Source organism: Cupriavidus sp. 05L411 (genome assembly GCF_056398045.1).
In genome coordinates, this window is the sequence record NZ_JBFTOQ010000014.1 from 1 (window position 1) to 178,515 (window position 178,515).

Consider the following 178,515-nt stretch of genomic DNA (forward strand, 5'->3'; position numbering starts at 1 on the left):
GCGGGTGATGTCGATGCCGTTGAACAGGATCGTGCCCGTGGTCGGCTCGAGGAACTTGGTCAGCAGGTTGAAGCAGGTGGTCTTGCCGGCGCCGTTGGGGCCGATCAAGGCATGGATGGAGCCGCGCCGCACCTTGAGGTTGACGTCGCTTACCGCGGTGAACCCCTTGAACTCCTTGGTGAGGTTCCGCGTTTCCAGGATCGTTTCTTGCTGATTCATGGTCTCCTGCCCGCCCTCTTGCTGCGGCACCGGCTTCTGGTCGGCACCGCCAAATGGTCAGAACTGTGGTGCCAGTCGCACCACCACCGCACAGGTCACGCCAATCCAGTTGCGCTCCCCGTGGCTGTTGCGGCTCTCGCGCCGCTTGTATTTATTTGCTGCCTTTATTGCAGCCTGGATGTCCGCCGTGCGCGCCCCTCCCGGAACGCGCGACGCGCCCTTGTAGGGGCGCGCCAATGTGAGCGGTGCTGCACGGCATCTCGGCGTCTATTGTGTGCGTCTGCTGCGTCGCAAAACATCCGGGTTTGCACTGATTATGAAACATGAACCAGATGTCAGGTTGGTGTCAGGTTTGCCGCGCGTTTGCCGCACGTTCGCGGCCGGCGGCGTACTCAGGCCTGGGTTGTGGCTCCCGCTTTGCTGGCCAGCGAAGCCCCCGCCGGAGAAACAGCGCCCTGCGTGACCCCTTGCGCCACGCCGCTCGCGCGCCGGCGCCGATCCTCCCGGATCATGTCGCTGGCGCGCTCCGCGATCATGATGGTCGGGGAGTTGGTATTGCCCGAGGTGATCAGCGGCATGATCGATGCATCGACCACACGCAAGCCATCGATGCCGATCACGCGCAGGCGCTGGTCCACCACGGCCTGCGGGTCATCGGGACGGCCCATGCGGCACGTGCCCACCGGATGGAAGATGGTGGTGCCGATCTCGCTTGCGGCCTGTGCCAGTTGCTCGTCGGTCTCGAACGCCGCGCCCGGCAGCCATTCCTGCGGCTTGTAGGGCGCGAGCGCGGGCGAGGCCACGATGCGCCGCGTCAGCCTCAGTGAATCCGCCGCGACCTTGCGGTCGGCATCGGTCGTCAGATAGTTGGGCGCGATCACCGGCGCGTGGCGGAAATCCGGATCGGCGATGTGCACGCTGCCGCGCGAAGTCGGGCGCAGGTTGCACACGCTGGCGGTGAACGCATTGAAGCGATGCAACGGATCGCCGAACTTGTCGAGCGATAGCGGCTGCACGTGGTACTCGAGGTTGGGCCGCGCATACGATGCATCCGAGCGCGCGAAGGCGCCGAGCTGCGACGGCGCCATGCTCATCGGGCCGCTCTGGTTGACCGCGTACTGCAGGCCGATGCCAAGCTTGCCCCACCAGCTGCCTGCGCGCGTGTTGAGCGTGCGCACGCCCTCCACCTTGACCACGCTGCGCAGCTGCAAGTGGTCCTGCAGGTTTTCGCCCACGCCGGGCAACGCATGGCGCACCGCGATGCCCGCCGCCTGCAGCCGCTCGGGCTGGCCGATGCCGGACAGCTCCAGCAACTGCGGCGTATTGACCGCGCCCGCCGCCAGGATGACCTCCTCGCGCGCTGCCGCCGTGAATGGCTTGCCGCCGCCGAGATAGTCCACGCCGGTGCAGCGGCGTCCCTCGAACGTCAGCGCGCTCACCTGGGCGCCGGTGACGATCGTCAGGTTCGGCCGTTCCGCCGCGCGGCGCAGGAACGCCTTCGCGGTATTCCAGCGGATGCCGCGTCGCTGGTTGACCTCGAAATAGCCCACGCCAAAGTTGTCGCCGCGATTGAAGTCATCGGTGCGCGGGATGCCGGCCTGCTCGGCGGCATCGATAAAGCGCTCCAGGATGTCCCAGCGCAAGCGCTGCCCTTCCACCCGCCATTCGCCACCCGCGCCGTGGAATTCGTCGCCGCCGCGATGATGGTCCTCGCTGCGCTTGAACAGCGGCAGCACATTGTCCCAGCGCCAGCCGTCGTCGCCCGTCAGGCGCGCCCAGTCGTCATAGTCTTCGCGCTGCCCGCGCATATAGATCATGCCGTTGATGGAGGACGAGCCACCCAGCACGCGGCCGCGCGGGTAGCCCAGCGAGCGGCCGCCCAGCCCGGCTTGCGCCACGGTGCGGTACATCCAGTCGGTGCGCGGGTTGCCGATGCAATACAGGTAGCCCACCGGGATGTGAATCCAGTGGTAGTCGTCGCGCCCGCCGGCTTCCAGCAGCAGCACGCTCACCTCGGGGTCCTGGGTCAGGCGGTTGGCCAGCACGCAGCCGGCCGATCCGGCGCCGACGATGATGTAGTCGTATGTCTCCATGCTTTCTCTTGTCAGGCCTTGCGCCACGTTTGGAAAGGTTGATGATGAGCCCGCGCGGGAATATCCCGCCAGGATGGCAAATGCGTGCGTCCGTGCGCGGCATGCCGAGCTTGGGCCATGGCTGCGCGCAATGGTTCAGATGATGGCAGCCAGGGACACATCATGCGCGCTCACGCTGCCTGCGGCTGCAGATGCTTGCGCAGCCAGCCGGTGAGCGCGGCCAGTACCTCGCCGCGCAGCGGCTGTGCCTCGTTGAAGATCTCGTGGTAGCCGGTGTCGAACCAGAGCGCGTCGCGCAGGTCGGGCGGCGCGTTGTCGAAGAAGCGGCGGCTGCCGGCCGGATCGACGATGCGATCGTCGCCCGCCACCAGCATCAGCATGGGCGCTTCCAGCATGGACGCGTCGGTTTGCGCCTGCGCCATGCCGCGCACGAAGGTCTCCAACACGCCGGCGCTGATGGTGCCCTGCACCCGCGGATCGGCACGGTACTGCGCCACCACCGCGGCGTCGTGCGACAGGTAGCGCGCATCGATCGGGTTGGGCACGCGCAGGCGCGGCACCAGCGTCAGCAGCATGCGGTGCAGGGCCAGCATCGGGGCGGACAGCCTCAAGGCCAGCGCGGGCGATGACAGCACAAGCGCGCGGATGGGCCGCACGCGCGCAGTGGCGAAGCGCGCGGCCACCAGCCCGCCCATGCTGTGCCCCAGCAGGAGCGGCAGCTCCTGCCACTGGCCCACCGCGGCGTCGTGGATTTCGGTGAGGTCTTCGACGAACACATCCGGATGCTCCGCCACCATGCGCGGGCCGCCGCTGGCACCATGGCCGCGCTGGTCGTAGGCGCGCACACGCAGGCCCAGGCCGCACAACAGCTCCGCCACGTGCTGGTAGCGCCCGCAATGCTCGGCCAGGCCGTGCACCAGCAACAGCGAACCAGCGGGTTCCGGGAACAGGTCGGGATCGGGCTGCCAGGTGCGCAGGAACAGTTCCGTGCCGTCGCGCATGCGCTGGCGGCTTTCGATGGGGGTGGCGGGCCGCGCGGGCGCCGCCACGGCAGGGCCGCCGACGTCGGTCGGCTCGGCGGGAGCAGCGGTACTCGGTCGATCCATTCGGTTGATCTCCATCTGTGTTCCGCTACGATGCCGCCAGCCTTCCCTGCCTAGGAGGCCGCGGCGCTGTCCTCGCCGTGACGATGGCAGGCCGGCACCGCGCCATCGCTGCTGCCGCCCGCATCCACCTCCTCCGCCGCCAGGCCGAATCCCGCCTGCGCCATATCCGCGAGGATCGGGCAGTCGGGCCGCGCGTCGCCGCTGCAGGCCTCGGCCAGCTGGCGCAGCGTGTCGCGCATGGCGGCAAGCTCGGCAATGCGCTGCTCCAGGTCCGCCACGTGGCGCAAGGTGAGCGCCTTGACGTCGGCGCTGGCCCGCGCGCGGTCGTGCCACAGCGACAGCAGTCCGCGTATCTCGTCCAGCGAGAACCCGAGATTACGGGCACGCCGCACGAAGCGCAAGGTGTGCACCGCGCGCTCGTCGTAGCGGCGGTAGCCGCCCTCGCTGCGCGGCGGTGGCGCCAGCAGGCCGATGGACTCGTAGTGCCGGATCATCTTCGCGGAGACGCCGGAAGCCTGTGCCGCTTCGCCGATATTCTTGCCGACATTCATGCTTGCTCTCCCGCCGGCTTCCAGCGCCGCAGCAGCAGCGCATTGCCGACCACGCTCACGCTGGAGAATGCCATGGCCGCGCCGGCCACTACCGGGTTAAGCAGGCCGGCCGCCGCCAGCGGGATGCCGATCACATTGTAGAAGAAGGCCCAGAACAGGTTCTCGCGAATCTTGCGCACAGTGCGGTGCGAAATCGCCAGCGCGTCGGCCACCAGCGCCGGGTCCCCGCGCATCAGCGTGATGCCGGCGGCATGCATGGCCACATCGGTGCCGGTCGACATGGCGATGCCGACATCCGCCGCGGCCAGGGCCGGCGCATCGTTGATGCCGTCGCCAACCATGGCCACCACGGTGCCGCCCGCCTTGAGCCCGTTCACGCGCTCGGCCTTGTCGGCCGGCAGTACTTCCGCCTGCACCTCGTCCAGCCCCAGCGTCTGGGCCACGCGCGCGGCGGCGCCCCGGTTGTCGCCGGACAGCATCACCGTGCGCACGCCGGCGGCGCGCAGCCGCTCGATCGCGCGCCGCGCGCCAGGCTTGATGGCGTCGCCAAAGGCAACCAGCCCCACCACGCGGCTTTGCGCGGGCGACGCATCCCCCGCGCCCGTCTCGATCAGCCAGGACACCGTGCGGCCCGCTTGCTGCAGTGCCTGCGCCTGCGCTTCGAGCGTACCCGCCGCTGCGCCCAGCGAGGCGCGCAGGCGCTCGCTGCCAAGCTGCAGCGCCACGCCATCGACCTTGCCGGACAAGCCCATGCCAGGCAATGCACGCACATCGGTAGCGGTCGGCGCGTGGATGCCGCGCGCGCGGGCCGCTGCCAGCACCGCGTGCGCCAGCGGATGCTCGCTGCCGGCCTGCAGCGCGGCCAGGCGCGCCAGCAAGCGCGGTTCCGCATCGTCACCGGCACCCGCCGGTACCGCCAGCGCCACCACTTCCGGCTTACCCACCGTGAGCGTGCCAGTCTTGTCGAAGGCCACCACCTTGACTCGGTGCGCTACTTCCAGCGCCTCGGCGTCCTTGATCAGGATGCCGGCGCGCGCACCCGCGCCCGTGCCCGCCATGATCGCGGTCGGCGTGGCCAGGCCGAGCGCACACGGGCAGGCGATCACCAGCACCGCCACCGCGTTCAGCAAGGCTGCCTCCCAGTTGCCGCCGAACAGGCCCCAGCCTAGCAGCGTGACCAGCGCGATGCCCAGCACCACCGGCACGAACACCGAGCTCACGCGGTCGACCATGCGCTGGATTGGTGCCTTGGCGGCTTGCGCGTGCTCGACCATGCGGATAATGCGCGCCAGCACCGTCTCCGCACCCACCGCCACCGTGCGCGCCACCAGGCGGCCTTCGTAGTTGATGGCGCCGCCGGTCAGCAGCGCGCCGGGTGCCTTCGGTACCGGCAGGCTCTCGCCGGTCAGCATGGATTCGTCCGCATGGCTGCTACCTTCGATTACCTTGGCATCCACGGGCACGCGTGCGCCCGGCAGCACCACGATCTCATCGCCGACCCGCACCGAGCCCAGCGGCACGCTCACCTCCGCGCCGTCGCGGCGCACGATCGCGCTATCTGGGCGCAGCGCGGCCAGCGCGCGGATGGCATCCGCCGTCTGGCGCTTGGCACGCGTTTCCAGCCACTTGCCCAGGCGCACCAGCGTGATGACCACCGCCGCGCTCTCGAAGTACAGGTGCGGCATATCGTCCGCGCCACGCCACATCAGCCACAAGGACAAGCCATAGGCTGCCGAGGTGCCGAGGGCGACCAGCAGATCCATATTGCCCGCGCCCGCGCGCACCGCCTTGAAGCCAGCCTTGTAGAAACGCCAGCCAAACACGAACTGCACCGGTGTGGCCAGCAGCCACTGGACCCAGGCCGGCAGCATCCAGTGCACGCCGAACCATTCGGCCACCATGGGCGCAACCAGCGGCAACGATAGCGCAGCCGAGATCGCCACCGGCCATGGCCCGGACCAGAAGCCTTCGCCAAGCACCGCCCCAGCCGGCAATTCGCCGGTGACCGGCACCGCGCCATAACCGGCGCGCGCCACCGCAGCGGCCAGCGCATCGGCATCCACGGCACCGCGCAGCACGGTCACCTCAGCCTGCTCCGTCGCCAGGTTGACCTGCGCATCCACCACGCCGGCCACGGCCTTCAGCGCACGCTCGACGCGGGCCACACAGGAAGCGCACGTCATGTCGCTGATGGACAAGGTCATGGCCTGGTGCGGCACCTCGTAACCGGCAGCCCTCACGGCCTCGGCGGCGACCGGCAGCACGGCTGCGCTATCGGCCTGCAGCGTGGCTTCTTCGGTGGCGAGGTTGACGGCGACCTGGCGCACGCCAGGCACCTTGCCCAGCGCGGTCTCGACGCGCCGCACGCACGAGGCGCACGTCATGCCGCCGATCGGCAGCCGCCATTCGGAGGGCGGCGCGCCTGCTGCGGCGCCGGGTACGGGAAGGAGTTGGGAGTTAGCGGGCATGGCAGGGATCGGGTCCACAGTGATGACAACCACATCATGGACCTTACCATGTTGGGAAGGTCAAGCCCGCGCGCAAGCAACGCATTCATCACGCGTCGAACGCGAGAACGTTTGGAAAAGGCCTTGCGCTTCCCACGGTGGGAAGGTGCAAACTTCGGGGGTAGACCGAAGTCCGGCACGGCCAGCGCAGCGACAGGTACGCTTTTGGACGGCCGGACGCTCACCTTGATTCCTTACCCCAGGTACCAACAGGAGATTCCAGATGATCCAGTTCCAGGTTGAAGGCATGTCGTGCGGCCATTGCGTAGGCGCCATCACCCGCGCCGTGCAAGCGCTCGATCCCGCCGCGAAGGTGTCGGCCGACATCCCCGCGCAGGCCGTCACGGTAGAGGCCACCGTCAGCGGCCAAGCGCTGCGCGAAGCCATCGAGGCCGCGGGCTATCCCGTCAAGGGCAGCACCCAGGCCGCGGGCTGAACCGGCAGCGGCACAAAGCAAAACGGGCGCCATTGCTGGCGCCCGTTTTGTCGTCTGGCGAGTCGCTCAGAAGCGGTACCCGACGTTCAGGAAGGTCACAACCGGATCGATCTTGATCTTGGTATGCGACACCACGGTAGCATTGCCCGCCGCACCCGCGTTCTGCGTGGTGAGCGTGGCCGTGCTGGACAGCGGCAGGTAGGACACCGACAGGCCGACGAACCAGTTATCGGTGATGGCATAGTTCGCGCCAACATTGAACACCGGATTCCACGAGCTCTTGGCGCTCGCCGTCATCTTGGCGTTCGGACCAAATTCGGAGCGCACGAAAGTCTGGTTGTTGATGGTCTCGTCGGTGAACCATGTGTAGTTCACGCCAAGTCCCACATAGGGGCGGAACTTGGTCTTCGCTTCCCCGAAGTAGTACTTCACCAGTACCGCCGGGCTCCATTGCTTTACATTGCCCAGCGTGCCGTATTTGGCAAACGTGCCAGCGCCCTCTACGTCGTGCTTCGGCGGAATCCCCGCCACGATTTCGCCTGCGATATTGTCGGTAAAGAAGTGCGTGAACGCGATGCCAAGCGTATCCGCGGACTTGATCTTGGCACTCGTGCCGGCTTCGGTCTGGTTGACGGGGAAGCCACCGATGCTATCGACGACCAGCGCATCAGCCGAACTCGTCGGCATCACGCGGAACCAGCCCAGGCTGACAATATTGCTGCCGGCGCTCTGCGCTTGCGCGGCACCAGCAACTAGCATGGCTACGCTGGCCAGCAGGATCTTCTTGGGGGACATGCCTCTTACTCCTTTTATTGACTCTCTACCCGAGGCAGGCATTATCCCGTCTGGTGTGACCCGTCTGTTTCAAACGCTTAACACTTTTGTAGAAGCCCGCCCCTAAATCACGGGTTAACCATTAAAAACGCGGGCAAACGAGCCAAATCGGCCGGCGAAACCGTATGCAATTTGCGACGCTCGCCGGACAGAAAACCTACTGCGCGGTATAGGCCTACTGGTTGCAAGGGAATTACGCTGTGCCGGCGCTCGCCAACACGCACGCGGCCAGATCCCACAGGGCGTAACCGACACTCTTGAAGACCAGCGGGCTGCCGCGGCGCGCGCGCAGTGCGTCCGCGGCAAGGATGGCGTGCTCGAACGGCTGCACGGTGGACCAAGCGATGCCCGCCTGCAGCAGATCACCCGCCTCCTCCTCGATGCCGAACAAGGTATCGGCCAGCAGCCGGCCGTGCGCCGAGGCCGCCTGGCAGAGCGCCGGCGGCAACTCGCACATCTCCGGGCGGAACGCGCCCACCGCGGCGATGAAATGATCGTCGCGCCACAGGCCACTATCCAGGTCCGGCAGCACCGGCACCAGGCTGGACGTCACCGTCACCACCATCGACACGCGCGGCAGGACCGTGCGCACGTCATCCACCGTCTGCGCCTCCACGCCCAGCGTGCGCGCGTGCGCGGCGAGGGCTTCGGCCTTGGCGGCCGTGCGCGAATGCAGCCACACCCGGCGCGGCGAGAGGCCGGTGGCAAAGGCTTCCAGATGGGTCAGCGCCTGCACGCCGGCACCGATGATCAACAGCTCGCCAGCGGGATCCGGCGCGAAGCACTGCGCCGCCAGCAGCGACACGGCGGCAGTGCGCCGGCCCGTCACAGTGGGCCCGTCCAGCAGCGCCAGCCGGCGTCCGGTATGAGCGTCGGCCACTACCACCTCGCCGAGGATATTGGGCAGGCCGCGTTGCGGATTGCCGGGGTGCACGGTGATGTTCTTGGTCATCACCAGCTCCCGGTTGCGCGCTGGCATCACCAGCAGCGTGCCTTCCCCGCCGGCGGGGTCCCCGACAGGCAACGCAATGCGCGGCGGCGCCATGGCCGTGCCCGCGCGCAGTTCGGCCAGCATGGCGGCAATGGCACGGGCCAGCGCGGGGTAAGGCAGGCGGGCCGCGGTCTGGGCGGCGTCTAGCAGGGCAACGGACATGGCGGGTGGCTCCGGAGGCGGTTCGCGATGCTGGATTATCGGCGAACTCGCCGCCGGCCCCCCACGCTCCACAGGTTCAGCCGGTTCAGCGCGCCAGCAAGGACATCACCTGCTCCGGATAACGCGTACCCGCTACTGCGTCTGCCGGGAACACGGCGTCGATGGCCGCCATGTCGGCCGCGTCCAGCACCACGTCCAGCGCGCCAAGGTTGTCGTCAAGGTTGGCCACGCGCCGCGTGCCGGGAATCGGCACCAGCATCTCGCCACGCGCCAGTACCCACGCCAGCGCCAGTTGCGCCGGGCTGCAGCCCTTGTCGCGCGCCAGCGCGTTCACTTTGTCGACCAGCGACAGGTTGCGCGCGAAGTTCTCACCCATGAAACGCGGGCTGGAACGGCGGTAATCGTCCTGCGCGAAATCCTCAGGACTGCGGATGGCACCGGTCAGGAAGCCCCGGCCCAGCGGGCTGTATGGCACGAAGGCAATGCCGAGCCGCTGGCACGTAGCAAGAATGCTCTGGTCGCCACCCGCTTCCACGTCGCGCGTCCACAGCGAATATTCGCTTTGCAGCGCGGTGATGGGATGCACGGCATGCGCGCGCTCGATGGTCTGCGCGCCGGCCTCCGACAGTCCCAGCCAGCGCACCTTGCCCGCCTTCACCAGTTCCGCCATCGCGCCCACGGTTTCCTCGATGGGCACCTGCGGATCGACCCGGTGCTGGTAGTACAGGTCGATATGCTCCACCCCGAGCCGCTTGAGGCTGGCGTCGCAGCTGGCTCGCACATACTCGGGCCGGCCATCCACGCCGCGCGCCACCGGGTTGGCGGCGTCGCGCACGATGCCGAACTTGGTCGCCAGCACCACGCTGTCACGGCGATCCGCGATGGCCCGGCCTACCAGGCTCTCGTTGGTGTACGGGCCATAAATATCAGCCGTATCAATAAAATTAACACCGTGATCAATGGCGTGATTGATAGCACGAATAGATTCGGCGTCGTCATGCGCGCCGTAGAACTCGCTCATGCCCATGCAGCCCAGGCCAAGCGGGAATACCTGTGGGCCATGCCGGCCCAGCTTGCGTAGTGCGGTCATGCGGAACTCCTTGGTTGAGGAACCTCGGCAGTATCGCCAAGGCCGGGGTGCGGAAACAGCCGGCTACGCTGCATGCGTCATGAAGCGCAGCTTCACAATCGGGTTGCCCTCTGAAGCTGGACACAATGGGCGATGGGAAGGGCAATGGGCTCTCATCCCGGGTTCTCCCGGCGGGACAGGAAGTCAACCAGCACCCGCAGCTTAGGCAGCATGTGCCGGCTCGATGGCCACAGCATCCAGAATGTGCCCTGCACCACGTTGAACGTGTCCAGCGCCGTCACCAGGCGCTGGTCGCTCAGCGCCTCCTGCGCCACGAAATCCGGCACGTAGCAAATGCCCAGGCCGCCGATCGCCGCGGCCAGCACGCCTTCGATGTTGTTCAAGGCGAACGTGCCCGGCAAACGCACTTCCTCGCCGTCGGCATCCTGCGTCAACACCCAATCCTGCAGTTTCCCGCTGGAGGGGAAACGATAGCGCAGGCAAACATGCTGCTCCAGGTCCTTCGGCCGCCTGGGCATGCCGCGCCGCGCGAAGTAGTCCGGCGCGGCGCACACCACCTGGCGAAAAGGCCGCAGGCGCCGCGACATCAGCTGGGAATCCACCAGCGCGCCGCTGCGGATCACCAGGTCGAAGCCCTCCTCCACCACGTCCACCATGCGGTCGCTGAAATCCAGGTCGAACTCGATCTCCGGATAGGCGGTGCAAAACGCGGTCAGGTCGGGCAGCAACAGGCGATAGCCGATCGCCGGGACGCTGATGCGCAGCCGGCCGCGCGGCGCCTCCTGCAGCCGCGACAACTCCAGTTCCGCGTCGTCGATTTCCTCGAGGATACGGCGGCAGCGCTCGAAGAAAAGCGCACCCTCATCCGTCAGCCGGATCTGCCGCGTGCTGCGGTGAAACAGCCGGATGCCAAGCCTGGCCTCGAGCCGCATCACGCTCTTGCCGATGGCCGATGGCGAGACACCGAGAAGCCGTCCCGCCGCGACGAAGCTCCGGGTCTGCGCCGCGCGCACAAAGGCGTACAGGCCACTAAGACTGTCCATGACGATCCATGACTATCTATGCCGCTTCATTAGAGAATTTTTGTCCGCTAAGCACGGAAATCCAGGTGCTTTAAGACGTATTAAGGCCATCCTATCATCAGTCCACTTTTGCGATTGGCCACAGCCACGTGCTATCGGCGCCAGCAACATGCGACGCCCGCACCGCCCTCCAACCCGGACTCCCAATGCCCAAACCTGCACCTGACGCCGCGCACACCACGGCGCAAAAACTGATGATCCTTGGCGCGGTCTGTCTTGCCGCGCTGGCCATGCCCCTGAGCTTCACCGGCCCGGCGGTAGCCTTGCCAGCGATCGCTGCCGATCTCGGCGGCAGCCCGATCGCGCTGAACTGGGTCACCAACGCCTTCATGCTGTGCTTCGGCAGTTGCCTGATGGCAGCCGGCGCGCTGGCCGACCGCTTCGGGCGCAAGCGCGTCTTTCTCACCGGCATTGCCGGCTTTGCGCTTAGCTCGCTGGCCCTCACGGCAGCGCCCGACATCGCCTGGCTGGATGGCCTGCGCGCAGCGCAAGGAGTGGCCGGCGCCGCCGCCTTCGCAGGGGGCATGGCAGCGCTGGCGCAGGAGTTCGAGGGGCAGGCCGCCACCCGCGCATTCAGCTTGCTGGGCACTACGTTCGGCGTGGGACTCGCTTTCGGGCCAGTGCTGGCAGGATGGCTGATCGAGCAAGCCGGCTGGCGCAGCGTCTTCCTCAGCGCGGCCGCGATCACCGTTTGCGCAGTGGTGATGGGTGCACGCTGCATGCGCGAGTCGCGCGACCCCGCCGCCAGCGGGCTTGACTGGCCAGGCGCGGGCACCTTTACCGGCGCGCTGAGTTTGTTCACTTATGCCGTGCTGCGTGCGCCGGAAAGCGGCTGGGGCAGCTTGCCGGTTATCTTGCTGCTGGCCAGCGCCGCCGTGCTGATGCTGGCGTTCGTCATGATCGAGCAGCGCGTGCGCGCGCCTATGCTGGACCTGTCGCTGTTTCGCTATCCGCGCTTTGTCGGCGTGCAATTCCTGGCGGCCGCGCCCGCGTATTCGTACGTGGTGTTGCAAGTGCTGCTGCCGGTTCGCCTGATCGGCATCGAAGGCTACAGCGCGATCGAAGCCGGCCGCATGATGATTGCGCTGTCCGCACCGATGCTGGTGGTGCCGCTGCTGGCCGGGCATCTGACCCGCTGGCTCTCGGCTGGCCTGATCTGTGGCCTGGGCTTGCTGGTGTGCGCCGGCGGCCTGCTATGGCTGGCCCAATGCGCGCCGGGCCAGCCGGGCGCCGGGCTGGCGCTGCCCATGCTGGCGATTGGCCTTGGCATCAGCCTGCCCTGGGGCCTGATGGATGGCCTCGCCGTCAGCGTGGTGCCCAAAGAGCGCGCGGGCATGGCCACCGGCATCTTCAGCACCACGCGGGTGGCGGGCGAAGGCATTGCCCTGGCCATCGTTGGCGCCATGCTTGCCGGGCTTGCCCAGTCCAGGCTGCACGCCATCGCCACTGCGCCCTCGCCCGCGCTGGCGCAAGCCGCGCACCGGCTCGCCATGGGCGACCTGCCCCGCGCCATGGCTCTGCTGCCGCAGGCGAGCGAGCAGGCACTGGTGCAAGGCTATGGCGACGCCTTCCGGCTCCTGCTGTATATCCTCGCCGCGATCACCATTGCATCGGCGGCATTGGTATTTGGCTTGCTCAGCCATTCACGGTTGCCGCATCTGTCGGGATCCGCGCCAGAGGCCTTGCGCTAGCGACGCGCCGCCGCACGCTTCGCGGCAAGGCGCGCCATGCTACCCTCGCCGCACCATGAAGCCTGACGTCTCCCTTGACCCCGACCTGCTGCCCGCCATGGCCGCCTTCGTCCGCGTGGCGCGCCTGGGCAGTTTCACCGCCGCCGCCACCGCGCTCGGGGTGAGCCCATCGGCCATCTCGCAGACCATCCGCCAGCTTGAGCAGCGCCTGGGCGTACGCCTGCTGCAACGGACCACGCGCCGGGTCGGCCTGTCCGAAGCCGGCGCCGCGCTGCTGGCGCGCGTGGAGCCTGCACTGACGGAGATCGGGGCCGCGGCCGACGACACGCGCCAGCAACGCGAAATGCCCGCCGGCACGCTGCGCATCACCACCTCGTACTCGGCTGCGGCCACCGCGCTGCAACCGGTGCTGGTGGAGTTCATGCAGCTCTATCCGTCGATCTGCGTCGACGTAGCCGTCGACGACCGCTTGACCGACCTGATCGCCGAGGGCTTCGATGCGGGCCTGCGCCTGGGCGAGGCGTTGCAGCGCGACATGGTGGCGATTCCCATCACCGGCCCGATGCGCATGGTGGTGGCCGGCACGCCGGACTACTTCGCGCGCCGTGGCAAGCCCAAGCTGCCGCGCGACCTGCAGGCGCATGCCTGCCTGCACTACCGCTTCGGCCCCGCGGGCCAGGTCTATCGCTGGGAATTCATGCACGCCGCGCGCCAGGCCACGGTCGATACCGGCATCGCGCTGATCGCCAATGACAAGGCCCTGCTGCATCAGGCAGCGCTCGCCGGGCTCGGGCTGCTTTACGAGTTCGAGTCCTTGCTGCGCGCGCCTCTCGCCTCGGGCCAGCTGGTCACGGTGCTGGATGACTGGCTGCCGCCGTTCGATGGCTTCTATCTCTACTACCCGGGCCGCCTGCTGATGCCGGCCAAGCTGCGCGTGTTCGTCGACTTCCTCAAGGCGCGCGCACCGCTCGCACCGGCATCGTCAGCCGCGTAATCAGCGGCGCGGCGCCTTGGCTACGGCGCCGCGCACTTCGATGCCGATGCGGTCAACCACCTTGCCTGCGGCATCCAGCAACTCCACCTCGTGCCGGCCCGGCCAGGGCAGCCAGGAGAGCTGGCCGCCGCGCCCCAGCGGCTTGCCGTCGATGCGCCAGCTCACGCGTTGCGCGGTCTGTCCGCTGACGCCCTCGGCATGGAACCAGACGCGCTGCGCCGCCGGCGGGATATCGGGATCGAGCGCGAACACGGTGCCGTCGGCAGGGCTGGCGATGGCAGTGACGCGATCCTTGGTGGCACGCACGCTATCCGCGCTGGCAATGTTGACAACGCGCATGGCGGTACCCGCGAGGAAGACCTCATCGCGCGCGGGCTCGACGTTATCGGCGAAGCGCAACGGCACACGCTCCACGCCGGCAGGCATGGACGGCGCCACGCTCGGCACCGAGCGGTGCAGTGCCTCCATGATCTCGTGCCACACCGGCGCGGCGCCGGACACCCCCGAGACCTCATGCATGCTTGCGCCGCTGGCGTTTCCCACCCACACGCCAACCGTGTAGCGCTGCGACCAGCCCACGCACCAGTTGTCGCGCATGTCCTTCGACGTGCCGGTCTTGACCGCGGTCCAGAAGCGCGTGGTCAGCGGGCTGTCCAGGCCAAACGTGCGCGCCCGCGCGTGGCGATCCGACAGCACATCGGCAACCAGATAGCTAGCCGCAGGCGACATCACCACGCGCACTGGCACCTGCGGCGCATCGGCGCGCAGCCGTGCGCCCCCATAACGCCCACCGTTGGCGAACGCACGATAGGCATTGGTAAGCGCGACCAGCGGCACATCGGCACTGCCCAGCGCAAGGCTGTAGCCGTAGTAATCACCGGCCTGCGCCAGCGGCAAGCCGAGCGCGGTCAGCCGCTGGTGAAAGCGATACGGCGTGACCATCACCAGCGTGCGCACCGCGGGCACGTTCAGCGACGACGCCAGCGCGGCCCGCATGCTCACCCAGCCCGCATATTGCCGGTCATAGTTCTGCGGCACATAGAGGCCCCCACCGCCGCCCGTGGGCAGGTTGACAGGCCGGTCGTCCAGCAGCGATGCCGTGGTCAGCCGCCGTGCCTCCAGCGCCTGCTCATAGAGGAACGGCTTGAGCGTGGATCCGGCCTGGCGCGGCGCAGCCGCGTGATCGACCTGCGCGGCCGCCGACAACGCGCCCGACGAACCCACATAGGCCAGCACGTCGCCACTCGCGTTATCGATCACCACCACCGCGCCGTCTTCCACATTGCGTCCGGCAAGCTCGCGCAGATGCCGATCCAGGCTCGCCGTGGCGATGCGTTGCAGGCCGGCATCGAGCGTGGACGTGATGGTGGCGGGCACCGGGCCGGCGCCGCGGGCTTGCGATACCAGCAAGCGCGCCAGATGCGGTGCCAGGTTCGGCGTGAGGTTCGGCATCGATGTTGTGCCCGCATTGCTGGCGCCGCTGCGCAGCAACGCCAGTTGCGCGAAGCCGTCCAGCCCGTCGCATGCCTTGGGCAATTGCTGCTCGCGCAGGATGCCGCACGCGCGCTGCGCCACCTGCGGCGCACGCGCGTTGGGCGCACGCACCAGCGCCACCGCCAGCGCCGCCTCGCGTGCATCGAGGCCGCTCGGATACTTGCCGAACAGTGCCTGCGACAGCGCGGACAGGCCGACCAGCTCACCGCGAAACGGCACCAGGTTGAGATACGCCTCGAGGATCTGGTCCTTGCTCCAGTTGCGCTCCAGTGCCGTCGCGCGCACGGCCTGCGCCATCTTCTGGCTCACGCTGCGGCCGCTGTCGGCACGGCGCAGGTCCTCGTCGAGCAAGCCGGCGAGCTGCATGGTCAGGGTGGAGGCGCCGCGTGTGCGCGTATTCCACAGGTTGGCCCACGCGGCGGCGGCAACGCCCTGCCAGTCCACGCCGCTGTGCGCATAGAAGCGGCGGTCCTCCGACAGCACGATTGCGGTGCGCACCGCGGGCGATATCTCCGCCAGCGTGACCCAGTCGCCGCGGCGCGCACGGAAATCGTCGCGCACGCGGGACAGGGTTTCGCCATGGCGGTCGAGCACCACCACATCCGCGCTGCGCCAGCCGGCGCGCACGCTGTCGAAGGATGCTAGCGCCAGCGCAGGCGCAGGCGCGCAGGCCAGGCAGGCCATCATGGCTACCGCGCGCAGGCCCGCGTTCATTTGTCCCGCCCGGCCGCCACGCCGGCCACCAGCAGCACCTGCGCGGCGGCGTAGGTCCACCAGATGCCGAGCGCAAAGGTATCGAACGGCACGAGGAACCGCGCGGTGCCGAGCAAGCCGTCAGACACGGCGAAACACAGCGCACCGATTGCCGCCAGCGGCGTCGGCAGTTTCGCCAGCAACGCGGCGCAGGCCATCGCCGCGAGCGCGCCGACATAGACCGAGACCGGCACCGCCAACGTGCCCAGATTGGGCCAGAAGCGAGCGAGCATCACGCCAGCAGCGCCCATGACCACACCGCAAGCAATCAGGCGATGCGCGCGCCCGTCACCCGCCATGGGCACGAACAAGCCGAGGTAGGCGAAGTGCGCGATCAGAAAAGCCCCAAGACCGCCGATGAAGGAGAACGACAGCCACGGCATCGCCAACAGAAAGTCCCCCAGCGCGGAGAACAGCAGCGCCGCCATCAGCCAGCGCCGCTCGCGACGCAAGGGATGGAAGTGCGCGGCGCGTACCAGCAGCAGCGCCATGGCGGTCTTCCACAACGGCTGGAAGGCGATCTGCCCATTCAACGGCGCGCCGGGCGGCGAGTCCATCGCGACGGTGACCAGCAGGCCGCCGTACACCAGGCCGGCCATGGTGCCGGCCAGCCACCACTCGCGCACCCGCGCGGGCATCATCATTGCAAGCCAGCTCAAGGGCGTGCTCCTACGGTCAGTCTGGCATTGGGTTGCGCGCCGAATACATCCGGCGCGTACATCGCCTCGACCCGGGTGGGCGGCAAGGCGAACTCGCCGGCATTGTTCAGGCGCACGGTGTATTCCACCGTGGCACTGCCGCGCGGCATGTAGGCGTAATACTCGCGCAATGCCTGCGGCGTGCGCTCGGTGAACGCAGGCCATGCGCCCTTGCGCCGCTCGCCGCGCGTGGCGATCTCCGAGTCGCGCCCGAGGCCGCTGCCGAGGATGGTAGCCCCAGCGGGCACCGGGTCGCTCACCACCACCCAGGTCATGTCGGCCTGCGCATCGATCTCCAGCTTCACGCGATACGTGTCGCCGCGCGACCACTTGCCCGCCACCGCCTGCTCCACCGCAGTCACGCTGCGCGTGATGCGGTAGCCCGCCGAGAGCGGCGCGGCCAGCGGCACCGCCGCCAGCGCGCGCACCGTGGCCCAGGGTTTGCCGGCGCCTTGCTGCACGGCCTGCAGCGTGGCGGACTCGCCCGCGCGTGGCCACGGCAGGCTGAGGCTGCCGCTTGCCACGCCATCCACCTTCCCGGCACGCGCCCAGTCGAAGCTGCGCGATGCATCGGGCACCCCCTCCAGCGTCACGCGCGTGGCGCCCGACACCGGCGTCTTCTCGAAGACTTGCGCAAAGCGCGTGATCGCCAGCGAGCCCCAGGCGTTGGCCGTGGTCGTGCCCCAGGCGCCGCGCATCTGCCGGCCGAGCAAGCCGGTAGCGAGTTGCGCGCTTTCGTCCTTCCAGCCGGGCAGATCGAGCGACAGCGCCAACAGGCGCGCGGCGTTGAGATCGCCGCCGCTCATCAGCCACCACCAGTTGTCGTCGCGCTCGGTGGAAAACGCCAGCCGCGTGCCTTGCACGGTCAGCCGCGAGCGCAGGATCTGCTGCGCTTGCGCGAGGCGCTCTTCGCGCTGCGGGATATCCTGCACGCGCGACAGCACGGCAATCCAGTCGAGCAGCGCAGAGGTGGGCCACTGCGCCGGCAGGATCTGGATCGAGCCCAGCATGCGCGCCTGCGCGTGCCCGCTGCGTGACAGCGCCTCTAGCGCGGCCAGCTTGCGCACTTCCAGATCCTGCGTCGGTGCCCAGCGTTCGCGCTTGATGCGGCCTTCGATGAACGCGGCCAATCCGCTTTCCATGCGGGCCCGCGTTTCGTCGGGCAGGCGCAGCGGCAGCCCCGCGCGCACGGCTTCGTCGGACACGGCCAGCAAGTAGGCGGTCAGCACCTCGCTGCCGGCGTTGCCGTCGTTTTGCAGCGGGAAGTACGAGGCCAGCCCGTCGTTGTCGAGATAGCCGGGCAGTTGCGTAGTCAGAGCATTCCACTGCGCCGCATCGCCCAGCCCGATCGCGCGCGAGGCACGCTGCTCCAGGCACGAGAACGGATAGTTGCGGAACCACTCGCGCACGCCAGGCATGCCGCCTGCCAGCGAGGCTTGCAGGTTCACCTGCAGGCCACCGCGAGGCTGGCCCGCGCCATCGGCTAGCGCACCCTGCGGTGCGCGTACCGGCACCGACAGGTTTGGCGCGAGCTGCGCCAACGTGGCTTGCTGTACGGTGAGCGGCACCGCCGGCACCAGTTGCTGCGAGAGCTTCACGCGGTCGCTGGCGCCGCCCGTCTTGCCGGCCTCGGTAGCTTCCACCTCCCACTGCACCGTGCCGTCCTGGGCCGACGAGCCCGCCGGCAACAGCGGCGCGGCCGCATCCCAGCCGATCTCGCGCGATTCTCCCGCGGGAATCTCCACCGTCTGCGCGGCCAGCGCCTGCGGCTGTGCGGACTGCCCCGGCGGGCTCACACGCGCCACAGCCTGCACCGTCATCGCGCGCTGCGTGGTATTGCGCAGCGTAAACATGGCGCGATAGCGATCTTCCTCGCGCACCAGCGGCGGCAGTCCCGAGATCAGCTGCAGGTCCTGCTTGGCAGCAATGGTGGCGCTGCCGTTGCCGAAGCGGCCCACGCCCAGGTCGGCCACGGCCACAATGCGGAATCGCGTGAGCGAATCGTTGAGCGGCACCGTCAGCGTGGCGCGCCCTTCGCCGTCAAGCTGCACGCGCGGATTCCACAGCAGCAAGGTATCGAACAGCTCGCGCGTCGGGCTCTTGCCGCCGCCGCCGCCCGCCGGCACGGCCTTGCGGCCGTAGTGGCGCCGGCCGATGATTTCCATCTGCGCGGTGGCGGTCTCCACGCCATAGCTGCGCCGGCGCAGCATGGCGTCGAGCAGATCCCAGCTCGTGTTCGGCATCAGCTCCAGCAGGGCTTCATCCACCGCGGCAAGTGCAACTTCGCCATTGGCGGCGGGCTTGCCGTCGGGCAGCTTCACCTGCACGGCTACCTGTGCCTTGCCGCGCACGGGATGGCTCGTCTTGTCGGGCGTCACCTTCACGTCGAGCTTGTAGCCCTCGTTGCCCACGCGGATCTCCGCCAGCCCGAGGCGGAATGCGGGCTTGGACAGGTCCACCAGCGCGCTCGGCGCGGCATACTCGCGGCCCTCGCTGCGAAACGCCTGCCACCACTCGGTTGGCTGGCGCCAGCCCCAGGTGAAGAACGAATACCAGGGCACGTCGCGCAAGCGCCCGCGCAACGCCAGCACCGATACATACACATTGGGGCCCCACTCCGGCCTTACCTTGACCCGCACCGTGGGATCACGCCCGTTGAGCTCCACCACGCTGGTCTCCAGCACGCCCTCGCGCTCCACCGCCACCAGCGCAGTGGCATGGCGGAATGGCATGCGCACCTGAAACACGGCGGTCTCGCCCGGCGCGTAGGCCTTCTTTTCGGGCAGCAGGTCAATGCGGTCGTTGTTCTCCCCGCCGAACCACAGCTCGCCCTGGCGCGTCACCCAGACCGAGGTGGCGGCCTGCGAAACGCGTCCCGCGTTATCCCGGGCCTGCGCGATCAGTTCCACCTGGCCGGCCTCGGGCAGCGTCACGTCGCATTGCATGCGGCCTTGCGCATCCGTTCGGCCCTCGCACACGATGCCCAGGTCCTTGTTCTCGTTGCGGTTGTCGTAGCGATAGAAGCCACCCACCACGCGCTTGCGCACCGAGGTGGTGATGCGCACCTGCGCGCGCAGCGAGATCGGCACGTTGGCCTGCGGCCGCCCCTGCGGATCGAGCGCCACGGCATGCACGGGAAGCTTCTGCTTGACCGAGACCCAGCTCTCGGTGCGGATGCCTGCCACCACACCCGCCGGCCACATCGGCACCGTCTGGCGCAGCGTCTGGATCTCGCCGTTGGGATCGGCAAAGCCCGACTCCACCACCAGGTCCTTGGGTGCGTCTAGCCTCGGCATGTTCTTGAGAGTGAGCGTGCCGCCGCCGTTCTTGTCCAGCTTCAGCGGCAGTTTGTCCGCCACCAGCTTCTGCGCATCGTCGCGCTGCGTATTGCCATCCTCGCCCTCGTCCTCATCGCCGCCGCTGTCCTTTTGCGGCTTGCGCGGCGCGGCGAAGGCATAGCTGTCGTAGTCGGCAAAGCGCACGTACTTGTCGCGCAGCAGCGCCGACACCTGCACCGGCAAGCCTGCCGCGCCACCACCCGAGACGTAGTGCACTTCCAGGTTGAGCGGCACCTCCGCCGAGGCCACCAGCGCCCCGCCGCTGCCGGCCTTGAGCGTGCCCGCGAGCACCGGCAGGCGAAAGGCCTCGACGCGGAAGCTGCCGCTGTCCAGCACACGGTCCTTCGCATCACTGAACGACACCGTATAGACGCCCAGCTTCGCCCCTGCGGGAATCGCAAACGTGCTTTCGGCGCTGCGCCCGCCAGTAGCGGTGCTGCGCCATTGCACCGGCTGCTCGTAAGTCTGGCCACTGCCTTCATGCTGGATGACCAGCTTCTCCGGCAAGGGATCGCCCGCCCCCGGCAATGCGAAGCCATTCGCAGTCTCGGTGCGGATCATGTGCTTCATCGACACCGTCTCGCCGACACGCAGCAAGGTACGGTCGAAGATGGTGTGGACGCGCACGTCCGGCACCGCGCTGGTGTCGGTCGGCACGTTGAAGCGCCAGCTCTCGATGCCCTGGTTCCAGCCGGACATCACGAAAGCCATGTCGGCCTGGCCGCGTGCTTGCGGATGGTCTGCGGCGATGCGTGCCGAAACGAAATAGCCGGACAGCCCGGTGTCGTCGCAACTGCGCTCGCGCACGTCGTCCAGGCCGTTGAAACTCGCCAGCCCGGCGGCATCGGTGCGGCCCGAGGCCAGCAGCTTGCCGCTGCAATCGCGCAGCGCCACCGCGGCGTTGGCCACCGGCTTGCCATCGTCGAGCGTAGTGACCCACGCCAGCGCGGTCATCTTGCCGGGGCCTCGCGCAAGCTTGAAATGCACGCCGAGGTTGGTCACCAGCGCGGCGGTGCGCACGTACATGGGCGCCGGCTTGCCGAGCAGCGCCTCGCCCAGCATCGGCGAAGCGATCTCCACCACATGAAAGCCGGCTTCGGGCAGGGGAATGCCGACCACCTCGAACGGGCGTGGCGCCTTGCCGCCCGGCTCAGCCAGTTGCGGAATGGCGAGCTTGCGCGCACCGGCCACGCCATCGAGCAGCGAGATGGAGCGGGTCTCGATGGAAGGCGCATTGCGCGAGTTATTGACCGCGGACGGCGAGCGGCCGGCGAGAATGGCATCAAGCTCGCCGCGCGTCCAGCTGCCTTCGTGCAGCCGGCGAACCAGCCCGTACCAGCGCAGTACCGCGCCATCGTCGTCCACCTTCAGGCGGCGTACCGTGCCGGCTTGCGCGCGCACGCCTTGCACCGGCAGGTCGGCCTCGACATTGCGCAGCGTCACCGGCAGCAGCGCCGGATAGTCGGCTGCTGGCTTGCCCTTGGGCAGCTCACCAAAACGCTCGAGCACGCCGAACGGCGCGGCCGAGAATTTCGCCAGCGGCGGCATCGCGCCCATGCCCACCTTGAGCGGGAACAGCTCGGCATTGGACAGCACGCGGCCGCTGTCGTCCTTCAGGCCAGCGGGTACGGACAGTGTTAACTCGGTCTTCTCGGCAAAGGGGGGCTTGAAGCTGACACTGCTGACGGGCGCGTCGCGCGCCGCTTCCGGCTCGAACTGCGGGGCACGCGGGCCTTTCGGCGTGTTGAGCAGGATATGCTCGGCGTCCTTGCGCGAAATCGGCGCGGAGAACGACAGCGAGATCGGCCGCAATGGCGTGCAGGGCGACTGCGCGCGCTCCCGCTCGCAGGTAAAGCTCGCGGTGAAGGGCTCGCGCACGGTGTAGTCGAAGCGCCGTTCGTCGCGCGTAACCAGCCCCGAAGGCGTGGCTACGCCGCTGCCCAGCACCAGTTGCATGCGCGCGCCGGACGGCAGGCGCTGCTGGCAGGCAAGCAGGTGGACGGTATCCACCTCGTCGGCCTTCAGCTTCCAGTGCAGCGCGCCCAGCACGGCGTCGCGCTCCTTGCCGGCAACGAGACGCACGGGAATGCGCTCGCCCAGGCCTTGCGCCTGGCACCAGGTGGCGTTGCGCACAGAGTCCGCGGTGGCCGGGCCGTTGAAGCGCAGCGCAAAGACCTGGTCCTCTTCGATCTCGCCGCCGCTGGGACGCGCGGAAACCACGGTGGGCCCGCCGGTCTCGAAGCGATACTCCAGCTTGCCGGTGTATGCCTTGCCGGCCTCGCTCTTGAGGCCGGCCGCCATGCGCACCGTGCATTTGACGCCTGGCGGCAGGTCGCGCGCAAAATCGAATGCCCAGTTCTTCGCGTCGATCCAGCGTGCCTGGCCGGTGATCGCGCTGCCATTGCAGGATACCGTGGCGGGCGGGTTCGCCTGCAGGTCGCCCAGCGGCACCATGGCTTCGTCGAAGCGGATCGCCACCTGCCGCACGCGAGCGACCTCGCCCTCCGGCGAGAAGCGGACCACCTGCGCTGCCTGGCCTGAGCCCGGCATCGTCGCCAACACTGCCTGCAGGCAGGCCGCGGCGGCCCACCAGTACCCACGTCCCTCACGCTTGTCCATCCGCGCGACGATCTGCGTCATCCTGCCCCTCCCGATTACGGCACCCGGCGAGGGTGACATGCGCCGATGGCAAGCGCAAGCCCGCGCGCGCTGCGAGCGGCCCGCAGGCTAGCGCAAATGCGACAGTGGCAACGGCCCGTCGCGCTTGAGCGCGGTCAGCACGATGTTGGAACGCACGCTCTCCACACCCGGCACGCGCATGAGCTTCTTCATCGTGAATTCGGCCAGCGTCGGCAGGTCGGGCACCATGATGCGCAGCAGGTAGTCGGCCTCGCCCGCCACGGAGTAGCACTCCTGCACTTCTTCCAGCAGCAGGATGTCCTCGCGGAAGCGCTCGACGATGGTGTCGCCGTGGTGGGCCAGCTTGACGCTGGTGAACACCAGCACGCCAAGCCCGAGCGATGGCGGCGACAGCACCACGCGGTAGCCGGTGATCACGCCGTCGGCCTCCAGCCGCGCAAGCCGACGCCCGATCTGGCTGGGTGAGAGATGAATGCGCTCGGCGAGCTGCTGGTGGGTGGAGCGGCCGTCGGTCTGCAACGCCGCCAGCAGCGCGAGGTCGAATGGGTCGAGGTTGATCATGGTCATGTCGCTTCGGTCGCGTTGGTCGCGTTGGTCGAGTTGGGATCGCTTCTTGTTGTGCACCAGGCCTGCGGGTAGGAATGCTACCCCCGCCTCCGCCTGGCGGCACGCCGATTGCCACTGGCAGCGCACCCGCGCACATTTCCCGCAGACAATACCAAATTTTTGCGCACTTGATGCATCGCTTGACGAATCCAAGCCGTTTTTGCGGGCCATTTGCGTCACCTCCTAGCTAAACTGTGCGGTAAATCTGCAGGAGATAAAACATCATGGACGCAATGGCTACCGCCACCCACGCTGGCGACGCCCAGGCCAGCTTTTCCGGCACCCTGACCGACAAGCTCAAGGAACAATTCGACGCCGGCCTGCTGTCCGGCCAGGAATTGCGCCCCGATTTCACCATCGCGCAGCCACTGGACCGCTATACGGACACCGACCACGCGGTGTGGGCCAAGCTCTATGACCGCCAGGCCTCGATGCTGCGCGGCCGCGTCTGCGATGAGTTCCTGCAAGGCCTGTCCACGCTGGGCATGGGGCGCGACCGCGTGCCCAGCTTCGACCAGCTCAACGAAACCCTGATGCGCGCCACCGGCTGGCAGGTGGTGGCGGTGCCCGGCCTGGTGCCGGATGCCGTGTTCTTCGAGCACCTGGCCAACCGCCGCTTTCCCGCCAGCTGGTGGATGCGCAAGCCCGAGCAGCTCGATTACCTGCAGGAACCCGACTGCTTCCACGATGTGTTCGGCCATGTGCCGCTGCTGATCAACCCGGTCTTTGCCAACTACATGGAGGCCTACGGCAAGGGCGGGCTCAAGGCCGCCTCGCTGGGCGCGCTCGACATGCTGGCGCGGCTGTACTGGTACACCGTGGAATTCGGCCTGATCCGCACGCCGGAAGGCCTGCGCATCTACGGCGCGGGCATCCTGTCGAGCCAGGGCGAATCGATCTACAGCCTGGACTCGGCCAGCCCCAACCGCATCGGCTTCGATGTGCGGCGCATCATGCGCACGCGCTACCGCATCGACACCTTCCAGAAGACGTACTTCGTGATCGACAGCTTCGATCAGCTGTTCGACGCCACCCGCCCCGACTTTGCCCCGCTGTATGAGGAACTGCGCGCACAACCCACGCTGGGCGCGGGCGACGTGGGGCAATCCGACCTCGTGCTCCAGCGCGGCTCGCGCGAAGGCTGGGCCGACAGTGACGACGTCTGACACGCGCTACCCACGCTACCCGCGCGCACCCTTTGTGAAACAATGACGGCATGCCCGCTCCGCCCCCGCCTCCATGCACATCGCAAGGGCCGGGTGGCCGAGCAGGCGGGCCGGCATTGCCCTTTGCCAACTTCCTTTTCGACCATCGAGCCCATCATGTCCCCTGCGCCTGTCGTGCCCCTAACGCTTGAAGAACGTGCACCGCTGCTGGCCAGCCTGCCCGGCTGGAGCACGGTCGATGACCGCGACGCGATCCACAAGCGCTTTACCTTTGCCGACTTCAACGCCGCCTTCGCCTTCATGACGCGCGTGGCGCTGGCCGCGGAAAAGGCCGACCACCATCCGGAGTGGTTCAACGTCTACAACCGGGTCGACGTCACCCTGTCCACCCATGACGCCAACGGCCTGACCCGGCGCGACACCGACCTGGCCGCCTTCATGGACCGCGCGGCGGCTTCGCTGGCGAAAGCCTGAGTACGCATGCGGCAAGCCAGGACACGCTGGAGACTGTAGGCAAACCGAAAGCTCGCTGGCGGTCGTGCGCTGTACAATCGGTGGCTGACCGTTTGTAACTTTCGTTACTCTCCCGATCCCTTTCCAGCCTCCCAGCCTGCCACCATGCGTATCCTTCTGATCGAGGACGACCGTCAGATCGCCAGTGGCGTCGAAGCCGGCCTGGCCCAAGCCGGCCATCAGGTGCGCGTGGTGCACGACGGCGTCTACGCCACCGAGCACCTGCTGCGCGAACAACACGACCTGGTGATCCTCGACCTGGGCCTGCCCGGCATCGACGGCATGACCCTGCTGGCGCGCTACCGCGCCCGCAACCGCTCCACGCCGGTCATCATCCTGACCGCGCGCGACGAGCTCGAAGACAAGCTATCCGGCCTGAACGCCGGCGCCGACGACTACCTGGTCAAGCCCTTCGCCCTGCCCGAGCTGGAGGCGCGCGTGCGCGTCTTGCTGCGCCGCAGCCAGCACGGCGAGGCCGCGCCCGAGCGCGACGTGCGGCTCGGCCGCCTACGGCTGTCGGGCAACGACCGCCGCATGTTCATCGATGGCAAGCCGCTGGAGCTCTCGCCGCGCGAATTCGCCGTGCTGGAGCTGCTGCTGCAGCGCCAGGGCCGCGTGGTCAGCAAGGCGCAGCTGCAGGACCACCTCGCCACTTTCGCGCATCCCGCAGGGGAAGGCGGCGACACGGTCGGCGATACCGCGATCGAGGTCTACGTGCACCGCGTGCGCAAGAAGCTTGAAGAATGCGACGTGGAGATCGTGACCGTGCGCGGCTTCGGCTACCTGCTGCAGATCCGCGCCGGCACCTGACGCCGCGCCCAGGGAGAAGCCCGCCATGTGGCTGCGCCCACGTCCTACCCAGCCTCCCAAGGCCCTGACCGATGCCACCAGCGGCGCATCCGGCAAAGCCCCAACGGCCGCCGCGACACCATCCGCACGCTCGGCCTCCACGCAAAGCCTGCGCGTGCACTTGCTGCGCGCGCTGGCCACGCCACTGTTCGCGCTGGTGCTGACCAGCGGCTCGCTCTCCTACTGGCTGGCGGCGCACTACACCACGCAGGTATTCGACCGCGCGCTGTATGGCGTGGCCAACAATATCGCCCAGCAGATCCGCATTGCCGGCCCCCGGCTGGAGCAAGACATCCCGATGATTGCGCAGACGCTGGTCGAGGCCGAAGGCACCGACCGCATCTACTGGCGCATCCACGGCCCCGACGGGCTGATCGGCGGCATGGACACCTGGCTGGGCTACGGCACCGGGCAAACCTCGCTGCACGACGCGCGGCTCTTCTACGCCTGGTTCAGCGGGCGCCAGGTGCGCGCCGTGCGGCTACCGGTCAACCTGCCCAGCCCGGCCTCGGATGAACTGGCCACCAGCGAGGCCGGGCGCGTCCCGCGCGGGCCCATCGTGGTGGAAGTGGCCGAGCTGCTGGACCGGCGCGAGACCGCCGCCAACGAAATCCTGCTTTCGGTCTCCGTGCCGCTGATCCTGCTGCTGGTGGTGGGCAGCCTGATCCTCTCGCACGTGCTCAAGGAAGAGCTGGTGCCGCTGCAGATCCTCACCGACAAGCTCAATCGCCAGACGGCGCGCTCGCTGGCGCCGCTCGACGAAACCCAGGTGCCGGCCGAAGTGGAGCCGCTGATCCGCGCGCTCAACGCGCTGCTGGCCAGGCTGCGCGATGCCCTGGACGCGCAGCGCAAGTTCATCGCCGATGCCGCGCACCAGTTGCGCACACCGCTGACCGCCGTCAAGCTGCATGCCGACCGCGCGGTGCAGTCGGTGGATCCCGCAGTGACGGACCACGCGCTGCGCGAGCTGCAATCGGCGGCGGACCGCGCGGTGCGCCTGTCCAACCAGCTGCTCTCGCTGGCCCGTGCGGAGCCCGGACTATCGCTGGAGCGGCTGGGCCCGATCGAGCATTTCGACCTGGCCACGCTGGCCTTCGAGACCGGCGCCGAGTGGGTGCCGCAGGCGCTGGCCCGCCAGATCGACCTGGGCTTCGAGACCTTGCCCGGCCCCACCTTTACCGGCGCGGCGCCCTCGACGGTGCGCGGCAACCGCCTGCTGATGCGCGAAGCGCTCAGCAACCTGATCGACAATGCCGTGAAATATGTGCCGCCTGGCGGGCGCATCACCGTGCGCGCCGGCGGCGAGGCGCTCGGCCATCGCGGCATGGCGGTGGTGATGGTGGAAGACAACGGGCCCGGCATTGCGCTTGCGCGCCGCGAGGAAGTCTTCAAGCGCTTCTTCCGCGGCGACCATACGCCGGGGCCCAATGCGCCGGCGCAACCGCCCGGCGGCGCGGGCCTGGGGCTGGCGATCGTGCATGAGATCATCAGCCTGCATCAGGGCACCATCCGCATCGAGGATGTGCCCGCCTCCGGGGAGGAGGCCGAGGTGCGCGGCATGCGCTTTGTGATCCGCATCCCGTGCGAGGCCGCCGGGACGGCCTGAGGCAGGACAAGCCGCGAAGTGGCTCGCCCTTCTCTTTTCAATTGCTCTACCTGGCCTTCTTTTCCTTCGGCGCCAGCATGGTGCCGCGGCATTTCGGGCTGCCGCAACGGCACTCGAACTCCTTCTTGAGCTTCTTGGTGTAGCGCGCGTCGATCACCAGCCCATAGTCATAGAACAGCTCCTCGCCGCCGGCGATGTCGCGCAGCGCGTGGATGAACACCCGCCCCTTCTTCTCGCGCGCCTCGCAATTGGGCTCGCAGGCGTGGTTGATCCAGCGCGCGCGGTTGCCGCCGAACTTGGCGTCGATCACGTCACCGTCTTCCAGGCTGAAGTAGAAGGTGTGGTTGGGATCCGCCGGATCGTGCGGATGGCGCTTGAGCGCTTCCTTCCACGAAATGTGCTCACCCTTGTATTCGATGATGCGCTCGCCCTCGGCAATCGGCGCGTTCGCATAGACGCCCTTGCCATGCACGCCAGAGCGGCGCACTTCAACGCGGTCGGACGCGGTCTTGCGCTTGCCTTCCTTCGGACTCTTGACGCGCTTGGCATCTTTCGCGTCAGCCCCTTCCTGCTTCAATTCTTCTTGCTTTGCCTGTTCCGCCATGTGCCATCCCGTATAGAACCGCCTGCCTGCCACCCCGCGTGGCTGTGCGCCGCCCGGGCGCGATGGCGATGATACCTGCCCATATTGGCCGCGGCATCCCCTTGCCGGCAAATAGGCGTATACGGGCAACCCGCCTGAACCCGTACACGTCAGGCCAGGTATACGACGCACTGGTTTACGGGGGGAGACCCGTGTCAAAAACAGCCCCAATCAGCGCTTCGATGTTTACCGTATACGACCGCGACCCCATCGATCGTCTGTGGATAACCCGGCAGAAATCTGGGGATAAAGACATGCAATTCATGTGGGCTGCCTGGGGTTGGCATGGGGATGCATCAGGCATAAGTCGGAGGGTTGTATCCGACACCCTCCGCCAAAGGGCTAAGTCATCCACCTCCGCCAACATCGGGTCCCATCACTTCTGCTTCTTGCAACACACTGATTTGAAAAGCGTTTACGTGGTTATCCACAGAAAAGGCAGCCGTTTACCTACTACTACTATCTGTATACATTAAAGAAAGAAGTAAACAGAAAGGACTGCGTCCTGCGATCGGTGAGCAAAAAGAACCAAGCAAAAAATAAAGGGCTGAAAAGCCGCTTCAGGCGTGGCTTCTTTTTTGAGCAGAAGGAATTTGCTGGCCGCGGCAGGGTTTACTGCCGTGCCGCCATGGTTTTTTGACGAGAAGAACAGCGTATACGTACCGTTTGGTGGACGTATACGCCCGCGCCGCTCGGCACGTAAACGCACACCGTTAACCGCCCGGTCAGCGCATGCACGATGCGAATAGCCCCGAGGTTTCGGCCGCGCTTGCTCATCGATTGTCATGCACAATAGTGCATACCCTCCCTGACGGCCCCACGAGCCTCGCTGCTACGCTGCAATGGGTACGCGGTCCCGCTGCTCGGCCCCAGCGAAAGAAACGCCCACAGCGCCTGTCGGGCCCCTTTGCGGGCGGGCATAGCCGCTGCACGCCGGGCAATGGCCATTGCACCCGACCGAGGCCCGGGCATCAGAGGGATTTCGCCCTGCCCGCGCCGGGCTGCGTTACTGCGACGCAATGCCCCTGAGAGGGCCTACAAGGCTATTGGAGCCGTTTTTCAGGCGTGGATGCCCTCCGGGACACCTGGGTGCGTTAACGCGCTTGAGGCCCATCCTGACGCCGCCTAAGGCCCTGCTTATCTCCCCGAATCCCCACAAAGCCCCAGCCAGCGCGGCCTGGAGCGGGGTGCGCTGTAACAATCTGTTCCCGGTTGACGTGGCCCGACACGGTATGATGTGGCCCGCGGCGCCTTTGCCGGCGCCGGTGCGCAGTGCGCCGGCCCAGCCAGGCGTCCTTGTTTTATCAACTCGACACGGAGTGAAGCATGACGAAAACCGAACTGATCGACGCCATCGCGGCCGGCGTGGACGGCCTGACCAAAGCCAAGGCAGAACAAGCGCTGAACGTGACGCTTGGCGCCATCATGGAAGCCGTGGCCAAGGGCGACACCCTGAGCCTGATCGGCTTTGGCACCTTCAGCCAGGGCGAGCGCGGCGAACGCATGGCGCGCAACCCGCGCACCGGCGAAGAAATCAAGGTCGAAGCCGCCAAGACTGTCAAGTTCAAGGCTGGCCAGAAGTTCAAGGACGCAGTGAACCAGTGAGTCCCGCGGGCGGTTTCGTACCAGCCCCGTTGGATCAACCCCGCCGTGCCGCCACCAGTTGCCTGATGGCATGGGTGAGCGCCAGGCGGGGCGCGTTATCCACAGTGTTTGACCTGCGGTTATCCTGCCGCTTCGCGGTATACGCCGCACCCTCCGCCAGCCCGGTAAGATAGTGCCCTATCGGCGCCTTCCCTCTGTAAATACAAGGGTCTAGGACGTCCTGCTCAGTAGGCCTCTCATGCACCTTCGTTCGCCGCGCGGCAGATTTCCACAGCTTTATTCACAACGTTTCCCACAAAATTTTCCACAGGCACGAGGGCTTGGCCTGAGCCTGCTGATGGCGCTCGCGCTGGTCTCGGGTTGCACCACGCCTTCTCCGCCCGCCCGGCCTCAGGCGACCCCCCTCCCCGATACGGAAAGACCCGTGACAACGCCCGGCGCCACGCAGCGCCAGCGCATCGTCGAGATCGCCTGGCAGGAATGGCAGCGCTGGGGTGGCCAGACCGTGCGCCTGGGCCGCGACGACACCGCGTGCGTGACCGACAGCCCGCTGCCAGCCCCTGTATTGCCCGGCATGCCGGTGGCGGGGTCCAGTACGGATGGCGCGGAGGATGCCGCGGACCGCTCCGCCGATCGCGAGGAAGAAGAGAGCAGCGAGCCGGCCTGCCTGCACTTTCCGGATGGCACCGGCATGGAGGCCACGCCGCAGGGCTGCAAGCTCGCCCAACGCTACTGGGCCATCGTGGGCAAGGCCGTCACCTGCCGTCAGATCACCCAGGGAAACTGGGCTTGGTCTGCCGTATTTATTTCCTGGGTGATGCGCAAGGCCGGCCTTGACGATCGCCAGTTCCTGACAGGCGATTCGCATTCGATGTACGTGGTGGACGCGCGCGACGGCATCCTGCCCGCGCCGGCGTTCCGCATCGAGCCCTTGCCCGCCATGCCCCGCCCGGGCGATGTGATCTGCGCCACGCGCGGGCGCGACAAGTACCTCGACAGCGCGGCCGAGATCGGCTTTGGCACCACGCCCATGCACTGCGACATCGTGGTCGAGGTCGACCCGGCGGCACACCTGGTCAAGGCGATCGGCGGCAATGTCCAGCAATCGGTGTCGATGGAGCTGATCGAGCTCGGTGATTCGGGCATGATCGACGGCGTCACCAACTCACACATGCCGTGGCTGCTGATCATGCGCAACACGCTGCCTTGAGCCTGAGGCGTTGCGGGTAGCCCCCGGCTTGACCAGTCCTGCAAAATCATTAACATGATAATTAATCGGGCAGCGGGATGGTTTTCCGCGCACTAACATCCCGGCCCGACCCCACCTGAACCGCATTCCGGAAGCGCGCGCACCGACGCCGCAAGCAACGCGAGAGGAGACCTGCATGGCTGTTGCCAACTGTCATCCGGCGGAATGGGAGGCGCGCGTCAAGCTCGCCGCCTGCTACCGCATCTTCGACCGGCTGGGCTGGACCGAACTGATCTACAACCACATCACCTTGCGCTTGCCGCCGGAGGCTGGCGGCGATGGCAGCAATCCCCATTTCCTGATCAATCCCTTCGGCCTGCGCTATGCGGAGGTGACCGCTTCCAACCTGGTGAAAATCGATCTGGCGGGGCAGGTCATCGGCGAGAGCCGCTGGCCGGTCAACCCGGCCGGCTTCACTGTGCATGCGGCCATCCACGCCGGCATTCCGGACGCGCACTGCGTCATGCACACGCATACCACGGCGGGCATGGCGGTCGCCTGTTCGGCGCAGGGCCTGTCGATGAGCAACTTCTACGCAGCGCAATTGTTCGACAAGGTGGCCTACCATCCGTTTGAGGGCATCACCGTGCACGACGACGAAGGGCCGCGCCTGGTGCGCAATATCGGCGACAAGCCCGCCGTGATCCTGCGCAATCATGGCCTGCTAGCCTGGGGCGACAGCATTGCGCGTACCTTTTCCACGCTCTGGCTGCTCAACCGCGCCTGCGAGATCCAGCTGGCCACGCTGGCCATGGGGGCGGCGCTGCCGGTGCCCGAGGAGATCCAGCGCAAGTGCACGCGCGATTCGCTGCAATTCAACCCCAAGTTCGGCGCGGGCGAAGATGTGTTCGCCGCACTGATCCGCGAAATTAACTGCATCGATGAATCATATCGTAATTAGTAGTCATTGATTCGTTGCGGGAATAAACTAACAAGAACAAGGCAGTCATGACATCCCTATGCATCGTCGGCGCAGGTGCCGTCGGCGGCTTTATCGGCGCACGGCTCGCCGGTTCCGGCCAGGCGCTGAACGTACTGGCGCGCGGCCAGACGCTGGAGGCGCTGCGCTCGCAAGGCCTGACCCTGATCGAGGGCGAGCGCACCGAGACGTTTCCGGTCAACGCGCAACGCGATCCCGCAGCGCTAGGTACGCAAGATGTGGTGATCCTGGCGGTGAAAGCCCCGGCATTGCCGCAGCTGGCGCAGACCATCGGGCCACTGATCGGCCCTGATACGGTGGTGGTGACAGCGATGAACGGCGTGCCGTGGTGGTTCTTCGAGCGGCCCGGCCCGCATGCCGGGTTGTCGCTGCGCACCGTGGATCCGCAAGGCGCCATTGCGCGCGCCATCCCAGCCGCGCAGGTGATCGGCTGCGTGGTACACCTGACCGCCTCCACGCCGGCCCCGGCCACTGTGCGCCACGGTTTTGGCGCGCGCCTGATCCTGGGTGCCGCGGGCGGCGCTACGGGCATGGCAGCCGGCAAGCTCGAGGCCGTGGCCAGCCTGCTTGCCAGTGGCGGCCTGGAGATCGAGCGCAGCGCCGCGATCCAGCAGGACATCTGGTTCAAGCTGTGGGGCAATATGACGATGAACCCGGTCTCCGTGCTGACCGGCGCCACCTGCGACCGCATCCTTGACGATCCGCTGGTCAATCGTTTCTGCCTGGCGGTGATGGAAGAAGCCCGCAAGATCGGCGCGGTCATCGGTTGCCCGATTGCGCAGAGCGGCGAGGAGCGCAGCCAGGTCACGCGCAAGCTGGGCGCTTTCAAGACTTCGATGCTGCAGGACGCGGAGGCCGGGCGGCCGGTGGAGATCGATGCGCTGGTGGCATCGGTGCGGGAAATCGGCGAGCACGTCGGGATCGCGACCCCCAACATCGATGCGCTGCTGGGGCTGGTACGGCTACATGCGCAGGTGCGTGGGCTTTACTGACCGGGTGTGTCCGGGTAACGGGGTTTGGTATTCTCGCTATTAATCAAAATGGTCTTTTTGTTTATTTTTTGATAAGTAGCAAGAATTATTTTGCCATGGATTGCCAAGAATTGGCTCACTGCTCGTTGAGTGAACTGCCTCGACGGCAAGCAAGCTATCCATGTTAGGAATATTTTCTATTAATTTTTTGTCGATTTCATTGTTATTGGAAATACAAAGGGGCCTCCATGAGGCCCCTTTTTCACCCTTGGGGCGCCAGCTTCGCACGCTGGCGCCCCGACCATATCCCTTCGACCGCATAAACAACCAGCGATATCCAGATCATCGCGAAGCCGATCTGCTTGCTGGCCGGGAACGGCTCATTCCAGAGCCATACGCCGAGCAGCAGTTGTAGCGTCGGGCCGGTGTACTGCAGCAGCCCCAGCAAGGACAGCGGAATACGCCGCGCGCCAGCTGCGAACAGCAGCAAGGGGACGGCGGTGACCGGCCCGGCAAGCAGCGCCAGCAACTGCACCCCGCCGCCCACCTCGGTGAAGTCGGCCTGGCCCGTCGCGAACAGGTACGCCAGAGCGCTTGCCGCCAGCGGGAACAGCAGCATGGTCTCCAGCGAGAGGCCTTCCAGTGCGCCCAGCGTGGCGGTCTTGCGCAGCAGCCCGTAGCCGCCGAAGGTGGCGGCCAGCGCCAGCGCAATCCATGGCAACTGGCCGGCGGCCACGGTCAGCCAGACCACGCCTGCCGTAGCCAGCGCAATGGAGGCCCACTGGCCGGGACGCAGCCGCTCGTGCAGGAACAGCACGCCCAGCAGCACATTGAACAGCGGGTTGATGAAGTAGCCCAGGCTGGCGTCGACCACCCGGCCGTTCGATACCGACCAGATGTAGAGAAACCAGTTGCCGCTCAGCAGCAGCGCGCTGGCGACGAAGCCGGCCAGCAGGCGCGGATTGGTCCAGACGCCGCGCAGCCAGCCCCAGTGGCGTCGCCAGGTCAGCACCAGCCCCAGGAACACCAGCGACCACACCATGCGGTGCAGCAGGATCTCCATAGGCGCGATGCCGTGGAGGGATTTGATATAGAGCGGCAGCAAGCCCCAGATGATGTAGGCGAGCAGCGCGTAGATGATGCCGGTTTGCATGAAGAGTCCCAAGGAATCGGGGGATTCTACCGGCGTAAAAAAGCCCGTGCTGGGCACGGGCTTTTGGCTGGCTTGCGCCACCTCGCGCAGATGGCGGCAGCGCGCTTACAGCTTGCGCGCGAAGCTGAACTGCGAAAATGCTTGCTCGGCCACGTTGAACCACGCTGCTTCGTTGTTGCGGAAGACGCGCCAGTCGTCGTAGATCTTCTTGAACGACGGGTTCTTGGCGGTTTCCTCGGCGTAGGCGTCCTGGGTGGCCTTGAAGCAGGCTTCCATGATTTCCTTGGAGAACGGACGCAGCTTCACGCCGTTTTCCAGCAGGCGGGCCAGCGCTTGCGGATTGACCGCGTCGTACTTGGCCATCATATTGGTGTGGACTTCGATCGTGGCTGTTTCCAGCGCGCGCTTGTACAGCGCGGGCAGCTTCTCGTACTCGGTTGCCGACGAATAGAAGGACAGCTGCGCGCTGCCTTCCCACCAGCCCGGGTAGTAGTAGTACGGGGCGACCTTGTAGAAGCCGAGTTTCTCGTCATCGTACGGGCCAACCCATTCCGCCGCATCGATGGTGCCCTTCTCCAGCGCGGGATAGATGTCGCCGCCAGCGATCTGCTGCGGCACCACGCCCAGGCGCGACAGCACCACGCCAGCGAAACCGGCGATCCGGTATTTCAGGCCCTGCAGGTCGGCAACTGTCTTGATCTCCTTGCGGAACCAGCCGCCCATCTGCGCGTTGGTATTGCCGCCCAGGAAGTTGACGACGTTGTATTCCTTGAAGAATTCGCGCATCAGCTTCATGCCGTTGCCCTGCATCATCCAGGCGTTTTGCTGGCGCGAGGTCAGGCCGAACGGGACGGTGGTGTCGAAGCACAGCGTCGGGTTCTTGCCGAAGTAGTAGTAGCCGGCGGTGTGGCCGATCTGGACGGTGTTGTTCTGCACCGCGTCCAGCACCTGCAGGCCTGGCACGAGTTCGCCGGCGGCGAAGACCTTGATGTTGAATTTGCCGTCGGTCAGTTCCTTGACCCGTTGCGACAGCAGCTCGGCGCCACCGTAGATGGTGTCAAGAGACTTGGGGAAGCTCGAAGCCAGGCGCCATTCCACGGCCGGATTGCTGCCGATCACGGCCGGTGCGCTGGCACCGGCGGCGGCCGGCGCGGCGGCCTTTTCTTCCTTGCCGCACGCGGCCAGCGCACCTGTGGCGGCCACGGCCGATGCCTTCAACAGAAAGGAACGACGTTCCATGACTTCTCCTCTTTTATAGATTTTTAGTGCGGCAGCAGGGGGTGGGCACGCCCGCGTCATGCGCGGGCATTCCGCTCTGTACCGAGACGCGCAAGCAGCCAGGGTAAGGCCGCCGCGCAACAATGAGCCTGTTACGGAGACACTCCAGGAATGTGGCGTATCCTGGCATGCCTTCGTAACAGGCTCGGGGGCGCCGGTCCGTACCCGTCGGACAGGCCAGATGATTATAGCGGTGGCCCTTTCGCCACGGGGGGCCGCGCAAGTCCGGGTTTTCGCTAGGAAAGTGCAGATTTAGAGACGGCCGTACATCGTCCCGTCATCCCGCTCCGCTCCCATTGGCATGACCGCACCGTCGCGTGCCAGATGCCGCAAGCGACGTATTCCATATGGTGAGAAGGACGCCCCGCCGCGGATTTTGTAACCCCGCTTGCGGTCCAATCGGTCGACTGTTAAAAAATCACGCCTTACTGGTCCTGCCCTATGTTGTTTGCCGTTTCGCCCGCCTCCGGCCGCCTGCCGGCGCTCCGCTCGCGTTGCCTCGCCGTTGCCGTGCTGGCCGCCTGGGGATTGAACGCGTGCGCGCAGACCGGACCTGACCTGGCGGCAGCCGATGTGCCGGCCACGTCCACGGCGGCACAGCGTGCGGCTACCCCGCCTGAGGCTGACCCGCTGGCAGCGCTGATTTCGAACGAACAAGCGGCCACGGCCCCGATAGTCGGCGACGCCCCTGCCGCGGCTATTGCGCAGGAAGCGCCCAAAGCCGCCGCTGCGGATGGTGCTTCGCCCGCCACCAGCACCGCCACCCCCCCCACCCTGCCAGAGCCGCCCCCGCCTGCTACCTGGGCCAATGCTGGGCTGGATGACAACGGTATCGAGCTCGCCGGCCCGCCCGATCCACCCTTGCCCCCGGAGCCGGTTGTTGCGCCTCCCCCGCCCGTGGTGCTCTTTCCCAAGCGCCTTGGCGAGTTCGTGGCGGACGCCACGCCGAAGGCCGCCACGCCCGCCGAGGGCGAGGTTGCCGATACGCCGGCGCTGGCCGGCGAAAGCTATGCACTGGTGTCCCAGCTGCCGGCCGATGATCCTGCCGGCGAGCAGGTCTGGCGGCTCGGCTACAGCGGTCGCGCCGCGTATGACGATCGCACCACCGCCACCCGTGCGTGCGCTGGCGGTGGCACCTTGTCCACCGGCATCGGCGGCGGACTCGCGTGCCGCAGCACCGGCGAGGTCAAGGTCAAGGAGTCCCTGTTCTCGCTCGACGGCGGCGCGCAGGTACAACTGGTGGCGCAGGCCAAGGGGACCGATGCCACGTCGGTCAATGGCCGCCCGGCCGCGGTCGATCCGTATGCCCTGCTGCCGCAGATCTATACCTCGGTCAGCGGGCTGTCGGTGCTGGACGGCGCCACGATGTGGGCCGGCCGGCGCGAGAGCTCATCGTTCCTGATGTCGTCGGGGCTGCTGCCGCCTACGTCGCCGGCGATGCGTTTCGGCGTGGACAACGCCCGCTTTGGCGATATCGCGCTCAACTACCAGTACACCGCGCGCAATGACCTGAATGGCGCCAACCTGCCGAGCTATCACTCGCTGCGCACCGCGCCCATCGCCACCAATGAGAAAGGCTCGGTGCAACTGGGCTACACGCGGGTGGAAGCGCAGCCGTTGATCCAGCAGACCGGAAGTGCGTGGTGGGTGTCAGCCATGCACGAGCAGCAAGGCGTGCTCGCCGGCACCAACCGCTTCGGCATGCAGTTTGGTGAGGGCAGCCGTAACGCGTTGACCGGCTACACCGGCATGGGGCCCGCCTTGTCGCGGGTACGCGTGGCTGAATCGATGGAGTGGAAGCAACGCTCGGGGCTGGGCCTGGCGGGCTCGGTCGAGTCCAGCATGCAGTTCGACCGCTCGCCGGTGGGCACGCTGCAGTGGATGGCCACGCGCGTGCGCCCCGCCTATATCGCGAGCGACCAGTTCAAGCTGACCTTCGAGGTGGCGCACGATCAGATCTCTTCGGGCTTCGGCGCCAGCGGACAGCGCACGGCCGTGACCGTGGCGCCTACCTTCACGCTTGGCAAGGCAGCCGGCAATGCCAACCTGCGCGCCTTCTACACCTACAGCAAGGCCAGCGATGTGGACGGCATCGCCTTTGCCTCACCCGCCGATACCTGGGCTTCGCAGACCTCGGGCTCCATCTTCGGCGTACAGGTCAATCGCCGTTGGTAGGCGCGATAGCGGCTGCAGCCGCTGCTCACCATGGCGTCTTGCGCGTGAGCGGCGCGCGGCCCGGCAGTACCGCCGGTGCTCGCAGCAGCCAGTGGAAGACCAGCGTGGCGCTCAGCCCGCCCGCCAGCTGCGCCAGCACGAAGCCCGGCACATCGATGGCGCGAATGCCGGTGAAGGTTGCCGTCAGCGCGCACGCAAGGGTCAGCGCCGGGTTGGCGAATGACGTCGATGCCGTGAACCAGTACCCTGCAGTGACATAGCCCGCCACTGCGAACGGCACCAGCCCGGGCCGGCTGCGCCCGGTGCCAATCGCTATGCCGACGAGGCCAAAGGTGGCAACAAACTCGCTCCACCACATCGATGGCCCGGTACGGCTTTGCGCCGACCAGGCCAGCATCGGCTCGCCAAACATCGCATGCGCGCAGGCGACTCCTGCGATGGCGCCGCCCATCTGCACCAGTCCGTAGCGCCAGGCATCGCGCGCCCGCAGCGCGCCGCGCACCATCGCGCAGAGCGTGACGACCGGGTTGAAGTGCCCACCCGAGACCGGTCCCAGCGCTAGCAACAATGCAATCAGCCCGCCGCCCGTGGCCAGCGAGTTCGCCAGCAAGGCCAGCGCGACATTGCCGCCGGCCAGCTGCTGCGCGCGAATGCCCGAGCCCACCACCACTGCTACCAGCAGCGCCGTGCCGAGTCCTTCCGCGACCAGGCGCTGGCAGAGCGTGCTCGCAGCCGCAGGTACGCTTGCGCTGTGCGGTTCGGCAGCGTGGGCCGGGTCGGCCATGGCATCGGGGGAAGGCGCGTGCATCGGGTTTGCAGTGATGGGCGGGAGCGCGCAGTGTTTCGTCTTTCGCCTTGCAGCGTCAATGCATGCTTGGGTTGTTTTGAATGAACCGGTGGTATCGAATGCTTGGCGTGCTTGGCGTGCTTGGCTGATTCGCTATCGGGATGGCATGGATAGTGACATGACATCGCGAAAATCGGAGGTCAGGACCGAATGCGAAAAGCGGATTTTGAAGGTAATTGGCGCAATGCCGATAATCGCGGACGCAACGGCACTGGACGGACGAATTCGTGCCTGAACATTAGGCGGTGGCATGCGGTATTGCAAGGGTTTGTGCGCTTGGGGCGAGGCCGCCGCAATGGAGGTGATAGACGCGTCCAGGCCGCGTTCCAGGCGGCGATATGCGTGTGGATGGGGCAAGACTGGTGCCCCAGGCTTGCGCCTCTCAGGCGCGCCGGAAGGCGGTCCGGCAAGGCAGCGATGAAACGATGGCCACAATGGGATTAGGCCAAAATGGAAAAAGCCCAAGACCTTTTCAGATCTTGGGCTTTTTCGTAATGCTGGTGGCCTGGGACGGAATCGAACCGCCGACACAAGGATTTTCAATCCTCTGCTCTACCGACTGAGCTACCGGGCCAAAGAAGCGAAACTATAGCAGCGCTTTTCGACCCGGTCAAGCGCTGCGTGCATCACCGCATCATTGTTCCGCAGGTTCCGGCTTGTTGCGGCCGAGTTCCACGCCAAGCTGCTTGAGCTTGCGGTACAAGTGGGTGCGTTCGAGGCCGGTTTTCTCGGCGACGCGGGTCATGCTGCCGTGCTCGCGCAGCAAGTGGTATTCGAAGTAAGCGCGCTCGAACAGGTCGCGTGCTTCGCGCAGCGGCATGTCGAAAGAGAAATGCATCTCGGCTTCGGGCAAGCGTTGCGGGCTGCCATTGGCGGTCTCGGCGGCGCTTTCCGCGGTAATCGCCGCCGCGCCCTCGCCATTGCCGTTCGCGGGCAGCGCCGCGCCTGCGGCCACGCCCGAGCGCGGACGCTCGATGCCACGCGCCAGGCCCTGCTCGACTGCCGAAAGCAGCTTTTGCAAGGCAATTGGCTTCTCGAGGAAATTGAGCGCGCCAATCTTGGTTGCCTCCACCGCGGTATCGATGGTTGCGTGACCCGACATCATGATGACGGGCATGGAGAGCAAGCCTTGGGCCGACCACTCCTTGAGCAGCGTGACGCCGTCGGTATCGGGCATCCAGATGTCAAGCAGCACCAGGTCTGGCGTATTGCCGGCACGGTACTCGCGCGCTTTCTGCGCGTTTTCTGCCACTTCGACCACATGGCCTTCGTCGCTGAGGATTTCCGAGAGTAACTCCCGGATACCCATTTCGTCGTCGACTACGAGGATGGTTGCCATACTTCCCCTCTTGACCCCACCGCGGCTTGCCGGGTTCGGGGCCGCACATTGACTATGCCAGTTTAACGAACAGGATGGAGATCTGCGCCCCGATGATGTCGGAGCCCTCCATGCGATTGCGCAACTCGATGCGTGCGCCGTGTTCGTCAATGATCTTCTTCACCATCGCAAGACCCAGGCCTGTTCCTTTGGCCTTGGTGGTCACATACGGCTCGAACGCGCGACTAAGGATACGCGGAGCGAAACCGGGACCGTTATCCGCAATGGTGAGCTTGACGGCCTGCCGGTCTTCGCCGGCAGAATCTTTGTATTCTACAGTCTCGGTGTGCAGAGCGATATGGGGCGCCGCCCTAGCCGCGCCGAGGTTGTCCGCCACCGCATCCTGCGCGTTTTGCAGCAGGTTGTGAATCACCTGGCGCAGCTGGGTCGGATCGCCCTTGATTTCGGGCAGGCAGGCGGCCAGCGACGGATGGATCACGGCGTGCTCATGCGTGCCGGTGTCGTCGATGCCGTAGAGATGCAGCACTTCGGCGACCAGGCCGTTGAGCTGCAGTGACTGCAACAGCGCTGGCGGCGTGCGGGCGTAGTCGCGGAAGTCGTCGACCATGCGCTTCATGGCCTGCACCTGGTTGACGATGGTGGTGGCGCCGCGCTTGAGCACGTCGACGTCGGTGCCCTCCAGTTTGGGCGAGAGCTTCATCTGCAGGCGCTCGGCCGAGAGCTGGATCGGGGTCAGCGGGTTCTTGATCTCATGCGCGAGGCGCCGTGCCACTTCGCCCCATGCCACAGAGCGTTGAGCGGAAATCACATCGGAAATGTCGTCGAATACCACCACGTAGCCAGGTTCGTCGCGCTCGTCGCCGCGCCCGCCCGGCAGGCGCGCGCCGCGCACCAGCAGCGTGAGCGCCTGTTCCTCATCGCTCTGCGGCAGCTCGATCTGCTTTTGCCAGTGCTGCGCGCCGCCCAGCATTTCACTGGTGCTCTGCTCGGAGAAGGCCTGCCGTACGATGTCGCCGAAGTCGCCGAGGGCCGGGATGCTGTCGATGGGCTGGCCCAGCGCGCCGGCGAACGGCTGGCGGAAGATGCGCTCGGCCCCCGGGTTGGCGGTGATCAGCACGAAGCGGCGATCGAACACGAACACGCCGGCGGTGAGGTTCTGCAGCACGCTCTCGAGATACGCCGTCGATTTCTCGAGCGCGCTGCGGTTCTGCTCCACCGCGATGCGCGCTTCCGATAGCTGGCGCGTCATCATGTTGAACTGCTGGGTCAGCATGCCGAGCTCGTCGCGGCTCTTGAGCTCGCGCTTGGGCGAGAGGTCGCCCTCGGCCACTTCCTTGGTCCCTTGCAGCAACATCAGCAGCGGCCGCGCCAGCTGTCCGCCGAGCAACAGCGCCAGCATCACGGCAATGAACACCGCGAGGAACAGCGTGAGCGTCAGCGTGCCGATATACATCTTGCGCAGGCCGGTGCGGCCGAGCGCCTTTTCCTGGTACTCCTGGTAGGCGCGCTGGACTTCGTCGGCATTGCGCGCCAACGCTGCCGGGACCGGATGCACGACCTGCAGGTAGCGTTCCTCGCGCACCGTGTCGCCCACCAGCCCGAACCCGGACGATGCGGCGTCCTCGGGGCGGCGCTCGACAGACAGCCCGGACCCGGCCCAGCGGCTGGCAGCATTGAGGGCCGGCTTGCCCGCGGGCCGGCTGGCGCTATCCGCGGTTGGGGTTGCGTCGGTTTGCGCGGTGGGCGCTGGGCCCAGCGGCACGATGACGCGCAGCCGGTACAGGTGGGCGCCATCGGTACGCTCGGGCTGGTGATGGCTATCGACGGATGGATCGGTGCCCCCTTCCACCGCGGCATAGCCGCCGGCCAGCCGGGCCTGCTCGGCCAGCACGCCAGAGGGCAGGTCCGGCACCAGCGACGCATAGTTGCTCGACGCCGTGGCGATCACGCGGCCGCTGCCGGTAAAGATGGCGGCTTCCTGCACGCCGTATTGCTCGCGCAGCCGGTTGAGCTGCAGCGAGGTGGCGACATTGGGCGAGCTGGTGAGCTGGTCGGCCATCAGCCGCGCCTTGCCTTGCAGGTCCGACAGCGAGCTGTCGATGGTGGAGCGGCCAAGGTTGAGACCGGCCTCGAGCGCGGTCTCGACGCGAACGTCGAACCAGGACTCGATGCTGCGCGAGACGAACTGCAGCGACACCAGGTAGATCAGCACGCCGGGCAGCACGCCCACCACGCCGAAGAACACGGCGAGCTTGGTCATCAGCCGCGTGCCGAACTTGCCGCGGCGGTAGCGCAGCCACAGGGTCAGCGCCAGCGCGCCGATGATCAGCACCAGCAGGATGCCGATCACCAGGTTGATCTTGAACAGCAGCGTGAAGTACCGATCGAAGAATTCGGTATTGGCCGAGGCGCCGGCGAGCAGTGCCACCAGCACCAGCGCCAGGAACACGATGATGCCCGCCACGACGCGGTAAAGCACGCGCCGGAACCGGCTGTCCCACGGGCTGGGTGGGGCGCTCATGGCTGGCCCGCGGCCGGCTGCACCAGGGTGGTGGGAGAGAGCACGGTCGATACGGTCTGCGCGAACGGCACCGCACGCGTTTCGCCGGCCACCGCGGCGGACGCGGCGGACGCCGGCGCCGGTGTCGGCACGGGCACCAGTTGTGGCGGTGGTGTGGGCGCGGGCGGCGGCGGGAATTCGCTCGGCACGGTGAAGTTGAAGCGCCGCCATTCCGATGCCAGGTTCCACTCGCGGGTGTTGACGGCGTTGATCTGGAACGGCTTGGGCAGTTGCGTCAGGTCCAGGCGCATGCGCGCTTCGGCCTGGTAGGTCTCGCCCGGCTTGACCATGCTGCGCTCGAACACGCGCCAGCCACGCACGCGCTGGATGAACTGCAGCGCGCCCTTCAGGCGCATGAACGGCAATTGCAGGCCGCCGGTGGACACGCGGTACTGGCGCGTGAGCGGATGGTAGGACAGCCGCACGCTGCGGCTGGCATTGACGGGTTTTTCATCGAACCAGTACCAGCGTGGGCGGGAAAGCTGGAAATCGACGACGAAATACAGTGAGATGCCTTTGTTGAGTGCGTCTTCAAGCGGCGGCGGCAGATCGAAATCGAAACTCGCGGCCAGATCGAAGCCTCCATCCTGGTACTCGATGCGGGCCTCGTTGACTTCAATGCCGTCGGCGCGCGCCGTGCCCGGCAGTGCGATCAGCGTCATCAGGATACCGAGCATGATCGTCGCCGCGAGCCACCACGACGCCAGCCGCGCGCGCGCGCTGCATATCGGGCCGGCGCCGGCTACTGAACCAGCTGTCCGGGCTGCTGCAAGGGACACGCACGCACTGTCGTCTGGGACGCGAAGGACGAACAAGCGAAGCGGGTTCAGCATTGGGATCGATTGGGATCGGTCAGGGTCGTTTCTGGAAACGGGCGTAGAAGAAGCCATCGTGATCGGTGGGCAGGCCTTCCTGGCTGCCATTTCCGCCACCGGCCAACTGATCCTTGCTGCCCGGCAGCATCTGGCCGGGCGCTTGCAATCGTATCGCATCTGGTAGCTGTGCACCAAACCAGCGCGCCTGCTCTTCGTTCTCCGTTGGGAAAATAGAACAGGTGACATAGACCAGGATGCCGCCCGGCTTGAGCAGGTTCCAGAGCTGCGACACGATGCGCCGCTGCTCGGTGACCAGCCGGGGGATATCCACCTCGCGGCGCAGCCAGCGGATGTCCGGGTGGCGGCGCACGATGCCCGAGGCGGAGCACGGTACGTCGGCCAGGATGCGGTCGTACTGGCGGTTGTCCCACCAGTCCTGCGGGCGGCTTGCATCGCCTACCACCACGGTGGCTTGCTGGCCCAGGCGCGCGAGGTTCTCGTCGATGCGGGTGGCGCGCTGCGCGTCGCTCTCCAGCGCGGTGACTTCCACGTTGGCGAGTTCAAGGATGTGGCCGGTCTTGCCGCCGGGCGCGGCGCACGCATCGAGCACGCGCTGGCCGTCGGCCAGGTCCAGCAGCGCAGCGGCCAGTTGCGCGCCGGCGTCCTGCACCGAGACATCGCCCTCGGCAAACCCGGGGATCTGCGACACGGGAAACGCGCGCACCAGCCGCACGGCCTGCGGGCCGATGGCCACGCCCGCCATGCCGGCATTGAGCACACGCTTGAGGTAGTCGGGCACCGAGACCCGCGCCGTATTGACGCGCAGGGTCATGGGCGGGCGCACATTGGCGCTCTCGGCCAGCGCGGCCCACTGGTCCGGGTACGCCTTGCGCAGCGCATCCAGCCACCATGCGGGCAGGTTCCAGCGCGCTTCGTCGTCCTGGCGCACCTCGGCCAGCAATGCCTTGCGTTCACGCAGGAAACGGCGCAACACCGCGTTCACCAGCCCGCGTGCGTGCGCGGTCTTGGGCTCGGAGGCTGCCGCGCTGACGGCCTGGTCGACCACGGTGAACTCGGTATAGCCCCCTTCCCCCTGCTCGTCCTCGACCAGCAGCGCCAGGGCCACGGCCAGCAGTGAGTCCACCAGCGCGCCGGGCGGCCGGGTCACCAGCTTGGTGACCAGCGCGCGCGCCGTGCCGAACTGGCGCATGGTGCGATAGGCCAGGTCCTGCAGGGCGCCACGCGTGGCGGCGTCGCGCACGCGGTCCAGGCGGTACTGGGCGGCGGCATTCTCGATGGCCAGCGGCAGCGCGCTGCCTTCGTTGACGCCGCGTACGGCAGCCGCGGCGGCGAGCATCTGGAAGGCGAGGGATTCGTGTTGCAGGCGCATGACAGTGGGGCAGTGAGACGGTAAAACGGGGTGGCAGGGGGCAAGCCGCAAGCGGCGAGGACTGGCGGCAAGGCCGGGCGAGGCCAAAAAAACACTGCCCGCCGCTTCCGGGGAAGCACGGCGGGCAGTTTACCCTGTATGTGGCGGGGACCGGCGTTTTTGCGCCTGGCTGGCCGCGGCGAGGGGGTAGCGCGGCGGCTTGGACCGCGCTTGTGCCTCGATTGGGCCGCACTTACACCGGATAGACGCCCGTCTGTGCCATCTGCATCAGCCGCGCCACCCGTTCCTCGGTCGCCGGGTGGGTCGAGAACAGATTGGCGATGCCGCTGCCCGAAAGCGGGTTCATGATCATCATCTGCGCCGTGGCCGGGTGCTGCTCCGCGGTCTGGAACGGAATCCCCTGCGCATAGCGGTGGATCTTGTCAAGCGCCATCGCCAGCGCCTGCGGGTCGCCGCTGATGGTGGCGCCGCCGCGGTCCGCCTCGAATTCCCGGGCGCGGGAGATCGCCATCTGGATCAGCGAGGCTGCCAGCGGGGCAAGGATTGCCACCGCGATACTGGCAATGGGGTTGGAGCGGTTGCCGTTCTCGTCTCGCCCGCCAAAGAACATGGCGAAGTTGGCCAGCGCGGCGATGGCGCCGGCCATGGTGGCGGCGATGGTCGAGATCAGGATGTCGCGGTGCTGCACGTGAGCCAGCTCGTGGGCCATCACGCCGCGCAGCTCGCGCTCCGACAGCACTCGCAGGATGCCGGTGGTGGCCGCCACGGCGGCATGCTCCGGATCGCGGCCGGTGGCAAAGGCGTTGGGTGCATCCTCGTTGATCAGGTACACGCGCGGCATCGGCAGCTGGGCGCGCTGCGCCAGCTCCTGCACCATGCCGTAGAACTGCGGTGCCGTGCTCGCGTCGACTTCCTGCGCGTTGTACATGCGCAGGACCATCTTGTCCGAGAACCAGTAAGAGAAGAAGTTCATGCCCAGCGCCATGATCAGCGCGAACATCATGCCGCTGCGGCCGCCGATCATGCCGCCGATGACGATGAACAGCGCCGTAATGGCGGCCATCAGCATGAAGGTCTTGACCCAGTTGAACATTGTCGTGATCTCCGAAAAAATCATCCTCGCGCGCGCACCCGGTGGCCGGGCTGGCCGTGCTACGGAAAGCGTGACGCGGTGCTGTTTAGATAGTACCCCGGCCCGGAAATTCAACCGTCACCTGCCTAAAAAAAGGGCAGACGGTGCCGGCGGCCGTTCGTTGCGCCAGCAGGTTCGGCAACGGTTCCTAGCGTTGGGCGAAGGCCAGGCGCGCGCCCAGCCCGATGAATGCAATACCCACAATGCGATCCAGCCAGCACTTGAGGCGCGGCACCTCGCTGGCGCGGCGGGTCAGGGTGCCCGCCATCCATGCCACCAGGCTGTTCCATAGCGTCGACATCGCCACCATGACGCCGCCCAGGGCCAGGAATGCCAGGGCCTGATGCTCGGCGTTGCGATCCACGAACTGCGGGAAGAAGGAAATGAAGAACAGGATCACCTTTGGATTCAGCACATTGGTGAGAAAGCCCTGCGTGAACAAAGCGCGCAGGCCGCGCGTGCCCGGCTGGGCAGCGGGGGCAGCGTCCGCGCCGGGGAGCGCGGATCGCTGCCAGATCAGGCGCAGCCCAAGCCACACCAGATAGGCCGCGCCGGCAAACTTGATCAAGGTAAAGGCGGTGGCCGATGCCGCCAGCAGCGCAGTCAGGCCGAAGGCGATGGCCAGCGAGTGCACGCAGCAGCCGGCACTGACCCCGAGCGCCGAGACCACGCCTGCCGCCCTGCCCTGCGCCACGCTGCGCCCGACGATATAGGCGGTATCCGGGCCAGGCGTCACATTGAGCAGGAACACCGCGCCGACGAACAAGGGAAGGTCAGTAATGCCGAGCATGGTTGGCTGCTGGTGGATGAGCTACAGAAATGAGGCGCGCAGCGCGATTATGCCGTGCCGCCAGCCACGGCGCAGCGGGTACCCGGTGGCAGCGGCATGCTTTGCAGGAACTGCTGGGCCGGCACGCGGCGCCCGCCCGGTTTTTGCAACTCGGTCATGCGCAGCGCGCCCTCGCCGCAGGCGATCACCACGCCATCGGCATCCGCCGCGAGCACGGTGCCCGGCGCCTGGGGGTGGCTGGCCGTCGACGCCATGGGCTGGGCCTGCCAGCACTTGATGACGGTCTCGCCGACCTGAACGGTGGCGCCGGGGAACGGATTGAAGGCGCGCACCTGGGCGGCCAGCGCCGCAGCCGGGCGGCGCAGGTCCAGCGGGGCTTCGTCCTTGGCGATCTTCTCGGCATAGGTCACGCCCTCGGCTGGCTGCGGCGTGCCGGTGAGCGGCTGGCCCGCGGCGAGGCGGCGCAGCGCCTCCACCACCATGCGCCCGCCCAGCGCGGCCAGCGCATCGTGCAGGGTGCCGGTGGTGTCGCCGGGGCCGATCGGTACGGTTTCGCCCTGGATCATCGCGCCCGTATCCAGCCCTTCGTCCATCTGCATCAGCGTGATGCCGGTCTGCGCATCGCCAGCCTCGATGGCGCGGTGGATGGGCGCGGCGCCCCGCCAGCGCGGCAGCAGCGAGGCATGGATGTTCAGGCAGCCGTAGCGCGGCAACGCCAGCACCTCGGCCGGCAGGATCAGGCCGTAGGCGGCCACCACCATGACATCCGGGGCGATCTGCGCCAGCGCGTCCACGGCGGCACCGGCCTCTTCGGGATACTTGCCGTTGCGGCGCAGCGAGCGTGGCTGCAGCACCGGGCCCAGGCTTTGCTCCAGCGCGTACTGCTTGACCGGGCTGGCCTGCAGCTGCAAGCCACGGCCGGCTGGCCGGTCGGGCTGGCTGAGCACCGCCACCACCGGGAAACCGGCGGCGTGGATGGCTTCAAGCGCCACGCGGGCGAATTCGGGCGTGCCGGCAAAGGCAACGCGCAGCGCTTGGGATGGGCTTGCGGCTTGGGACATGGCACGCTCCGGCATAAAGTGGCACCGGCCGCATCAGCGGCCGGTAACTTGATTCATCGGGAAGGCAATACGATAGCAGACCGCTAGCTGGCCGGTAGCAGGCCAGTGCCGGCGCGCGGCCGGCCGCGGCTGCCTTACATGCGGGTGCGTTCGCGCTTGTGCAGCTTGACCAGCTTGGACTTGATGCGCTGAAGCTTCAGTGGCGACAGGTACTCGACGAAGACCTTGCCCTTGAGGTGGTCCATTTCGTGCTGGATGCACACGGCCAGCAGGTCGTCGGCTTCGATTTCGAAGGGCTCGCCCTTCTCGTTCAGGGCACGCACGCGCACATGGTCCGGGCGCTCGACCCGGTCGTAGACCTCGGGCACCGACAGGCAGCCCTCTTCCGCCACTTTGCGGGTGTCGCTGGACCACACGATCTCCGGGTTGATGAAGACCTGCAGCGCGTCACGGGTCTCGGAGATATCGATCACCACCACCTGTTCGTGCACGTCCACCTGGGTCGCGGCCAGGCCGATGCCGGGGGCTTCGTACATGGTCTCGGCCATGTCCTCTACCAGCTTGCGAATGCGGTCGTCCACCACGGCAACCGGTTTTGCCACGGTATGCAGGCGGGGATCGGGGTAGGTCAGGATATCGAGTTTAGCCATGATGCTGGGGCGCAACGCCTGCCGCTCACACATGTGACCCGCGCGTTGCGGCTACGGGTGTTTACATGCAGAATCGGGGCGCAAGTACAAAAATTCAAGGCGCGCCGCAACAGGCACGCTCTCCAGGGTCAATCCGGCTGTTCTGCCAGCCGGTTCGAGAAAATGCGCGATCTTACCAAAGAACACCAGGCGGCGCCGGGCCGCAGGCCGTATGCGTTTGCCCGTTGGATGTTGTGTGCGGCCGGAATCACTGCCGTCACAGGGGCGCCAGTACATGCCGCCGATCTTACCGTCTCCCCGGCCCAGCGGGCCCAGGCCGCCGTTACCGCGCAGCAAGGCATTGCCGCCGCCGACCTGGCTTCGGACGCGCCCCAGCAGTATGTCGTGCGAGGGGGGGACACGCTTTGGGGAATCTCCGGGCGCTTCTTGCGCCAGCCCTGGCGCTGGCCCGAGCTGTGGGGGATGAACCAGCAGCAGATCCGCAATCCACACCTGATATATCCCGGCCAGGTCCTGTACCTGATTCAGCGCGATGGCCGCGCCTGGCTTTCCACCAGCCCCGATGCCGGCGGCACGGTGCGGCTCACGCCAAGCGTGCGCAGCGAAGGTGGGCCCGATGGCGCCATCGCCAGCATTCCCGCCAAGGACATCGAGCCGTTCCTGATCCGCCCGCTGGTGGTGGACCAGGGCACGCTGGAGACCTCGGCGCGCATCATCGCCCTGCCCGAGTCGCGGGTCTACCTGGGCATGGGCGACACAGCCTATGCGCGCGGCATTTCCCCGCCCGAGGCGGTGGTCGGCAGCGACTGGCAGGCCTTCAAGCCGGTCAAGCCGGTCAAGGACCCGGTTACCGGCCGCGTGCTGGGCTATGAAGCCGAGTACCAGGGCAATGTCCGTGTGTCGCGCCCGCCGGAAGGCTTCGACGCGGTAACTACCGTCAAGGTCACGGCGGCCCAGCAGGAAATGGGCTCTGGCACCTTGCTGATGCCCCAGCCAGCGCGCGAGCCGGTGCGCTATGTGCCCCGCGCGCCGGATGTCATGCTTGATGGCCGCATCGCGGCGGTCTACGGCGGCGTGCAATTCGGCGGCGCCAAGCAGGTGGTCGTGCTCAATATCGGCACCGCCGCGGGCCTCGAGCCCGGCCACGTGCTTGCGCTGTCTCGCGCCGGCCAGGTGGTGCGCGATCGCACGGATGGCAACCGCGCCATCCAGTTGCCCGACGAGCGCTATGGCCTGGCCTTCGTGTTCCGCGTGTTTCCGGGCGTGGCCTACGCCTTGGTCACCGACGCCTCGAACGCAATCGAGGTGGGCGACCGCGTGACGTCGCCGCGTTGACCGGGCTGGCAGCAACCGGCGCCAACCCGGCGCCGGTGCCCACCACCACCCGCAGTGCTGCCGACATCGAGGCATGGCTGCGGCTGACCGGTGCCCGTGGCCTGGGCACAGGAGCCTTGCGCCAGTTGCTGGCCACCTTCGGGCTGCCGCACCAGTTGCTGGCACAGACCGTCAGCGCACTGGCGGCTGTCATCCCCGAGAAGCACGCCCAGGCGCTGCTGGCGCCGCCCGATGCTGTCACCATGGCGCTGGTCGAGCGCACCGTGGCTTGGGCCGCCGAGCCCGGCAACCATGTGGTGACGCTGGCCGATGCCGCCTATCCCCGTCCCTTGCTGGATCTGTCCGACCCGCCGCTGGTGCTGTACGTCAAAGGCCGGCTGGGCGCGCTTGGCGGCCCGGCCATTGCCATGGTCGGTGCGCGCAGCGCCACCGTGCAGGGCATGGAGGATGCGCGACGCTTTGCCCGCGTGTTGTCCGGCGCCGGGCTGGCGGTGGTGTCGGGGCTTGCGCTGGGCATCGATGGCGCAGCGCACGAGGGGGCTCTGGAAGGCGCTCTGGAAGGTGCTGGCGGCACCGTGGCGGTGATCGGCACCGGCGCCGACCTGGTCTACCCCGCCCGGCATCGCGACCTGGCCCACCGCATCGCGGCCCATGGCGCCATCGTCAGTGAGTTCGCGCTCGGCATGCCCGGGCGCAGCCACCACTTTCCCCAGCGCAACCGCATCATCGCGGCGCTCGCGCGCGGCGTGCTGGTGGTGGAGGCGGCGGCGCGCTCGGGGTCGCTCATTACCGCGCGGCTGGCAGCCGAGATGGGACGGGAGGTCTATGCCATTCCCGGCTCGATCCATGCGCCGCTGTCCAAGGGTTGCCACCTGTTGATCCGCCAGGGCGCCAAGCTGGTGGAAACCGCGCAGGATGTGCTCGAGGAACTCGGCATGGCCGGGGATGCCCCCCGGCCGGTGGCGCCTGCGCCCATGCCGGCGCTGGACGATGTCCTCGGCCTGACGCTCACCCACGACCCCGTCACGCTGGACGCGCTGTGCGCGCGTACAGCCCTGCCACCCGAGCAAGTGGTGGCCAGCCTGCTGACACTGGAACTGGCGGGCGCGGTGGAGCGCCTGCCGGGTAATGCCTATCGCCGTGTAAGCTAGCGAGCGATCCTGGTACCGCCGGCCGAAATACGGTTTTCCCGGCGGCCGCTACAATCAAACGATTTCCCGTGCCTGAAAAGGCTCATGTTTCCCCCATCATGACCGTTTACTTTCCGGAGCAGGACCAGGGCGCAATCGCCCAGGTGTTGGCAGCGCGTGCGCAAGGCCGCCTGGTAGCCTGCCTGTGCGCAGCCTGGTGTGGCACCTGCGGGACCTACCAGGAGGCGTTCGCGGCGCTTGCCGCCCGGTTTCCCGGCGATTGCTTCGTCTGGATCGATATCGAAACCCATGCCGACCAGCTGGGCGACCTCGATATCGATAATTTCCCGACGCTGCTGGTGCAGCCGGTGGCGGGCGGCGCGCCGCAGTTCTACGGCACGCTGCTGCCGCATATTGAAGTGCTCGAACGCATGCTTGCGCGCGGCGCGGCGATGGCGCCAGCGGCCGGCGCAGCGGTGCCGAACGTGCTGGAGTGGCTGGCGCCGCGCGCTAACGACGACTAACCCCGGTCATCGGCGCCCAGCGCAAGCCAGGAGCACGAGTGCCGGATTGCAGTCAAAAAACGAAGTGGGTGGCGGCTGTTCAGGGCCGGCCCGCATGCCAGCAGCGCCCGTTTGACGGCGATGGCGAAGGCAGCTTGCTTGCACCGCCGTCGGAACCGCGCTTATTATTGGCGCCTCAAAGCCCCAAGCTCGCTGTTTACATATAGTGCAGAGCCCTTAGTGGCAATAATTCGCAGGCCGCCAGAGTGCGGCCAGCAAGGACCCGATCCATGTCAAAAGCCCTCATCATCGCGGAAAAGCCATCGGTTGCTGCCGATATAGCCCGTGCCCTCGGGGGCTTTACCAAGCATGACGAATACTTCGAAAGTGACGATTACGTTCTTTCGTCGGCCGTCGGCCACCTGGTTGAAATTGCCGCCCCGGACGAATACGAAGTCAAGCGAGGCAAGTGGAGCTTCGCCAACCTGCCGGTGATTCCCCCCCACTTCGACCTGCGCCCGATCGCCAAGACCGAGTCGCGGCTGAAGGTGCTCAACCGCCTGATCAAGCGCAAGGACGTCACCGGCCTGGTGAACGCCTGCGACGCGGGGCGCGAAGGGGAACTGATCTTCCGCCTGATCCAGCAGCACGCCAAGGCCAAGCAGCCAGTGCAGCGCCTGTGGCTGCAGTCGATGACGCCGCAGGCGATCCGCGACGGGTTTGCCCGCCTGCGCGACGATGCCGACATGCTGCCGCTGGCGGACGCCGCGCGCTGCCGCTCGGAAGCCGACTGGCTGGTGGGCATCAACGGCACGCGCGCCATGACCGCGTTCAACAGCAAGGGCGGCGGCTTCTTCCTGACCACGGTTGGCCGGGTGCAGACCCCCACGCTGTCGATCGTCGTAGAGCGCGAAGAGAAGATCAAGAAATTCGTCCCGCGCGACTACTGGGAAGTGCGCGCCGAGTTCATCGCCGCCGCCGGCCTTTACGAAGGCCGCTGGTTCGACCCCAGGTTCAAGAAGAGTGAGTTCGATCCCGAGGCGCGCGAGTCGCGCCTGTGGAGCGAGGCCGAAGCCAAGAGCATCGTGGCGGCCTGCCGTGACAAGACCGGCACCGTCACCGAAGAGTCAAAGCCGTCCACGCAGCAGTCGCCGGCGCTGTTCGACCTGACCACGCTGCAGCGCGAGGCCAACTCGCGCTTCGGCTTCTCGGCCAAGAACACCCTCGGCCTGGCCCAGGCGCTGTACGAAAAGCACAAGGTGCTGACTTACCCGCGTACCGACGCGCGCGCGCTGCCCGAGGACTACATGGACACGGTCAAGCAGACCATGGACATGCTGGCAGAGAGCTCGCCCAACTACCTGCCGCATGCCAAGAAGGTGCTGGCCAGCGGGTGGATCAAGCCCAACAAGAAGATCTTCGACAACAGCAAGATCAGCGATCACTTCGCTATCATCCCGACGCTGCAAGCCCCGAAGAACCTCTCGGAGCCGGAGCAGAAGCTGTATGACCTGGTGGTGCGCCGCTTCCTGGCGGTGTTCTTCCCGGCGGCCGAGTTCCAGGTCACCACCCGTGTCACCGAGGTGGCGGGCCATCATTTCAAGACCGAAGGCAAAGTCCTGGTCAATCCCGGCTGGCTGGTGGTCTACGGGCGTGAAGCCCAGGGCGACGATGCCAACCTGGTGGCGGTGGCCAAGGACGAGCGCGTCAAGGTCGACAAGGTCGATGGCGTGATGCTGACCACCAAGCCGCCCGCACGCTACAACGAAGCCACATTGCTGTCCGCCATGGAAGGCGCCGGCAAGCTGGTGGACGACGACGCGCTGCGCGAGGCCATGGCCGGCAAGGGCCTGGGCACGCCAGCCACGCGCGCGGCCATCATCGAAGGCCTGCTCGCCGAGAAATACCTGGTGCGCGAAGGCCGTGAGCTGATTCCCACCGCCAAGGCCTTCCAGCTGATGACGCTGCTGCGCGGCCTGGGCGTGCAGGAACTGACCCAGGCCGAGCTGACCGGCGAATGGGAGCACAAGCTGTCGCAGATCGAGCGCGGCGGCCTGAAGCGCGACGAGTTCATGCGCGAGATCGCGCAGATGACGCAGCAGATCGTCAAGCGCGCCAAGGAATACGACAGCGACACCATCCCGGGCGACTACGCCACGCTGGCCACGCCGTGCCCGCAGTGTGGCAGCCAGGTCAAGGAGAACTACCGCCGCTTTGCCTGCACCGCGTGCGAGTTCTCGATCAGCAAGATCCCGGGTGGGCGCCAGTTCGAGATCGAGGAAGTCGAAGAACTGCTGCTGAAGAAGGAAATCGGTCCGCTGCAGGGTTTTCGCAGCAAGATGGGCCGGCCGTTTGCCGCCATCCTGAAGCTGGGCAAGGACGACGAAGGCCACTACAAGATGGAATTCGACTTCGGCCAGAATGACGACGACAACGACGGCGAGCCGGTCGATTTTACCGGCCAGGAAGCGGTTGGCGCTTGTCCGAAGTGCGGTGGCTCGGTGTACGAGCACGGCATGAAGTACGTGTGCGAGAACAGCGTGGCCGTGCCCAAAAGCTGTGACTTCACCACGGGCAAAATCATCCTGCAGCAGGAGATCTCGCGCGAGCAGATCGGCAAGCTGCTGGGCGCGGGCCGCACGGATCTGCTGACCGGCTTCAAGTCATCGCGCACCGGGCGCAACTTCAAGGCCTTCCTGGCCAAGCAGCCGGACGGCAAGATCGGCTTCGAGTTCGAGGCACGCGAGCCCAAGGCGGGCGCCAAGACTGCGGCCAAGGGCGCCGCGGCCAAGACCGCGTCCGCCAAGGCTGGCGACGAGGATCAGGCTGGCGAAACGGTGAGCAAGGCCAAGGCGCCGGCCAAGAAGGTGGCGGCCAAGAAGGCTCCCGCTGCCAAGAAGGCCCCCGCAGCGAAGAAAGCCGCGGCCAAGACGCCAGCAGCCAAGCGCGCTACCGGCAAGTCCCGCGCCGACGACGAAGCCACGGCCGACGCCGAGGAAGAGTGAGTTGCTCGCGGAGCCGGCATCCTGCCGGTTCCGCGCTTCCCTTCCCCCTTTAGTAGCCCTCGATCCTGCGTTCCCCTTATTGGTTGTCGTTGCGGATCTTGCCCTCTTCGAGCAGGAAATCGATAAAGGCGCGGACCTTGGTCGGCAGGAATTTGCGGCTGGGATAGACCACGCTGACATCGCGCTTCGGCAGCCGGTATTGCTGGAGGATGTGCGTCAACCGCCCCGCTTCGATATTCGGCCGCGCCAGATAGGCAGACAGCATCGCCACACCCATGTCGGCCAGCGCCGCCTGGTGCGCCAACTCGGCATTGCTGCACAGCAGGCCCGGGCGGATCGGCACCGTTACCTCGCCCTCCGGGCCCGACAGCGTCCATTCATGCTCAGCGGTGGGGATGCGCATCGCGATGCAGCGGTGGTTGGTCAGTTCGTGCGCTTGGCGCAGCGGCGGGTGCTGGCGCAGGTAGCCTGGCGAGGCGCACAGGATGATCTCTGCCGAGATCAGCGGGCGCGCCACCAGATGCGAGCCCAGCCCCAGGTCGGACAACACCACGCCTACGTCGCGCCCCTCTTCGACGATATCGACGATACGGTCCGATAACAGCACGTCGAACACCACCTCGGGATACAGGGCCTGGAAACGTGCCAGCGTGGCGGGCAGCAGGTGCAGGCCGAACATCACCGGCGCCACCAGCCGCAGTGTGCCCGAGAGCGACTGGCTGCGCGCCGTGACTACCGATTCGGCCTCCTCCACATCTTCCAGGATCTGCTGGCAACGCTGCAGGTAGGTCTCCCCAGCGTCGGTCAGCGACAGGCTGCGGGTGGTGCGGTTCAACAACCGCGTGCCAAGGTGGCTCTCCAGGTCGGCTACGTAGCGCGTGACTACCGCATTGGACATTTCCAATTGTTGCGCTGCACGAGCAAAGCTGCCCAACTCGACCACTTTGGAAAAGACGCGCATCGATTGCAGCCGGTCCATGACATAGTCTCCAGTCTTGCCCGCGAACTTTTACGGAAAGTGGGCTATTTATTGTTAAAACTACAACTAATCATTGTCGGAGGCAATCTTTATTCATATCAGGGAAATGCCTAATATGAAGCCATCGGATGCCGCATTGCAGCGAAGGCTGCTGAGAAGACTAGGTGTCCTGCCTGTGGAAAGGATTCAATCATGAAAAGCCAACGTTTTGCCCTGATCGCCGCTGCCACCACGCTCGCAGCCGCCCTGACCGCCGCCCCCGCTTTTGCCAAGGCCGGCAAGTTCGACCCGTACACCGATGGCGCCCGCGTCACCCAGACCTCGGTCTATAGCAATGGCGGCAAGGCCGGCAAGTTCGACAGCTTTACCGACGGCGCCCGTGCCGGCAAGTTCGACCCGTACACCGACGGCGCCAAGGCCGGCAAGTTCGACGTATTTACCGACGGCGCCGCTGCCCTGTAATTCAGGCGGCCTGTCGGCGGGAACCGCGTCTTATGGCGGTTCCGCCCCTTTCGGCTGATCTCCACAGGCCGACGGGGAGGGTGCGAAAGCGCCTTCTCCGTACTAACTGGAGGGCACGCCCGTACCACGCCGGTACGGGCGTGTTTGCTTTTGGGGCACCGCTTTGTTGTACACGCTTGTCGGTGTCGGGTGATGCATGATACCCTCGGCGAGGTTTTCGGGCCGTAGCGACATACATCACGGCATAAAAAAACGGGCCAGTCATGGCCCGTTCTTGTTGCCGGCATCGCAGGCCGGCTGCCGGCGGGCGGGGGATGATCCCCACCTGCGCCAGGCAGATCAGTCGTCGTGATGGTGGTGGCCACGGCCGTGCTTGCGCTTGTAGCCGCTGCGGTAATAGCGGTCATCGCGGTAGCCGCGGCCGCGTTCGTCAGCGTAGGAGTTGCTGCGTGAGACGTTGCCCCCCAGCGCCGCGCCTGCACCGCCGCCAACCGCTGCACCCAGCAGGCCGCCGGTGCGCCCGCCCACGGCGTTGCCCGCTGCCGTGCCTGCACCGCCGCCCAGCGCGCCGCCGATGATGGCGCCAGTGCGCTCGCGGCGGTTGGACGTAACCGCGCCGCCTGCGCCGCCGCCAACCGCGCCGCCGATCACCGCACCGGTCGAGCCGCCTAGCGCGCCACCAACCGCCGCGCCGGCAACACCGCCGAGTGCGCCGCCGAGGGCATTATTCATATCGCCCGCAAACACCGGCAGCGCGGATGCCGCCAGGGCGATGGCCAGGGTGAAACTGCGAACGGGGTGCCGAGACATGTTCTTCTTCCTTGGGTTGAGCAACTGTGACGCAAGTGTAGAGATGTAGCCGCGAGCTTGCTGTAACCACGTGTAAGGCCCTGTAACCGCTGCAGAAACGTAAAACGGGCCGCCAGAATTGGCGGCCCGTTCTTTAACGGCGTGAAGCGCGGAGTTACTACGGGGTTAGGACTGTTGTGCGGCTACGCGCACTCGCATTCCCCCCTGAGCGAACCCCGCGTGCCACGTGCAGATCAGCAACATTTTCCCTGCCCCCCGCCGTAGCGGGCCTCCTGCCGTTCGCGAAAGAACGCCTCGTAGGTCATGGGCTCGCGGTCGGGGTGGGTGGCCTCCATGTGCGCCACATAGGTCTGGTAATCCGGCAAACCCACCATCAGGCGCAGGGACTGGCCCAGGTAGCGTCCCATGGTTCCAAGTTGCTCAAGCATGATGGATCTCCTGTTTCCAAATCCAATTCCAATCCCGATATCGGGTCAGCGCTGGCCGGTGGCCAGCGCACGCACTCAATGCTGCGCCAAAGCCGAAGCCGGCATCGGTTCAAACGGGGTTTCGCGGTCGGTCGGCCGGTTCTCCGCGCGAGCCTTCATCGCGGTCTTGAAGCCGTAGAACACGATCGACAGCACCACGAACATGAATAGCGCGCACAGCCCGGCATCCAGGTAGTCATTGAAGACGATGCGGTGCATCTGCTCCATCGACTTGGCCGGGGCCAGTACCTTGCCCTGGGCGATGGCGTCGCTGAACTTGGCCGCGTGGGTCAGGAAGCTGACCTTGGGATCGGCGTCGAACAGCTTTTGCCAGCCGGCGGTCAGCGTGCAGATCAGCAGCCAGATGGTGGGCACCAGGGTGACCCAGGCGTACTGCCCGCGCTTCATCTTGACCAGCACGCACGTACCGAGCACCAGCGCCACCGCGGCCAGCATCTGGTTGGAGATGCCGAACAGCGGCCACAGCGTGTTGATGCCGCCAAGCGGGTCAACCACGCCCTGGTACAGGAAGTAGCCCCAGAACGATACGGTCAGCGCGGTTGCGATCAGGTTGGCCGGCAGCGAGTCGGTGCGGCGGAACGAGGGCACGAAGCTGCCCAGCAGGTCCTGCAGCATGAAGCGCCCGGCGCGGGTGCCCGCGTCCACCGCGGTCAGGATGAACAGCGCCTCGAACAGGATGGCAAAGTGGTACCAGAAGGCCATCATGGCCTGGCCGCCCACCACCTGGTGCAGGATGTGGGCAATCCCCACCGCCAGCGTCGGTGCGCCGCCGGCGCGCGAGATGATGGAGTTCTCGCCAACGTCCTTGGCGGTCTGGATCAGCACATCCGGCGTGATCACGAAGCCCCAGCCTGACACCACCTGGGCCACCGACTCCGGCGAGGTGCCGATCACGGCTGCCGGGCTGTTCATGGCGAAGTACACACCCGGCTCGATCACCGAGGCCGCGACCAGCGCCATGATGGCCACGAACGATTCGGCCAGCATCGCGCCGTAACCGATAAAGCGCATATGCGCTTCGCTCTCAAGCAGCTTGGGCGTGGTGCCCGAGGAGATCAGCGCGTGGAAGCCCGACACCGCGCCGCAGGCGATGGTGATGAAGAGGAACGGGAACAGGTTGCCCGACCACACCGGGCCGCCGCCCTTGGCGAACTGGGTGAACGCCGGCATCTTCAACTCCGGCGCCACGATCAGGATGCCGATGGCTAGCGCGATGATGGTGCCGATCTTCAGGAAAGTGGAGAGATAGTCGCGTGGGGCCAGCAGCAGCCACACCGGCAGCACGGCGGCGATAAAGCCGTAGATGATCAGCATCCACGTCAGTGCCTTGCCGTCGTAGGTAAACAACGGTGCCAGCACCGCGCTTTCATGCACGTACTGGCCACCGATGATGGCCAGCATCAGCAGCACGAAGCCGATCACCGACACCTCGCCGATGCGGCCCGGGCGGATGTAGCGCGTGTAGATGCCCATGAAGAGGGCGATAGGAATCGTCACCCCCACCGTGAACGTGCCCCAGGGCGAGTCCGCCAGCGCCTTCACCACGATCAGTGCCAGCACCGCCAGGATGATGATCATGATCATGAAGCAGCCGAACAACGCGATCATGCCTGGCACCGTGCCCATCTCGGACTTGATCAGGTCGCCCAGCGAGCGGCCGTCGCGGCGCGTGGAGATGAACAGCACCATGAAGTCCTGCACCGCCCCGGCAAACACCACGCCCGCCAGGATCCACAGCATGCCGGGCATATAGCCCATCTGCGCGGCCAGCACGGGACCCACCAGCGGGCCGGCGCCGGCAATGGCGGCGAAGTGGTGGCCGAACAGCACGGCCTTGTTGGTCGGCACGTAGTCCAGCCCGTCGTTATGGCGCCAGGCCGGCGTCATGCGCTTGGGGTCGAGCTGCATCACCTTCTCGGCGATGAACTTGCTGTAGTAACGGTAGGCGATCAGATAGATACAGATCGCGGCGACCACGATCCACAAGGCACTGACGGCTTCGCCGCGAGACAGTGCAACGGTGGCAAAGGCGAAGGCGCCAAGGATGGCGACGGCCAGCCACACCAGGTGTTGCCCGATGCGATTCATGATGAGGGTCTCCTCAGACCATTTTTAGGAATGCCGGCGGCGGCAGGTGCCGGAAGCAAGGGGGGCGCCTGGGCGGCGTCCCCTGGTGGCGGCGGGCGGAGGGGTGGGTGGCGGGATGGTCCCTGCCATGTCTCCGTCGACGCCCGGTATGTCTCGCAAGATCCGGATCTGGTCGTCGCAGGCGGGCGATGCAAACAGCATAGACGCTAGCCGCACCCACTGCGCAGGACGCGTGCATTACGCCGCTTGCGCGGCGCGCGTGCGTCCGGCGTGTAGTATTGACACCCGTCCCTGGCGGCACAAGCGCGGAACTACGCAGCGATGCTGCGTGTTACTACGTAGATCGACGCTCGCATGCCGCTTGCGCGTCATCCGTGTTTACCCCGGTCCCGATGAAACTCCGTCAGAAAATCCTGTTATTGGCCGTCGCGCCGCTCGCCGTGGCCATGTTCGGCATCGCGCTGGCCGTGCGCTACCAGGCCACCCAGCTGGCAAGCCACGAGCGCGCCCTGGTCGAGGCGGCCTACCTGCAGAGCAAGGAAGCCGAGCTGCGTCACTACGTAGAACTGGCGCAAAGCGCGATCGCGCCGATGGTGTGCTCGGGCCACAACGATGCGGCCACCCGTGACGCCGCCATGCAGGCCCTGGCGCGCCTGGACTACGGCCCCGATGGCTACTTCTTCCTCTATGACCTGCAAGGCCGTAATCTGATGCACCCGCGCCAGCCCGAGCTGGTCGGACAGGATTTGTGGAGCCTGCGGGATCCGCAGGGCGCGCTCACCATCCAGAAGCTGATCGCCGCGGCCCGCTCCGGCGGTAGGTCGGTGCGCTATATGTGGAGAAAGCCCTCCTCGCAGCAACTGGCCCCCAAGCTGGGTTACGTGGTCGCCGTGCCGGCGTGGAACTGGATGCTGGGCACCGGCATCTATCTCGACGACGTGGAGCGCACCCTGCGCCAGCTCGATGCGCGGGCGGAGACCGATATCCGCGAGACCATGGCGTGGATTGGCGTGATTGCCGCGATCAGCATCCTGCTGGTGGCCGCCAGCGGCCTGGCGCTCAATGTGAGCGAGCACCGCGAGGCCGACGCCAAGCTGCGGCAGCTGGCGCAGCGCGTGGTGCAGTCGCAGGAAGAGGAACGCGCGCGGCTGTCGCGCGAGCTGCACGACGGCATCAGCCAGTTGCTGGTGTCGGTCAAGCTGCTGCTGGAGACGGCCGCCAACCGCCTGCGCATGGCCCCGGACCAGGGCCAGTCGGTGGCGCCCGTGCTCGGCACGGCGCTGGTCCGCCTGGATACGGTCTTCAATGAGGTGCGCCGGGTGGCGCGCAACCTGCGGCCTGCCCTGCTTGATGACCTTGGCCTGTTCGCCGCGCTGGAGCACCTGGCACGCGAGATGCAAGAAGGCAGCGGGCTGCAGATTTCCGTGTCGCACACGGGCAAGCCGCGCGAACTCGCTGACGAGCAGGCCACAGCCCTCTATCGCATCGCCCAGGAAGCGCTGACCAATGTGGAGCGGCATGCGCATGCGCGCCATGTCACGCTGGTGCTGGCGTTCGATGCCAACGCTACCCGGCTGACCGTGCAGGATGACGGCGCCGGCTTCGACGTGGCGCGCATGCAGCTCGATCCGAAGCGCGGCATCGGCCTGCGCAACCTGCGCGAGCGCATCGCCGCGCTGGGCGGCGAGTTCGATATCGTCTCCGGCCCGGGCTCGACCCGGCTGAGCGCGGCGGTGCCGGTGGTGCCGGCGCAATCGGCCACACGCCACAACCCGGATTCGCCGGATTCGCCAGATTCACAAGGAAACCCCCACTCATGACCCCCGCTCCCGCCCGCGTCCTGTTGATCGACGACCATGCGCTGGTGCGCGACGGCATGCGCATGCGCCTTGCCCTGCAGCCCGAGCTTGCGGTGGTGGGCGAAGCCGACGACGGCGAGGCGGCGCTCGCCTGGCTGGCGCGGGCCAGTGCCGAGCACATGCCTGAACTGGTCATCACCGATATCGGCATGCGAGGCATGGGCGGCATCGCGCTGGCCGCCGCGCTGCATGAGGACTATCCCGAGCTGGCTGTGCTGATCGTGTCGATGCACGACAACCTCGAATACGTGCGCCAGGCGATCCGCGCCGGCGCGCGCGGCTATGTGCTCAAGGATGCGCCCGCCGACGAGCTGATGGCTGCGATTGCCGCAGTGCTGGCCGGCCGCGTCTTCTACAGCGCCCGCATTGCGCGCAGCATGGCCGAGCAAACCCCGGCCGCCGGGCCGCTCGATGCGCTCACCCCGCGCGAGCGCGATATCTTCAACTGCATCGGCCGCGGCCAGGCCAACAAGGACATTGCCGCCGCGCTGGGCGTGTCGGTGCGCACCATCGAGACCCACCGGCTCAACCTGCGGCGCAAGCTGGGCATCGAAGGCCGCGCGGAGCTGGTGAAGTTCGCCGTGGAGCAAGGGAGCACGGAGGGCGGCCCTGCCGGGTCCCAATGAAAAAAGCCCACTCCCGTTGATGGAGTGGGCTTTGAGAGGGAGAGACAGCCGTCGTCGTAGCGCCTGGCTTTGGCCTGTTCGACGGCTTCGGCTGGTGTGCCTGTTATTTAGGCAGCCAGGCGCTTGGCCAGCGCGGCCTTGGCATCCACCAGGGCTTGCGGCAGGTTGTGCTTGAGTTGCGTGAACAGCTCCTCATGCAGCGCCAGTTCCTTCTGCCAGGCGGCGTGGTCGATCGAGGTGACCTGCTCGAACTGCTGCTTGGTGAAATCCAGGCCTTCCCAGTTCAGGTCCTCGAAGCTGGGCGAGGTGCCGAACACGTGGTCGGTGCCCTTGCCACGGCCTTCGACGCGGTCGATCATCCACGACAGCACGCGCATGTTCTCGCCAAAGCCCGGCCACACGAAGTTGCCGGCCTCATCCTTGCGGAACCAGTTGACGCAGTAGATGCCCGGCAGCTTGGCGCCGGAAGCTTCCAGCTTCTTGCCCAGCGCCAGCCAGTGGCCAAAGTAGTCGCTCATGTTGTAGCCGCAGAACGGCAGCATGGCGAACGGGTCGCGGCGCACCACGCCTTGCTGGCCAGCAGCGGCGGCGGTGGTCTCCGAGCCCATGGTGGCGGCCATGTAGACGCCTTCGGTCCAGTTGCGCGCCTCGGTCACCAGCGGCACGGTGGTGGAGCGGCGGCCGCCGAAGATGAACGCATCGATGGCGACGCCAGCCGGGTTGTCCCAGTTATCGTCGATCGACGGGCACTGCACTGCCGGGGCGGTGAAGCGGGCGTTCGGGTGGGCAGCCTTGGCGCCGGTTTCCTTGGCGATGGCCGGGGTCCAGTCCTTGCCCTGCCAGTCGATCAGGTGCGACGGGGCTTCCTTGCTCATGCCTTCCCACCACACGTCGCCGTCATCGGTCAGCGCCACGTTGGTGAAGATGACGTTTTCCTTCAGGGTAGCCATCGCGTTGAAGTTGGTCTTCTCGCTGGTGCCCGGGGCCACGCCGAAGTAGCCGGCTTCCGGGTTGATGGCGTACAGGCGGCCGTCCTGGCCCGGCTTGATCCAGGCGATGTCGTCGCCGATGGTGGTGACCTTCCAGCCTTCGAAGCCCTTGGGCGGGATCAGCATGGCGAAGTTGGTCTTGCCGCAGGCCGACGGGAACGCGGCGGCCACGTGGTATTTCTTGCCTTCCGGCGAGGTCACGCCCAGGATCAGCATGTGCTCGGCCAGCCAGCCCTCATCGCGGCCCATGGTGGAAGCAATGCGCAGCGCGAAGCACTTCTTGCCCAGCAGGGCGTTGCCGCCGTAGCCCGAGCCATACGACCAGATTTCGCGTGTTTCCGGGAAATGGACGATGTACTTGGTCGGGTTGCACGGCCAGGCCACGTCTTTCTCGCCGGCAGCCAGCGGCTTGCCCACGGTGTGCACGCACGGCACGAACTCGCCATCGGTGCCCAGCACGTCGAACACGGCGCGGCCCATGCGGGTCATGATGCGCATATTGACGGCAACGTACGGCGAATCCGACAGTTCCACGCCGATGTGGGCGATCGGCGAGCCCAGCGGGCCCATCGAGAACGGCACCACGTACAGCGTGCGGCCGCGCATGCAGCCGTCGAACAGGCCGGACAGCGTCTGGCGCATTTCAGCCGGGGCGGTCCAGTTGTTGGTGGCGCCGGCGTCTTCCTTCTTCTGCGAGCAGATGAAGGTGCGGTCTTCCACACGCGCCACGTCGGACGGATCGGACAGCGCCAGGAACGAGTTCTTGCGCTTGGCCGGGTTCAGGCGCTTCATGGTGCCGGCGGCGACCATCTGCTCGCACAGGCGGTCGTACTCTTCCTGCGAGCCGTCGCACCAGTAGATATTGTCGGGTTTGGCGAGGGCCGCGAACTCGGCCACCCAGGCGACCAGCTTCTGGTGCTTGACCCAGGCCGGTACGTTGAGTGCGGGCGTGCCCTGCATGGTGGGGTGGTTCATACTGCTACTCCAAAGCGTAAAGGAAATCTTGCAAAGCCAGGCCGGTTGCCGCGGTCGGGAGACGGCTGGCAGCGCCCCATGACCTGGGCAGACCGCGGCCATTCGCCGCGGGTTCCGCACCGGGCCGCGTAGGGCGGCTCTGACCAGGATCGTCACATCCCGTTACAACTGCACAGCGACCGGAACTGCGCAAAAGGTCGCGACAGGCCCCGCGGCTGCGCTACAGTGGCGCTTCGCCTGTGGCAGGGCCGGGCAGGCTTTGTCCGGCGCGGCCCGGGTGACGGGAGCAAGGCTCGACCGACAATCTGGGGCGGCACCGGAACCGGCAAGGATACCACCGCCGCTCGCCGCTGTTTTTTGCTCCGCAGCAATGTTTGTGCGCGATTCCGGGCCATGCCGTATTGTCTCGTCTGCCTGTCCGTCGGCTCACTTTGCCGTCGCGCGGGATTGTTCCCGCCGCGTGCTGCACTCGGTGCGGTGTCGGGCGGCAGATGCTAAAACTATAACGTTGATGGGTGCGCGGCAATGTGGGTGTGCGCACCTTGCGATAGCCAAAATAGAGTTTCCGATGAAGATTGCCGTACTCGACGATTATCAGGATGCCGTTCGCAAGCTGTCGTGCTTCAGCCTGCTCGATGGCCATGACGTCAAGGTGTTCAACAACACCGTCAAGGGCGTTGGCCAGTTGGCGGCACGCCTGTCCGACGTGGAAGCCGTGGTGCTTATCCGCGAACGGTCGCGCATCACCCGGCAACTGCTGGAAAAACTCCCCAAACTCAAGATCATCAGCCAGACCGGGCGCGTTGGCGGCCATGTGGATGTCGAGGCTTGTACGGAGCGCGGGGTGGCGGTGCTGGAAGGCGCGGGCTCGCCCGTGGCCCCGGCCGAGCTCACCTGGGCCCTGATCATGGCGGCCCAGCGCCGCATTCCCCAGTACGTGGCCAGCCTCAAGCATGGCGCCTGGCAGCAGTCCGGGCTCAAGTCCACCACCATGCCGCCCAACTTCGGCCTGGGCCAGGTGCTGCGCGGGCAGACGCTCGGGATCTGGGGCTACGGCAAGATCGGCAAGCTGCTGGCGGGCTACGGCCGCGCCTTCGGCATGAATGTGCTGGTATGGGGACGCGAGAACTCGCAGAAAGCCGCGCGCGAGGACGGCCTGGCCGTGGCCGGGTCGCAGGAGCAATTGTTTACCGACAGCGACGTGTTGTCGCTGCACCTGCGCCTGAGTGACGAGACCCGTGGGCTGGTCAAGCTGGCCGACTTCTCCCGCATGAAGCCCACCGCGCTGTTCGTCAACACCAGCCGCGCCGAGCTGGTCGAGGAAAACGCCCTGCTGGCCGCGCTCAACCGCGGACGCCCCGGCATGGCGGCGGTCGATGTGTTCGAGTCCGAGCCCATCCTGCAGGGCCACGCGCTGCTGCGCATGGAAAACTGCATCTGCACGCCGCACCTGGGCTATGTCGAACGCGAAAGCTATGAGATGTACTTCCGCATCGCTTTCCAGAACATCCTCGATGTGCTGAGCGGCAAGCATGACAGCATCGCCAATCCCAAGGCGCTGACGCCGGCGCTGTCGCGCTAAGCGCTAGCCCGCAGGCGCCCGCCCCGCCGGCCTCCCCGCCGGCGAGTGCGCTACGCTCAACGCGAACCGGGCAAAACCGCTACACTCGGACTTCGCGCGCGGCCTCTGGCCGCGTTTTTCGTCCTCCGCACCGCCTTCTCCGCCCCCGTCGCCATGGATCCCAGGCTCGTGATGCTGTGCCTTGGCAATTTTGTCATCGGTACCGGCGCGATGATCGTCACCGGCATGCTCAATGACATTGCCGGCGATTTCCAGCTTGGAGCCGGCACCGCAGGCCAGTTGATCTCCGTGTTTGCGCTGGCGACCTGCGTCGGCGCGCCCTTGTTCGCCACGCTCGGCTCGCGCATCGACCGCCGGCTGCTGCTGGCGGGCTCATTGCTGGTCTATGCCGCGATGCACCTGGCCGCGGCCTTTGCGCCGAGCTTTGCCAGCCTGATGGCGATCCGCTTCCTGAGCGCGATCGGCGCGGCCATCTTCACCCCGCAAGCCGCCGCCACCCTGCCGTTGCTGGTCAACGCGCAGACCCGCGGGCGCGCCATCAGCTTTGTTTTCCTGGGCTGGAGCGTGGCCAGCGTGGTGGGCGTGCCCATGGGGACGTGGATCGCCAGCACGCTGGGCTGGCGCTTCAGCATGGGGCTGGTGGGTTTGCTGGCGCTGGGCGCGTCGGTGGGCGTGTGGCGGGCCTTGCCGCCGCGGCTGTATGTGGAACCGGTGGGCCGGGCGGCCTGGGGCGCGGTGCTGCGGCACACGCCGATGGTGCTGGTGGTGGCCACCACCATGATCCAGTCGGCCGGGATGTTCACGCTGTTTACTTATATTGCCCCGCTGCTGCGCGACGTGCATGGCATCAGCGGCGGCACGCTCAGCCTGATGTTCCTGGCTTACGGCGCCTGCGGCGTCAGCGGCAATGTGCTGGCGGCGTCGCGCATGGACCGGGCCACGCCCGCGCGCATCGTTCAGGCCGCCATGCTGACCTCGCTGGCGGCCATGGTGCTGTGGCCGCTGGCGACACTGGGGCCGGTGGCGCTGGTGCTGATCTTCATGCTGTGGGGTGTCGGCGGCTTTGCCACCAACAGCGCGCAGCAGGCGCGGCTGGTAGCGCTGGCGCCGGAGCGCGCGGCGGTATCGATCTCGCTCAACTCGTCTTCCATCTACCTCGGCCAGGCCCTGGGCGCGATGGGCGGTGCGGCGATCTACGCCACCGCCGGCGCCGACTCCCTGCACTGGGGTGCGGCAGCGCTGATGCTGCTGGCGCTGGTGGTGTCGCAGCGGGCGCGGGTGCTGGGGCAGCGCTGGTGCCTGCGCGAGACGGCGCGGCAGCAGGCCTGAGCCAGCCGATTCACCAACCCGCTGGACAGAGCAGACAAAGCAGACAAAGCCGCCAGCCGTGCGGCGCCGCACACGCGGCAGCCGCTTGATACCTCTGTTTGGAAAATCCCGGCGCTAAGATAAAGGACACTGGATCAAGGAGACGGCATGAGCACATCCAACGGCATGCGCCTCATCGCCGTCAGCGTCGGCAAGGCGGTCCCGCTCTTCGTGGCGGCGGTGGGCACCGAGGCGGTGGTGATGTCCGGCATCCGCAAGCATCCGCTCAGCACCTTGCTCCACCCGCTGTCGGTGGCGGTCCGCGCGCTGGGGCTGGCGGGCGACGAACAGGCTGACCTGAGCGTGCACGGTGGCCTGGACAAGGCGGTCTACGCCTACCCGGCCGAACACTATGCCTGGTGGAACGCGCGCCGCCGGGAAGCACGGCTGCCCGAGGCCGAGAAGCCGCTCGTGCCTGGCGCCATGGGCGAAAACCTGACCCTGGAGGGCGTGCTCGAGACCGATCTGTGGGTGGGAGATCTGCTGCGCATTGGCGACGTCGTGCTCCGGGTGGAGTCGCCGCGCCAGCCTTGCTACAAGTTCAACGCCGTGATGGGCTACCGCCATGCGATCAAGCATATGGTGCAAAGCGGCTATTCCGGCATTTACCTGAGCGTGGCCACCCCCGGCGATCTCCAGGCCGGCGCCGCGGTGGTCATCGAGCCGGGACCGCGCGATGTGTCGATAGAAAGCATCAACACCCGCCAACGCAATGGCCGCCAGACCCCGCTTTTCTGATAATGTTTGGCTCGCGATACAAGCAGGCTCCTTCCGCGCTGTAATAGTTTGTAATGGCGTGGATTGCGCGGGCACTGGCCTTCAACGCCCCTGATCCTGTACTACTAGCGGTTTTCCGCAGCGCGGCACCGGTTTCCCAGAAGGCCGGGCCACCGGGGAGCGGGCGCATTTTGCGCGCACTGTCAGAGAGTCCTCACATGAAAACGAACGGGATCGACCAGGCCAAGGGCTTCGTCGACGCTAAGTGGAGTTCTTCCACGGGTACTGGCAAGGGCGTGTCGCCCTGGTTGCTCGGCGCGGTCTTGATCGCGCTGGCTGCTGGCGGATGGTTCGGCTGGCGTACCTGGACGGCGCCCAAGCCGGCGGCCAAGGCGCCGCCCGTGGTGGTGGTGACCACCGCCGTGGTGCGGCAGGGCGACGTGCCGCTGCGGGTGACGGCCAACGGCACGGTGAGCGCGCTCGCCACGGTGGAGATCCGCCCGCAAGTGTCCAGCACCGTGCGCACCGTGCATATCAAGGAGGGCCAGACCGTCAAGCCGGGCGACTTGCTCTTCACGCTCGACACCCGCATGGACGAGGCCAACCTCGCCAAGGCCCAGGCCCAGCTGATGCGCGACCAGGCCGATCTCTCCGATGCCCGCCGCACGCTGGTGCGCAGCAATGAGTTGCTGCAGCGCAACTTCATCTCCAAGAGCGCGGTGGATACGGCCCAGGCCAAGGTCGACGGCTTCGAGGCCACCCTCCGCGCCGACCAGGCCGCCATCGAGGCCAGCCGCGTGGCGGTCAGCTATGGTGCCATCCGCGCCACCATCGGCGGGCGCACCGGCGTGATCAACATGTTCCCCGGCTCGCTGGTGATGCCCAACAGCGCCCTGCCGATGGTCACCATCGCCCAGGTGCAGCCGATTGCCGTCACCTTCACCCTGCCCGAGCGCCAGCTCGCCGCGCTGCGCGAGGCCCTGCACGCCGGCCCTGTTGCCGTGACCGCGCTGCCCAACGACGGCAGCAAGACCCCCGTGACCGGCAAGATCAGCTTTGTGGATAACACGGTGGACCCGCAGTACGGCAGCATCCGCATCAAGGCGCAGTTCGACAATGACGAGCAGCGCCTGTGGCCGGGGACGTATGCCAACGTGGACGCCGTGGTGCAGACCTTGAAGAACGCGCTGTCGGTGCCGCCGCAGGCGGTGGTGACGGGGCCGGAAGGCCGCTTTGTCTACGCGGTGCAGGCGGACAACCGCGTCAAGCCGATGCCGGTGAAGGTGCAGGTCTCCACCGCCAGCGCCGCCGTGATCGAGGGCGTGCCGCCCGGCACGCGCGTGGTGGTGGAAGGCGCGCAGAACCTGCGCGCCGGCAGCATGGTGCGGGAAGCGACGCCCGCGGCCAAGGCCGGCGCGGCAAGTGCTGCCGCCGCCGATGCGAACGCCAATGCCAAGCATTGAGCCCAGGGCACTGACACCATGACCCTGTCCGAGCTTTGTATCCGCCGCCCGGTGATGACAATCCTGCTATGCCTGGCAGTGATCGTCACCGGCATTGCGCTCTACCCCACCATCCCGATCGCGGCGTTGCCGTCGTTCAACTCGCCGGTGATCCAGGTCACGGCCACCTTGCCCGGGGCCAGCCCCGAGACCATGGCAGCCTCGGTGGCGACCCAGCTGGAAAAGCAGTTCGCCACCATTCCCGGCGTGTCGGTGATCAGCTCGTCGAACACGCTCGGCAACTCCAGCATCACCATCGAGTTCAACAACGACCGCGACATCGACGCCGCGGCCGTGGATGTGCAGGCGGCGCTGTTCCGCGCGCAGCGCGCGCTGCCGATCGAAATGACGGTGCCGCCGTCGTACCGCAAGGTCAACCCGGCCGATGCGCCGGTGCTGCTGCTGGCGATCAACTCGCCGGCCATGAGCCTGGCCGAGCTCAACGCCTTCGGCGACAACCTGATCTCGCCCAGCCTGGCCACCTTGCCGGGCGTGGCGCAGGTGCAGGTGTTCGGGCAAAAGCGTTTCGCCGTGCGCGTGCGCGCGCACCCGGACGCGCTTGCCGCGCGCGGCCTCACGCTGGATGAACTGGCCACGGCGCTGAACCGCGCCAACGCCAATACACCGGTCGGCACGCTGGATGGCGCGCGCCAGACGCTCACCATCCAGGCCAACCGCCAGCTTGCCAGCGCCGACGCGTTCCGCAACATCATCGTGGCCAGCCAGCCCAGCGGCGCGCTGGTGCGGCTGTCTGACGTGGCCGATGTGGAAGACAGCGTCGAGACCATCAAGACCGGCAGCTGGCTCAACAACGAGCGCTCGATCGTGCTGGCCGTGCTGCGCCAGCCGGATGCCAATACGGTGGCGGTGGTGGACGCCATCAAGAACGCGCTGCCGCGCCTGATCCAGCAGATGCCGGATTCGGTCAACGTGGCGGTGGTCAACGACCGCTCGCAGTCGATCCGCGAATCCATCCACGACGTGCAGTTCACGCTGGCCCTGACCGTCGGGCTGGTGGTGATGGTGATTTTCCTGTTCCTGCGCCGTGCCGCCGCCACGCTGATTCCCACCGTGTCGCTGCCCATCTCGCTGATCGGCACGGTGGCGCTGATGAAGGCCTTCGGCTACAGCCTGGACAATGTTTCGCTGCTGGCCATCACACTCGCGGTGGGTCTGGTGGTGGACGACGCCATCGTGATGCTGGAAAACATCGTGCGCCATATCGAGGAGGGCGTGCCGCCGCTCAAGGCCGCGCTGGTCGGCTCGCGCGAGATGGGTTTCACCATCCTCTCGATCTCGATCTCGCTGGTGGCGGTGTTCATCCCCATCTTCTTCATGCCGGGCGTGATCGGCTTGCTGTTCCACGAGTTCGCGGCGGTGGTGTCGCTGGCCATTCTGGTATCGGCGCTGGTGTCGCTCACGCTGATCCCGATGCTGTGCGCGCGCTTCCTGTCGGCCGAGAACGTGCCGATCGATGAGTCGCAACATGCCTATGGCGACCACGCGGATGCCAGCCACGCGCCGGCCATCGTACAGAAGCAGACCATCGGGCTGCGCTCCACCCAGTGGTTCGAGAACCTGTTCGAATTCACGCTCCACCGCTATGCGCGCGGGCTTGACTGGTGCCTGGCGCACCGCAAGTCGGTGCTGGCGGTGGCCGGCCTGACCTTCGTGCTGACCGCGGTGCTGTTCGTGATGATTCCCAAGGGCTTCTTCCCGGAAGAAGACATCGGGCAGATCCAGGTCAATGCCGAAGGCCCGCAGGATATTTCCTTCGACGCCATGGCCGAGCGCCTGCGCGATGCGGCCGAGCGCATGCGCAAGAACCCGGCGGTGCGCAGCATCGTGATCTCGATCGGTGGCGGGCCCTCCCCCGCCATCAACACGGGCCGCATGTTCATCGAGCTCAAGCCGCTGGGTGAGCGCCCCAAGATGGCCAAGGTGGTGGAGTCTCTGCGCAAGGACGTGTCGGGCATCGCCGGCCTGGCGGTCTACTTCTCGCCGGTGCAGAACCTGCGCCTGGGCGGGCGCCAGAGCAAGAGCCGCTACCAGTACACGCTGCAAAGCGTGAAGGCCGGCCAGCTGCAGGAGTACTCCGACAAGCTGATGGGCAAGATGCGCGCCGATCCGCTGTTCCGCGATGTCACCAGCGATTCGCAGCAGTCGGGCCTGGAAGCGCAGCTGTCAATTGACCGCGACAAGGCCAATGCGCTGGGCGTGCAGATCCAGGACGTGCGCCAGGCGCTGTATTCCGCCTTTGGCGAGCGCCAGGTGTCGACCATCTACACGCCGATCGACAACTACTACGTGATCCTGCAGGCGGCCGATATCGACCGTGCCGACGAGACCGCGTTTTCCAAGATCTACGTGCGCAGCAAGACCGGGCAGATGGTGCCGATCTCCGCCTTCGCTACTACCGAGCGCCGGGTCGGGCCGATTGCCGTGAACCACCAAGGCCAACTGCCCTCGGTGACGGTGTCGTTCAACCTCGCGCCGGGCGCGGCGCTGGGCGCGGCCTCCGCCAAGATCGATGCCTACAAGCAAGAGATCGCCATGCCGGGTTCGATCTTCACGAGCTGGGGCGGCGACGCGGCGGTGTTCCAGTCGTCCCAGGCTACGCAGGTGCTGCTGCTGGTGGCGGCGCTCGCGGTGATCTACACGCTGCTGGGCGTGCTGTACGAGAGCTACATCCATCCGCTGACCATCCTGGCCGGCCTGCCGTCGGCAGCCGTTGGCGCGTTGCTGACGCTCTTCCTCTTCGACGTGGAGCTGTCGCTGATCGCCACCATCGGCGTGCTGATGCTGATCGGGATCGTCAAGAAAAACGCCATCATGATGATCGACTTCGCGCTGGCGGCGCAGCGCGAGCAGGGCATGGCCCCGGCGCGCGCGATCCGGCAGGCCTGCCTGCTGCGCTTCCGCCCGATCATGATGACGACCTTCGCCGCCGTGATGGGCGCGCTGCCGCTGGCGCTCGGCCTGGGCGCGGGCGCCGAGCTGCGCCAGCCGCTGGGCCTGGCGGTGGTGGGCGGCCTGCTGTTCTCGCAGGTGATCACGCTGTTCATCACGCCGGTGATCTATCTGGCGCTCGATCGGTTCTCGGGCACCGGCCCGCTGCAGATCGACGAACAAGGCAATCGCCTGCCGGCCCTGGTGGGCGGGGAGGCTGCGCACTGAGCGTGCTGCCGTAGCCAATCGCGACGCCTCGGGGGCGGTGCCGGATCGGTCGGCACCGCCCTTTTTGTTTCGGCATCGTTGCGGCTTCGTTGCAGCATTGCCACTCATCGCGGCGCTTCGTACGCAGGGGCATGGATTGTGGTGATCCATGCTTTACAAATGGTTACTTATTGATAATAATTCGCATTCTCAATAATGCGTGACCGGGTTCGCCGAGCCACGCCTGACCACGCGAGCCAGCCACAGTTTTCGCACTAGCCAGCCAGCGTTTCGCTTTCTTTGGGGAAATTCCATGAAACGCCGCTGTCTGGCGCGCTTGCGCGCCTCTGCCTCTATCCGAGTCACGCCCATCGCCGCCGTCTGCGCTGCCCTTGGCGGTCCCGTCCTGGCTGCCGATCCGGCCGCCGATCCGGCCCGCCACTTAAGCGAGGTGGTGGTCACCGCCACTCGCACCGAGGAGCGCGCCGACGCCGTTGCCTCCACCATCACCGCCATCGATGCCAGCCGGATCGAACGCGCCCAGCCCGTTGACGAGGCTGCCCTGTTCGCCGATGAGCCCGATATCGACGTGCCCCGCGACCGTCGCCGCTTTGGCGCCGGCAGCATCAATATCCGCGGCATCGAAGACAACCGTGTGCTGCTGATGGTCGACGGCGTGCGCCTGCCCGACTACTACAACGGCGGCGGCCCCTCCAACCTGTCCAGCGCCACGCGCGACGCGCCCGAGTTCTCTTTCCTCAAGCGGGTCGAGGTGCTGCGCGGGCCGGCTTCCAGCCTGTACGGCTCGGACGCCATCGGCGGCGTGGTGTCGTACGTGACCAAGGATCCCGAGGACATCATGCGCGGGCGCGCGGTGGGTGGCGAAGCCGGCCTGTCGTGGAACGGCATCGACCGCAGCTTCGGCCAGACCGCGGGCGTGGCCGGCGGCAACGAGACCATCAAGGGCTTGTTCATGTACGCGCACCGCAAGGGGCACGAAGTGCAGAGCATGGGGGGCAACGACACCACGTCGACCGGCCGCACCAAGGCCAATCCGCAGAACAGCGAGACCAACGCTTGGCTCGGCAAGATCGTGCTCGACCCGGCCGCGGGCCATCGCTTCAAGCTGACTTACGAGCATCGCGACAACGACACCTTCACCGATATCCGCCGGCTGTCCACCGCGCTGCCGCGCGTGACCTCCGCCAACGGCACCGAGGACCTGTCGCGCAACCGCGTCAGCCTGGACTACGAATGGAAGCCGGCCAGCCGCGTCATCGATCGCCTGAGCGCGGCGGTGTTCTACCAGGAGAGCGAGTCCAACACCGTGACCAACCAGGTGCGCAGCCGCACCAGTTCGGGTTGCTCGGGCTCCACCGCGGGCACCAGCCTGTGCGACGTCAACCTGCTGTTCGGTTTTCGCCAGCAGCAGACCGGCTTCAACGTGCAGGCCGACAAGTCGTTCAATACCGGTGTTGTTGGCCACCGGCTGATCACCGGCGTGGACTTCCTGCGTACCCAGACCAGCGAGATGCGCGACGGCACCACCTACAACCGCACCACCGGCGTGGTGTCCAAATCGCTGGCCGGCGACAACTTCCCGATCCACGATTTCCCCAAAGGCGAAACGCGCCAGACCGGCATCTTCGTGCAGGATGAACTGCAGTTCGCCGGCGGCCGCTTCACGCTCACGCCGGGGCTGCGCTTTGACCACTACTCGCTCGGCCCGGATGACGACAAGCTCTACAACAGCGTGGCTTCCAAGCCCGCCATCAGCAAGAGCGATTCGGCACTGTCGCCCAAGCTCTCCGCGCTGTGGCAAGCCACCGACCGCATCAACCTGTGGGCCCAGTACGTATTCGGATACCGCGCGCCCAACTACCAGGAGATCAACGGCAGCTTCCGCAACACCATCCAGGGCTACGGCGCCGCGCCCAATGGCGACCTGAACCCGGAGAAGAGCCGCTCGTTCGAAATCGGCGCGCGCTATACGGATGAGCGCGTGCAGACCAGCGTCGCGGTGTTCGACAACCGCTACAAGGACTTCATCGAGCAAGTCGCGCTGCGCTGCCCATCGGACCCCGCTTGTCTTGCCGGCCTGCGCGCGACGTACCAGTACCGCAACCAGAGCAGCGTGCGCATCTACGGCGCCGAGTGGCGCGGCAGCTACCGCTTCCTGCCGCAATGGCGCGTGGACAGCGCGGTGGCCTACGCGCACGGCAATAACGAGCAGACCGGCCAGCCCCTCAACAGCGTCTCGCCGCTGCGCGCCAGCGCCGCGCTGACGTGGGAGCGCGGCAGCAGCAGCCAGGGCCAGGGCGCCAGCCTGCGCTGGCGCGGCGCGCGCACCGTGACGCGCACCGACGACACCTCGTTCGCCTACTTCAAGCCGGGCGGCTATGGCGTGGCCGACATCCAGGGCTGGTGGCGCTTTAACCGCTACGCCAGCCTGGTGCTGTCGGTGAACAACGTGTTCGACAAAAAGTACTGGTTGTGGGGCGATGTGCGCCAAGGCAGCGTGGCCGCCAGCGAGCCGGGCCTGGACTTCTATACGCAGCCAGGACGTACCTTTGCCGCCAGCGTGAAGCTGTCGTTCTGACCGGAGGCGAATCGACCCGACATGTCCCCACTAGATAAAACCAAGATGCGGTTTCTCCGCGCGCTGTGCCTGCTGTGGATAACCTGGCTGGTGCTCGGCATGCAGCCAGCGTCGGCAGCGCCGCGCATCGCGGTGCTGACCACCTCGCCCGTGCCCGCCGGCAAATTCGAGCCACTGCAGGCCATGGCGCGCGCGCACGGCATGACGCTGGACGCGCGCTACCTGGAGCGCATGAGCGCGCAGGATATCGCGCCGTTTATCGACGGCGCCGGCCTGCTGATCCTGGACGCGCCGCGCGACCATATCGTCACCGAGATGCTGGCCAAGCTCGGGCCGCTGTGGACCAATGCGCGCGTGCCGCGCCTGCTGATTGCCACTGACCGCTTCGATGCGCACGGCGTGGATAGCGCGTTGGGCGCGAAGCTGCAGGCGTACTACGTCAACGGCGGCCGCGCCAACTTCGACGCGATGATGCGCACGCTGGCCGTGCAGCAATTCAAGCTGCATGCGGACAACGCCATTCCCGTGCCGGTCGTCTTCCCCAAGGCCGCTTACTACCATCCGCGGCTCGCCAGCGTGGTCACCGCATCGCCAGACGACGCGCTCAAGGTGTCCGGCCATGCGGGCGAGCCGGTGATCGGCGTCGCCATCCACCAGGCCTACGTGTCGGGTCTGGACAGCGCCTTCGTCGACGACCTGATCACGCGCATCGAAGCGCGCGGCGCGCGTGCGCTGGTGTTCTACAGCGGCGTAATGGATGCGGGCGGCGTGCTGCACATGGCCGCGCCCGGCGGCAAGCGCATCGTCGACGTGCTCATCAACGGCCAGATCATGCTCAACGCGGCAGGCCGCAAGGCGGAGTTCGAAACGCTTGGCATCCCGGTGCTGCAGGTCATGCCTTATCGCAAGGGCGACGCGCAGGACTGGGAGCGCGACCCGCACGGCATCAGCCTTACCGACACGCCCTTCTACCTCGTGCAGCCCGAGCTGGCCGGGGTGAGCGATCCCATGCTGGCCGCCGCCACCTCGCACAAGGACGGCAGTATCGTCAGCCTGCCGGCGCAGCTCGATGCCGTGGCGGACAAGGCGCTGGCGCTCACGCGCCTGCAGCGCACGCCCAACGCCGACAAGCGCGTGGCGATCCTGTTCTACAACTATCCGGCGGGAGAGAAGAATCTGTCGGCATCGTTCCTCAACCTGCCGCGCAGCCTGTCGTCCACGCTGGCCGCAATGCATGCGGCCGGCTACCGTACCGACGCTGCGGATGCGCTCACGTTGCAGCGCGATCTGGGCGCATTGCTCGCACCCTTCTATCGCGATGGACAGCTCGCCGCCCTGCTCGACGCGGATCGCGCAGTGTGGATGCCGATGGCGCAATACCGCCGCTGGTACGAGGCGCAACCTGCTGCGTTTCGCGCCGAGGTCAGCGCGCGCTGGGGCGAACCCGAAGCCTCGTCGATGGCGATCAGGCGCAACGGCGTGGCCGGCTTCGCCATCCCGCGCCTGCAGCTTGGCAACGTGGCGCTGATGCCGGTGCCGCCACGCGGCGAGCGCGACGAAGCCGCCGAGAAAGCGCTCTATCACTCCACCAAGACGCCGCTTAGCCATTTCTACATGGCGGCCTACCTGTGGGCGCGCGAAGGGCGCGAGGCGCTGGTGCACTACGGCACCCACGGCACGCAGGAATGGACGCCGGGCAAGGAGCGCGGCCTGTCCGTGACCGACCAGCCCTACCTGGTGCTCGGCAGCGTGCCGGTGATCTATCCCTACATCGTCGATGACGTGGGCGAGGCACTGCAGGCCAAGCGCCGTGGCCGCGCCACCATCGTCAGCCACCAGACGCCACCGTTCAAGCCGGCGGGCCTGCACACCGATCTGTCGGCGCTGCACGACCAGTTGCATAACTACCTGCAACAGGACGACGGCGCAGTGAAGGACACGCTGCGCGAGGACATCCTCAAGCGCAGTGCGCGCATGCACCTGCTCGACGACATGGGCTGGCCGCAAGCCCGCGCGAGCGCGCAGTTTGCCGAATACCTCGATGCGCTGCACATGCATCTGCACGAGCTCGCCGGTGCATTGCAGCCCTACGGCCTGCATACGTTCGGCCAGTCGCAGGATCCCGAGCTGCGGTTGTACACGGTGATGGCCATGCTCGGGCAACCGTGGCTCAAGCGCGTGTTTCCCGACGAGCCGGAAGAACTGTTCGCGCTTGACTACAAACAGCTCACGCAATCGGCGCCGTACGCCATGCTGCGCAAGTACGTGATCGACGGTGCGTCGCTGACCAACCTTGCCGACGCCAAACAGCGCGAAGAACAGCGCGAAGACATGCAGCGTGCCCGCACGCTGTACGCCAGCCTGGACGCCGCGCCGGAGAGCGAATCCGTCCTCACCGCGCTGGCCGGGGGCTACGTGCTGGCCGGCACCGGCGGCGACCCGGTGCGCAATCCCGACGCACTGCCGACCGGGCGCAACCTGTATGGGTTCGATCCCTCGAAGGTACCGAGCCGCGAAGCGTGGCAGGCCGGCCAGGCCGCGGCCCAGAGCATGATTGCCGACTGGCGCAAGCGCCACGGAAAGTGGCCCACCAAGCTGGCCTTCTCGCTGTGGAGCGTGGAGACCATGCGCCATCAGGGCATGCTGGAGGCGCAAGCGATGGCCGCCATGGGCATTCGCCCGAAGTGGGACGGCGGCGGCCGCGTGGTTGGCGTGGAAGCGATTCCCGCCACCGAGCTCAAGCGGCCGCGCGTGGACGTGGTGCTGTCCGCTACCGGCCTCTATCGCGATCACTTTCCCAACCTGATCAAGTGGCTGGCCGAAGCGGTCAAGCTCGCCGCCGCGCAGCCCGAGCCCGACAACGCCGTCGCCGCCAGCACGCGCGCGGTCATCGCGCGGCTGGCGCAGCTCAAGGCCGCGGACATGACCCCGGAGCGCATCGAGTCGCTGGCGCTCACGCGAATCTTCGCCAGCGAGACCGGCAACTATGGCACGGGACTGAACGACGCTACGCTGGCCAGCGACAGCTTCGGCAGCGCAAAGGAAGCGGACGCCAAGCTGGCCAAGCTCTATCTCGCGCGCATGCAATACGGCTATGGGCCCGACGAGAAGACGTGGGGCGAGAAACTGCCACAACTGAATCTCTACGCGGAGAATCTCAAGGGCGTGGAGGGCGCGCTGCTGGCGCGCAGCTCCAACCTGTACGGCATGCTGACCACCGACGATCCTTTCCAGTATCTCGGTGGCATCGGCCTGGCCGTGCGCCACCTGACGGGCAAGGCGCCGGAGCTGCTGATCTCCAACCTGCGCGATGCCAGCAGCGCGCGTACGGAGACGGCGGCGTCTTTCCTTGCCACCGAGTTGCGCACGCGCTACTTCCATCCCGGCTGGATCGAAGGCATGAAGGCCGAAGGCTATAGCGGCGCGCTCAACGTGCTCGATACCGTGAACAATTTCTGGGGCTGGACCGCGGTCGCGCCGGAGATTGTGCGCGACGACCAGTGGACCGAGTTCGCCGAGGTCTACGTCAAGGACAAGCACAAGCTCGGCCTGGACGCCTGGTTCGAGGAGAATGCGCCACAGGCCCAGGCGCAGATAATCGAGCGCATGCTGGAAGCCGCGCGCAAGGGCTACTGGGGGGCCGATCCCGAGATGCTCAAGACGCTGGCCGACAGGTGGCAGGCGCTGTCGCAGCGGCACGATTTCCGCAGCGACAACCGCAGCTTCAATCGCTACGTGCAGCAGCAGGCCATGGCGCCCGGCGCCGCGGGCTATGGCACGCAGGCTCCCGCGGCACCGCCCGCCGGCGCGCCGAAGGCAGCTGCCCCGCAGGCGGCACCGCGTCCTGCCCAGCAGCAAGCACAAGCACAAGCGCAGGCGCAGCCCAAGCCGCAACCCGAGCCCAAGGCACAGCCGCAAACGGTGCCGGTACAAGGCATGCAACTGGTCGAGAAAAGGCCTCCCGCGGCGGCTCTCGTGCCCGTGCTGTCGTGGCTTGCCGGCGGCATCGCACTGGCCGGCGCCATGCTGGGCGGCGCCCTCAGCGCGCGCCGCCGCGCTGGCGCTGCGCCCTTCTTCCAAAAACAACCCGAAACCCACTGAGGCATCATGACTCCTACCCTGCTTGAAACCCTGATGTACGACGTCGGCCAGTTGTTCCTGTTTCCGACGCTGGCCCTGATCGGGCTGCTATTCCTGTACGCCTTCTGGGCGCTCGGCGAGTTCATCACGCAAGGCTGGCAACGCCGCCGTCACGGCATCGAGACGGGGCGCGGCTATGTGCTGGTGGCGTTCGCCCTGCGCCACCGTATCCAGGACCCGGACACGCTTGACGTGACCGCGCACCGCCTGCTGGAGTGGCCGCGCATTGCCACGCGCGTCGCGCCGATGCTGGGACTGGTGGCCACCATGATCCCGATGGGGCCCGCGCTCAAGGGCCTGTCGGGCGGCAACCTCGCCAACGTGGGCGAGAACCTCACCATCGCGTTTTCCGCGGTGATTCTCGCGCTGATCGCTGCCAGCATCACCTTCTGGGTGGTCAACGTGCGCCGCCGCTGGCTCGCCGAGGAGCTGGTGTGGCTGGGCAAGCATCAACCGCAGTGGGAGGTGGACGCATGAAGTTCCTGGAGGAGAGCGAGGCCGACGATCCCATCCTGTCGGTGGTCAACCTGATCGACGTGTTCCTGGTGGTGATCGCCGCGCTGCTGGTGGCCATCGCGCAGAACCCGATGAACCCGTTTACACACGCGGACGTCACCATCATCACCAATCCCGGCAAGCCCAACATGGAGATCGTCTCCAAGCAGGGCGAGAAGGTCGTGCGCTACCAGGCCAGCGGCCAGGTCGGCAGCGGAGACGGCACCAAGGCCGGCGTGGCGTACCGGTTGCAGGACGGCTCGATGGTGTATGTGCCGGAAGCCGCGGCCGCGCGGTAAAACTGCGCAATAATGAGCGCGAGCGAGCCATCGCAACCAGGATTACTTAGCCATGCAGATTCGTCACAGCGTTGCCAGCCTAGCCAGCTATGTCCCTACCCGCGCCGCCGCACTGGCGCTCGCGGCCGCCCTGTTCGCCGCGCTCGCCGGTTGCGCGGGCACGCCACCTGCCGCCGTGGCTGGTGATGTCGCGCATCAGTTCACCGGCAAGACCTACGTGCTGCTGGGCGAGGTCCACGACAACGCCGATGGGCAAAAGCGGCGCCTGCTAGCGTTGTCGGACGCACTGGCCGCCGGCTGGCGCCCGGCCATCGCGATGGAACAGTTCGACCGCGAGCGCCAGGCCGATATCGACCGCGCCCGCCGCGAGCGGCCCGGCGACGCGGCGTATGTCGTGGCGCAGGCGGGTGGCAAGAGCTGGCAGTGGGAGCTTTACACGCCGGTAGTGGCGCTGGCCTTGCGTTACGACCTGCCGCTGGTGGCGGCCAACCTGTCGCGCGCGGATGCGAGCAAGATCGTGCGCGGCGGGCTCGATGGCGTGTTCGATGCGACGCAGCGCAAGCGCCTCGGCCTCGCAGCACCGTTGCCCGCGGACGTGGTGACCGAGCAGACCGCGGTGCTCGACCGTGGCCACTGCGGCAATTTCCCCAAGGCCATGCTGCCCGGCATGCTGGACGCGCAGGCCGCGCGCGACGCGGTCATGGCGGCCTCCATGCGCGAATACGCCGACCGCGGCGCCGTGCTGATTGCCGGCAACGGCCATGTGCGGCGCGATGTGGGCGCGCCGCGCTGGCTCGCTGCCGAGCCGGGCGCGATCTATAGCGTGGGTTACCTGGAGCAGGCCAGCGGCCGCGAGATCGGTGCCTATGATCGCGTGGTGCTGGTGCCGGTGCACAAGCGGCCCGATCCGTGCGAGGGCGCCAAGCCGGCGGCGATGGCCGAGCCGGCCTGAATCCGGCGGCGCGCCTAGCCGAACAGCTCCTCGGCCACGGTGGGATGCAGCTGCACCGTGGTCTGCAGGTGCGACAGCTTCACCCCGAGCCGCACCGCCACGGCAAACGCCTGCATGATCTCGGGGGCGGCGTTGTCCATCATATGCGCGCCCAGCACGCGCCCGCTGCGCGCATTCACCACCAGCTTGAGCATCGAGGCCTGCTCGCTGCCGGCAAAGCGATTCTCCAGCGAGACGAAGCGGCGCACCACGGTGTGGATGCGCTCCGGTTTGCCGGCTTCCTCGATGGCCGCATGCTCCGTCAGTCCCACGCTGCCGATGGCCGGCTCGCAGAATACCGCCGTTGGCACCAAGTCGAAATCCGCGCGGTCGCCGCGGCGGCCAAACAGGCGGTCGGCCAGCCAGCGGCCCTGAGCGCCGGCCACCGGCGTGAGGTGCAGGCCGTCGATGACATCGCCAATGGCATGGATCGAGCGCACCTTGGTGCGCAACGAGCGGTCCACCTGGATGCCGCCCTTCTGCGTTTTCGCGATGCCCAGCGCCTCCAGGCCTAGCCCATCCCAATGCGGGTCACGCCCGATAGCCGCCAGCGCCGCCTGCGCGCGCACGGTCTGGATGCGGTCATTGCCATGCTGCCGGTAGCACACATCAATGGCCCCGTTGGCCTGGTTCAGCAGCGTCACCTCGGCATTGAAATGCAGGCGCACGCCCTTGGCGGTGAGCGCCTCGGCCAGCGCTTCGGCCACTTCGCGGTCAAAGCGTGCCAGCAGGCGTTCCTCGCGCACCAGCATCTCCACCTTGACGCCATAGCGCGACAGGATCGAGGCTTGCTCCACCGCCACGTAGCCGCTGCCGATCACCACCAGCGAGGCTGGCAGGCTTTGCCAGGTGAAGATGTCGTCCGAGGTGCAGGCCAGCTCGCCACCCGGCACCGGCAACGCGCGCGGCCGTGCGCCGGTGGCAATCAGGATGCGTTTGGCGCGGATGGTCTCGGCGCCCACCTGTACCTGGTCGGCGGCGCTTACCGTGGCGTCGCCGCGCAGCAGTTCCACGCCGGCTTGCTGCAGCCGGTGCGTGTAGGCCACGTGCAGCCGCGCCATCTCGGCGTTGACGCGCACAATGGCATCGCTCCAGTCTTCCTTGCCGCCGGTGTGCGAAAGGCAGCCTGACAGTACCGCCGCGAGGCTGGCACCATACGAGAGCATTTTCTTGGGCACGCAGCCCCGGTTGATGCAGGTGCCGCCGATCGCGTCGCGCTCCACCAGCACCACGCGCGCGCCCAGCGTGGCCGCGCGCCGCGCAGCCGCCACGCCGCCCGAGCCGGCACCGATCACCACGAAATCCGCTTCGCGCTGCGCGCCGGGCTTGCGCTTGCCACGACGGGGGACATGCTCGACAGCCTGCTCGGTGCTGGCCCTGCGGGCGCTCTGACGCTCGGTCGTGGATCTTGCCTGGCGTTTTGTCATCAATGCCTCCTGTGGCGGCGCGAAGGCCGCATTGCACGTCGTGATGACGGAGCCGCGAGCACGGCCGGCGCGCGGGAGCGCTACCCGGCGGTGCCGAGCTCCGTCTTCATGACAGACGGCCAGTCACGCAAAAAGGTTTCCCCGTCGCGCCGGCCGAGTTCGTAGGCACCGATCATCGCGCCGGGCTGGGTGTAGTCCCAGCTCGAGATCGGAACCCGTTGCGAAGGTTGCAGGTAGAGCCGGCGCTGCGCGCCGTGTTGCAGGACAAAGCGGCGCGGGCGCGGATAGAGCCGCGTCACCAGCACCAGCACGTTGCCGGGCGTTGCGTCGAGCGCGTCGACCGGCACATTGTCGACCATGCCGCCATCCAGCACGGGCCGGCCGTCGCGCCGCAGCACCGGCGTGAAGGGCGGGGTCGAGGACGATTGCAGCAGCAGGTCCGCCAGCTGCTCGGGCGAGCCGCAGTCCTGCGCGCGCACGAACTCGGGATGAAACCCCAGCTTGCGGCCCAGGCGCGGGTGCAAGGTCTTGAGCCAGTGTTTCTCGATGTTGTAGGCGACCAGCCCGGCCATCACCGCTAGCCGCGGGCCGCTCCAGCGCGGGATGTGGGCCACGCCGATGCGGATCTCCGGCGCCGTCTGCAGGTTTGCCAGGCGGCCCTCGCCGAAGATGTTCAGCAATGCGGTGCGGTAGATGCCGTAATGCGGAAACACGCGTTGCTTGCTCAGCAGGTTGCCCCAGTACGCATTGCGCCGGTTGCCGGCAAGCACCTGGCCGTAGTACGCCATCACCTGGCGGGAGTCGTGCGTATAGATCATGCACGCCGTGGCGGCCCCGGCCGAGATCCCCGTGATCACGCGCGGGCGCAGCCCCAGCTCGGGCGCCACCGTATCCCACCAGCCCGCCTGCCACCAGCAGCGGTTGCCGCCGCCGGCAAACACCACCTGATCGAACGGCGAGGCGGCGGCGGGCTGGATGGGGGCAGGCGTCAGGCTGCGGGGCTCATGCATGGAGATGGCTTGGGAGATTGCGTGCAATTTGGCGTGCGACTTGGCGTGCAATTGGGTGATGCGCCGCTCACAGCAGCGCGTAAGTGGTAGTGGCCTGCACGGCCAGCTTGCCATCGGTGCCGGTCAGCTCGATTTCGCCGAACACCACGGTCTTGCCCAGACGCAGCACATTAGCGCGCACCAGCACATCGCCCTCGATCACCGGGCGCATGAAGTTGGTGGTGAGCGTGACGGTGGTCATCGGCCTGAAGGCGCCGAGCGCATTGGCGACGGCCACGATCATGGCGGTATCGGCCGCGGACATCAGCACCTGGCCGCACACCACGCCACCCGCATGGCGAAATGATTCGTCAAAAGGCAGGCGCAGCGTTACGCCCTGCGCATCAACGTGCTCGGCACGCAGCCCGAGCTGGCGCACCCATGGCGCCAGTACCCGCTGCAGGGTGTGGTCGATATCGGCAAGCGTGAAGCCGGATTCCGGCGTTGGTTCTAGCGTTGGCTCTGGCATGGCACGCCCGTTTGTCTGGGATGGGGCCGGGCCAGGTTGCTATTCCGTCTCCTGCGGCGCGGCACGATGTTTGAGCCAATGATACAGGGGGCCGGTGCACAGCACCACGAAGGCCATCCGGATCACGTGGAAGGCGGTGACCAGGGGCACGCCAAGCTCCAGCACCTTGGCCGTGATGCACATCTCGGCGATGCCGCCGGGCGTGGTGCCGAGGATGGCGGTGGCGGGATGCACGCCGGACAGTGCCGACAGGCCCCAGCCGAACAGCGCGGAGAGCACCAGCGCCGCCAGCGTGTACACCGCCACGCCGCCGAGAAAGCGTGGTGCGGTATGGAGGAAGTCGCGCGAGAAACGCGCGCCCAGCGACACGCCGATCATCAACTGGCCGGCGCGGCTCATCCACGTGGGGATGGCGGACAGCTCGAAGCCCGAGGCGGTCAGCATGGCGGCCGCCAGCAGCGTGCCGATCACGAAGGGATTGGGCAGGTTGAAGTGCTTGAGCACCAGCGCCACGCTGACCGTGATCGCGATCAGCACGGGCAGCCACAGGTAGTCCACCGTGCGTGGCCCGGGCACGTATGGGTCAAGGCCGTGGATGCCGCCGTACTGGAACAGCGCGGGCACGGCCACCACCACCATCAGCACGCGCAGCGAATGCGCGGCCGCCACCTGGTCGATGCGCGCGCCGTTGCGCTCGGCCAGGTTGGCCATCTCCGACGCGCCGCCGATGGCGGTGGAGAAGTACGCTGTCTTGAACGCCACGCCGGTGGTCTTGCGCAGCAGCCAGGCGCCGCCGCAGCCGAGCAGCAGCGCAAACAGCGATCCTGCGACGATATACGGCAGGAACTCGATCAGCCGCGCCACCACGTCGGACGTGAAGTAAAGGCCGAGCGAGGTGCCAATGGCCCACTGCCCGGCATTGCGCGCCTGCGTGGGCGCGCGCAGGTCGGCGCCGCGCATGCGCGCGATGGCGACCGCCAGCAGCGGGCCGATCATCCATGGCAGCGGCGTGTGCAGCAGCGTGCAAACGAGCGCGGCGGCCAGGCCGAGCAGCAGCGTCAAGAGGACCGGACGCCAGCGGTGAAGGAGAGAGGGCATGTTGCGGCGGCCTGGCGCGCGGGGCGCCGGCGCGATGTTCTTGTGGTGGAGCGCAATGTAGAGATAGCGGCGCCGATGCCATGGCGCGACAAATGAAAAGGCCCGGCACCCTGGAGTGCCGGGCCTTGCCCGCATTTTGCGCTAATCAACCTGTGGCGTCAGCCACTTTGCCACGCGCCGAGCGCCGGGCCAGCCAGCCCAGGATGCGCGGGATCAGCACCACCGCCACCGTCATGGCCAGGATGGTGGCCGAGATCGGCTGGGTCACGAAGATCGACCAGTCGCCCTGGCTGATCGACAGCGCATTGCGCAGCTGCTTCTCGGCGATGGGCCCGAGGATCATGCCCACGATCACCGGTGCGGTGGGGAAGTCGAAGCGGCGCATGGCCATGCCCAGCACGCCGATGATGAACAGCAGCAGCAGGTCGAACCACGACTGGCGGATGCCGTAGGCGCCCAGGCCCGCGAAGATCAGGATGCCGCCGTACAGCAGCGGCGTGGGGATGCGCAGCATGCGCACCCACAGGCCGATCGCCGGCAGGTTCAGCACCAGCAGCATCACGTTGCCGATGTACAGCGAAGCCAGCAGGCCCCACACCAGGTCGCCCGAGGTCTGGAACAGCATCGGGCCCGGCTGCAGGTTGTAGTTCTGGAACGCCGCCAGCAGGATCGCGGTGGTGTTCGAGGTGGGGATGCCCAGCGTCAGCAGCGGGGCCAGCGTGGCCGTCACGGCGGCGTTGTTGGCGGCCTCGGGGCCAGCCACGCCTTCGATCGCGCCCACCGTGCCGAACTCATCCTTGTGCTTGGACAGCTTCTTCTCGGTAGCGTAAGACAGGAAGGTCGGGATCTCCGCGCCGCCGGCCGGGATCAGGCCGAAGGGAAAGCCGATGATGGTGCCGCGGATCCACGCCGGCACCGAGCGCTTCCAGTCCGACTTGGTCATCATGACCGAGCTGAGCTTGTTGAAGCCGCCCGCGGGCTGCGGGAAGAAGGCATTGAACAGCGCCTCGCCCACGGCGAACAGGCCGACCGCGACCACCACGATGTCGATGCCGTCGTACAGTTCCTGCACATTCATCGAGTAGCGCGTCTGGCCCGACAGCGAGTCCATGCCGATCAAGCCGATGCCCAGGCCCAGGAACAAGCTGGTCATGCCGCGCAGCAAGGACGAGCCCAGCACCGCCGACACCGTGGTGAAGGCCAGCAGCATGATCATGAAGTACTCGCCGGGCCCGAACTGCAGCGCCACGTCGGCCGCGACCGGCGCGAACATCGACAACAGCACGGTGGCGATGGTGCCGGCGGCAAACGAGCCGATGGCCGCGGTGGCCAGCGCCGGGCCGGCGCGGCCGCTCTTGGCCATCAGGTTGCCTTCCATCGCCGTGACCATGGTCGACGACTCGCCCGGCGTGTTCATCAGGATGGAGGTGGTGGAGCCGCCGTACATGGCGCCGTAGTAGATGCCGGCGAACATGATCAGCGCGGCGGTGGGTTCCACCTTGGCGGTCAGCGGCAGCAGCATCGCTACCGTGAGCGCGGGGCCGATGCCCGGCAGCACGCCGATGGCGGTGCCCAGGAAGCAGCCCACCAGGGCCCACATCAGGTTGATTGGCGTGATGGCGATGGCAAAGCCATGCATCAGCAGGTTAAGCGTATCCATGGATCATCAGCTCCGTTCAGAACCCGGCGACGGGCAGCAACGGCAAATTGATGCCGAGCAGAAATTCAAACAGTGCCCACATCGGCAACGTAATGCACAGGCCGATCAGGGCATCGCGCACAAAGCGCTTGCTGCCGTAGCCACGTGCCACGCAGACCATCAGCAGGGTTGACGCCAGCACAAAGCCCAGCGTGCCGATCAGCGCCATATTGGCCACCAGGCCGGCAGCCACCCACAGGAAGCCGCGGAAATTGTGCGGGGCGTCGGGCAGTTCGGCGTCTTCTTCCGGCATATTGCGAAAGCCGCCGCGAATGCCCTGCCAGGTCAGCGCCGCGCCGCATGCGGCCAGGCCGATGGCAACCAGCGTGGGCATGAAGCGCGGCGACAGGCCGGCATAGCCCTCGTCGCCGGAAATGCCCGACAGGCCGACGAAGTAGAAGGCGGAGATCAGCAATACGGCAATGCCGATCGCCAGGTGTGAGGGTTTCATGATTGGAAGTGGCTCCTTCAAGCGGTGCCTGCGGCCATGTTGTCCGGCCCTTGGCGTCCCGCGGTTTGTCGTCCCCGCTTAAGGCGGGGGCCCGGCGATGTGTAGTTTGGTTTTTGGGTATCGCAGGTGGACACCGGACCCCCGCCTGCCGCATGCGCACCGAGCGTTACGGTGCGCCGCAGGCAGGGCCGACAGGTAAAACGCTGAAACGATAATGCGGTGAAACGCTCAGGCAGCGTGGCTTACTTCGCTACGCCCAGCTCGCGCAGCGAACCGCCCAGGCGGGCCGACTCGCTGTCCACGAACTTGCCGAACTCGTCGCCGGTCAGCAGGAACGGAGTCCAGTCATTCTTGGCCAGCGTTTCCTTCCACAGGGGGGTCTCGGTCGCCTTGACCACCGCATCCACCAGCGCCTTGCGTTGCTCGGCGGTGATGCCCGGCGCGCCGTACACGCCGCGCCAGTTGTAGATCTCCACGTTGATGCCCTGCTCCTTGAGCGTGGGGATATCGGCGGTGCGGTCCTTGGAGGTCACGGCCAGCGCGCGCATCTTGCCGCTCTTGATGAAGGGCAGGAACTCGGACACGCCGGCCAGGCCGACGGTCACGTGGCCGCCCAGGATCGAGGCCGAGGCTTCACCACCGCCCTGGAAGGGCACGTAGTTGATCTTCTTCGGGTCCACGCCGCTTTCCTTGGCCACCAGGCCCGCCAGGATGTGGTCGATCGAACCCTTGGAGCCACCGCCCCAGCTCACGCTGCCCGGGTTGGCCTTGAGCTGCGCGGTCAGATCCTTCATGGACTTCAGCGGCGAGTTCGCCGGCACGGTGATCACCATGGTGTCGGCGAACAGGCGAGCGATCGGGGTGGCGTTCTTCAGCGTGACCGGGGGATGGTTGGTTTCGATCGCGCCAACCATCACCGCGCCGGTGACGATCATTGCGTTGGGGTTGCCCTTGTCGGTATTGACGAACTGCGTCAGGCCGATGGTGCCGCCCGCACCGCCCTTGTTGTCATAAGAGGCCGTCTTGGCCACGCCGGCGGAAACCAGCGCCGCGCCCAGCGAGCGGCCGGTCTGGTCGAAGCCGCCGCCCGGGTTGGCGCCGATCATGAACTTCACGCTGTCGAGCGCGAACGCGGGCGCGGCGGCCACGGTGGCGGTGATCGCGGCCGAAGCCATGACGACGTGGGCAAAGCGATGAATCGAACGACGCATTACGGTCTCCTGTTCTTTTTCAGAGGATTGCCGGTGAACGGTTGCCGGCGTTGCTGGCGAGGACCGACCCCGGAGGTGTCCGGCTGGCAGTGAAGCGGGCTGTCGGGGGCGGGAGAGTCGTGCGGTGCGCCGGCGCTGCGTGCGTTGACCGGGTGGCTCGGCGTTGTCTCCTGTCCCTGGCAGCGCTTGCATGCCGGACTTGTTCTTTGGCTTTCTGACTTGGTCTGGCCGGTACGGCGGCCATGGCGCGATTCTAGGGGGTAGAAACTGTCAAAAGGCTGTCAATTTGTCAGGCAATGGGGTGGGGTTTACGTGGGGTCGGATGTATGGACATTTGTTTTTTTAGATTTTTTGGTCTTTTTAGCGCCCTCTCATGTCTTCTCAGTCCCCGATCGGCAGCGACAGGACTGCCCGAACTCCTTTGCCCTGCAGCGCGATTCCCAGCGCTACCGTTCCTCCGAAGCGCGCCGCCATTTCGCGGGAAATGGCCAGTCCCAGGCCGGAGCCCGGCTCCACGTTCCCGACCCGGCGGTAGAACCGTGCAAATACTTTCTCGCGTTCCTCGGCAGGAATGCCCGGCCCGTCGTCCTCCACCACCAGGCAGGCGGCGTCCCCGATGCGCGCGGCGGAAAGCGTGATGCGGCTGCCGCGCGGCGAATACTGGATCGCGTTGTGGACAAGATTGGCAAAGGCCTCGCGCAACAGCGCGGCATCGGCCCGTACGGGCAGCCCCAGCCCCTGCGGCCGCTCCCAGCCAAAATCCTGCTGCTTGCCGCGCGCCAGCGGCAAGTAGTCCAGCGCCACCTGCTCGGCCACGGCCACGGCGTCGATCAGCTCCAGCGGCTCGGCTTCGCCAGGCGCGTCGCTGCCCGGGTGCTGCCGTACCCGCGCCAGCGCCAGCAGCTGGTTGGTCAGGCGCGCGGCCTGCTCCAGCTGCGTGACGATGCCGCCTACCGCCTCCCCGGCGGCATCCCGCGCGCGCGTCGGGTCGGCGCTGGCGCAAAGCTGGCGCTGGGCGAATTCGGCTTGCGTCTTGAGGATGGCCAGTGGCGTGCGCAGCTGGTGCGCGGCGTCGGCGATGAATTGCGCCTGGGCCTGCGTCATGGCGGCCGAGCGCGAGACGTGCAGGTTGACCGCGTCGACCAGCGGGCGGACTTCCATGGGCACATGGTCGAAGGCCAGCGGCGTGAGGTCGTCGGCGGAGCGCGCCTGCACGTCGTCGCGCACGCGCGCCAGCGGGCGCAGCACATAGGTGATGCCGGCCACCAGGATGCCCGCGCTGATCAGGATCAGCAGCACGTCGCGCGCCAGCGCGCCGCGCCACACGGTGGCGATCAGCGCAAAGCGCGGCTCGGCGGTTTCAGCCACCTGCACGATCACGCGCATGTGGGCGTTGGGGCGATACACCGGGTGCGCCAGCACGGCGATGCGCACCGGGTCGCCGCGATAGTCGGCATCGTAGAAGCGCGGCTGGTTGCTGGCGATCTCTGCCTTGGGCAGCGGCAGGTCGTCATAGCCGGTGACGGTTTCGATCTTGCCGTTGCGCTCCAGCGAGACGCGGTAGAAGACATGGGTCTGCGCCGCGGTCTCGAACATCTCCATGGCGGCATCCGGCAGCGCGATCTGCACGCTTTCGCCGGCCATGCCGATGGCGTTGTCGATGGCGCGCACCGAGCCGTACAGCGAGCGGTCGTACGCCGCGTTGGCGGCATCGCGCAGCGTGCCGTAGGTCAGCCACGTGTCGAGCGCCATCATGGCCGCCAGCGCGGGCACGAGCAGCAGCAGCAACTGGCGGCGCAGGCTGCCTTGCAGCCAGCGCCGCAACCAGTGCCGTGGCAGGCGGCGCAGCATCAGGGCTGTCCTTCCGGTTCCAGCAGGTAGCCGAAGCCGCGCAGCGTGACGATGGTCACGCCGTGGCCCGAGAGCTTCTTGCGCAGCCGGTAGACCAGCACTTCGATGGCATCGGGGCTGACGTCGGCATCGAGCGAGAACACCTTGTCGAGCAGTTGTGCCTTGGTCAGCGGCTGGCCGCTCTTGGCCAGCAGCGCGCCCAGCAGGGTCGATTCACGCGGGGTCAGCGCGAGCGGCGCACCTTCGAGCGTAAAGCTGCGCGTTTCGCCGTCGAACACCAGCGTGCCGCACTGCAGGCGCGGATGGGCGCGGCCGCGGCTACGCCGGATCAGCGCCAGGATGCGGGCTTCCAGTTCGGCAATGGCAAAGGGCTTGGGCAGGTAATCGTCGGCGCCGAGGTTGAGGCCGCGCACGCGCTCGTCGAGCGTGTCTTGCGCGGTCAGGATCAGCACCGGGGTGCGGTCGTCGCGCCCGCGCATGGATTTGAGCACGGCCAGCCCGTCCTTGCCGGGCAGGCGCAGGTCCAGCACCACCACGTCGTATTCCTCGGCCATCAGCCGCGCCTCGGCCTGCAGGCCGTCGGCCACATGCTCGATGACGAAGCCGCCCTGCTCCAGGGCACGCGCAACCCAGCGCGCCAGTTCAATCTCGTCTTCCACCAGCAATAAGCGCACGGCGGTCCTCCCCTGCCAGGTAAGCGTCCGTTTGAAATCATGCGATGGCTGCGCCGCCATGGCTGGCAAGGCCTCCGCCCCCGCGAGGACACGCCGCGGGCGCTTATAATACCTCCGCCCCGGGCTGCGCGCGGCGAGTGCGCCATGGCCCCTTTTGGCCACCGATGTCACCACCGATGGTTCCCGCCTTGCGCAAGCTGCCCCCCTCCCCGTCCCCCTTGCCCTTGCCCTTCACGCCTCCCGCCATGGTTGCCGAACTACCAGCAAGCTGGCACCGGCGGCGCGTCCTGACCGGCGCCGCTGCGGCCACGCTGGCGGGGCTTAGCCATGGCGTGCATGCCCAGGCCGTTGCGCCGGTGCCGGCGGGCTACCCGGCAAGCTACGCCGAGATCATCGCGCGGGGCGTGCAGGAAGGCTCGGTCAACGTGCATGCCTCCACCGACATGGAGATCGCGCGGCCGCTGCTGGCCGCGTTCGAGGCACGCTACCCTGGCATCAAGGTGCGCTATCAGGACCTCAACACGCTGGAGCTGAACGGCCGCTTCCTGGCCGATAGCGCCGCGCTGGGCGCGGGCCAGGTGGGCGGCCCCGACTACGCGGACGTGCTGTGGAGCACGGCAATGGACCTGCAGATCAAGCTCGTCAACGACGGCCATGCCCTGCGCTACCCCTCGCCCGAGCGGGCCGGCCTGCCGGCGTGGGCTGCCTGGCGCGACGAAGCCTGGGGCACCACCTTCGAGCCCGCCGTGATCGTCTACAACCGCCGCCATTTTGCCGGCATGCGCACGCCGCGCAGCCGCACCGGCCTGGCGCGCCTGCTGCAGGAAAACACGCCCCGCTGGCGCCAGCGGGTGGTGACCTATGATGTCGAAAAGTCCGGGGTGGGCTACCTGCTGGCGCAGCAGGACGCGCGCATGGGTGATGAGTTCTGGTATCTGGCCCAGGCGCTGGGGCGCTGCGGCGTGCAGTTGTCCGCGTCCACCGCGAACATGATCGAGCGCATCGCCTCGGGCGAATTCGTGATGGGCTACAACCTGCTGGGTTCGTACGCGCTGTCGCTGATGGAGCGCGGGGCGGAGATCGATGTCATCGCGCCGCGCGACTACACGCTGGTGATGTCGCGCGTGGCCTTCATCGCGCGCCGCGCGCCGCATCCCAACGCGTCCCGGCTATGGCTGGATTTCCTGCTCTCGCGTGCGGGCCAGACGTTGCTGGGGCAGAGCGCCTCGCAGCTCTACACGATCCGCACCGACACCGACAGCGAGCACACCGCGGCGGCGCTGTCGGAGCGGCTGGGCTACGCGCTCAAGCCGATCAGCGTCGGCCCCGGCCTGCTGGCGGCGCAGGACACCCTGCGCAAGCGCAATTTCCTGGCGCGCTGGCGCGAGGCCGTGCGGGGCTGAGCGGCTCGCGCGCCACTGCGGCGATCAGCCGGGTAGCGCTTTGGTGGCGAGTGTCTGCGCAGCCCGCTTGGTCTCGGTCTCGGCCTCGGCTTTCTTCTTGGCTTCCTGGCACATCGAGGCAACTTCTTCCTCTAGCTTCGGCACGGGACGCGCCACATAGCCCTGGCGCAGAGCCGGCGACAGCTTGAGGGTGTCGATGAAGGCATCGGCCACGCGCTCGGCATTGCTCTCGAGATCGAAATCCTCGGGGGCGAACAACCAGTGCGACAGCATCCCGCCAATCGAGGCATGAAACACATTGACGGCCAGGTCCAGGTCGAGGTCGCCTGGCAACTGCCCGCGGTCGACAGCCATGCGCAGGTGCTCGCGCATCTTCACCGTGCCCTCCTGGTGCGACTGGCGCTGCCGCTCGAAGATGGCGCCGTTGTCCGCCACCATCTCGCACTTGTGGAAAACGATCTCGAACACGCGCCGCCACTGCGGGTTTTCCACGGTCTGGCGCATCACAAAGGCGCAGATGTCGCGAATGCTGCCAAGCGGGTCTTCCTGGCTGGCGATGCGTCCCGGCTCGCACAGGGCCTCGAGCGGCAGGTGGACGCGGTCGGACATCGCGGCGAAGACATCGCTTTTGTTCTTGAAATGCCAGTAGATGGCGCCGCGCGTCACGCCGGCCGCCTCCGCAATATCGGCTAGCGAAGGGCGGGCAACGCCGCGGGCGTGAAAGACCGCCTCGGCCGCGTCGAGAATGCGATGGCGTGTTTCAAGCGCCTCTTCCTTGGTGCGTCGGACCATGATGTTCTCTGGTGCCGGCCACGAGGGACCGGTCTGGTTTTGTCTCCCTGAGTGCTGGCGGTGAAGCCCGCCTTGCACTGTGCGCGCCACGCTGGCGCGTTAGGACGTGGGTTATATAGAGCGGCCATCGCCGCGTTGCAACAAGTTCTTACATACATGCTTGAATGTATATATAATACGCGTTCGCCTGACTTTCGGCCAGCCCATCGGCGTGATGGGCTGGCAGACGGCGGCGCGCACCTCTCCACGGTTCACGCTGCCATGTCGGCATGTCGTTACTAATTTGCAACCTTTCGTCGCATGTGCCACGTCAGCGTTGCAAATTGTGGCTAGCATTACTCTTTTTGCCCGCCTCTGTGCCATCTGCCAGCGGTGGGCCGCGCCGTATCCGGATACGACACCGGGAGCGCATGCGGCCGATCTCAAATTGCCATCATGGGGTTATCGATGAGGAAGTCCCAACGTATTACTTGCGTTGCCGCTGCCGTGTTGTCGGCGCTTGCGCTGTCCGCCTGCGGCGAAAAGAAGCCACAGGGCGGCGCCATGCCGCCGCCGGAAGTGGGTGTCGTTACCGTCACGCCTACGACCGTTTCTGTTATCAATGAACTGCCGGGCCGCCTCGAAGGCGTGCGTACCGCCGAAGTGCGGGCGCGGGTTGCCGGCATCGTGCTGTCCCGTAACTACACGGAAGGCGGCGAGGTCAAGGCAGGCCAGTTGCTGTTCAAGATCGACCCCGCGCCCTACCAGGCACAGCTGGAGTCGGCCAAGGCCAGCCTTGCCCGCGCTGAAGCCAACGCCGTGGCAGCCCGCCAGAAGGCCGAGCGCTACAAGCCGCTGGTCGCCGTCAACGCGGTGAGCAAGCAGGAATACGACGAAGCCGTGGCGGCCGCGGGCCAGGCCACCGCCGACATTGCCTCGGCCAAGGCTGCCGTTTCCACCGCCCAGATCAACCTCGGCTACACCGCCGTCACCGCGCCCATCAGCGGCCGCGTGGGCCGCGCGCTGGTGACCGAAGGCGCGCTGGTCGGCAGCGGCGAAGCCACCAAGCTGACCATGGTCGAGCAGGTCGATCCGATCTGGGTGACCTTCACCCAGCCCGCTAGCGAAGTGATGAAGCTGCGCCGCGCCATCGAGAGCGGCAAGGTCAAGGGCGTCGACGGTGGCGCCCGCGTCCATCTGTTCATCGAGGACGGCCGCGAGTACGAGCAAACCGGCAAGCTGCTGTTCTCGGACATGACGGTTGACCCGACCACCGGCGCCATCACGCTGCGCGCGCAGTTCCCCAACGCCAAGCGCGAGCTGCTGTCGGGCACCTTCGTGCGCGTCAAGATCGAGCAGGGCGTGGACGAAAACGCGCTGACCGTGCCGCAGCGCGCGCTGATCCGCAATGCGCAAGGCGCATCGGTGATGGTGGTGGGCGGCGACGGCAACGTCGCGGCGGTGCCGGTCAAGGCGCCCCAGGCCATCGGCGAGAGCTGGATCGTCACCGAGGGCCTGAAGGGTGGCGAGAAGGTGATCGTCGAGGGCTTGCAGAAGGTCAAGGTCGGCGCGCCTGCCAAGGCCGTGCCGTTTGTCTCGAAGACCGCCACCGCCTCGGCTCCTGACGCGCAGCCCGCCGCCAGCGGAGCCTCGGCTCCAGCCGCGGTGACCGCTGACAAGGCCGACGCCAAGCAGGGCTAATCAGAGCGCAATTCGAAGGGAGCCAGTGTTATGGCCAAGTTTTTTATTGACCGGCCGGTGTTCGCGTGGGTGCTTGCGCTGATCATCGTGCTGGGGGGCTTGCTGTCGGTGGTGCAACTGCCGATCGCCCAGTACCCCAACATCGCCCCGCCGACGATCTCGGTCACGGCGACCTATCCGGGCGCATCCGCCAAGACGCTTGAAGACTCGGTCACCACGGTGATCGAGCAAGAGCTCAACGGCATCCCCGGGCTGCTTTACTACAACTCCACCAGCGAAGCCACCGGCCTGTCGACGATCACGATCGCCTTCCAGCCGGGCTCCAACATCGACCTGAACTCGGTCGAGGTGCAGAACCGCCTCAAGCGCGTGGAAGCGCGCCTGCCGGCGGAAGTGCGCCAGCAGGGCGTGCGCGTGGACAAGGCCGGGAACAACTACATGATGTTCCTGACGGTCACGTCCAAGTCCGGGCAGGCCGACGCCATCCAGCTGGGCAACTACATCTCGTCCAGCGTGATCGATTCGATCCGCCGCGTGCCGGGCGTGGGCCAGGCCGACCTGTTCGGCACCGAGTACGCCATGCGCATCTGGGTGGACCCGGCCAAGCTGACCGGCTTCAACCTGACGCCGCAGGACGTGACCGCCGCCATCTCGGAGCAGAACGTCCAGGTCGCCGTGGGCGAGCTGGGCGGCACGCCGTCGCCCAAGGGCACGGAGCTCAACGCCACCGTCACCACCGAGAGCCGCCTCACCACGCCGGAGCAGTTCGCCAACATCCTGCTGCGCACGAACCCGGACGGCTCCTCGGTGCGCATCAAGGACATCGGCCGCGTCGAGCTCGGCGGCGCCGATTACTCCACGCTGGCCCGTACCAACGGCAAGGCGTCGGCGGCCATCGCCATCAAGCTGGCCCCGAGCGGCAACGCCCTGGCCACCGCCACCGCGGTGCGCGCCAAGATGGAAGAGCTCTCCAAGTTCTTCCCGGCCGACTACCAGTACACCGTGCCTTACGACACGTCGGCCTTCGTCAAGATCTCGATCGAGGAAGTGATCAAGACCCTGGTCGAAGCCGTGGTGCTGGTGTTCCTGGTGATGTACCTGTTCCTGCAGAACATCCGCGCGACCATTATCCCGACGGTGGTGGTGCCGGTGGCCCTGCTGGGCACCACGGGCATGCTGCTGGCCTTCGGCTTCTCCATCAACGTGCTGACGATGTTCGGCATGGTGCTGGCGATCGGTATCCTGGTGGACGATGCGATCGTGGTGGTGGAAAACGTCGAGCGGATCATGAGCGAGGAAGGACTCTCGCCACGCGACGCTACGCGCAAGGCCATGGGCCAGATCACCGGCGCCATCGTCGGCATTACGCTGGTGCTGACCGCAGTGTTCATCCCGATGGCGTTCTTCTCGGGCTCGGTGGGTAACATCTACCGCCAGTTCTCCCTGTCGCTGATCGCGTCGATCGCGTTCTCGGCGCTGCTGGCCTTGACGCTCACGCCGGCGCTGTGCGCCACGTTGCTCAAGCCGGTCGAGGCTGGCCACCACCACGAGAAGAAGGGTTTCTTCGGCTGGTTCAACCGCACCTTCGCACGCGCCGCCACCGGCTACCAGAGCGTGGTGGGCCGCATCCTGGCGCGCGCCGGACGCTACCTGATCATCTACGCGCTCATCATCGTCGGCATGGTGGTGCTGTTCAAGCGCCTGCCCTCCTCCTTCCTCCCCGAGGAAGACCAGGGCTACATGATCACGGTGGTGCAGCTGCCCAACGGCGCCACGCAGGAACGTACCATCGGCGTGCTCAAGCAGATCGAGGACTACTACCTGCAGAAGGAATCCAAGGTGGTGGACCAGATGATCACCGTGGCGGGCTTCTCCTTCTTCGGCCGCGGCCAGAATGGCGGTATCGCGTTCGTGCGCCTGAAGGACTGGAAGGACCGCTCCGGCAAGGACGAGACCGCGCAGGCACTGGTTGGCCGGGCGTTTGGTGCGCTGTCCTTCATCAAGGACGCCATCATCTTCCCGCTTAACCCGCCGGCGATCTCCGAGCTGGGCAACTCCTCGGGCTTCGACTTCCGCCTGCAGGACCGCACCGGCCAGGGTCACGCCAAGCTGATGGAAGCGCGCAACATGATGCTCGGCATGGCCGCGAAGAATCCTGCGCTGGTGGGCGTTCGCCCCGAAGGCCAGGAAGACGCGCCGCAGCTGCAGATCGACATCGACCGCGAGAAGGCACGCGCGCTGGGAGTTTCGGTGGCCAATATCAACTCGACGCTGGCCATCGCGTTCGGCTCTTCCTACGTCAACGACTTCATCTACGAAGGCCGTGTGCGCAAGGTGATCGCCCAGGCGGAAGGCAACGACCGCAAGCTGCCCGACGACCTGACCAAGCTGCGCGTGAAGAACAGCAATGGCGACATGGTTGCGTTCGCCGCCTTTGCCACTTCCAAGTGGATCATGGGCTCGCCGCGCCTGGAGCGTTACAACGGCTTGCCGGCGGTGAAGATCGCTGGCCAGGCCGCTCCGGGACGCAGTACCGGCGAAGCCATGAAGATCATGGAAGACAACTTTGCCAAGCTGCCGCCGGGCTTCGGCTTCGAGTGGTCGGGCCAGTCTTATGAAGAGCGTCTGGCCGGTTCGCAAGAGCCGATGCTGTACACGCTGTCGCTGATCATCGTGTTCTTGTGCCTGGCCGCGCTCTATGAGAGCTGGTCGATCCCGGTCGCGGTGCTGCTGGTGGTGCCGCTCGGCGTGCTCGGCGCGCTGCTCGGCGTGACCCTGCGCGGCATGCCCAACGACGTGTACTTCAAGGTGGGCCTGATCGCGACGATTGGCCTGTCGGCGAAGAACGCCATCCTGATCGTGGAATTCGCCAAGGATCTGCAGGCCCAGGGCCGCAGCGTCATCGACGCTACGCTCGAAGCCGTGCACCTGCGGTTCCGCCCGATCCTGATGACCTCGATGGCCTTTATCCTGGGCGTGCTGCCGCTGGCGATCGCCAGCGGCGCGGGCTCGGGTGGCCAGCGCGCCATCGGCACCAGCGTGATCGGCGGCATGATCACCGCCACGGTGCTGGCGATTTTCCTGGTGCCGGTGTTCTTCGTGGTGATCCGTAGCCGCTTCAAGGGCAGCAAGCGCGAGCAGATGCTGAACGAGCAAGGGCTCGAACCCAAGGAAGGAATCTGACATGACAAAGACACTGACCACGCTGTTGCTGGTGGCGGGCGTCCTCTCGGGTTGCACACTGGCACCCGTTTATGAACGCCCTGCCCCGCCGGTGGCCACCAGCTTCCCGGCCGCGCCGGAAGGCTACGCGGCCGCCGAAGTGAAGACCGGCGAAACCCGCCGGGCGAGCGAGATCGGCTGGCGCGAGTTTTTCCGCGACCCGCGCCTGCAAGTGCTCATCGCCACCTCGCTGGAGAACAACCGCGACCTGCGCACCGCTGCGCTGCGCATCGAGGAAGCGCGCGCGCTGTACCAGGTGCAGCGCGCCGACCTGCTGCCCACGGTGAACGCCACCGGCGGTTTCAACCGTTCGCGCACCCCCGCCTTGCAGTCGGCCACCGGCAAGCCGTTTGTCTCCGAGTACTTCCAGGCGGGCGCCGGCGTGACTTCGTTCGAGCTGGACTTCTTCGGCCGCGTGCGCAGTCTGTCCAACGCGGCGCTGTCACAGTACTTCGCCACCGAGGAAGCACGCCGTTCCGCGCAGATCTCGCTGGTCTCCGAAGTCGCCCAGGCCTACATGTCCGAGCGCTCTTTCGCCGAGCAATACGAGCTCGCGCAGAACACGCTGAAGACGCGCGAGTACACGCTGAGCCTGGCCAAGCAACGCTTCGATGCGGGCGCCACGTCGGCGCTGGACCTGCGCGACAATGAATCGCTGGTGGCGCAGGCCCGCGTTTCGGCCGCGCAGCTGGCACGCCAGCGCGCGCAGGCGCAGAACGCGCTTGAGGTGCTGGTGGGCAAGCCGCTTGGCACCATCGAGAACCTGCCCGCACCGATGCGCCTGTCGGACGAGCGCATCATCAGCGACATCCCGGCAGGGCTGCCGTCGGACCTGCTCGAGCAGCGTCCCGACATCCGCCAGGCCGAGCAGTTGCTGCTCTCCGCCAACGCCAATATCGGCGCGGCGCGCGCGGCGTTCTTCCCGCGCATTACGCTCACCGCCAATGCTGGCGCGATCAGCCCGACCTTCTCGAGCCTGTTCGACTCCGGTACCGGCGCGTGGTCGTTCGCACCGCAGCTGGTACTGCCGATCTTCGACTACGGCCGGAACCTGTCCAACCTGGACCTGACCAACGTGCGCAAGAACATCCAGATCGCCAACTACGAGAAGACCATCCAGACGGCCTTCGCGGAAGTGGCGGATGCACTGGTGGCGCGCGGCACGCTGGAAGAGCAGGTGACCAGCCAGGAGCAGGTGCGCAACGCCGAGGCAGCGCGCTACGAGTTGTCGACGATGCGCTTCAGGAACGGCGTGGCCAGCCAGCTGGACCAGCTCGACTCGCAGCGTCAGCTGTTCGCTGCCGACCAGGCCCTGATCCAGGCGCGGCAACTGCGCCTGAACAATGCCATCGACCTGTACCGGTCGCTTGGCGGTGGCCTGAGCGAGACCGGTCCGGTGGCCTCGGTGGACGTCAAGCCGGCAGTGACCACGCAGTAAAGCAGAAGGGTTCGTCCTGCCATCCGGTGCGGCCTGCCCGGATGGCCTCGAAGCGAAGCGCCAACAGCGCTTCGCTTTTTTTATGGCACGGCTTCGTGCCATGGCGTAGGCGGGAAGTTTTCCGAATCGCAATGCACTGCGTTAGGATGGCGGTGCGCGCCGCGCAGATGTCTCTCCCACCCCCCACGCAAATCCCCAAGGTAGCCCGCCATGGAAGTCCGCCCGCTTGGTGCCGATGATGTCGAACTGGTCTGCCGCCATCGCGAATCCATGTTCCGCGAGGCCGGGCGCGGCGAGGAGGTCCTGCAGGCCATGACGCAGCAGTTCCGGCCGTGGCTTGTGCCGCGCCTGCGCGATGGCAGCTACTTCGGCTTCGTGCTGGTGGACCAGGGCCAGCCGGTGGGTGGTATCGGCCTGATGGCGATCGACTGGCCGCCGCATCCGGCCCATCCCACGCAGGACAAGCGTGGCTACGTGCTGAACGTGTATGTGGAGGCAACGCATCGCAAGCAGGGGCTGGGGCGCCGCCTCATGCAGCTGGCGGAGGATGAATTCGCCAGGCGCGACCTCCAGTACGCGATCCTGCACGCTACCGAGATGGGGCGGTCGCTGTATGTCGCGCTGGGCTGGCATGCCACGAGCGAGATGGCGAAAGCCATGCGCACGTAGCGCGCTAGCCGTCCCAGCGCAACGGCAGGGTGTCGTGCGCCGCGCTGCACGAGCGTGTCGCCCCCAATTTTGCGCAGTCGAGCGCTCGATGTGCAGCCCGGCCAAGCAAAAGGTGGCATGCCTGTGGCGTTGCAGTGACTAGAATGAAGCAGGCCGGCGCCGACGGCCGGGTCCCCGCGCCCAGACGATTTCCAGGAGACAACGATGACCGTCACCAACGCCCGGTCGGGCACCAACGTCCACGAAATCGCGGACGGGATCTATCGGATCAATACCCCCGTCCACATCGACGGGGGGCCGGGCGGCTTCTCCTTCAACCAGTACCTGATCGTCGACGACGAGCCGCTGTTGTTCCATACGGGGCTGCGCAAGATGTTCCCGCTGGTGCATGAAGCCGTGGCCAGCGTGATCGCACCGGCCCGGCTGCGTCATATTGCCTTTTCGCACGTGGAAGCCGACGAGTGCGGCTCGCTCAATGCATGGCTGGCGGCGGCGCCCCACGCATCGCCGCTGTGCGGCACCGTCGCCGCCATGGTGTCCGTCAACGACCTGGCCGACCGGCCCGCGCAGGGCCTGGCGGACGGGCAAGCCGTGCCGCTTGGCCGCCATACCGTGCGCTGGTTCGATACGCCGCACTTGCCGCATGCCTGGGAGTGCGGGCTCATGATGGAGGAGCGCACCGGCACGCTGCTCTGCGGCGACTTGTTCAGCCAGGGCGGTGCCGAGCTCCCATCTCTCACCGAAGCCGACATCCTCGGGCCAAGCGAAGCGTTCCGGCGCGGCATGGATTACTTCTCCCACACGCCGAACGCCGGTGCCATGCTGGAACGCATGGCGCTGCTGCAGCCGACCACCCTGGCTTGCATGCATGGCAGCGCCTGGCGCGGCGACGGCGCTGGCCTGCTGCGCGCGCTCGCCCAGGCTCTGGCTCACTAAGCACGGCTGGCGCGCGGCAGTGGATCAGGTCTGCGGCGCGTCCTTGAACACGGCAAGGCGTTCGGCGGCGGCGCTGAAGGCCGCCAGCGCAGGATACGCTGACGCCTCGACGCATGCCGGCAGCATCAGCTGCGTGAAGCTCCATGCCACGGCGGCGGTCACGTCGGCCTGCGTGAGCAAGCGCTCATCCGCGGGAAGCGCGGCCCCCGCCAGTTCGGTTTCCAGCGCCGCGTAGGCGGCATGCAACTGTCCCTGCACGCGATCGATCCATGGCTCGTGCTGCTTTTCCGCCGGGCGCAGGTTGCGCTCATAGACGATCTGCACCGTCTTCTCGCACGCCGCCAGCGCCAGGCCGATCACGCGCAAGGCGTGCTGGCGCTGCTCGGGCTGCGCGGGCATCAGGCTGCGCGTGGCCAGCGTCTCGGCATAGTCCAGGATCAGTCCGGACTCCATGAGCACCACGCCGTTGTCGCAAACCAGGGTGGGCGCTTTCACCACGGGATTGATCGCGCGAAACTGCTCGAACGTGCTGAACACCGAGACTGCCCGATGCTCGAATGGCAGGTCCAGCAGCCGCAGCGAGATGGCCACGCGGCGCACATAGGGTGAGTCGAGCATGCCGATGAGTTGCATATTGCCTCCGGAAGGATATCGGGCTGCGCATTGAGCCGCACTGAGTTCCAGCATAATCGCGGCACGCCATCGCCATGAATGGCAAGGCATCGGAAATCGGCACCGCGCACCGATGAATCATCGGCGGCGCGCAACAGGTGCCATAGGAGAATGGGATGGAGCTGGACAAGAAAGACCGATTGATCCTGGAGGCGCTGCAGGCCGATGCCCGCCAGAGCCTGGCCGCGCTGGGCAAGCGCATTGGCTTGTCGCAGCCGGCCATGAGCGAGCGCGTGCGCAAGCTGGAGGACGCGGGCGTGATCGAAGGCTACGGCGCGCGGGTGAACCTGCGCGCGCTGGGCGTCGGCCTGCAGGCGATCATCCATATCGAGACCACGCACGCCTATATCCAGAAGTATGTGAAGTTGTTCGAGAGCATGCCCGAAGTGCTGAGCGCCGATCGCGTGACCGGTGCGCATTGCTTTATCGTGCGTTGCGCCATCGCCGATCCGGCCGACCTGGAGCACGTGGTCGACACGCTCGCGGTCCACGGCTCGGTGACCACATCGCTGGTGCTCTCAAGCCCCGTGCGCAAGACCGTGACGGTACCGGCCGCGAGAGTTCGAACGCCTTGATCTAGCGCTGGTTTGCTCCCCTCTCCCACTTGTGGGAGAGGGAGCGACAGCCCTCGTCATCGCAAGCGGCTTTGGCCCCTTCAGAACTTATACGTCGCCGCCACAAACATGATCAGCGGGTTCGGGCTGATGGTGGCTTTGGAGGTGGACAACACCGTGCCGTCGGACGCCTTGATGATCATCGATGACGTCGTCTTGAGCGGAATGTAGGTGACCGATGCGGTCAGGCCCCACTGGTCCGTGATCGCAACGGAGCCGCCGATGTTGAACACCGGCGCGAACGAATTCGACGCCTTGGCCTCCACCGAAGTCGGCCCCGGCTTGCCGGCGCCGGCGGCCAGCGTGGCGCCCAGGTTGTTGTTGACCGAGGCGGCGAATGCCGGGTTGAGCTCGATGTTGGTGAAGAAGTTGTACGACACACCGATGCCCAGGAAAGGACGCACGCGCGCGGTAGGCTCGAAGAAGTGGTACTGCACCATCGTCGCCGGGCTCCACTGGCGCGCGCTGGTGATGATCGGGTTCAGGCTCGGGTCGCCCAGCGGCTGCTGCCCCAGCGCGCCCGCCGGGCCCGGCGGAATCAGGTTGCCGTGGCCGTAAAGCTTGAACTTGGGCGGAATGCCGCCCACAGCCGTGAGCGCGATGTGGTCCGTGAAAAAGTGGCTGAAGGTCAGCCCCAGCGTGTCCGCGTTGGAAGTGCTGATGCTGCTGCCCGGCGCCGTGAATGACGACGGCAGGCCTAGCGGGCCGTTGATGGGCGCATCGATCACGCTGGTGGTGAACGGGCTGCTGTTGCCGCTGGTGTTGATGTGGAACCAGCCGGCAGCGACGACGTTGTCACCGGCTTTCTGTGCATGGGCTGTGGGCATGCCGCCCAGCCAGGCGAGCGCCGCGATCAGCAATGGCGCTGCCAAACGAAAGGCATTCTTCGTCATCTTGTCTTCCCGGAATAAGTTGGATTGCATGGCCGTCATTGCACGAAGGCGCCGATGGTGAAGTACGGGCTGCCGCTGCGCGACTCGAGGAAGCCGAACACGCCGCCGGTGAAGATGAACTTGCCGGTGGGGCTGCCCGCCGCGCCATCCTTGCGCGTGGTGGTGACCACGCCGGCCAGCTGCTGCGAGAAGTCCAGCTTGAGCGCCGTGGCGAGCGAGGCGTCCGACGGGTGGAACGGGTCGAGCATGGCCGCGTCCGCTGCCACCAGCGCGGTGGTGCGATAGTCGAAGTTGCTGTCCACGCCGACGTACTCGCCGTTGACCGTGCCCTGCGTCACGGCGATGGCCGGCGCCATCATGCCGATGCCGATCTCGTCGTCGGCGCCCAGCGGCATGCCGTTGGTGATCGAGCCGTTGGCGTAGCCCACGCGGATCATCACTGGGACCAGCTGGCCACGCAGCTTGCCCACGATCAGGTATGCACGGCCCAGCGTGGCACCGAGCGTGGGCGGATCGATCTCACCCTTGTAGTTGGCCGACATCAGGCTGCCGTTGGCTTGGGGCACGAAGTTCTTGCCCTTTTGCGAGCAGGTGCCGCCCGTCTTGTTGTCGCACACCTGGAACGAGCCGTCGGCCGCCAGCGCCATGCGGTAGTCCTGCGCCACCGTCTGGAAGTTTTTCGACGGCACCTCGTGAAAGCCGTAGCCGTTGTACTGGCCAGCGATCTTGGTGAGGTCGGTCTCAGTCTGCGCGAAGCCGATGAACTGGAAATACGGGAAGGTGGTATCCGGCACGGCCCCCGCACCCAGGACACCATTGAACTGGATGCGCGCACCGGGAATGGTGCCGCCGGCCACGCCCTCGCCAACGAACAGCCGCGCCGGGCGGTTCGGGTCCAGGCTTGCGCCGTTGAGCTGGAACGCGCACTGGTTGAGCTTGTCGGTAGGCAGGCCTGTTTCCTGCGACAGCGTGCCCGTCATCACGTTCTGGCCGCTGGTGGTGTCGCTGCGGGTCGGCAGGACCGTGCCCGTGGTGCGCGGCACCGAGGAGTCGAGGAAGGTCACTTGCCAGGTCTTCCTGGTGGTGTCGATCTGCACCTTGACCAGTTCCCCCGAGCCGGTGCCACCGGTGAAGGTGGTGGTGTAGTCGAGCGCCGCGGGACACAGCCGCACCGGTATGGCCGGGGCGGAGCTGGTGCTCGCGGCGGTGCTGCCACCGCCGCCGCCGCCGCCGCCGCCGCCATCGCCGCCGCCGCACGCGGCAACTATCGCGGCACCCAGCAGTGCCGCGCCGTAGCGCAGGATCCGCTGTCCATGATGATTCCTCCAAGGCCTACGCTGCGGATGCTGTCCGTGCTGCAAAGGGTGCAGATGCATGATGCTTGTCTCCTGAAGCGCTGTGTCGCGCGTGGTGCTTCTCTGTTTATTCTTCGTGGTCGGGGGGGCCATTCAGGGGCCCACTCAGGGGCTCGCGAATACGCTTACGCGGAACGTCGCAATGCTGCCGGCGGCGCCGGCAAGGTGGGCGAACACGTGGCCGGTCGAGATCAGCGCACCGGGCGTGCCGCTGTTGTCCACCGTGGTCACCACGCCGGGCTTGGCCTGCGCGAGGTCGAGCTGGTAGCCGCCCTTGGCGTTCATGGTGAGCGGATCGATCAGCCCTACCGCATTGCCCTGCACGATCGACGAGGTGTAGGCCAGGTCGCTGCCCGAGCCCACGTAGCCGCCGTTGAGCTGCGCGTTGGTGAGGTTGGTGGTGGGCGCCAGCAGGGCCAGGCCGGACTCGTCGTCAACGTTGAGCTCGAAGTCGAGCGGGTTGAGGCTGATGCGCGCGTAGCCGGTGCGGATCAATAGCGGCACCTGCTGGCCGCCCAGCTTGCCGACGACCATGATCCCCTTGGCCTTGCTGCCGTTGCCCGCCGTGAACGACGAAGTGTAGAAGTACGGGTACTGCTTGTTGGCGCCGTAGTTCGCGCTTTCGAATGCACCGTCGTTCTGCGTGCGTGTTTTCCACGGGTTGCCGGTGGAGCGGCAGCTGCCGCTGGCGGCGGTGCAGGTGCCGTCGGCGTTCAAGGTCTCGACCGTCTGCGCGGTGGCCGGCAGGAAGTTGCCGCTCGGACTCAGGCTGCCGCCAGATGGCACCACGTGGTAGCCCAGCAGGTTGTACGTGCCCGCCACCTTGGTGAAGTCGGTCTCGGTCTGCGCAAACGCCAGCACCGGATAGATTGGAAACGTCTTCGCCGGAATCACGCCGAGCCCGGCGACGCCTTGATAAGAGATGGTGGCGCCGGGAATGCCACCGCCCGCCACGCCGTTGCCGACAAAAATCACGGGCGGGTTGGCGGGGTCGATGAGGGCCTGCGAGGCGCTGTCCGACGGCGTCGCGCTCTGTAATGCCAGTGCGCAGCGATTCTGTTCCGCCGTGGGCAGCGACTTGAGGTTAGCGATCTTGCCGGTGAAGGTCACGCCGGCACGCGTCGGATAGACGCTGTTGGTGATCTTGGGCACCGGCGACTCGATGATCTGCAGCGTGTAGGTCATCGCGCTGGTATCGAACTGCATCTTGACGAGCTCGCCGCCGCCAGAGCCGCCGGTGAACACCGTCGCGTAGTCGAGCGAGGCGGGGCACAACGGCGCGGCGGCCGAGGTGGTAGTGGCGGGCCCCGTGGCAGGGCAGGTGCCGGTGCTCGAGCAAGACGCGGCATCCGCCTTGCCCGGGCCGGGCACCCCATCGCCGCCACATGCGGCGAGCGTCAGTGCGAGGCTCGTGCCAGCCATCGCTGCAAGGCCTTTGGATACATGAAAACGGGCCATGGCTTGTCTCCTTCTTATCGGTCTTGTTTTTGTCTTTCGTGCCGGCATCACCGGTATCACTTGCAACGCATCGTTCTTTTCCGTGCAGCGACTCTCGCTGCCGGGGCAAGCGAGCGTCAATAGAGCGCGCGTTCCAAACATGGCGCGCCGTGCCCTTGCCACCGCTGCGCAAGCGCTCGCGCCGTTTGTTCAAACCGCTGCGCGCGTGCCCGCGCAAGCGGATTCAAACGCGCGCGGCGCTGCCTGTCGGGCACGGTGATGCGGCATCAGAACTTGTAGTCGCCGTTTTTCACATCGAAGGCGCTCGCGTCGAAGGTCTTGCGCACCGCCTTCTCGAAGACAATCTTCTCGACCATGTTGCCCTCGGCATCCCAGGCGGTTTCCACGCGTGGCCAGGGGTTCTTCAGGTCCAGCATCAGCTGCACCCGCTTGGCGTAATAGCGTGGCGCACCGGCCGGCAGGTCCCAGGTGAGCGCGACCATCCGTATGCCCTGCTCCTGCACGATGTCCGCGCGCGTGAACTTCTCCGTGAGCCCGGCGGCGCGCAGCGACCTGGCATCGCGCTCCAGCATCGACACCACGTACTGGAAGCCCAGGTCGCGCACCGTGTGGTTGGACTGCGCGCGCGCGATGGTGCCGTCAAGCGCGATCCACATCGAGGTGAACCCCAGCATGCCGCCGAGGTGGCCGTACATCTCATCCTTGCGCTGCGTCTCGTCGTAGAGGATTTCCTGGCCGGCCTGGCTGCCGCCCGGCAGCCACTTCGCATAGAGCTGGCGCGGCGCGTGGCGGTAGCGGATCATCATGCGCGCGGGCTGGTCTTGCCACTGGCCGTTGAGGCGCTCCTGGCGCGTCATCCAGTACTCGTACTCGGGGTAGCGGTTCATCTCGGTCTTGGCCCACAGCAGCGCGGCCTCGGGCTGCAGCGCGTTGATGGCCGCAAGCAGTTGCTCGTCGGGCAGCTTCGCCAGTTCCCCGCTGGCGATCTGCCTGGACAGCAGCGCGGCTTGCTGCTGCGCCGTGAGCCCGTCGTAGGCGGTGCCGGTGCCAGAGCCGGCGGGAGCCTGTGGCTGCGTTTGTGCGAGTGCCGGCAACGCGAACGCGAAGATGAAGATGAAGGCGCAGGCGGCTGCGAGGTGGCGCAGCAAGGCCAATGGCTTTCTCAATGCGGATACGGGTGCGCCAAGCGCGTGGGGATACAAGGCTTTCACGATGCGGATCTCCTGTTGTGGCGTCGGCCCGCACGGAAAACGCGGGCGACAGCGGTCCACCGCATGCGCGGGGCGCACGCGTGGTGTCGTCGAGAACGGAATGCCTGAGTGCGGATCGCTGCGGAAATGCCGGGCTAAGGACGGCCGGATGCCTGGCGCAAGCAGGGCTCTCGCAACTCGGGTTCCTGGAGGCGGCCAGGCCCGCGCCGGCTGTTGACCGGCGCCGGCGCGCCGCTAGGTTCTGGAGCGGGTACGCATCCAGTCGTCGAGCGGATTGCTCGGGAAGACGATGGGGTGCTCGCGCGCGCCGCGCACCGCCATGCTGGTGACGGCGGCGCGTGTCGCGCCCTCGTTGCGTGCCGCGCGGCGTGTCTTGCGCACGGTAGCGGAAAGGGTGTCGGCGCGTTGCGCCTGCTCTGCCACCAGGGCATTGAGCGCGGCTTGCTCGGCATGCTCTTCAGCATGCTGGGTCTCGCCGATCTGGAATACATCCTGCAGCGCGCACAGTTGCTGGCTGGCGGGCACGGGTGCCTTGAGCGCAGCCACCACCATCGCGCTCAACTGGGCGAGCACGTGCGCGTCGCTCAGGTCCTTGCCTTGCGTGAAGGCCGGCAGCAGGTTGCCAAGTTCCTCGCCGGCCAGCACACCGGCCAGCGCCTTGAGCGCAAAGTTCAGGCGCCAGCCCAGTTCTTGCGGCGGTATCTCGGGCAGCGCGCGGGCGAAGGCGTCGGAGAAGCGGCCGAACACCGGCGCGTAATGGCCGAGCAGATAAGACTGGATGAATGGCGAGGTATCGGAATACACGCGCCCGAGCAGCCGCAGGAACGACGGGCCGCCCACGTCGGGCTCGCGCGCCATTTGCAGCGCGGGCACGAAGAGCGCACCCATCACGTGTTCGCAGCGGATCTGCGCGCCCGGCCAGCGCGCCTCGCAGGCATCGAGCAGCGCCAGGCGGCGCGTGTTGAGCGGATCGAGCCGGCGGCCCAGGACCGCCTGCATCATGATGTCTTTACTGCGGAAGTGGTAGTTGACCGCGGCCAGATTGACGATCGCGCGCGATGTCACTTGCCGTAGCGAGGTGCCTTCGTAGCCAACCTCGATGAACAAGCGTTCGGTGGCGTCCAGAATGCGGGCCTTGGTGTCTCCTGCCGTGCCTTTTCCGGTCTTCATAGGGGGCGTCTCTCTTATGGTCATGCCGTACAACCCCAGCAAAACTCCACACACTGCAGCAGCTCCCTGCTCTGACGGCAAACGGATGCTTGAAACAGTTGTACGGAGCCTAGCGAGCGCTGCGCGCGTTTCACAAGTGCATTTTTGGAGCGTTGCCTCTAATTGGATTGGATTGTGCCTGCGTGCCGCGCGCGCCATGCCGGATTTTGCTTCCCTGCTAAAGGGGGGCGGGGCCTGCGGGCCAAGGCCCGCCGCCGCGCGCAGCGGCGAGCGGCGCTCATCGGGCCAGCTGCCCTGCCAGCGCCTGGGCGTTCTGCGCGCTGAGTGCAAAAACAGACAGTTGCGGATTCGCCCCTATGCTGGTCGGAAACACGGAGCCGTCCAGCACCGACAGGTTGGCCAGCTGGTGATGGCGGCCATGGCTGTCGACTACCCCGTCCTGCGGCTGGTCGCTCATGGCGCAGCCACCCATCAGGTGCGCGGTAAACAACGCGGCGCGGAACTTGGCCAGCGGCAGCGTGGCGATGCCCTGCCTGGCTTGCGCCCAGCTGTCGTAGTACGGCGCGTCCAGGTGGGCTGGGCGCACCCGCAGCGCGCCTGCGGCGAACTGCGCCTCGGCCATGCTCAGCCAGGCGCGCCGCATGCCGTCCCAGACATAGTCGCTGATGTCGTAGTCGAGCACCGGGCTGCCATCGTCGGCAATGCGCACGCGCCCGCCTTCGCTCTGCGCAACAAAGCCATCGCGCAGCAGCGCCAGCATGGCGTTGGTATGCGGCAGCGCGGCCATGTCGGCGCGCAGCGCCTCGCCCACCTGGTTGAACACGCCCGCGCTGATGCCGGGGAACAAGGGCGGCACTTCCAGCTTGTAGCCCATCGGGCCGGTGGCGCCATCCTTCCACTGGAAGTGATCGGAGGCGATCGATTGCGGCGCGCCGTAGTACGGGTCGACCTGTTCGGGCATCACCGCCACGCTCAGGTTGACCGGATGGATGAAGGTGCGCACGCCGACCCGCTGATATGGGTCCGGCACGCGAGAGCGCAGCAACAGCGCCGGCGTGTTGATGGCGCCGCCGGCCGCCACGTAGTGCCGCGCGCGCACGCTCACCGCGATGCCCAACGGCGTGCGGCCATCGGCACCCAGCGCTTCGCCGGCAAGCGTGGTGACCGTTTTGCCGTCATGCTCCAGCGCGCGCACCCGCACGCGGTGGAGCAGCGTGGCGCCCTTGGCCAGCGCGGCGGGAATGGTCGAGACCAGCATCGATTGCTTGGCGTTGACCGGGCAGCCCAGCCCGCAATAGCCGGAGTTCCAGCAGCCCTTCACATTGCGCGGGATCACGTGCGACTCCCAGCCCAGCTTGTCGCAGCCGCGCTTGAGCACATCGTTGTTGTTGTTCGGCGGCATGCCCCACGGCGCCACCGACAGCCGTGCCTCCATGCGCTCGAACCACGGTGCCATGTCCGCGGCGCCGTGGCCGCTCACCGCGTGGTGCGCGGCCCAGTGCGCCAGCGTTTCCTTTGGCGTGCGAAAGCTCGATGACCAGTTCACCGTCGTGCTGCCGCCTACCGAGCGCCCTTGCAGGATGGCGATGGCGCCATCGGAAGTGGCGCGCGCCGCGCCCTCCTGGTACAGCTCGCGATAGGCGCGGCCCTCGTCCATGTCCTTGAAGCTGTCGGAGGTGCGCAGCGCGCCTTCTTCCACCAGCACCACGCGCAGACCGGCTTCGCAGAGGATCTCGGCGGCCACGCCGCCGCCGGCGCCGCTGCCGACAATGACCACGTCGGCGTCGAGCGAAATCGGCGCGGTGAGCGCGGCGCCGTCCACCACGTTCCAGCCGGCGGCGATGCCGGCGCTATAGATATCGGGAATGGCCATGAGGGACTCGTGTATTGGATTTCAGGCGTGCAGCGCACGAAAGACCGCGGGATTGGGGCCGGGATATCCGCTGCCCGCCCACGCCGCCGGCAGCAGGTAGTAGCCCACGCTGCAGAGCTTGACCAGCACCACGGCGCCGGCATTCAAGGTGGCGAAGCGGCTGGCGCGCCAGCGCGCAAGAAAGTGGCGTGCCTGCTGCGTGTCGGTCTGCTTCCAGTCCTGGCCCACGCCGGCGAGCACCCAGCGCAACGGCCCGATGGCGAGCAGGTCGAGCAGCTTGCGCAATTCCGCGCGCGCGTTGGCATCCATGGCGGCGCATGTGGCGTCGACATTGCGCACGGCCTGGCCGAGTTGCAGTTCGCGCGGGCCGCGCTCGCGCTCGGCGAGCTCCGCCACCACGGCGGGCAGCAAGGCGGTGAACAACGCCACGTCGCCGTCGCGCAGGAACTGCATACCGGTGGCGGGTTCCTTGTGCGCGGGCGAGCAGCCGGACAATGCCGGGACCAGGCCGGCGCACGCGAGTGCGGCGGACAAGCCAAAGCCAATCTTGAGAAAGCCGCGCCGCGACAGCGCGCACGCGGGCAGCTCGGTGGCTGGGGTGTGCATGGTGTGTCTCCTTTTTTGCGCTGATCCGTCTGCTTGCGGGTGCATTGCGGGTCCATTGCGCGGGCGTTGCGATGCGCGTTGCCGATACCCCGCATTGACGCTCGCCGCAGTTTGGATAAAGATCGGGCCCCGGTCTTGATCCCGCATGACAGGTGATTTGATGCCACGCGCCAACGCGGCGCTCCCCGCCGCTGCTATCACCGACATCGCCAGCGCTGCTTACGTCGCCGAGACGCCCGGCACCGTGTCGCTGCCCTACCTGCGCACCGTGCTCGACTACGGCGAGGCCGCCGGCATCACGCCGGCCGACCAGCTCGTGCTCGCAGGGCTCGATCCCGCCTTGCTCGACAGCGCGGCCGGCCCCGCCACGCGCATCGGCGTTGCGCACTACCTGGCGCTGCTCGATGCGCTGGAGCGCGCCGCCGGCGATCCGCTGGCGGGCCTGCACGCGGGCGCGGCGTTCCGGCCGCGCCACTATGCCGAGATGGGCTATGTGGTGCTGACCACGCCCACGGTGCGCGAGGCCATCCTGCAGGGCATCCGCTACGAGGTGCTGGCCAACGATATCGGCCGCACCCGCCTGCATGAAACGGCGCAGGGCGCGTGGATGACGTGGGAGGCGCAGCACGGCCCGCTGTCGCGCCACGCGCACGAGCTGCACATGGCCACGTGGATCGGCTTTTCCCGCTGGCTGCTGGGCGACGGCTTCTTTGCCGAGCGCATCGAGTTCCCCCACGCGCCGCCACCCGGTGGCCACGCCGGCGATTACACCCGGGTATTCGGCTGCCCGGTGGTCTTCAACGCCGGGCGCCACGCCATGCACATCGATCCCGCGCTGCTGGCGCGCCCTTCGATGCAGGCCGATGCGCAAATGCAGACACAGATGACGCGCATCGCCCAGGCCCAGCTGCGCGCGCTGCAGGCGGACGGCGCCGGCGAGATCGCGCAGGCGCGTGCCTTTATCAGCGCGGCGCTGCATCGGGGCGAGGTACCGATCGCGGCGGTGGCGGCGCACCTGCGCTTGCCGGTGCGCACGCTGCAGCGGCGGCTGCAGGCGCAGGGGCTGAACTACTCCGCGCTGGTCGACGGGGTGCGCCGCGCGCAGGCCGAGCACTACCTCGCCGACCCCGCCATCAGCCTCGCCCAGCTGGCCATGCTGCTTGGCTTTTCGGAGCAGAGCGCGTTCAGCCATGCGTTCAAACGCTGGACGCAGGAAACCCCCAACGCCTGGCGCAAGCGGTTGCTGGGCCGCGCGCCGGGATAGCCACCGTCGCCTTTCGGCAATATTTGGCAGATAGGAGGCGGTTTCAAACGCAGCGGTGGGTACGCCCTCCGGTGCGGAAAAGCGCGCTTTTCGCCCGTTTTATGCGCTCAAAACACCACTAAAATCCGCTAAAAATTAGAATAGCGATTCAAATCTCCGAGTTGACCCGGGGCGCTGGCGTGCCTACGATGACATTCATCAATGTCACAATCAATGATGTTGCGACGCAATGCGGCACCCTGCCGTGCACGCCAGCGACACGAGAGACAGCTTATGAATGCGCCAGCAGACCTGCCCCCGGAGTTATCCACAGCCCAGCCGTCACCGGAGGGGCACGGCCCCACCGAGCACATCGATATCGCCATCATCGGCACCGGCTTCGCCGGGCTGGGCATGGCGATCCGCCTCAAGCAGGCAGGCCTGCATGACTTCGCGCTGTTCGAGAAGGCCGCCTCGGTGGGGGGCACATGGCGCGACAACCACTATCCGGGCTGCGCCTGCGATGTGCAGTCGCACCTGTACTCGTTCTCCTTCGCGCCCAACCCCAACTGGTCGCGCATGTTTTCGCCGCAACCGGAGATCCGTGCTTACCTGGAGCGCTGCACCGACCAGTTCCGCCTGCGCCCCCACCTGCGCCTGAACCACGAACTGCGCCGCGCCGCGTGGGACGACGCCAGCGGCACGTGGCAGCTCGACATGGCCGATGGCAAGCGCGTGCAGGCTCGCGTGCTGGTGTCGGGCATGGGCGGCCTGAGCCGGCCGGCTTATCCCGATATCCCGGGCCTGGCGCGCTTTCGCGGCGAGGCGTTTCACTCGCAGCACTGGAACCATGACTACGCGCTGGCGGGCAAGCGCGTGGCGGTGATCGGCACTGGCGCCAGCGCCATCCAGTTCGTGCCGCAGATCGCTGCGCAGGTGGCGCACCTGGACCTGTTCCAGCGCACGCCGCCGTGGATCATGCCCAAGCCCGATCGCAAGGTGTCAGCCGCCGAGCGCTGGCTGTTCCGCCGCCTGCCGCTCACGCAAAAGCTGATGCGCACCGGCATCTACTGGGCGCTGGAGTCGCGCGTGCTTGGCTTCGTGGTGCATCCCAAGCTGATGACGGTGGTGGCGCGCATTGCGCGCCGCCATATCAAGCGGCAGATCGCCGATCCCGCGCTGCGTGCCACCGTCACGCCGGACTACACCATCGGCTGCAAGCGCGTGCTGATCTCCAACGACTACTACCCCGCGCTGGCGCGCGCCAATGTGGATGTGGTGACGCACGGCATCGACCACGTGGACGAAGACGCCATCGTGATGCGCGACGGCACCCGCCGCAAGGCGGACTGCATCATCTTTGGCACTGGTTTTCACGCCACCGACCCGATTCCGCGCGGCGCCATCCTCGGCCAGCGCGGCGCCGACCTGCTCGACGCCTGGCGCGATGGCGCCGAGGCGTACCTGGGCACCACCGTGGCCGGCTTCCCCAACCTGTTCCTGGTGGTGGGGCCGAACACCGGCCTGGGCCATAGCTCGATGGTGTTCATGATCGAGTCGCAGGTGAACTACATCCTCGGCGCGCTCAAGGCCATGGGCCAGCAGCGTGTGCAGGCCATCGACGTGCGCCCGCCCGCGCAGCGCGACTACAACGCGGGGCTGCAACGCAAGCTGGCGGGCGCGGTGTGGTCGGAGGGCGGCTGCGTGAGCTGGTACCTCGACCCCAAGACCGGCAAGAACACCACGCTGTGGCCCGGGTTCACCTGGCAGTTCCGCCGCGCCACCGCACGCTTTCGCATGGCCGACTACGAGATTCGTCCGCTGATGCACCACACGCTCACACCCAACGCACCCAACGCAGCCCACCAGGCCATCGAGGCGTGAGCGCGTTGCGTGCCCGGCCGCGAGCCAGACCAGAAGAACACCGAGGAGACACTGCATGAAGGATTTCAAGAACAAGGTGGCCGCCATTACCGGCGCAGGCTCCGGCATGGGCCGCTCGCTGGCGCTCGCGCTGGCGCTCGAAGGCTGCCAGCTGGCGCTGTCGGACCGCAACGAAAAAGGCCTCGCGCAGACGGTGGCCGAGGTCATGCGCGCGGCGCCGGGCCTGGTGTTCACGCAGCACTGCGTGGATGTATCGGACCGCGCCGCGATGTACGCCTGGGCCGAGCAGGCCGCGCGCGCGCACGGGCGCATCAACCTGATTTTCAACAACGCCGGCGTGGCGCTGTCGAGCACCATCGAGGGCATGAGCTACGATGACCTCGAATGGATCATGGGCATCAACTTCTGGGGCGTGGTGCATGGCACCAAGGCGTTCCTGCCCTACCTGAAGGCCAGCGGCGAAGGCCACGTGATCAATACGTCGAGCATCTTCGGCATCTTCGCGCAGCCCGGCATGAGCGGCTACAACGCGAGCAAGTATGCGGTGCGCGGCTTCACGGAATCGCTGCGCCAGGAGCTCGACATGCAGGCCTGCGGCGTGTCCGCGACCTGCGTGCACCCGGGCGGCATCAAGACCAATATCGCGCAGGCCAGCCGCATCTCCGCGAACGTCACCGGCTTCCTGGTGCACGACGAGCAGCAGGGCCGCGATGAGTTCGAGAAGTACTTCATCACCACGGCGGACAAGGCCGCGCGCGTGATCCTCAATGGCGTGCGCCACAACCGCCGCCGCGTGCTGATTGGACCGGATGCGGTTGCCGCCGACATGATGGCGCGGCTGCTGCCCGCGGCCTACCAGAAGCTGGTGGTGTTCGACGCGCGCCGCAAAGGCCCGCTCGGCAAGCCTGCCGCGGACGTGCCCAACACGGTGCCGGCCAAGGCCAGCGGCCATGGCGGAGACGCGCAATGAACCGCGTCGCCATGCCGGCGGACAGCCGCCTCTCGCAGCCACCCGGCGCGCTTACGCGCTGGTTCGGCCAGGGCCGCGTAGGGCTGTTCAGCCTGTCGCGTGAAACGCTCGCCAGACGCTACGCGCTGCCTGCTTCGCGCTGGGTGCAGGTCATGGGCACGCTCGTGCATTACACCGATGAAGGCGTGCCCGGCGGCGAGCCGCTGCTGCTGATCCACGGCTTCGGCGCCTCGCTGCACACCTGGCAAGGCGTGCTGCCGGCACTCGCGCAACGCTATCGCGTGCTGCGCGTGGACCTGCCACCCTTTGGCCTGACCGGGCCGTTGCGCGATGCGCGCGGGCGCATTCTCACCATGGATGTGGACACGTACCGCCGTTTCATCGACGCCTTCTGCGACGCCATCCACCTGCAGCGCGCCAGCGTCATCGGCAACTCCCTGGGCGGCCTGATCGCATGGGACATGGCCGCGCGCCATCCCGGGCGCGTCGACAAGATGGTGCTGATCGATGCCGCCGGTTTCCCGATGAAGCTGCCGCTCTATATCGCGCTGTTCAACCACGCGCCGGTGCGCTGGTCGGCGCCGTGGCTGCTGCCGGAGTGCGTGATCCGCGCCGCCACGCGCGACGTCTACGGCGACGCCTCGCGGGTGGACGAAGGCACCTTCCGCCGCTATGTCGATTTCTTCTACGCCGAGGGCAGCCGCGAAGCGGTTGGCCGCATGGTGCCCAAGCTGGATTTCGACGCGCTCGACACGCAAGCGCTCAACGCCATCCGCTCGCCCACGCTGGTGCTGTGGGGCGAGCGTGACCGCTGGATCCCGCCGGCGCATGCGCAAGCCTTTGCCGGGCGCATCCCGGGCGCGCGGCTACAGCGCTACGCAGGCCTGGGCCATATCCCGATGGAAGAGGATCCGCCACGCGTGGCGGCGGACCTGCTGCCTTTTCTCGACGGGCGCTGAGGCCACCGCCGAAATACGCAACGCACCCGACGCACCCGACGCACCCGACGTCTCCCACGAATCGACAGGAGTACTCATCATGATGCCAGTCCGACGCGATGTGCATCCCCACTTGCCCGCCAGCCGCATCGGCGACTGGCACGTGCGGGGCCGCCATGTCACCCACTTCGTCAACGCGCTCTCGATCTTCTTTCCGGCGGGCGAACGCTTCTTCATGGACAGCGTGCGCGCCTATCGCGACGACGTGACCGACCCCGAGCTCAAGCGTGCCATCGCGGGTTTTATCGGCCAGGAGGCCATGCACACGCGCGAGCACATTCTCTACAACCGGCTGATGACGGATGCGGGCCTGCCCGCCGAGCCGCTCGATCGGTTCGTCGGCAAACTGCTCAACGTGCTGCGCAAGATACTGCCCAAGTCATGGCAGCTCGCTCACACCATCGCGCTCGAGCACTACACCGCGATGCTTGCCGGCGGGCTGCTGGCGGACCCGGACCAGATGGGCGGTTCCGAGCCCGGCTATCACCAGGTGTGGATCTGGCACGCGCTGGAAGAGACCGAGCACAAGGCGGTGGCCTACGACGTGTGGAATGCCGTGATGAAGCCGGGGCTATCTCGCTATCTGCTGCGCACCTTCACCATGCTTACCACCACGGTGACGTTCTGGGCGATGGTGTTCGTGTTCCACATCCGGCTGGTGATGGCGGATCGCGAGTGCCGCAACAAGCTCGGCGGCTTTGGCGGCGTGGTGCGTTTCCTGTGGGGCAAGCCCGGCGTGCTGCGCAAGATGATTCCGGAGTGGTTCGATTATTTCCGGCCGGGCTTCCACCCGTGGGATCACGACAACCGTGCGCAGCTGGCGCGCATCGAGCCGCTGATCGCGGAGATCGAGGCCACTTCCGCGCGGGCCGGCGTATCCAGCCGGGCGCCCTCGGTGAGGGCCGCGGCATGAAGGTCTGGCAGTGTGAGATTTGCGGGCTTGTCTATGACGAAGCCGCTGGCATGCCGGAGCATGGCATCGCGCCCGGCACGGCATGGAGTGCTGTGCCGGAGGACTGGAGCTGCCCCGATTGCGGCATGCGCAAGGGCGATTTCCAGATGGTGGCGCTTTAGGTAGCTGGCCCGCTCACGCAGCTTGCGCGGGAGAGAGAGGGAGTGAGCGGGCACGTACCTATATCAGCGCCTGGCCTTGCGCGGCCCAGCTTTCGGCGCCTTGTTCTTGCCGTCTTCCGGCGCGTCGTGCAAGTGCTCGATGATGGCCGCCACGCGGTCGCCGAGGTATTTATTGGCCGACTGTTCCATGGCCCGCATCATCTCCGCTTCTACCGCCACCATGGCCAGCGGGCGGATGCGCCAGAGGATATCCACCAGCCGCGGCACGTCCTGCGGCGGTGGCAGCTTGCCTTCACCGAAGCGGTCCAGCTCGCGCACCACCATGGCCACGATCCGGTCCGATACGGCTTCGAAGTGCCCGCGTGCGTGCTCGACGATGGACAGCACGTCTTCCAGCGGAAATCCCGCGCGCGCGATCTCCGCGCCGGCGGCCAGCGTGCGCGGGCTGCGTGCGAGGTAGCCCATGCCGTCCGGCTCCAGCAGGCCGAGCGCGATGGCCTTGGCCAGCGCCGGGCGCGATATCGCGCGGCCGAACAGCTTGGCCAGCGCCAGGTAGGAATAGTGGCGCGGCGCTTCGTCGGTCCACGGGCTGCTGATGGCGGATTCCAGCCCGAGGATGGAGCGCAGGTCGTGCCCTTCCACGATGGCCTTGAGCAGCTCCTGGATATTGTTCAGCGTGTAGCCGCGCGCCAGCAGGTGGTTGATCAGCCGTAGCCGGCCCAGGTGCGTCTGCGTGTAGATGCCCACCCGGCCGCGCCGCTCGGGTGGATCGATCAGGCCGCGGTCCTGGTAGGAGCGCACGTTGCGCACCGTGGTGCCGGCCGCCCGCGCCAGTTCGTCGATGGTGTATTCCGGCGGCGTGCCATTGCCGTTGCCGGAGCCGGCGGCATCGTGGGCGGCGGACGCGGATGACGACGAGGAGGTGGGCGCAGTGCTGCGCTTGAAGAAGGCCATGGCAAAAATTCTACCCGAGTCGTGGGGCTGCCGTGTGTCGCATGCCGCGCGCTGCGCGCCGGGGCACGTACAGCTACAGCTACAATATTCGCAGCGCCGCTCTTCGCGACGGCGGCATTTGCCCGGATCGTCCCCATTCAACTTCTGCGCGCGCCCTGGCGCGAGTCCTTATGCATATCCGCTGGCTGGAGGATTTTGTGTGCCTGGCCCAGGCCGGCAGCCTTGCGCGTGCGGCGGAGCTGCGCAACGTCACGCCGCCGGCATTCGGGCGCCGCATGCAGGCGCTGGAAGTCTGGGCGGGCGCGCCGCTGATCGATCGCAGCGTGTTCCCGGTGCGCCTCACCGATGAGGGGCGGCAGTTCCTGGAGGCCGCGCAAAGCGCGCTGCGCACGCTGGACGATACGCGCATGTCGCTGCGCGCGGCGCATCGGGCCGATGCCAGCACCGTGGTGATCGTCACCGGCAAGACACTGGCGCGCTCGATGGTGCCCGCGTGGCTGGCCGGCCTGCGCCATGCGTTGCGCAACGACAAGGCGGCTGCGGGCTTTCGCACGCGGCTTTCCACCTTTCCCACGCACGACGCGCTGGCGATCTTCACCGAAGGCGACGCGGATTTCCTGCTTTGCTACAACTCGCCGGAGCAGCCGGTGACGCTGGACAGCACGCGCTACCAGTACCACTTCGTGGGCGAGGAGCGCCTTGTTTGCGTGAGCGCGGCGGCGGATGGCGGCGGGCCACAGTACAAGTTGCTCGCACGCGGCCAGCGCGCCCCGGTGCCGATGATCGCCTACGCGCAGGCGCTGACCCTGGGCCGCATGGTCAACGGCGAGATCGCGCGGCGCGGGCTGGCCAGCCGGCTCGACGTGATCGCGGTCAGCGACTTCGCCGAATCCGTGCATGAAATGGTGCGCCAGCGCATGGGCCTGGCGTGGCTGCCCGCGCGGCTGATCGCTGATGACCTGCACGCCGGTCGCCTGGTGCGCGCCGGGCTGGAGGTGGGCGGCGACACGGACCTCGTGATGCAGATCCTGCTGTATCGCCCGCGCGCGCCCATGCGGGCGCTGGGCGAGGCCTTCTGGCATGCGGCGGTGGCGGGCTAGCCGTCCGGCGCCACGCGCTGGGTCCGCCTTGGCGCGGGCCGCGGCCTGATCCCGCCCCCGATCCCCCACCCTTGCCAAAACGGCAAGCGCTATTGCCAAAGCCGCACGTTGCTGCGCCTGCACGCTCTCTAAGATCGCCGCATACCTGCATACCTTGCCTGTCTGCATACGGCGCAAATCTAAAAACGGAGAGACCTGCCATGAACAAACTGCTGCGTGCGGCTGCTGCCGCATCCTTCTGCCTGCTTGCCGGCGGCGCTGCCGCCTCGGGCTGGCCGACCAAGCCGATTTCCCTGGTGGTAGGCTACACCGCGGGCGGCAGCGTCGACCTGGTGGCGCGCACCATCGCGCCGGAACTGGGCAAGCGCCTGGGCCAGAGCGTGGTGATCGAGAACCTGGGCGGCGCGGGCGGCACCATCGGCGCGTCCAAGGTGGTCAAGGCCGACGCCGACGGCTACACGCTGCTGATGGGCTCGGGCAGCGAGGTCTCGATCGCGCGCCTGACCAACCCCGCCGTGCGCTACGACGGCGAGCGCGACCTGGCGCCGATCACCTTCGTCGGCACCCAGCCGATGGTGCTGGTGGGCAAGTCCGCGCTGCCGGCCAAGAACGCCGACGAGCTGATCGCGCTGGCCAAGGCGCAGCCGGGCAAGCTGGCCTATGCGTCGTCCGGCGTGGGTACGCCGCTGAACCTGGCCGGCGAGCTGATCAAGCAGCAAGGCAAGGTCAACATCACCCATGTGCCTTATAAGGGTGCGTCCGCCATGTCCACCGACCTGCTCGGCGGCCAGATCGACCTCGCCGTGATGGTGCTGTCGTCGGCGCTGCCGCATATCCAGGCTGGCCGGGTCAAGGCCTACGGCGTGACCGAAGGGCACCGCGCCCAGGTGGCGCCCAACGTGCCCGCGCTGGCGGAAAGCAGCGCGCTCAAGGGCGTGGACATGGGCGTGTGGTTTGGCCTGATGGCGCCGGCCAATACGCCGCGCGCCGTGGTCGATCGCCTGAACACCGAGATGCAGGCCGTGCTGGCCATGCCCGACGTGAAGAAGAAGCTGGCCGAGGCCGGCGTGGAAGTGGCACCGGGCGGCCCGGGCCAGTTCGCCAGCTTTATCAAGCGCGAGACGGTGAAGTACAAGAGCATCGTCCAGACAGCCGGCATTCACGAATAAGGGGACGGCGGTAGGCGTACCATTTGCTTGTCGCAAGTGGCGGTGCCGGCGGTTGCCGCCCGCCCGCCTTTCCCAGCTACTTTCGCTACTTTCGCTGTTCAGCCGCTATCACTGGCAATCTTGCCGACCAAAAAAACATGACGACCACTGCCCCCAGCTTCGACGCTTACCCGGTCGAAGTCGAATTCCCCGATATCTCCGCCTACGCCGCCGGCAACGCCGGCGTGCCCTATGTCCACACCTTCGACAGCGGCGTGCCCGGCCCGCACGTGATGGTCAATGCGCTGACCCACGGCAACGAGGTGTGCGGTGCCATCACCGTCAAGGCGCTGCTGGACCTGGGCCTGCGCCCGCGCCGCGGCCGCCTGACGCTGGCCTTTGCCAACGTCGACGCGTACCACAGCTTCGATGCCGCCCGCCCGGATGCGTCGCGCTATGTCGACCAGGATTTCAACCGCGTGTGGACGGCCGCCGTGCTCGACGACACCACCCGTGACTCGTCCGAGCTGCGCCGCGCGCGCGCCATGCGCCCGGTCATCGATACCGTGGACCTGCTGCTCGACCTGCACTCCATGCACGAGAAAAGCCTGCCGCTGATCGTGTCCGGCCCGCTCGACAAGGGCATTGCCCTGTCGCGCGCTGTGGGCGCGCCTGCCAATGTGATCGTGGACGAGGGCCATCCGGAAGGACGGCGCATGCGCGACTACGAGGGCTTTGGCGACCCGGCCAGCGCCAGGAACGCACTGCTGATCGAATGCGGCCAGCACTGGGAAACCGCTGCCGTGGGCGTGGCCCAGGACAGCACCGCGCGCTTCCTGCTCCATGCCGGCGTGATCGATGCGGGTGACGTGCCAGCCGGCTGGCTCCTGCCCGTGGCACCGCAGCGGGTGGTACGCGTGACCGAGCCCGTGGTCGCCAGCAGCATGGATTTCCGCTTCGCCGGCCCATACACCGGGCTGGAAACCTTCGCCGAAGCCGGCACCGTGATCGGCTGGCGCGACGGCGAGCCGGTGGTCACGCCGTATCCGGATTGCGTGCTGGTGATGCCGTCGCTGCGCCAACTGCGCCCGGGCGTGACCGTGGTGCGGCTGGGGCAGCTGGTAGGTTGAGCGGTTGATGCAAGTGCACAAAAACGCACTTATCGCTGCAATGGGTACGCCGTCGTCAAGGCGGCGGGCCGGCAGATCCTCGTAGGCCTTCGTAGATCCGATAGGCGCAGGATCCGCGTCAGGCGGCGGTGTTCAGGCCGGTGTAGCCGGCGATTGCGGGGCGGCCGGCGCGGCCGGCGTGCCGGCCGTGGACGGCTTTGGCCGCATGCCGGGCAGCAATTGCTCGAACAGCTCGTCGATCTTCATCTCGGGCGGGACCAGGTTGCTCAGGTTGATGCCGCCGGCGCTGCGCAGGGCGTCGTAATTCGCCTTGCCGGCGCGCTCGCCGTTGATATAGACGATGATCTCCGCCGTACTCAGGAAATCGCGCCAGTAGGTCTGGCGTTGCATGTAGACCGTGGCGGTATAGGGGCATGACGCCACCGACGCGCCGGGCGACAGCATCTTGAACTCAAAGCCGCGCTGCTGCACCGAGTCGCGGACGAATTCCGCATAGGCATTGCCGCCGCTGCCCGGGTTGGCGATCACGCAAAACAGCGTGCCGTCGGCGGGCTGCATGGAGGCGATACGGTCGCCGCGGTCGACCGGGACGACGGCCTGGTACGTGGCGCAGCCGGTGGCCAGCAAGCCTAGGCTGGCGGCTAGCAGTGCTTTTTTCATGATGTTCCTGGAAACGCTGGTGCAAGGGTGCCGAACCGTGTTGTCGGCAAGCGCGCCAGGCAACTTTAGGCCATTGCGGCGGCGGCAATCGTTGGAACAGAGCGGGTAAACCGGTCCTGTGCCGGTTCTGCGGCTCGCCCGAGGTTCACCTCAGAGCACAATGGCCTGGCGGCAGCGTAGCGCCATCACCTGCGCCTCGAAGGCGCGGGCCGCGCGCTGCGCGAGCTGGTCGCGGCGGCCGCCCGGGCGGCCACGATCCACGGCGAGGTGACCGAGCCCGGTCACCTGCCATTCGCGGCGCGTGATGGCGAGGATGTTGGCGAGAGCCTGGACTTGCTGGACTTGGCGGGCAGGCAGCGTGCCCCGGGAGAGATCTTCCATCATGATATGCAGCGCGGCCCTCGCTCCATGGGAGCTTCGGGCCTTGTCCCGTCGTTGACGTTTATTCGTATCGTGATGGAAAGATACACAACGCCGGAACGCGCCATTATCGATAGCGCACCGATCCTGCTGTGGGATGTGTCCTACAAGCCGCCGGAGTGGCGATTGGCGTACGGCCTTGCTCTCCTCGCCCCCTGAGGGGAGAGGGAGAGACAGCCGTCGTCATGGCGCGCGGTCTTGGCCCGGTTGGTGGCCTCAGGCCTTTGCCGCCCCCCCGCTGGCCATCGTGCCCACCACCATCAGGCAGATCGCGGCAAGGAACACTCCCACCAGCAGGATCTGCAGGCGCCCCACCGGGCGGCCCTTCAGGAAAGCGTTGCTGATGAACGGTGGCGAGACCAGGCCCACCACGGTGACAATCAGGATGGTCAGGGCGAGTACGGAAAGCAGGGTTTGCATGCTGGATGTCGATCTGGGTAAATCTGGGTAAGTCAGTGCTCGCGCTCAGTTGGCGCCGCCACGCACAAGGCAATCTTCGAGGACCGGCGAGCCCTCCACCTGGCCCGCGCCGGTGCATTCCACGGCCACTTTCTGTCCGCGCCGGACCATGGTGCCGCGTGCCTCGACCTCGCAGGTGCGCCCGGCGGGGCCGCAGATCTGGATCGGCAGGAGCTTGGCGCGCACCACCAGGGTCGGGCTATTGGAGCGGATATCCAGGAAGACCGTGTCGTTTCCCTCGCGCCGCACGCCGCTGGCCACGCCCTCCACGATGAAATACTTGCCCAGGTAGCGGTCGTTGGCCGCGCCAGCGTTCTCCTGGTAATCGTCGACAAGGGTGTCCGCCTGGTATTGCGGCAGGATGTCGGTGGAGCGGTTCGGGTCGATGCTGATCGGGTCCAGCGTGCCGTTCTTGGGCACGCCGCGCGCGCCGGCGTTGGGCTCCGGCACCGCCGCGGACGCTGCCGTGACCGGCTCGGGGGCCGGCTCTTCCTGCTGCTCTTCATGGTTGCCGGTGAGCCACAACATGCCAAGGACGGCAAGGGCGACAACGCCGATAAGGATTTGCTGGGTACGGTTCAACATCCGGGGTTTCCTGCGATAGAAATAGGCCATTGCGCTGGCAGGCACCGGTCGCGCGCATCGAGCGCGCGCGCTGCGTGCCGGCGCACTCGGCTCGGCTGCCAGCCCGCCTGTGGCAAGGCCTGGCGGTGCCAGGCCGGACGCTCGGGCGGGGCTTGCCAAAAAAGTTGCCCACAGCTTTGCCCACAGGGTTGTTCGGTCTTCTCCACAGACTTGTCCACAGCCTGGGCGGGGTGCCATGTGGGGATCCGGGTGGGCATGCGCATGCACTTCATGGCGATGGCGTGACGTAAGGCTGGCTTGCTACGGGGCTGCCGGGCTGCGCCGCATCAAGGCGCAACCGGCAAGCCGCGATCAGTGAAGGTGCCGCAGCCCGGTTTCGTCGTCGTCTTCGTCCTCGTCTTCCCAGTCTTCATGTTCGACCGGGGTGTCCGGCGCCATGTCGAACACCATCGAGTGGTGCTGCACGGTGAACCAGTCACGGAACTGCTGCAGCGTCAGCGTCTGCGGCCACAGGCTTTCGTCGAACCACTCCCCCAGCATGAATTCGAACAAGGCGCGCCAGCGCTGTTCCACCCACTGCAGCGCCTCCGACGTGGTCGAGACATCGTCCGGCACCAGGAACACACTCTGGTCCTCGCGTACATGCTCAAGGGTCAGCGTGGCTACCGGGTCGATATCCACGGCCATGATCCATTCGAAGAAAGGCTGCTGCGGCACCAATACGACGAGCGAGCGATTGAGGGTAAAGCGGGGATGATCGGTCATGGCAGGGGCTCGTTCGCTGAAACGGCCCATTGTAGCGGTTGGCCGTGCCCGCATGCGATTCATTGGTGGAGCGGCGGCCCAGCACTGCCAGGCCGCCGCCCGCCGCGGATCAGCACGCCTAGATGATGGGCCGCCCGCGCCTGGCGGGGTCGGCGCCAAATGTGTCCCGTGCCGGCAAGGCGGCGGATGGCGGGGGTTGCGCTGGTGTGGGAACCCGGTTGGGGAACAGCTTGTCCTTGAGCCCCAGGCAGCGTTTTTCGATCAGGTGCCAGCTCAACAAGGCCGCTGCGATGGAGGCGCACAGGCACGCCGCCGAAAAGCCTAGCTGCCACGGGATCTGGCTGCCGAACAGCAGGCGCGGCTCACCGAACACCTTGACCGCCGCCACGCGGATGATCGGGTGGAACACGTAAAGCGCGTAGCTGTACTTGCCCAGGAACACCAGGTACCGGTTGCTGAACACGGCGTGCCGGTCCGTGGCGCAGGCCGCGTAGATCAGGCCCACCGCCACCATGGCAACCACCGAGAAGCCCACGGTGTAGATCAGCGGGCTGGATTCCAGCCGGGAACCCATGGCCGCGAGCCCGCCCGCCAGCACCAGCAGCGCCAACGGCGCCGCCTTCACCAGCCAGGGCTTGAAGTGCAATCCGCGCCGGACCGCCATCGCCAGCAAGGCGCCCGCCACCAGGCCATCCAGCCGGGCCGGCGTGAACACCGAAATGGCGTCCGCGCTGAAGCCTTGCAAGACCATGCCGACGCGCACCGCCAGCGTTCCCGCCAGCAGCACCAGGCAGAGCCGGCGCATGGCGGCCAACGGCAGCAGCAGCACCAGCAGGGGCCACACGGCGTAGAACTGCTCCTCGATGGCAAGCGACCACAAATGCCCCGCGCCCGCCCCGAAGAACGTGCCGGTCAGCGCCTGCTTGAGGTTGGACAGATACAGCACGAACCACGGCCAGCTGGCCTGCACCGCCTCCAGCTTGGCCTGCTCAAAGGCGCCGACGCGGTGCGAGATCAGCGGGAACACCAGCAGAAACAGGACGGCCAGGTAGAAGTAGTACAGCGGAAAGATGCGCAGCACGCGGCGCCCGTAGAACGCGCGCAGGTAGTCGGGCGCGCCCTTGGTGCGCAGCAGGATGCCCGTGATCAGGAAACCCGACAGCGCAAAGAAGATATCCACGCCAATCCACCCCGTCATCGACAACTGGTAGAACAGGCGGTCGAGCGGCAGGTCCGACACCAGGCCCACATGGGCAAAGTGATAGAGCATGACGATCAGGACCGCCAGGCCCCGCACACCGTCGAGCGCGCAAACGTGTGTACCGTCTCGGTTCATGTTCACTCCCTGCCTGGGATGGCCACGCCCGGCGCGGGCGGGCCCACCGGGCTGCCGTGGTGCAATGTCAAAAGGTACCGCGCGGCCTGGCCTGCGTTGGTGTGGCAGCCAACACAGGCCGACACAGGCCAACACGGCTCAACACGGCGCTACCCACAGGCCGGCGTGGCGCAACGCCCGCTTACAAGGCCTGCTGTGGCAAGTCCTGGAGCGGTTCCGCCTCGACGCTGCGCGCAGGCGCGCCGCCCTCCTCGCTCACCGCCTCCAGGGCTGTTGCCCGCGCTCGCTTGCCAAGCCAGCTCCTGAGCCGCAGGAAAGGCGCTTCGACCAGCAAGTAGCTCAGCGCCGCGGCTGCCAGTGCCTCCAGGATGCAAAAGGGGAAGCGCAGCGCCAGCGGCGACGCCGTGCTGGTAAACAGCTGCTGCCAGACGTACAAGCTGAACGAGATCGTGCCCACGAACACAAAGGCCTTGCTCCTGAGCAGGCGCGATATCCACAACTCGGGCCGCTCCACCACGGCAAGGATCAACAGGCCGACCGCCGCCGCCAGCGCCACCGGGCCATAGGTCGCCGTCCAGATGCCGCCGGCCAAGGTGCCGACGACCGGCAGGCCAAGCAGCAGTACCAGGATCAGCGCCGGCAGCACAAACGCACCGGCGAAGCGTGCGTTCAGTTGCGCCTTCAGCCGCTCGCGGTCCAGGGCGATATAGCATCCCATCAGCACCGGGTCCACGCCCGTGTGCAGCATCAACCCCAGTTGCCCGCGCAACGAAGGCGTCGTGAAATAGCAGAGCACCCTCACCAGCGGCATCAGCATGATCACCAGCAGCAGCCAACGCGGATCCTTGCCGCGCAGCAGCAGCAACAGCACTGGCGGCCACAGCCAGTAGAACTGCTCGTCCAGCGCCAGCGTCCAGAAATGGCCGAGCAGCCACGCGCCGGTGGGATGCGCCATGTTGACGTTGCCCAGCCCGAGCATCTCGGAGTAATTCCAGAGGTGTGCGGCCGCAAACAGGAGTTGCCTCGCATCCACATCGATCAGCCCGACAATGCCGAACAGGCCCAGCGCGATCAGGTAGACATAGAAAGCCGGCCAGATGCGCAGCGCGCGGCGGCCGTAGAAACGCATCAGCTTGATGGAGCCGCAGGCGCGCCACTCGGCCTGCAGCAGCTCCGTAATCAGGAAACCGCTCAGCACGAACGAGATGAACACGCCGACGCCGCCGTTCGCGAAATACCGCAGCGGCGCAAGCAATCCCGTGTACCCCCCCTTGGCCATGTGCTCCGCATGGCTGATGACCACCAGCATGACCGCAACGCTGCGAAGCCCGGTCAGCTCTAGAACGCGACGGCTCATTTTTCCTACCCCTCAAGGTGTCGGGGGGGGGGGCGCGGTACTCTGCCATGCCGCCCTCGCTTGCCGCCGCGCCACAACGCTCTGCGGCGTCGCGGTGGCCGCGCGCGGCGCGCGCAACCGGTGGGCATGCGGCATGAATCTAGCTTGCCCCGCAGGCGCGCTCTGTGCGCCGGCATACCAAGTGCGTGCTAACGTGGAGGAATGACAAACGCGCGGCTACCGGTTCGGCGGCAAGGAGGCAGGCGCCATGGGATTCAAGGTCGGAATGACGCTGGCGGCGGAGGGCCTGCTCTTTGCGGCCCTGCTGTTTGGCGCGGCGGGCACGCTGGCCTGGCCCGCCGCCTGGGCTTATCTCATCGTGTTTTTTGGCGGCGGCTATTGGCTCACGCAACGCCTGGCGCGGCACGATCCGGCACTGCTCGCCGAGCGCATGAAGATGCCGCTGCAACGCGGCCAGCCGTTCTGGGACAAGATCCTGCTGCCGTTCGTGCTCGTGGCGTGGATCGCCTGGATGGTGCTGATGGGCCTGGATGCGGTGCGCTTTCACTGGTCCGCGATGCCGCTGTGGCTGCAGTGCCTGGGCGCGGTGCTGCTGGTGCTGTCATTTCTCGGGATCGACCGCGTGTTTCACGAAAACACCTTCCTCGCGGCCGTGGTCAGGATCCAGGCCGAGCGCGGGCACCAGGTGGTGTCGAGCGGCCCCTACGCCGTGGTTCGCCACCCGCTCTACGCCACCATGCTGGTGTTCCTGCCGGCCAATGCGCTGATGCTCGGCTCCTGGTACGGCGTGGCCGCATCGCTGGTGCTCATTGGCGCCATCGTGTTTCGCACGGCAATGGAAGACCGCGAGCTGCAGCGCGGCCTCAAGGGCTACGCGGCCTATGCGGCCCGGGTGCGATACCGGCTGGTCCCGTTCGTCTGGTAGTTCGTCAGGCGTCAGGCAGGCAGCCGGTCTTTGCTGCGGTCTTTGCCTCTTATTGCAGGGGATTGCCGGCGATCAGCGCATCGCAGCCTCAATGAATCTGCATCCCGCGCATGGCGTGGATGCGGTCGTGATGCCACTGTATGCCCTCGTACTGGCGCTGCACCACCGCGCGGATCTCGGGCGGCATGTCCTTCGTCAGTGCCGACTGGTACTCGCGTCTCGCTGTTTCCTCATCGCGCTCGCACAACTGCAGCACCGCATCGTCGTTGTGCGGCGCGATCACGTGCAACACTTCCATCCAGCCGCGGTGCAGCGTGCCACCCATGCTGCCGCGATCCCGGGGCTCCGCGCCAAGCGATGTCACCAGTGCCTGCAACTCCATCACCGAGGCGCGGCACGATTCCGCCGTGCCCGTGAGGATCGCGCGTATCTCGGGGTTATGCACCTCGCGGGCGCCGGTCGTGCAGCTGAGCTCGCCGTCCTTGCCGACCTCGATCAGGTGGTTCAGGGTGCCGACGATTTGTCCTTGCGCGTTGGTCATGATGATCTCCTTGCCGGTCTTGCATGGACAGGAGCCCGTGCGAATTCTCGTGCGAATTCTCGTGTGAACCCCCGCGTACATCCGCGCCGCACGCTACACGCCTGGCGTCGATGCCGCTCCGGGATTCGGGTCCCTGCTTCCTGTGCTTGCTTTGCCTGGTTGGCTTGCCGCGCGGCACTTCTGCTTATGGCTCGCGCGCTGGCAGCCGCGTGGACCAGCGCCGGGCGAGATGGGGGTGGGATTTCAGTATAGGAGGGTGTGCGGACTCGTTGGGGGGAGCGCTGACCGGTTTGTGCGCCGCAGCTTGCCGGAACCGGCCCGCATGCGCTTGCCTGCACTTTGCGCTAGCCAAGCCACAAAAAAACCGCAAAATCTGCAAACCGGCCGCCGGTAGATTGCACGCCATGGAGACCACATGAAACCCGAGACCCGAATCCAGTACGCCCAACGCATGGAACCCGTCCTGCGGTGGCTGGCAAGCCACCCCGACGCGGACCCGGAGCTGTACCAGCTGGCCGACCTGGCCTGCCTGTCGCCGTATCACTTCCATCGCGTCTATCGCGCCATGATGGGAGAAACGGTGAACGCCACGGTACAACGCCTGCGCATGCACCGTGCGGCAATCGCACTGGCGGGTACCGAAGTTTCATTGCGTGATGTGGCGCTGCGCGCCGGCTACGAGTCGGACGCGGCGTTCAACCGGGCATTTGGCGCGGCCTTCGGCATCCCGCCGGGGCGGTATCGCGCAGCCCGCTCCGGTCCCTTCAACCCTCAGGAGCTAGGCATGTATCCCATCACGATCGAAACCTTTCCCGGCACCGTTCTGGCCACGCTGCCCCATCGTGGCAGCTATCAGGAAATCGGCCCGGTGTTCACCCGCGTCTTCATGCTGGCGGCCAGCCGGGGCCTTGCCAGCCCGGACGCCACCGGTTTTGGCGTGTACTTCAGCGATCCCGAGCAGGTGCCGGTAGCGCAATTGCGCTCGCTGGCCGGCATGCCGGTTGCGCCAGATGCCGACCTGGGCGAGGAACTGGAGCGATTCGAAATCCCGGCGGGCCGCTGCGCGATACTGACTTACACAGGCCCCTACAACGAGATGGGCAAGGCGTACAACTGGATGTTCTCGGAATGGCTGCCGACAAGCGGGGCCGTGCCGGCGGACTTTCCCATGTTCGAGCAATACGTGAACGATCCTCGCACCACGCCGCCCGCGCAGTTGCAGACGCGGATCTGCATGCCGGTGAAGTAGGGCTGAAGCAGGCCCGAACCAGGCCCGAACCAGGCTTACTTGCCAATACAAAACCGCGTAAAAATCGTCCCCAGCAGATCATCGCTGCTGAACTCGCCGGTGATGCTGTTGAGATGGTCCTGCGCCAGGCGCAGTTCTTCGGCGAACAGGTCCAGCGCCTGCGCCTCTTGCGCTGCGCGCTCTTCGGCCAGGTCCAGGTGCGATTGCGCGTTGCGCAGCGCGGTGAGGTGCCGCTCGCGCGCGAGGAAGGTGCCTTCGTTGCCTGATTGCCAGCCTACCAGCCGCAGCAACTGGCCGCGCAGCAGGTCGATGCCGGCGCCGGTGCGCGCGGAGATCCATACCTCGGCCGGGTTCGGGCCGATGGCGGCCACCACGTGCGGGCGATCCGCGCCGAAGTGGCGCTCGCCTACCTTGGGCGCCAGGTCGATCTTGTTGACCACGCGCAGGATCGGCGAGCCCGGCGGCAGGTGGCCGGAGAGGCGGTCGTCGATGGCGTCGTCGATTTCCGACAAGCCGTGCTCCACGTAGTCGGCCGCGTCCACCAGGTGCAGCACCAGGTCGGCGCGGCCCACGGCTTCCCAGGTGCGCTCGATGCCGATGCGCTCGACTTCGTCGGTGGCGTCTTCGCGCAGGCCGGCGGTGTCGATGATATGCAGCGGGATGCCTTCGATCTGGATGGTCTCGCGCACACGGTCGCGCGTGGTGCCGGGGATCGGTGTGACGATGGCGAGCTCCGCGCCGGCTAGCGCGTTGAGCAGCGACGACTTGCCCACATTGGGCTGGCCCGCCAGCACCACCGACAAGCCCTCGCGCAGCAGCGAGCCCTGCTTGGCCTGCGCCAGCACGCCGCCCAGCGCATCACGGATAGTTGCCAGCTGGCCGCGTGCGTTGGACGCTTCCAGAAAGTCGATCTCTTCCTCGGGGAAATCCAGCGTGGCTTCCACCAGCATGCGCAGGTGGATCACCTGCTCCACCAGCGCGCGGATGGCGTCGGAGAACACGCCCTCCATGGAGCGCGCGGCCGAGCGCGCGGCGGCTTCGGTGCTGGCCTCGATCAGGTCGGCCACGGCTTCCGCCTGGGCCAGGTCGAGCTTGTCATTCAGAAAGGCGCGGCGCGTGAACTCGCCGGGCTCGGCCAGGCGCAGGCCCGTCTCGCGGCCGGCATCCAGGCAGCGCGCCAGCAGCATCTGCATCACCACCGGGCCGCCGTGGCCCTGCAGCTCCAGCACTTCCTCGCCGGTGTACGAGTGCGGCGCGGGGAAGTACAGCGCCAGGCCGTGGTCGATCGCCTTGCCGTGCGCATCCAGGAACGGCAGATAGGTGGCGTGGCGGGCTTTCAGCGCCTGGCCACACACGGCCTGCGCAATCGCGCTCACGTCGGGGCCGGACACGCGCACCACGCCGATGCCGCCGCGCCCGGGCGCGGTAGCAATGGCGGCGATGGGCGTGGCGCGAGCGGAACGAGGCTGGAGGGAGTGGGTTGCGGTCATGGCGGTCGTGGCAGTCATGGCGATATTGTCGCAGATCGATCCGGCGCAACCGTGGTACCCGGCACATCCGCTGCGGGCATGTTCAGGCACTCCATCATCAGGCGGCGTGCCACCGCGCCGTCGATCAGGTCGCCCAGGCTGCCTTGGCGCTTCACCAGCTTGCGGTGCAGGTGCTTGGCATAGCGCTTGGCCAGAACCGGCTTCAGGGCCTCGATCACATAGCGCAGCCGCTTGCTGCCAATGCGAAAGCGATGCACGCGCGCCAGGTCTTCCGAGCGCGCGGCGCGCGCCAGCGACGTCACGCGCTTGCACGCGCGGCGCACCCGCCGGCGCGCGAACACCGCCAGCCGGTCCTGCGCGGCGGCGCCTGCCCCCTGCGCGCCGCCCGCGCCCAGGTGCGTGAGGTCGCGGTGCAGCACGGGCAGTGGCCAGTGCTGGTGTTCGGTGAGTTGCGCCAGCATGGTGGCGCGTGCGTAGTGGCGGCGCGTAATCGCCGTGTCATGCACCGCCAGCAGCACCGGATCCTCCGGCTGCAAGTCCAGCGCCGGGCGCAAGGTCTGGCTGATGAACACGTCCCAGTCGCGCACATCGCTGGCGGCCTGCGCCAGCTTGCGCAGGCAATCATCCCAGCGCGCGCGGATGGCCTTCGGCAGGGCCGGGGCAAATGCCCAGCACACGGCGCGCAGATGCCGCACCGCCACGCGCAACGCATGCACATCATCGGGATGGTCGCGCCGGTGCAGGGCATCCAGCTGATCGGCAACCGCCACCAGGCCCGCATCGCCAAGCGCGATGAAGGCATCGATGGCGCGCATGCGGGGGTGCAGCTGCATGGGAAGGTTGGCGGCGCGCATGGCGTATCGGCGTGGGCGTATCTACCGGAACAGCCTGATCTTGCGGAGGCCAGCTTCAGGGCACGTTTCCCGGCACGTTTCAGGGCACGTCTAATCAGTGTAGGCGATTGTGCCGGTTGCGCCGCACTCCATTGACAGCCTGCGCGCTTCGGGTTGCAATGCGTGCTGGCAACGCCAGCCGGCCAGCCATCACAAGGCCGTACCCGATCACCACCAGTGCGAGGAGCAGCGCCATGTCCACCGAACAAGAACGGCTTTTGCTGCGCGACACCATCGAGGCCAGCTTTCGCCAGGCGGCCTTTGTCGCGGACGTAGGCATCCGGCTGGTGGATTGCGGGCCGGGCTGGTGCGAGAGCGAACTACTGGTCACGCCTCGCCACCTGCAGCATGGCGGCATCGTGCATGCCGGCGTGCAAGCCACCATTGCCGACCACACCGCCGGCGCGGCCGCCAGCACCATGCTCGACGCCGGGCGCCATGTCGTCACCGCCGAATTCAAGATCAACCTGCTGCGCGCCGCCCGCAGCGATCGCCTGACCTGCCGCGCCGACGTATTGAAATCCGGCCGCACCATCATCGTGGTGGAGGCCGATGTCTTCGCCAATGTGCACGGCGAGGCGGTGCTGGTCAGCCGCTTCAACGCCACCATGAGCGTGCTCGACCTGGCCTGAGCCAATACTGAGCCAACGCCGGACTACAAAAAGCACTCAAGGAAAAACTGCAAGATGATCGATCACACAGGCGTTGTCGTCAGCGATTTCGCGAAGAGCCGGGCCTTCTACACCGCGGCGCTGGCCGCGCTCGGCTTCATCAAGAACATGGAGTTGCCCGCCAGCGTGACCGGCCACACCGACGTGGCCGGCTTCGGCCCGCCCGAGAAGCCCGAGTTCTGGATCAGCAACGGCACGCCCAACCAGCCACCGCTGCATATCGCCTTTCGCGCGGACTCGCGCTCACAGGTGGATGCCTACTACAAGGCCGCGCTGGCGGCCGGCGGCCGCGACAACGGCGCGCCGGGTTTGCGCCCGCACTATCACCCGAACTATTACGGCGCCTTTGTGCTGGACCCGGACGGCCACAATATCGAAGCGGTGTGCCACGCGCCTGAGTGATACGGGGGCGCCTGCGCCAGCCACATCGTGCTGCACTTCAAGTGGCTCCTAGCTAAGCCACCCCTCTCCCCCTGAGGGGAGAGGGAGTACCTGCCGTCGTCATTCCAAACGGCGGCTTTGGCGCATCGTCGGCTTCGTTCAGGCGCGGCTGGTGAAGAAAAAAAAGCCCGGTGCATCGCACCGGGCTTTTTTGTCGCCAGCGGGTTTGCCACCCGCCGGCATCGATTCACTGCAACTTCAACTTCAGCCCTTGGCCACCGCGGCGGTTTTCGCCTTGTTCTTGCCAAGCATCCGGTTGATCTGCCATTGCTGCGCGATCGACAAGACGTTGTTGGTGACCCAGTACATCACCAGGCCAGCCGGGAAGAAGAAGAACATGAACGAGAACACCAGCGGCATGATCATCATGACCTTGGCCTGCACGGGGTCCGGCGGGGTCGGGTTCAGCTTGGTCTGCACGAACATCGACACGGCCATCAGCACCGGCAGGATGTAGAACGGATCCGGCACCGACAGGTCATGGATCCAGCCCAGCCAAGGCGCACCGCGCATTTCCACCGAAGACAACAGCACCCAGTACAACGCAATGAACACCGGGATCTGGATCACGATGGGCAGGCAGCCGCCCAGCGGGTTGACCTTCTCGGTGCGGTACAGCGCCATCATCTCCTGGTTCATCTTCTGCGGATCGCCCTTGTGGCGCTCGCGCATCGCGGTCATGCGGGGCTGCAGGTCCTTCATCTTGCCCATGGACTTGTAGCTAGCCGCGGACAGCGGGAAGAACACCAGCTTGATCAGCACGGTCAGCCCGATGATCGACCAGCCCCAGTTGCCCAGGAAGCCGTGGATCTTTTCCAGCAGCCAGAACAGCGGCTTGGCCAGGATGGTCAGCCATCCGTAGTCCTTCACCAGTTCCAGGCCCGGGGTGATCTGCTCGAGCATGCGCTCTTCCTGCGGGCCGGCGAACAGGCGCGCATCGGTGCTCACCGTGGCGCCCGGGGCGATGGCGCCCAGCGGCTGCTGCACGCCCACGCGGAACAGGTTGTTGTCGATCTTCTCGACGTAGAAGCTGTGCTCCTTGCCCGATTGCGGAATCCACGCCGAGGCAAAGTAATGCTGCACCATCGCCACCCAGCCGCTGGTACCGGCCGCGGGGACCGAAGCCTTGCCCTTGCCGATGTCGTCGAAGGTGATCTTGTGGTACTTGTCGGCGTCGGTGTAGATGGCCGGGCCGGTGAAGGTGCTATAGAACTGCGACTGCTCGACCTTGCTGCCGTCGCGCGTCAGTTCCATGTACAGCGTCGGCGAGATCGGCTTGCCGCTGTCGTTGGTCACGGCAAATTTCGTGTCGACAACGTAGCTGCCCTTGTGGAAGGTATAGGTCTTGTCAAGCTTGACCCCGTCCTTCTCCGCCGTCAGCGTCAACGACACCTTGTCCGAGCCAGCCAGGTCGCGCGGGCCCGCCGAAGCGGTAAACACCGTGGTGTGGTTGGGCAGGTCGCCACCGATCAGGCCGGAACGGGCCATATAGGTGCGGGTCTGGTCACGCTCGAACAGCACGACCGGCTTGCCGTCATGCTCCTTGTGGTTCAGCAGTTCCAGGCGCGTCAGGATGCCGCCGGCGGTATCGATCTGGGCACGCATCACGTCGGTGCTGACCACGATCTTCTCGCCGCTCGGCTGGGCCGCGGCTACCGGCACGGACGCCGGAGCGCCTGCGGCGGTGCCGGCCGTTGCATTGGCCTTGGGCACATCGCCTTGCGGGGCCGAAGCGCCGCCTGCGGTTGCCGGAGCCTGCTGCGTCGCGCTCGGGAAGAACATCGACTGGTGACCGTTGGCGCGCTGCCAGTTGTCGTAGAGCAGCACGAGGGCCATCGAGAAGATGACCCAGAGTATGGTGCGTTTGATATCCATGTCTCGCTGTGGTCGGGGGAAATCAGGGGCGGGGTAGCCGGATCGTGACTGGATGGCCAGTCGCGGGGCGAGCCCGGTCTTGCTTTGTTGCCGATGCCGGTGGCACCGGATCATACCCGCCATCCGTGAACGGATGGCAACGGCATAGCCGGCAAGCGGCCAGCCAGCTGCCGCGCCCTGCGCCATGGCACAGGATCGCTTCGCGGGCGTAATCGGAACAGGTGGGCAGGAAGCGGCACTGCGAGCCAAAAAACGGGCTCAGGGCGATCTTGTAGATGCGCAGCAGGGCAAGCAGGATTCGCTTCATGGCAGCGGGCCGGTCAGGCAGGGGCGCCCGAGGGCGGGACTTCCGTGGGCGCAGCCTCGGCGGACTTTGGCGGCGACACCCCGGAAGGGGCAGCAGGGCGCGGGGCAAGCGGCTTCACCGCTACCTCGAACAAGCCGGTCAGCTCGGCCAGGCACACCCGGCGTATCGCGGTGCGGCTGGCAAACTCCGCGCGCGGAAACTTGGCTTGCAGGCGCAGCAGCACATCGCGGCCCGCGAGTTTGTCCTGCCGCTGGCGGAACAGTTCCCGCACCATGCGCTTCACCAGGTTGCGCTCGGCGGCACGCGCCGCGAACTTCTTGCCAACCACGACACCCAGGCGGGCTTGCGGCAGGCCGTTCTCGCCCACATACAGCACGAAATGCTGGCTGCGTCGGCGCGGACGCAATGCAAAAACGGATGAAAACTCATCCGTTTTTGTGAGCCTCGCGGCTTTAGGGTAGGCAAAGGTAGTCACGCTAGGCAAAGCGAGCGGAAAAGCTGTGCTTGGCTGCTGGCTACCGGCCGTCCAAAAGGCGAGGCGAGTGGCCAAGGCGGCGCAAGCTGCTGCACCGCCGTGGCCGGTCGCCAGGCCCTTAGACTGCCAGGCGCTTGCGGCCCTTGGCGCGACGCGCGTTGATGACGGCACGGCCGCCGCGGGTCTTCATGCGCACGCGGAAACCATGGGTACGCTTGCGGCGGGTAACGGAAGGTTGGTATGTACGTTTCATGTTGCACTCTCTGGTTGATCTGGGCTCGCCCGGCTTCCGGCGTTAAGCCGGGCGCCGCCGCGTATGGTTCGCATGGGGCTGCCGCGGTTTGCGGTGTTGCCGACTGCTGTGGTGATCTTGCTGCCGGCCGTGTATCTCGCGAATCGATGGCACCGACGAATCGGACATCGACGCCGCGCGAAGCAGTTGTGGGAGGGAATCTTGCCGGAGCGGAAGCGTAAAACCAACGCATCCGTTCCAACCCCATCAGCCTGCCCGGCCCGCTGCCTGTTCCGGCCAATCCAGCTGTTTCCGGCGCGTCTCAGCTTAGTCAAAAACCAAGGATTCGCACCAGTCTTGCACGGAACAGGTCAGACCCGGCGATGCGCATACGTGATCCCCTGCGGCATCGCAGAACCCGCCATTTAACTGAGTTTCGCGCGACGTGTCAAGACTGCAGATGGATTAGCGCCTTGTGAGGCACCCCTGCCTTAAAAACACGCAACAGGCCGTTGTATTTCATTGTCCACAATCGCCAGTGGGTAAGTTTTTTTTCTTAGGGGGTGCCACCCGGGGTTGGCCAAGGTGAGCGAAGTCACTGTTTCGACTGGGTTTTCCCGCGTTTTGGCTACCCGGAAACCCGCGCCAGAACTAGGGTTGTGCACAACAATCCACTGCTTTTTCACAACTTATCCACAGACTTATCCTTTGTGGATAACTTGAGGCGGGGAGTACAATCCGGGTCCAAACACCACACGGGCTGCGTGGCGCAAGCGCAACCCGGGCAACACCCCTGGCATGTCGGACAACGGACGCGCAACGGGCAAGCGGCGATTTCGCCGCCTCGCTCGTCAGCGGCTCCCGCTTGTCGCGTCGATCACCATGGGGGCCCGGGCTGCGGGGTCATTTGCGGATCGCTTAACGATCGCGTTCAGGTTGCATGGACTAACGGCAGGGATGCGTCACCGATCCTTGCCTGTCGTCCATTTGGCCGGGCTGTCCATGCACCGTGGCGAACACCGAACAACAAAACAATGCAAGATTTCTGGCAGGCAGCAGCCGCGCAACTCGAGCGCGAACTGACGCCGCAACAGTTCAAGACCTGGATCAAGCCGTTGGCGCCTGTCGCCTTCGACGAGGAAGCGCACGCGCTGCGTATCGCCGCGCCCAACCGCTTCAAGCTCGATTGGGTAAAAAGCCAGTTTTCCGGCCGCATCACCGCGCTCGCCTGCGAATACTGGGAGGCCAACGTCAGCGTTCACTTTGTCCTGGACCCCGCCGCCTCGGGCCGGGCTGCCGCCGGCTATCCGCAGCAGGCCGGCCAGCCGGGCCAGCCCGGCATGGCGCCCCAGCACGCCGGCCCCGGCTATCCGTCCGGCCAGCCGCTGTCGCAAAACTTCGGCCAGCCCGGCATGCAGCCGGGCCAGGGCGGCCAGGGCTACGGCCCCATGAACCAGGCCGGCGGCCAGCGCGGCGGGCAAGCGCCCTACCCGGGCAACCCGGGTAATGGCGGCCATGGCAGCAATGGCGGCAACTACCCCGGCAACGCCAACCAAAGCAACATGGGCGGCATGGGTGGCGAGATCGTCGACATCGACGTGCCGCAGCTCGACCCGGCCGAAGCCAGCGCCCGCTCCTACCGCGTGCAGCCGTCGCAGCAGCCCATGCAGGGCGGCCACCCCGGTAACCAGGGCGGCCATCAAGGGCATCCGGGCCATCAGGGTCACCAGGGGCACCCGGGCCAACAAAGCCACCAAGGCCACCCCGGCAACCAGCATGGCGGCCAGCAGCAGAACGACTCGGTGCACGAGCGCTCGCGCCTGAATCACATTCTCACCTTCGACAACTTCGTCACCGGTAAGGCCAACCAGCTCGCGCGCGCCGCCGCCATCCAGGTGGCCAACAACCCAGGTAAATCTTACAACCCGCTTTATCTATATGGCGGCGTAGGCCTGGGCAAGACCCACTTGATCCACGCTATCGGCAACTTCATGTTGCTGGAGAACCCGCGCGCCCGCATCCGCTACATCCACGCCGAGCAATATGTCTCCGACGTGGTCAAGGCCTACCAGCGCAAGGCGTTTGACGAGTTCAAGCGCTACTACCACTCGCTCGACCTGCTGCTGATCGACGATATTCAATTCTTCTCCGGCAAGAACCGCACGCAGGAAGAGTTCTTCTACGCCTTCGAAGCCCTGATCGCCAACCGGGCGCAGGTGATCATCACCAGCGATACGTATCCCAAGGAAATCAGCGGCATCGACGATCGCCTGATCTCGCGCTTCGACTCCGGCCTCACGGTCGCCATCGAGCCGCCCGAGCTGGAGATGCGCGTCGCCATCCTGATGAAGAAAGCCGCCGCCGAGAATGTGAGCGTGCCCGAGGAAGTCGCCTTCTTCGTCGCCAAGCATTTGCGATCCAACGTGCGCGAGCTGGAAGGCGCGCTGCGCAAGATCCTCGCCTTCTCCAACTTCCACGGCAAGGACATCACCATCGATGTCACCCGTGAAGCGCTGAAGGACCTGCTGACGGTGCAGAACCGCCAGATCTCGGTTGAGAACATCCAGAAGACCTGCGCGGATTTCTACAACATCAAGGTCGCGGACATGTACAGCAAGAAGCGGCCCGCCAATATCGCGCGGCCTCGCCAGATTGCCATGTACCTGGCCAAGGAGCTCACGCAGAAAAGCTTGCCGGAAATCGGCGAGCTGTTCGGCGGGCGCGATCACACCACCGTGCTGCACGCGGTGCGCAAGATCGCCGACGAACGCAGCAAGGACGCGCAGCTCAACCACGAACTGCACGTGCTGGAACAGACGCTCAAGGGCTGACCCCGAGCGTCGAATCGCAGTGAAACAGTAGTGAAGCAGCAATGAAGCAGCATTTGCCAGTCCAGTCACGCGGGGCTGGCATACTGTAGGGTACGCGCCGGGCAGGATCCGGCGCATGAATCAATCGGAAAGCAACACCGGGGCATTGCGGAACATTGCCATGAAAACGGCCTGGGCTAAGGCTTTGCGGTGAGTCGGGACGAGCGGGCGGAGGGGGCGGCCAGCGACAACAGTCGCCAGCCACCGAAGAAGTCTGAATTTGTGTCGCTTTGCGCACAATTTCACCCTCCGATCGCGCTTCTCCCGCTTCACCGCAGCGGCTTATCCTTGGTACAATGGCGAATTAACTTGTTGATTCCAAAGCGTTTTGGAAGCGGTTTTGGAAACTGCGCAGCAAGTTAGTGCCAGTCAGTGCGCACCCGCGGTCGCTTACTACAAACGACGAAGGATAAATTCAATGCAATTGGTCAAAACCTCGCGAGACAATCTGCTGCGTCCGCTGCAAATCGTGAGCGGCATCGTGGAGCGCCGCCACACACTCCCGATCCTGGCCAACCTGCTGATTCGCAAGTCCGGGTCCAACGTATCCTTCCTCTCGACCGACATCGAGATCCAGATCACCACGCACGCCGAATGCGGCGTAGGCAGTGACACCGTGGCCACCACCGTGGCCGCCCGCAAGCTGCTCGACATCCTGCGCGCCATGCCCGACGGCGAAGTCGCCCTGTCGCTCAACGACAAGCGCATGACCGTGCAGTCCGGCAAGAGCCGCTTCGCGCTGCAGACCCTGGCCGCCGAAGAATTCCCCACGGTAGCCGAAGCCAGCGAGTTCGGCGCATCCGTCAGCCTGCCGCAAAAGACCTTCAAGCACCTGCTCGCCATGGTCCACTTCGCCATGGCCCAGCAAGACATCCGCTACTACCTCAACGGCATGCTGCTGGTGGTGGACGGCAAGAAGGTCATGGCAGTCGCCACCGACGGCCACCGCCTGGCCTACTGCGGCGTGGAGCTGGATACCGAAGCCACCAGTGGCGAAGGCGCCCCGTCGCGCCAGGAAGTCATCATCCCGCGCAAGACCATCCTCGAGCTGCAGCGCCTGCTGGAAGACAACGACGATCCCGTGCAAGTGCAACTGGCCGCCAACCAGGTCAAGTTCACCTTCGCCAATATCGAGCTGATCTCCAAGCTGGTCGAAGGCAAGTTCCCGGACTTCCAGCGCGTGATCCCCAAGGGCTACAAGAACGCCTTCGCCATCGACCGCGTCAAGCTGCAGCAAGCCCTGCAACGCACCGCCATCCTGACCACCGACAAGTTCAAGGGCGTGCGCTGCATCCTGGATACGCACGTACTCAAGATCAGCTCCACCAACGCGGATCAAGAAGAAGCGCAGGAAGAGCTCGAACTCGATTACTCGGGCGACGCGCTCGACATCGGGTTCAACGTCACCTATTTGCTGGACGTGCTCGCCAACCTCAAGAGCGAGCAAGTCCAGGTCAGCCTCGGCGACTCCAATTCGAGCGCGCTGATCACCGTGCCGGAAGACGACAACTTCAAGTACGTCGTCATGCCGATGCGCATTTGATGAGCCGGTAACAAGGACCACAAGATACGCAAAACCGGAGCATCTAACGGCACACCACGGCTTGCGCAGCAGCCCCAGGGGCCCCGCGCAAGACCCGCCGCACCAGGGGCCGGATCGTCGAGATCCGCCCCTTTTGCCGTTTTTATGTAACCCGCTATGCGGCCCGATCCGGGCGCGCCCATCCGGGCGTGACGAGAGATCGCCGCATTCGCCGTGAGTAAGAGAACATGACCGAAGAGCAACAACCGCAATCGCAACCGCAACAGCAAGACAGCTACGGCGCAGGCTCGATCCAGATCCTGGAAGGCCTGGAGGCGGTGCGCAAGCGTCCGGGCATGTACATCGGCGACACGTCCGACGGCACCGGCCTGCACCACCTCGTATTTGAAGTGCTGGACAACTCCATCGACGAAGCCCTGGCCGGCTGGTGCACGGAAATCACCGTCACCATCCACAGCGACAACTCGATCTCCATCACCGACAACGGCCGCGGCATTCCCCCGCTCGTCAAGTTCGACGACAAGCACGAACCCAAGCGCAGCGCGGCAGAAATCGCCATGACCGAGCTGCACGCCGGCGGCAAGTTCAACCAGAACAGCTACAAGGTCTCCGGCGGCCTGCACGGCGTGGGCGTGTCCTGCGTCAACGCCCTCTCCAAGTGGCTGCGCCTGACCGTGCGCCGCGACGGCCAGGCCCACCTGCTCGAGTTCGCCCAAGGCGCCGTGCAGAACCGCGTGGTGGAAACCGTGCCCGGCCCCGACGGCGTGCCCGTGGAAGTCTCGCCGATGAAGATCCTCGGCCCCACCGACAAGCGCGGCACCGAAGTCCACTTCCTCGCCGACGAAGAAATCTTCACCAACGTCGAGTTCCACTACGAGATACTCGCCAAGCGCATCCGCGAGCTCTCGTTCCTGAACAACGGCGTGCACATCCGCCTGGCCGACCAACGCACCGGCAAGGAAGAAGACTTCGCCTTCTCCGGCGGCGTCAAAGGCTTCGTTGAATACATCAACCGCGGCAAGAGCACCCTGCACCCCAACATCTTCTACGCCAACACCGAAAAAGACGGTATCGCCGTAGAAGTGTCCATGCAGTGGAACGACGGCTACAACGAACAAGTACTCTGCTTCACCAACAACATCCCGCAGCGTGACGGCGGCACCCACCTCACCGGGTTGCGCGCCGCCATGACGCGCGTGATGAACAAGTACATCGAAGAAAACGAGATCGCCAAAAAGGCCAAGGTAGAAACCACCGGCGACGACATGCGCGAAGGCCTGGCCTGCGTGCTCTCCGTCAAGGTGCCCGAGCCCAAGTTCAGCTCGCAGACCAAGGACAAGCTCGTCTCCTCCGAAGTGCGCCTGCCCGTGGAAGAACTCGTCGCCAAGGCCCTCGGCGACTTCCTGCTGGAAACCCCGGTAGACGCCAAGATCATCTGCGGCAAGATCGTCGACGCCGCCCGCGCCCGCGAAGCCGCCCGCAAGGCCCGCGAAATGACCCGCCGCAAAGGCGTGCTCGACGGCATGGGCCTGCCCGGCAAGCTCGCCGACTGCCAGGAGAAAGACCCCGCCCAGTCCGAACTCTTCCTGGTGGAGGGTGACTCCGCAGGCGGCTCCGCCAAGCAAGGCCGCGACCGTAAGTTCCAGGCCATCCTGCCCCTCAAGGGCAAGATCCTGAACGTGGAGCGCGCCCGCTTCGACAAAATGCTCTCCAGCCAGGAAGTGCTCACGCTGATCACCGCGCTAGGCACCGGCATCGGCAAGGACGACTACAACCTCGACAAGCTGCGCTACCACCGCATCATCATCATGACCGACGCGGACGTGGACGGCTCCCACATCCGCACGCTGCTGCTCACGTTCTTCTACCGCCAGATGCCCGACATCATCGAGCGCGGCCACGTGTATATCGCCCAACCGCCGCTGTACAAGATCAAGCACGGCAAGGAAGAGCGCTATATCAAGGACGACAACGAGCTCAACGCCTACCTGCTGCGCCTGGCCATGGAAAAGGCCGCCCTGGTCAACCCCGACGGCAGCGAAGTCGCCGGCGACGCCCTGACTGAGCTGGCCCGCCAGTACCAACTGGCCGAAGCCGTGATCGGCCGCCTGGCCCGCATCGTGGACAGCGACGCCCTGCGCGCCATTGCCGACGGCATCGAGCTGGACCTGGACAGCGCCGCCGCCGCCGAAGCCTCAGCCACCGCGCTCAAGGCCAAGCTGTCGGAAATGCACGCCAAGACCCTGCTGGGCGCTGCTGTGAATGACGACGGCACGGCAGATGTCTATGCGCAGTTTGACGAGAAGACGGACAAGCACCGCCTGATGATCGCCCGCCGGCATCATGGCAACGTGCGCCTGTCTCACCTGGACGCAGACTTTGTCCACGGCGCGGATTACGCTGCGCTGTCGCTGGCCGCCAAGACCTTCCAGGGCCTGATTGCGGAAGGCACCAAGGTGCGCCGTGGCGAGGGCGAGAAGATGCGCGACCAGACGGTGAATGACTTCCATGCTGCCATGCAGTGGTTGTTGTCTGAGGCCGAGCGTGGGGTGTCTCGTCAGCGCTATAAGGGGCTGGGGGAGATGAATCCTGAGCAGTTGTTTGAGACTACTCTGGACGTTACCCAGCGCCGACTGCTGAAGGTGCAGATTGAGGATGCTATTGCGGCGGATCAGATCTTTACGACGCTGATGGGGGATGAGGTTGAGCCGCGTAGGAACTTCATTGAGTCGAATGCGTTGGTGGCTCGGAATATTGATGTTTGAGCGGCATTAATGTAGAGGATCGGGGTTGGCTGGATTTCGTGCAGTATTGCTGGGCTAGGAATTCGGAATTGATTGGGCCAGCGTGCAATTCGTTCCGACCCTGAGCCGACGGCATGAATGTCGGTTCTCACAGTTAAAAGCAATAATCGGTGAAGGCTCTCGACGCGGAGCCTTTACTTTTACAGAACGGGTCGTCTGATCGGCAATGCCGTAGCGGTTGGGCGAGGTTATCGGGCGATCTCTGATGATGCAGATTTGAGAATAAACTCAATCTGACTAAGCTGATCGAGTCCCAAAAAGAGGAAATCAGGGATGGCTACCGTAGTTGGATTCATTAGTGAGAAGGGCGGTGTTGGAAAGACGACGGCCTGTTATCACATCGCCGTTGCCTTGAGTCGCTTTCATCGAAAGCGCGTTCTAGTTATTGATGCCGATTATCAACGTGGCGGCATATCCGGGCGCTTTTTTCCTCGACTTATCGAAGGTTTCGGTACGGGGGCGCCTACGGGGACAACGCTTTTCAACAAGTTCCAGCAGCTTTATAGCGCCTCGGCTCAAACGCCTGATGTCGATATTCTGTCGTGCGGTGTCGGGATGGACTTGATTCCGGCAGATCCGCGATTGTCGACAGTCTCTGTAGATAAATTGCCAAGCACGAATAACATTCGAGAGAACAATTTTTCATTGCTCTCTCATATGAAGACAATCAGCTTTGTACTAAACGAATTACATCAGGCGTACGACTATATTTTAATCGACTCGCACCCAGAGGTGTCCGATGTGATGAGAGCGATAATTTATGCGTCGGACTATTGCGTCTCTCCCGTTAAGCTGGATCGGCAGTCCTCTATTGGTGTTGCAACAGTAATCGGCGAAATACAAAATGTGAATAATGATATTGCGATGATTCGGCGCTCGCTCGGCGTTGAGGATCAATATAGAAATACTCATTTTTCGGGGGCTATGGGTATGATGGCCAGAGAGTATGGCGAGGTATTGAAGCAAAGCGAGCAGCTCGAATATAATCGGTTGCGCCACTCCGGCGAAATTTTTGAGAGTTACGTAACCGAGGGCGATGGGCTCCGGATTGCCGCAGCGAATAGGCAGTCGGTCTACGACGTCTCCGGGGCAAATGCTACAAAGCAGGCCGCACAGTTTCGGGCGTTGGCGAATGAATTTCTGCAGGTGTGCCCATGATTGAACTCGAGAAACTGATCGAATGGTTGGGCGTCGATGGCGCGATCGCTGGTCTAGATGTCAGCGATCTCACGTCAGCTGAATTGAGCGAATTGATGCCGGAGTATAAGCCCCACGGCCATTCCAAGATGAAGCGACGGGATATCATCAGGGCACTAGTCGAACGGAAGAGATCCGAGCTGACCAAGAAGCCGGAGGAATTGATGGGGATGGATGCCGACTCACTTAAGGCTTATTTTCTTTCCATCAAGGCCTCTAGGCGTGAAATATTGGAACTACTCGAATCTCTGGACATCAGGCCTGGAAGTGTCGCGCGGAACAATCTCACGGAGTTTGCTGCTCGAGAAATCAGTGATATCGGGATGTATAGGAGAGTCGCACAGGGCGCGAAAGCGAACGAAGACGATGCTCGCGAGTAGCGGCATTCCACCTTCGGCTTGCCGCACGGTATTTCGTGAAGGCGCCATGCAGCATGATGAGCGAGCTAGGAATGCCGTTCGATTTGCCGTAACTCTCGTGAAGACCAGCCCGCCGGATTAATCGAACTGCATGGCGCAGTTACCTCTTGGGTTGGCAATTGCGTCAGTAAATTTAAGAATTTAGGGGCTACGGAACTTGCTCTAAATCCTAAGGCCGCATTCGACGGTATGCCTGCATTCGCCAGATTGTGTTCCTCAACACAATCTGTGACCTCCAAGGTGCTCACCTAAATAGCGGTCAATTCCCTTCCGTGTCTCACGAATAGGACCTCGCGGCAATGGCTCTTGCATTGCAATCATGAGGTGGTGGATTCGAGTCCCACAGTTGAAACCCAAAGGAAGCAAAAGGTCTTCGCTATCAGCGTGCAGCCTGCGGTAGGCTTGGCTCAGGCACCGCGTGGATCTGCGGCGAAGCCAAGATACTGCGTGAATCAGGGAATCCACCCTGTGGAGGGTGGGCAGTACACATCTGGGGTGCACCGACGACCAGGCCAATACTTTCGAGTCCGTCCCACGCCAATGGCACCAAAGCTAGCGCGCCGTTCAGACCGCATCGCATGGGCAAAGATTCTGGAGTCACGTGAGACTGATATCTTTCCAAAGCCGGGCCAGCACCCCGCTCCGACCATCACGGCTCCCGATCTTCCCGCCTCGACCTGGTGGGGGATTGGGGGGCCACGGCGTCGTGCAAATCGCCGGACGTGTACCGCTGTGCTGAAGTGCCATCCTCCGATACGTCGGGCTTCGCAGACTCCCTAGGCCGACTTTGGCATGATGCACTGTATGTATACACAGGGGTTTGGGTATAATGCTTGTTTGAAATGTTGTATCGACATCGATCAGCGACGTCACAGTGCTCAAATCAATATGAACAAGAAGGCAGGGCTTTGCTCAATTGGCACGCCTCCTGAGAGGGCCGAGTTCACTATTGCTTGGTCTGTTAGATCAAGAAGTGATTGTGATCTTGAGTCACCTTGTGGTGACGCAACGCTGCTGTTCCCGGTAGCTCAGAAGTTGTGCTCCCAAGGGGAGCTAGAGCTGCGGTTGGCACGCCAATCGCGTGGACTGGATATTCATGAGGCATCCGTGGTCGTGGCCGGCGGATTCTCTTCGGCTATCTATTAAACGGATAGTATTCTATGAAAAAACAAGTGGTTTCTCTGTTTTGTGGCGCTGGCGGAATGGATTTTGGGTCGCATGCTGCAGGCTTTAATACCGCGTTGGCACTGGATAATTTCGCGGCGTCCACTGAAACTTTCAAGCAGCATTTTCCAGAAACAGATGTCGTAACTCAAGACATCTACGCATTCAATTCGTCGAAAAAGAATCCTTATCCTTCGGCGGACGTTTTGACTGGAGGATATCCTTGTCAATCGTTTTCTATGGGTGGTGTGCGAGATCCAGGTAAAGATGATCGATCAAATCTTTTTCTTGGCTTTGCTGATGCCGTCAACAAGATAAAGCCAAAAGTATTCATAGCCGAGAATGTCTCCGGACTCGCCAAGTTACAGAACGGCGAATGGTTCAAAAAGCAGCTACACGTCTATACCCACGAGCTAGATGTTAAGTATCGGGTTTACTGGAAGCTGGTTAATGCGGCTGACTATGGAGTGCCGCAAGTACGCAAGCGGGTTATTATTGTTGGTGTGCGCAGCGATATTGACGGCGATTTTGAGTTTCCCGAGCTTACGCATACAAAGGCCGAGTGGGCAAAAAAGAAGGGTTTGCTGCCCTTTACTTCTCACGGCGAGGCGATAAAGCACTTGCCAGCGCACCCGGTTGGGGAGTACTACGAGCGCCCTCATGACCCAGAAGGCAACTTCTCTTGGTACTTTATGTCCCGCAATCGTCGACATCGCTGGGATAAGCCTGCCTTTACTGTTGTCGCGAACTTCCGCCACATTACACTTCACCCGGCATCGCCAGTTATGGAGCTGGAGTGGAGCAATCTAGCTGATGGGTGGAAACAGAAATGGCGTTTCACGGACGTCCACGATCATCTTGAATTCGACACTTCGTTCCCGAAGCTTGACCCTCCCCGTCGATTGTCTTGGCGTGAGGCCGCTGCCATTCAAACGTTTCCTGCCGACTTCAATCCAACGGGAGATTTGGCTGAGAAGTTCGAACAGATCGGTAACGCCGTTCCTCCGCTGCTGATGCAGCGGATCATGGAGCAAGTCAAGAAATTACTTTAATCTCCGAACATTCTAGATACTTTTGCTCGCAGGCTCTCGATTGCTGGTCGATAGTCTGCGAGCGTAAATAACTCCGTGCCGTGCAAGCGGTCAGCAATTTTGGGGTAGTATTTGAATTGCGCGCCAGAGAGGCCGTACCACTCGTACACGACTTCATTGTTTTCATCTTTCCCGACCAAACGCCGGCCTTCTAGAGACCAATTCGCGGGCGGCGGTAGGGCGGCATGAAAGCTCGAAACCTGGTAGGTTCGCTCGCCGTCGGTCATCGGTGAATACAGGAGCGAGATATACACGCAATCTTGCTCGACGAAAGACTTGTTTGTCCCTTGGATGCTATTGAGATATGCGCCCTCCGACGCTTGGCGCTCTATGCGTTGGCGATCAAGAATTGCCTGACCGAAATCTGCGGCACCTTGCCCTGCTCGGAACATGTCTTCTGTGAGGCCGCGTTCTGCACAAAGTACCCAGTCCTTTGCGCTTGAATTCGAAAGCTCCATGTGCGAACGCATCGCGGCTTGTTGTGTTGGATAATTAAGCAGCTTTGGAAGCTCCTTGGTTTTTATTGACGCTCCGCGAACAGCAATCCCTCCACCCTCATTGGACTGCACGACAAAGTCATAGAACGCCTTGTTCTCGGTCGTCTTACCATGTAGCAACTCGGCGAAACAACGTTCGATTTGCCGAAATTCTGCTCGGGTGCTACCGTCTTCCTCTCGAAGGTTGCCTGAGCCGTCACGGTAGCTACCCAGAAACTTCTTGAGCAGCGTTAGTTCCGATCCGGTTGCATTGCGAGTTAGAAAGGCGCGTGACATAGATTTCCCTATTATTTTTCTCAAGAGAATACACGTAAAACGTGACTTTAGGGTTACTAAAAATGGTGGATCGTCTAAACAGGGAAGATAGAAGTCGTGTCATGCGTGGGATAAAGAGCACGAACACTAAGCCCGAGCTCGAAGTGCGCTCCTTACTGCATCACCTTGGCTACCGCTTTAGGCTCCATCGGCGGGATCTTCCTGGCAAACCAGACATTGTGTTGCCCAAGCATCGTGCGGTCATCTTTGTGAATGGCTGCTTCTGGCATTGCCACACTTGCAAGATGGGCCACGTACCGCGGAGTCGAACTGAGTACTGGGCGCCGAAGCTGCGGAGAACGCAAGAGAGGGATGTTCGTAATTATGCGATGCTTGGTGAACTTGGTTGGCGGGTAAAGGTTGTGTGGGAATGTGAGGTCAATGACCAAAAAACCTTGTCATCAGAATTAACCGCCTTCTTCGCTCAAGGCTAAGTGGCGGATTTCCCCTTACCTTTGCAAGAGCGAGTGGGAGGCTGTTGTGGATGATGCTGACTCCGCCCTATGCTTATTGACCATGATTGCCGAAGTTGCATGACGCTTGCTCTGGCTCTGGCTCTGGCTCTGGCGGTGGCATAGCTTGTCGAATTGGTGCGTTTCAGTACTGCCGGGGTCCGCTAGAACTGCAGAACCGCAAAGACGATCAGACCCAGGATCGGTACGCTTGCAGGAGGAGCGTACCAAGGCGCCGTCGCCGATCGGTCGGCTCGCGGCGTAGTGATTGAAGTAACAACTGCTTAGACACTGCGCTTTCACCAAGAGCGGAAGTTTTGCAACTTCGCGTTAGTGCCCGCTCGCACTCCATGCGGGTAGTTAGAGAATCAACCGGGCTAATTCCGTGCAGCGGCCTTTCGTGCCTTGCATCTCTTCTTCACGATTAATTGGGGGGCGACAGTGATGGCGGCTATCTGAACTCGATAGCCCAGTGCGCGAAGGGTTTTGATTGCATTGCGCAGCGTGACCTTGGAGAAGAAAGGTAACTCGGAGGGCAATTTCTTTACTGTCGCCACCGCATATATCACACAGTAAGATTTGGCATCCGGTCTCACCTTGGCATCCTTCAGCTTGAATTCGGCCGGTAGTCTTTCATTCAATCGGAGCCTGAAATCGTCATCTTTTACGAAAGCCTCGGCAGCGACGTATCCTTGTGCAAACAGATGGCTCAAGGTACTAGAGCTTCGGTAATATTTCACATGAATAAGATCGCTTCCATTTCGGATAAGATCGCAAAATTCCACTTTGTCATATTGTCCGCCAATCTTCGTGTTCTTCTTGTCCATCAATGCGAAGCTAGCGTCATTTGCGGCAACTAGTGTGTTGTAGTCCTCCTCTCGATCATGGTCATAGATCGGGAAGTCGAATGAATATGTCTCAAGGTCCGCGAGATAGGTATCGATCCTTTTGACAAAGTCAACGTCCACTTGAAACCAAATTCCGTTGCGCAGTATGAACCTTTCAGCGCCCAATGCAAGCTCTGCGTATAAGCATCGGTATGCGGCCCAAGATTTCACGGCCTGATAATCAACATTATTGACGTGTATCGCCTGCGATTTAAGCGTTTCGGAGGTGGGGGCTCGCTCCTTGGATTTTAAATAATCAAGCAAATCGCTCAGTTTCAGGATGACATGCCGTGGCGTGTTTGGGTACAGATCGAAGGAGTAACCAATCTGGCCTTCCCAATCGACTACTTCTGGTTCGCCAAGCCACAGCGCTTCGCATGATGTATTCGCCAAAGCATCATCGAGATAACTATCCAGTATCTCAATTGTTTCGAGATCCTTGATCCTCCGGATGTTGTCTACCCACTCGAACTCGGCAGGGAGTTTTCCTGTGTACAGTCTCATGGATTCATCTAGAATCGCCGGGATTCCGCTGAGTTCTGTTTCGACCGCGATCGTAAGAGCATCCCTTCCGGTCACCTGAGAACCAAAAATCGGTATGAGCGACGCCCCCGTGACGGCGTAGAGCATCTCTAGCTCGGAGTCCATGTCGAGATCGAAAATGTCGACGTCCGTCGTACTTTGTGTGCGCGAATTTAGTGGATTATGATCGTAGCTTGCCTTGTCGATACTACGCAGCTTGTCGGGATCCACGGATGCTAGGGTTACCCGTAGACCGAAATCACGTTCGATTGCCTCACTCTTCAGCAAGTGGACGCCGGATCCGAACGTCAGTACGAAGGTACGCTCGTTTCGTTGAACGATAAGTGCTGCGCCGACTGTTCGAGTGGTGCCAAAGGCAGCAGATGGTACGGTCTGACCATTCGTGAAAAGAGCTGTCCAAGGTGGTGGTGCTTTTGGTCGGTCTCTTTTGATATAGAGGGTAGATTTGCTACCGCTCACGTCCAGTGCAATTGGCGTGGCAGCGTCATCAACCTTGACAAGAGTCTCATCACTGGTAGCGCCCTCCTTCGCTAGATAGATGGATAGCTTCTCCTTCCGTCTTTTCCTATCGTTCATCGCTCTCTCCCGCGCGAGCTTGCGGTCCCACTACACTGTCGTCTAACTGCTAGCAAGGCAGGCCTGAGGTGCGTGGGACGACTCGCACGGTCTGGCGCACTTACCGCTCCTTTGTTGCTACCTCAAGAACCTACCTGTTTTGGTATACCTGTCGAAGGAATAGACGTGTTCGGAGGGATGTTCTTCACAGCGCCCCACCAGTCGCTCCGGGAATTCTCTCCTTCCGTCGCTCAAATGAACTGTTTCTCCGCAGACGGGACACCTTCCAGAATATCGGACCAAACGGATTACTCGATGCGGTTCCTCAGGTGCCGATCTTTCTCGGGAAAGCTCAAGCTGAACGTTAAGCTCGCGGAATGATACTAACGCATCCGGTGACACTATGATGCGGCGATCAATAAGATTCGAAATTGGTCGCAGAATCGAGATTCCAAGCCAGGCGGCCATTGCACCAAAGAGGAGTAGCAGAACGACTCCCCCGATTTGAGGGGAAGACCATGAGCGTGCTATTCCCACCCAGGTCCAAACTAAGGCAGTGCCGACGGACACGATTACGGTGGCGCCAAATCCAATAAAACTGGCTCGCCGCCAACCAGTTAATACGAACCCAGTTCGCAACAAGGGCTTTACCCAGAATGCTGGCTCTAGGGTTAGTTCGCGGACATAGGAGATGTCGGCCGCTAGGGGGGCCGTTGGAGGCTCTTCGACTGTAGGGATTGGTAGGAACTCAATTGAATACGTCGAGCTATTGCCTGCGCCACCGGCCCCCGGTAATTTCTTCGGCCACGCGTAGACGGTGGCGCCAGCTTGCCGAGCCGTATCCTGGAAGCCACTTCTGCGCTCTTCGAGGCGGTGTTCCAAATCCTTCCAGACTTTGGATAGCCAGGCAGTTGCCCCTTCCGCAGGGACCCGCTGTTGTATCAACTCCGCGATGTTGGCTGAATTAAACACAACCGATTGCCGGCCACTGGCAATCCTCTCCAGTGTTTCTGTCGCTAATGCGCGCGCAACCATTAACGCCTTTGTCTCGCGCCCGTACTGTTGGCAAAACGCCAAGAACGCATTGAGAGCGAGGAGGCGGTCGGATATTTCCTCCCCGCGCGGGACGCACTCGATTACTGATAAAGTACTGATTTTATTGGAAAAATTTCCGTGTTCCACGGTTTCTCTCATCGTTTGCAAGTGTTTTTCTATCGCAGTTATGACTACGCTTCCATTTACCCAACATGGAGGTCAAATATGTCTCAACGAACAAAATTGTGGACGTTTTTTATAGCTGGTGTACCCGTCCTTGTGAGGGAGTTGCCGATAAACAACATTTCTATATTTCATCCCCGGAATCAGGCAGTACGTGAGCGCGTTGAGCCGATTTGCCGCAACAGGGGTTTCTGGAGCGCTGAATACAAGAACTGGGTTGTGTTCGAACAATTCCGAGACGTGGTTTTGTATGAGCTGCAGCTTCTCACAGACAGTCCACTGGCGCCGAGCCGCATCTAGGCTGGCACCCGCTACCTTCGGAAATAGTGTGAGATTACCTTGCTTGGATTTGCGGGAACACCGATTTCAGGTGTTCCCGATTATTTTTCCTGTTGTGGTGTGGTTCGTCAGAATTTTTGTGTGCAGGGCAGCTAAAGACCTGCCGGGCAGATGGGGTCGCGCTCTGGAGCAAGTATTTAAATACTGGGGTTGTGTGAATCAATCCTCATAGAGGATCGCGACTTGATTGATTGCTGCCTTCCACCTTCCAATCACGCGTGGCGCTGCCCCACTGGAACTTCCCGTCGGTCGGATGGCTCACTCAAATCGTAGAGAATATGAGAGTATTCCGAGATAAATCGGGAGCGAGTAAAGGGATAGATGGGCGGATGGAGTGATGCAGAACTGGCTGCGGCCGTCGACGCCTACAGGCATATGGCACGGCGCCGGGCGGCCGTACAACAAGCGCGAAGTTCATCGGGGGCCCCAGAGCCAGCATGGGTGCACAGAAAGTGCATTCGAATACCGGATGCGGAACATCTCGGCCGTGCTGCAAGAGATCGGTGAGGATTGGCTTCCCGGGCTGAAGCCGGCCGGCAATGTCGGCAGCAACATTAAGGAGCGCCAACGTTCGCTCCTCAGCCGCACTGAGAAGCTCAGCTCTAGGCAGATTCAAGAGCCGGTTCCTGATGGGTCCTGGCCGAGCAGAAGGACAACCCAGGCAACCGTCTACGACCGAGATCCCGAGGTCGCGCGAAAAGCAAAGCAGCGCGCCAGCGACGCCCGATGCGAATGCTGTGGCGAACTCGGCTTTGAGACGGATGCAGGCGGCCACTACCTGGAAGCACATCACGTCGTACCGCTGAACTGCGGTGGTCCCGATGCGGTTTGGAATGTCGTAGCAATCTGTTCGATCGATCACCGGCGCGCGCACTTCGCGAAAGACAGGTTAGCCGTTCGCGATCAGTTGGTCGGTGTCCTTGGCGATCACTATCCCGATCGGCTCGGGGAACTGCGTGAACTCTGCCAGTCTATGAATGCGCATTCGCACCTTGCTGAGGAGTTCGAACTAGATCCGAATTCCTGAACGACGCATTGAGCGTCCTCCTTCATGCCCATGTTGCCCGCGGATTTGCTGTCATTGTTCCGCCAATCTGTTCGAAATTGCGGGTGGCGCTTGTTATTTGGTTCTTAGCTCTGAGACCGCGCTTGGCTGTGGGTCTTGCCGGGCCGCCTATTTCACTTCTTGCCGAACCTTCTTCAAATCCCGCGCAATCCGCTCCAGTATTGGCGACGTGTGCCCGTTGCCCTCGTCGGTCCGCCCGGTAACCAGCCAATACGCATACTGCGGCCAAATCTCCGCCATCTTCTCGATCATTTCCTGCGTGAAGCGCTGCTTTCCCCGGCACGCGTTCTTCCAGCTGTCCGCCTTGATCCCAGTCAAGTCTTCCATGTGCTTGTACCGGCGATGGCCTTCCGCCACAAAATCTATCAGTTCCTCGACGCGATCGCGCATTTCAATTAGGATAATTTATCCTTGTTGGGTACATTCATGCACATGCCGCATCGCGGCCCGAGTGGGGATGCGATGCGGCATGGCTGGTAATGACCGCCCGCAGTGACTTCTTCGCCATCGGCTAGACGGATCTGTTCGTGCACGGCCTGTAGGCCGTTGTCGGACGCGGCCGTACCTCGGGCAAGGGTTCCAGGCATGCGTGGGGCGTCAGCAAAGTGCGCCACGCTTCCAGAGGGAACAAGAATCGCATTATGGCTTATGCCCAAGCTTCCTATGGCGGTTTGCTGAGTCCTGCGTCGCCAAACGTCGCGCCTGCTCGTCAGCCTTCGCAAGATCGCTACCACTGAATCAAAAACGGGATCCCTGTCAGTCCCTCACGAGAGGGGACCTGCAGGACATAACCGGGGTAATCGCAGTACCCAGCACCCGCCAGTACCTTGGCGGGGAACGGGTTGTTAAGCGTTTGGGGAACGAGGCAATCGCTGCCCCTTCTGCCGGTCGGCCAAATCCAGCAAGCCGACACGGGCGGGACGACCACACAACACATCCTGCTTTTCGCCAAAAGGTGATCCCATGACCGCACGTCTGAAAACTCTCGCTCCCGCCGCCGATCCATCCGAGCTCAGCATGCTTGCCCAAGCGTTGCTCCCGGAGGAGTCCACGTCTACGCCGACCGACTCCACCCACGAAACCATCCACCAATCCTGCCACGACCTCCTGCGCGTCAGCGCAGGCCTGGAATCCCTCCTGCTCCTGCTGGAGCTACAGGCCGACGAGCAAGCCGCCAACAACGGCCTGCATGCCCTGCTGGCGCCGCTAAAGCAGCAGCTGGACCAGGCAGTGAACCGCGTGCAAGCGCTGTACTGAGCCACACCCGTTCCCCACACCTGCACCGCGGCCCGCAAGGCCGCAGGCGGTGGGGAGTCACACGCCTATCAAGGCAAGCACCCGCCGCCGCCGCGTGCCGGGACGATGGTCGCCAACGCCGCCCATCGCCATACCGATGTCCGCGATTGCACCCTGACCGCACCCCGATCACAAAACAGGAGGTACCCATGACCGCCCGCCAACGTCGCCCGCGCACCGCCGCCGAAGCACGGGAAGCCGCCGTGGAAGCCAGGCTGATCGCCGAGCCCTTGCTGCCGGGCAACGAAGCTGGTCCGAGCCACGAGGCTACCCACCAAGGCTGTCATGAACTGCTGCGCATCAGCGCGCATCTGGAATCCGTCATTACGCTGCTGAACCTGCACGCGGGCGATAGCCGTCTGCATGCCTTGCTGATGCCGCTAAAGCAGCAGCTGGACCAGGCATTGAACCGGTGCCGGCGCTGTACCCGGGCCTGCGGGGTTCGTTCGCGATCTGCGCCTGCGTCGCGGGTTGCCGCTGATGCGGGGCGGATCGAGTAGTCGGCAAGCCGAGCCAACACTGCTGTCGCCCTGCGCGGCGTCCGGATGAGAACCCGCCTCCCAACTTCATGGCGCATTCCGCTCACTCAGGGAATTTTCTTCGCGTTCTTGCAGAAATTTCCCAAAGCCGATCGGGCGATCCGCGGGCACATTGGCAAGGTGTCCGACCACTTTGCGTGTCGGCGACCTGACAACGGAGGATGGTATGCAGGATATGCGAGAGGCCCTGAAACATGGCGACGAGACCGGCACCGGCGGGGTGCTGATGTCCACAGTGATCGGCTTTACGCATCACGGTGTCGCCGTTGCGGCGGAGGGCGACCACGCTACCTGTCCAGCTTGCAAGGTGGGTGGCCCGGTGATGAACGACGCCTATCCGGACTTCACGCTCATGGACGGGCGCCAGATTCTGGTGCGGGGCGCCAGGGTGATGTGCCAATGCGCGGACAAGCCGCTGGTCATCCCGTCACAGCGGGATTTCATCATTCAGGTGAACCGGGGAGGCCGCCTCCAGCCTTCGGTTGCGCCAGGCACTTACGCACCAAGCGCCGCTGAGAAGTTGTCTGACGGGCCAAGCCACCTCGTGGATGATTCGGAGCGGATCTGTGCGAACATGAGCAATGCGGAGTTTGTCAGCCTCGTTCTCAGGCTCCGCGACACGGCCGTTTTGTGCTGCGGCAAGAGGTTGGTGGAGCTTCGAAGGTGGGGCCACGCGGATCGGGCGCGAGTTGAGACGTGGTTTGGCGTATCCGATGAAAGGGTCCGCCAACGCCTGCTTGAGGGCATTCCCCGTATCGAGTCGATCCTCAGGAGCCTGACCGCCGACAACTTTGTTCGATACTCCGACGAGAAGATGGAATACATTGGTTGCACGCCTAAAACACGCAACAATCCGGAAATCGCGGCCGCAGTATGCGCTCCGGATACGAAGACGCACACCATCGCCATTGCGCCTAATTTCTGCACGTTACCCCACTATGCCGACAGTATCGATTCGCAGTTGCTAACGCTGGTGCATGAGGTTTCCCACTTCCAGGATGCCATGGCGACCGAAGATCCCTTCTATCGGCTATATACAGCCAAACAGCAAGCCGCGGCAAAGAACCCGCGGTGTATCGAGAACGCAGATAGCGTGGCCGGCTATGTCATTGTCAAAATCTAAGTACTGCCGCACTCTCGTAGCAGCGGCTGCGATCCTTGTTCAGCCTGCACTGGCGTGCAGCTTCAACATTGCATTCAACACAAGCTTCGAGTCTGATACTGATCGCTTGCCGGCTTCAGAAGTGCGCCGACTGGCAGAGTGGATGATCGACGGGCCGGGGAAGTATGAAAACAAGGAGAGCTTCCATATCTTCCTGTACGAGGCCCCTCTCGCCGGTATCAGTCGTGCGCGCGCGCGCAAACGCGTATCTCACTTGGAGCACCTTCTGACGACGCTTGACGTGCCCGTAAGCAGGATCTCCATGGAGATCGGCAGTTACAAGCCAGGCAAATCCGAGTTGCCGCCCAGCTTCGCGCAAATCGACTTCCTACCAGGATGTCCGCACCCTTGCTGCCCGGGTCCGGAACCGACCTCGCAGATTCGCTAGGCGTGCGCTAGAGGACGTCTCCCTGTCCGGCAGCCTGTTGTCAAACGGCAGGCTGCGGCAAAGAACCCGTAGTGCATCGAGAATGCCGACAACGTGGCCGCCTATGTCATTGTCCAAGTACTTCCGCACGGTTGCTGCAGCAGCAGCGATCTTGGCGCAGCCCGCCCTGGCTTGCAGCTTCAATATTTCCTTCAACAGCCATTTCGAGCCCGGTGCGGATCGCCTGCCCGCATCGGAAGTTCGCAGAATGGCGGAGTGGATGATCGACGATCCGGCATCCTATGAGAACAAGAAGGGCTTTCACATTGCCCTGTATGAGGCCCCCGCGTTTGGTGTCAGTCATGCTCTCGCGCGTAAGCGCACAGCTCACTTGAAGCAGTTGCTGACGACATTTGGTGTGCCGGCGAGCATGATCTCCATGGAAATCGCCCCCTACAACCAAGGCAAATCGATGGCGCCGAATTTTGCGCATATCAATTTCATGCCGGGGTGCCCGCACCCTTGCTGCCCAGGTCCGGAACCGACCTCGCAGATTCGCTAGGCGTGCGCTAGATGACGTCTCCCTGCGCGGCAGCCTCTTGTCAAACGACAGGCTGCGGCAAAGAACCCGCAGTGCATTGAGAATGCCGACAACGTGGCCACCTATGTCATTGTCCAATTACTTCCGCACGGTTGCTGCAGCAGCAGCAATCTTGGCGCAGCCCGCCCTGGCTTGCAGCTTCGATATTTCCTTCAACAGCCATTTCGAGCCCGGCTCGGATCGCCTGCCGGCTTCGGAAGTGCGCAGACTGGCGGAGTGGATGATCGACGACCCGGCAGCCTTTGAGAACAAGGAGGAGTTTCACATTCTCGTCTACGAGGCCCCCACCGTTGGTGTCAGTCATGCTCTCGCACGCAAGCGCGCATCTCACCTGGAGCATTTGCTGACGACTTTTGGTGTGCCGGTGAGCATGATTTCCATGGAAATCCCCCGCTACAAACTTGGCAAGTCGGCGGAGCCGCCGAATTTTGCGCATATCAATTTCATGCCGGGGTGCCCGCACCCTTGCTGCCCGGGTCCGGAACCGACGTCGCGGATTCGCTAGGCGTGCGCTAGATGACGTCTCCCTGCGCGGCAGCCTGTTGTCAAACGGCAGGCTGCGGCAAAGAACCCGCAGGGCATTGAGAATGCCGACAACGTGGCCACCTATGTCATTGTCCAAGTACTTCCGCACGGTTGCTGCAGCAGCAGCAATCTTGGCGCAGCCCGTCCTGGCTTGCAGCTTCAATATTTCCTTCAACAGCCATTTTGAGCCCGGTGCGGATCGCCTGCCCGCTTCGGAAGTTCGCAGAATGGCGGAGTGGATGATCGACTCTCCCGGGAAATATGAGAACAAGAAGGAGTTTCACATCGCCCTGTATGAGGCACCCGCGTTTGGTGTCAGTCATGTTCTCGCGCGTAAGCGCACAGCGCACTTGACGCAGTTGCTGACAACATTTGGTGTGCCGGCGAGCATGATCTCCATGGAAATCGCCCGCCACAACCCAGGCAAATCGCTGGCGCCGAACTTTGCAAATATCGATTTCATGCCGGGGTGTCCGCACCCTTGTTGCCCAGGTCCGGAACCAACCTCGCAGATTCGCTAGGGGTGCGCTAGATGACGTCTCCCTGCCCGGCAGCCTGTTTGCCAAACGGCATCGAGCTGGAGGCGCTGCGCGCCGAGATCAAGCGCCGCTGACGCGGCAGGATCTGGCGTCCACGTTCCTCACCGGCCCCCCTTCCTGCACCTGTCGATATGAATCTTTCTCAGTTTCGCCGGCGATATCTGCGGCATGTCGTACGCAATGTTGGTCGCCTCGGTGGCCGTGGAGAGAAAGAGCGGGTCGCCGCCGCCAACCTGATTCACTTTCGTCAGTACATCTTGCCTGGGCACCCCCGTATCGCGCTGTTGCGCGGCCATGAAAAGGAGGTCGGCTACGCACTGGCAGACCGACATCCTTTGCGCCTTGCTGACGTCGCCTTGGCTCGCTGGCGTTTGCGCACAGGCTGCGGCAGCGGCAAACAGGGCAACGGCCGCCATCATTGCGGCTCGTGCAGCTTGGTGATGCATGTTGTTTTGCCCCCTCTTCTGTTGAGGTGGTCTGGTCCTGCCACGCTGGCTCCGCGCTTGTGACTATTATTCACTTGTGCAAGCGGCGATCTGTGTGGAACCGAACCTTCGGCGTCACTTTCTGCGCTCCGCTCGCCTTGGTTGGCTGCCGGCTACCAGGCGCTGAGCCTGCCGTGGATCAACGCGGCTTGCTGGCAAGCCGTTTGTAGGCGCATCGATTTTTACCCGGGGCTGGCCCAGGCGAATGCGAGGTGACCCGGGGCGTGCTGCGCGTGTTACCGCGCGCCGTCGCGATCGCCACGCTCAGACGGCTTGTTTCCCTTCACCAGTTCCGCACCCACGCCAATCATGACGCCGCCGGTCCCAACCGTCGTGGAGACGGCCGTCTCGGTGATGGTCTTCGATACGGCTCGCGTGTAGGCGTCAACCTGCACGCCAGCGCGGACGTGTGCCTGGACGGTCTGGGGCATCTGGATGGCCCGGGACGTTGAGGTGAGCGATTGCCTGAACAGGTTTTGCAGTCCCGACCGGATCGACGCGATCAGCAGCGCCAGCAGTGGGACGGAGAGCAGCATGATGGATAACTTGAACAGTCCCAGCTTCATGGGGTCTCGAGCGGCCTTTGCGGCGTAGAGGATGCTGAATGCCGCGTATGCGATCAGCACCGGCTGTCCGAGGAACCCTTGCAGCCCTACCGCGCGCAGGACTGGCGCGGGGAAGAGTAGTACGTACAACAGCACACTGGCGATGGCTAGCGGCAGTAGCTGGACGATGGACGCCAGCGTCTTGGCGATGTTGAAGAGCACCCAGAGCACAACCAGGATGCCTAGCGGCGGAAACAGGGCGGCGGCAACGGTGAGCGCCAGCGAGATCACGATGCTGCCGGCAATCTCCGCCCAGTGCCCTTCGGACACGATGTAATACAGCATGCAGAGTATCGCGGCTGCGGCAACCGTCAGGAGAAAGCGCACCGGCTCGTCATAACTGTGGGGGACGAGCGCGTTGCGTAGCATGAGCAGCCCCGCGAATATCGACAGGTACACGAAGAATCTCAGGATTCGGCTGGCTGCCGTCATGGGTTAGGTTTCCTCTACTTTTTTATCTGACAATGCGGCGCCGCTATCGCGTGACGCGCTTGTTTTTTGCAACCGGGGGACGCACCGTCCGATCCGGTACCGCACTAGCCGTGACTTACCTGGCGCCGAAGTGCAGCGCCAACTGCAGCGCAATCGATACCACGCTCAGGCTCAGCGCGGCCGCGATGGCATAGCGGGTGCGCTTTGTGCCCTGCAGCTGCTCCGCACGGAGCTTGGCGAGTTGTGTCTGCGCGGCCTGGGCGAGTTGGCTTTCCATGCCTTGGAGCAGTGCCTGGTTCGCCGATTCCATCTTGGCTTCGGCGGCTTCCACGCGTTGCACGCAGCCGATGAGCTTGAGGGCTTGTTCCTGGGACACGCCCTTGGCTTGCAGCAGGCCTTCGTTGGCGGCGTGGATCGCGGTTTGCTGCTGCGCGAGTTCGTCCTGCTGGGCGCGGATCTGCTTGTTCTGCTCGGCAAGCGCGGTGGCTTGCTGGCGCAGTTGTGATTGCTGCTCTAGCAGCACCTGCTGCTGGTCGCTGAGGACCTTGGAGATGGCGGTGTTGACGGCCAGCAGTTCCGCGGATCGCTGGGTCAGGCTGCCAATGGATTGGCTAAGGTCAAGGCTGGCGTCCTGGATCTTGTCGTCGAGGTCGTTCCACCAGTTGCTGACAAAATTGCTGCTGGATTTCTCGCGGCGCAGGCGGGCCAGGCGATTGCCGTCGCCTTCGGTGGCGTTCTTGGCGTCTGCCATGCGGGAGACCAGTTCCTGGATCTTGCCGGAACTAAAAATATGCTCTGGCAGTTCCACCGAGGAGAATGCGTGAACGATCTGTAGATCCTGCTTGCCTGCGTAACTCATGCTGCTGTCCGTGTTAGAGATTGTTCAGGAAGGCGTCGATTTGCTGTTGACGGTGTTCGAGGCTGGCTACGCCTTCGTGGCTGCGGCGAACCTGCTCGCGCGTCTGGGTATTGGTGTGTTCCAGGCTGGCGAGGGTGAGCGCGCTCGTCTGTCCTGCCTGGCCATAGGCTGCGCCGATGTCGGCGTAGCCCTGCATGGCTTGGGCGTACTGTTCGACATTGCGCAGGGAGGCGTCACACAGGGCGCGCAGTTCTTCCGCGAACCCGGCGCGGCGTTGTGCGTCGGCCATGAGTTCGTCCAGCAGTGTCTCGTCGCGTGCCTGCCGGTCAAACGCGCTGTCGATCTGATAGGCGAGGTACGCGGACAGCAGGCCGCTGACAATGCCCACCAGCACGGGGGACACCACATCGGCAAATGGCTTGAGGAAGGGAATGGTGAGCATGAAGGCTGCCACGCTCTCTTCAAGCAGCACGCCGACCGTGGTGGCGACGACGGTGGCAAGGATCTTCAGCGCGGCCTGCATGGCCTCGCGCGGCGTCATGTGTGCGGGCCGCATGGCGATGAGCTTGAACGCGCGATAGAGGCCGAGCAGTACCTCGCGCAATGCGGTGACGATGCGTTTGGCCGTGGTGATGAACGAATTGATGAGGAACGTGAGCAGATTGCTCATGAAGCCGCTGACGCCGCCGCCAAGCAGCTGCCCCATGGCATCTGGCAGCTTTGCGGCCACGGTTTGGATGACGCGGCCAAGGCGCTCGCGAATGTCCTGGAAGAGCGTTTTTCCTGCCTCCACGCCCCGTTTGATCAGGACCTTGAACTCATTGAACAGGCCGTTGACCAGTTCGGTTAGCAGCAGCCCTAGCGCCTGGCGCACGGCCATGCGCGCGGCTTGGTCCAGGCCGGTGGTCAGGAGCTCGCCCGTTTGTTTCTTGAGCAGGCTGGTGTCGATGGTGGCGTTGATCTTGTCGGAGGCCGTGCGGTAGGCCTCGTCCATGCGCTTGGGATCCACCTCGTAGTGCTCGGCGTTGGTTTTGTCGTCCTGGCCGGCTTTATTGGCACGGGCCCATTCCTGGGCATCCTTGTCGCTCTTCGATCGGTTCAGGCTGGCGTCGGTGCCGACCAGGTTGGCGTCGTCGTTGAGGAGCGTCTTGATCTTGTCGACGCTGGCAGTGCCGTCCTTGACTTCGCCAAGCGCGAGGTGCGCGCGGGGATCGGTGGCAACGGCCTTGAGCGCAATGACATGGTCGAGGTCGAAGTCTTCGCTGAGCGGCTTGCCGGTGTAGCCATCGATGCCGCTTTGCGCCGCGCTGTCGCGCTTGCGTTGCCAGTCGGTGGTGCTTGCCGCGTAGCTGGCGCGATCGAATTCGTCGGCGCTTTGCCGGAAGCGCGCGTATCGCGCCTTGTCATCGTCCGTTGCGGTGGTGCCTTGGGCGAAGTTGTGGGCGGTGGTGACGTTGCCGCCGGTCTTGTCCTGGAACATCGCCGTGGACAAGCCAAAGGGGCCGATGATCTGGGCAAGCACATGCTGCTGGCAATCGTCGAATAGGGTTTGAAGCCGTTGCTCACGCAGCTGCGTTGCGGATTCTCTCATTGCTTGCTCTTGCTTCTCTTGGTTGGGCTTGGCTGGACTTGGCTGGACTTGGCTGTGGTTCGCTTGTTTAGCGCTGGCGCTCAGTGAATTGCGAGAACCATTGGCCGAAGCTGTCCGCAATGCGCTCTCTCTTGGGGGCGTCGTGCCACAGGGCGATGACCTGGCCGTACTGGCCGCCGGTATCCGGATCCAGGTCCAGGCAGAGGTGATCGCCGGCGCCGTTGTAGGTGAAGGGGATCCATTTTGGCGACCACCACAGTGGCTTCACGCCGGGATCCGGCCTTGCGGTCATTTGCGCGAACTCGCCGCTGGCCCAGAGTGCGTGCCACACCTTCCACTCACGCAGCACGCGTGTGGTGGATAGGAATTCGGTACCGTCGAAGAGCCATTCGGCATGGCGATCCTGGCCGTCGTGCACCAGCAGGCATTGCACGTAGTCATCGGGCAAGGACACGCCGAGCTCGCGCTCAAGGTCTGCCACCCGTTCGGCCGATGCGGGTGGGTTGAGTCCTGCCAGACGGTCCGGGTGGTGTGCTGTCAGCCGGGCTATCCGGCGTTGCCATTGCGTGTTCATCTTGGATTCCAGTGATGCGCGTTGCCGTGTGATGCGTTCGCCAATTCCAGATCGGCCATTCCTCGGATAACTTTAGGGAAATCCTGGATCTTTTTTCTTGGGCAGCCGGTTGAGGTTGCATGGCATTCAACCGCATGACAGGCGTGCATATTGGAGGCGATACCGGACAGTGAATTGTCCGGTGCGGGCAGCAGACTTGCGGCTACCGATACACAGGAGCCTGCAAATGCATCAGAACGACCCCCTCGACATGACCATTGGCCACGACGTGCTGACCCCGATCAAGCCGCTGCGGGTTGCGATTCAGCGGTGGGGTTTCTCGGCGGAGGAGGTGCAGGGCGTGATCATGGATTGCCCGACGTTTGCGGGTGCCCTGGAATGGATGCAGGCCGGGCATGCCGGCGCGCGCGCCGATGTGGTTGTCCACCTGGTTGACGCTGCGCGCCTGACCGGCGCTAACGGGGGCGCGATGTGGAATGCCATGGGGCCGGTGCAGGCGATGAGGAAGGCGCGCAACACCGGCAGCCTTGAGATTGCGCTTGTGCTTGGTGCTGCCAGCCAGCTGCCGGCCGTCCGCGCGGGCAGCTGGATCCTCGCTGGTTCGCGCAGCCTGGCGAGCGCGCTGGGCATTCTCTTGCGCTCGACGCTGGATCCGGCCGCGCTGTTGCCTGCGGGCAGCGAGCCGCTCAGGTGGCTGCGGGAGCTGGCATCGCTGGATACCACCTGCTTGCTGCTGCAGCAAACCGACCCCGCGCCCGAGCGCCTGGCCGGCAAGATCGAAGAGGATCTGGTCGCCCTGATCGGTGGAGGCTACGCGGCGCCCTCCTGGGTCTCCATTGCGGGCCCGAGCGCGGCCATTGCCGCGCTGCGCCAGCGCACCGGGGTCATCGCCCGGCGCTTGCGGTACTCCGCGCGCCCTTTCGAAAAGGCGAGCGCGGATCTGGTGGTTGCGTTTCCCTGGCCGGATCTGGTGCGTTAAGGCTTTCCTTACGTGACCGACCCCAAGGCCGATGGCTGCGTGGCCGTTGGCCCGGCGGTGTGGTCATCGTCATCGCCATCGTTGCAGCCGTCGTCGGCGTACAGGGAAGCCGCTTCCCGGAGGAGCTTGCCGATCTCGCGCCGGACACTTGCCGGGGCAATGACCTCCACAAACGGCGAGCGCTCCAGCAGCAGATTGTTCAGCGCGATCGACGGCGCTACGGTGGCGGTCAGGACAAAGCCGCCCTCCTCCTCGGTGATGCACTGATCGTCGGAGAGCCGCACGGATCGGAACTGGCTTGGGACGGACCCACGCTCGCGCACGCGCAGAACGAGTGGCTCGGGCGTGCTGGCGAACCACTCCAGCGCCTTCTCCTCCTTGATAAAGGCCTGCAGGTCGAACCCGTGCTCACGCTTGAGCACGAAGCCGCGGTTCTCCACCGCAAGCATGCGGTCGAGCCGCATCAGCCATGGCGAGCCCTGCTTGCCGCTGGAGCGCCGGTGCTTGACCACCAGGTACCAGAACGAGCCCTTCTCGACGATGGCATAGGGCAGCACCTCGTATTCCTTGGGCTGTGTGATCTCCCTGGCTGCCACCTGGTAGCGCACGAACAGCGTCTGGTCCAGGTACAGCGCGGCCCAGATGGTCTCGAAGAACTGTTCGTCGACTGTTGGCGGGATCAAGGGGTAGCCGGCGTCCAGGCGCGCGGTCTTGCCCATCCACGCCAGCGCGCTCTCTGAGCGGCTGTCGATGGGGTTCGCGCGGAGCACGCGGGCAGCGCCTTCAAAGTACCCTTCGAGGTCGCCGATGACACTATTGGGAAGGTGGTGCCGTGCAAGCTGACGCAGCTTGAGCAGCGCCAGCGAAAGATCGATCGATGGCCGCACGGCAGCTGCCGGCCCGTTTGCCAGCAGTCTCCACTGTCTTGCGGAGCCATTGCCCTCACCCGCGAGGTAGTTCTGTTGCTCCAGCGCGGCGAAGGCACGGCGAACGTCCTTTTCCTGATCCCCCGACATCCCCAGCTTTGCCATGACTGCCTGCTTGAGTTCGGGAGACTTCCATGCGTCGCGACGCTGCGAAGCCATGATGTCCAGGACAGCGCGTTGCACTTCGGCGGGAGTCGGCATTTGGGTGAGGCATGAGTTTTGTTATCGCCGGTATCGTATTCGGACTGGACAAGCGTTGTCCAGTTGCAAGCCCGCACGCGGATCGCGCCCAGGCTATGCCGGCTACGGCATAAACCTGTAAACTCGGCGCGGATCGATCCCGAAGCCTGCCTGCGGGTTGTGCCGGGCTGGATTGCCGGCCACCCCGGGCAATGCAGCGCCCATTCTCTCGACGGCGCTCTTCCAAAGCCTATTACCAAGCAGCCGTATTCAGATGACATCGGAATCCAACTACACGCCACGGATTCACCCGGGCAATCCCGGCACGACCTCTGTGTTCTCCATTGCTTCTACCCGCAATGACGAACACTGGACGGAGAACATCGACCTGACGAGCCTGCTCCAGGACGTGCTGATGGCCGAGAGCCTGCCGGTGTCCCGCCATGGCGCCTGGCTGCAGACCGCCGAGGGCCTGTGGCTGCTTCCGCGGTTGGTGAGATGGCATCTGCACGAGAATGGCATGGGGCAGTCATCGACTACCATCCAGGTCTGCCATGAACGGCTCGCACCCGAGGGGTGCTTCGAGTTCCAGCATGCGGCCAGCGATATCGACGCGGCAACTGCCATGCGCAATGGCTTTACGCAATGGGCCAGGACCGATGCCGTGGCGCTGCGCGAGGGCACCCGCGCCGAAGTCACCGAGTGCATGTCGATGACGATGGACTTCCCTGGCGAGGCGGGCCACCCGGCGCTGCGCCGCCGCGTGGTGTTTGGCCCAGCCTCGCATTACATGGCGGCACCGCATGCGCAGCCGTCATGCCCAGCCACCGCCCGCGAGGCGAGCGAGCAGGATAGCGAGAGCGAGAGCGATGTGCACGACTTCTGCCCATGCTGCCTGCTGACGAACTCGATTGACGCCTTTCGTCCCTTGCTTGCGTCTTGCGAGTTCGCCGCCATCCGCCTGTACGCCGCGCGCGATGCCGAGGGCGAGATCCAGGCGGATTGCCGTGTCAACGGCGAAGACTATCCGGCCGGCCAGCTGGCTTTGATGGACTACGTGAAAACCTGGCCGGAGATGGGATTTGAATTCCGCAAGCAGCTTGTGGTGGTGCGCAGCCTGGACTGAAAGAGCGATAGGGCAATTGGGTGGCAGCTGCCCACCGCTCTTGCCGCCGCGCGTTTGCCAGCGCTGTGGCCGGTCCCTGCGCAGCTGGCTTGGTTAGGAACGGCGGACACAAACACGCTGCCCTTAAAAACGTTGGTTGGCGTGCCTCACGCTGACAAAGGAAATGCAATGCCACGATCTACGTCCGACCCGGTCACCACGGGCCGTGCTCTGCTTGGTGTCGGATCGCTACTGATCTTGATGGTGGGTGTGCTGCTCCTGGTGTTGCGGATCGCACAGCAAAACTACATCATGGCCCTTGGCGTGGTCTGGGTGGCCAACGGCCTGACCCTGATCCTGCATGCGCTGTACTGGCGGCGCTATGGCTTGTCCAGGTGCTGGAAGGTGGCGGTGGTCCTCCAGGGCTTGCTGACAATCGCGCCGCTGCTGCTCGGGGAGTACGGGCTGATCTTGATCTTCTTCATGCTGGGCGGGGCGCTCCGCTTCTGGTAGCGCCAGCTTTTACCGAGACGTCGGAATGGGTATTGAATACAAGATCGTCGTTGACCTGCCGTCAGACGACATCGCCGAGAAAATCCTCGGCCGCGCGGGCGGCGGGGCAGGCAGGAAGGGGGCCTCCGGTTTTGATTTCCGGTCGCCGGGGAATTCGGGTCAAATGCCCGATGCCATCGCCAGTGTGGAGCCCTATGGATTCTACTTTTGCAGCTTCTCGGGAATCGTTGGCCTGAGCGCTGAAGTGCTCGGCTTTATCGTTGCCGCCGCCGCCGCATACGGAAAGGTGCTTGTGGAGGATCTTGAGTAACGCGGCTGCCGGAAGCAATACGCTGTTTTGCTCCCCTCTCCCATGAAATGGGAGAGGGGAGCTACGGCAGTGCCGGATTTGCCCTATTTTGCGTCCGCCGCCGAGCCAAGCTCACCTAGCCGGCGTGCAAATTCCGCAGGCGCCACGGGCCGGCAGAATAGAAAGCCCTGTTGTCTCTCGCAGCCGAGGGAGCGTAGATAGGCTGCCTGTTCCGGGGTTTCCACGCCTTCCGCCGTTACGCTCATGCCGAGCGAGTGCGCCATCGCGACAACAGCGTGGGTGATTGCGGTGGAGTCGCGATTGTCTGGAAGTCCGGCGACGAATGATCGATCGATCTTGAGGTTATGAAGCGGGAAGCGCTTTAGATAGGATAGCGACGAGTATCCCGTGCCGAAATCATCGACGGAAATCCTCACGCCGGTACGGGTCAGCGATGTCAGCGCCGGCATCACCGTTTCGCTATCCATCATCAACAGCCCCTCGGTGATTTCCAGCTCCAGCGCACTGGGCTCGAGCCCCGCGCGCGTGAGGCAGCCGTGGACCATCTGCGCCAATCCCGCGTTGATCTGGCGCGGGGACAGGTTCACCGCTATCGAAAGATCCGGTGCGATGGTTCGCCGCCATTCTGCCGCCTGCGCGCACGCTCGATCCAGCACCCACTGGCCAATGGCTACGATCATGCCTGTCTCTTCCGCGACCGGAATGAACTCCTCCGGCGAGACGTCACCGAGTTCGGCGCTGTGCCATCGCAGGAGGGCTTCCGCGCCAACCGCGCTTGCGCTCTGGCTGTCCACGATGGGCTGGTAGACGACATTGAGCTCGCCTGCGGTCAACGCACGCCGCAAGGATTGCTCCACGGCGAAGCGGCGCTGCATGCGCAAGTTAAGCGAGGCCGTAAAGAACTGGAAGCTGTTGCGCCCCAGTTGCTTGGCGTAGTACATGGCGGAGTCCGCATTGCGCAGCAGTGTTGCGGCGTCACGGCCGTCTTCTGGAAACAGGCTGATGCCAATCGAAGCGCCAATAAAATACGCGTTCTCGCCGACCGTGAACGGCAATGCAATGGACTCGAGAAGCTGCGTGGCCAGCGCGGCGATCTCTTCGGTGCTGCGATAGCCGCGTATCACGATCACAAATTCATCGCCGCCCACACGTGCGAGCGTGTCGTCGTCCCGCACACAGCTGGTCAGCCGCTGGGCGACGCTGCGCAGCAGGGCGTCGCCGGTTTCATGCCCGGCCGAGTCGTTGACCAGCTTGAAGCCGTCCAGGTCGACGTAGACGATGGCAACGCGCGGCGGGTCTTGTCCGTCGTTGTCGCCGGGCGCGAGTATTTCGGTCATCCGGTCGGCAAGATAGCTGCGATTGAACAGTCCCGTCAGGGAGTCTCGCGTCGCGAGATACTTCAGGCGCTGGGTGGCGTCGCGTACCGGCCCGATATCCACAAAGGAGACCAGCAGGGAACCCGGTGCTGTCTCGCCCGGCTTGATGATCGGGACCACATTCTCGCTGACCCAGATGATCTCGCCATGGATCAGTTCATGCCCGATCACCTGGCCGAGAACCGGTTGCCCCGTTGCTATCACGCGGGACGTTGGCCGGTCCGCGAACGCGATCGGGGATCCGTCGTCATGAAAGGACCGCGCGACGTTGCCGTAGATATTGCTGCCAACCAGCGACGTCGCCGAGCGGAACATGCGCTGCGCACTTGGGTTGCATGCCAGCACGATACCGCTTGGCGTTAGCACGAGGATGCCTTCGCTCAGGAGATCGACCACGAAGCGATGATGTTCTTCGCTCTGCGCGAGCCGTTGCGCAATCGCATCCTGATGCACGGCAAGGCCCACGCTCTGCCCTATGTTGCGCAGGATCGTCTCTTCCTTGGCGGTTGGTCGCCGCGGGACGCGGTAATAGACCGCAAACGCCCCGAGCACCTTCCCCGCATCGTCCAGGAACGGAATTGACCAGCAGGCGCGCAGCCCGATCGGCAACGCAAGCTGCCGATAGTCGTCCCACAAGGGATCTGTCGCGATATCCTCCACCACCACCATGCGCCGCTCGAACATGGCCGTGCCGCATGAACCGGCGCCAGGGCCGATCTGGAGCCCGTCAATCGCCGCGCTGAACGCGTCGGGCAACGAGGGCGCCGCGCCGAATTTTGCGTGCGTGCCATCGCCATCGAGCAGGAGAATGGAGCATGACGGCCCTTCGCCAAGCATCGCCTCGGCGCGGCGGCATACCTCGGCGAGCAGTGCCGGGAGCGGCATATTGCGGGTGATCAGCCGCAGTACCGTTTGCTCGAATGCCAGCATCTCGTCGGCCAGGTCGGAGGGAGGGCGACTGGCTGGGAGCGCTGCGGCATTGCCGGAATCGGCTGGCACCGGGCTGTCTTTCATTGCTGCGCTCCCTGGTTGAGGCTGGCGGGTGGCAACATTCTACGAACATTGGCGCGTTCTTGCGACCAAAATCCTCCGCCACCGGGTTGGGGCAACGGTGAGTACATCGGCCGGTTTTCCGCCAGGCTGGAGGCCGCGTTTGCAGTGCGGCTTGGCGGCCAGCTTGGGGCGGCGTAGCTCGGCGCTATCTGTTTGACGCAATAGCACCGTCCAATTGTCGCGGAGTGCATTGTGGCTGCCTCGGTGAGGTAGTTGTGATCGGCCTGCAGGCCCCGCCCTCCCAACGTAGGGTGAAGCCTCGTTGGCGGGCCGCCGTTATAGACGCACACCTTCCTTCCTCTCGCCCCTCTACGAGCGATCGTCTCCCCTGTGGAAAGATCGATTGAGATCCTGTTTTCAGTTTCACTAACACCCGATTAAAGCATGGCCGTTGTTGCAGACACAATTGTTGAATTTTTACTAGATCCATTGGCTGATGCGTTTGCCGAGCCATCAGAAGCGAATACACACCAGGAGATTGGGAAATTTCCCAAACTTTTTACGATGACGCTCTGCTAATGTCGCGTCCAAATTCAGCGCGGCAGGATCGGCAGCATCGCGGCGGCGTTTCCTTGTTGAGCATGGGAAGCGTCTTACGCATCGTCCTATCCGATTTCGTTCGCGCACACTTTGAGAATGGGAGAGGCCCTGTGCGGCGTGGCGAGATTGGGATGGAGCACCAAAAGACGACGGTCATCGCAGTGGCGGCGCATGGCCTGCGCCTTTCCGCTCTGGCCTGGGGCGCGCTCCTGCTCATGGGCACTTGCCTTGCCGCCGGCGTGGTGCCCGATGGCGGCAACAGCGCGCCCACGGTCACGGTGGGGGCCAATGGCCGCATCACCGTTGGCATCACCAATGCGGTTGGCGGCGTTTCCACCAACACCTACCGGGACTTCAACGTCCCGCGCGCCGGCGTCGATCTCGATAACCGCGCGGTGCTCGCCCGCACCATCCTGAATCAGGTCACGAGTACCAATCCGTCGTTGCTCGAAGGGCCGTTGAATGTGCTGGGAAATCGCGCCAATGTCATTGTGGCCAATCCCAACGGGATCACCGTAAATGGCATGACGGTGCATAACATTGGCAATCTCGCGCTGACTACCGGCCAGGTGTCATTCAATGATCTCACCGTTGCCAACGGCCAGCTACAGCGCAATGTTGTCCTCACTACCAGCCAGGGCACCATCGATATCGGCCCCGGCGGGCTGTCAGGCACCCTGCTGAACCTGGAGCTGGTGGCCAAGCAGATCCGGGTGGGCGGTAAGGTCGAGAATCTTTATGGGGATGCCAACGCAAGCATCCGTGCCGTGGCGGGGACCGGCAGCGCCGAGATCGATACAAGCCTGTCTCCGACGGACAACGATCCGGAAAGAAAGCACCCGTGGGTGAAATACACCGCGCCCGCGGTGAACCCGGGCCAGGGCATCGCGCTGGACATCACGGCTGCGGGTAGCCTGAGTTCAGGGCGGATCGCACTGCTGGTGACGGATCAAGGCGCCGGGGTGCGCCATGCCGGCTCGGCCTACGCCACCGCCGGCGATTTCGCGGTATCCGGCACCGGCGATCTGCAACTCGCCTCCGGCAAGATCCAGGCGCTGCAGGATGTGGTGATTGGCACTGGCGGCATGCTTGGCACAGGCAACCTGGATGCCGGCCGGCATCTGCAAGTCAGCTCCGACCGCATTGACCTGCATGCCACCACGCTGGCCGCCGGCACCCACGCAACAGGGGATCTGGTGATGGGCGCGGCAGGACAGGCACACAGCGAACCCATCAGGCTGACCGGCTCGGTGCTGAGCGCCAGCGGCGGTATCGGGCTTCTGGACGCGGGCGCGGGCATTGCGCTTGCCGGCACGCAGGCCTCGGCCGGGGGCAACCTCGTCATTGCGACATCGCGGCTCCAGACCACGCAGGCTGACACGCGCACGGCACTGGCTTCGCGCAATGGCTCGCTGAGCATTCAGGCAGATACGGCGGCGCTGTCCGGTACCGATGTCGACGGCGTCGCCGGCACCGGCATCCAGGTGCGCGATCTTGCGTTGCAGGGCACCGCCATACGCGCCTCCGGCGCCGCCGTGGCCATCGATGCCACCGGCAGCTATGTCCAGCGTGACAGCAGCGTGCTGGCCGCGACCGATGTGCGGCTGCATGCGGGGTCGGTGCTGCTTGACTCGGCCGCCGCGCAATCGACGCTGGTGGCCACCCAGGGTGGCGTGCTGCTGCAGTCCGACCGCGAGCTGACCAGCCAGGGCGCGCTGATCCAGGGGCAATCGCGTATCGCGGGGCAGGCGCAGTCCGCCGGTGCCGTAACCGTGCTGACGGGCGGCACCGTGCTCAATACCTCCACCCCGGACTATCTCGGGATCTTCTTCGGTGCGGGCGACGATGTCACGGTCCGGGCCGGGGGCGATGTCATCAACCGCTATGGCCGCATGCTGTCGAACGGCTACCTTGCCGTGACGGCCGGCGGCGACCTGCGCAACGAGATCACCAAGCAGGCCGGCGCCAATGGCGAGCAGCCAAGCTACCAGACCGGCAGTGGCCAGCGCTGGCTGGTGCTGACCAAGACCAGCGCGCGCTTTGACGTGGACTATGGCCAGGTTGACCGGCCGGCGCAGATTGCCTACCTGCTTTCGGACAAGGGCACCACGCTCACCGGGCGCAACGTCATCAACACCGGCGGGGAAATCTATGCCAACAACGGCGACATCAAGATCCGCGCGGCTGACACGTTCCGCACCGAAGGGATCACCAGCGGCACCGCGCACTATTCCCGCAGCTGCATGATCGTCTGCCGCACCTCGGCGTCATCGACCACCACCGTGACGGGTGGCCTGTTGTCCGCCGGTGGCCATATCGACATCCAGGCGGGCAAGCTGGCCGCGAACGTGGGCGGGCGCGTGCTGGCGCTGGGTGACTTGACGGTCAATGCGCCGCTGACCTACGCCGCCGGGGTGACCGGCTACTCGGCGATCGCGCGCGACCGGGGCTTCAAAGCCTTCTTTGGCGACACCTGGGCCAGGCTCTACGCCACGGACATCGGTGGCAGCTGGATGGCGGCGGGCCGCACGCGCATCGGCGGCGACACCGTAACGGATGGGGGCAGTTTCGAGGGTGACGTGGCCATTGCGGGCACCACCACGGTGACGCGGCCGCGCCAGCGCGTTCCCGTCACCGTTGAGAACCACCTCGGTTTCACTTCCTGGGTGTGGCAATGATGCGGCGCGCTACCCCACTCCGGCTCCGGCTCCGGCTGTCCGTGACAGCCCTGGCGATCCTGTCTGCGGGTTCCGTGCAGGCTCAGGTGCCGCCAATGCCGTTGCCATCGGCAGCGCCATTGCCTCAACTCACGCCGGAAGACCCAGCGCAGCGCCTGTTGCGCGAGCAGCGCCAGCGCGACCTGGAGCGTGAGGCCACCCAGCCACCGGCCCGGATCGAGAGCCAGCAGGTATTGCCACCCGACACACCCATCGAAGCGGTGCCCGAGACATCGGCCACGTTCGAGATCCAACGTATCCAGGTGATCGGCAATACCGTGCTGTCGGATGCCGAGACTAGCGCCATCACGGCACCGTTCGTTGGCAAGTCATTGGGGACCAATCGCATCAACCTGTTGCTGCGGCGCTTTACCGAAGCCTTTGTGGCGCGGGGCTTGATCACCACGCGCGCTTATCTGGGCGAGCAGAATCTTGCCTCCGGTGTGCTGATGGTCACCGTTGTGCCGGGCACGGTCGAATCGATCCGCCTCAACGGGCGCACCATCCGCCCGCGTGGCAGCGATGGTAGCGTCGATGGCAAAGAGAGCGGATGGCTCGATACCGTGGGCGGCGGGCTGCTAACGGACGCTGGCACCGGCTGGCAATTCCCCGCGCCGGGCGACACCTTGCGCCTGCAGGATCTGGAGCAAGGGGTTGACCAGGTCAACCGCCTGCGCCGCAACCGCGCCGAGCTGCAGATACTGCCGGGGCAGACGCCGGGCAGCTCGGTGGTGGCGCTGGCCAACCAGGCCGGCGACCGTTTCCGCTTCAATGCCGGCGTGGACAACTATGGCAGCCGCACCACGGGCATCTCGCGCACGCGGCTGGGCATCGATGCCGACAACGCACTGGGCTTGCAGGAGGCGGTGTCCGCCAGCTATGTGGGCACGCGCGACACCAATGCGGCCGTGCTCTCGGCGGCGGCGCCGTTCGGCTACAACACCTTCAGCTATACCGGCTCGATATCCGAGTACCAGACCGCCATTGGCGATACCGCGCTGCTGTACGGCCGCACCTTTGGCCACACGCTGGGCTGGAACCGGGTCCTTACCCGCGACCGGAGCGGGCGGCAGGCTTTCGACCTGACCCTCACGTATCGCAAGAGCGAGCGCGAGATCAACAACCTGGAGCTGGATCCCCAGCGGCTCACCGTGCTGCGCGCGGCCTGGAGCGGATTGCGGCGCTTTGCCGCCAACGACCAGCAGGGCTATGCCACGGCCGAGGCTGGCGTCTCGCGCGGGTTGCGGCTGATCAATGCCACCCGTGACCCCGCCGACATCCGCTCTGACGAAGCGCATGCGCAGTTCACCAAGCTCGATGCCAATGCGAGCCTGCAACTGCCGTTGCCGCGGGCATTCGACGCCCTGCTGGCCTGGCGTGCGCAGCTCGTCGCGCAGTGGGCCAATGTGGCGCTGTTCGGCTCCGAGCAGATCTACGCGGGCGGCGTCAGCACCGTGCGCGGCTTCCGCGAAGGCGCCATCGCCGGCGACCGTGGCGCGTATCTGCGCAACGAGATGGTGTGGGCCAACGCGCCGGCGCTGGCCGGCATCCGCATGGAGCCGTACCTGTTCCTGGACGGCGGCCAGACCCAATCGGTCGCAACCCGTGACTGGCAATCGGTGGCTGGCACCGGCGCCGGCATCCGTCTCTCGGCCCAGTGGGCCAAGCAAACATTCACCAGTGAGCTGCTGGTTGGCGTGCCGCTCGCGCAGCCCAGCTACCTGGGCACAAAGGCGCCGCTTTTGTTGGCCACGCTCAACTGGACCTATTGAGCTGGGCCGATGAGCTGGGCCGATGAGGTGGGCTGGAAGCGGCCTGCCTGAACGCAGAACACAGAACACAGAACACAGAACACAGAACTCCGATACCCGATATCCGATGTCAAAGGAAACCAACATGCAATCCCAGATCTTTCGCCTTATCGCCACCACCGCATTGGCTTTCAGCCTGCAACCGGTCTTTGCCGCGTCGGTCAACGGCGTGGCAATCCCCGATGACCAGATCACCCGTGCCATGCAGCAGGCACAACTCCCCGACAACGACGCAACACGCAACGCCATCAAGCAGCAGCTGATCGCGCGCGAGCTGTTCCGCCAGGAAGCGGCCAAGGCCAAGGGGCTGGAAGCGCGGCCCGATGTGCAGCAGGCCCTGCGCGAGGCGAAGGACGCCATCCTGACCCAGGCTTGGCTCAAGGACCATATCAAGCCCGCACCGGTTACCGAGGAGCAGGTGCGCTCGCGCTACAACGCCATCGTGGCAAGCCTGGGCGACAAGGAATACAAGGGCCGCCTGATCGAGCTCGCCGACGATGCCGCGGCCGCCGCCGCGCTCGCACGCATCCAGGGCGGCGAGGACTTCGCCAAGGTGGCGCAGCAGGTGAGCCTCGCGCCGTCCAAGGCCAGTGGTGGCGCGATGGACTGGCTCAGCTTCAAGGTGCCGGCGCAGGAGGGCCAGACCCAGAACCTGCCCTTGCCGCTTGCGCAGGCGCTGTCCACCCTGCCCGCTGGCGCGGTGAGCGCCGCCCCCGTGGCCTGGAACAACCGCCGCTTCCTGGTCAAGGTTGACGAAGTGCGCGCGACCCGTGTCCCGGCCTATGACACCGTCAAGCCCGGCATCCAGCAAGCGTTGCAGGCGCAAGAACTTGAGCGGGCCACGACCACGCTGGTCACGCAGTTGCTGGGCAAGGCAAAGATCACGCAGTAAGGCGGCCCGCAAGGCCGCCCGCCCTCCTACGCAACCCGCCCCAAGACATCCAGTTCGACGCACTGCCAGGAAGCACCATGTACCGCGTGAAACAAGCCGCTCTGCCTCAGGACAACGCACAACCCGATCCATCGCCCGGCCTCTCCATGGCCGAGCGTGGCCGTCGCCGCTGGTGGGTGCGTGCGCTGGCTGGCGTGGTGGCCATCACGACCTGGATTGCGCCGCTGCAGGTGTCCTTGCAGCAAGCCCGGCAGGCGGCAGGGGCGTTGGCGGCGGGCGCCTCGGATCCGGCCAGTCTTGCGATGCAGACCGGCGCCGCGCGGCAAAGCCTGATGCGCTGGGCAGTCGCGCACCTGCCGGTGACGGTCAGCTTTGGTCCTGCGGCGGCCCATGCCGCGCCGGTCACCGACCCGAACGCGCCGGTGCGTTTCACCCCGTCGATTGGCACCACCAGCGGACCGGGTGCGCCGGCGGGCGGCGTGCCCGTGGTGGGCATCACCACGCCCAATGCGGCGGGTATCTCGCTCAACCAGTACCGCGCATTCGTGGTCGATCCGATCGGCCTGATCCTCAATAACAGCACCACTGGCGGCGGCACGTTCCTCGGCGGCCAGGTTGGGGCCAACGCCAACCTGGCCACCTCTGGCCCGGCTGGCCTGATCATCAACCAGGTCACCAGCCAGACGCCCGCCCAGGTCAACGGCACCATCGAAGTGTTCGGCGCCCCGGCCGGGGTTGTGATCGCCGCGCCCGGCGGGGTCTATACCCGTGGTGCGAGCTTTACCAACACCACCCAGGTCACGCTCACCACCGGCGTGCCGCAGTTCCTGTCGGGCGCCGGGACAGCCACCAGCTTCGATGCCGCCACGGCCGCCGGCTTCCTCGTGCAGGGCGGGCGCGTGCAGATCGCCAACCCGTCGCCGGGGAACCCCAACGGCGTGGGCATCGAGGGCACGGTTGGCAACATTAACCTGATCGCCGAGTCGATCGGTGTCGATGCGGCGCTCTACGCGGGCAACCAGATCAATCTGGTGGCCGGGCGCCAGTTGGTCACGCCCGCCGCTCCGCCCACCGCTGCACCATCCGGCGGCGCCTTTGCCACCACGGCCACCGGCGCAAACAACGCGGCCAGCAACACCAGTGCCGCCAGCGGCCTGGCGATCGACGCCACCGCGTTCGGTGCCATGACTGCCGGCCAGATCCATATCGTGAGCACCGCCGCGGGCCTGGGCGTGCGCGCCGATGGCAATCTCGCCGCGTCGGCCAGCAACCTGACGCTGGACTCCGCCGGCAACCTGAAGGTTGGCAGCACCTACGCCAAGCAGGCGGTCGCGCTCAATGCCGCCGGCGCCGTGGTGGCGTCGGGCAATGGCCACAGCGAGGCCGGATACACGCTCAACGCCGGGCAGGACGCCACACTGGGCGGCACGCTGAACGCGGGCAACGCCGTGGCGGTGTCGGCAGGTGGCTCGATCCACGGTGCCGGTGGCATCCAGGCGCAGAACGCCGTGACCCTGGCCGCCGGCGGCAGCGTGGATGTGGGCGGCGCGGTCCGTGGATCGCAGATCGCCATCTCGGCGGCGGGCAACGATGGCCGTGGCGATATCCATTTGCGTGGCGATGTCAGCGCGCCGGGCACCATCCAGCTCAACGCGGCGCGCGACACCACCATCGACGGCAGCGCGGTCTCCGCTTCCGATCTGGATCTGTCGACCCAACGCCATCTCACCATCAACGGCATGGCGGGCAGCACCGGCGGCAATGTGTCGCTCACTGGCGTCACCGGCAATGTCACCACCACCGGCAACGTCGTGTCGCCCGGCACGCTAGCCGTTACCGCCGGCACCGATGCCAATCTCGGCGGCCAGGTGCTCGCCACCGGCCCGGTTGGCGTTACCGCCCGCAGCGGGAGCATCACCACCAGCGGGCAGATCGGCAGCAACGCCAGCCTCTCCCTCACCGCCGCGCAGAACGTCACGGTGGGCGGCCAGGCCCAGAGCGCGGGCAAGGCCACCATTACCGCTACCGCCGGCAGCGCCGCGATCAACGGCGCGCTGACCAGCGATGGCGACGCCGCCATCGCGGCGGGGCAGAACGCCAACGTGGCCGGCAGCGTAGCCAGCGGCGGCAACGCCACGATCCAGGCCGCGGCAGGCTCGGCCACGGTGAGCGGGACGCTCTCCAGTGTGGGCAGCGCCACGGTGAACGCGGGACAAAACCTCACCCTGGGCGGCAGCGTGCTGACCGGCGGCGATCTGGCGGCCACGGCCGGGCAGACGCTCAAGGCGGGTCAGCTCACCTGGGTGGGCGGCAACGCCACCCTGCGCGGCACGGATATCCAGGTCGGCTCGGTGGCGGGTTCCGGCGCAACCGGGGGCAATGCCGTCACCGGCACGCTCGACGCGACGGCCACGCGCAGCCTAGCCCTGACCGGCGACACCACGGCCGCCAACATGACGCTGGGCGGCCAGTCCATTGCCAACAGCGGGGCGACGATCGCCACGCAGCAGCTCACGGTCAACGGCGGCGCCGTGAGCAACGCCGGGACGCTCGCAGGCAACCAGGTCAGCCTGACTGCCTCCAGCCTGACCAACCGCGGCACTGTCGGCGGCCAGACCGTCAACGTCACGGTGGCGAATGCCCTGGACAATGCCCAGGGCCTGATCGCAGGCGCCAAGCATCTCGCCGTCACCAGCGGCGCGCTCGCCAGCAACCAGGGCGGCACCCTCTTCGCCGGCGACCTCACCGGACACGCGCCGACGACAGGCGACCTGACGCTGAGCATCACGGGCGGCAGCGGGAGCTTCAACAACGCGGCAGGCCAGATCCTGGCGGGCAACAACCTGACCGTGAGTACGCCGAACCAGGTGTTCGACCCATCGGCGGCCACCGCCGGCACGCTGAACGCCAACGCCACCCTGACCCTCGCCGCGCTGGCCATCAACAACACCGGCACGTGGAACGTGCCGGGCGGCAACGTGGTGCTCAACGCCAGCCAGGGCATCACCAACACCGGCACGATCCAGAAATCCGGCGACCTGACCCTGGCCACCGGCGGCACGCTCACCAATGCCGGGCAGATTGTCAGCGGCAGCCATCTCTCGCTGTCCGCTGGCGCCTTGACGAACACCGGCACCCTGCACGCCAACGGCAACCTGGCGCTGGGCGGCAACGTGGCCAACCAGGGCACCGCCGAGGCCCTGGGCAACCTGACCGTCACCGGCGGCGACTACGACAACCGTGGCGGCACCACCCAGGCCGGCGGCGACATCAAGGTCGATATCTCCGGCACGCTCAACAACATCGGCAGCGTGATCGGCGCCAAGGGCAACTTGCATATCGCCGCGGGCGCGGTCATCAATGACCGCACCGCGCCGGTGGATGCGGGCAGTTCCTTCACCAAGGTGGTCAACGACAGTCTGCTCAACGCGACCATCATCGGCAGCTATTCGCCTTGGTTGCAAGGGGGATCCTGCGACAGCTGCTCTGCCTATGTACCAGGCGCAATATCCAATATCACGCTGGCCGACGTCAGGCGCAATCCCGACGGTTCCGTACTGCTGGTTCGCGGTGCGGAGATCATTCCCTCGAACGGGGACCAGCAGTACGGACAAGACCTGTGGCACCTGATCCCGGCCGCCCCGGGTGCGGCTAGGGTGCCGCCCTTCCTGCTGACGCCCGAAAGCACCCTCAATATTGGCGTACCCACCGTCGACCATACCGTGGTGCGGCAGGCCGACGGGACCGCCGGCCAGATCATCAGTGGCGGGAACCTCGACATCGGCACGGCCTCGCTCTCGAACAAGGGCGGCATCATTTCGGCGGGCAGGAACGTAACGCTCAACGTTGGCAGCCTGGACAACAGCCGTTCTGCAACGCTGGTCAACAGTACCGGGGATTCGGTGAACCAGGGCGAGCTCTCGGCCTTCATGGCGCAGCTTGCGGCACTCACAACGGGCAATACCGGCATCTACGGAGCGGGACCGCTGGTCTACGGCGTGCCGCCGAGCATGAGTGCCTGCGACAGCTGCTTCGCGCCGCCGCCATGGTCGCCGGTCGCACAAGGCAAAACTGCCACTGGCGCGGCTGCGGCCGCGCCCAGCCAGGTCACTACCAGCACCCAGCTCGGCAAAGCCGGCCAGATCACCGCCGGTGGCAACCTGAATCTCACCGGCACCGGCGACCTGACCAATGCCGGCGACCTGGCCGCGGCGGGCAAGGTCGCCATCAAGACGCCGGGCACGTTCACCAACAAGGGCGTCTACGACAGCAAGATCACCACAACGCCCGGCTGCGTGGCGGGCGCGCCGGACTGCCCGGGCGACAGCAATCCCCGCGTGGATTCCCTTGCCTGGCAGCA

At 65.5% G+C, this 178,515-nt stretch carries 145 protein-coding genes and 1 tRNA gene; 71 read left to right on the forward strand and 75 right to left on the reverse strand.

From position 1 onward, the window contains the following. From AC1DQR_RS18210 to AC1DQR_RS18230, 5 genes are all read right to left on the reverse strand, one after another. On the reverse strand, positions 1–219 hold a 219-nt coding region (locus AC1DQR_RS18210; protein ID WP_477133478.1), incomplete at its 3' end, for an ATP-binding cassette domain-containing protein. A gap of 392 nt (positions 220–611) precedes the next feature. Next, the gene (locus AC1DQR_RS18215; protein WP_477133479.1) at positions 612–2,312 is read right to left on the reverse strand and encodes a GMC family oxidoreductase; all 1,701 of its coding nucleotides are present in this window, start codon (positions 2,310–2,312) and stop codon (positions 612–614) included. A 170-nt stretch (positions 2,313–2,482) separates the two neighbouring features. Beyond that, positions 2,483–3,418 carry a lysophospholipase gene (locus AC1DQR_RS18220; protein ID WP_477133480.1) on the reverse strand — a complete coding sequence of 312 codons (936 nt, stop codon included), beginning with the start codon at positions 3,416–3,418 and terminating at the stop codon, positions 2,483–2,485. Positions 3,419–3,468: 50 nt separating this feature from the next. Then, positions 3,469–3,969 (reverse strand): Cu(I)-responsive transcriptional regulator, encoded by a 501-nt coding sequence (gene cueR, locus AC1DQR_RS18225; protein ID WP_416049983.1) that lies wholly within the window; start codon positions 3,967–3,969, stop codon positions 3,469–3,471. Next, positions 3,966–6,437 carry a heavy metal translocating P-type ATPase gene (locus AC1DQR_RS18230; protein ID WP_416049984.1) on the reverse strand — a complete coding sequence of 824 codons (2,472 nt, stop codon included), beginning with the start codon at positions 6,435–6,437 and terminating at the stop codon, positions 3,966–3,968. Before AC1DQR_RS18230 ends, cueR begins: the two co-directional genes overlap by 4 nt. Positions 6,438–6,699: 262 nt before the next feature. Between AC1DQR_RS18230 and AC1DQR_RS18235 the strand changes: the two genes are divergently transcribed. Then, on the forward strand, positions 6,700–6,912 hold the full coding sequence (locus AC1DQR_RS18235; protein WP_416049985.1) for a heavy-metal-associated domain-containing protein: 213 nt from the start codon (positions 6,700–6,702) through the stop codon (positions 6,910–6,912). A gap of 66 nt (positions 6,913–6,978) precedes the next feature. Here the strand turns inward: AC1DQR_RS18235 and AC1DQR_RS18240 are convergent, their stop codons facing one another. From AC1DQR_RS18240 to AC1DQR_RS18255, 4 genes are all read right to left on the reverse strand, one after another. Next, complete coding sequence (locus AC1DQR_RS18240) at positions 6,979–7,707, reverse strand: OmpW/AlkL family protein (protein WP_416049986.1); 729 nt, start codon at positions 7,705–7,707, stop codon at positions 6,979–6,981. A gap of 232 nt (positions 7,708–7,939) precedes the next feature. Next, a complete protein-coding gene (locus AC1DQR_RS18245) occupies positions 7,940–8,899 on the reverse strand; it encodes a delta(1)-pyrroline-2-carboxylate reductase family protein (RefSeq protein ID WP_416049987.1) in 960 nt (319 codons plus the stop codon). Between the two features lie 85 nt (positions 8,900–8,984). Next, on the reverse strand, positions 8,985–9,989 hold the full coding sequence (locus AC1DQR_RS18250) for an aldo/keto reductase (protein ID WP_416049988.1): 1,005 nt from the start codon (positions 9,987–9,989) through the stop codon (positions 8,985–8,987). Between the two features lie 152 nt (positions 9,990–10,141). Next, a complete protein-coding gene (locus AC1DQR_RS18255; RefSeq protein ID WP_416049989.1) occupies positions 10,142–11,032 on the reverse strand; it encodes a LysR family transcriptional regulator in 891 nt (296 codons plus the stop codon). 185 nt (positions 11,033–11,217) lie between these two features. Here AC1DQR_RS18255 and AC1DQR_RS18260 point away from each other — a divergent pair, with 185 nt between their 5' ends. Both AC1DQR_RS18260 and AC1DQR_RS18265 read left to right on the forward strand, forming a co-directional pair. Continuing rightward, positions 11,218–12,762 (forward strand): MFS transporter, encoded by a 1,545-nt coding sequence (locus AC1DQR_RS18260; protein ID WP_416049990.1) that lies wholly within the window; start codon positions 11,218–11,220, stop codon positions 12,760–12,762. 55 nt (positions 12,763–12,817) lie between these two features. Continuing rightward, complete coding sequence (locus AC1DQR_RS18265; RefSeq protein WP_416049991.1) at positions 12,818–13,756, forward strand: LysR family transcriptional regulator; 939 nt, start codon at positions 12,818–12,820, stop codon at positions 13,754–13,756. On the opposite strand, the gene pbpC is transcribed toward AC1DQR_RS18265, so the two are convergent. The 4 genes from pbpC to AC1DQR_RS18285 form a co-directional block, all read right to left on the reverse strand. Beyond that, a complete protein-coding gene (gene pbpC, locus AC1DQR_RS18270; RefSeq protein WP_416049992.1) occupies positions 13,757–15,964 on the reverse strand; it encodes a penicillin-binding protein 1C in 2,208 nt (735 codons plus the stop codon). It abuts the gene before it with no gap. Next, positions 15,961–16,662 carry a lysoplasmalogenase gene (locus AC1DQR_RS18275; RefSeq protein ID WP_416049993.1) on the reverse strand — a complete coding sequence of 234 codons (702 nt, stop codon included), beginning with the start codon at positions 16,660–16,662 and terminating at the stop codon, positions 15,961–15,963. The genes pbpC and AC1DQR_RS18275 overlap by 4 nt, the downstream gene beginning before the upstream one ends. Further along, complete coding sequence (locus tag AC1DQR_RS18280) at positions 16,659–22,679, reverse strand: alpha-2-macroglobulin family protein (RefSeq protein WP_477133481.1); 6,021 nt, start codon at positions 22,677–22,679, stop codon at positions 16,659–16,661. The genes AC1DQR_RS18275 and AC1DQR_RS18280 overlap by 4 nt, the downstream gene beginning before the upstream one ends. A gap of 87 nt (positions 22,680–22,766) precedes the next feature. Beyond that, on the reverse strand, positions 22,767–23,246 hold the full coding sequence (locus AC1DQR_RS18285) for an Lrp/AsnC family transcriptional regulator (RefSeq protein ID WP_150987569.1): 480 nt from the start codon (positions 23,244–23,246) through the stop codon (positions 22,767–22,769). A 272-nt stretch (positions 23,247–23,518) separates the two neighbouring features. Here AC1DQR_RS18285 and phhA point away from each other — a divergent pair, with 272 nt between their 5' ends. From phhA to AC1DQR_RS18305, 4 genes are all read left to right on the forward strand, one after another. Next, the gene (phhA, locus tag AC1DQR_RS18290) at positions 23,519–24,451 is read left to right on the forward strand and encodes a phenylalanine 4-monooxygenase (protein ID WP_477133541.1); all 933 of its coding nucleotides are present in this window, start codon (positions 23,519–23,521) and stop codon (positions 24,449–24,451) included. A gap of 156 nt (positions 24,452–24,607) precedes the next feature. Continuing rightward, positions 24,608–24,925 (forward strand): 4a-hydroxytetrahydrobiopterin dehydratase, encoded by a 318-nt coding sequence (locus AC1DQR_RS18295; protein WP_253929198.1) that lies wholly within the window; start codon positions 24,608–24,610, stop codon positions 24,923–24,925. 144 nt (positions 24,926–25,069) lie between these two features. Continuing rightward, a complete protein-coding gene (locus AC1DQR_RS18300; RefSeq protein WP_150987573.1) occupies positions 25,070–25,774 on the forward strand; it encodes a response regulator transcription factor in 705 nt (234 codons plus the stop codon). 25 nt (positions 25,775–25,799) lie between these two features. After that, positions 25,800–27,419, forward strand: a complete 1,620-nt coding sequence (locus AC1DQR_RS18305) for a sensor histidine kinase (protein ID WP_477133482.1) — start codon at positions 25,800–25,802, stop codon at positions 27,417–27,419. Between the two features lie 46 nt (positions 27,420–27,465). Here the strand turns inward: AC1DQR_RS18305 and AC1DQR_RS18310 are convergent, their stop codons facing one another. Both AC1DQR_RS18310 and AC1DQR_RS18315 read right to left on the reverse strand, forming a co-directional pair. Next, the gene (locus AC1DQR_RS18310) at positions 27,466–28,023 is read right to left on the reverse strand and encodes an SET domain-containing protein (protein ID WP_416049997.1); all 558 of its coding nucleotides are present in this window, start codon (positions 28,021–28,023) and stop codon (positions 27,466–27,468) included. A 511-nt stretch (positions 28,024–28,534) separates the two neighbouring features. Then, positions 28,535–28,849, reverse strand: a complete 315-nt coding sequence (locus AC1DQR_RS18315; protein WP_477133483.1) for a hypothetical protein — start codon at positions 28,847–28,849, stop codon at positions 28,535–28,537. A gap of 539 nt (positions 28,850–29,388) precedes the next feature. Between AC1DQR_RS18315 and AC1DQR_RS18320 the strand changes: the two genes are divergently transcribed. The 4 genes from AC1DQR_RS18320 to AC1DQR_RS18335 all read left to right on the forward strand — a co-directional run bounded on the left by AC1DQR_RS18320 (position 29,389) and on the right by AC1DQR_RS18335 (position 32,848). Continuing rightward, the gene (locus tag AC1DQR_RS18320) at positions 29,389–29,667 is read left to right on the forward strand and encodes an HU family DNA-binding protein (RefSeq protein ID WP_006162250.1); all 279 of its coding nucleotides are present in this window, start codon (positions 29,389–29,391) and stop codon (positions 29,665–29,667) included. Positions 29,668–29,905: 238 nt separating this feature from the next. Beyond that, complete coding sequence (locus AC1DQR_RS18325; RefSeq protein WP_416049999.1) at positions 29,906–30,877, forward strand: DUF2272 domain-containing protein; 972 nt, start codon at positions 29,906–29,908, stop codon at positions 30,875–30,877. A 175-nt stretch (positions 30,878–31,052) separates the two neighbouring features. Then, the gene (locus tag AC1DQR_RS18330) at positions 31,053–31,817 is read left to right on the forward strand and encodes a class II aldolase/adducin family protein (protein ID WP_416050000.1); all 765 of its coding nucleotides are present in this window, start codon (positions 31,053–31,055) and stop codon (positions 31,815–31,817) included. A 47-nt stretch (positions 31,818–31,864) separates the two neighbouring features. Next, the gene (locus AC1DQR_RS18335) at positions 31,865–32,848 is read left to right on the forward strand and encodes a 2-dehydropantoate 2-reductase (protein ID WP_477133484.1); all 984 of its coding nucleotides are present in this window, start codon (positions 31,865–31,867) and stop codon (positions 32,846–32,848) included. A 241-nt stretch (positions 32,849–33,089) separates the two neighbouring features. On the opposite strand, the gene rarD is transcribed toward AC1DQR_RS18335, so the two are convergent. After that, a complete protein-coding gene (gene rarD / locus AC1DQR_RS18340) occupies positions 33,090–33,980 on the reverse strand; it encodes an EamA family transporter RarD (protein WP_477133485.1) in 891 nt (296 codons plus the stop codon). 105 nt (positions 33,981–34,085) lie between these two features. After that, entirely contained in the window at positions 34,086–35,219 is a 1,134-nt protein-coding gene (locus AC1DQR_RS18345) for a TRAP transporter substrate-binding protein (protein WP_174424353.1), read from the reverse strand. Positions 35,220–35,699: 480 nt separating this feature from the next. Here AC1DQR_RS18345 and AC1DQR_RS18350 point away from each other — a divergent pair, with 480 nt between their 5' ends. Next, positions 35,700–37,433: a carbohydrate porin gene (locus AC1DQR_RS18350; protein ID WP_477133486.1), complete on the forward strand. Its 1,734-nt coding sequence runs from the start codon at positions 35,700–35,702 to the stop codon at positions 37,431–37,433. 25 nt (positions 37,434–37,458) lie between these two features. Here the strand turns inward: AC1DQR_RS18350 and AC1DQR_RS18355 are convergent, their stop codons facing one another. The 10 genes from AC1DQR_RS18355 to def form a co-directional block, all read right to left on the reverse strand. Then, entirely contained in the window at positions 37,459–38,217 is a 759-nt protein-coding gene (locus tag AC1DQR_RS18355) for an aquaporin (protein WP_416050408.1), read from the reverse strand. Between the two features lie 561 nt (positions 38,218–38,778). Then, positions 38,779–38,854: transfer RNA gene (locus tag AC1DQR_RS18360), tRNA-Phe, on the reverse strand. A 60-nt stretch (positions 38,855–38,914) separates the two neighbouring features. Next, positions 38,915–39,619, reverse strand: coding sequence for a response regulator (locus tag AC1DQR_RS18365; RefSeq protein WP_416050004.1), 705 nt, complete (start codon positions 39,617–39,619; stop codon positions 38,915–38,917). A gap of 52 nt (positions 39,620–39,671) precedes the next feature. After that, positions 39,672–42,140, reverse strand: a complete 2,469-nt coding sequence (locus AC1DQR_RS18370; RefSeq protein WP_477133487.1) for a sensor histidine kinase — start codon at positions 42,138–42,140, stop codon at positions 39,672–39,674. Next, positions 42,137–43,012, reverse strand: coding sequence for a DUF4390 domain-containing protein (locus tag AC1DQR_RS18375; RefSeq protein WP_416050006.1), 876 nt, complete (start codon positions 43,010–43,012; stop codon positions 42,137–42,139). The genes AC1DQR_RS18370 and AC1DQR_RS18375 overlap by 4 nt, the downstream gene beginning before the upstream one ends. A 19-nt stretch (positions 43,013–43,031) precedes the next feature. Beyond that, positions 43,032–44,384 (reverse strand): 16S rRNA (cytosine(967)-C(5))-methyltransferase RsmB, encoded by a 1,353-nt coding sequence (gene rsmB, locus AC1DQR_RS18380; RefSeq protein WP_416050007.1) that lies wholly within the window; start codon positions 44,382–44,384, stop codon positions 43,032–43,034. 232 nt (positions 44,385–44,616) lie between these two features. Beyond that, on the reverse strand, positions 44,617–45,477 hold the full coding sequence (gene htpX / locus AC1DQR_RS18385; protein ID WP_043350911.1) for a zinc metalloprotease HtpX: 861 nt from the start codon (positions 45,475–45,477) through the stop codon (positions 44,617–44,619). 187 nt (positions 45,478–45,664) lie between these two features. Continuing rightward, the gene (locus tag AC1DQR_RS18390) at positions 45,665–46,306 is read right to left on the reverse strand and encodes a LysE family translocator (protein ID WP_416050009.1); all 642 of its coding nucleotides are present in this window, start codon (positions 46,304–46,306) and stop codon (positions 45,665–45,667) included. A gap of 47 nt (positions 46,307–46,353) precedes the next feature. Next, a complete protein-coding gene (gene fmt / locus AC1DQR_RS18395) occupies positions 46,354–47,367 on the reverse strand; it encodes a methionyl-tRNA formyltransferase (protein WP_416050010.1) in 1,014 nt (337 codons plus the stop codon). A 134-nt stretch (positions 47,368–47,501) separates the two neighbouring features. Further along, a complete protein-coding gene (def, locus tag AC1DQR_RS18400) occupies positions 47,502–48,017 on the reverse strand; it encodes a peptide deformylase (protein WP_416050011.1) in 516 nt (171 codons plus the stop codon). 162 nt (positions 48,018–48,179) lie between these two features. On the opposite strand from def, the gene AC1DQR_RS18405 reads away from it, so the two are divergent. The 4 genes from AC1DQR_RS18405 (at position 48,180) to AC1DQR_RS18420 (ending at position 53,990) form a co-directional block, all read left to right on the forward strand. Beyond that, entirely contained in the window at positions 48,180–49,352 is a 1,173-nt protein-coding gene (locus AC1DQR_RS18405) for a LysM peptidoglycan-binding domain-containing protein (protein WP_477133488.1), read from the forward strand. Further along, a complete protein-coding gene (dprA, locus tag AC1DQR_RS18410) occupies positions 49,349–50,503 on the forward strand; it encodes a DNA-processing protein DprA (RefSeq protein ID WP_477133489.1) in 1,155 nt (384 codons plus the stop codon). The genes AC1DQR_RS18405 and dprA overlap by 4 nt, the downstream gene beginning before the upstream one ends. Before the next feature lie 98 nt (positions 50,504–50,601). Further along, entirely contained in the window at positions 50,602–51,006 is a 405-nt protein-coding gene (locus tag AC1DQR_RS18415) for a thioredoxin family protein (RefSeq protein ID WP_416050014.1), read from the forward strand. Positions 51,007–51,275: 269 nt separating this feature from the next. Further along, positions 51,276–53,990, forward strand: coding sequence for a DNA topoisomerase III (locus AC1DQR_RS18420; RefSeq protein ID WP_416050015.1), 2,715 nt, complete (start codon positions 51,276–51,278; stop codon positions 53,988–53,990). Positions 53,991–54,066: 76 nt separating this feature from the next. On the opposite strand, the gene AC1DQR_RS18425 is transcribed toward AC1DQR_RS18420, so the two are convergent. Next, positions 54,067–54,969, reverse strand: a complete 903-nt coding sequence (locus AC1DQR_RS18425; protein WP_150987609.1) for a LysR family transcriptional regulator — start codon at positions 54,967–54,969, stop codon at positions 54,067–54,069. Positions 54,970–55,161: 192 nt separating this feature from the next. Here AC1DQR_RS18425 and AC1DQR_RS18430 point away from each other — a divergent pair, with 192 nt between their 5' ends. Continuing rightward, on the forward strand, positions 55,162–55,431 hold the full coding sequence (locus tag AC1DQR_RS18430) for a hypothetical protein (protein ID WP_416050016.1): 270 nt from the start codon (positions 55,162–55,164) through the stop codon (positions 55,429–55,431). 339 nt (positions 55,432–55,770) lie between these two features. Here the strand turns inward: AC1DQR_RS18430 and AC1DQR_RS18435 are convergent, their stop codons facing one another. From AC1DQR_RS18435 to AC1DQR_RS18445, 3 genes are all read right to left on the reverse strand, one after another. Next, positions 55,771–56,241: a hypothetical protein gene (locus AC1DQR_RS18435; protein ID WP_477133490.1), complete on the reverse strand. Its 471-nt coding sequence runs from the start codon at positions 56,239–56,241 to the stop codon at positions 55,771–55,773. A 233-nt stretch (positions 56,242–56,474) separates the two neighbouring features. Next, positions 56,475–56,669 (reverse strand): YbdD/YjiX family protein, encoded by a 195-nt coding sequence (locus AC1DQR_RS18440; protein ID WP_006162283.1) that lies wholly within the window; start codon positions 56,667–56,669, stop codon positions 56,475–56,477. A gap of 75 nt (positions 56,670–56,744) precedes the next feature. Continuing rightward, a complete protein-coding gene (locus AC1DQR_RS18445) occupies positions 56,745–58,817 on the reverse strand; it encodes a carbon starvation CstA family protein (protein ID WP_477133491.1) in 2,073 nt (690 codons plus the stop codon). A gap of 392 nt (positions 58,818–59,209) precedes the next feature. Here AC1DQR_RS18445 and AC1DQR_RS18450 point away from each other — a divergent pair, with 392 nt between their 5' ends. Both AC1DQR_RS18450 and AC1DQR_RS18455 read left to right on the forward strand, forming a co-directional pair. Next, entirely contained in the window at positions 59,210–60,637 is a 1,428-nt protein-coding gene (locus AC1DQR_RS18450) for a cache domain-containing protein (protein WP_477133492.1), read from the forward strand. Next, positions 60,634–61,302 (forward strand): response regulator, encoded by a 669-nt coding sequence (locus AC1DQR_RS18455; protein ID WP_416050018.1) that lies wholly within the window; start codon positions 60,634–60,636, stop codon positions 61,300–61,302. The genes AC1DQR_RS18450 and AC1DQR_RS18455 overlap by 4 nt, the downstream gene beginning before the upstream one ends. 107 nt (positions 61,303–61,409) lie before the next feature. Here AC1DQR_RS18455 and AC1DQR_RS18460 read toward each other — a convergent pair whose 3' ends face one another. Next, positions 61,410–63,266, reverse strand: coding sequence for a phosphoenolpyruvate carboxykinase (GTP) (locus AC1DQR_RS18460; protein WP_416050019.1), 1,857 nt, complete (start codon positions 63,264–63,266; stop codon positions 61,410–61,412). A gap of 568 nt (positions 63,267–63,834) precedes the next feature. On the opposite strand from AC1DQR_RS18460, the gene AC1DQR_RS18465 reads away from it, so the two are divergent. From AC1DQR_RS18465 to AC1DQR_RS18510, 10 genes are all read left to right on the forward strand, one after another. Then, positions 63,835–64,848 (forward strand): D-2-hydroxyacid dehydrogenase family protein, encoded by a 1,014-nt coding sequence (locus tag AC1DQR_RS18465; protein ID WP_416050020.1) that lies wholly within the window; start codon positions 63,835–63,837, stop codon positions 64,846–64,848. Positions 64,849–65,001: 153 nt separating this feature from the next. Further along, on the forward strand, positions 65,002–66,177 hold the full coding sequence (locus AC1DQR_RS18470; protein WP_477133493.1) for an MFS transporter: 1,176 nt from the start codon (positions 65,002–65,004) through the stop codon (positions 66,175–66,177). 147 nt (positions 66,178–66,324) lie between these two features. Next, positions 66,325–66,954, forward strand: coding sequence for an MOSC domain-containing protein (locus AC1DQR_RS18475; protein WP_477133494.1), 630 nt, complete (start codon positions 66,325–66,327; stop codon positions 66,952–66,954). Positions 66,955–67,151: 197 nt separating this feature from the next. After that, positions 67,152–68,396, forward strand: a complete 1,245-nt coding sequence (locus tag AC1DQR_RS18480) for an efflux RND transporter periplasmic adaptor subunit (protein ID WP_416050023.1) — start codon at positions 67,152–67,154, stop codon at positions 68,394–68,396. An 18-nt stretch (positions 68,397–68,414) separates the two neighbouring features. Beyond that, positions 68,415–71,612, forward strand: coding sequence for an efflux RND transporter permease subunit (locus AC1DQR_RS18485; RefSeq protein ID WP_416050024.1), 3,198 nt, complete (start codon positions 68,415–68,417; stop codon positions 71,610–71,612). A 292-nt stretch (positions 71,613–71,904) separates the two neighbouring features. Next, the gene (locus AC1DQR_RS18490; protein ID WP_477133495.1) at positions 71,905–74,190 is read left to right on the forward strand and encodes a TonB-dependent hemoglobin/transferrin/lactoferrin family receptor; all 2,286 of its coding nucleotides are present in this window, start codon (positions 71,905–71,907) and stop codon (positions 74,188–74,190) included. Between the two features lie 45 nt (positions 74,191–74,235). Beyond that, positions 74,236–78,291, forward strand: a complete 4,056-nt coding sequence (gene cobN / locus AC1DQR_RS18495) for a cobaltochelatase subunit CobN (protein ID WP_477133496.1) — start codon at positions 74,236–74,238, stop codon at positions 78,289–78,291. A 6-nt stretch (positions 78,292–78,297) separates the two neighbouring features. Further along, the gene (locus tag AC1DQR_RS18500) at positions 78,298–78,807 is read left to right on the forward strand and encodes a MotA/TolQ/ExbB proton channel family protein (RefSeq protein ID WP_150986395.1); all 510 of its coding nucleotides are present in this window, start codon (positions 78,298–78,300) and stop codon (positions 78,805–78,807) included. Next, on the forward strand, positions 78,804–79,124 hold the full coding sequence (locus AC1DQR_RS18505; RefSeq protein WP_150986396.1) for a DUF2149 domain-containing protein: 321 nt from the start codon (positions 78,804–78,806) through the stop codon (positions 79,122–79,124). Before AC1DQR_RS18500 ends, AC1DQR_RS18505 begins: the two co-directional genes overlap by 4 nt. 52 nt (positions 79,125–79,176) lie before the next feature. Continuing rightward, the gene (locus AC1DQR_RS18510) at positions 79,177–80,076 is read left to right on the forward strand and encodes a ChaN family lipoprotein (RefSeq protein ID WP_416050028.1); all 900 of its coding nucleotides are present in this window, start codon (positions 79,177–79,179) and stop codon (positions 80,074–80,076) included. A gap of 14 nt (positions 80,077–80,090) precedes the next feature. On the opposite strand, the gene AC1DQR_RS18515 is transcribed toward AC1DQR_RS18510, so the two are convergent. From AC1DQR_RS18515 to AC1DQR_RS18555, 9 genes are all read right to left on the reverse strand, one after another. Then, on the reverse strand, positions 80,091–81,542 hold the full coding sequence (locus AC1DQR_RS18515) for a dihydrolipoyl dehydrogenase family protein (RefSeq protein ID WP_416050029.1): 1,452 nt from the start codon (positions 81,540–81,542) through the stop codon (positions 80,091–80,093). Positions 81,543–81,622: 80 nt separating this feature from the next. Next, a complete protein-coding gene (locus AC1DQR_RS18520; RefSeq protein ID WP_416050030.1) occupies positions 81,623–82,552 on the reverse strand; it encodes a patatin-like phospholipase family protein in 930 nt (309 codons plus the stop codon). 67 nt (positions 82,553–82,619) lie between these two features. Beyond that, the gene (locus AC1DQR_RS18525; RefSeq protein ID WP_416050031.1) at positions 82,620–83,060 is read right to left on the reverse strand and encodes a PaaI family thioesterase; all 441 of its coding nucleotides are present in this window, start codon (positions 83,058–83,060) and stop codon (positions 82,620–82,622) included. Positions 83,061–83,099: 39 nt separating this feature from the next. Then, complete coding sequence (locus tag AC1DQR_RS18530; RefSeq protein WP_477133497.1) at positions 83,100–84,158, reverse strand: AbrB family transcriptional regulator; 1,059 nt, start codon at positions 84,156–84,158, stop codon at positions 83,100–83,102. A 145-nt stretch (positions 84,159–84,303) separates the two neighbouring features. After that, positions 84,304–85,818: a tripartite tricarboxylate transporter permease gene (locus AC1DQR_RS18535; RefSeq protein ID WP_006162311.1), complete on the reverse strand. Its 1,515-nt coding sequence runs from the start codon at positions 85,816–85,818 to the stop codon at positions 84,304–84,306. A gap of 16 nt (positions 85,819–85,834) precedes the next feature. Next, entirely contained in the window at positions 85,835–86,308 is a 474-nt protein-coding gene (locus tag AC1DQR_RS18540; RefSeq protein WP_477133498.1) for a tripartite tricarboxylate transporter TctB family protein, read from the reverse strand. 242 nt (positions 86,309–86,550) lie between these two features. Continuing rightward, complete coding sequence (locus AC1DQR_RS18545; RefSeq protein ID WP_150986401.1) at positions 86,551–87,519, reverse strand: tripartite tricarboxylate transporter substrate binding protein; 969 nt, start codon at positions 87,517–87,519, stop codon at positions 86,551–86,553. 381 nt (positions 87,520–87,900) lie between these two features. Beyond that, positions 87,901–89,370 (reverse strand): sensor histidine kinase, encoded by a 1,470-nt coding sequence (locus AC1DQR_RS18550; RefSeq protein ID WP_416050033.1) that lies wholly within the window; start codon positions 89,368–89,370, stop codon positions 87,901–87,903. Beyond that, a complete protein-coding gene (locus tag AC1DQR_RS18555; RefSeq protein ID WP_043352486.1) occupies positions 89,370–90,044 on the reverse strand; it encodes a response regulator in 675 nt (224 codons plus the stop codon). Before AC1DQR_RS18555 ends, AC1DQR_RS18550 begins: the two co-directional genes overlap by 1 nt. Before the next feature lie 245 nt (positions 90,045–90,289). Between AC1DQR_RS18555 and AC1DQR_RS18560 the strand changes: the two genes are divergently transcribed. Further along, on the forward strand, positions 90,290–91,447 hold the full coding sequence (locus AC1DQR_RS18560; RefSeq protein ID WP_416050409.1) for an ABC transporter substrate-binding protein: 1,158 nt from the start codon (positions 90,290–90,292) through the stop codon (positions 91,445–91,447). A 24-nt stretch (positions 91,448–91,471) separates the two neighbouring features. Here the strand turns inward: AC1DQR_RS18560 and AC1DQR_RS18565 are convergent, their stop codons facing one another. Continuing rightward, entirely contained in the window at positions 91,472–92,239 is a 768-nt protein-coding gene (locus AC1DQR_RS18565) for a TetR family transcriptional regulator (RefSeq protein WP_416050034.1), read from the reverse strand. A 447-nt stretch (positions 92,240–92,686) separates the two neighbouring features. Between AC1DQR_RS18565 and AC1DQR_RS18570 the strand changes: the two genes are divergently transcribed. From AC1DQR_RS18570 to AC1DQR_RS18590, 5 genes are all read left to right on the forward strand, one after another. Next, complete coding sequence (locus AC1DQR_RS18570; RefSeq protein ID WP_416050035.1) at positions 92,687–93,919, forward strand: efflux RND transporter periplasmic adaptor subunit; 1,233 nt, start codon at positions 92,687–92,689, stop codon at positions 93,917–93,919. Between the two features lie 30 nt (positions 93,920–93,949). Next, entirely contained in the window at positions 93,950–97,102 is a 3,153-nt protein-coding gene (locus tag AC1DQR_RS18575; protein ID WP_416050036.1) for an efflux RND transporter permease subunit, read from the forward strand. Position 97,103: 1 nt separating this feature from the next. Then, positions 97,104–98,579, forward strand: a complete 1,476-nt coding sequence (locus AC1DQR_RS18580) for an efflux transporter outer membrane subunit (protein ID WP_477133499.1) — start codon at positions 97,104–97,106, stop codon at positions 98,577–98,579. 210 nt (positions 98,580–98,789) lie between these two features. Next, the gene (locus AC1DQR_RS18585; RefSeq protein ID WP_416050038.1) at positions 98,790–99,248 is read left to right on the forward strand and encodes a GNAT family N-acetyltransferase; all 459 of its coding nucleotides are present in this window, start codon (positions 98,790–98,792) and stop codon (positions 99,246–99,248) included. Positions 99,249–99,452: 204 nt separating this feature from the next. Continuing rightward, complete coding sequence (locus tag AC1DQR_RS18590) at positions 99,453–100,184, forward strand: oxygen-binding di-iron domain-containing protein (protein ID WP_416050039.1); 732 nt, start codon at positions 99,453–99,455, stop codon at positions 100,182–100,184. 24 nt (positions 100,185–100,208) lie between these two features. On the opposite strand, the gene AC1DQR_RS18595 is transcribed toward AC1DQR_RS18590, so the two are convergent. After that, the gene (locus tag AC1DQR_RS18595; protein ID WP_477133500.1) at positions 100,209–100,817 is read right to left on the reverse strand and encodes a glutathione S-transferase family protein; all 609 of its coding nucleotides are present in this window, start codon (positions 100,815–100,817) and stop codon (positions 100,209–100,211) included. Between the two features lie 155 nt (positions 100,818–100,972). On the opposite strand from AC1DQR_RS18595, the gene AC1DQR_RS18600 reads away from it, so the two are divergent. Continuing rightward, positions 100,973–101,431, forward strand: coding sequence for an Lrp/AsnC family transcriptional regulator (locus AC1DQR_RS18600; RefSeq protein WP_416050041.1), 459 nt, complete (start codon positions 100,973–100,975; stop codon positions 101,429–101,431). Between the two features lie 80 nt (positions 101,432–101,511). On the opposite strand, the gene AC1DQR_RS18605 is transcribed toward AC1DQR_RS18600, so the two are convergent. The 7 genes from AC1DQR_RS18605 to AC1DQR_RS18635 all read right to left on the reverse strand — a co-directional run bounded on the left by AC1DQR_RS18605 (position 101,512) and on the right by AC1DQR_RS18635 (position 110,036). Continuing rightward, a complete protein-coding gene (locus AC1DQR_RS18605) occupies positions 101,512–102,363 on the reverse strand; it encodes an OmpW/AlkL family protein (protein ID WP_416050410.1) in 852 nt (283 codons plus the stop codon). A gap of 35 nt (positions 102,364–102,398) precedes the next feature. Continuing rightward, a complete protein-coding gene (locus tag AC1DQR_RS18610; RefSeq protein ID WP_477133501.1) occupies positions 102,399–103,739 on the reverse strand; it encodes a DUF2957 domain-containing protein in 1,341 nt (446 codons plus the stop codon). Between the two features lie 84 nt (positions 103,740–103,823). Further along, complete coding sequence (locus tag AC1DQR_RS18615; protein WP_477133502.1) at positions 103,824–105,176, reverse strand: DUF2957 domain-containing protein; 1,353 nt, start codon at positions 105,174–105,176, stop codon at positions 103,824–103,826. A gap of 266 nt (positions 105,177–105,442) precedes the next feature. After that, the gene (locus AC1DQR_RS18620) at positions 105,443–106,270 is read right to left on the reverse strand and encodes a DUF1571 domain-containing protein (protein ID WP_477133542.1); all 828 of its coding nucleotides are present in this window, start codon (positions 106,268–106,270) and stop codon (positions 105,443–105,445) included. A gap of 351 nt (positions 106,271–106,621) precedes the next feature. Further along, the gene (locus tag AC1DQR_RS18625; RefSeq protein ID WP_416050044.1) at positions 106,622–107,557 is read right to left on the reverse strand and encodes a TetR/AcrR family transcriptional regulator; all 936 of its coding nucleotides are present in this window, start codon (positions 107,555–107,557) and stop codon (positions 106,622–106,624) included. A gap of 277 nt (positions 107,558–107,834) precedes the next feature. After that, positions 107,835–109,430: a GMC family oxidoreductase gene (locus AC1DQR_RS18630; protein ID WP_477133503.1), complete on the reverse strand. Its 1,596-nt coding sequence runs from the start codon at positions 109,428–109,430 to the stop codon at positions 107,835–107,837. A gap of 21 nt (positions 109,431–109,451) precedes the next feature. Beyond that, the gene (locus AC1DQR_RS18635) at positions 109,452–110,036 is read right to left on the reverse strand and encodes a hypothetical protein (protein WP_477133504.1); all 585 of its coding nucleotides are present in this window, start codon (positions 110,034–110,036) and stop codon (positions 109,452–109,454) included. 160 nt (positions 110,037–110,196) lie between these two features. Here AC1DQR_RS18635 and AC1DQR_RS18640 point away from each other — a divergent pair, with 160 nt between their 5' ends. The 6 genes from AC1DQR_RS18640 (at position 110,197) to AC1DQR_RS18665 (ending at position 116,205) form a co-directional block, all read left to right on the forward strand. Next, positions 110,197–111,300: an AraC family transcriptional regulator gene (locus tag AC1DQR_RS18640; protein ID WP_477133505.1), complete on the forward strand. Its 1,104-nt coding sequence runs from the start codon at positions 110,197–110,199 to the stop codon at positions 111,298–111,300. 273 nt (positions 111,301–111,573) lie between these two features. Next, positions 111,574–113,163: a flavin-containing monooxygenase gene (locus tag AC1DQR_RS18645; protein WP_477133506.1), complete on the forward strand. Its 1,590-nt coding sequence runs from the start codon at positions 111,574–111,576 to the stop codon at positions 113,161–113,163. A 55-nt stretch (positions 113,164–113,218) separates the two neighbouring features. Beyond that, positions 113,219–114,133, forward strand: coding sequence for an SDR family NAD(P)-dependent oxidoreductase (locus tag AC1DQR_RS18650; RefSeq protein ID WP_477133507.1), 915 nt, complete (start codon positions 113,219–113,221; stop codon positions 114,131–114,133). Beyond that, on the forward strand, positions 114,130–115,092 hold the full coding sequence (locus tag AC1DQR_RS18655) for an alpha/beta fold hydrolase (protein WP_416050050.1): 963 nt from the start codon (positions 114,130–114,132) through the stop codon (positions 115,090–115,092). The genes AC1DQR_RS18650 and AC1DQR_RS18655 overlap by 4 nt, the downstream gene beginning before the upstream one ends. A gap of 79 nt (positions 115,093–115,171) precedes the next feature. Continuing rightward, positions 115,172–116,044 (forward strand): metal-dependent hydrolase, encoded by an 873-nt coding sequence (locus AC1DQR_RS18660; protein ID WP_416050051.1) that lies wholly within the window; start codon positions 115,172–115,174, stop codon positions 116,042–116,044. After that, complete coding sequence (locus AC1DQR_RS18665) at positions 116,041–116,205, forward strand: rubredoxin (protein ID WP_253929397.1); 165 nt, start codon at positions 116,041–116,043, stop codon at positions 116,203–116,205. Before AC1DQR_RS18660 ends, AC1DQR_RS18665 begins: the two co-directional genes overlap by 4 nt. Positions 116,206–116,268: 63 nt before the next feature. Here the strand turns inward: AC1DQR_RS18665 and AC1DQR_RS18670 are convergent, their stop codons facing one another. Beyond that, positions 116,269–117,159, reverse strand: coding sequence for a MerR family transcriptional regulator (locus tag AC1DQR_RS18670; RefSeq protein ID WP_416050052.1), 891 nt, complete (start codon positions 117,157–117,159; stop codon positions 116,269–116,271). Between the two features lie 170 nt (positions 117,160–117,329). On the opposite strand from AC1DQR_RS18670, the gene AC1DQR_RS18675 reads away from it, so the two are divergent. From AC1DQR_RS18675 to AC1DQR_RS18685, 3 genes are all read left to right on the forward strand, one after another. Continuing rightward, positions 117,330–118,259, forward strand: coding sequence for a LysR family transcriptional regulator (locus tag AC1DQR_RS18675; protein ID WP_416050053.1), 930 nt, complete (start codon positions 117,330–117,332; stop codon positions 118,257–118,259). Between the two features lie 200 nt (positions 118,260–118,459). After that, positions 118,460–119,428: a Bug family tripartite tricarboxylate transporter substrate binding protein gene (locus AC1DQR_RS18680; protein ID WP_416050054.1), complete on the forward strand. Its 969-nt coding sequence runs from the start codon at positions 118,460–118,462 to the stop codon at positions 119,426–119,428. 137 nt (positions 119,429–119,565) lie between these two features. Continuing rightward, a complete protein-coding gene (locus tag AC1DQR_RS18685; RefSeq protein WP_477133508.1) occupies positions 119,566–120,537 on the forward strand; it encodes a M14 family metallopeptidase in 972 nt (323 codons plus the stop codon). 132 nt (positions 120,538–120,669) lie between these two features. Here the strand turns inward: AC1DQR_RS18685 and AC1DQR_RS18690 are convergent, their stop codons facing one another. The 7 genes from AC1DQR_RS18690 to AC1DQR_RS18720 all read right to left on the reverse strand — a co-directional run bounded on the left by AC1DQR_RS18690 (position 120,670) and on the right by AC1DQR_RS18720 (position 126,119). Further along, the gene (locus AC1DQR_RS18690; protein ID WP_477133509.1) at positions 120,670–121,197 is read right to left on the reverse strand and encodes a hypothetical protein; all 528 of its coding nucleotides are present in this window, start codon (positions 121,195–121,197) and stop codon (positions 120,670–120,672) included. 150 nt (positions 121,198–121,347) lie between these two features. Continuing rightward, positions 121,348–121,581 carry a hypothetical protein gene (locus AC1DQR_RS18695; protein WP_416050057.1) on the reverse strand — a complete coding sequence of 78 codons (234 nt, stop codon included), beginning with the start codon at positions 121,579–121,581 and terminating at the stop codon, positions 121,348–121,350. A 252-nt stretch (positions 121,582–121,833) separates the two neighbouring features. Next, positions 121,834–122,037, reverse strand: a complete 204-nt coding sequence (locus tag AC1DQR_RS18700) for a hypothetical protein (protein WP_174424410.1) — start codon at positions 122,035–122,037, stop codon at positions 121,834–121,836. Positions 122,038–122,082: 45 nt separating this feature from the next. Beyond that, entirely contained in the window at positions 122,083–122,661 is a 579-nt protein-coding gene (locus tag AC1DQR_RS18705; protein ID WP_416050058.1) for an OB-fold putative lipoprotein, read from the reverse strand. 351 nt (positions 122,662–123,012) lie between these two features. Continuing rightward, complete coding sequence (locus AC1DQR_RS18710) at positions 123,013–123,426, reverse strand: hypothetical protein (protein WP_416050059.1); 414 nt, start codon at positions 123,424–123,426, stop codon at positions 123,013–123,015. 118 nt (positions 123,427–123,544) lie between these two features. Beyond that, positions 123,545–124,762 (reverse strand): acyltransferase family protein, encoded by a 1,218-nt coding sequence (locus AC1DQR_RS18715; protein ID WP_477133510.1) that lies wholly within the window; start codon positions 124,760–124,762, stop codon positions 123,545–123,547. A gap of 181 nt (positions 124,763–124,943) precedes the next feature. Further along, positions 124,944–126,119: an acyltransferase family protein gene (locus AC1DQR_RS18720; protein ID WP_416050061.1), complete on the reverse strand. Its 1,176-nt coding sequence runs from the start codon at positions 126,117–126,119 to the stop codon at positions 124,944–124,946. 247 nt (positions 126,120–126,366) lie between these two features. Here AC1DQR_RS18720 and AC1DQR_RS18725 point away from each other — a divergent pair, with 247 nt between their 5' ends. Next, positions 126,367–127,044 carry a methyltransferase family protein gene (locus AC1DQR_RS18725; protein WP_416050062.1) on the forward strand — a complete coding sequence of 226 codons (678 nt, stop codon included), beginning with the start codon at positions 126,367–126,369 and terminating at the stop codon, positions 127,042–127,044. 88 nt (positions 127,045–127,132) lie between these two features. On the opposite strand, the gene AC1DQR_RS18730 is transcribed toward AC1DQR_RS18725, so the two are convergent. Further along, positions 127,133–127,585, reverse strand: a complete 453-nt coding sequence (locus tag AC1DQR_RS18730; protein WP_416050063.1) for a PA2169 family four-helix-bundle protein — start codon at positions 127,583–127,585, stop codon at positions 127,133–127,135. A gap of 415 nt (positions 127,586–128,000) precedes the next feature. Here AC1DQR_RS18730 and AC1DQR_RS18735 point away from each other — a divergent pair, with 415 nt between their 5' ends. Continuing rightward, positions 128,001–128,834 carry an AraC family transcriptional regulator gene (locus AC1DQR_RS18735; RefSeq protein WP_477133511.1) on the forward strand — a complete coding sequence of 278 codons (834 nt, stop codon included), beginning with the start codon at positions 128,001–128,003 and terminating at the stop codon, positions 128,832–128,834. Positions 128,835–128,869: 35 nt separating this feature from the next. Here AC1DQR_RS18735 and mnmE read toward each other — a convergent pair whose 3' ends face one another. Then, on the reverse strand, positions 128,870–130,324 hold the full coding sequence (gene mnmE / locus AC1DQR_RS18740) for a tRNA uridine-5-carboxymethylaminomethyl(34) synthesis GTPase MnmE (RefSeq protein WP_477133543.1): 1,455 nt from the start codon (positions 130,322–130,324) through the stop codon (positions 128,870–128,872). 14 nt (positions 130,325–130,338) lie between these two features. Then, positions 130,339–131,157 carry a CHAD domain-containing protein gene (locus AC1DQR_RS18745; RefSeq protein WP_477133512.1) on the reverse strand — a complete coding sequence of 273 codons (819 nt, stop codon included), beginning with the start codon at positions 131,155–131,157 and terminating at the stop codon, positions 130,339–130,341. Between the two features lie 254 nt (positions 131,158–131,411). Here AC1DQR_RS18745 and AC1DQR_RS18750 point away from each other — a divergent pair, with 254 nt between their 5' ends. Together AC1DQR_RS18750 and AC1DQR_RS18755 are read left to right on the forward strand one after the other, a co-directional pair. Further along, on the forward strand, positions 131,412–131,849 hold the full coding sequence (locus tag AC1DQR_RS18750; RefSeq protein WP_416050066.1) for a PaaI family thioesterase: 438 nt from the start codon (positions 131,412–131,414) through the stop codon (positions 131,847–131,849). Between the two features lie 54 nt (positions 131,850–131,903). Next, entirely contained in the window at positions 131,904–132,290 is a 387-nt protein-coding gene (locus AC1DQR_RS18755; RefSeq protein ID WP_043351066.1) for a VOC family protein, read from the forward strand. A gap of 243 nt (positions 132,291–132,533) precedes the next feature. Here the strand turns inward: AC1DQR_RS18755 and yidC are convergent, their stop codons facing one another. The 4 genes from yidC to rpmH form a co-directional block, all read right to left on the reverse strand. Next, the gene (gene yidC, locus AC1DQR_RS18760; protein WP_416050067.1) at positions 132,534–134,204 is read right to left on the reverse strand and encodes a membrane protein insertase YidC; all 1,671 of its coding nucleotides are present in this window, start codon (positions 134,202–134,204) and stop codon (positions 132,534–132,536) included. Between the two features lie 22 nt (positions 134,205–134,226). After that, positions 134,227–134,511 carry a membrane protein insertion efficiency factor YidD gene (gene yidD / locus AC1DQR_RS18765; protein WP_082054956.1) on the reverse strand — a complete coding sequence of 95 codons (285 nt, stop codon included), beginning with the start codon at positions 134,509–134,511 and terminating at the stop codon, positions 134,227–134,229. A 13-nt stretch (positions 134,512–134,524) separates the two neighbouring features. Continuing rightward, complete coding sequence (gene rnpA / locus AC1DQR_RS18770; RefSeq protein ID WP_150985330.1) at positions 134,525–134,986, reverse strand: ribonuclease P protein component; 462 nt, start codon at positions 134,984–134,986, stop codon at positions 134,525–134,527. 118 nt (positions 134,987–135,104) lie between these two features. Further along, the gene (gene rpmH, locus AC1DQR_RS18775) at positions 135,105–135,239 is read right to left on the reverse strand and encodes a 50S ribosomal protein L34 (RefSeq protein ID WP_006578231.1); all 135 of its coding nucleotides are present in this window, start codon (positions 135,237–135,239) and stop codon (positions 135,105–135,107) included. A gap of 1,013 nt (positions 135,240–136,252) precedes the next feature. On the opposite strand from rpmH, the gene dnaA reads away from it, so the two are divergent. The 6 genes from dnaA to AC1DQR_RS18805 all read left to right on the forward strand — a co-directional run bounded on the left by dnaA (position 136,253) and on the right by AC1DQR_RS18805 (position 146,267). Further along, positions 136,253–138,049, forward strand: coding sequence for a chromosomal replication initiator protein DnaA (gene dnaA / locus AC1DQR_RS18780; RefSeq protein WP_477133513.1), 1,797 nt, complete (start codon positions 136,253–136,255; stop codon positions 138,047–138,049). A gap of 457 nt (positions 138,050–138,506) precedes the next feature. Then, positions 138,507–139,631, forward strand: a complete 1,125-nt coding sequence (gene dnaN / locus AC1DQR_RS18785) for a DNA polymerase III subunit beta (protein WP_174424425.1) — start codon at positions 138,507–138,509, stop codon at positions 139,629–139,631. A gap of 227 nt (positions 139,632–139,858) precedes the next feature. After that, positions 139,859–142,396: a DNA topoisomerase (ATP-hydrolyzing) subunit B gene (gene gyrB / locus AC1DQR_RS18790; protein ID WP_441639316.1), complete on the forward strand. Its 2,538-nt coding sequence runs from the start codon at positions 139,859–139,861 to the stop codon at positions 142,394–142,396. Positions 142,397–142,708: 312 nt separating this feature from the next. Then, positions 142,709–143,593: a ParA family protein gene (locus AC1DQR_RS18795; RefSeq protein ID WP_477133514.1), complete on the forward strand. Its 885-nt coding sequence runs from the start codon at positions 142,709–142,711 to the stop codon at positions 143,591–143,593. Beyond that, positions 143,590–144,012 carry a hypothetical protein gene (locus AC1DQR_RS18800; RefSeq protein ID WP_477133515.1) on the forward strand — a complete coding sequence of 141 codons (423 nt, stop codon included), beginning with the start codon at positions 143,590–143,592 and terminating at the stop codon, positions 144,010–144,012. Before AC1DQR_RS18795 ends, AC1DQR_RS18800 begins: the two co-directional genes overlap by 4 nt. A 1,199-nt stretch (positions 144,013–145,211) precedes the next feature. Next, on the forward strand, positions 145,212–146,267 hold the full coding sequence (locus AC1DQR_RS18805) for a DNA cytosine methyltransferase (RefSeq protein WP_477133516.1): 1,056 nt from the start codon (positions 145,212–145,214) through the stop codon (positions 146,265–146,267). Here AC1DQR_RS18805 and AC1DQR_RS18810 read toward each other — a convergent pair. Further along, on the reverse strand, positions 146,264–147,079 hold the full coding sequence (locus AC1DQR_RS18810; protein WP_477133517.1) for a hypothetical protein: 816 nt from the start codon (positions 147,077–147,079) through the stop codon (positions 146,264–146,266). The genes AC1DQR_RS18805 and AC1DQR_RS18810 overlap by 4 nt on opposite strands. A 62-nt stretch (positions 147,080–147,141) precedes the next feature. On the opposite strand from AC1DQR_RS18810, the gene AC1DQR_RS18815 reads away from it, so the two are divergent. Beyond that, on the forward strand, positions 147,142–147,552 hold the full coding sequence (locus AC1DQR_RS18815; RefSeq protein WP_477133518.1) for a very short patch repair endonuclease: 411 nt from the start codon (positions 147,142–147,144) through the stop codon (positions 147,550–147,552). A 395-nt stretch (positions 147,553–147,947) separates the two neighbouring features. Here the strand turns inward: AC1DQR_RS18815 and AC1DQR_RS18820 are convergent, their stop codons facing one another. Beyond that, positions 147,948–149,576, reverse strand: coding sequence for a TIGR04141 family sporadically distributed protein (locus tag AC1DQR_RS18820; protein WP_477133519.1), 1,629 nt, complete (start codon positions 149,574–149,576; stop codon positions 147,948–147,950). 1,873 nt (positions 149,577–151,449) lie between these two features. On the opposite strand from AC1DQR_RS18820, the gene AC1DQR_RS18825 reads away from it, so the two are divergent. Then, positions 151,450–152,139, forward strand: a complete 690-nt coding sequence (locus AC1DQR_RS18825) for an HNH endonuclease signature motif containing protein (protein WP_477133520.1) — start codon at positions 151,450–151,452, stop codon at positions 152,137–152,139. A gap of 147 nt (positions 152,140–152,286) precedes the next feature. Here AC1DQR_RS18825 and AC1DQR_RS18830 read toward each other — a convergent pair whose 3' ends face one another. After that, complete coding sequence (locus tag AC1DQR_RS18830; protein WP_477133521.1) at positions 152,287–152,568, reverse strand: hypothetical protein; 282 nt, start codon at positions 152,566–152,568, stop codon at positions 152,287–152,289. Positions 152,569–153,141: 573 nt separating this feature from the next. On the opposite strand from AC1DQR_RS18830, the gene AC1DQR_RS18835 reads away from it, so the two are divergent. From AC1DQR_RS18835 to AC1DQR_RS18860, 6 genes are all read left to right on the forward strand, one after another. Then, positions 153,142–153,435 carry a DUF1484 family protein gene (locus tag AC1DQR_RS18835; RefSeq protein WP_477133522.1) on the forward strand — a complete coding sequence of 98 codons (294 nt, stop codon included), beginning with the start codon at positions 153,142–153,144 and terminating at the stop codon, positions 153,433–153,435. Between the two features lie 188 nt (positions 153,436–153,623). Beyond that, positions 153,624–153,974, forward strand: coding sequence for a DUF1484 family protein (locus AC1DQR_RS18840; RefSeq protein ID WP_477133523.1), 351 nt, complete (start codon positions 153,624–153,626; stop codon positions 153,972–153,974). Positions 153,975–154,179: 205 nt separating this feature from the next. After that, complete coding sequence (locus tag AC1DQR_RS18845; RefSeq protein ID WP_477133524.1) at positions 154,180–155,136, forward strand: M35 family metalloendopeptidase; 957 nt, start codon at positions 154,180–154,182, stop codon at positions 155,134–155,136. Positions 155,137–155,666: 530 nt separating this feature from the next. After that, positions 155,667–156,104, forward strand: coding sequence for a hypothetical protein (locus AC1DQR_RS18850; RefSeq protein WP_477133525.1), 438 nt, complete (start codon positions 155,667–155,669; stop codon positions 156,102–156,104). Positions 156,105–156,207: 103 nt separating this feature from the next. Beyond that, positions 156,208–156,648, forward strand: coding sequence for a hypothetical protein (locus tag AC1DQR_RS18855; protein WP_477133526.1), 441 nt, complete (start codon positions 156,208–156,210; stop codon positions 156,646–156,648). A 103-nt stretch (positions 156,649–156,751) separates the two neighbouring features. Then, on the forward strand, positions 156,752–157,189 hold the full coding sequence (locus tag AC1DQR_RS18860) for a hypothetical protein (protein ID WP_477133527.1): 438 nt from the start codon (positions 156,752–156,754) through the stop codon (positions 157,187–157,189). 119 nt (positions 157,190–157,308) lie between these two features. Here AC1DQR_RS18860 and AC1DQR_RS18865 read toward each other — a convergent pair whose 3' ends face one another. From AC1DQR_RS18865 to AC1DQR_RS18885, 5 genes are all read right to left on the reverse strand, one after another. Continuing rightward, positions 157,309–157,653 carry a hypothetical protein gene (locus AC1DQR_RS18865; RefSeq protein WP_416050086.1) on the reverse strand — a complete coding sequence of 115 codons (345 nt, stop codon included), beginning with the start codon at positions 157,651–157,653 and terminating at the stop codon, positions 157,309–157,311. Positions 157,654–157,928: 275 nt separating this feature from the next. Then, positions 157,929–158,729, reverse strand: a complete 801-nt coding sequence (locus tag AC1DQR_RS18870) for a hypothetical protein (protein ID WP_477133528.1) — start codon at positions 158,727–158,729, stop codon at positions 157,929–157,931. Positions 158,730–158,844: 115 nt separating this feature from the next. Next, positions 158,845–159,588: a hypothetical protein gene (locus AC1DQR_RS18875; RefSeq protein ID WP_477133529.1), complete on the reverse strand. Its 744-nt coding sequence runs from the start codon at positions 159,586–159,588 to the stop codon at positions 158,845–158,847. A gap of 13 nt (positions 159,589–159,601) precedes the next feature. Further along, the gene (locus AC1DQR_RS18880) at positions 159,602–161,179 is read right to left on the reverse strand and encodes an AI-2E family transporter (protein WP_477133530.1); all 1,578 of its coding nucleotides are present in this window, start codon (positions 161,177–161,179) and stop codon (positions 159,602–159,604) included. 67 nt (positions 161,180–161,246) lie between these two features. Beyond that, positions 161,247–161,753 carry an SMI1/KNR4 family protein gene (locus AC1DQR_RS18885; protein ID WP_477133531.1) on the reverse strand — a complete coding sequence of 169 codons (507 nt, stop codon included), beginning with the start codon at positions 161,751–161,753 and terminating at the stop codon, positions 161,247–161,249. 226 nt (positions 161,754–161,979) lie between these two features. Between AC1DQR_RS18885 and AC1DQR_RS18890 the strand changes: the two genes are divergently transcribed. Further along, a complete protein-coding gene (locus tag AC1DQR_RS18890) occupies positions 161,980–162,732 on the forward strand; it encodes a hypothetical protein (protein WP_477133532.1) in 753 nt (250 codons plus the stop codon). A gap of 8 nt (positions 162,733–162,740) precedes the next feature. Here AC1DQR_RS18890 and AC1DQR_RS18895 read toward each other — a convergent pair whose 3' ends face one another. Beyond that, the gene (locus tag AC1DQR_RS18895; RefSeq protein ID WP_477133533.1) at positions 162,741–163,817 is read right to left on the reverse strand and encodes a helix-turn-helix transcriptional regulator; all 1,077 of its coding nucleotides are present in this window, start codon (positions 163,815–163,817) and stop codon (positions 162,741–162,743) included. Positions 163,818–164,112: 295 nt separating this feature from the next. On the opposite strand from AC1DQR_RS18895, the gene AC1DQR_RS18900 reads away from it, so the two are divergent. The 3 genes from AC1DQR_RS18900 to AC1DQR_RS18910 all read left to right on the forward strand — a co-directional run bounded on the left by AC1DQR_RS18900 (position 164,113) and on the right by AC1DQR_RS18910 (position 165,766). Next, positions 164,113–164,964: a DUF6348 family protein gene (locus tag AC1DQR_RS18900; RefSeq protein WP_477133534.1), complete on the forward strand. Its 852-nt coding sequence runs from the start codon at positions 164,113–164,115 to the stop codon at positions 164,962–164,964. A gap of 168 nt (positions 164,965–165,132) precedes the next feature. Continuing rightward, positions 165,133–165,456, forward strand: coding sequence for a hypothetical protein (locus AC1DQR_RS18905; protein WP_477133535.1), 324 nt, complete (start codon positions 165,133–165,135; stop codon positions 165,454–165,456). Positions 165,457–165,481: 25 nt separating this feature from the next. After that, complete coding sequence (locus tag AC1DQR_RS18910) at positions 165,482–165,766, forward strand: hypothetical protein (RefSeq protein WP_416050095.1); 285 nt, start codon at positions 165,482–165,484, stop codon at positions 165,764–165,766. Between the two features lie 83 nt (positions 165,767–165,849). Here AC1DQR_RS18910 and AC1DQR_RS18915 read toward each other — a convergent pair whose 3' ends face one another. Continuing rightward, a complete protein-coding gene (locus AC1DQR_RS18915) occupies positions 165,850–168,156 on the reverse strand; it encodes a putative bifunctional diguanylate cyclase/phosphodiesterase (RefSeq protein WP_477133536.1) in 2,307 nt (768 codons plus the stop codon). Between the two features lie 710 nt (positions 168,157–168,866). Between AC1DQR_RS18915 and AC1DQR_RS18920 the strand changes: the two genes are divergently transcribed. The 4 genes from AC1DQR_RS18920 to AC1DQR_RS18935 form a co-directional block, all read left to right on the forward strand. After that, positions 168,867–171,413, forward strand: a complete 2,547-nt coding sequence (locus AC1DQR_RS18920; protein ID WP_477133537.1) for a two-partner secretion domain-containing protein — start codon at positions 168,867–168,869, stop codon at positions 171,411–171,413. Next, a complete protein-coding gene (locus AC1DQR_RS18925; RefSeq protein ID WP_477133538.1) occupies positions 171,410–173,224 on the forward strand; it encodes a ShlB/FhaC/HecB family hemolysin secretion/activation protein in 1,815 nt (604 codons plus the stop codon). The genes AC1DQR_RS18920 and AC1DQR_RS18925 overlap by 4 nt, the downstream gene beginning before the upstream one ends. Before the next feature lie 124 nt (positions 173,225–173,348). After that, positions 173,349–174,155 (forward strand): peptidylprolyl isomerase, encoded by an 807-nt coding sequence (locus tag AC1DQR_RS18930; protein ID WP_477133539.1) that lies wholly within the window; start codon positions 173,349–173,351, stop codon positions 174,153–174,155. A 77-nt stretch (positions 174,156–174,232) separates the two neighbouring features. After that, a partial coding sequence (locus tag AC1DQR_RS18935) for a beta strand repeat-containing protein (RefSeq protein ID WP_477133540.1) occupies positions 174,233–178,515 on the forward strand: 4,283 nt, incomplete at its 3' end.

Bases quoted from the DNA above. Each gene is read 5' to 3' on its own strand.
- AC1DQR_RS18215 (WP_477133479.1), bottom strand. From the start codon at position 2,312: ATGGAGACATACGACTACATCATCGTCGGCGCCGGATCGGCCGGCTGC.
- AC1DQR_RS18220 (WP_477133480.1), bottom strand. From the start codon at position 3,418: ATGGATCGACCGAGTACCGCTGCTCCCGCCGAGCCGACCGACGTCGGC.
- cueR (WP_416049983.1), bottom strand. From the start codon at position 3,969: ATGAATGTCGGCAAGAATATCGGCGAAGCGGCACAGGCTTCCGGCGTC.
- AC1DQR_RS18230 (WP_416049984.1), bottom strand. From the start codon at position 6,437: ATGCCCGCTAACTCCCAACTCCTTCCCGTACCCGGCGCCGCAGCAGGC.
- AC1DQR_RS18235 (WP_416049985.1), top strand. From the start codon at position 6,700: ATGATCCAGTTCCAGGTTGAAGGCATGTCGTGCGGCCATTGCGTAGGC.
- AC1DQR_RS18240 (WP_416049986.1), bottom strand. From the start codon at position 7,707: ATGTCCCCCAAGAAGATCCTGCTGGCCAGCGTAGCCATGCTAGTTGCT.
- AC1DQR_RS18245 (WP_416049987.1), bottom strand. From the start codon at position 8,899: ATGTCCGTTGCCCTGCTAGACGCCGCCCAGACCGCGGCCCGCCTGCCT.
- AC1DQR_RS18250 (WP_416049988.1), bottom strand. From the start codon at position 9,989: ATGACCGCACTACGCAAGCTGGGCCGGCATGGCCCACAGGTATTCCCG.
- AC1DQR_RS18255 (WP_416049989.1), bottom strand. From the start codon at position 11,032: ATGGACAGTCTTAGTGGCCTGTACGCCTTTGTGCGCGCGGCGCAGACC.
- AC1DQR_RS18260 (WP_416049990.1), top strand. From the start codon at position 11,218: ATGCCCAAACCTGCACCTGACGCCGCGCACACCACGGCGCAAAAACTG.
- AC1DQR_RS18265 (WP_416049991.1), top strand. From the start codon at position 12,818: ATGAAGCCTGACGTCTCCCTTGACCCCGACCTGCTGCCCGCCATGGCC.
- pbpC (WP_416049992.1), bottom strand. From the start codon at position 15,964: ATGAACGCGGGCCTGCGCGCGGTAGCCATGATGGCCTGCCTGGCCTGC.
- AC1DQR_RS18280 (WP_477133481.1), bottom strand. From the start codon at position 22,679: ATGACGCAGATCGTCGCGCGGATGGACAAGCGTGAGGGACGTGGGTAC.
- AC1DQR_RS18285 (WP_150987569.1), bottom strand. From the start codon at position 23,246: ATGACCATGATCAACCTCGACCCATTCGACCTCGCGCTGCTGGCGGCG.
- phhA (WP_477133541.1), top strand. From the start codon at position 23,519: ATGGCTACCGCCACCCACGCTGGCGACGCCCAGGCCAGCTTTTCCGGC.
- AC1DQR_RS18295 (WP_253929198.1), top strand. From the start codon at position 24,608: ATGTCCCCTGCGCCTGTCGTGCCCCTAACGCTTGAAGAACGTGCACCG.
- AC1DQR_RS18300 (WP_150987573.1), top strand. From the start codon at position 25,070: ATGCGTATCCTTCTGATCGAGGACGACCGTCAGATCGCCAGTGGCGTC.
- AC1DQR_RS18305 (WP_477133482.1), top strand. From the start codon at position 25,800: ATGTGGCTGCGCCCACGTCCTACCCAGCCTCCCAAGGCCCTGACCGAT.
- AC1DQR_RS18310 (WP_416049997.1), bottom strand. From the start codon at position 28,023: ATGGCGGAACAGGCAAAGCAAGAAGAATTGAAGCAGGAAGGGGCTGAC.
- AC1DQR_RS18315 (WP_477133483.1), bottom strand. From the start codon at position 28,849: ATGACAATCGATGAGCAAGCGCGGCCGAAACCTCGGGGCTATTCGCAT.
- AC1DQR_RS18320 (WP_006162250.1), top strand. From the start codon at position 29,389: ATGACGAAAACCGAACTGATCGACGCCATCGCGGCCGGCGTGGACGGC.
- AC1DQR_RS18325 (WP_416049999.1), top strand. From the start codon at position 29,906: ATGCACCTTCGTTCGCCGCGCGGCAGATTTCCACAGCTTTATTCACAA.
- AC1DQR_RS18330 (WP_416050000.1), top strand. From the start codon at position 31,053: ATGGCTGTTGCCAACTGTCATCCGGCGGAATGGGAGGCGCGCGTCAAG.
- AC1DQR_RS18335 (WP_477133484.1), top strand. From the start codon at position 31,865: ATGACATCCCTATGCATCGTCGGCGCAGGTGCCGTCGGCGGCTTTATC.
- rarD (WP_477133485.1), bottom strand. From the start codon at position 33,980: ATGCAAACCGGCATCATCTACGCGCTGCTCGCCTACATCATCTGGGGC.
- AC1DQR_RS18345 (WP_174424353.1), bottom strand. From the start codon at position 35,219: ATGGAACGTCGTTCCTTTCTGTTGAAGGCATCGGCCGTGGCCGCCACA.
- AC1DQR_RS18350 (WP_477133486.1), top strand. From the start codon at position 35,700: ATGTTGTTTGCCGTTTCGCCCGCCTCCGGCCGCCTGCCGGCGCTCCGC.
- AC1DQR_RS18355 (WP_416050408.1), bottom strand. From the start codon at position 38,217: ATGGCCGACCCGGCCCACGCTGCCGAACCGCACAGCGCAAGCGTACCT.
- AC1DQR_RS18365 (WP_416050004.1), bottom strand. From the start codon at position 39,619: ATGGCAACCATCCTCGTAGTCGACGACGAAATGGGTATCCGGGAGTTA.
- AC1DQR_RS18370 (WP_477133487.1), bottom strand. From the start codon at position 42,140: ATGAGCGCCCCACCCAGCCCGTGGGACAGCCGGTTCCGGCGCGTGCTT.
- AC1DQR_RS18375 (WP_416050006.1), bottom strand. From the start codon at position 43,012: ATGCTGAACCCGCTTCGCTTGTTCGTCCTTCGCGTCCCAGACGACAGT.
- rsmB (WP_416050007.1), bottom strand. From the start codon at position 44,384: ATGCGCCTGCAACACGAATCCCTCGCCTTCCAGATGCTCGCCGCCGCG.
- htpX (WP_043350911.1), bottom strand. From the start codon at position 45,477: ATGTTCAACTGGGTCAAGACCTTCATGCTGATGGCCGCCATTACGGCG.
- AC1DQR_RS18390 (WP_416050009.1), bottom strand. From the start codon at position 46,306: ATGCTCGGCATTACTGACCTTCCCTTGTTCGTCGGCGCGGTGTTCCTG.
- fmt (WP_416050010.1), bottom strand. From the start codon at position 47,367: ATGTCCCAAGCCGCAAGCCCATCCCAAGCGCTGCGCGTTGCCTTTGCC.
- def (WP_416050011.1), bottom strand. From the start codon at position 48,017: ATGGCTAAACTCGATATCCTGACCTACCCCGATCCCCGCCTGCATACC.
- AC1DQR_RS18405 (WP_477133488.1), top strand. From the start codon at position 48,180: ATGCGCGATCTTACCAAAGAACACCAGGCGGCGCCGGGCCGCAGGCCG.
- AC1DQR_RS18415 (WP_416050014.1), top strand. From the start codon at position 50,602: ATGACCGTTTACTTTCCGGAGCAGGACCAGGGCGCAATCGCCCAGGTG.
- AC1DQR_RS18420 (WP_416050015.1), top strand. From the start codon at position 51,276: ATGTCAAAAGCCCTCATCATCGCGGAAAAGCCATCGGTTGCTGCCGAT.
- AC1DQR_RS18425 (WP_150987609.1), bottom strand. From the start codon at position 54,969: ATGGACCGGCTGCAATCGATGCGCGTCTTTTCCAAAGTGGTCGAGTTG.
- AC1DQR_RS18430 (WP_416050016.1), top strand. From the start codon at position 55,162: ATGAAAAGCCAACGTTTTGCCCTGATCGCCGCTGCCACCACGCTCGCA.
- AC1DQR_RS18435 (WP_477133490.1), bottom strand. From the start codon at position 56,241: ATGTCTCGGCACCCCGTTCGCAGTTTCACCCTGGCCATCGCCCTGGCG.
- AC1DQR_RS18440 (WP_006162283.1), bottom strand. From the start codon at position 56,669: ATGCTTGAGCAACTTGGAACCATGGGACGCTACCTGGGCCAGTCCCTG.
- AC1DQR_RS18445 (WP_477133491.1), bottom strand. From the start codon at position 58,817: ATGAATCGCATCGGGCAACACCTGGTGTGGCTGGCCGTCGCCATCCTT.
- AC1DQR_RS18450 (WP_477133492.1), top strand. From the start codon at position 59,210: ATGAAACTCCGTCAGAAAATCCTGTTATTGGCCGTCGCGCCGCTCGCC.
- AC1DQR_RS18455 (WP_416050018.1), top strand. From the start codon at position 60,634: ATGACCCCCGCTCCCGCCCGCGTCCTGTTGATCGACGACCATGCGCTG.
- AC1DQR_RS18460 (WP_416050019.1), bottom strand. From the start codon at position 63,266: ATGAACCACCCCACCATGCAGGGCACGCCCGCACTCAACGTACCGGCC.
- AC1DQR_RS18465 (WP_416050020.1), top strand. From the start codon at position 63,835: ATGAAGATTGCCGTACTCGACGATTATCAGGATGCCGTTCGCAAGCTG.
- AC1DQR_RS18470 (WP_477133493.1), top strand. From the start codon at position 65,002: ATGGATCCCAGGCTCGTGATGCTGTGCCTTGGCAATTTTGTCATCGGT.
- AC1DQR_RS18475 (WP_477133494.1), top strand. From the start codon at position 66,325: ATGAGCACATCCAACGGCATGCGCCTCATCGCCGTCAGCGTCGGCAAG.
- AC1DQR_RS18480 (WP_416050023.1), top strand. From the start codon at position 67,152: ATGAAAACGAACGGGATCGACCAGGCCAAGGGCTTCGTCGACGCTAAG.
- AC1DQR_RS18485 (WP_416050024.1), top strand. From the start codon at position 68,415: ATGACCCTGTCCGAGCTTTGTATCCGCCGCCCGGTGATGACAATCCTG.
- AC1DQR_RS18490 (WP_477133495.1), top strand. From the start codon at position 71,905: ATGAAACGCCGCTGTCTGGCGCGCTTGCGCGCCTCTGCCTCTATCCGA.
- cobN (WP_477133496.1), top strand. From the start codon at position 74,236: ATGCGGTTTCTCCGCGCGCTGTGCCTGCTGTGGATAACCTGGCTGGTG.
- AC1DQR_RS18500 (WP_150986395.1), top strand. From the start codon at position 78,298: ATGACTCCTACCCTGCTTGAAACCCTGATGTACGACGTCGGCCAGTTG.
- AC1DQR_RS18505 (WP_150986396.1), top strand. From the start codon at position 78,804: ATGAAGTTCCTGGAGGAGAGCGAGGCCGACGATCCCATCCTGTCGGTG.
- AC1DQR_RS18510 (WP_416050028.1), top strand. From the start codon at position 79,177: ATGCAGATTCGTCACAGCGTTGCCAGCCTAGCCAGCTATGTCCCTACC.
- AC1DQR_RS18515 (WP_416050029.1), bottom strand. From the start codon at position 81,542: ATGACAAAACGCCAGGCAAGATCCACGACCGAGCGTCAGAGCGCCCGC.
- AC1DQR_RS18520 (WP_416050030.1), bottom strand. From the start codon at position 82,552: ATGCATGAGCCCCGCAGCCTGACGCCTGCCCCCATCCAGCCCGCCGCC.
- AC1DQR_RS18525 (WP_416050031.1), bottom strand. From the start codon at position 83,060: ATGCCAGAGCCAACGCTAGAACCAACGCCGGAATCCGGCTTCACGCTT.
- AC1DQR_RS18530 (WP_477133497.1), bottom strand. From the start codon at position 84,158: ATGCCCTCTCTCCTTCACCGCTGGCGTCCGGTCCTCTTGACGCTGCTG.
- AC1DQR_RS18535 (WP_006162311.1), bottom strand. From the start codon at position 85,818: ATGGATACGCTTAACCTGCTGATGCATGGCTTTGCCATCGCCATCACG.
- AC1DQR_RS18540 (WP_477133498.1), bottom strand. From the start codon at position 86,308: ATGAAACCCTCACACCTGGCGATCGGCATTGCCGTATTGCTGATCTCC.
- AC1DQR_RS18545 (WP_150986401.1), bottom strand. From the start codon at position 87,519: ATGCGTCGTTCGATTCATCGCTTTGCCCACGTCGTCATGGCTTCGGCC.
- AC1DQR_RS18550 (WP_416050033.1), bottom strand. From the start codon at position 89,370: ATGCTGCGCCGCCTGCCACGGCACTGGTTGCGGCGCTGGCTGCAAGGC.
- AC1DQR_RS18560 (WP_416050409.1), top strand. From the start codon at position 90,290: ATGGTTGCCGAACTACCAGCAAGCTGGCACCGGCGGCGCGTCCTGACC.
- AC1DQR_RS18565 (WP_416050034.1), bottom strand. From the start codon at position 92,239: ATGGTCCGACGCACCAAGGAAGAGGCGCTTGAAACACGCCATCGCATT.
- AC1DQR_RS18570 (WP_416050035.1), top strand. From the start codon at position 92,687: ATGAGGAAGTCCCAACGTATTACTTGCGTTGCCGCTGCCGTGTTGTCG.
- AC1DQR_RS18575 (WP_416050036.1), top strand. From the start codon at position 93,950: ATGGCCAAGTTTTTTATTGACCGGCCGGTGTTCGCGTGGGTGCTTGCG.
- AC1DQR_RS18580 (WP_477133499.1), top strand. From the start codon at position 97,104: ATGACAAAGACACTGACCACGCTGTTGCTGGTGGCGGGCGTCCTCTCG.
- AC1DQR_RS18585 (WP_416050038.1), top strand. From the start codon at position 98,790: ATGGAAGTCCGCCCGCTTGGTGCCGATGATGTCGAACTGGTCTGCCGC.
- AC1DQR_RS18590 (WP_416050039.1), top strand. From the start codon at position 99,453: ATGACCGTCACCAACGCCCGGTCGGGCACCAACGTCCACGAAATCGCG.
- AC1DQR_RS18595 (WP_477133500.1), bottom strand. From the start codon at position 100,817: ATGCAACTCATCGGCATGCTCGACTCACCCTATGTGCGCCGCGTGGCC.
- AC1DQR_RS18600 (WP_416050041.1), top strand. From the start codon at position 100,973: ATGGAGCTGGACAAGAAAGACCGATTGATCCTGGAGGCGCTGCAGGCC.
- AC1DQR_RS18605 (WP_416050410.1), bottom strand. From the start codon at position 102,363: ATGACGAAGAATGCCTTTCGTTTGGCAGCGCCATTGCTGATCGCGGCG.
- AC1DQR_RS18610 (WP_477133501.1), bottom strand. From the start codon at position 103,739: ATGCATCTGCACCCTTTGCAGCACGGACAGCATCCGCAGCGTAGGCCT.
- AC1DQR_RS18615 (WP_477133502.1), bottom strand. From the start codon at position 105,176: ATGGCCCGTTTTCATGTATCCAAAGGCCTTGCAGCGATGGCTGGCACG.
- AC1DQR_RS18625 (WP_416050044.1), bottom strand. From the start codon at position 107,557: ATGAAGACCGGAAAAGGCACGGCAGGAGACACCAAGGCCCGCATTCTG.
- AC1DQR_RS18630 (WP_477133503.1), bottom strand. From the start codon at position 109,430: ATGGCCATTCCCGATATCTATAGCGCCGGCATCGCCGCCGGCTGGAAC.
- AC1DQR_RS18635 (WP_477133504.1), bottom strand. From the start codon at position 110,036: ATGCACACCCCAGCCACCGAGCTGCCCGCGTGCGCGCTGTCGCGGCGC.
- AC1DQR_RS18640 (WP_477133505.1), top strand. From the start codon at position 110,197: ATGCCACGCGCCAACGCGGCGCTCCCCGCCGCTGCTATCACCGACATC.
- AC1DQR_RS18645 (WP_477133506.1), top strand. From the start codon at position 111,574: ATGAATGCGCCAGCAGACCTGCCCCCGGAGTTATCCACAGCCCAGCCG.
- AC1DQR_RS18650 (WP_477133507.1), top strand. From the start codon at position 113,219: ATGAAGGATTTCAAGAACAAGGTGGCCGCCATTACCGGCGCAGGCTCC.
- AC1DQR_RS18655 (WP_416050050.1), top strand. From the start codon at position 114,130: ATGAACCGCGTCGCCATGCCGGCGGACAGCCGCCTCTCGCAGCCACCC.
- AC1DQR_RS18660 (WP_416050051.1), top strand. From the start codon at position 115,172: ATGATGCCAGTCCGACGCGATGTGCATCCCCACTTGCCCGCCAGCCGC.
- AC1DQR_RS18665 (WP_253929397.1), top strand. From the start codon at position 116,041: ATGAAGGTCTGGCAGTGTGAGATTTGCGGGCTTGTCTATGACGAAGCC.
- AC1DQR_RS18670 (WP_416050052.1), bottom strand. From the start codon at position 117,159: ATGGCCTTCTTCAAGCGCAGCACTGCGCCCACCTCCTCGTCGTCATCC.
- AC1DQR_RS18675 (WP_416050053.1), top strand. From the start codon at position 117,330: ATGCATATCCGCTGGCTGGAGGATTTTGTGTGCCTGGCCCAGGCCGGC.
- AC1DQR_RS18680 (WP_416050054.1), top strand. From the start codon at position 118,460: ATGAACAAACTGCTGCGTGCGGCTGCTGCCGCATCCTTCTGCCTGCTT.
- AC1DQR_RS18685 (WP_477133508.1), top strand. From the start codon at position 119,566: ATGACGACCACTGCCCCCAGCTTCGACGCTTACCCGGTCGAAGTCGAA.
- AC1DQR_RS18690 (WP_477133509.1), bottom strand. From the start codon at position 121,197: ATGAAAAAAGCACTGCTAGCCGCCAGCCTAGGCTTGCTGGCCACCGGC.
- AC1DQR_RS18695 (WP_416050057.1), bottom strand. From the start codon at position 121,581: ATGATGGAAGATCTCTCCCGGGGCACGCTGCCTGCCCGCCAAGTCCAG.
- AC1DQR_RS18700 (WP_174424410.1), bottom strand. From the start codon at position 122,037: ATGCAAACCCTGCTTTCCGTACTCGCCCTGACCATCCTGATTGTCACC.
- AC1DQR_RS18705 (WP_416050058.1), bottom strand. From the start codon at position 122,661: ATGTTGAACCGTACCCAGCAAATCCTTATCGGCGTTGTCGCCCTTGCC.
- AC1DQR_RS18710 (WP_416050059.1), bottom strand. From the start codon at position 123,426: ATGACCGATCATCCCCGCTTTACCCTCAATCGCTCGCTCGTCGTATTG.
- AC1DQR_RS18715 (WP_477133510.1), bottom strand. From the start codon at position 124,762: ATGAACCGAGACGGTACACACGTTTGCGCGCTCGACGGTGTGCGGGGC.
- AC1DQR_RS18720 (WP_416050061.1), bottom strand. From the start codon at position 126,119: ATGAGCCGTCGCGTTCTAGAGCTGACCGGGCTTCGCAGCGTTGCGGTC.
- AC1DQR_RS18725 (WP_416050062.1), top strand. From the start codon at position 126,367: ATGGGATTCAAGGTCGGAATGACGCTGGCGGCGGAGGGCCTGCTCTTT.
- AC1DQR_RS18730 (WP_416050063.1), bottom strand. From the start codon at position 127,585: ATGACCAACGCGCAAGGACAAATCGTCGGCACCCTGAACCACCTGATC.
- AC1DQR_RS18735 (WP_477133511.1), top strand. From the start codon at position 128,001: ATGAAACCCGAGACCCGAATCCAGTACGCCCAACGCATGGAACCCGTC.
- mnmE (WP_477133543.1), bottom strand. From the start codon at position 130,324: ATGACCGCAACCCACTCCCTCCAGCCTCGTTCCGCTCGCGCCACGCCC.
- AC1DQR_RS18745 (WP_477133512.1), bottom strand. From the start codon at position 131,157: ATGCAGCTGCACCCCCGCATGCGCGCCATCGATGCCTTCATCGCGCTT.
- AC1DQR_RS18750 (WP_416050066.1), top strand. From the start codon at position 131,412: ATGTCCACCGAACAAGAACGGCTTTTGCTGCGCGACACCATCGAGGCC.
- AC1DQR_RS18755 (WP_043351066.1), top strand. From the start codon at position 131,904: ATGATCGATCACACAGGCGTTGTCGTCAGCGATTTCGCGAAGAGCCGG.
- yidC (WP_416050067.1), bottom strand. From the start codon at position 134,204: ATGGATATCAAACGCACCATACTCTGGGTCATCTTCTCGATGGCCCTC.
- yidD (WP_082054956.1), bottom strand. From the start codon at position 134,511: ATGAAGCGAATCCTGCTTGCCCTGCTGCGCATCTACAAGATCGCCCTG.
- rpmH (WP_006578231.1), bottom strand. From the start codon at position 135,239: ATGAAACGTACATACCAACCTTCCGTTACCCGCCGCAAGCGTACCCAT.
- dnaA (WP_477133513.1), top strand. From the start codon at position 136,253: ATGCAAGATTTCTGGCAGGCAGCAGCCGCGCAACTCGAGCGCGAACTG.
- dnaN (WP_174424425.1), top strand. From the start codon at position 138,507: ATGCAATTGGTCAAAACCTCGCGAGACAATCTGCTGCGTCCGCTGCAA.
- gyrB (WP_441639316.1), top strand. From the start codon at position 139,859: ATGACCGAAGAGCAACAACCGCAATCGCAACCGCAACAGCAAGACAGC.
- AC1DQR_RS18795 (WP_477133514.1), top strand. From the start codon at position 142,709: ATGGCTACCGTAGTTGGATTCATTAGTGAGAAGGGCGGTGTTGGAAAG.
- AC1DQR_RS18800 (WP_477133515.1), top strand. From the start codon at position 143,590: ATGATTGAACTCGAGAAACTGATCGAATGGTTGGGCGTCGATGGCGCG.
- AC1DQR_RS18805 (WP_477133516.1), top strand. From the start codon at position 145,212: ATGAAAAAACAAGTGGTTTCTCTGTTTTGTGGCGCTGGCGGAATGGAT.
- AC1DQR_RS18810 (WP_477133517.1), bottom strand. From the start codon at position 147,079: ATGTCACGCGCCTTTCTAACTCGCAATGCAACCGGATCGGAACTAACG.
- AC1DQR_RS18815 (WP_477133518.1), top strand. From the start codon at position 147,142: ATGGTGGATCGTCTAAACAGGGAAGATAGAAGTCGTGTCATGCGTGGG.
- AC1DQR_RS18820 (WP_477133519.1), bottom strand. From the start codon at position 149,576: ATGAACGATAGGAAAAGACGGAAGGAGAAGCTATCCATCTATCTAGCG.
- AC1DQR_RS18825 (WP_477133520.1), top strand. From the start codon at position 151,450: ATGCAGAACTGGCTGCGGCCGTCGACGCCTACAGGCATATGGCACGGC.
- AC1DQR_RS18830 (WP_477133521.1), bottom strand. From the start codon at position 152,568: ATGCGCGATCGCGTCGAGGAACTGATAGATTTTGTGGCGGAAGGCCAT.
- AC1DQR_RS18835 (WP_477133522.1), top strand. From the start codon at position 153,142: ATGACCGCACGTCTGAAAACTCTCGCTCCCGCCGCCGATCCATCCGAG.
- AC1DQR_RS18840 (WP_477133523.1), top strand. From the start codon at position 153,624: ATGACCGCCCGCCAACGTCGCCCGCGCACCGCCGCCGAAGCACGGGAA.
- AC1DQR_RS18845 (WP_477133524.1), top strand. From the start codon at position 154,180: ATGCAGGATATGCGAGAGGCCCTGAAACATGGCGACGAGACCGGCACC.
- AC1DQR_RS18850 (WP_477133525.1), top strand. From the start codon at position 155,667: ATGTCATTGTCCAAGTACTTCCGCACGGTTGCTGCAGCAGCAGCGATC.
- AC1DQR_RS18855 (WP_477133526.1), top strand. From the start codon at position 156,208: ATGTCATTGTCCAATTACTTCCGCACGGTTGCTGCAGCAGCAGCAATC.
- AC1DQR_RS18860 (WP_477133527.1), top strand. From the start codon at position 156,752: ATGTCATTGTCCAAGTACTTCCGCACGGTTGCTGCAGCAGCAGCAATC.
- AC1DQR_RS18865 (WP_416050086.1), bottom strand. From the start codon at position 157,653: ATGCATCACCAAGCTGCACGAGCCGCAATGATGGCGGCCGTTGCCCTG.
- AC1DQR_RS18870 (WP_477133528.1), bottom strand. From the start codon at position 158,729: ATGACGGCAGCCAGCCGAATCCTGAGATTCTTCGTGTACCTGTCGATA.
- AC1DQR_RS18875 (WP_477133529.1), bottom strand. From the start codon at position 159,588: ATGAGTTACGCAGGCAAGCAGGATCTACAGATCGTTCACGCATTCTCC.
- AC1DQR_RS18880 (WP_477133530.1), bottom strand. From the start codon at position 161,179: ATGAGAGAATCCGCAACGCAGCTGCGTGAGCAACGGCTTCAAACCCTA.
- AC1DQR_RS18885 (WP_477133531.1), bottom strand. From the start codon at position 161,753: ATGAACACGCAATGGCAACGCCGGATAGCCCGGCTGACAGCACACCAC.
- AC1DQR_RS18890 (WP_477133532.1), top strand. From the start codon at position 161,980: ATGCATCAGAACGACCCCCTCGACATGACCATTGGCCACGACGTGCTG.
- AC1DQR_RS18895 (WP_477133533.1), bottom strand. From the start codon at position 163,817: ATGGCTTCGCAGCGTCGCGACGCATGGAAGTCTCCCGAACTCAAGCAG.
- AC1DQR_RS18900 (WP_477133534.1), top strand. From the start codon at position 164,113: ATGACATCGGAATCCAACTACACGCCACGGATTCACCCGGGCAATCCC.
- AC1DQR_RS18905 (WP_477133535.1), top strand. From the start codon at position 165,133: ATGCCACGATCTACGTCCGACCCGGTCACCACGGGCCGTGCTCTGCTT.
- AC1DQR_RS18910 (WP_416050095.1), top strand. From the start codon at position 165,482: ATGGGTATTGAATACAAGATCGTCGTTGACCTGCCGTCAGACGACATC.
- AC1DQR_RS18915 (WP_477133536.1), bottom strand. From the start codon at position 168,156: ATGAAAGACAGCCCGGTGCCAGCCGATTCCGGCAATGCCGCAGCGCTC.
- AC1DQR_RS18920 (WP_477133537.1), top strand. From the start codon at position 168,867: ATGGAGCACCAAAAGACGACGGTCATCGCAGTGGCGGCGCATGGCCTG.
- AC1DQR_RS18925 (WP_477133538.1), top strand. From the start codon at position 171,410: ATGATGCGGCGCGCTACCCCACTCCGGCTCCGGCTCCGGCTGTCCGTG.
- AC1DQR_RS18930 (WP_477133539.1), top strand. From the start codon at position 173,349: ATGCAATCCCAGATCTTTCGCCTTATCGCCACCACCGCATTGGCTTTC.